The 230,686-nt window shown below is 45.7% G+C and carries 167 protein-coding genes, 1 pseudogene, 1 riboswitch and 1 other annotated feature (2 of these 170 cut by a window edge); of the genes and pseudogenes, 128 read left to right on the top strand and 40 right to left on the bottom strand.

What is annotated here, in order from left to right; genetic code table 11:
- The 3 genes from MKZ12_RS12930 to MKZ12_RS12940 all read left to right on the top strand — a co-directional run.
- Window positions 1-1,509 carry the 3' portion of an MMPL family transporter gene (locus MKZ12_RS12930; protein ID WP_339260749.1) on the top strand. Its footprint begins 717 nt before the window's first position, so 1,509 of the gene's 2,226 nt are visible here — the last part of the coding sequence; the start codon falls outside the window, past its left edge; its stop codon occupies window positions 1,507-1,509.
- A 190-nt stretch (window positions 1,510-1,699) separates the two neighbouring features.
- Complete coding sequence (locus MKZ12_RS12935; protein WP_339260751.1) at window positions 1,700-2,719, top strand: alpha/beta hydrolase family protein; 1,020 nt, start codon at window positions 1,700-1,702, stop codon at window positions 2,717-2,719.
- 51 nt (window positions 2,720-2,770) lie between these two features.
- The gene (locus MKZ12_RS12940; protein WP_339242065.1) at window positions 2,771-3,943 is read left to right on the top strand and encodes a GDSL-type esterase/lipase family protein; all 1,173 of its coding nucleotides are present in this window, start codon (window positions 2,771-2,773) and stop codon (window positions 3,941-3,943) included.
- Between the two features lie 134 nt (window positions 3,944-4,077).
- On the opposite strand, the gene mnhG is transcribed toward MKZ12_RS12940, so the two are convergent.
- Genes mnhG through MKZ12_RS12970 form a run of 6 tightly spaced genes read right to left on the bottom strand, consistent with a single transcriptional unit; the run spans window position 4,078 to window position 9,986 of the window.
- Window positions 4,078-4,470, bottom strand: a complete 393-nt coding sequence (gene mnhG / locus MKZ12_RS12945) for a monovalent cation/H(+) antiporter subunit G (RefSeq protein ID WP_076249568.1) — start codon at window positions 4,468-4,470, stop codon at window positions 4,078-4,080.
- Window positions 4,454-4,738 carry a Na(+)/H(+) antiporter subunit F1 gene (locus MKZ12_RS12950; RefSeq protein ID WP_017688855.1) on the bottom strand — a complete coding sequence of 95 codons (285 nt, stop codon included), beginning with the start codon at window positions 4,736-4,738 and terminating at the stop codon, window positions 4,454-4,456. The genes mnhG and MKZ12_RS12950 overlap by 17 nt, the downstream gene beginning before the upstream one ends.
- Window positions 4,738-5,214, bottom strand: a complete 477-nt coding sequence (locus tag MKZ12_RS12955) for a Na+/H+ antiporter subunit E (protein ID WP_339242068.1) — start codon at window positions 5,212-5,214, stop codon at window positions 4,738-4,740. The genes MKZ12_RS12950 and MKZ12_RS12955 overlap by 1 nt, the downstream gene beginning before the upstream one ends.
- 6 nt (window positions 5,215-5,220) lie before the next feature.
- On the bottom strand, window positions 5,221-6,699 hold the full coding sequence (locus MKZ12_RS12960) for a Na+/H+ antiporter subunit D (RefSeq protein WP_339242070.1): 1,479 nt from the start codon (window positions 6,697-6,699) through the stop codon (window positions 5,221-5,223).
- Window positions 6,692-7,030 carry a Na(+)/H(+) antiporter subunit C gene (locus MKZ12_RS12965; RefSeq protein WP_036670645.1) on the bottom strand — a complete coding sequence of 113 codons (339 nt, stop codon included), beginning with the start codon at window positions 7,028-7,030 and terminating at the stop codon, window positions 6,692-6,694. Before MKZ12_RS12965 ends, MKZ12_RS12960 begins: the two co-directional genes overlap by 8 nt.
- Window position 7,031: 1 nt before the next feature.
- Window positions 7,032-9,986 carry a Na+/H+ antiporter subunit A gene (locus tag MKZ12_RS12970; RefSeq protein ID WP_339261396.1) on the bottom strand — a complete coding sequence of 985 codons (2,955 nt, stop codon included), beginning with the start codon at window positions 9,984-9,986 and terminating at the stop codon, window positions 7,032-7,034.
- 297 nt (window positions 9,987-10,283) lie between these two features.
- On the opposite strand from MKZ12_RS12970, the gene MKZ12_RS12975 reads away from it, so the two are divergent.
- Both MKZ12_RS12975 and MKZ12_RS12980 read left to right on the top strand, forming a co-directional pair.
- Window positions 10,284-11,927 (top strand): diguanylate cyclase, encoded by a 1,644-nt coding sequence (locus MKZ12_RS12975; RefSeq protein ID WP_339260752.1) that lies wholly within the window; start codon window positions 10,284-10,286, stop codon window positions 11,925-11,927.
- 71 nt (window positions 11,928-11,998) lie between these two features.
- Window positions 11,999-12,520 (top strand): hypothetical protein, encoded by a 522-nt coding sequence (locus tag MKZ12_RS12980; protein WP_339260753.1) that lies wholly within the window; start codon window positions 11,999-12,001, stop codon window positions 12,518-12,520.
- Between the two features lie 116 nt (window positions 12,521-12,636).
- On the opposite strand, the gene MKZ12_RS12985 is transcribed toward MKZ12_RS12980, so the two are convergent.
- A complete protein-coding gene (locus tag MKZ12_RS12985; RefSeq protein WP_339242076.1) occupies window positions 12,637-13,767 on the bottom strand; it encodes a GGDEF domain-containing protein in 1,131 nt (376 codons plus the stop codon).
- Between the two features lie 235 nt (window positions 13,768-14,002).
- Between MKZ12_RS12985 and MKZ12_RS12990 the strand changes: the two genes are divergently transcribed.
- The 4 genes from MKZ12_RS12990 to MKZ12_RS13005 all read left to right on the top strand — a co-directional run bounded on the left by MKZ12_RS12990 (window position 14,003) and on the right by MKZ12_RS13005 (window position 23,035).
- The gene (locus tag MKZ12_RS12990; RefSeq protein WP_339260754.1) at window positions 14,003-20,716 is read left to right on the top strand and encodes a hypothetical protein; all 6,714 of its coding nucleotides are present in this window, start codon (window positions 14,003-14,005) and stop codon (window positions 20,714-20,716) included.
- Complete coding sequence (locus MKZ12_RS12995; RefSeq protein WP_339242080.1) at window positions 20,713-22,404, top strand: DUF11 domain-containing protein; 1,692 nt, start codon at window positions 20,713-20,715, stop codon at window positions 22,402-22,404. Before MKZ12_RS12990 ends, MKZ12_RS12995 begins: the two co-directional genes overlap by 4 nt.
- A gap of 153 nt (window positions 22,405-22,557) precedes the next feature.
- A complete protein-coding gene (locus MKZ12_RS13000; protein WP_339242081.1) occupies window positions 22,558-22,815 on the top strand; it encodes a YolD-like family protein in 258 nt (85 codons plus the stop codon).
- A 100-nt stretch (window positions 22,816-22,915) separates the two neighbouring features.
- Window positions 22,916-23,035 (top strand): hypothetical protein, encoded by a 120-nt coding sequence (locus tag MKZ12_RS13005; RefSeq protein ID WP_017688846.1) that lies wholly within the window; start codon window positions 22,916-22,918, stop codon window positions 23,033-23,035.
- Between the two features lie 56 nt (window positions 23,036-23,091).
- On the opposite strand, the gene MKZ12_RS13010 is transcribed toward MKZ12_RS13005, so the two are convergent.
- Window positions 23,092-24,351 carry an amino acid permease gene (locus tag MKZ12_RS13010; protein WP_339260755.1) on the bottom strand — a complete coding sequence of 420 codons (1,260 nt, stop codon included), beginning with the start codon at window positions 24,349-24,351 and terminating at the stop codon, window positions 23,092-23,094.
- 172 nt (window positions 24,352-24,523) lie between these two features.
- Between MKZ12_RS13010 and MKZ12_RS13015 the strand changes: the two genes are divergently transcribed.
- From MKZ12_RS13015 to MKZ12_RS13025, 3 genes are all read left to right on the top strand, one after another.
- Window positions 24,524-25,027, top strand: a complete 504-nt coding sequence (locus tag MKZ12_RS13015) for a ferritin (protein WP_339242083.1) — start codon at window positions 24,524-24,526, stop codon at window positions 25,025-25,027.
- A 471-nt stretch (window positions 25,028-25,498) separates the two neighbouring features.
- On the top strand, window positions 25,499-26,242 hold the full coding sequence (locus MKZ12_RS13020; RefSeq protein WP_339242085.1) for a polysaccharide deacetylase family protein: 744 nt from the start codon (window positions 25,499-25,501) through the stop codon (window positions 26,240-26,242).
- Window positions 26,243-26,320: 78 nt separating this feature from the next.
- Window positions 26,321-27,229: a hypothetical protein gene (locus MKZ12_RS13025; RefSeq protein ID WP_339260757.1), complete on the top strand. Its 909-nt coding sequence runs from the start codon at window positions 26,321-26,323 to the stop codon at window positions 27,227-27,229.
- Between the two features lie 198 nt (window positions 27,230-27,427).
- Here MKZ12_RS13025 and MKZ12_RS13030 read toward each other — a convergent pair whose 3' ends face one another.
- The 3 genes from MKZ12_RS13030 to MKZ12_RS13040 all read right to left on the bottom strand — a co-directional run bounded on the left by MKZ12_RS13030 (window position 27,428) and on the right by MKZ12_RS13040 (window position 30,318).
- Window positions 27,428-28,027 (bottom strand): response regulator transcription factor, encoded by a 600-nt coding sequence (locus MKZ12_RS13030; protein WP_307537205.1) that lies wholly within the window; start codon window positions 28,025-28,027, stop codon window positions 27,428-27,430.
- Window positions 28,024-29,172, bottom strand: a complete 1,149-nt coding sequence (locus MKZ12_RS13035) for a sensor histidine kinase (RefSeq protein ID WP_339243042.1) — start codon at window positions 29,170-29,172, stop codon at window positions 28,024-28,026. The genes MKZ12_RS13030 and MKZ12_RS13035 overlap by 4 nt, the downstream gene beginning before the upstream one ends.
- An 87-nt stretch (window positions 29,173-29,259) precedes the next feature.
- Complete coding sequence (locus tag MKZ12_RS13040) at window positions 29,260-30,318, bottom strand: fatty acid desaturase (RefSeq protein WP_339242089.1); 1,059 nt, start codon at window positions 30,316-30,318, stop codon at window positions 29,260-29,262.
- A 375-nt stretch (window positions 30,319-30,693) separates the two neighbouring features.
- Between MKZ12_RS13040 and MKZ12_RS13045 the strand changes: the two genes are divergently transcribed.
- The 11 genes from MKZ12_RS13045 (at window position 30,694) to MKZ12_RS13095 (ending at window position 45,238) form a co-directional block, all read left to right on the top strand.
- Window positions 30,694-31,533 carry a YitT family protein gene (locus tag MKZ12_RS13045; protein ID WP_339242091.1) on the top strand — a complete coding sequence of 280 codons (840 nt, stop codon included), beginning with the start codon at window positions 30,694-30,696 and terminating at the stop codon, window positions 31,531-31,533.
- A 545-nt stretch (window positions 31,534-32,078) separates the two neighbouring features.
- Window positions 32,079-33,311, top strand: a complete 1,233-nt coding sequence (locus MKZ12_RS13050; protein WP_339260759.1) for an ROK family protein — start codon at window positions 32,079-32,081, stop codon at window positions 33,309-33,311.
- Between the two features lie 36 nt (window positions 33,312-33,347).
- Window positions 33,348-34,406: an ROK family protein gene (locus MKZ12_RS13055; protein ID WP_339260761.1), complete on the top strand. Its 1,059-nt coding sequence runs from the start codon at window positions 33,348-33,350 to the stop codon at window positions 34,404-34,406.
- Between the two features lie 42 nt (window positions 34,407-34,448).
- Complete coding sequence (locus MKZ12_RS13060) at window positions 34,449-35,672, top strand: MFS transporter (RefSeq protein WP_339242094.1); 1,224 nt, start codon at window positions 34,449-34,451, stop codon at window positions 35,670-35,672.
- A 21-nt stretch (window positions 35,673-35,693) separates the two neighbouring features.
- Window positions 35,694-37,937 carry a helix-turn-helix domain-containing protein gene (locus MKZ12_RS13065; RefSeq protein WP_339242096.1) on the top strand — a complete coding sequence of 748 codons (2,244 nt, stop codon included), beginning with the start codon at window positions 35,694-35,696 and terminating at the stop codon, window positions 37,935-37,937.
- A 236-nt stretch (window positions 37,938-38,173) separates the two neighbouring features.
- A complete protein-coding gene (locus MKZ12_RS13070) occupies window positions 38,174-38,545 on the top strand; it encodes a hypothetical protein (RefSeq protein ID WP_339242097.1) in 372 nt (123 codons plus the stop codon).
- A gap of 395 nt (window positions 38,546-38,940) precedes the next feature.
- Window positions 38,941-40,542: an extracellular solute-binding protein gene (locus MKZ12_RS13075; protein WP_339242098.1), complete on the top strand. Its 1,602-nt coding sequence runs from the start codon at window positions 38,941-38,943 to the stop codon at window positions 40,540-40,542.
- Window positions 40,543-40,653: 111 nt separating this feature from the next.
- Window positions 40,654-41,556 (top strand): ABC transporter permease subunit, encoded by a 903-nt coding sequence (locus MKZ12_RS13080; RefSeq protein WP_339242099.1) that lies wholly within the window; start codon window positions 40,654-40,656, stop codon window positions 41,554-41,556.
- Between the two features lie 39 nt (window positions 41,557-41,595).
- Entirely contained in the window at window positions 41,596-42,468 is an 873-nt protein-coding gene (locus MKZ12_RS13085) for a carbohydrate ABC transporter permease (RefSeq protein WP_278295486.1), read from the top strand.
- 21 nt (window positions 42,469-42,489) lie between these two features.
- On the top strand, window positions 42,490-44,208 hold the full coding sequence (locus tag MKZ12_RS13090; protein ID WP_339260762.1) for a hypothetical protein: 1,719 nt from the start codon (window positions 42,490-42,492) through the stop codon (window positions 44,206-44,208).
- 64 nt (window positions 44,209-44,272) lie between these two features.
- Complete coding sequence (locus MKZ12_RS13095) at window positions 44,273-45,238, top strand: TIM barrel protein (protein ID WP_339260763.1); 966 nt, start codon at window positions 44,273-44,275, stop codon at window positions 45,236-45,238.
- A gap of 430 nt (window positions 45,239-45,668) precedes the next feature.
- On the opposite strand, the gene MKZ12_RS13100 is transcribed toward MKZ12_RS13095, so the two are convergent.
- The gene (locus MKZ12_RS13100; RefSeq protein WP_339260765.1) at window positions 45,669-46,253 is read right to left on the bottom strand and encodes an AAA family ATPase; all 585 of its coding nucleotides are present in this window, start codon (window positions 46,251-46,253) and stop codon (window positions 45,669-45,671) included.
- Window positions 46,254-46,498: 245 nt separating this feature from the next.
- Here MKZ12_RS13100 and MKZ12_RS13105 point away from each other — a divergent pair, with 245 nt between their 5' ends.
- On the top strand, window positions 46,499-46,834 hold the full coding sequence (locus tag MKZ12_RS13105) for a helix-turn-helix transcriptional regulator (RefSeq protein ID WP_167483549.1): 336 nt from the start codon (window positions 46,499-46,501) through the stop codon (window positions 46,832-46,834).
- Window positions 46,831-48,171 (top strand): FtsW/RodA/SpoVE family cell cycle protein, encoded by a 1,341-nt coding sequence (locus MKZ12_RS13110; RefSeq protein WP_339260766.1) that lies wholly within the window; start codon window positions 46,831-46,833, stop codon window positions 48,169-48,171. The genes MKZ12_RS13105 and MKZ12_RS13110 overlap by 4 nt, the downstream gene beginning before the upstream one ends.
- Window positions 48,172-48,238: 67 nt before the next feature.
- Here the strand turns inward: MKZ12_RS13110 and MKZ12_RS13115 are convergent, their stop codons facing one another.
- Entirely contained in the window at window positions 48,239-50,023 is a 1,785-nt protein-coding gene (locus tag MKZ12_RS13115) for an ABC transporter substrate-binding protein (RefSeq protein WP_339260767.1), read from the bottom strand.
- A gap of 135 nt (window positions 50,024-50,158) precedes the next feature.
- Between MKZ12_RS13115 and MKZ12_RS13120 the strand changes: the two genes are divergently transcribed.
- The 3 genes from MKZ12_RS13120 to yidC all read left to right on the top strand — a co-directional run bounded on the left by MKZ12_RS13120 (window position 50,159) and on the right by yidC (window position 53,045).
- Window positions 50,159-51,778: a DUF4173 domain-containing protein gene (locus MKZ12_RS13120; protein ID WP_339260768.1), complete on the top strand. Its 1,620-nt coding sequence runs from the start codon at window positions 50,159-50,161 to the stop codon at window positions 51,776-51,778.
- A gap of 92 nt (window positions 51,779-51,870) precedes the next feature.
- The gene (locus MKZ12_RS13125; RefSeq protein WP_339260770.1) at window positions 51,871-52,221 is read left to right on the top strand and encodes a hypothetical protein; all 351 of its coding nucleotides are present in this window, start codon (window positions 51,871-51,873) and stop codon (window positions 52,219-52,221) included.
- Window positions 52,158-53,045 (top strand): membrane protein insertase YidC, encoded by an 888-nt coding sequence (gene yidC, locus MKZ12_RS13130; RefSeq protein WP_339260772.1) that lies wholly within the window; start codon window positions 52,158-52,160, stop codon window positions 53,043-53,045. Before MKZ12_RS13125 ends, yidC begins: the two co-directional genes overlap by 64 nt.
- Before the next feature lie 182 nt (window positions 53,046-53,227).
- Here the strand turns inward: yidC and MKZ12_RS13135 are convergent, their stop codons facing one another.
- A complete protein-coding gene (locus tag MKZ12_RS13135; protein ID WP_339260773.1) occupies window positions 53,228-54,337 on the bottom strand; it encodes a LuxR C-terminal-related transcriptional regulator in 1,110 nt (369 codons plus the stop codon).
- Window positions 54,338-54,466: 129 nt separating this feature from the next.
- Here MKZ12_RS13135 and MKZ12_RS13140 point away from each other — a divergent pair, with 129 nt between their 5' ends.
- The 13 genes from MKZ12_RS13140 to MKZ12_RS13200 all read left to right on the top strand — a co-directional run bounded on the left by MKZ12_RS13140 (window position 54,467) and on the right by MKZ12_RS13200 (window position 70,125).
- Complete coding sequence (locus MKZ12_RS13140) at window positions 54,467-55,174, top strand: class I SAM-dependent methyltransferase (protein ID WP_339260774.1); 708 nt, start codon at window positions 54,467-54,469, stop codon at window positions 55,172-55,174.
- Window positions 55,158-56,261, top strand: a complete 1,104-nt coding sequence (locus MKZ12_RS13145) for a saccharopine dehydrogenase NADP-binding domain-containing protein (RefSeq protein WP_339260776.1) — start codon at window positions 55,158-55,160, stop codon at window positions 56,259-56,261. The genes MKZ12_RS13140 and MKZ12_RS13145 overlap by 17 nt, the downstream gene beginning before the upstream one ends.
- Before the next feature lie 74 nt (window positions 56,262-56,335).
- Window positions 56,336-56,629, top strand: a complete 294-nt coding sequence (locus tag MKZ12_RS13150; RefSeq protein ID WP_339260778.1) for a hypothetical protein — start codon at window positions 56,336-56,338, stop codon at window positions 56,627-56,629.
- A 78-nt stretch (window positions 56,630-56,707) separates the two neighbouring features.
- Window positions 56,708-58,000: an amidohydrolase gene (locus MKZ12_RS13155; protein ID WP_339260779.1), complete on the top strand. Its 1,293-nt coding sequence runs from the start codon at window positions 56,708-56,710 to the stop codon at window positions 57,998-58,000.
- A 192-nt stretch (window positions 58,001-58,192) separates the two neighbouring features.
- The gene (locus MKZ12_RS13160; RefSeq protein ID WP_339260780.1) at window positions 58,193-59,593 is read left to right on the top strand and encodes a dockerin type I domain-containing protein; all 1,401 of its coding nucleotides are present in this window, start codon (window positions 58,193-58,195) and stop codon (window positions 59,591-59,593) included.
- 77 nt (window positions 59,594-59,670) lie between these two features.
- Window positions 59,671-61,605, top strand: coding sequence for an S-layer homology domain-containing protein (locus MKZ12_RS13165; RefSeq protein ID WP_339260781.1), 1,935 nt, complete (start codon window positions 59,671-59,673; stop codon window positions 61,603-61,605).
- A 288-nt stretch (window positions 61,606-61,893) separates the two neighbouring features.
- Window positions 61,894-63,858 carry an ATP-binding cassette domain-containing protein gene (locus MKZ12_RS13170; protein ID WP_339260782.1) on the top strand — a complete coding sequence of 655 codons (1,965 nt, stop codon included), beginning with the start codon at window positions 61,894-61,896 and terminating at the stop codon, window positions 63,856-63,858.
- A gap of 28 nt (window positions 63,859-63,886) precedes the next feature.
- Window positions 63,887-64,555: a response regulator transcription factor gene (locus MKZ12_RS13175; RefSeq protein WP_339260783.1), complete on the top strand. Its 669-nt coding sequence runs from the start codon at window positions 63,887-63,889 to the stop codon at window positions 64,553-64,555.
- 2 nt (window positions 64,556-64,557) lie between these two features.
- Window positions 64,558-65,889: a HAMP domain-containing sensor histidine kinase gene (locus MKZ12_RS13180; protein ID WP_339260784.1), complete on the top strand. Its 1,332-nt coding sequence runs from the start codon at window positions 64,558-64,560 to the stop codon at window positions 65,887-65,889.
- Window positions 65,890-66,101: 212 nt separating this feature from the next.
- On the top strand, window positions 66,102-67,937 hold the full coding sequence (locus tag MKZ12_RS13185; RefSeq protein WP_339260785.1) for a UbiD family decarboxylase: 1,836 nt from the start codon (window positions 66,102-66,104) through the stop codon (window positions 67,935-67,937).
- A 283-nt stretch (window positions 67,938-68,220) separates the two neighbouring features.
- A complete protein-coding gene (locus MKZ12_RS13190) occupies window positions 68,221-69,312 on the top strand; it encodes an HD domain-containing phosphohydrolase (RefSeq protein WP_339260786.1) in 1,092 nt (363 codons plus the stop codon).
- A 163-nt stretch (window positions 69,313-69,475) separates the two neighbouring features.
- Window positions 69,476-69,949, top strand: coding sequence for an SRPBCC family protein (locus MKZ12_RS13195; protein WP_339260788.1), 474 nt, complete (start codon window positions 69,476-69,478; stop codon window positions 69,947-69,949).
- Window positions 69,950-69,963: 14 nt separating this feature from the next.
- Window positions 69,964-70,125: a hypothetical protein gene (locus tag MKZ12_RS13200; protein ID WP_339243262.1), complete on the top strand. Its 162-nt coding sequence runs from the start codon at window positions 69,964-69,966 to the stop codon at window positions 70,123-70,125.
- A 1-nt stretch (window position 70,126) separates the two neighbouring features.
- Here the strand turns inward: MKZ12_RS13200 and MKZ12_RS13205 are convergent, their stop codons facing one another.
- Window positions 70,127-71,347, bottom strand: a complete 1,221-nt coding sequence (locus MKZ12_RS13205; protein WP_339242140.1) for an MFS transporter — start codon at window positions 71,345-71,347, stop codon at window positions 70,127-70,129.
- A 229-nt stretch (window positions 71,348-71,576) separates the two neighbouring features.
- Between MKZ12_RS13205 and MKZ12_RS13210 the strand changes: the two genes are divergently transcribed.
- Both MKZ12_RS13210 and MKZ12_RS13215 read left to right on the top strand, forming a co-directional pair.
- Window positions 71,577-72,158 (top strand): TetR/AcrR family transcriptional regulator, encoded by a 582-nt coding sequence (locus tag MKZ12_RS13210; RefSeq protein ID WP_339260790.1) that lies wholly within the window; start codon window positions 71,577-71,579, stop codon window positions 72,156-72,158.
- A gap of 80 nt (window positions 72,159-72,238) precedes the next feature.
- On the top strand, window positions 72,239-73,207 hold the full coding sequence (locus tag MKZ12_RS13215) for a D-2-hydroxyacid dehydrogenase family protein (protein ID WP_339260792.1): 969 nt from the start codon (window positions 72,239-72,241) through the stop codon (window positions 73,205-73,207).
- A gap of 123 nt (window positions 73,208-73,330) precedes the next feature.
- Here MKZ12_RS13215 and MKZ12_RS13220 read toward each other — a convergent pair whose 3' ends face one another.
- Entirely contained in the window at window positions 73,331-74,368 is a 1,038-nt protein-coding gene (locus MKZ12_RS13220; protein WP_339242145.1) for a LacI family DNA-binding transcriptional regulator, read from the bottom strand.
- Window positions 74,369-74,758: 390 nt separating this feature from the next.
- On the opposite strand from MKZ12_RS13220, the gene MKZ12_RS13225 reads away from it, so the two are divergent.
- The 13 genes from MKZ12_RS13225 to MKZ12_RS13285 all read left to right on the top strand — a co-directional run bounded on the left by MKZ12_RS13225 (window position 74,759) and on the right by MKZ12_RS13285 (window position 90,720).
- On the top strand, window positions 74,759-75,808 hold the full coding sequence (locus tag MKZ12_RS13225; RefSeq protein ID WP_339242147.1) for a 2,3-butanediol dehydrogenase: 1,050 nt from the start codon (window positions 74,759-74,761) through the stop codon (window positions 75,806-75,808).
- 183 nt (window positions 75,809-75,991) lie between these two features.
- The gene (locus MKZ12_RS13230; RefSeq protein ID WP_339260794.1) at window positions 75,992-77,305 is read left to right on the top strand and encodes a hypothetical protein; all 1,314 of its coding nucleotides are present in this window, start codon (window positions 75,992-75,994) and stop codon (window positions 77,303-77,305) included.
- Window positions 77,306-77,640: 335 nt separating this feature from the next.
- Window positions 77,641-78,744, top strand: a complete 1,104-nt coding sequence (locus tag MKZ12_RS13235; RefSeq protein ID WP_339260795.1) for an NADH:flavin oxidoreductase — start codon at window positions 77,641-77,643, stop codon at window positions 78,742-78,744.
- Between the two features lie 422 nt (window positions 78,745-79,166).
- Complete coding sequence (nagZ, locus tag MKZ12_RS13240) at window positions 79,167-80,495, top strand: beta-N-acetylhexosaminidase (protein ID WP_339260796.1); 1,329 nt, start codon at window positions 79,167-79,169, stop codon at window positions 80,493-80,495.
- Between the two features lie 41 nt (window positions 80,496-80,536).
- Window positions 80,537-81,241: a response regulator transcription factor gene (locus tag MKZ12_RS13245; RefSeq protein ID WP_339242153.1), complete on the top strand. Its 705-nt coding sequence runs from the start codon at window positions 80,537-80,539 to the stop codon at window positions 81,239-81,241.
- Window positions 81,238-82,221 (top strand): sensor histidine kinase, encoded by a 984-nt coding sequence (locus MKZ12_RS13250; RefSeq protein WP_339260797.1) that lies wholly within the window; start codon window positions 81,238-81,240, stop codon window positions 82,219-82,221. The genes MKZ12_RS13245 and MKZ12_RS13250 overlap by 4 nt, the downstream gene beginning before the upstream one ends.
- A 310-nt stretch (window positions 82,222-82,531) precedes the next feature.
- Window positions 82,532-83,302 carry an ABC transporter ATP-binding protein gene (locus MKZ12_RS13255; protein ID WP_339260799.1) on the top strand — a complete coding sequence of 257 codons (771 nt, stop codon included), beginning with the start codon at window positions 82,532-82,534 and terminating at the stop codon, window positions 83,300-83,302.
- Window positions 83,277-85,235, top strand: coding sequence for an ABC transporter permease (locus tag MKZ12_RS13260; protein WP_339260801.1), 1,959 nt, complete (start codon window positions 83,277-83,279; stop codon window positions 85,233-85,235). The genes MKZ12_RS13255 and MKZ12_RS13260 overlap by 26 nt, the downstream gene beginning before the upstream one ends.
- A 127-nt stretch (window positions 85,236-85,362) precedes the next feature.
- Window positions 85,363-86,808, top strand: a complete 1,446-nt coding sequence (locus MKZ12_RS13265) for a 4-hydroxyphenylacetate 3-hydroxylase N-terminal domain-containing protein (RefSeq protein ID WP_339260803.1) — start codon at window positions 85,363-85,365, stop codon at window positions 86,806-86,808.
- Window positions 86,809-87,034: 226 nt separating this feature from the next.
- A complete protein-coding gene (locus tag MKZ12_RS13270) occupies window positions 87,035-87,742 on the top strand; it encodes a response regulator transcription factor (RefSeq protein WP_339260804.1) in 708 nt (235 codons plus the stop codon).
- Window positions 87,720-89,177, top strand: coding sequence for a HAMP domain-containing sensor histidine kinase (locus tag MKZ12_RS13275; protein ID WP_339260806.1), 1,458 nt, complete (start codon window positions 87,720-87,722; stop codon window positions 89,175-89,177). The genes MKZ12_RS13270 and MKZ12_RS13275 overlap by 23 nt, the downstream gene beginning before the upstream one ends.
- A 35-nt stretch (window positions 89,178-89,212) precedes the next feature.
- Complete coding sequence (locus MKZ12_RS13280; protein WP_339242165.1) at window positions 89,213-90,292, top strand: AI-2E family transporter; 1,080 nt, start codon at window positions 89,213-89,215, stop codon at window positions 90,290-90,292.
- A 29-nt stretch (window positions 90,293-90,321) separates the two neighbouring features.
- Window positions 90,322-90,720, top strand: a complete 399-nt coding sequence (locus tag MKZ12_RS13285; protein ID WP_339242167.1) for an Asp23/Gls24 family envelope stress response protein — start codon at window positions 90,322-90,324, stop codon at window positions 90,718-90,720.
- Between the two features lie 80 nt (window positions 90,721-90,800).
- On the opposite strand, the gene MKZ12_RS13290 is transcribed toward MKZ12_RS13285, so the two are convergent.
- Window positions 90,801-91,646 (bottom strand): AraC family transcriptional regulator, encoded by an 846-nt coding sequence (locus MKZ12_RS13290; protein WP_339242168.1) that lies wholly within the window; start codon window positions 91,644-91,646, stop codon window positions 90,801-90,803.
- A 201-nt stretch (window positions 91,647-91,847) separates the two neighbouring features.
- On the opposite strand from MKZ12_RS13290, the gene MKZ12_RS13295 reads away from it, so the two are divergent.
- From MKZ12_RS13295 to MKZ12_RS13305, 3 genes are all read left to right on the top strand, one after another.
- A complete protein-coding gene (locus MKZ12_RS13295; RefSeq protein ID WP_339260807.1) occupies window positions 91,848-92,852 on the top strand; it encodes an aldo/keto reductase in 1,005 nt (334 codons plus the stop codon).
- A 302-nt stretch (window positions 92,853-93,154) separates the two neighbouring features.
- Window positions 93,155-94,696 (top strand): acyl--CoA ligase, encoded by a 1,542-nt coding sequence (locus MKZ12_RS13300; RefSeq protein WP_339261397.1) that lies wholly within the window; start codon window positions 93,155-93,157, stop codon window positions 94,694-94,696.
- 115 nt (window positions 94,697-94,811) lie between these two features.
- Entirely contained in the window at window positions 94,812-96,056 is a 1,245-nt protein-coding gene (locus MKZ12_RS13305; RefSeq protein WP_150367448.1) for an aminopeptidase, read from the top strand.
- Between the two features lie 278 nt (window positions 96,057-96,334).
- Here the strand turns inward: MKZ12_RS13305 and MKZ12_RS13310 are convergent, their stop codons facing one another.
- On the bottom strand, window positions 96,335-96,793 hold the full coding sequence (locus tag MKZ12_RS13310; RefSeq protein ID WP_339260809.1) for a GyrI-like domain-containing protein: 459 nt from the start codon (window positions 96,791-96,793) through the stop codon (window positions 96,335-96,337).
- Between the two features lie 157 nt (window positions 96,794-96,950).
- Between MKZ12_RS13310 and MKZ12_RS13315 the strand changes: the two genes are divergently transcribed.
- A complete protein-coding gene (locus MKZ12_RS13315) occupies window positions 96,951-98,111 on the top strand; it encodes a leucine-rich repeat domain-containing protein (RefSeq protein ID WP_339260811.1) in 1,161 nt (386 codons plus the stop codon).
- Between the two features lie 48 nt (window positions 98,112-98,159).
- Here MKZ12_RS13315 and MKZ12_RS13320 read toward each other — a convergent pair whose 3' ends face one another.
- From MKZ12_RS13320 to MKZ12_RS13330, 3 genes are all read right to left on the bottom strand, one after another.
- Window positions 98,160-98,792 carry a nitroreductase family protein gene (locus tag MKZ12_RS13320; RefSeq protein ID WP_339242177.1) on the bottom strand — a complete coding sequence of 211 codons (633 nt, stop codon included), beginning with the start codon at window positions 98,790-98,792 and terminating at the stop codon, window positions 98,160-98,162.
- A 507-nt stretch (window positions 98,793-99,299) separates the two neighbouring features.
- Window positions 99,300-100,073, bottom strand: coding sequence for a M15 family metallopeptidase (locus tag MKZ12_RS13325; RefSeq protein ID WP_339260813.1), 774 nt, complete (start codon window positions 100,071-100,073; stop codon window positions 99,300-99,302).
- 411 nt (window positions 100,074-100,484) lie between these two features.
- Entirely contained in the window at window positions 100,485-100,847 is a 363-nt protein-coding gene (locus tag MKZ12_RS13330; protein WP_339260815.1) for an iron-sulfur cluster biosynthesis family protein, read from the bottom strand.
- 167 nt (window positions 100,848-101,014) lie between these two features.
- Here MKZ12_RS13330 and MKZ12_RS13335 point away from each other — a divergent pair, with 167 nt between their 5' ends.
- The 7 genes from MKZ12_RS13335 to MKZ12_RS13365 all read left to right on the top strand — a co-directional run bounded on the left by MKZ12_RS13335 (window position 101,015) and on the right by MKZ12_RS13365 (window position 107,771).
- A complete protein-coding gene (locus MKZ12_RS13335; RefSeq protein WP_339260816.1) occupies window positions 101,015-101,599 on the top strand; it encodes a TetR/AcrR family transcriptional regulator in 585 nt (194 codons plus the stop codon).
- Between the two features lie 137 nt (window positions 101,600-101,736).
- Complete coding sequence (locus MKZ12_RS13340; protein WP_339260817.1) at window positions 101,737-102,177, top strand: nuclear transport factor 2 family protein; 441 nt, start codon at window positions 101,737-101,739, stop codon at window positions 102,175-102,177.
- Window positions 102,170-103,030, top strand: coding sequence for an ergot alkaloid biosynthesis protein (locus MKZ12_RS13345; protein WP_339242189.1), 861 nt, complete (start codon window positions 102,170-102,172; stop codon window positions 103,028-103,030). Before MKZ12_RS13340 ends, MKZ12_RS13345 begins: the two co-directional genes overlap by 8 nt.
- A 209-nt stretch (window positions 103,031-103,239) precedes the next feature.
- Window positions 103,240-104,214: an ABC transporter ATP-binding protein gene (locus tag MKZ12_RS13350; RefSeq protein WP_339260819.1), complete on the top strand. Its 975-nt coding sequence runs from the start codon at window positions 103,240-103,242 to the stop codon at window positions 104,212-104,214.
- Window positions 104,207-105,721, top strand: coding sequence for an osmoprotectant update ABC transporter permease/substrate-binding subunit OpuFB (opuFB, locus tag MKZ12_RS13355; protein ID WP_339260821.1), 1,515 nt, complete (start codon window positions 104,207-104,209; stop codon window positions 105,719-105,721). Before MKZ12_RS13350 ends, opuFB begins: the two co-directional genes overlap by 8 nt.
- Before the next feature lie 50 nt (window positions 105,722-105,771).
- Window positions 105,772-107,118 (top strand): NAD(P)/FAD-dependent oxidoreductase, encoded by a 1,347-nt coding sequence (locus MKZ12_RS13360; RefSeq protein WP_339261399.1) that lies wholly within the window; start codon window positions 105,772-105,774, stop codon window positions 107,116-107,118.
- A gap of 44 nt (window positions 107,119-107,162) precedes the next feature.
- Entirely contained in the window at window positions 107,163-107,771 is a 609-nt protein-coding gene (locus MKZ12_RS13365) for a DUF1349 domain-containing protein (RefSeq protein WP_339242195.1), read from the top strand.
- 219 nt (window positions 107,772-107,990) lie between these two features.
- Here the strand turns inward: MKZ12_RS13365 and MKZ12_RS13370 are convergent, their stop codons facing one another.
- Window positions 107,991-108,464, bottom strand: a complete 474-nt coding sequence (locus MKZ12_RS13370; protein WP_339242197.1) for an SET domain-containing protein — start codon at window positions 108,462-108,464, stop codon at window positions 107,991-107,993.
- A gap of 197 nt (window positions 108,465-108,661) precedes the next feature.
- Here MKZ12_RS13370 and MKZ12_RS13375 point away from each other — a divergent pair, with 197 nt between their 5' ends.
- Both MKZ12_RS13375 and MKZ12_RS13380 read left to right on the top strand, forming a co-directional pair.
- Complete coding sequence (locus MKZ12_RS13375; RefSeq protein ID WP_253434780.1) at window positions 108,662-110,218, top strand: ABC-F family ATP-binding cassette domain-containing protein; 1,557 nt, start codon at window positions 108,662-108,664, stop codon at window positions 110,216-110,218.
- Window positions 110,219-110,667: 449 nt separating this feature from the next.
- Window positions 110,668-115,893: a fibronectin type III domain-containing protein gene (locus MKZ12_RS13380; protein ID WP_339260822.1), complete on the top strand. Its 5,226-nt coding sequence runs from the start codon at window positions 110,668-110,670 to the stop codon at window positions 115,891-115,893.
- 170 nt (window positions 115,894-116,063) lie between these two features.
- On the opposite strand, the gene MKZ12_RS13385 is transcribed toward MKZ12_RS13380, so the two are convergent.
- Entirely contained in the window at window positions 116,064-116,624 is a 561-nt protein-coding gene (locus MKZ12_RS13385; RefSeq protein WP_339260823.1) for an NAD(P)H oxidoreductase, read from the bottom strand.
- Window positions 116,625-116,799: 175 nt separating this feature from the next.
- Between MKZ12_RS13385 and MKZ12_RS13390 the strand changes: the two genes are divergently transcribed.
- From MKZ12_RS13390 to MKZ12_RS13405, 4 genes are all read left to right on the top strand, one after another.
- Window positions 116,800-117,189, top strand: a complete 390-nt coding sequence (locus tag MKZ12_RS13390; protein WP_339242202.1) for a winged helix-turn-helix transcriptional regulator — start codon at window positions 116,800-116,802, stop codon at window positions 117,187-117,189.
- Window positions 117,190-117,407: 218 nt separating this feature from the next.
- Window positions 117,408-119,243, top strand: a complete 1,836-nt coding sequence (locus tag MKZ12_RS13395) for an assimilatory sulfite reductase (NADPH) flavoprotein subunit (protein WP_339260824.1) — start codon at window positions 117,408-117,410, stop codon at window positions 119,241-119,243.
- 56 nt (window positions 119,244-119,299) lie between these two features.
- Window positions 119,300-121,021, top strand: coding sequence for an assimilatory sulfite reductase (NADPH) hemoprotein subunit (gene cysI / locus MKZ12_RS13400; protein WP_339260826.1), 1,722 nt, complete (start codon window positions 119,300-119,302; stop codon window positions 121,019-121,021).
- A 279-nt stretch (window positions 121,022-121,300) separates the two neighbouring features.
- The gene (locus tag MKZ12_RS13405) at window positions 121,301-122,020 is read left to right on the top strand and encodes a YebC/PmpR family DNA-binding transcriptional regulator (RefSeq protein WP_249911804.1); all 720 of its coding nucleotides are present in this window, start codon (window positions 121,301-121,303) and stop codon (window positions 122,018-122,020) included.
- 85 nt (window positions 122,021-122,105) lie between these two features.
- Here MKZ12_RS13405 and MKZ12_RS13410 read toward each other — a convergent pair whose 3' ends face one another.
- The 4 genes from MKZ12_RS13410 to MKZ12_RS13425 all read right to left on the bottom strand — a co-directional run bounded on the left by MKZ12_RS13410 (window position 122,106) and on the right by MKZ12_RS13425 (window position 125,145).
- Window positions 122,106-122,636: a DMT family transporter gene (locus MKZ12_RS13410; protein ID WP_339260828.1), complete on the bottom strand. Its 531-nt coding sequence runs from the start codon at window positions 122,634-122,636 to the stop codon at window positions 122,106-122,108.
- A complete protein-coding gene (locus MKZ12_RS13415) occupies window positions 122,629-123,327 on the bottom strand; it encodes a helix-turn-helix domain-containing protein (RefSeq protein ID WP_339242209.1) in 699 nt (232 codons plus the stop codon). The genes MKZ12_RS13410 and MKZ12_RS13415 overlap by 8 nt, the downstream gene beginning before the upstream one ends.
- Before the next feature lie 34 nt (window positions 123,328-123,361).
- The gene (locus MKZ12_RS13420) at window positions 123,362-123,787 is read right to left on the bottom strand and encodes a DMT family transporter (RefSeq protein WP_339260829.1); all 426 of its coding nucleotides are present in this window, start codon (window positions 123,785-123,787) and stop codon (window positions 123,362-123,364) included.
- 560 nt (window positions 123,788-124,347) lie between these two features.
- Window positions 124,348-125,145: a Nif3-like dinuclear metal center hexameric protein gene (locus MKZ12_RS13425; protein ID WP_339260830.1), complete on the bottom strand. Its 798-nt coding sequence runs from the start codon at window positions 125,143-125,145 to the stop codon at window positions 124,348-124,350.
- A 285-nt stretch (window positions 125,146-125,430) separates the two neighbouring features.
- Here MKZ12_RS13425 and MKZ12_RS13430 point away from each other — a divergent pair, with 285 nt between their 5' ends.
- The 19 genes from MKZ12_RS13430 (at window position 125,431) to MKZ12_RS13520 (ending at window position 163,570) form a co-directional block, all read left to right on the top strand.
- Entirely contained in the window at window positions 125,431-126,021 is a 591-nt protein-coding gene (locus MKZ12_RS13430; RefSeq protein WP_339260832.1) for a biliverdin-producing heme oxygenase, read from the top strand.
- Between the two features lie 287 nt (window positions 126,022-126,308).
- On the top strand, window positions 126,309-128,849 hold the full coding sequence (locus MKZ12_RS13435) for a diguanylate cyclase (protein WP_339260834.1): 2,541 nt from the start codon (window positions 126,309-126,311) through the stop codon (window positions 128,847-128,849).
- Window positions 128,850-129,056: 207 nt separating this feature from the next.
- Complete coding sequence (locus MKZ12_RS13440; protein ID WP_339260835.1) at window positions 129,057-130,637, top strand: TerB N-terminal domain-containing protein; 1,581 nt, start codon at window positions 129,057-129,059, stop codon at window positions 130,635-130,637.
- A 7-nt stretch (window positions 130,638-130,644) separates the two neighbouring features.
- Window positions 130,645-131,988 (top strand): ATP-binding protein, encoded by a 1,344-nt coding sequence (locus MKZ12_RS13445; RefSeq protein ID WP_339260836.1) that lies wholly within the window; start codon window positions 130,645-130,647, stop codon window positions 131,986-131,988.
- Window positions 131,985-134,204 (top strand): DEAD/DEAH box helicase, encoded by a 2,220-nt coding sequence (locus MKZ12_RS13450; RefSeq protein WP_339260837.1) that lies wholly within the window; start codon window positions 131,985-131,987, stop codon window positions 134,202-134,204. Before MKZ12_RS13445 ends, MKZ12_RS13450 begins: the two co-directional genes overlap by 4 nt.
- Before the next feature lie 77 nt (window positions 134,205-134,281).
- A riboswitch (purine riboswitch) is annotated at window positions 134,282-134,392 on the top strand.
- A gap of 106 nt (window positions 134,393-134,498) precedes the next feature.
- A complete protein-coding gene (locus tag MKZ12_RS13455; protein ID WP_339260838.1) occupies window positions 134,499-135,458 on the top strand; it encodes a DMT family transporter in 960 nt (319 codons plus the stop codon).
- Window positions 135,459-135,889: 431 nt separating this feature from the next.
- Window positions 135,890-136,315, top strand: coding sequence for a cupredoxin domain-containing protein (locus MKZ12_RS13460; protein WP_339260839.1), 426 nt, complete (start codon window positions 135,890-135,892; stop codon window positions 136,313-136,315).
- A 96-nt stretch (window positions 136,316-136,411) separates the two neighbouring features.
- Window positions 136,412-137,434 (top strand): SDR family oxidoreductase, encoded by a 1,023-nt coding sequence (locus tag MKZ12_RS13465; RefSeq protein ID WP_339260840.1) that lies wholly within the window; start codon window positions 136,412-136,414, stop codon window positions 137,432-137,434.
- A 156-nt stretch (window positions 137,435-137,590) separates the two neighbouring features.
- Window positions 137,591-145,093, top strand: coding sequence for a fibronectin type III domain-containing protein (locus tag MKZ12_RS13470; protein ID WP_339260841.1), 7,503 nt, complete (start codon window positions 137,591-137,593; stop codon window positions 145,091-145,093).
- Between the two features lie 127 nt (window positions 145,094-145,220).
- Window positions 145,221-145,931, top strand: coding sequence for a trehalose operon repressor (treR, locus tag MKZ12_RS13475; protein WP_339260842.1), 711 nt, complete (start codon window positions 145,221-145,223; stop codon window positions 145,929-145,931).
- A 173-nt stretch (window positions 145,932-146,104) separates the two neighbouring features.
- Complete coding sequence (locus MKZ12_RS13480; RefSeq protein WP_339260843.1) at window positions 146,105-149,443, top strand: DUF5107 domain-containing protein; 3,339 nt, start codon at window positions 146,105-146,107, stop codon at window positions 149,441-149,443.
- A 52-nt stretch (window positions 149,444-149,495) separates the two neighbouring features.
- The gene (locus tag MKZ12_RS13485) at window positions 149,496-151,862 is read left to right on the top strand and encodes a beta-galactosidase (RefSeq protein ID WP_339260845.1); all 2,367 of its coding nucleotides are present in this window, start codon (window positions 149,496-149,498) and stop codon (window positions 151,860-151,862) included.
- 308 nt (window positions 151,863-152,170) lie between these two features.
- Complete coding sequence (locus tag MKZ12_RS13490; protein ID WP_339260847.1) at window positions 152,171-153,151, top strand: glycoside hydrolase family 5 protein; 981 nt, start codon at window positions 152,171-152,173, stop codon at window positions 153,149-153,151.
- Window positions 153,152-153,329: 178 nt separating this feature from the next.
- Window positions 153,330-155,399 carry a bifunctional aldolase/short-chain dehydrogenase gene (locus tag MKZ12_RS13495; protein ID WP_339260848.1) on the top strand — a complete coding sequence of 690 codons (2,070 nt, stop codon included), beginning with the start codon at window positions 153,330-153,332 and terminating at the stop codon, window positions 155,397-155,399.
- A 19-nt stretch (window positions 155,400-155,418) separates the two neighbouring features.
- A complete protein-coding gene (rhaA, locus tag MKZ12_RS13500) occupies window positions 155,419-156,690 on the top strand; it encodes an L-rhamnose isomerase (RefSeq protein ID WP_339260850.1) in 1,272 nt (423 codons plus the stop codon).
- Window positions 156,691-156,840: 150 nt separating this feature from the next.
- Entirely contained in the window at window positions 156,841-158,514 is a 1,674-nt protein-coding gene (locus MKZ12_RS13505) for a ribonuclease J (RefSeq protein ID WP_339260851.1), read from the top strand.
- Window positions 158,515-158,756: 242 nt separating this feature from the next.
- Window positions 158,757-159,740: a LacI family DNA-binding transcriptional regulator gene (locus tag MKZ12_RS13510; protein ID WP_339260853.1), complete on the top strand. Its 984-nt coding sequence runs from the start codon at window positions 158,757-158,759 to the stop codon at window positions 159,738-159,740.
- 345 nt (window positions 159,741-160,085) lie between these two features.
- Window positions 160,086-161,561 (top strand): sucrose-6-phosphate hydrolase, encoded by a 1,476-nt coding sequence (locus MKZ12_RS13515; RefSeq protein ID WP_339260854.1) that lies wholly within the window; start codon window positions 160,086-160,088, stop codon window positions 161,559-161,561.
- 26 nt (window positions 161,562-161,587) lie between these two features.
- Entirely contained in the window at window positions 161,588-163,570 is a 1,983-nt protein-coding gene (locus tag MKZ12_RS13520; protein ID WP_339260855.1) for a sucrose-specific PTS transporter subunit IIBC, read from the top strand.
- A gap of 140 nt (window positions 163,571-163,710) precedes the next feature.
- On the opposite strand, the gene MKZ12_RS13525 is transcribed toward MKZ12_RS13520, so the two are convergent.
- A complete protein-coding gene (locus tag MKZ12_RS13525) occupies window positions 163,711-165,438 on the bottom strand; it encodes a cellulase family glycosylhydrolase (RefSeq protein ID WP_339261401.1) in 1,728 nt (575 codons plus the stop codon).
- 317 nt (window positions 165,439-165,755) lie between these two features.
- Here MKZ12_RS13525 and MKZ12_RS13530 point away from each other — a divergent pair, with 317 nt between their 5' ends.
- The 5 genes from MKZ12_RS13530 to abc-f all read left to right on the top strand — a co-directional run bounded on the left by MKZ12_RS13530 (window position 165,756) and on the right by abc-f (window position 173,721).
- Window positions 165,756-166,586 (top strand): amidohydrolase family protein, encoded by an 831-nt coding sequence (locus tag MKZ12_RS13530; RefSeq protein ID WP_339260857.1) that lies wholly within the window; start codon window positions 165,756-165,758, stop codon window positions 166,584-166,586.
- Window positions 166,587-166,871: 285 nt separating this feature from the next.
- A complete protein-coding gene (locus MKZ12_RS13535; RefSeq protein WP_339261403.1) occupies window positions 166,872-168,314 on the top strand; it encodes a 6-phospho-beta-glucosidase in 1,443 nt (480 codons plus the stop codon).
- 522 nt (window positions 168,315-168,836) lie between these two features.
- Complete coding sequence (locus tag MKZ12_RS13540; protein ID WP_339260858.1) at window positions 168,837-169,667, top strand: PRD domain-containing protein; 831 nt, start codon at window positions 168,837-168,839, stop codon at window positions 169,665-169,667.
- 217 nt (window positions 169,668-169,884) lie between these two features.
- Complete coding sequence (locus MKZ12_RS13545; RefSeq protein ID WP_339260860.1) at window positions 169,885-171,771, top strand: beta-glucoside-specific PTS transporter subunit IIABC; 1,887 nt, start codon at window positions 169,885-169,887, stop codon at window positions 171,769-171,771.
- Between the two features lie 480 nt (window positions 171,772-172,251).
- Window positions 172,252-173,721, top strand: a complete 1,470-nt coding sequence (gene abc-f / locus MKZ12_RS13550; protein ID WP_339260862.1) for an ABC-F type ribosomal protection protein — start codon at window positions 172,252-172,254, stop codon at window positions 173,719-173,721.
- Window positions 173,722-173,850: 129 nt separating this feature from the next.
- On the opposite strand, the gene MKZ12_RS13555 is transcribed toward abc-f, so the two are convergent.
- The gene (locus tag MKZ12_RS13555; protein WP_339242262.1) at window positions 173,851-174,441 is read right to left on the bottom strand and encodes a biotin transporter BioY; all 591 of its coding nucleotides are present in this window, start codon (window positions 174,439-174,441) and stop codon (window positions 173,851-173,853) included.
- A gap of 112 nt (window positions 174,442-174,553) precedes the next feature.
- On the opposite strand from MKZ12_RS13555, the gene MKZ12_RS13560 reads away from it, so the two are divergent.
- The 6 genes from MKZ12_RS13560 to MKZ12_RS13585 all read left to right on the top strand — a co-directional run bounded on the left by MKZ12_RS13560 (window position 174,554) and on the right by MKZ12_RS13585 (window position 180,388).
- Complete coding sequence (locus MKZ12_RS13560; RefSeq protein ID WP_339260864.1) at window positions 174,554-175,411, top strand: ATP-binding cassette domain-containing protein; 858 nt, start codon at window positions 174,554-174,556, stop codon at window positions 175,409-175,411.
- Window positions 175,396-177,135 (top strand): ATP-binding cassette domain-containing protein, encoded by a 1,740-nt coding sequence (locus MKZ12_RS13565; protein ID WP_339260865.1) that lies wholly within the window; start codon window positions 175,396-175,398, stop codon window positions 177,133-177,135. The genes MKZ12_RS13560 and MKZ12_RS13565 overlap by 16 nt, the downstream gene beginning before the upstream one ends.
- 112 nt (window positions 177,136-177,247) lie before the next feature.
- Window positions 177,248-177,547, top strand: a complete 300-nt coding sequence (locus MKZ12_RS13570; RefSeq protein ID WP_307537017.1) for a hypothetical protein — start codon at window positions 177,248-177,250, stop codon at window positions 177,545-177,547.
- A 174-nt stretch (window positions 177,548-177,721) separates the two neighbouring features.
- Entirely contained in the window at window positions 177,722-178,165 is a 444-nt protein-coding gene (locus MKZ12_RS13575) for a GNAT family protein (RefSeq protein ID WP_339261404.1), read from the top strand.
- A 142-nt stretch (window positions 178,166-178,307) separates the two neighbouring features.
- Window positions 178,308-179,771, top strand: coding sequence for a S8 family serine peptidase (locus tag MKZ12_RS13580; RefSeq protein ID WP_339260867.1), 1,464 nt, complete (start codon window positions 178,308-178,310; stop codon window positions 179,769-179,771).
- 35 nt (window positions 179,772-179,806) lie between these two features.
- Window positions 179,807-180,388: a GNAT family N-acetyltransferase gene (locus MKZ12_RS13585; protein ID WP_339260869.1), complete on the top strand. Its 582-nt coding sequence runs from the start codon at window positions 179,807-179,809 to the stop codon at window positions 180,386-180,388.
- Window positions 180,389-180,503: 115 nt separating this feature from the next.
- Here the strand turns inward: MKZ12_RS13585 and MKZ12_RS13590 are convergent, their stop codons facing one another.
- Window positions 180,504-180,863, bottom strand: a complete 360-nt coding sequence (locus MKZ12_RS13590) for a MerR family transcriptional regulator (protein WP_339242273.1) — start codon at window positions 180,861-180,863, stop codon at window positions 180,504-180,506.
- A 102-nt stretch (window positions 180,864-180,965) separates the two neighbouring features.
- Here MKZ12_RS13590 and MKZ12_RS13595 point away from each other — a divergent pair, with 102 nt between their 5' ends.
- Window positions 180,966-181,676 carry an SDR family NAD(P)-dependent oxidoreductase gene (locus MKZ12_RS13595; protein WP_339260870.1) on the top strand — a complete coding sequence of 237 codons (711 nt, stop codon included), beginning with the start codon at window positions 180,966-180,968 and terminating at the stop codon, window positions 181,674-181,676.
- A gap of 398 nt (window positions 181,677-182,074) precedes the next feature.
- On the opposite strand, the gene MKZ12_RS13600 is transcribed toward MKZ12_RS13595, so the two are convergent.
- Together MKZ12_RS13600 and MKZ12_RS13605 are read right to left on the bottom strand one after the other, a co-directional pair.
- Window positions 182,075-183,592, bottom strand: a complete 1,518-nt coding sequence (locus MKZ12_RS13600) for an ATP-binding protein (RefSeq protein WP_339260872.1) — start codon at window positions 183,590-183,592, stop codon at window positions 182,075-182,077.
- Entirely contained in the window at window positions 183,592-184,275 is a 684-nt protein-coding gene (locus MKZ12_RS13605; RefSeq protein ID WP_339261406.1) for a response regulator transcription factor, read from the bottom strand. The genes MKZ12_RS13600 and MKZ12_RS13605 overlap by 1 nt, the downstream gene beginning before the upstream one ends.
- 225 nt (window positions 184,276-184,500) lie before the next feature.
- On the opposite strand from MKZ12_RS13605, the gene MKZ12_RS13610 reads away from it, so the two are divergent.
- The 6 genes from MKZ12_RS13610 (at window position 184,501) to asd (ending at window position 191,573) form a co-directional block, all read left to right on the top strand.
- Window positions 184,501-186,666, top strand: coding sequence for a glycosyltransferase family 39 protein (locus MKZ12_RS13610; RefSeq protein ID WP_339261408.1), 2,166 nt, complete (start codon window positions 184,501-184,503; stop codon window positions 186,664-186,666).
- Between the two features lie 51 nt (window positions 186,667-186,717).
- Entirely contained in the window at window positions 186,718-187,704 is a 987-nt protein-coding gene (locus tag MKZ12_RS13615) for a glycosyltransferase family 2 protein (RefSeq protein ID WP_339260874.1), read from the top strand.
- Window positions 187,697-188,089 (top strand): GtrA family protein, encoded by a 393-nt coding sequence (locus MKZ12_RS13620; RefSeq protein ID WP_339260876.1) that lies wholly within the window; start codon window positions 187,697-187,699, stop codon window positions 188,087-188,089. Before MKZ12_RS13615 ends, MKZ12_RS13620 begins: the two co-directional genes overlap by 8 nt.
- A 57-nt stretch (window positions 188,090-188,146) precedes the next feature.
- On the top strand, window positions 188,147-189,019 hold the full coding sequence (galU, locus tag MKZ12_RS13625) for a UTP--glucose-1-phosphate uridylyltransferase GalU (protein WP_339242284.1): 873 nt from the start codon (window positions 188,147-188,149) through the stop codon (window positions 189,017-189,019).
- A gap of 151 nt (window positions 189,020-189,170) precedes the next feature.
- Window positions 189,171-190,016 (top strand): class I SAM-dependent methyltransferase, encoded by an 846-nt coding sequence (locus MKZ12_RS13630; RefSeq protein WP_339260878.1) that lies wholly within the window; start codon window positions 189,171-189,173, stop codon window positions 190,014-190,016.
- 78 nt (window positions 190,017-190,094) lie between these two features.
- Window positions 190,095-190,370 (top strand) — a binding site (T-box leader).
- Window positions 190,371-190,487: 117 nt separating this feature from the next.
- A complete protein-coding gene (gene asd / locus MKZ12_RS13635) occupies window positions 190,488-191,573 on the top strand; it encodes an aspartate-semialdehyde dehydrogenase (protein WP_339260880.1) in 1,086 nt (361 codons plus the stop codon).
- A 314-nt stretch (window positions 191,574-191,887) separates the two neighbouring features.
- Here the strand turns inward: asd and MKZ12_RS13640 are convergent.
- A pseudogene (locus MKZ12_RS13640) lies at window positions 191,888-192,235 on the bottom strand (MerR family transcriptional regulator); the annotation flags it as partial.
- Between the two features lie 173 nt (window positions 192,236-192,408).
- Between MKZ12_RS13640 and MKZ12_RS13645 the strand changes: the two are divergent.
- Complete coding sequence (locus tag MKZ12_RS13645; protein WP_339260882.1) at window positions 192,409-193,260, top strand: aldo/keto reductase; 852 nt, start codon at window positions 192,409-192,411, stop codon at window positions 193,258-193,260.
- 121 nt (window positions 193,261-193,381) lie between these two features.
- Here the strand turns inward: MKZ12_RS13645 and MKZ12_RS13650 are convergent, their stop codons facing one another.
- A complete protein-coding gene (locus MKZ12_RS13650; protein WP_047842786.1) occupies window positions 193,382-194,350 on the bottom strand; it encodes a bile acid:sodium symporter family protein in 969 nt (322 codons plus the stop codon).
- Window positions 194,351-194,491: 141 nt separating this feature from the next.
- Here MKZ12_RS13650 and MKZ12_RS13655 point away from each other — a divergent pair, with 141 nt between their 5' ends.
- The 5 genes from MKZ12_RS13655 (at window position 194,492) to MKZ12_RS13675 (ending at window position 202,687) form a co-directional block, all read left to right on the top strand.
- Complete coding sequence (locus tag MKZ12_RS13655) at window positions 194,492-194,962, top strand: DUF6376 family protein (protein WP_339260884.1); 471 nt, start codon at window positions 194,492-194,494, stop codon at window positions 194,960-194,962.
- 218 nt (window positions 194,963-195,180) lie between these two features.
- The gene (locus MKZ12_RS13660; RefSeq protein WP_339242297.1) at window positions 195,181-195,936 is read left to right on the top strand and encodes an SDR family NAD(P)-dependent oxidoreductase; all 756 of its coding nucleotides are present in this window, start codon (window positions 195,181-195,183) and stop codon (window positions 195,934-195,936) included.
- A 487-nt stretch (window positions 195,937-196,423) separates the two neighbouring features.
- Window positions 196,424-197,221: a sulfite exporter TauE/SafE family protein gene (locus tag MKZ12_RS13665; RefSeq protein WP_339260886.1), complete on the top strand. Its 798-nt coding sequence runs from the start codon at window positions 196,424-196,426 to the stop codon at window positions 197,219-197,221.
- Between the two features lie 186 nt (window positions 197,222-197,407).
- Window positions 197,408-199,789 carry a polyprenyl synthetase family protein gene (locus MKZ12_RS13670; RefSeq protein WP_339260888.1) on the top strand — a complete coding sequence of 794 codons (2,382 nt, stop codon included), beginning with the start codon at window positions 197,408-197,410 and terminating at the stop codon, window positions 199,787-199,789.
- A 270-nt stretch (window positions 199,790-200,059) separates the two neighbouring features.
- Window positions 200,060-202,687, top strand: coding sequence for a PAS domain S-box protein (locus MKZ12_RS13675; protein WP_339260890.1), 2,628 nt, complete (start codon window positions 200,060-200,062; stop codon window positions 202,685-202,687).
- Between the two features lie 139 nt (window positions 202,688-202,826).
- Here the strand turns inward: MKZ12_RS13675 and MKZ12_RS13680 are convergent, their stop codons facing one another.
- A complete protein-coding gene (locus MKZ12_RS13680) occupies window positions 202,827-204,593 on the bottom strand; it encodes an ABC transporter substrate-binding protein (RefSeq protein ID WP_339260892.1) in 1,767 nt (588 codons plus the stop codon).
- A 329-nt stretch (window positions 204,594-204,922) separates the two neighbouring features.
- On the opposite strand from MKZ12_RS13680, the gene MKZ12_RS13685 reads away from it, so the two are divergent.
- The 4 genes from MKZ12_RS13685 (at window position 204,923) to MKZ12_RS13700 (ending at window position 210,982) form a co-directional block, all read left to right on the top strand.
- Window positions 204,923-206,158 (top strand): MFS transporter, encoded by a 1,236-nt coding sequence (locus MKZ12_RS13685; protein ID WP_339260894.1) that lies wholly within the window; start codon window positions 204,923-204,925, stop codon window positions 206,156-206,158.
- Between the two features lie 443 nt (window positions 206,159-206,601).
- Window positions 206,602-207,333, top strand: coding sequence for a Stf0 family sulfotransferase (locus tag MKZ12_RS13690; RefSeq protein ID WP_339260896.1), 732 nt, complete (start codon window positions 206,602-206,604; stop codon window positions 207,331-207,333).
- A 137-nt stretch (window positions 207,334-207,470) separates the two neighbouring features.
- Window positions 207,471-209,216, top strand: a complete 1,746-nt coding sequence (locus MKZ12_RS13695) for an ABC transporter ATP-binding protein (RefSeq protein ID WP_339260898.1) — start codon at window positions 207,471-207,473, stop codon at window positions 209,214-209,216.
- Window positions 209,213-210,982: an ABC transporter ATP-binding protein gene (locus MKZ12_RS13700; RefSeq protein WP_339260900.1), complete on the top strand. Its 1,770-nt coding sequence runs from the start codon at window positions 209,213-209,215 to the stop codon at window positions 210,980-210,982. The genes MKZ12_RS13695 and MKZ12_RS13700 overlap by 4 nt, the downstream gene beginning before the upstream one ends.
- A 108-nt stretch (window positions 210,983-211,090) precedes the next feature.
- Here MKZ12_RS13700 and cyoE read toward each other — a convergent pair whose 3' ends face one another.
- Window positions 211,091-212,020, bottom strand: coding sequence for a heme o synthase (cyoE, locus tag MKZ12_RS13705; RefSeq protein ID WP_253434982.1), 930 nt, complete (start codon window positions 212,018-212,020; stop codon window positions 211,091-211,093).
- Window positions 212,021-212,473: 453 nt separating this feature from the next.
- Here cyoE and MKZ12_RS13710 point away from each other — a divergent pair, with 453 nt between their 5' ends.
- Window positions 212,474-213,403 (top strand): NAD(P)/FAD-dependent oxidoreductase, encoded by a 930-nt coding sequence (locus MKZ12_RS13710; protein ID WP_339260902.1) that lies wholly within the window; start codon window positions 212,474-212,476, stop codon window positions 213,401-213,403.
- Between the two features lie 307 nt (window positions 213,404-213,710).
- Window positions 213,711-216,950, top strand: a complete 3,240-nt coding sequence (locus MKZ12_RS13715; RefSeq protein WP_339260904.1) for a cytochrome P450 — start codon at window positions 213,711-213,713, stop codon at window positions 216,948-216,950.
- A gap of 476 nt (window positions 216,951-217,426) precedes the next feature.
- Here the strand turns inward: MKZ12_RS13715 and MKZ12_RS13720 are convergent, their stop codons facing one another.
- Window positions 217,427-219,229 carry a collagen-like triple helix repeat-containing protein gene (locus MKZ12_RS13720; RefSeq protein WP_339260906.1) on the bottom strand — a complete coding sequence of 601 codons (1,803 nt, stop codon included), beginning with the start codon at window positions 219,227-219,229 and terminating at the stop codon, window positions 217,427-217,429.
- Between the two features lie 264 nt (window positions 219,230-219,493).
- On the opposite strand from MKZ12_RS13720, the gene MKZ12_RS13725 reads away from it, so the two are divergent.
- The 3 genes from MKZ12_RS13725 to MKZ12_RS13735 all read left to right on the top strand — a co-directional run bounded on the left by MKZ12_RS13725 (window position 219,494) and on the right by MKZ12_RS13735 (window position 222,583).
- On the top strand, window positions 219,494-220,081 hold the full coding sequence (locus MKZ12_RS13725) for a TetR/AcrR family transcriptional regulator (RefSeq protein ID WP_339242321.1): 588 nt from the start codon (window positions 219,494-219,496) through the stop codon (window positions 220,079-220,081).
- Window positions 220,082-220,149: 68 nt separating this feature from the next.
- Complete coding sequence (locus MKZ12_RS13730; protein WP_339243053.1) at window positions 220,150-221,631, top strand: DHA2 family efflux MFS transporter permease subunit; 1,482 nt, start codon at window positions 220,150-220,152, stop codon at window positions 221,629-221,631.
- 304 nt (window positions 221,632-221,935) lie between these two features.
- Window positions 221,936-222,583, top strand: a complete 648-nt coding sequence (locus tag MKZ12_RS13735; protein ID WP_339260908.1) for a hypothetical protein — start codon at window positions 221,936-221,938, stop codon at window positions 222,581-222,583.
- An 85-nt stretch (window positions 222,584-222,668) separates the two neighbouring features.
- Here MKZ12_RS13735 and MKZ12_RS13740 read toward each other — a convergent pair whose 3' ends face one another.
- On the bottom strand, window positions 222,669-223,646 hold the full coding sequence (locus tag MKZ12_RS13740; RefSeq protein WP_339260910.1) for an alpha/beta hydrolase: 978 nt from the start codon (window positions 223,644-223,646) through the stop codon (window positions 222,669-222,671).
- 202 nt (window positions 223,647-223,848) lie between these two features.
- Here MKZ12_RS13740 and MKZ12_RS13745 point away from each other — a divergent pair, with 202 nt between their 5' ends.
- Window positions 223,849-224,826 carry an MBL fold metallo-hydrolase gene (locus MKZ12_RS13745; protein WP_339260912.1) on the top strand — a complete coding sequence of 326 codons (978 nt, stop codon included), beginning with the start codon at window positions 223,849-223,851 and terminating at the stop codon, window positions 224,824-224,826.
- Between the two features lie 51 nt (window positions 224,827-224,877).
- On the opposite strand, the gene MKZ12_RS13750 is transcribed toward MKZ12_RS13745, so the two are convergent.
- A complete protein-coding gene (locus tag MKZ12_RS13750; RefSeq protein ID WP_339242329.1) occupies window positions 224,878-225,459 on the bottom strand; it encodes a LysE family transporter in 582 nt (193 codons plus the stop codon).
- Window positions 225,460-225,589: 130 nt separating this feature from the next.
- Here MKZ12_RS13750 and MKZ12_RS13755 point away from each other — a divergent pair, with 130 nt between their 5' ends.
- On the top strand, window positions 225,590-226,144 hold the full coding sequence (locus tag MKZ12_RS13755) for an XRE family transcriptional regulator (protein ID WP_339260914.1): 555 nt from the start codon (window positions 225,590-225,592) through the stop codon (window positions 226,142-226,144).
- Between the two features lie 137 nt (window positions 226,145-226,281).
- On the opposite strand, the gene MKZ12_RS13760 is transcribed toward MKZ12_RS13755, so the two are convergent.
- Window positions 226,282-228,699 carry a family 43 glycosylhydrolase gene (locus tag MKZ12_RS13760; protein ID WP_339260916.1) on the bottom strand — a complete coding sequence of 806 codons (2,418 nt, stop codon included), beginning with the start codon at window positions 228,697-228,699 and terminating at the stop codon, window positions 226,282-226,284.
- A 395-nt stretch (window positions 228,700-229,094) separates the two neighbouring features.
- Between MKZ12_RS13760 and MKZ12_RS13765 the strand changes: the two genes are divergently transcribed.
- Window positions 229,095-230,686 carry the 5' end (the start) of an alpha-L-arabinofuranosidase C-terminal domain-containing protein gene (locus MKZ12_RS13765; protein ID WP_339260918.1) on the top strand. It continues 2,146 nt past the right edge of the window, so only the first 1,592 of its 3,738 coding nucleotides appear in the window; its start codon is at window positions 229,095-229,097; its stop codon lies beyond the right edge, outside the window.

Genomic DNA, 230,686 nt, shown 5'->3' on the forward strand with positions numbered 1-230,686 from the left:
CTCAGTATAGATTTTGCCCTGATCATCCTGAGCAGGTACAGGGAAGAAGTTCAGCGGGCCTATAAAGATGAAGGTGCAGCTAATATTCCGGGAAGAAGCCTGGTTATGCAGAGCGAGATTCTTCAAAGAACATTACGTACAGCAGGCAGAGCAGTGTTGTTCTCGGCAGCTTGCGTACTCCTCGGGCTGCTGGGTCTGCTCTGGATCAGGCTGCCAATGTTTCTGAGTGTCTCCTTGGGGGCCGTCACTGTTCTGCTTCTATCACTATTGTTAAATCTTACACTGCTGCCAGCTCTACTGTCACTGTTCGCGGATCGCGTCTTCAGGCAAAATTCAATTCATTCGTTACCTAGAGGTTCAGTGTGGCACAGATGGTCAGCAATGGTCATGAAACGTCCAGTCAGCATGGCAATTGGAGGTACGATCGTGCTGCTCCTGTGTGTCTATCCAGTGACCCGGCTGGAACTGTCTGTCCCGGATGTCTCTTCACTGCCAGCCAGAATGGAGTCCCGCCAGGCAGCAGAGCTGTTGCAGCATGATTATGGGCAAAAGAATACCTCCACCATCGAGATCGTGATTGGTGCACAGCAGGAACGGTTAACTACCTCACACTGGCAGACGGCCCACAACAAAGCACGTCAATTACTTCAGGACTCGGACGTATTGAGCATTGTTTCACCATGGGGCCTATTACAGCCTAATCAGAATGGCTCACCAAACCTGTTTACAATTCCATCGTCGTCGCCTTCCATAGAAGGCAAGGAGTCAACAAGGACGGCATGGCTGCGTTCAACGGTCTCTGATTATTCCATACGATTGGTAGCCACCGTGCATGGGGAGCCTGGATCGGAGCAGGTCGCAGATTGGCTGAAACGGATGAGGAATAGCGATCATGCACTAGGTTCCAACAATGTAAAACTGCGTTATGGTGGGGAAGCTGCCAAGCAGGATGAAATCATGCAGGAAGTTACACATCAACTGCCTAAAGTGCTGGTATTTGTAGTCGTCACCAATTATCTTGTGTTACTGGCGGCATTCCGATCTCTACTCATTCCAATCAAAGCGATTGTGATGAATCTGCTCAGCTTAGCCGCTTCATTTGGCATTTTGGTATGGGTGTTTAATGAAGGACATCTGGGCATGGAGCAATCAGACATTGCCATTATGATCCCTGTATTCATTGCAGGATTGGTGTTTGGCATATCCATGGATTATGGGGTATTTATGTTAAGTCGTATTCAGGAGGTGTACAGACGAACAGGAGACAGTGATGGAGCTGTCCAACAAGGACTGGCTTCTACCGGTCGTCTGGTCACTTCCGCAGCGGCAATTCTACTTGCGGTGACTGTGCCGTTTGCTTTTGCTGAAGTTGCAGGTGTGAGGCAATTAGGGATTGGAATCACGGCAGCGGTATTGATTGACGTTACATTGATCCGCCTAATATTGGTACCTGCGTTGATGAGATTAATGGGCAGGTGGAACTGGTGGCTGCCAGGTCAGATCAAATGAAGGGTATTTCCGTAACCTGTCTTCAGGTTGGAGATATCCTTTTTGGCTAGAAATCGTATGATTCTATTCAAAACAGGCAAACATGTTCAATTCATGGGAGACATCAATGTTCTATAATGGATGGGATTCATTCCATATGACAGTCTTCTATCTACGTTATCTTTACGAAAAACAGGAGGGACACAGGCCCATGTCGGATATTGAAGCCTATTTACAACAACAAACGAATCTCCGTGGACGTTCCGCATATCAGGCAGATCAACCCCTGGAGTTATGGCGCAGTCAGTTATGTACCCGCGTGAAAGAGCGGCTGGGCGGTTTTCCAACCAGGGACGCAGCATTGAATCCTGTCTTACTGGAGCGCATCCCATGTGACGGGTATATCCGGGAGCGGGTTGAGATCACGACCTATGCCGGGCTCCGTATGCCTGTGTATGTATTGATTCCAGGGGATGGAAGCACTACCGAGGTGAGAAGACCTGCTATCGTTGCTTGTCATGGGCATGGCTATGGTAGCCGAGAGATCTCTGGTATGGAACCGGATGGTTCACCACGGACTGGAGAGCCCGGATTACACAAGGATTTTGCAGTAGCGCTTGTGAAGCGTGGATATGTGGTTGCGGCTCCAGAGCTGCTCGGGTTCGGTGATCGAAGACTGGCAGAGGACCGCGATACGCCACCAGGGGTAAGCTCCTGTACGAAGATTGCGGCGCATCTGCTCATGGTGGGGAAGACTCTCGCCGGGCACAGGGTATATGAAACAACTAGAGTACTGGATTATCTATTGACCCGACCAGAAGTGGATACGGAGCGAATTGGAAGCATGGGTATCTCGGGTGGTGGTCTGGTTACGGCATTTTCAGCCGCATTGGATGAACGCTTCCATGCAGCTGTAGTAAGTGGCTATGCAAGTACATTCCAGGGCAGCATACTGGATCGCAACCATTGTCTGGACAATTATGTGCCAGGTATCCTGCGTGAAGCGGAGTTGCCCGATCTCATCGGCTTGATTGTACCTAGACCACTCTTTATTGAAGCTGGAAGTGATGATCAGGTATTTCCGCTCGATGCAGCAAGAGAGGCCTATAAGCGATTGACATACATCTATGAACAAGCGGGGGCATCAGAAGCACTGGATGCGGATTTCTTTACAGGTGGACATGAGATTAGCGGAGCGAAGGCCTATGACTGGCTTGATCGAGTTCTGTAAAGTTGTGGATCATGCACCAACCTAATATGGATTCGAGAGGAGAATTCAGTGATGAAATGGTCAACATTGGTAAAGTTTCTGCTCTGTTTTATTCTGTTTGCAAGTACGTTGAGCATCGGTCTGGGAAGCAGTGGAGGGCAAGTTGCCAAGGCAGCAACGGACAATTACAGATTTGATTTCGGTTCGGGTCCGGTTGAGAGCGGTTACACAGGCGTGTCCGCAGGAGATGCCTACACGGCTACTAAAGGGTATGGGTTCAATACACCAGCCAATATGCGAAATGTGTCTGCTTCTGGAAGCGGAGTAATGAGTGACGCCGTACAGTTTCTGACGTTTGGCACGAAGAGCAACAACACCTTCAATGTGAACTTGTCCAATGGCCTATATGAGGTCAAAGTGGTACTGGGCAATACAGCCAGAGCAAGTGTGGCGGCAGAAGGGGTGTACCAGATCATCAACATGACGGGCAACGGGGCGACGGATCAATTTCAAATTCCGATAACTGATGGGCAACTCAATCTGCTCATTACGGAAGGAAAAGCAGGTACTGCATTTACACTCAGCGCACTCGAGATTCGGAAGATATCCAATCAGACCGTAACCAACCGCACGATCTATATCGGTGGTGACTCAACAGTTTGTAATTACTATCCGCTTGGCAGCAGTGTTCAAGGAGGGTGGGGGCAGCTGTTACCGTCTTATGTGAACAACGCTACGTTCCAGGTTCGTAATATGGCATCAAGTGGTCAGTTTGCGAGAGGATTCCGCGACGATGGTCAGATGGAGGCGATTCTGAAGTATATCAAGCCGGGAGATTATTTTATTTTGCAATTCGGGATTAACGATACCAATGCCAAGAACAATACAACGGAGGCGCAGTTTAAAGAGATTATGCGGGATATGGTGCGTCAGGCGAAGAACAAAGGAGCAACGGTTATCCTCTCCACGCCACAAGGCCGGGCAACAGACTTTAATACAGCCAATGTACATCAAGCGGAGAACCGCTGGTATAATCAATCGACTCGTGCACTGGCTCAGGAAGAGGGGGTCACACTGGTTGAACTGAATAAGTTGAGTTCTGCTTATTTCACGTCCATTGGTCCGGCGGCAACACTCGCTCTGTATATGACGGGGGATAGTCTGCATCCGAATCGTCAAGGTGCTGCACAGCTTGCACGCATTGTGGCTGCGGATCTGAAAAGACAGGGATTGAGTGGATTCTAATGATGAATATTATCTGCCTGCATGATCCGGATATGATATGAATTGCGTATGATAAATTAAAAAATACCCCCGTGAACAGCCCGCGAAAAGGGCGGCTGATCCTTGGGGGTATTCGCTATTTCTGAGATGGAGGATCACTCCATCATGTCTTTGGCTTCATGGTTCACCTTTTTACCTTTTAACAAGGGTTCCAGTTCATCTTGTACACTCTGCTCCCACAGTGGTACATCTGTGCGATAGGCGGCCCGTCCGTTCAGATGTCCGGCGACCGGAGCCGTGATGAATACAAACAGGATACCTAACAACAAACGGGCACTGATATAGTTATCGAAGTACCAGAAGTAGAAAAACGTAGCGCTTAGTACACAGAACACGCCAAGCGTCATACTTTTGGTTGCGGCATGGGCTCGTAGATATACATCGGGCAGACGAATAAGTCCGAACGCACTGAGGGCGCTAAGCAATGCACCAAGCAGTACGAGTAAACCTATGGCTGTTTCAGCGGTTACCTTAACGATCTCCATCATTTTTGAATACCGCCCCCCGTTCAATATAACGTGCAAATGCCACTGTACTTAGAAAAGCCAGAATACCAATCAGCAAGATGATATCCAGATATGCCTGAGTTTGCAGCATCATCGAAAGAACGGCGACGATGGCAATTACATTGATACCGATGGTGTCCAATGCTGTGATCCGATCAGCCATGGATGGTCCCCGAAGCACCCTATACAAGCACCCTAGTATGGCTAAGGAGAGAATGAGCAATGAGATGAACAACAGTGAGGATAACATTAACGCGTCACCTCCATAATTGCTTTTTCGAATGTGTTTTGAATATTATCTCTCATTTTCTGTTCATCCTTGATATCTAGCGCGTGGATAAACAGTTTGCGTTGGTTACCCGAGATCTCAAGTGGCAGAGAACCCGGTGTTAATGAAATAAGTAGGCAGAGCAGGGTGACCTCCCAATCCGAGGACAATTGAGTTTTATACGTAAAAATACCGGGCCTTATGTCGAGCTTGGGCTTGATAATCTGGCGTATAACCTCAATGCTGGCTCGCACCAGTTCCTTGAACAGTAATGTAATCAGTTTGCAGATGGCCCAGACTCGAACAATATAGAAGCGCTGGGGGAAGAATCTCCGCATCCCCCCGATGAGAAGTAGTCCGAGCAGGTAACCTATGAGAAAACCAACACCATTCCAGGCGTTGTTCAAAAACATCCATACAAAGGCAATGATAAGATTAAGTACAATCTGAAAGGCCATAGACATCTACTCCTTCAATACGGCATCAATATAAATATTGGGATGCAGTAGAATATCGCCTGCGCGGGAGGTCAATTGGAACATGCCTTCAGCCCCCACACCCATTACGATGATGAATACAAACAGAATTCCGGCAGGAATCAGCAGGCCGTTCACCGCGTATGGCCGTCTTGCAACACCGGCAGGCGGTTCGCCCCAGAACGCTTGTATGAAGATGCGCAGTACCGAATATAACATTAACAAGCTGGAGAGCACCGCAATACCGGTCAGACCATACAAGCCTGCCTGCAAGCCACCTTCGAAGAGAAGCAACTTCCCCGGAAAACCACTGAATGGAGGCAAGCCTGCCAAGGCAAGTGCGCTAATGAAGAACATCCAGCCGAGCAGCGGATAGCGATGGATCAGCCCGCCCATGTTGTCCAGTTTGGATGTTCCGGCAACTGCGATCAACGCACCGCCGAGCAGGAAGAGCAATGTTTTGATTAACATGTCATGAAGCATGTAGAAGAGCAGACCTTCCAGCGCTGGACGACTGGCTGAAGCCATACCAAAAGCGACAAAACCTACACCTGCAACCACGTTGTAGATGAGAATTTTGTTCACATCGCGGTACGAGATTGCACCGATAACACCAAGAACCATCGTAGCACCAGCCATCCATCCGATCAGGGCATGGAAGAAATCAGGATCATGATAGAAGATCAGTGTGAATGTTCGCACAATGGCGTACAAGCCAACCTTGGTAAGCAATCCTGCGAACAATGCAGTGACGACAGCAGGTGGTGCCGCATAAGAGCCCGACAGCCAGAAGAACAGGAACAGTCCGGCCTTGATGCTGAATACAATCAGGAAGAGAACAGCAATTAAGGTGATGACACCGCTCTGTCCCACTTCAGCAATTTTTACGGACAAGTCTGCCATGTTCAGTGTGCCAGTAATGGAGTAAAGGAAGCCAATGGAAGCGACAAACAGGGCTGACGAAACGATGTTAATCAAGACATATTTGATCGTTTCACGAAGCTGCCTTTCCGTACTACCCAATACAATCAGTGCATAGGAAGAGATCAGCATCAGCTCAAAGCAAACAAACAAATTGAACAAATCTCCGGTTAGGAATGAACCGTTAACTCCCGCGATCAGAAAATGAAAGAACGGATAGAAGTGATGTTCTTCTCTCTCCTTGTTTACACTGCGGAATGCATACAGCAGACAAGCCAGCGCAATGATGGAAGCAGCAACCACAAGCAACGCAGACACCATATCAGCAACTAGCACAATACCATAGGGAGGTGCCCATCCGCCCATATTAAGCGTGAGCACTCCAGTTTGAGTTACACGAGTAATAAGTATCGTTGAGACCGCTGCTGTAAACAAAAGCCCGATGACACTAATGATCCGCTGGATATTTGTTTTTCGGAAAAAGAGCAAAGCCAGAACACCTGTGATTAAAGGCAACAGAATCGGCAGAACGACGAGATTATTCATATGGGCGCCCCCTTACTTCTTCCATATCGTCTGTTTTTAATTTCAGATAAGAACGATAAGAAAGAACAAAGAAGAACGCAGTGAGTCCAAAATTAATTACAATAGAAGTTAGTATTAACGCCTGAGGAAGAGGGTCGACATAGCGCTCGGCCATCTCCCCAAGCAGGGGTGGTGCCCCGGTTTTGAGACGTGACATGGTGATCAAGAGCAGATGTACACCATGGGTTAGTATGGACATGCCAAGTACGATACGGAGTAGGCTCCGCGACAAGATTAAAAAGACAGCAACCGCAAACAGAATGCCAACGGCTACACACATCAATATTTCCATATCAGCGATCCTCCCCGATCTGTAGAATGATGGTCATGGTGACACCCAGGACAGCGAGATACACGCCAAGATCAAACAGCATGGCCGTGGCGAGTTCTGTCTCTCCTAGCAAAGGGAGTTCGAAATAACCGAAGGTTTGGCTTAGGAACGGAACTCCGAATATAAATGAACCTGCACCTGTCAGTAACGCGATACCCAATCCGATTCCTGTTAGAACACGGAAGTCAACGGGTAACGCTTTGCGTATCGTATCCGTACTGAATGCCAGGGCAATCAATACGAGCGCTGCCGCTGTAACCAAGCCACCGATAAAACCTCCACCCGGATTGTGATGTCCTGCGAAGAACAGGTGCATGGCAAACGTCAGAATGATGAACACAACGACCTTGGTGGTCGTTTGCAGCAATACATCATTACTCTGCAAAGGTACAGTATCCCACGAGGATGAGCTCCGTTCACGGTTACCATACTTTTTCGTATTATCCGCTTCATCATCCAGAGCAGGTTCAGACTCCTGACTTTCGTCCTTCTTACGGAACTTCAAGCGGGCTCCGAGATCTTTGGCTTCGAGGTTCAGATTAATCATGGAGTAGATGGATAATGAAGCAACGCCGAGCACCATAATCTCCAGTAACGTATCGAATCCACGGAAATCAACCAATAACACGTTCACGACATTTTTACCACCAGCAGAGTCATACGCTTCTTGCAGGAAGAAGGTAGAAATGCTGTCCAGTGATGCTGTTCCGCTTGCAGCTAGAGCAACAAAGGTCATCACAACGCCGACTGCAATCGCTACGATCATATTTACCGTGAGATAACTACGGCTTGATTTGCCACGTTTCAATTCAGGCAGATGGTAGAAGCAGAGCAGGAACAATGCAACGGATACCGTCTCGACAATCATCTGTGTCAAGGCCAGATCGGGCGCCCGAAAGAGCACAAACAGCAGGGTTACGATGTAACCAACCGCACCGGTCATAATGACTGCCGACAGTCTGTTTTTGGCAAAAGGAATCGAAACCGCCGCACCGATGAGTGTGACCAGCAGAACGACCTCATAAAATGAGAAAGGTGCATTGCCCTGCAGATTCCAGGTAATATTTTCACCTGAACGGAAGAAGGCATAAACCAACAAGGCAACCGTGAATGAGAAAATGTAAACCAAATAATTACGAACCGAGCCATTCATATAGGCTTCCGTCCATTTGCGTGCATAATGCTGAAGATTATCCAGTACAACATGGTACATATTGTTAATGGTTAATCCTTGCGGATAATGCTCATAAATATTCCTCCATCGTGGCAACAGCTTGTAGAGAGTGATTCCGAGAATCACAACTCCGATCGTCATAATCAGTTCCGGAGTCCATCCATGCCACAGGGAGAAATGTACATCGAAGCGTTCAGTTCCATCTAAGAGGGATGGAAGTACGGCTGCCATGGCCGGTTCAATCAGTGATCCGGCCAGCAGATTCGGGAAGAGTCCGAATACAACGACAAGAACACCTAGAACAACGGGCGGAATGAGCATACCAACGGGCGCTTCGTGCAGCTTCTCGGCAGGGATCTCGCTTTGGCTACGACCGAGGAATGTTTTGAACACGATAATCAGCGCATAGATCAGGGTAAACACACTTGCAAGCCAAGCCAATACCGGCAAAAGAACACTCCAGGAACCAAGTCCAAAGATTCGCAGATGCGTGACTTCGACCATCGCCTGGAAGAATAACTCCTTGCTAAGGAATCCGTTGAATGGCGGTATCCCCGCCATAGCAAGTGATCCGATCAATGCTACGGTGAATGTAATTGGCATGAATGAAGCAAGTCCACCGAGCTTTCGGATGTCACGTGTACCCGTTTCATGATCAACAATGCCTACGACCATGAACAGAGCGGCCTTGAAGGTCGCGTGATTAAAAAGGTGAAGCAGCGCAGCGGTTATTGCCACGGTGTACATCGCAGAGGATTCGCCATATCCGAAGAAGAGAGCAGCAGATCCCACCCCTAAGAGGGACATGATCAGACCAAGTTGAGAGATGGTTGAATAGGCGAGAATCGCTTTGAGATCGTTTTTTTTCACCGCCAGGAATGATCCATAACACAAAGTCAGGAGACCAACGCCGGTAACTAGCCAGAACCAGAGCCCCTGTCCACCGAAGATCGGTGTAAACCGGGCCACAACATACAGTCCTGCCTTGACCATCGTGGCGGAATGCAGATAGGCGCTGACAGGTGTCGGAGCTTCCATGGCATCCGGCAACCAGATATGAAACGGGAATTGGGCTGACTTGGTGAAAGCTCCAATTAAGATCAAGACAAGTGCGGGCAGGAATAGTGCGCTTTCCTGAAACTGTCCCAAACCTGCAATAGTCGCACGAATGCTGAATGTTCCGGTAATGAGATACATCATCATGAATCCGGTGAGCATGGCGAAACCGCCAAATACCGTAATCAGGAAAGATTTTTGTGCTCCTGAAGTGGAAGCTTTGCGCTTGTAATGAAATGCAATCAACAGGAAAGACGTAATACTGGTCAATTCCCAGAACCCGTAGAGCACGATCATATTATCAGACAGCACCACGCCCAACATAGCTCCCATGAACATCAACAGATAAAGGTAGAAGCGGTTTAGCGCCTCTTTCATATCCATATAGAAGATGGAGTAGAGAACAACGAGGACACCGATTCCGGTGATTAGCAGTGTCAGCATGAGGCTCAGACCGTCCAGATAGAGGTTAAATCCAATGTCCAGTGAAGGAATCCATGGAATATTTCCGGATACAGTATCGCGCTGTGACACAGCGGGTATGAGACTCGTAAAGTATACAAATAATAGTGCCGGGACGATGAGGACCGGCCATCCCAAATGAATTTTACGGAAGAAACGATGCAGCATGGCAAGGAGAATGCCAGCGGCAAAAGGCAGAATAACAGCAACATGAAGCAGGCTCAACATTACACCCCCAATGTTTAGTATTTCGACTACTCTCTCTGTGACATACAGGCGCATAATCCTCAAAGGGATATGCTTGCTCTCTATATTCATAACCCAAGTATGTATATACAGAATCGTGTCTATTCTTTGAATGGAAGAAACACGGTGAAGATTTCCGTAATTATTGTATGGGCTTGTATAATAAAAAAACACACAAGTTCCGATAAATATGAAAACGATTAGGTGACATCCCGTGTACCCTTTGCAGCATACTAATGTTGAAAAGCAAGATGGTTTCACCGTGTAATGGAGGAAATGATGTCATTCAAGATTAGAACTGTGCTTACTGTCATCTTCGCTGTGTTATCCCTGCTGGTTACCTTGACGATTGGATCTGTTTTTAGCAAAAAATCATTCGTTGCTGTGGAGACCGAGATTGGTCATTCACTTACAGGTACGGCCTCACAAGCTTCGGACAAACTGGATCGGTTTATGTCCGCGCGCGCCGGTGAACTGGATCTGCTGGGCCGAATGGCTTCGCTCGAAGATGGATTCCAGCCTGATGAGATTCAGATGTTGCTGGATCAGCTACAAGATAGCTTTCCCTCATTCTCATGGGTTGGATTCATGAACCCGAAGGGAAAAGTGCTAGCCGCGACAGATGGTATATTGCTTGGAGAAAATTTATCAGAGCGACCTGTGTATCAGGAAGGGATCAAGGGTAAATTCATTGGAGATGTGCATAACGCAGTACTTCTGGCCAAGCTGTTACCGAATCCAACGGGAGAGCCGTTGCAATTTGTCGATATCAGTTTTCCACTGAAGGATAGCAAGGGACATATTCAGGGTGTGCTAGCTGCACATTTAAGCTGGGCATGGGCGAAGGAAGTCGAAGAGTCCGTGCTTGCCCCATTGAAAAGAGAAGAAAAAGACATTGAGTTCTTTATCGTAAGCAAAAAGGAACGTACCGTACTGCTGGGGCCAAAGGAATGGATCGGTAAACCGTTGGCATTGCCTGGCATCGAAGAGGCCGAGCGCAACAAAAGCAGCTGGTCCATTGAAGAGTGGCCTGATGGTAAGGAATATGTAACAGGGTTTGCCTACAGCCAGGGTCATCTGGATTATCCCGGATTAGGCTGGACTGTGGTTATTCGTCAAGTCAAGTCGACAGCGTTTGCATCTGTTTTTGACCTGATGCGGTTTAATGTGTGGGCTGGTCTTGCGGTTACTGCGCTGTTTGCACTGATTGGCTGGTTTGTCTCACGTCTGATCTCTGCCCCGCTTGTACGTCTCACTAGAGTGGCCAATCGACTCCGGGCAGGTGAAGAGATTGAGATTCCTGAGAATAAGGGAATTAAGGAGATTGAAGTGTTGTCCCGCTCGCTTCGCGATATGCTGACCTCTCTGATGAATAAAGACTCAGAGCTGGTTGTAATGCAGAATCTGGCACATTTTGATCAGTTAACGAGTCTGCCGAATCGTACTGCCCTTGAAGTGTATCTGGAGGAGTCTCTGGAGACCGAAAGTGAAAATCACACGCTGACTTTTCTCTATCTGGATCTGGATGGATTCAAACGAGTCAACGATACACTTGGACATCAGGTTGGAGATGTTCTTTTACAAAAAGTGGCCCAGCGTCTGTCCTCTCTTGGTCAGGAGAAGGGCATAACGGTTCGATTGGGAGGAGATGAATTCCTCATTGTACTTCAGTCGGTCGGAAGTCATCCGAGGGAAGAAGCCGGCGCTTATGCAGAAGCCATCATTCAAAGTCTGAACAAGCCGTTTATTATTGAATACGAGCGAATTCGAATTGGATGTAGCATCGGAGGGGCTGAATATCCAACCAACAGCAACAACCCATCTGAGATTATCCGAATGGCGGATGAAGCATTGTATGAGTCCAAACGTGCAGGCAAGAACAGAATGACATTTTACTCCGAGTTGAAGCAGAATCAATAGCGTATAATAACAGGAGCTGGGTTATCCCAATCACCTTACTGCGGATCATCGTATAGACAAGGAGGGGTGAAATGTCTGGTAAATATACATCGGTACCTTACGGTTATGAGCCACCTGCGGCCAGCCATAAAGGGACACTGACTTTTTATGACTCGTTTGAACATGTGACTGATGAGCAACTCGAACGTGCCGTTGCAACGATGGATACTCGTTCATTCTTACAGCTCGTGCTGTATCCTTTACACGAGAGTACATTTAAGCGAATGAGCAAGGATACAATCCAGGCATATTACAAAAGAGAAGACCGTCTGCATGATTGGCGGCGGGAGCATCCCAATTCACGTATACGTGTGGAGGGGCTTGAGGGCAAGAGAAAGAAATATACGCCTGTGGATAGTGCACTGCGACATATCACTGCGGAATATCCCGCTCCTCATTTTTTGTATATGACAACTGAGATGGCAAATATGTTTGCTTCGTTTGACTCTTTCAAGGATTGGATCAAAGAGCTGCGTCTCATCATTGATGGATCATCCGGTGATCTTCATCCCAGGCTGGAGCAAAATCGTCACCGCTGGGAATGGGCGGAATGAGCACATTAAACGTATGAAGAGAATCAGCCTGCTGATGTTATGCAAACCCAAAAAAAGTTGTGTTGTACAAACCGGGATTCCGGAGTACAGCACAACTTTTTTTATTTATATTTTCTCTACGAATGCGAAGTCAGTTCAAGTGATGTTACGGTTTTATTTTTACCTGTTCGTTTGGCGGCATACAAACAGGCATCCACTTCTTCAAACAATTTGTCTTTGCTTAGATTAGGACTGTAGCTTTTGAGACCGATACTCACCGTGATGGGAGCTCCTTCAAGTTCCAGATGGCCCATCAGGGCAATCTTCTGACGAATCTGTTCCACCAAGGCATAGGCCTGCTTGAAAGATTGCTCAAACATCAATAAGGCGAACTCTTCGCCCCCGTACCGTGCGGCAATATCACTGGAGGTAATGGTTTCCTGAATGATCAGGGACACCTTCTCCAGAATGATGTCTCCAACCCGATGACCATAAGTATCATTAATGGATTTAAAGTCATCAATATCAATCAAAGCCAGATGCAGACTCATGCCGCTGTTGGCATACTCGAATGCCTTTTCGTAATAATCCTTGAATGAGCTTTGATTATAGAGGTTGGTTAAACCATCTGTTTTGGACTGTTTGGTCATAATGGCATTTCGCACAATAAGGTCCTGCTTGGCAAGCATACTGGCCTGAAGATCGTCCAAAACCTCAACGCCGCTAGTCACGATAACCTGTGCTACATATGTACCTAAGATTAGAAAAGCAGGAATGGATACCATATCAAATGAAGACAGGTACAACCGGTAGGCCGGATCGAACAACACCAGAAGGTAACCTGTCATCTGCATCAGAAAGACAATCCAGACTCTTTTTTTATTGAAGAACAGCACCGAAGCGAAGATGGGCAACAGGCAGATGGCTAATATAATCCGAATATCATAATTGACATGAATAATCGTCCAGGCAATAACGGTGCTGGCGATAGACATGGTATAGAAGGAATAGGAACTGAAGCGTCGATCAACCCAGCTTGCGAACAAAATGCAAGAACTGCTGATGGCCGTAGGCCAGAACAGGACATTCATCAAGAAATCTCGAGGTGTGCGATCATACTCCAGAAACAGGAAACAGCCAACCTGAATGGCAAAATGTGCAATGATGACAACCCAGTAGGCATGAAGCATTTTCTGAATCCATTTGGAATGCTTGAACTCGTATTCGGTTGGAATGTGGCTGCTATTGTATGTATGGAACCTTTTCATATATCACCGCTGACTGCATCATAATGGTACGACAGAATGACTCTCGTATATGATGATTATAAATCACAATGGACAAAACGCAAATCATTATATTCTAAGCATGAGAACTAAGCTTACATTATATCAAATAGAAAGGCAGAAACTTTCCGAAAAAGGGACATACAAATTTCGGTGAGAGCATCATAGACTGTTAAAAGGCTCCGAATCACAGGATTGTTATTTTGCTGAAGGGGAGGTGAAATCCATTCCTCTTGTCGTTCGTTCTACCGTCAACGCTACGGGAGCGATTACGTTTACAGGTAATACGCTTGGACTGAGTCGTTCGGAAACAGCAGGGGTACCCGGAACACAGGACAGTATTGGAGCTTTTACCACAACCAACACCAGCGTCCAGTACGGCACATATCCACTGGGAACCACAAGCTCGTACCAGAGTAACAGTTCCGCTGCCATCCTTGTTCTTCCTGCGGGTAGTACCGTCCTGTATGCAGAATTAATCTGGGGCGGAAGTTATATCAACGGAACGGTCAATCTGAGCTCAGCGATCAACAATCCGGTAACGTTCATCACCCCCGCAGGTTCATTCAGTGTTACACCTGACCCGGTGACTTACAACCAGTTTGACCTGGGTAACAATGCTGCGGGTTATGTACGTTCAGCCAACGTGACGACACTTGTGCAAAATGGGGGAGCAGGTACATATATCACCGGAGCAGTCGTGGGAACGATTGTGATTACGAATGATGCTACAGCCAATCATGCCGGATGGACGCTTGGCGTTATTTATCAGAATCCCAATCTCCCTTTTCGCAACATGTCTTTGCGTGCAGGCGGCGTACTTGTGCAATCCACTTCACCACCAGTAGTAACAACACTGACAGGATTCGCAACCCCTCTCTCCGGTGTGCTCGGGGGAAGGGCGCTGTTTAGTGCCCAGGAAGGTGATGCGAATCGAACAGGTGATCAGGCCTTATTCGGGCCGACCTCTGCGACTTCAGTGGCCTTATCCGGGCCGAACAATCTGGCTGCGAATTTTTTTGCATCTCAAATCAACGGTGACACGGGGGCACTTAACACAACGGGCACTTTCGGCACTCGAAATCAGACGAATGGTGCTCCGGGTTCCAACATTGTCGGTGGTCGTCAAGGCTGGGATATCACCAATGTGGATGTGTCTGCCAGACTGGTTAACAATCAATCCTCGGCAGTGCTTACGCTAACGACTTCAGGCGATGCGTACATTGTGAACGCCAATGCAATACAAGTTGATATCAACGCACCCAAAATTACGGTGGCCAAGGCATCGACTGCCTCCGGAGCAGTAGCGGGAGATAGTGTTCTTTATACCGTTACCGTCAGCAATGCAGGCACAGCCAGTGCGGCCAGTGTTGTGTTATCCGATTCACTGCCTACAGGGCTTACCTTCATTCCAGGTAGCGTCACGGTTGCCGGGATACCCCGTCCAACACTTGATGTCACAGCTGGTATTCCTCTGGGTTCGTTAAATCTGTCCAGTAGTGTCGTTATAACCTATCGTGCACTAATCGCTCAGGACGCAAGCATCTTGCAATTGGTAAATTCGGCAAATGCAGCTTTTACTTTTCAAAGCGTTGCAGGCGGTGCAGTTATCACAGGAGTCATTCCGTCAAATAATTCTACTTTACCTGTGTATTCACCGAACCTGTCCATTGTGAAATCAGCAAGCACAACGAACGCTACGGTTGGAGATCAGGTGACGTACACGCTACAGGTAACGAATGGGGGAAACGTAGGCGCCAACGTGACGATTACCGATAATATTCCAAGTGGCAGTACCTATGTTCCGGGCAGTTTCCGCGTGAACGGAACTGTCATCGCAGGTGCCAATCCGGTTACTGGTGTTAATTTGGGCAGTCTTGCAGCGGGAAGCTTAACCACGATAACCTTTCAAGTGTCGGTCACGAATCTTCCTACACCGCCTACGTTGGTGGATCAGGCTACGGCTTCCTATTCGTTCCTTTCCCCTGACGGGCGAACCATAACGGGTTCGCTAGCATCAAACACACTGACGATTCCGGTAACCTTACCGAACGTATCCGTTGTGAAGAATGCAACGGTTACAGACGTTGCTGTTGGAGAGACGTTTACCTATTCTGTGGTTACGACAAATGGCGGGATCCAAACGATAAATAACGCCGTCCTAACCGATAGTCTTCCGACAGGTCTGACTTTTGTCCCCGGAAGTGTTGTAGTCAGGGGGGTTAATGTAACGGCAGCCAATCCGGCCAGTGGTATAGCGCTGGGTACCTTAACAGCAGGAAGCTCGGCAACTGTCACATTTCAGGTCAATGTGCAGTCTTTGCCTACTGCGGGTTCGTTCGTCAATCGGGCGGCCGTATCATATAGTTCAGGCGCGTTCACTGGAATCTCTAACTCCAATTCCATCACAACACCTGTATACCAGCCTGTGATTACGATCAATAAATCGGCGAATGAGACCAATGCGACGTTGGGTGATCAGCTTGTGTTTACACTGCTCGTGTCCAATAGCGGGAACATTGCAGCACAAGTAAGCGTGACTGATACGATTCCATCAGGGCTCACGTTCATTCCTGATTCGGTAACCGTGAATGGTTCCGCGCGTCCAGGGGTCAGTCCTTTAACCGGGATCACGCTGGGGAGTCTTCTGCCTGGAGGGAGCGCCACAGTGGTGTTTCGTACGTCACTTACGACACTCCCGACACCGCCAACATTGGAGAATCAGGGAACGGGAAATTACACCTATCAGCTCCCGAGTGGGCGTAATCTGGCAGGAAGCGCACTTTCCAATATCGTTCGTATTCCCGCTTCCGCACCCAACATATCCATTGCCAAAACAGTCAATACAACAGATGCCACTGTAGGAGATGTACTTACCTATACAGTTGTAACCACGAATTCCGGCAGTGGGGCAGTTCAGAACCTGATTCTATCAGATATGCCTTCTACCGGTTCTGAATTTGTATCTGGTAGTGTCACGATTAATGGGGCGGCTGCAAGAAATGCAAACCCGGTTTCGGGCATTGCTTTGGGAACGTTGAACAGCTCCAGTAACGTAACTGTGACCTATCAGACAAGAGTGACCTCTGTTCCTGCCTCGGGTTCGGTCAGCAACCGGGCAAGTACAGCTTTTACGTCCGGCAGTTTTAATGGTGTTTCCTCATCTGTGACCGTAAATACTCCAGTATTTCAACCTGTTGTTCAAGTCTTGAAATCGGCTAGCACAACGAGCCTGACTGTAGGAGACACCTTTAATTACACCCTCCAGGTTACGAATTCTGGCAATATTGCCGCAACGGTTACTTTAACAGATCCGGTTCCTGCCGGAGCAATATTCAATACGAACAGTGTCATCATTAATGGTTCTCCAGCACCCGGCATCAGTCCGAACTCCGGCATCAGTCTTGGAGTACTGGCATCGGGGGCAAGCGCGACAGTCACTTTCCTTGCAACAGTCACAAGTCTGCCAGATGCAAGGCAGCTAATCAATCAAGCCCTCGCATCCTATAGCTATGCTCTTCCTAGCGGGAGGAATATTTCAGGTTTTGCATCATCAAACACAATCACCATTCCTGTATCCCTGCCGAATGTAAGCATTGTAAACAGTGACAATGTGGATTACGCCGTATCTGGAGATGTCATCAGGTATACTTCAGTCATTCGTAACAACGGAACGGTGGCAGTGAACAACGTGGTATACACAAACCCTCTACCTTCGAACACCCCATTTATACCCGGAAGTGTCATTGTGAACGGGACTTCATTCCCGCTCTCCAATCCGACCGCCGGCATTCCAATCGGTACATTGGCCCCAGGGGCTGAAGTAACCGTAACTTTTGAGGTGAGGATAACTATGCCGATCCCTTCACAGATTAACAATCAGTCGACGGTCAGTTTCACATCCGGTTCATTTTCGGGTTCATCATCGTCCAATACCACACAGACTCCGGTCATACAGCCACAGATTTCCCTTGTCAAAACAGCGAATACAGTCAATGCAACTGTAGGTGATACGGTAGTATATACTGTGACGGTGAGCAATACAGGTAATTTGCAAGCCAATGTAACGCTGACGGATACCATTCCGGCAGCGACAACTATTGTTCCCAACAGTGTGGTGGTTTCTGGAGTGCCACAGCCGGGAGCAACACCTGGAGCAGGTATCCCGGTTGGTATTGTTGCAGCGGGAGCAACAGCTGTGGTTACGTTTGCCGTAGTCGTGAATTCACTTCCATCGCCTCAGCAGCTCAGCAATTTTGCAACGTCATCCTTTACATTTACACCCCCTGACGGGAGAACGTTGACGGGTACAGCCACTTCCAATACATTGACTTTCCCAGTATCATCGCCTAATGTCGCTGTGGTCAAAAGTACTACATCGACTGCTGCTGCCGTGGGCGATACTGTTAGCTATTCCATCCTGGTTACGAATAGCGGGATAGCTCCGGTAAGCAATATCCAGTTTTCAGATCCAATTCCGGCTGGGGCGACATTCAACACAGGCAGTGTTACCGTGAATGGGGGAGTCCTACCTAATGCTGATCCGGCAGGTGGGATATCACTTGCTACACTGGGACCTGGGACATCCGCGACAGTGACGTTCAGTGTCAGGGTCAACGAGATTCCGCCAGGAGGACAGTTGAGTAATCGTTCGACGGTCAGTTTTACTTCTGGAGCTTTCTCAAGTACGACATTTTCGAATACAGTGGTTACTCCGGTTTTCCAGCCAATTCTTTCGGCACAGAAGACAGCAAGTACTCAGAATGCTACCGTCGGTGATACCGTCAGCTATACGATTACCGTGAGTAATCAGGGGAACTACGGTGCCCAGATCAATCTGTCGGATAACCTTCCGGCCGGTACCATTCTTGTTCCGAATAGTGTCATTGTGAACGGTCAACCTCTACCTGCTGCAAATCCGGCAGCGGGTATTCCCGTAGGAACTGTAGCTGCCGGAGCTACAACTACAATTACGTTTTCCGTAGTTATTGATACACTGCCAACTCCACAGCAACTCGTGAATCAGGCTTCGGTTGCGTTATCCTTTACACTGCCGGACGGACGGAACATTACAGGCAACGTGTTATCCAATGTGCTTACCATCTCCGTTTCCGCGCCGGATGTGGAAGTGGTCAAATCCACCACATCCACAGCTGTTTCCGTCGGTGATACCGTCACTTACAGCATCGCTGTAACCAATAACGGAATTGCAAGTGTAAGCAATGTGATTTTTACAGATGCCGTGCCAGCAAGCACCCTTCTTACTGCAGGAAGTGTATCTGTTGACGGTGTTCTACGCCCGGGTGCGAACCCTTCAACCGGAATAACGCTGGGCTCCATTGCACCGGGCGTGACGGTGACGGTTGTATTCAGCGTGCAGGTGACATCACTTCCGGCAAGTGCCGTTTTGAACAACCAGTCAACGGTGAGTTTTACATCCGGTGCATTCTCTGCCACCACATTCTCCAATACCATTACAACGCCGGTGTACCAACCTATTTTGGCTGCTGTCAAAACAGGAGATCAAGCTGTAGCAACTGTCGGGGATACGGTGGTTTATAGCATTACCATTACCAATACCGGAAACTACGGAGCATCCGTCACGTTAACGGATACCATTCCGGCTGGAACCGAACTTGTACCGAATAGTGTCATTATTAATGGAGCTTCAGCACCAGGTGCTGATCCGGCTTCAGGTATTCCCCTGGGGGTTGTTGCCACAACAACCACGATTATATTCTCTGTTGTGATTGTGACATTACCTTTAAGTCAATCCATTACCAATCAGGCATCTGCGACATTTGCGTATACATTACCTGATGGAAGGACACTTGGAGGCACAATTACGTCCAACGCACTCAACATTCAAGTATCTGCTCCAAATGTCAGTGTTGTGAAAACCACTGCGGTCATTGACGCTGTGGTAGGCGATACGATTGTATACGAGATGGTTGTAAGCAATAACGGGATTGACCCGGTTAACAACATTGTGATCACAGATCCGATTAGCCCGGCTACCACATTTGTGACAGGCAGTGTTCTGGTGGATGGTGTCCCACGCGCCTTGGCCAACCCTGCACTTGGAATTGCTCTGGGGACACTAGCACCGGGCGCAACTATAGCCGTTTCATACGCGGTTCGGGTCAATTCACTTCCAACACCACCACAAGTGAGTAGCCAATCTTCTGTAAGTTTCACATCCGGTGTTTTCTCTGGAGCTACGTATTCGAATACAGTTGTAACACCTATTTATCAGCCGATAGTGTCTTTAAGCAAAACAGCGAGTACCTCAAATGCAACGATTGGTGACACCATCATCTATTCTTTCACCATCAACAATAGTGGGAATCTTGCAGCCAACTTGACCTTGACGGACAACATACCTGCTGGAGCTGTACTGCTCCCTAACAGTGTTCTGATTGATGGTGTTCCACAGCCAGGAGCTGACCCGGAATCAGGAATTGTGGTTGGTACGATACCCCCAGGTGGATCAGTGAACGTAACGGTTACACTTGAAATTACGGTAGATTCATTGCCTCAGAATCAGCAGTTGATCAATCAAGCCACTGCCAGCTATACCTTTAGTCCTCCGGATGGCCGTGTGTTGACGGGAACTGTATCTTCCAACGTGCTGGTGATCCCTGTATCTGCACCAAATGTTGTTGTTGCCAAAAGCACAAGTGCCATTGATGCAGTTGTTGGCGATGTAATCACATATACGGTTGTTGTAACCAATAGCGGCATTGAAGTGGTGAATAATGTTGTCATGGTTGACCCTGTACCGGCAGGAACGGTATTTGTGACGGGGAGTGTGACCGTGGATGGTGTAGCGAGACCTACCGGAAATCCGAATACAGGAATTACACTTGGTTCCATTGCTGCCGGTGCTTCCGTTACTGTTACATTCCGAGTAGAGGTCGTTGTGATATGAGTCCTAACTCAGGTCCGTTGTCCCACTGGCTTCAGAATCAGTCGCTGGTTCGATTCAGCTCGGGTACGACTGAACTGGAACAGGTGGCTTATTCCAATACAGTTACTACTCCATGGGTCGGGCCTAGGTTGGAAGTGAAAAAGCAATGCAATGTAGCTATCGCTACACTGGGCCAGTCCCTGACTTATATGATCGAGATTGTTAACACAGGCAATTGTACGGCTACAGTTCATGTTGTGGATTCATTGTCTGCTGAAACATCCCTTCTTCCTAATAGTGTATTACGAGATGCAATTCCACTACCGGGGGCATCACCAGAGAACGGGCTGCCTGCAGCAGAGATCGCACCGGGAGCAACGCTGAGATATCATTTTCAAGTCGTGATTTTGCGGATACCGGCTGGCTTAAAGCTGCTCAATCAAGCTGAGGTTAACTATGCATTTGTGGCATCTGAAGGCAGAACAGTCAGAGGTGTGGAGAGATCCAACACGGTGGAGGTGAATATGGTCTCGTCCAGGCTTGAAGTCAGCCTGCAAGCCGAGCGGGACCAAACCTTCTCAGGGGATATTATCATGTACACCGTCATCGTAAGCAATCCGGGTTTTGTTGCAGCGACGGGTGCGCAGGTAACGATCGCTTTGCCGCAAGGTATTGTTTTTATACCTGCCAGTGTCATAGTAGATGAGATGTTTGCGCCACAAGTAACGCCTGATACGGGCGTAGAACTTGGAGAGATTTTGCCCGGAAGCTCCGTTAGGATACAATATCGGGTTCAGGTTGTGGGGGGAAGCGATGCGAACGGAATATCAAGTGTGGCTGTACTGACTTATATCTCCGCAGGGCAGCGCGAGACGGTTTACTCCAATCAGGTTACTTTGGAAGTGATACAGCCCCGAATTTCTGTGGTGAAAACGGTGCTCCCGGTAACGGCCACATGGGGTGATACCGTGCAATATAATATTACCGTCTCCAACGCAAGCAGCTACGCGGTAGACGGAACCCTCATGGATATATTGCCAACAGGTATGACATTTGTCGAAGGAAGTCTGGGCTGGAATGGAGTTAAACGTCCCGGAACTAATCTGGCTAAAGGTCTCAATCTGGGGACATTGACTGCCCGGTCTAATCTGAATATTCAGTTCGAAGCGAAACTTGCAGAACGAGGTGAATCGATACCTGATGACTATAAGTATGTGAATCATGCCAGCCTGATATATACCTTTCGCTTGCCGGATTCACGATCAGTACAGCGGATGATTACATCCAATGAAGCTGTGATTGAATTAAAAGCACCGTTCATTCAGGCTTATGTTCAAGTAAAACCCACGTTGGTCGAGCAGGGAGATACAGTGACTTTTGAGGTACGTGTGATGAATACGGGTAATGTGACGGCACGCGTGCAGTTGGGAGGCATTTTGCCTGAGGGCTCCAAATGGCTTGGGCAAGCTGCGGGTCAGATCCAGTGGAACATTCCGGAATACTCCACGCCTAGAGTTCTCCATGTGGGTGAGATTAAGCCTGGAGAGGAGAAGAACAACTCTTATGTAGTGCAGCTGGCATCCGACAAGACGGGTACGCTGCAAGGAGCCTTGATCGCTAGGTATACGTATGAATGGAATGGACAAAAAAAGGCAGGCGAATCCCGATCGAATGAGTACAGTATCATTGTGGAGTATGGAGAAGAATAAGGAGAATGTGGTTAAAGTTAAAATGCCTGAGGATTTTGCTGATTCTTGGATGCCATGACATTACACGAACGTAAATGAATGGTATACTAATTGAATATGAACTCGGCAATCAACCCGTGGAATCGGGACGTCGGAGTAGAGGAGGCAGCCACATTGGCAAAAGCAAAAGTAGCAAAAAGACCTACACGGGATGAGTTTGAACTTGAAGAGTTGGGAAATCAACTGGTTGAAGCCTTTCGTGAACGTTCGGAAGTACTATTGACCGTATGGGGCAAAGAAGACCAGGTGCAAGGCGTCATTGTCAAAATGGACTCGCGTACAAGACTCGTGCATGTAGAGTATACCGAAGAAGAGTTCACGGCGAAGGTGCCTTTCATGGATATCATGCGGGTGCAGTCTCCCAGATACTGAACGAAAAAAACAGCAATCTGAATAATTAGGGCATCCGCCCTGTCAAAGTCGTACTTCCTGCATAAGATAACCCATACCTGTTGCAGAGGAGGTACGGTCAATGAGCGAAGTATTAGGTGGAGAAACAAGAGGCTACGGATACGGAGGTTTCACTTCTGTAGGTGCCATTCTGGTTCTGTTCATCCTGTTGGTTATCATCTCCAAAGCGTTCTTGGTATAATTGCATATTTCTAAAGAATGAAAGAAGCTCTGCCATCACGGCAGAGCTTTTTTTGTTCAGATCTTGGATGGTTGTTTGCGGCTGAACAAGCCATAGAGAATTATAATAAGAACCGGGTACAGTACCGCCCATCCGGTAAAAGGGAATACGATCGCTGTGGCTACAAAGGAAATCCAGCTGATGGTCACGCCGGTGCGACTTCCTTTCAATAATCGGATTCCTGCTGCACAGCCCCCAAGATATGTGAGGATAAAGGTTGCATTGGGAAGCTGAATCAGTGTTGTAAGTGATACGATGCCGCTGGCATAGACACTTAGCACCAGAATGAAGCAGATCCCGAGGAATCCAATTGCTGCTACGGGTGTGTGGAATCGATTGGACAGATGAGCCATCCAACGCGGTGCAGCACCTTGTCTCGCGAGTGCATAACCAACTCTTGAAGCTGCCCCGGCATAAGCAATGACGGTTGCTGTACAGATGAATATGCCAGTCAGTCCAGCGATCCAGGCACCCCAGATACCAAGGGGTTGACTAATGATCCATACGAGGGACACATCGGCCCCGCCATGCAGATAACTTTGCGTGCCTACGGTAGCCAGGGCTGTCAGGAAGTAGAGTACACCTACGATAATCGCAGCGATAGTCACACCTGTAATGGCTGCTTTTCGAGGATCGGTGAATTCTTCGGAAAGATGGGATACCGCCTCCCAGCCAATAAAACACCAGAACAGAATCGCCCCGGCTTGACCGATGCTGACCCAGCCATGCGGCATGAATGGGGTGTAATGGATGGAGTCCATGTTGGGAAGAGCCAGTAGAAAGGCCATCACCAGCACAGCAACAATAGCGATGACGACACCAATCTGTACTTTACCAGCAACTTGCATACCAACGATATTAATGATCAATCCAATCGCCAGCATTATGGCGGCAATAAGGATTCTGATATGTTCACCTAACCCCAATGCTGCCGTCATATATCCTGCACCCGTCAGAGCTGCTACAGGAGCTCCTATGGGTACCGACATCAAAAAGAACCAGCCAATGATTGTTCCGGCACGTTGTCCGAAAGCAAGGGTAACAAAATGGGATACACCACCTGCATCAGGATATCGGGCAGATAGTAGTCCCATGGATAAAGCGAGTGGCAGAATTAGCAGGACCATGCCGCCCCAAGCCAATAGCGAAGCTGGACCGGCCAGTTCAGCAGCCAGTCCGGGTACAATCAGGACACCTGAACCGAGTACTGCACTTACATAGAGCGCAACGGCTTGCGGCATGCCGATTGTTTTTTTGAGCTGTGAAGAGGTGTTCATGTTCTTGTATTAGCCTACCTTCCAGATTGGAATTATTCTGATAATGACTATGTAATTATATAGGAGGACAACCATTCAGTCATTGGCGAATTTTGTAGAAAATCGGTGTAAGTCCTGCTGGCGTTATGTTAGAATATAACCATCCCTAGAGAAAGAAAGAGGTGTTTGGATAATGAGCCAAGAGTTAACAGCATCTTTAAATGAACAGATGAATTTCGAGTTTTATTCCGCTCATGTATATCTGGCTATGGCAGCCTATTGTTCCAGCAAGAGTCTGGATGGATTTGCGAACTTCTTCATCGTGCAAGCCGAAGAGGAGCGATTCCATGGTATGAAAATATACAAATTCCTGAATGATCGTGGACACCGTGCTACATTAGCCGCTTTGCCAGAACCGAAGAATGAATATGCTTCGATGCTGGATGTCTTTGAGCATGGTTATGCTCATGAACAGCAGAACACGAAAAAATTCTACAATCTGGCTGACATCGCCTTGAACGAACGTGAACATGCGACAATGTATTTCCTGAAATGGTTCATTGATGAGCAAGTGGAAGAGGAAGCCTTGTTCGACAACATTATTCAGAAGCTGCGCCGCATTGAAAAAGACAGCAATGCCTTCTATATGCTGGATGCCGAATTTGGCAAACGTTCATTCACTGCTCCCGCTGAATAAATGCACGTAGGGAGTCGAGAAGATTCCAAGAACAAAAGACTTTTACATACGGCGTAAGGAAATCACCCTCAAAGCATTAGGAGTTAGGTCTCCATGCAAAGGATGACCGGTTGATGCCATATGCTGAAGAAGACGAAAGAAGCTTGCACTTGTGCAGGCTTTTTTTGCATGTATAGTTATTTTATTTTTGTATTGATTTGCTTGAATTGGAGCAAAAGTCTATCAAAATCTTGAATGTGGGTAATAAAGGATATGTCACAATTGATCTATCCTGACGGGATCTTTATTTTGCTCAAATCTATCAAATTCGTATTAAATTTTAGGTTTATCTGACAAAAGTGTAACTCTACCGTAGCCTTTGAAGCGAGAACAGGAGTCTATTCCTTTGATAGTATTAAGATTATCGCCAAGGGATGAAGGTAGAACAACATGGACACCCGGGGAAATATAACACACAAGGGAGATTTTTTAATGATGTTACATATTCGCAAATCTATCATGGTCACACTTGCTATTTTACTAATCATTCCACTTTTATTGCCGCAGTCGGTATCTGCCCAATCCGCTTCATCGAAGGATCGTGCAAGCAAAGCAAATGCCAAAATCATATATCTGACTTTTGATGATGGGCCAACCGCTCATACGGGTCAGTTACTGGATATTCTGGATCAGTATAATGCGAAGGCTACGTTTTTCATGCTGGGTCCTCAGATGGAGAAATTTCAGAAGGCTACCAAACGAATTGTAGCTGACGGGCATGGATTGGGTCTGCATGGTGTGAGTCATGTTCCAAGCAAATTCTATAAATCCGCATATAGCGGTTTGAAAGAGATGCAACAGGCCAATGTAAGTCTGAACAAGGTTGCTGGAGTTAAAACAAGTCTCGTTCGGACGCCATATGGTAGTAAACCATATCTCAAACCGGCATTCCGTAACGTGCTGCTGGGTCAGGGTGGATTCCATCTATGGGATTGGAATGTGGATTCGGAAGACTGGAAGTACAAGCAAGATCACCAGAAAGTCTATAACAGTGTAATGAAGCAGATCCACACCGTACAAAAGAGTGGAACAACGCCGGTTGTGCTGATGCACGACCAGGAAGCAACGCTGAAAGTATTACCGCAAGTATTAAAAACATTGAAGGCAGAAGGGTATCGTTTTGAAGTATTAAGTAAGAAGGTGCAGCCGGTTAACTTCTGGAACGACAAACGTTAATATTTTCAATTTTCCGATTCGATCGGACGATAGATAGAGCCTGATAACAGATTGGTTAAAACGAAGGAGGTACACATCATGAAGAAACAATCATTATGGATGACCATTCCGGTAACGACAGCCGTTTTACTTGCACTGGCAGGATGTGGCGGACCGGACTCGAATGCAACATCAGAGAGTAGTACTTCACCAACGACAACAGTGGGTGAGCAAACCGAGACCGGCAGCGGTGGTGCTGATTTCTCTAATGAAAATGAAACAGGAACCAAAGAGAACACGGGTACAGTGAATAGTGTAGAACCATCAGGAGCGCAGTCGGGCGGAAACCATACTGCCACAGGTCAATCCGGTGTGAATGATGTGATCAAGCAAGTTCGCAACCAGTTGAAGATGGAGGATGCAGCGTTACCCACTTCGTTCCCCTTGGATAGTGGCGCATATTTGGGTGCGGCAATACCGTCCAATACGGCTGATGCATTCAAAGTGAACTTCTACGCGTCCACGCAATCCGTTGCCGTTAATGATCCATCTTTAACGGCTTCCGACAGTAAGGTACCTTTACTGGCTTCCTATGAAGTGAAAACGTATAAGGACCCTGAGCAGGAAAGTATTTTCCCAGAGACAGACCTGAAAGATATTCCAGCAGATATGGCTGTGGATCTGGGACATGGCATCAAAGGCATGGCTGAAGGTGCCGCAGGCAGTCAATATCTGACTTGGCAAGAAGGCAGATGGACGCTGCAAATTCGTTCCGTCTCCGAAGATGAAATGAATAACCCCGGCATAGCGAAGAAAATGGTGGAGTACCTGGAATCACATACATTGCCTGTACCCAAAGATAAAGGGTATATCAAGGTTGAATATCCAAGTGGTGGAAAGTCTGTTCATGTAACGGTCTCATGGCAGGACGGTCATAAAATTCATCAGCTTAAGACTGATCAAGTACCACTGGAAGCTCTTGGCATGACTGTATCTGTGAAATCTTGAGGATTTAATGGATATTCTGAGTTGTAGAAGAGACGCGTATTGGATGGTTGTAATAAACTAAAAAGAGCTTGGTCCAGATTGGTTTCTGGGCCAAGCTCTTTTAGTTGTAGCATGTTATGGCAACGTGTGAAAAATTATTGCGGCTTATGCAGTCGGGGTACATACTTATTTTTGTTTCAATGGGTTAAAGCGGTACTTTCATTTGAACCACCCTTTTTCCTTAGAGCGAGTGATGGCCTCAATGCGGTTACTGGCATTTAACTTGTTGAGAATAATGGAAATATAGTTACGCACCGTCCCCGTTGTGATGAATAGATGCCCGGCGATTTCCTTGGTGTTTTTGCCATCGGCCATGAGGCCTAGTACGGCATTTTCGCGCTCTGTCAGAGGATTTTCTTCTACATAAGCTTCGTCTACCAAGTCGGGAGCGAAGATACGTCTGCCATTCATAACTTGGCGGATCGCCTCAGCAAGTTCTTCAATTGGACTGTCCTTAAGCAGGTAACCACGGACACCACCCTTTAAGGCGCGTTCGAAATATCCGGTCCGGGCAAAAGTGGTTAGGATAATGACCTTACAGCTCATTCCTTTGAGTTCTTCTGCGGCTTCGAGGCCGCTTTTCACGGGCATTTCTATATCCATCAGACAGATGTCTGGTGCAAGCTCCTGTACAAGGGTAAGGGCTTCCTGGCCGTTGCTGGCACGTCCGACGACTTCCATATCTTCCTCCAGATTGAGAAGGGAAGACAAGGCACCGAGCATCATGCGCTGATCTTCCGCGATTACAATTCTAATCATGATTCTGCCTCCTTTATCGGTTTGCGGACGAGTTTGGGAACATGAATAATTATCTCTGTACCCTGAATGTCTGCATCAGATCGAATATCCAAACAGCCATTTACAAATTCAAGTCGTTCTTTCATGCCCAAAATTCCTGTTCCGCGCCGCTCTTGTCTGTGTGATCGTTCTATTCCGACGCCGTTGTCTTGTACTGTGAGTACATTATTGGCGGGTGTTTCCTCAATGACGATGGTACATGCTGTTGCCTGACTATGTTTGACCACGTTGGTGACCGCTTCTTTCAAGCACATGCCAAGCACATTTTCATTCAATTGAGACGTGTCTTGTAGCTTCGGATTGCCATCCAGTATAAATTCAATTGAAGCGGCCTTCAGAATCTGCTCCGCCCGGAACAGTTCATCGACCAATTGTGTACCACGCATGGTGGTGACCATTTCCCGGACTTCCTTCAAAGCTGTACTTGCAGTTTGCCTGAGGTCGTTCAATTCAATCTCGGCCTGATCGGGATTATTACGGAGCAGCCGCTTCGCCAGATCGGTTTTTAGACCGATCAGAGAGAGCTTCTGTCCAAGGGTATCGTGCAGGTCACGAGCGATACGCTGACGTTCTTCCATTTTCACGAGATCGTCAAGTCGCTTGTTCGCATTCTCCAATTGGCCTTCCAATTGTTCAGTCTTATTTTTATTATACGTACTGATTGGAAGCAGGATGGAGGCCATTAAACTGATGAATACAAACGGGAACTGACTCACGAGCAATGAACTCTGATTGATAAAACCATAATTAATGGTTAGGAAACTGGCTCCCAGATTCACCGAATAGAGGGTGAAGAAACCAGCTTTATTTTTAATATTCCCAATAAAAAAAGCAAGAAACAATGAAAAGTAGGCATAATCATAGGCGATTGTCATCGTAATGGATATGGCAATGAGCAATCCAATCCACATGTATACCTGCCAGCCCTTAGTGATGAAGGCGAGCAGATAACATACGAAGAAAACGAGAATGATTACAATGCCGGTTACCATCGTCCATAATTTGGAATATTGTGAAATGTAATAGAAGGGCAGGATGAAAAAGACAAGCCATACATAAGGATTTAACCCTGTATTTTTATAAAAAATCTGCATCCACTTCTGAATATGATTCTCCTCCTTGCACTTGTACTCAACCGTAGCATGACTGTAGCATGACTATGGCTTGAACACAAGAAAACGAATCCGACAGAGTTAAGGCTTCTCTGTCAGACCCGCTGGATTCGTTACACGGATAGTTGGTTGAACATAAGGTTTGCGGGATAGATGTTTGAGCTGTCTAAAGCTAATGAACTGTTTAGAATCTTCATCCCACAGACGGAAGCGCAGGGCAACCAAACTTGAACGCAGTGTAATGGTAGTTGCCTTTTGCAAGGGTGGTGTTGCATTATGTGCTTCTTCCAAGAAATAGTTAGGTACACGTGGGCTCAAGTGATGCACATGGTGAAACCCTATATTGCCACTGATCCATTGCAATAATTTTGGCAATTTGTAATAAGAACTACCTTCGACAGCCGCTTTTACATAACTCCATTCATCTTCGTGTTCAAAATACGTCTCCTCGAACTGATGCTGTACGTAGAACAGCCAGATCCCAAAGAAACCGGAGAAGAAGAATATAGGTGCCTGCACCATTACAAAAGCCTGCCATCCGACTAACCAGCACATGAATGCATAGAGGGCTACGATCAATACTGTAGTCAGATGTGTATTGATGCGTTCTTTACGTCTTGCACCTTTGCGGTTGAAACGGTAAGCCAACAGAAACACGTAGATAGGTCCGATACAGAACAATACGAACGGATTACGATAAATCCGATAGAAGAGGCGTCCCCAAGGAGAAGCTTCTTTGTATTCGTCAACGGTCATAACCCAGATATCACCAACGCCACGTTTGTCAAGATTACTGCTTGTCGCGTGATGGATAGAGTGCTCATTTTTCCACTGCTGATAGGGTGTCACTGTTAATACACCAGTAATGGTACCGAGAATATCATTGGCACGTTTGCTCTTGAAGAATGAACCATGACAGCAGTCATGGAAGATAATGAATGTCCGTAGTACAAATCCGGATGCCACCAAGGCAATCGGGAAGGTCAGCCAGTAGGATACTGATAAGCTAAAGTAAGCCGCAGCCCATAGCAGGAAGAGCGGAAGCAATGTATTGATTAACTGTCGGATACTTAATCTGAGATCATTTTTTTCGTAAGGGGTGACTTCTTTTTTTAGCGCCATTTCTTTATTTCTACTCATTGACGTGTGTCCTCCTTCAATCGTTATAACTGTATCAGCTACAACTTGACGTTTCCCGGTAAGACTTTCCTCTAGGAAGCGTTTTTATCATTGTAAAACAATCGGATCATGACAGTAAGTCATAAACGTCAGCCCTCTGTAATGATGAATATCAATGATGGACCATGACATTTGTCATGGGTGTATGATGCTGAAAGGCTTGGCGGAAGTCTAAAAGAGTACGTTTTACAAATTCCTTTGCACAAATCACGCAACAATTTGTATTATGTATACAATTTTTGTTGTGAGCATGGTAAAATCTATCTTTGAGTGATTATGACAACTTATGAGACGGGTCGATTAGGTTGATTTCTGATGGATTGGATGGAATGCTTAATGAAGAAACGAATTACGGATATTCTATTTATTATGGCAGGTGCATTTCTGTTTGCGCTGGCGGTGAACCTGTTCGTCATCCCGAACGATTTGGCTGAAGGCGGGGTAACGGGTATAACGATTATTTTGTATTACCTGTTTGAATGGTCACCAGGACTGATGAACCTGATCCTGAACGGTATTTTGTTAATTGTGGGATACCGGTTTCTAGATAAAACGACTACGGTGTATACGATTATTGCGGTTGTGTTCAATTCATTGTTCCTGCATCTGACAGAGAGCTGGACCATTGACTCGCATGAGCTGTGGATTAATACGATATTTGGTGGATTGTTTGCCGGTCTTGGGATCGGCTTGATTGTTAGAGTAGGGGGAACAACAGCCGGAACCGTTATCTTGGCACGGCTTGCCAATAAATATTTGGATTGGAACATCAGTTATGGATTATTATTTTTTGATCTGATTGTGGCATTCTCATCTTTCTTCATTATAGGGCCGCAAGGTCTGATGTGTACGATTGTCTTGCTGTTCGTGGGGACCAAAACGATGGAGTTCATTATTGAAGGACTCAATCCGAAAAAGGCGGTTATGATTATCTCTTCCAAACAGGATGAGATTGCGAAGCAAGTGATTGAGAAGATGGACCGTGGTGTAACCGTGTTATCCGGACATGGGTATTACACGAAAAATAAGAAAGAGATCCTCTACATTGTCATTAGCAAGCAGGAAGTTTCCATGCTGAAGAAGATTGTACGAGCGGAAGATGAGATTGCTTTTATCACCATTCATGACGTGCGTGATGTATTCGGGGAAGGATTTATCGAACTTTCCAAAACTTAAGTAATAGGTATATATGCATTAGGTATATATGAAAGAAGGGAGTTGCGGTGAAATATCACCGCAACTTTTTTGATAGGATTGAACCGGGTATTAATCTAGTTCAAAAAGAAAGAACCCTTCTCATAGAGAAGGGCAAAAGAATATTAATAATGTCTTCTTTTTTTGACTCCACAGTATTCAACAGTGACATGACAGTGTTTTTTACATTTTGTAGGGACATATTTAATTTTAGTAACACAAGTTTTCGTGATTTTTTTGTAAAAACACTTTGGTTTTGGGTGACATCCTTTATGCTTTCTGTACATATTGAACCCTCCCTGATTGTGATAAGGTATTGTATGAACAGGGCAATGTATCGGTAATGTATAAACGTCTATTATTGTATAATAATTCCTTTATTAGGCTTTTGTGTTACTAGTGAAGGCGTGGTTCTTTCTATTAAAAGAATACAATGACAAAAAGCTGTACACCTATCAATCACGATGATATATTAAATTTAATTAATTTGTTAATAAACTTAACTAACTATTAAAGGAGGCGATTGCATGGCTGGCACACCGCAATATATCCGTAATCTGAATGAAAACCTCATTATGGATGCCCTGATAACTCAGGGAACCATGTCTAGAGCGGATATCAGCCGTCAGACCGGACTTAGTAAACCAACGGTGTCGTTGGCTGTAGAACATCTGATTGACCGTAATCTGGTGAAGGAAATGGGGAGAGCTGACAATGCTCAGGGTCGCAAAGCAACCCTCATCCGTTTCAATGAAACGGCTTATTATGTCTGTGGTATAGATATCGGCGCAACACGTATTCGGATCGCATTATCCGATCTGACTGGAGAGATCATCGCCTATCGAACACATCCCATGGTTGTCCAAGAAGGTCAGGAGCGAGCGGAAGCGACGATGCTGGAGCTTCTTCGAGGCCATCTGAATGAATTGCTTGATGAGAATCATCTGAACTGGGATCAGATTCAGTGCATCGGGTTCGGTATACCGGGCGTAGTCTTGCCTGATTCGGGACGTATCCATCGTATTGTGGACCCGTTAGTTGGTCTGGAACAAGCATTCTCTCTAGAGTCGTTGTCAGGCGCTTTTCCCTGTGAAGTGATTCTGGAAAATGATGTGAATCTTGCGGCGCTTGGGGAGTATCGAAGTGGTGCAGCAGCAGGTTGTAACTTGTTTGTTTTTTTCTCCATCGGTACAGGGACGGGCGCTGGCATTATGGTACATGGCCAACTGCTACGAGGTCTTGGTGGGTTAACCGGAGAGATCGCAGAGATGTTGATGGAGGATGGCCGTCGTCTGGAGGAAGTGCTGTCAGCCGATGGTCTGATGCAGTTGGCGAAACGTCATCTTAATCCGCATGATGAACTATTGGAAGCTGCTGATTTGGGTGCGGATGTAAATGTAGATGTGGTTGGATTTGCAGATGATCTTCACAGACACTTGACTCCCGAGAAGTTATTTGAAGCCGCACGCAATGGAGAAATAGATGCCTTGGATATTTTACAACAATACAGCCAGATGATTGCTTCAGCTCTGCGTCATATTAGCGTTGTGCTTGCTCCAGATCTTATTGTGCTTGGCGGGGGCGTAGGAGGAAATGGCGATGTATTATTGCCTTTACTGAGACAGGTCATATCTGAGCAATTCCCGGTGCAACCACAGCTAATCTGCTCCAAGCTTGGTGAGCAGGCTGTTGTCACTGGCGCAGTGCAGGTGGCCATAAAACAAACGATGCTGAACCTTCAGCAGGAAGCGTTGGAATAAAAGATTGGATACACAATATCTGAGGAGGGAAACGGGATGACAGAATTCTTGAAAAACGTAAGTAATGATTATTCGTCTAATCAGGATGGTACGGTTGGAGGTGATCTATCCGGTTGGATTGCAGGTATTGATATTGGAGGCACCAAAACATTGATGCTTTTGTCATCACGACAGGCTGGAAGCAAAGTTCATGAACGTATCTTGCCTACGCGTGTCAGTGATCAGCCGGATGAGTTCTTCCGATGGTTATTCGCTGAACTGGACACCTTCTGCCGCGAGGTTGGATGCCGTCTGGATCAACTTTCTGGTGCAGGCTTGGGATTCCCTGGTGTCATTCTGCAAGATGAGGGAGTACTGCGAAGTGCTCCGGCTTTTCAGTGGCCTGAGCAAGATATTCGCCCTGTGATTGCGAAGTATTACAGCGGAAACATCATGTTGGATAATGATGTGAATATGGCTGCAATGGGAGAATATGATCAAGGGGCAGCACAGGGACATCAACATTGTGTAATGGTCACGGTTGGAACAGGTATTGGAGCTGCTCTTATCCTGAATGGGCAACTCTACAGCGGACAAAATGGAGCAGCAGGTGAGATTGGGCATTTCATTGCAGGAGATGAAGGACTTCATACGGGTTATGTTGCGGATGCGGATTCCTTTGGTGTATTTGAGCAAGCGACTTCAGGTACGGGAATTACTGAACAAGCAAGACGTTATTTTAAAGAGGGTAAGGGAAGTGCCTTATCTCTGGTCATGAGTCTGGCAGGAGGTGAAGTGCAGCAGATTGAAGCCAGACATGTATTCAAGGCAGCCGAATCAGATGATGTTGCTGCACTTGAGATTCTTGAACTGCCTATGCGTTATATGGCTAGAGGTCTGGCGAATATTACGGCTTTACTTAATCCTTCCATGATTGTAATCGGTGGAGGTGTGGCAGCATCCAACCCATCCTATTATCTAAATGAAGTGCGTACACGTCTCGAGCGTTATACCGTTCTGCCTGCACGTTTAGCTGTAGCTGAACTTGGTAATAGAGCAGGAGCAATCGGGGCATTGGCTGTAATCAGGTCGAGTCTGGCACGGACATACCATTAGAGATAGGTGAAGCTACTATAGAATTAAAGGATGGAGATCCGGATGAGAAATAGACATATGAAGGCTTACACAGAGAAAATAAAAGCCGATTCTACTGATGCAAGACGTGTTTTGCTCAAATTACAGGGCCTGTATCTGTTTATGGGACTTGCCGGGGGGATGTTTAACCCGTACATCAATCCCATTTTGGTTGCACAAGGTTTTTCCAGTAAAGAAACCGGATTTATCATGGCGTTTGGCACACTTGTATCTATTATTCTTCAACCTATATGGGGAATTCTGGTAGATAAATTCAAAAAGACACGGTTCGTACTGATAATTAGCCTGCTCGTTCCTGCATCGTTAGCGTACTTCTACAATATTCAAGTGTACATTATATTAATATTGATTTATACTTTATGCACTATATTCCAAGTGACACAAATACCTGTGGCTGACTCCTATGCGGTTACCGCCGCGAGAGCAGCCAACACCTCATATGGCATGATCCGACTCTTCGGGAGCATAGGAACCGGAGTTGGAGGATTTGCAGCAGGGATGTATCTCTCTCAGTTTTCCATTCACATGTTATGGCTGCCGTTTCTGATGTTTAACGTTCTAAGCGCCATACTGGCAAGCACACTCCCCCGGCAGACGAGCATATCCTCGTCCTCGGTAACCTTCTCCGTAGGTTTGGCAAGATTGCTCCGAAACCGGACATTCCTTCTATTTCTAACAGGTTGTTTCCTGGTTAACCAAACGCTCACTGCGTTTAACTCCTTTTTTGTTATTTCATTTCAGATGGCTGGCGGTTCTGTGAAGATGACAGGTACAGCGCTATTGCTTGCATCAATCACCAATGTTCCATCCATGTTGGCAGCGGCATTCGTACTCCGAAAATGGGGGCATGAACGCACGATGTTGCTTGCAGCCGGTGCGTATATGTTACGTTGGGGAATACAATGGCTATGGCCAACGCCTGAGGTAATGATTGGCGTTCAGGTACTGCATGGGTTGTCCTTCGGATTCTTCTATATCGCAGCAGTGGAATATGTGGCTTCGGTTACGGGACGGGAAATGCAGGCCACGGGACAAAGTTTATTTAACATGGTGTTTGCCGGCCTGGGCGGAATTGTTGGTAATATGCTTAATGGATATTTGCTCGATTCCGGCGGTCCATCACTGATGTATCTGGCTTGTACGATTAGTGCAGCATTAGGATCGGTGATTCTGTATATCGTCAGCAGGCAGGCCAAAGATGAAAGAAGATCATACTCATTAGAATAGCGATGGAAGGAGTTGGAGCCTATGAGAGTAAATCTGAAGCGGAATTGGCACACCAAGTTGCTGTATTCCTATTTTCCTATTTTTCTGCTTACGATTTCCATTCTGATCTTTCTCTCCTTCCTGATTGTCAACGAACTCTCACGTAACGAAACGCAAAAAGCAGACATGATCTCCACCCGTTATATCGTGGATACACTGGAACGCTCGCTAAGCGATATCGAACTCCGGTTGCTTGAAGACATTGGTGCGAACAAGACATACAGTCGTTTTTTGGAGGCCGGACAGGGACAATTGTCGAGTCAGTTCATCTATGATGCGGCAAGTGGACTGGGACGTATGTTGGATCAGCAGGATATGATTCAATCCATTTATCTCTATCGCATGTCAGATTCCCAGATCCTTACGCCGAGAGGCATGATGCGCTTGGAAGATTTCGAAGATCGTGCCTATATTGAACAAGCTTTGAAAGATCGGGAGAACCTCGGTTGGAACCTGCCACGTGAATACAAGGAACGTTCTTTTGACGTACCTTCACAGGTGATTAGCATGAATAAGTGGCTTCCTTTACCGTGGGGCGGAGAAGGTCTGCTCGTCATAACAATCCGCATGTATGCAGTCGAACGGCAGATTGATAACATGACGAATGAAAAGTTATCCGTTCTTCAGGTACGGGACAAGAGCGACAATCTGATCTATACAGCGCATCAAATGGACCCTTCAGCAGGTGAAATCCTTAATCATGTGTCTTCCGACAAGCTTGGTCTCGTCTTCGAGAGCGGCATTCAATCCGGACAACTGTATTCATGGGTATCGCTTGTCTCTTATGTGTGGATTGGCATTGGATTATTAACGATTGTTGGCGCGGTGGCGGGACTGATCTACATTACGCGTAGAAATACGCGGCCCATCCAGCTCATCATGAATCGAATTCAGGCGTTACAGCCACGTGCCGAGGAGGATGAAGCAGCTCCATCCGTCAAGGATGAATTGGCTCTCATCGACCGTGCGCTGGAACATCTGATTGCTCAGACGGTTGATTATGAGAAACAGCATCATGAAAACTTGCTGATTCATCGCAGACAATTACTTGTTGATCTGATGGAAGGGGAACGCATGGATTCGTTCCGTCAGCGACTTCGCCATCTGCAACCGCTAGAGGAACGTTTCATGGAACCGAAGAGTGTGGCTGTCCTGATTGCGGAGATGAATGGTGACGACCTCTCGACCAATCAGAATATTCTGAAGATTGCGCTTATGAATGTGGTGGAAGAACTTGTGCAGAACGAGACCCAATTCGGCGGTTGGGCTGAATGGTTTGGGAACCGAAGGCTTATTGTGGTGATTGCATCGGATGAGCAGGAAGGACTGGACCGTGAATTGCTTATGGATCTGGCTAAGCAGATGCATATGTGGATTGCGGAAAACTTCCGCCTCCGGTTTACCTTCGGGATTGGACGAACCGTATCGGGCTGGGAGGAGATTACTCGATCCTATGCGAGTGCCGATGCGGGGTTGCAGCATAGACTTACCCTTGGTAAAGATGCGATCGTTCTCAGTGAGCAACTGCCGGATCGTATTGAGCTGCAATCGTATAAGTACTTGCAGATGCTCGCGGACTTTGTCCGTGAATTCAGGCTTACTGGTGATGGCTGGCGGACACAACTGGATCAGATGTTTGTTGCGTTCAGCGAAGATCAGATTACGGATAACGATATTCGCATGTTACTGCAGGCGTTAATTCAGATGTTGTCCCGTGAATTCGGAGAGCTGTCTGAGCGGTTACAGAGCCAATTTGCCGAGGAAATTCTGACACGTCTTCGCAGTGATATCCAACAGGTAGAGACACTGGAGGGAATTCAGGACATTTTGCAGGAATGGTTGAAAGAGGTCTATCGCAATTATGTGTCTGTGAATGAAACGAAAAGTCATCGCGCAATGATTAACGAGCTGCGGATTTATATTGAAGAACATTTTGATGATCCGGATCTGTCCCTAAAACATCTAAGCGATCGGTTCCAGATTTCGGGCAAATATGCGAGTTATTTGTTCAAGGAAGAGTTTGAGATGAAGTTTGTTGATTTTCTGGTGAAACTGAGGGTCGAAAAGGCCTGCCGTTTGTTGTCTGCATCCGATATGGCAGTTCAGGATATTGCGCTGCAAGTAGGTTATGCTAACGCCATCTCTTTCGGCCGAGTATTTAAACGGATTATGGGTGTGACACCGGGGGACTACCGCAAGCAGAGTGGAAAACAAGGGGATCAATAATGATATTGGTCGTGTTAGAACACACGTTAGCGGGTGAAATCGATTAATCTTAGAAATATCTATGAAATCTCCTGTATGAGGGAATAGGGTTCGTACCTTATCGCCCTCTGCAGGAGATTTTTTGGATGCTCAACCACGATCTTGGGCCAGTGTAGCTGGTGCGTTAAGGAATTTTACGAGTGTCCTATACTAAGCAATATGACAATTCATTAATTTATAGGGCAGGAGTTGCATAGATGTACAAATACGGACAGCAAGTGTGGGGATCGGTAGATATCAGTAAACGGGTTACCATCACAGCAAGCAATAACACATTTACATTTAATGTAGATAACTCGTCATACACGATAACGCTGCCTGTTGGTACCTACACAACAAGTCAACAAAGGCATGAATCCGAACTTATTCAGGCCATTTCGAAGGCAGGGGCGGCTCAGAACATTCCAGTACGATTTATTTTGGGCGGAATGCATTATGATGAGAAGTATAATGTATTGATATTGGAACATACGGACACGAGCAACGAACATGTTATTGATCAATTTGTGGGAAATGCCATCGATACGTTGTTTGGTCAAGTGAAGTTTAATCTTCCGCCGAGGAATTAGTGAGTTCAATCGTTCTACAAGTGTTGTTAAACAAGGAGATCACATAAGATGTGGTCTCTTTTTCTTTCTTTTGAAGAAAGATTCATTGGAAAAAGGATTATTGCAAGCTGGGCGATGCCAGATAGCGTATGAGAATCCAATGAAATGCAACATATTGCGTTATCATAGTTTACATATAAGGCGTGAAAATTGTATATTGTCAGGAAATATGTTTATATATCGCGGTTTTTAACTAAAAAAACGTCATTTTTGCATTTTGAAAATAGTTTATTGTCTAATGCCGAATTCGTATGTAATGATTAGTGACATTCACAGGTGCAACGAAATGCACGAACCAAGTGGAGTGGCAATCATGTGAATCCATATCAGAGTGTGTGCGAAAGGGGAAAGGTCAAATGAGATTATTTCAAAGACGTAAGGCAGGCAAGGCAAGTTCAATCCTCGCAGTGGTAACAGCATTCACTCTATTATTATCCGCATGTTCATCAGGAAGCGAATCTGCATCTTCATCCGGAGAATCAGGTTCGGGGGAAAAAACGACTTTGAAAGTAGAAATCTTCGACCGGGGAAATACGCCGGCGGGCTACACCATTTCAGACAGTTATCTGACTCGCTTCATTCAAGAGAAGTTTGGTGATCCAAACAACATCGATGTTCAGTTTGTTCCGGTACCTCGCTCGGAGGAAGTACAGAAGCTTAACGTTCTGATGGCGAGTGGCTCTGAAGTACCTGATATCGTATTTACCTACGACTCAGGAACATTCAACCGATATGCAGAGCAAGGAGGTCTGACTGAACTTACCGATCTGCTCAATCAAAGCGGCCCTAACCTGAAGAAGTTCCTGGGTGATGAAACGCTGGCCTACGGTCAATACGATGGGCAACAGTTCGCGGTTCCGGGTAAACGTCTTGTACTTGGCAAATACGCATCCTATGTTCGTCAGGATTGGCTGGACGCACTCGGATTGCCTTCACCTGAGACAGCTGAGGAGCTGCATACCACATTGAAGGCCTTTAAGGAAAAAGATCCGGGTAAGGTGGGCACAGGACTTATCCCAATGGGGATGTCCATTGCTTCGGCTCAATATGAACCTCTGATCTGGTCATTCATTGAACCGCTGACGGAAGAACAAAAATATACATTAACACAACAACTGGGTTCCAATGACTATCCAACGTTGTTGCCGGGTTTCAAGGACGCCTTGAAATATATGAACACACTTTATAATGAAGGTTTGATGAGCAAGGACTTTGGACTCGACAAAGATAAGAAAAAGCTGTGGGAAGATGTATCCAACGGCAAAGTTGGATTTTACACCGAGGATGCAGGGGAGATTTACATCTCCGGTACGTACAAAAACCTGCAAACCAATCAACCAGGTGCAGTGATCACACCGATTGATGCATTCAAAAACTCCGAAGGCAAATTCGCCAAACCAGCATATGCTCCCAATGCGATGTATGTCATGATTCCAAAATCAAGCAAAAATGCGGAAGCAGCGATGAAGTACCTGGATTGGATGGCTTCAGACAACAACTTGTTCGACCTGCAATTTGGTGTTGAAAATGAGAACTATGAGCTTGTGGACGGTGTGCCACTGATCAAAGATGATGCTTCTCCTGAAATCGCAGGTCGTATCTATAATTCCGGTGACATTGCCATTATCGTCAATGGTAAATACGTTGGGGATGACAAGAAAAATGAAGAGGCTTATGTCGTACAGGTAGAATCGAAGTATCGGGATGATATGCGCAAGTCGGTAGCCATTTCCAACACGGACACGATTCAACCGGTACGCTTCTCCAAACCGATTGATGCAGAAGCGCGCTACGGTAACGGCCTGAAAGACAAGTTTATGGAGTTCTTCGTAAAAACAACCATCTCCAAACCGGCTGACTTTGAAGCGACGTATGACAGCATGATGAAGGATTACATGGCGAGCGGTGGTCAAGCAATCCTGGATGAACGTACAGAAGCTTACAAAGCGATGAAATAAGCATAGTAGAGAACACATCTAATGTGAACGACAACAAAGAACAGGGATTTCATTAGGGCGATGGCTACATCGCCTTGATGAAGAATTCTGAATGACATGGGGGGAAGGTTTATGAAAACAAGCATCTATTTCCGCAGAAACTGGCAACTATATGCGTTGCTCCTACTGCCCATGATCTACTTCATTATTTTCAAGTATGGGCCAATGTATGGTGTGCAGATTGCGTTCAAGGATTTTAACTTCTTCCAAGGGATCTCTGGTAGTGAGTGGATTGGCTTGGATGCATTCAGAGAAGTGTTTCAAAATCAGGGGTTTTACACGGCATTACGCAACACGTTGGTACTAAACATGCTGGATTTATTGGTGTCCTTCCCGGCGCCGCTTATACTGGCCATCTTATTATTCGAGCTGAAAAAGGCTTGGTTCAAAAAGATGGCACAGACGTTGCTCTACATTCCACACTTTATCTCATGGGTTATTATTGGAGGGATCGTGCTTCAGGTTTTCGGAACGCAGTCCGGTTTCATCAACAATATCTTGATGAGCATGGGGTTTGATCCATTGCCATTCCTTTCAGACAAAAACTATTGGCTCTTCACGTATCTTGCGGTAGGCGTGTGGCAGAGTGCAGGGTGGGGAACGATTCTGTATCTGGCATCCCTGACAGGCATTAACCGGGAACTGTATGAAGCGGCAGAAGTGGATGGAGCAAGTCGGCTGCGCAGAATCTGGCACATATCCTTGCCCGGCATCAAAACGACGATTGTTACCTTATTGATCATCAATGTCGGCAACATGATCTCCATCGGCTTCGACCGACCGTTTATTATCGGAAATGTGGCTGTACGTGAATACTCGGATGTGCTCAGCACGTTTGTCTATCGTGTCGGTTTACAATCTGGTCAGGTCACGCTCGCAACAGCTGTAGGTTTGTTCCAGGCCTTAGTTGGACTTGTCTTCATACTCGGAGCAAACTATACGTCCAAGAAATTAACCGATGAGAGCATTATGTAGTGGATTTGATTCACATATGATCTGTAAGGAGTGAGTGGGATGTCTGAAAACACGGCGAATCGAATATTCAACACGGTAAACGTCATTCTTATTATCATTACGATGGTGCTGTGTCTTGCACCATTCATTCATATTATTGCGATCTCGCTCAGCTCGAACCGGGCGATCGGTTCAGGAGAAGTTTCCTTTTTCCCCAAAGAGTTGTCCTTTGAGGCGTATAGCAAAGTATTTGCAGATGGATCGATGATTCGCTCTCTTATCTATACCGTTTGGCTGACCGTCCTGAGTACGGTGCTAAGCATGGCGATGACCATTGCAGCGGCATACCCGCTGGCGAAGAGTAACCTGAAGGGGCGCAAGTGGTTCATGCTTGTCATTGTGGTGACGATGTTCTTCAGTGGGGGCATTATTCCCGAGTACATTCTGATCAAAAATCTGCATCTACTCGACAGCACATGGGGACTTATTCTGCCTGGATTAATTAGTCCGTTCTATATGATCATTCTCATTACCTTCTTCCGAGGTATTCCCGAAAGTCTGGAAGAAGCGGCGGGCATTGATGGAAGCAGCCACTTCGGAACACTGATGCGCATTATCTTGCCACTATCCCTTCCGGTTATGGCAACACTGAGCCTATTCTACGCGGTAGGACGCTGGAATGGTTTCCAGGATGCACTCATGTATATTACCAAGCCTGAGTTATACCCGTTACAATTGAAATTGTATCAGATGATTCAGCAAAACCAGATTACAGAACTGATGCAGAACGAAGGCATTGGTGCCGTTCAGGTCTTGCCTGAGAGTCTGAAAGCAGCCAGCGTTATATTCTCAACATTACCGATCCTGCTGGTGTATCCATGGTTGCAGCGGTACTTTATCAGTGGCGTAATGGTAGGTGCTGTAAAAGGTTAATAGTCTCGGGAGGTCCATGACATGACACAACGAATGGTAGAGAAGATGTCAAAAGAGCAGCAGTATCTAGTGAATCAGTCCATGTTGATGATGGATAGCTTCTATGACAAGGAAATGGATCTGCTTCGCAGTTTCGAAGAAGAGGATTCATCGCAACACAGCACACGAGCCAGTGCACATTATGCGCTAGGGTTGTTGATTCGAAATGAACCTGGTGATGTGGAACGCGCGATACGAGTGTTCCACAAGGTGCTCGATGTTCAATATGACGCTCCGGATGAGATCTATCACGGAACCTTCGCGACCCGACCTAATGATGTGCATCCACCAGCGGGTCACTATGCTTGGAAATCTTTTGCGCCAGGCACGGCCTATTTCCTGGAACGCACCTTTGAGAAGGTGTCTGCGCAGTTTATCCATAAACTACGGGAAGATGGCTCTCTACTCACAGAGATGGCAGATCCCAAACAACTGAAACGTCTGTTTCATTCGGCAGTAAATCAGGTACTGCCACCGGTCTGGATCAGTTATGATCCCAACTGGCGCGAGTTTATCGCTTGTGTCTGTGTGGTCGTAACTGCCGAATTCTCTGAACTTATGCCAGATACACTCATGAAACGGATGGACCATGCCATGGCATTGGCTGTTCAAGGGTCAATAGAACGAAGGTTATCCGACGTAATCCCCATGAACACCAATATTGAGTTAATGCATATTTTCATCACCCACTACTACGGCCATCGCTTGAACCGAACAGAATGGATTCAGCATTCGGATGAACAGGCAGAGGGATTCATGAAGGAGTTTGAGCAGTTCGACGGTACATTCGCTGAATTCAATACGACAACGTATTACGGGGTGGATCTCTCCGTGCTTGGCATGTATCGAAAGTATGGACTCACTCAACGTTTAGTTGAAATTGGACACCGGATTGAACACGGGCTGTGGAATAACATTGCGCTATATTACAATGCGAACCTGGAGAATCTCTCCGGCCCATTCTCTCGGGCGTACGACATGGAGATGCGAGAGCATAGTTCGATCGGTGTATTTATCTATCTTTTGCTCGGTGAAGGCTATGAATATCTGGCAGGAATCAACTGTGAGTCAGGTCATGATCCACTGATTGCACTCCTTGGGGTGGATGTGCCCGCGGAAGCCGTGCCTTATTTCAAGGCTCATCAAGCGGATCGGCTTGTGCAGAAACAGTTCATGGAACTGTGTGAGCGCAATGATCCAACGTCCAATCGGAATCTATGTACGGCCAAAGCATGGATTGGTGAGGACCGGATGATCGGAGCCATGTCGGGAAGTGTGAATACCAATGGCCAGATGCATCCCGCCACAATTCACTGGCAGACGGAGACGGGGGAGCGTTATTATCTCCGCTTGATCCGCCGTGAGGTAGGCGAGGGGTGGAACAGTCATCTGCGCGGAGTGACGTTTGATGCGGATCTCACGCCAGATTCGTTAACCATTGATGTCGTTTTGGATACAGAGGAAGAAATCGACGTTTATTTTGAAATCAGAGGGCCTTCCCTTCGTCAGGAGGATATTACGCCAGCGTTATGGCAGTTCCCTGGACTTACGTGTACCGTGAAGACTGAGGCGCCTGAACCATCCGTATTAATGTACTCGAATCACGTGGAGATCATCTATCGATATGTGCCTGGAAGGACTGCGAACAAGATGAGATTTGAATTGACCCTTCGTGAAGACAATGGACAGAGGAATGAATAGATAGAGACAGATAGAGATAAATGGAATATGAATAGGGATGAAATGAGAGGCAGGAGGAACAATCATGTACACGGACAAGCAGGAATATTCGTTTTCAACATGTTGGAACATCAAACGTCATACGACCGGACAAGGCATGATTGAAGAAATCAAATCTCTTGGATTCAGACAGGTTGAACTGAACTACAACGTCACGGAAGAGATGCTGAAGACAATAGAACCGATGATTGAACGAGGAGAAATCGGTGTATCCAGTGTGCATAATACATTTCCGCATGTGACTGATCCAGATTATGGGACGGATTCCGTCCTGCTCGGATTTGATGATGAGCCGCGCCGCAAACGAGCGATTGAACTGTTACTTCGCTCTGCCGAGTATGCACATCGTTATGGCGCCAAGGCTGTTGTTGTACATCCGGGTGAGGTTCCGTTTGAATACAATATAGATGAAGCGTTGAAAAAGATATACCACGATCAAGGGCCGGACTCCCCGGCGTATCAATCTTTATGGCAAGAGATGCTGGAGAAGCGGGAAGATGGCAGCGCACATTACCTGAGCCGGATTCAGGAGAGTCTGGAAGAGGTATGTGACTTGTCGGAGCAGCGGGGATATGGAGTGAATTTTGGTATTGAGACTCGTTCACGCTGTTATCAGATGCCGACTTTGCATGAAGCGGGAACGATTATTGGACGCATGAAGGGCGCGCCGCTTGGTCTATGGTACGATATTGGTCACGGCATGATGATGGATCGAATGGGACTGTACGATAATGTACGTGAGGCTAACGCGTTGATTGATCACGTGGTTGGCGTGCATATTCATGAAACCGTAGGGTTGGCAGATCATTGGTGTCCGTACATTCATAGTAAAGACATGACTTTCTTTGATTCATTTTTGGATATTATCGACCGTTCACCAGTGAAAGTATATGAGCTGAAGGCCGCTTGTACACCGGAAGAGATTGATGAAAGTCATGGAATGATTACGTCTCGCATTGCTGAACGTCATGCGGCGCGTCAGCGCGGATAAAGGGAACAAGTATATTTTATGCTCAGCACATATGTTGGGAAATGTTCATCTTACGGATGGACTGGGTTATGAGAGGCTATTAAATGAAAAAGGGATCAGTTTCATCGGCCTGTGAGGCTTGGTGAGACAGATCCTTTTTTTATATTTGGAGAGCTAACGAACCTGACACACCCTATTTCAAGTATATGAGCCATATTAAAATCGTAACGAATCTGAGACAGCTTATCTCTTTATTTTTAGCGCATTGCTGCCAATTTGTACTCGTATTCGGCCGCTTAGTGTTGCTGAGGTTCGTTAGAATTTCTATGTCAGTTCAAAACAGGTAATAAGGTGCCTCAGATTCGTTAGAGTTCAAGAAGTAAGTCACAACTTGGAGAGAGTTGCGTTTATTCTACCTATTATCAAAGCAAGATGAGTGAGTTATTTCTTTTTACTTGTACATTCGTCGTTCAAGTTCGACATAGGCAGTCGCAGGATCATCACTGGAATTATCAATATAAGCGACGGATGAAGCAGGGAGCGGCCAGGCTACTTCTTTTCGGACGAGAGAAGCTGTGAAGGCATCCCAGTTTGCAAGTTTCCATTCATCCAATGGAGATTGTCTCGCTGTAATCCGCTCGTGATACAACGATTCATTCTCCAGATAAATATAAGCCACCCGCACATCCGTGTCTTCCAGAGAACGCTCAATTCTTGCAAGTTCCTGAGCAATCCAATCCGGGGTTCCGATTTCTTTGGTAAATGGCCCGACAACGATCGTGTCGATACCCAACTGAACGTTATCCAGAGCTGCGTCCATCGTAATGCGGTACCCAAGATCACGGCACAGCCGCTTGTATTCAGGCGAATCCCGGTCGGATGGATCGAGTCCCTGAAGGGTCATAATTGCCTCAGCCGCGGGACGAAGCAGGATATCCATATCGAAGAAAGCCGCTTTATGTTTACGGGAAAGGGCTTTGGCAAGGGTGGTCTTGCCACTTCCGGCCCCGCCGAGAAAGAAGATTAGTTTGCTCATGATTGTAATGCCTCCTTAACTAGATTCAAAAAATAAGATATGTAATGGAATTATACGAATAGATAGATTCATCATTAGAGTACGTGAAAGAAAGGACTTGTTTATTTTAACATAAATAAAGAAGGTTGATAGCTAGACAGAAAAGGAAGGATAAGGTAATATCATACCTAGTTGTTCTATGCATAGGTTTTCGATGTATATGATCAGAAGAGATTTAAAAGTATGAAAAGGAAGGAGTGAGCGCGTTGCAGGTTAACAAACAAATGATTAAGGGTAGTACCGAGACACTAATCCTAACTTTATTGAAGGAACGACCTTTGTACGGTTACGAATTAATTAAGGAATTACATCGTCAATCTGAGGGTGTGTTTAATCTGAAAGAGGGCACGTTATATCCTATTTTGCATGCCATGGAGATTGAAGGATGGGTAGAGTCGTACTGGATGGAGGTTGAAGGCCGTAAACGTAAATATTATTCGATTCGTGACAAGGGCATGGAGGCCTTAGAAAGTAAAAAAGCGGAGTGGAATTTGTTCCGTAGAGCTGTGGATCGGGTGCTTGGGGAAGGAGGCCTGACATGACGAATCGAGATGAACGAATTCAGCATTATCTTGATCACATGTGTGTTCAGGTGAAAGCTCGCGAAGTACATAACGACTTGCGTGATGAGTTGGGTAACCACATGGAAGAGATGATTCTGGACAAAGAACAAGAAGGTTACAAAGAGGAAGAAGCAATTGCATATGCCATTGAACAGATGGGTGATCCAGTTATTGTAGGCAAGAGTATGCACCGGTTACATCGTCATCGAATGCATTGGGGGCTGTTAACGGGACTTGCCAGTTTGCTAATCATTAGCCTGCTGCTGACATGGATTTATACGACAAATATCTCAGTTGAAAGGTTTCAGTTTTTGTATAAAAGTCATTTGATCTACACTATTTTTGGTTTAATACTGATGGTGTTTTTGATGTATTTTGATTATCAGAAATGGAAAAAATATGCCTGGTGGATCTATATTTTGTTAAGTGGTATGTTGTGGATTAATCCGCTGGTATCACCGTCTGATTATGGTGTACAGCGGTTCTGGAGCGTATTTGGGTTAACCATTGATCTCACGACGATATCCATGTGGGTATTGCCCCTCGCCATAGGTGCGATTATGCTGGATAAGCTGCGTACGAAGTGTGACGTACAATCCGTCTCAACTTATATTCTTCTTGTGGCTTTGCCGTCTTTTAGCCTGTTACAAGCTTCAGATTGGGTACGATTGTTTCCATTCGGAACAGCAACTATTATCTTGTTTGCCTGGATTACACGAAAATGGCTTTATACGTTTGTAGGGGCTGCAATTGCGGGACTTATCACTATGATGCAATTGTTTTTGAGTGGTGAGTACAGGCGGTTTGAGAGACTCACTGCCGTGTTTAATCTCCAAAATGACCCGCTAGGACATGGTAGCTATAACCAATCAATTATGAGTATTCTTCATTCCGCCGGATGGTGGGGAAACGGTTCTGCGACTTCTTTTGACCATCACTTTAAAGGGTATTATATGGACTACCCTGGTGTAATGTTTATTGATGTATTTGGTTGGTTAGCAGGCATCTTGTTGTTGTTTGGTATCGTATGGTTTCTTGCTAGTATGCTGAAAATGCTACCTCATGTACTCGATGAATTTGGTCGCATGATCGTGTTTAGTATTACAATGATGTTCGCATTGCAAATGTTTTACTCGCTGGCGATGACTACGGGAAAGGTTCCAGTTGTTAGCGTTACTTTCCCTTTTATTGGTTTCGGTTCTCATCTGATCTTAGAATACGCCATGATGGGTTTACTTCTTGGAGTATATCGACGCAAAGACACTATTTCGTTGAGAAAGAAGCCTCGACAGCCGATCACGACAATGTCAAAATAATTTTAAAAGACGCTCGATCGGATGGTACCACTATATAAAATAATATAATACGATGTTTAATGAGCATTCACGGAAACCAGATATGACGCAGGTTCACCCAGCCTTGGCTGTTAAAAGATAGGCCACGCACGGAAGGCAGATAAGCCGTCTCTACCGGTTTTTCAGATAAATGGAACAGTAAATTCTGACCGACCAAGAATTGTTCAATTCGGTCTAATTCAGAAGTTCGCTCTGCTGCAATCGGAGAAGCAATAATGGTTTGCAACATCTCATGAATCTGTATACGAGCAGAATCTTCCAGATGCTCAGACAACGTGGAATAAAGATCATATCTGCGCAGTTCTTCGTCTCTGTCCCGAATCAGAGAAAAGAGAATCAGATCAGATTTCAGCCGCAGATCTCCTTTGAACTGCTCCATCGTGCCTGTGCGGACGGTACAGGAGTAACCGCACTGCTCCAATGTAGATGCCAGTTGTTGGGCATCCCTGCGATACTGTGGAATGGTTGCAATGTGCAGGGAGACGGGACCAGTCGAAGTGAGTCGTTTGGTATTCTCTCCAAGTCCCTCATGCTCAACCATTTCCGTATTCACCTTACTAAAATCAGGTACCAAAACCTCAGAGTCATCTGCATGTCCGTCATCTCTATACATTCCAGCAAGACATGACTGGACGTGTGCTCTTACTACCGGATCGTTTAACGGTCCGGTTTTTTGCGTATTACACGTGAGTAATTTATGAACCATCACACCTGCGCTAATCTGAGTCCAGTCTGCACCCTCGGACGAAGACGGATTATGGACAAGATGGAAGAACGGAGTTTCGATCTCTTGACTATCGTCCATTTTGGCCGAGGCACTCCACGGAATTTGCAGGATATCTACCCGGTCCATATGTGCTCTACCCTGAAAATACGATGAAAAGGCTTCAAGTCTGCACAAGTGATCATCCCAGGCCGTGACCTTGAACGGTCCCGTCCCGACAGGTTTTTGCATTGCATGCAGATCACCCGCATGATTCATCTTCTGTTCGTGTGTTCCCGGTGAGGGTACAATCGCCGCACGACTTGTTGTAAGAAAGGACAAAAATAATTCGTGAGGTTTTTTAAGCCGGAAACACACGGTTAAAGGACCTACCGCTTTAATAGATAGAATCTGTTTACTCACATCACGGTACAGTGTTCGGAGGTCTGTAGATTGCAACCGTTCAAACGTATGCACAATATCATGGGACGTCAGCATCTGACCATTGTGAAATGTAATGCCTTTTCGTAAATAAAACGTCCAGGTCTGTCGGTCTGCACTGACATCCCAAGTATGAGCGAGACAGGGGAGAATCTCCCCTTTTTCACCACGTTGAACCAACCCGTCAAAGACATGGCTGGTCACAAAGGATTCAGCCAACAGATTAATGTACAGCGGATCAAGCGCATGAAGCTGTTGGCGCAGGGGTAGCCGTAGTGTATCAATCTGCTCATTATTGGTGCCGGCTTCTGTATGATGTCCCGAATACCCGAGCAACCACTGGTTTAGATGATCCTGCATGGTTGTTGAACTGGAGAATGCACTCACCTGCTCGGCAGCTTCCTGCAATTCCCGGCGATTCATGGCTTGCATCATGTATTCAGCCGCGATTTGATCGGCCGGAACAAGCAAAGTCAGTGATGAACGACGACCGCGGCCACGTTGGGAAACCCAACTAATCCAGTCATGAGCAACCATCTTTTTGACAATCGTTAATGTATTACGATGCGTGCAATCGAGCAATTCAGCGAGGTCGGCAAGCGTAAGTTCATGTTCTGTGTGGTGACCGTATTGGCGATGTAACAGCAGATATTGCTGATGTATTTTCAAAGTGATGATTCCCTCCTGGAGGTGAACTCTGACGTATTCCTCTAAAATAAGAAGTTTTATCGTTTTTAATTTCTATTTATATTCCTATTTTATCATCTAGAATATAGCATAGAAAGGTTAATGGAGGTTTTTCCCATGATTGATAAAATATTGGCTTCACCGCATCGTGCTCTAATCACGCTACTGTCTGCATGGATACTTGCTATCATTCACCAGTATTTATTCTATGGTAATGATTTGGGCGTATCGTATCCGATCTTTGTCATTCTCTTATACGTGTTTATGTATCTATTTGTACGGGATCGTATGAGGTCTTTCCAGTGGATTGATGCATTTGTGGCGGGTGTTGTGCTGTTGTTATCGCTAACGTTCCTCTTATACGACAACGAACTGCTGCGTGTACTTAATTTTCTAGTTGTACCGGGCCTGATCATCTTACATATGACGTATCTAATGGGTAGAAAACAGAAGCAGTGGTGGGAGATCGGGTTGATTGGTACGGCGATTGACCATTTACTGCCTCAAGCCATACGTCATTGGGGGACTGTTGGGGCCATTGCTGTGAGAGCAAGCGGTCGTGGCATAGGCAAATCACAGAAAACGGTTGTTTTTAAAGTGCTCATCGGTCTTGTGGCGTCTTTGCCTATCCTCATTGTAGTTGTCGCATTACTGTCTTCAGCTGACGGGGTCTTCGATCAATATTTATCTGGTTTCCCGGAGTGGTTAAATCAATTAGCTTTTACACCAGGACTGCCAAGAATCATCTGGATGTTCATCGGAGGTATATTGTTATTCGGTTATGTATGGGGATTTGTCCAGCCGATGCAATATGAGACAGAGAAGAGAGAGAATGCACATTGGAAAAGTGGAGCAGCAACCACGCTTGATAAGCGTGATCACACTTATATATACTCTCCTGTGGATCCACTCCCTAAGGGTCAGGTTACGAATAAAATTACTCCCGAGCCTGAACGCACTCCGGTTCTTCGAGGACCATTCAGATTGGACCCCATCATTGTGGGCACCATGCTGATCGTCATCAACTGTGTGTACGTTATGTTCGTACTTGTACAGTTTTCGTATCTGTTTGGCGCGGGAGAGGGGCATCTTCCGGTAGATCTGTCTTACGCTGAGTATGCGAGAAGTGGGTTTGCGGAGCTGATTCTCGTTACGGGTATTAATTTCTTTATTCTTATTGTTGCAGTGCAATTCACGCGTCCGAGTGGAAAAGTAGGCATGATCGTGCATCAGGCACTTCTCCTGATTCTGGTCAGCTGTTCAGCAATCATGTTGTATTCCGCGTTTATGCGGCTAAATCTGTATGAACAGGCATATGGATATACGTACATCCGGTTCCTGGTACACGCATTTATGATCTTTCTCGCACTTCTGTTGCTGATTGCCGGCCTTCGTATACGTTATACGTCGATTCCGTTGATCCGTTGGTATATTGTGCTCGCACTGACTGCATATGTTGCCGTCAATTATGTGGGCATGGATCGCAGGATTGCCGAATTGAACATAGAACGTTACCGTCAAACTGGCAATATTGATGCATCCTACCTGGCAAGTCTATCGGCAGATGCGACTCCGTTACTTCGAGAGTTTGCTCTGAAGGAGTACCCGGATCTCAAGAGAGAAATGCTGGAACGTCAAGCCTATCTGGAGAGGGATACATCCAATCGTTCCTGGCCTTCTTATAACGTTGCAAAACACAGAGCTGAGCTAGAAATGTCCAAATTGAGAACGGAATAGTTGAATACTGGCTATTTTCACGAACGGATTTATGCAAAAACAATATGTAAGTGTTATAATATAAAAACTAACCTATAAAGGGGGTGAATCCCTTGTTTGAACTGCACGAGTTATTACCATATTTATTCTCGATTGGACTCATCTTCACCGTCAGTTATGCCTATATTGCCCATCTTCATTGTGGCATGACGGAGTACTGGATGGAAGGTGGCGTCGGTGGTGGACTTGAACCTGTACTTCCCGCCCTGTGTTTGGACAGACAGCACAGACAGGAAGACTGGAGCCGCATGATTAGACGAAGAGAAGCGCCCGATGAAGATGAACCAGATTGTCATTCCTCGTTGAACGATTGGTCAACAAATCAACGAGGAGGATATATATGGAACATAAGACGAACAAGGGATTCACTTTTACATCGGGCAAGGGACGGATCTATGGCCTGATTGCTATTTTGTTTGCAGTCATGCTGCTTGCCGGATGCAGCAACAACGTGTCGGAGATTACCTCATCGACACCGGGATTTTTTAACCATTACATTGTATTTCCACTGTCGTATCTGATTCAGCATATTGCCACCATATTTAATGGAAGCTATGGGGTGGCGATTATTGTGATCACACTGGTCATTCGTCTAGCACTGTTGCCATTGATGATGCGTCAAGCGAAGTCCCAGCAGGGAACACGAGTCATCATGAACGCCATGAAACCCGAGATGGATGCCCTCAAGAAAAAATATGAAGGCAAAAATGACCCTGCTGATAAGCAAAAGCTGTCTCAGGAAACGATGGAGCTATACAAGAAACATAAGTTTAATCCGCTGAATATTGGTTGCTTGCCGATGCTCATTCAGTTGCCTATACTTTCAGGTATTTATACGGCTATCCGACTTACACCGGAGTTGTCCTCCCATTCGTTCCTGTGGTTCAAACTGGGTGCACCAGATTACGTGCTCGCTGTGGTGGTCGCGGTCATTTATCTGATTCAAGCGAAGGTATCCCAAGCTAATATGGCGCCTGAACAGCGAAAACAGTTTGCCATTATGGGATATCTCTCCCCATTAATGATGGCATTCTTTTCTCTAACAGCCCCTGCAGCCATGCCGCTCTATTGGACGGTTGGGGGTTCGTTCCTGGTACTACAGACGTTATTATTCCGCAAGATGTACCCTGTAGAACACCCGCAGGAGCCTGTAATAGTGGAAGTGAGTCAGAAAAAGAATAAAAAATCTGGTTCATCCAAATCTACTCGGAAACCTGCAAAGTCGTAGGAAAAGATATGGACGTAATCATTGCATCGTCAAGATATTTAGTACGAACGTGTTATATCGCAAAAGCCTAAAAAAGAAGCCGATCCTTTAGGATTGGCTTCTTTTTTTGCTGTATGCAAGAAACAATGTAGATTAAAGGTACTCGCTATTCTATTGAGCAGTTATTCTTCTGTTCTGTCACGTCATATTGCCGGTTCATTCGACAGTTGGAAACGGGAAACGAAATACCAGATGAGCTCTCGACGTGAGGATACCTTGGTTTTGGCGAAAATCGATTTCAAATGATCCTGAACGGTGTAGACAGAAATATGCATCGCTGCAGCAATCTCTTTGGACGAATAGCTGCGAAGCACATAACCGAGCAGTTCCCGTTCTCGACTGGATAATCCATGGCTCTCGGCAAGCAAGGGCAGCAAATCCTGCGGCATCGCCTGCTCCAAACGAATAGCGATCTGATCTGGTCCTGTAATCTGTTGCATAAGACTGGCATGAAGTATGAGGTAACGGCCATCCGGAAGCTGGATACAGACTTTGGAGGGCGATTCGGGAGTGAGTTGAGTATCGTCAGCCCGTTCTACCCGATTCTTGCGCTGCAAGTGCGAACTCACTGCACGTACCGGGCGGGGCAGAACATCCGGCCCTATATGTTCCAGCATACGCAATTGGGACAGCCAATACTCTGCCGGGGCGTTCAGGGATAAGAGCTGGAACGTATCCGAGGTGATCATAATCCCGGGTTCCTCAGGACTTCCACTCGTGATTTCCTCCACAAGGGTCAGACTTGTGGACCGCAGCATCGATGCAATCGAAGCAGTCCAGGTCTGAATCAGCAACCGTTCTTCTTCTGTAAAAAAAGAATTCTCAGTCTTGCGATACAGCGTCAGATATCCCCAACAAGCGTCTCCACTGACGAATACGGCGCGCAGTTCATCACCGAACCCCGCTGGCTGAAGAATGTTGATATAACGTGGGCTTTGTTCATGCTGTGCGTTCATGGCCGTGTGAAGTATAGCTGTATGTTCACCGCTGCGAATTAACTCAGCGTATTTATGTATATCTTCTTCCATGTATTCATTGATGAATAACCGATCATGAATAGCTTCAATGCCTTCTTCTGTCACAGCTCCAGTGGAGAGAAGAGTCAAAGGATCAACGGTGGTGAAACAGTATGCGTCGTACGGTACAACCGATTGGATCTGTTTGAGAACAGCTTCCCGGTAGGTACGTGAGGTCCAGGTTCCTTTTTCAAGAGAAGTGATAAGTCTGTGGCTCCGGTCAATAGGTGATGTCAACAAGGTTTCTCCTCTCTCTATGTGAATATCCCAATGTTCTGGGATTGTAGGCTCAGCGTATCCTTCTATAATGAAATTAGACGAACAACGAGTCAAGTCTAACTTCAATTCAAGAGGAGCGCGGTGCCCATGAATCACAATCCATCACCGATGAGCTGGGAAACAGCAGATGTTCATCGTTACGAACAATCGATAGCCTTGAAAATTCCGGGTTATTCTCATATGCATGATCTAATGGAACGGCTGCTTGCAGCATGTTTTGCGGATAACAACGAAATTCATATACTCGTTGCTGGAGCTGGAGGGGGAAAAGAATTAGCTCTGATGGGTTCACGCCATTCCAACTGGATGTTCACGGGAGTAGATCCTTCGCTGCCGATGCTGCAACTTGCTGAGAAACGAGTCGCGGAAGCGGGTATTGGCTCCAGAGTGACGCTGCAACCTGTCACGGTTGAAGGATTGCCGGAGGATATTTTATATGATGGGGCGACAAGCATGCTCATGTTGCATTTTCTTCAAGGGATGGAGGCCAAAAGAACGTTTCTGAACAGCCTTGCAGCGAGACTTAAACCGGGTGCACCCCTAATCATTGCGGCTGTAAATGCCGATCTTCGTTCTCCGGCACATTCAATCATGATGCAAGCTTGGCAGGATCACATGCTCAGTGTGGGTGTGCTTCCTGAAGAGTGGGAGCGCTTTGCTGCTTCCCTGGGCCGTGAATCCGATCCAATATGCTCTGAAGAGATGACTCAGCTACTGACCGAATGCGGTTTCTCACATATTACACGTTACTTCGGGGCGTTCTGGGTGGAGGGGTATTATGCAATTCGAAACTAACGTGAAGCCTATGAAAGATCAGATCTGGGTCGTTGGCGGTTATGGTCAAGTAGGGCAGATGATATGTACTCAACTGGGACGTTTGTTCCCGGGGAAAGTATGGGCTGCGGGTACACGCATGAACCGTGCGGAAGAATTCAGCAGGTCTACAGGTGGTGCGGTACTGCCGCTACAACTGGATGTGACCAAACCTGTGGAGCCGTCCATGTTACGGTCTGTGAAGCTGGTCATCATGTGTGTCGATCAGAGTGATACCCGGTTTGTTGAATCCTGTGCACAAGCCGGAACCGATTATATTGATATTTCTGCAAAGTATGATTTTCTCGCTCAGGTTGAACAGCTGCACACCACAATGCAACATTCCAAATCGACCGCAATACTCAGCGTTGGACTATCACCGGGAGTAACAAACTTGCTTGTACGCGAAGCGACCATGCATATGGATCAGGTGGAGGAAGCAGACATTACCGTGATGCTGGGACTTGGAGAGAAACACGGAAAAGCAGCCGTGGAGTGGACGGTTGATCAGATGAATGCCACCTACCAGGTGATGCAAAAGGGCAAGCTTACGGAGGTGCAAAGTTTCGGAGATGGCAAAAGGATCGATTTTGGAGCGGAATTGGGTAACCGGAAGGCGTATCGATTTAACTTTTCGGACCAACACGTGGTTGCTCGGACCTTACGTATTCCAACCGTATCGACCAGACTATGCCTGGATTCCCGCTGGATCACAACATCCATGGCAATCTCCAAACGTATAGGGCTGTTTTCCCTGCTGCGTATCCCGTCTATTCGGAATGGAACAGTGAAGGCCTTTGGTCTTATTCCAGGAGGAGAGCCGATGTATGCGGTCAAGGTCGATGCCATTGGGCGGGAAAATGGGGAACGAATCCGCGTCGAACAATTGCTTGTTGGCGATAAGGAAGCAGATGCAACAGCAGCCGTAGCAGCAGCAGTGGCCGAACATGTATATAAAATAGAGTCAGCTTTGCCGCATGGTGTGTTTCATATCGAACAGGTTCTCTCGTTGCAGGACATTCAGGATGCACTTCATGCGCCACTAAAGGTGACGACCAGGATCACCTAGTTTCATATTCTTTTGCTGGCACCCTCCGATCTGCTATGATGTAACAATAATCATGGCATGAATGGAGGGAGATCATGAACTGCGTTGCTGTATTACCTTATTACAAAGTACAGAGAGAAGTGACGGGTCTCGCCCAAGAGATTGAAGTGAATGCCCGTTCGATGATTCTGTATTCAGATAAAATCGTGACCAAATACCGTGAGTTCAACATCACGGAAGTGTTTGATATGTCATTTCGCCGTATGGGTGATGAAGGTGGATTTTTCTATCTGCACACGAGCACTGGAGTATATCCATATATGGTCGAAATCGATCCCAAACCTTTTATACAAAGTTTCAGAAAGATGACGATTCAAAAATTAAAATGACTTGACCTTGCCGTTACGTGAAGGCTTAACCTCGGATATGGAAGGAACGATAACCAATTCAGAGGAGCTGTGAATGTAATGAGTATACTGATTCAGCAAGCTACGATTCTAACGATGAAAGATGCCGATGCCCCCTTTACGGGGGATATTCGTGTTGAAGGAGATCGCATTACGCAGATTGCTGACCACATTTTGCCTCAACCGCAAGATGAGATTATTGATGGCCGCCATAAGATTGCCATGCCGGGTCTCATTAATGCCCACCAACATACACCAATGAGCCTGCTCCGGGGATTCTCGGATGATCTGAAGCTGATGGACTGGCTCGAACGCAAAATGCTGCCTGCTGAAGCGCGGATGAACCCGGAAGATATCTATTGGGGAGCTAAGTTATCCATCGCCGAGATGATCCGTTCGGGTACCACTGCATTTGCCGATATGTACATTCATATGAACGAGATTGCCGAAGTGGTCAAGCGAACAGGTATCCGGGCATCGCTCACACGCGGAATGGTATTCATGGAGGACGATGGGGGACGCAGGTTGCAGGAAGCGATTGATCTTGTAGAGCGCTGGTCTGGAGCCGCCGATGGGCGAATTACAACCATGTATGGACCCCACTCTCCTTACACATGTCCCGTAGAGCCACTCCGTGAAGTCATTGCTATGGCTGTCAAGGAGGATATCCCGCTGCATATTCATCTGGCTGAGACGAAAGAGGAAGTCGTGAAGATTCGTGAACGTTATGGTATGACCCCGACGGAGTATTTGGAAGAGGCGGGGATGTTCGAACAGGCACATGTGTTGCTTGCGCATGGTGTGCACCTCAATCGAAGAGATATCAGCAGATTGAAGGGTATGCGTGGTGGTGTAGCACACAATCCGGTCAGCAATCTGAAGCTAGGGTGTGGAATCGCTCCGATTACCGAGATGTTGGCCCAGGGGATTAACGTGGGGATCGGAACCGATGGAGCGGGAAGTGCCACAACCGTGGATATGTTCGAGGAGATCAAAGCGGCGACCTGGCTGCAAAAGCTAGACTATGGCGATCCCACACGCTTGCCAGCCAAGGACGTTCTACGCATGGCTACACGCGGAAGTGCTATTCTGCTTGGTTTACAGGATGAAGTGGGTGTACTTGAGGTGGGGCGCAAGGCGGATCTGATCCTGATCGATCTGGCGAAACCACATCTTCAACCGGTACATGAAGTAGAATCGTTACTGGCTTATAGTGTAAACGGTGCGGATGTGGATACCACGATTGTGAACGGTCAGATCCTCATGCAAGGCAGGAAGTTGTTAACGATTGATGAGGATGAACTCTACCGTGAGGTGAAGGTTAGAGCCAAAAGGATTGTTGAGGGAATTTAATTTTTAGTGAATTTAATCCAAACTGGAAAAATATTTGTGCTCAAAACGCTATGGAGGCTTACTCCATGGCGTTTTTTGTCGAATTACAACTGGGAATAGTTCCATGGTCCTGTTCAGAATTGGTTCAGAATGACTCGTTATACTGAGCGTGTAGTTGTTCAAATTAGAAATGTACACGAGGAGGAACATGAATTGAAGGGGAAACAAAACAAAAAACGGCTTAAGCCAATATTGAAAAAAAGCATGTTGACTGCGCTCGGATTGGGCATTGCATTGCCTATAGGTGGAACGCTTCCACAGGCTAACGCAGGTGCAATTGGTCCGGAGATTAAGATTTCACAACCTGTACTGAGCGAGTACATTCGATGGCTGAGTCGTTCATCGGAAGATTCAAATCAGCATTCTCTCGTGTCGTATACGCCAATCGAGGCACTTGATGAGACAGTTGAAATTGATTTAAACAACCATTTTTCACTCACCACATACGATTCGGTCAAGGCCAGTTCAGACAATCCTAGTGTGGCGTACGTATATGTGAACAATGAAAATAATCTGGTAGTTATTCCCTATAGAGACGGTAAAATCAACATTGAGTTGAAAGCCAATTATACTTTATCTGGAGAAACTGTTACGGATAATTTCGAACTATATATTAGTAAACAAGGCGATGTGAATAATGATGGCCAAGTGAATTCTGCGGATGCAGTAGCACTATTGAAACATCTTCGTAATGAATTTAACCGTCGCTCCTATTCTGCTGTTGAGATGAATCGGATGGATGTTGACCGTGATGGTGAAGTTAATTGGTCAGATGCAAATGCTTTATTATATGGTTATGCCGAGAACAAGCTCGGCAAGAAGGACAACCGTTATGTGCTAACTTTTAAAGAAGTACAGGATGCACCATTTGCATTGAATGCTAAAATAACGGGTGAGATGAAAGTGGGAAGCACGATCACTGGTACATACGATCAGTTGGATGTCGATGAAGATATGTCGAATGAACCTCTGTACCAATGGTATAGAACTTCAGATTCATGGGGAAATGAAAAGCAAATTATCACGGGAGAAACGTCAAAAAATTATAATATTACAGCCGATGACCTAGGGAAATATCTTTTCCTTGAAGTCACACCTCGATCTATTTCGGATGAGCCATTCCTTGGTAGATCCTTAATGTTTTCTGGAAGAGAGGTCGTTACTTCAGCGGAAAATGCTCAAGGAGCAATCCAGAGTTTGTCTCCGTCTAATGGTTCTACAGATGTTAAGGTAAACGAACCGTTGGTTATTCATTTTAATCAACCGATTAAAATGAATACAGAAATGGGCTATAGCATTATCATTAGGAATCTTACGAGCAATAGTATCGAAGCTACCTACTTTACTATGTTCCAAATTGGATTTTTTGTAAACGAAAGTACAGTCACAATTAATAATCCAACCCTACAATATAACTCGAATTACTCTATTGAAATCTCGGAAGGTGCTTTTATGGCGACCTCTGATAATGCTTTGATGCCAGGGACAATAGTGGAACAAAATGGGGAACAATGGACATTCACTACCAAAGAAGGACCACCACCACCACCTTGATCGTTGTCTGTAATATAGAGTAACAAATTTTCTCTATCGTACCATCTATTAAAGAATATAGACACGGAGGTTATCACATGTTTCAACCGAAAAAGAAACGTCCAAAAATCAGAAAAACAATGTCAGGTCTTATCGCACTGACGTTACTCTCATCACTCGTATTACCGAGTATAGTGGAGGCTAGACCAACGGAACCATCGCAAGTGAAGTTTGCGGATGTGAGCGTACAGGCTGGTCAGAGCGTCCATGTTCCTGTGACGTTAAAACAACCCGATTACAGTGCAATTACCGCGTATAGCATGCAGATTGATTATGATTCGTCTGCACTGGAGATCGTACGTATCACCCCTAAATATGTCGGGAACAATTTTCCAACTATAGTGGAAAACAATGAAGTAAACTTCCATTATAAGATTGATAATGAAGCTGGCTGGGTGCGGATCATCTGGGCCGATTTCACTGCAGGTCATTATCCAATTCCTGTGGAACAGCAGCTGTTTGATATTGAGGTGAAAGCCAAAAGTAACACGTCTCCAGGAACGAAAAAACTAACGGTAAATCGTGAAGATCCAGAACGCTGGAATTTCACGAACTTAGATTATGAAAATTACACTGAATTGTCCGGTGGAACCATCACAATTACAGCAGCAAACTCGGGCGGTGGTAATTCTACACCTAATCCAGGTTCCTCCTCGGGAGGGAGCGTATCGCCAACTTCACCAGTGGTTACACCTGTTCCTTCTACTCCAGCGGTAACCAAAGGTGTAGACATCTATGTGAACGGACAGAAACAGGAACAATCTGCTTCGGCTACTACAGCAACCGTAAACAATCTGGTTACCACCACTGTTCACGTGGATAATGACAAAGTCATCAATCAGATTGGAAGTGGACTAAGAACACTTCTGCTGCCGATTACAGGTACTGGCAAGGATGTGGTCGTTGGTGAACTGAACGGCAAACTGGTTAAAACGATGGAAGGAAGTAATGCCGAAGTTGTCATTCAGACAGACACTGGTACTTACACCCTCCCGGCAAATCAGATTCAGATTGATCAGGTTCTGAACCAATTCGGAAGCACTGTTCCACTCGAAGATATCACCATTCAAATCGCTATTGCACCTAGTGCTGCATCCAAGCAATCAGCCATTCAGGCCGCAGCGGACAAGATGCAGAATACTACGGTGGTTGCAGCTCCAGTTGATTTTGAAGTAAAAGCCATCTGGAATGGACAACAAGTCAATGTGGATCGGTTCAACTCTTATGTAGAACGCTCCATCACATTGCCAGAGGGAGTAGATGGTTCAAAGATTACGACTGGTGTTGTGCTTCAGCCGGATGGCAGTCTTCTGCATGTGCCGACGAAGGTTATCAAAGGTAACGTGCAAGATTCTGCTATTATTAACAGCTTGACGAACAGTACTTACGCCCTGATCTATCACCCGACAACATTCAGCGATATATCAAGTCACTGGAGTCGGGATGACGTACAAGATCTGGCATCCCGTCTGATCGTACAAGGTACTGGTGAGAACGTGTTTGCGCCAGACCGGAGTATTACGCGGGCAGAGTTTACGGCTGTTCTGTTAAGAGGTTTGGGACTGCACTCCCCGATTAGCACAGAAGCGACATCATTCACGGATGTGAAGACAGGCAGCTGGTATGAGGATGAGGTTCAAACTGCCGTGTCCTACGGCTTGATCTCAGGTTATGCTGATGATAGCTTCCGTCCTAACAGCGAAATTTCTCGTGCTGAAGCGTTGACGATTGTGTCACGTGCGATGAAACTGGTCGGTCTGGCACAGGCCGACGCGTCAGAGACAACAAGTCTGCTGAGCACATATAGTGATAGTGCTGAAGTACAGGCTTGGGCTGCAGAGCCGGTTGCTTCGGCAATTAAACAAGAACTGGTACAAGGTGCTGATGGCAAGTTGATGTCAGAAGCAGATATTAGTCGTGCGCAATCGGCGGCGATTGTGAAAAGGCTACTGGCAAAAGCCGGATTAATCTAAACGATATAAGTTGAACTAAAGATTATTTACACAGACACTACGATGACAGAATAGTAACGAAATAAGACAACCCGAGTCCTTATATCTAAGGATTCGGGTTGTCTTGCACCTACACTTACTTGAAATGATTTATTTCAAGCAAAGCTGTAGGTGTTTTTTTACATATCGTTCTTTTGAACCACTCCTACAGGCCAATGGCCCAGTTCATTATCAGTTCATACAGAACTGGTACGATATGAACATCAAATAGATAGATATTGTGCTTGATCAGGAGAGGAAGAGATCCATATGAAAATACTAGAAGTCAAAAATGTGAAGAAGTCATACACCTTATATGGAAAAGAAAGAGTTCCGGTCCTCCACGGTTTGAACCTGAGTTTTCAGACGGGGGAATTTGTCTCTATCCTTGGTGAATCTGGCTGCGGTAAGTCGACACTGATGAATATCATTGGTGGGATGGATTCCGATTATGAAGGGGACGTCGTTGTTCGTGGCAAGAACTTAAGTGCCATGACAGAGAAGGAAATGGACGATTACCGAAAGAATAATATCGGCTTTGTCTTTCAAAATTTCAATCTGATCCCGCATCTGTCTGTCCTCGAAAATGTGACGATTGCGATGCAAATGACGGATACCAATGAAAAAGAGCGAAATCAACGTGCCGTTGATATATTAACAGAGGTTGGACTGAAGGATCATCTGAACAAACGTCCCAACCAGTTATCCGGAGGTCAGAAGCAACGGGTTTCCATTGCTCGGGCTTTATCCAACAATCCGGACATTATTCTCGCAGATGAACCGACAGGCGCGCTGGATCGAGAAAACGGAGATCAAATCCTGGCCCTGCTCGACAGCATAGCCCAAAAGGGAATGCTGGTGATCGCCGTAACTCATTCGCAGAAAGTCGCTGACTCCGGTACACGTATTGTGAAGGTAGAAGAGGGGCGCATCAGTGATGATATTCATCTCAAAGATCCTTCTACGACTGTCTACGAAAGTGGTCAAGGTTCTTCCCGGAGCCTGGGCTTGCTTGCTTCGTTCAAGATGGCACTCAAAAATATGAAACTCAACGCCAAGCGTAATGTCCTGGTCGCTTTAGGTGGATCTATAGGTATATTAAGTGTACTCCTGATGCTTTCCTTGGGGAATGGGATAACGACGTATATGAACGACGAAATCAATTCAAGTATGGACCCTTTGCTTGTGGATATAACCAAGCCGAGTGAAGAAGCCAAAGACATGCAAGGTCCCGAAGCCTTGATGGCAACAGGTGAACCGTTCACCGAAGCTGATATCGAGAGGATTCGCAATTTTCCTAATGTGGATCATGTAGAGACAATTACGACTATTACAGGCCAATCAACGATGGTGAATGAAAAACAAAGTGTGGGACTTACGCAGTTAACGACATTAACGGATGCTTTTGATCCCGCACTGATGACAACGGGAGTTCTCCCGGCAGAAAATGAGATCATGTTACCCCTTGATACGGCGAATAAATTAAGCGGAAATGACCAAGCTGATTCCATGATCGGCAAGTCCGTGCTTCTATATATCAATGAGATGGATAGCAATAATAAACCAGTGACTTTGGAGAAAGAAGTAACCATCTCAGGGATCTACGAACCGGCAGATCAACGATCTCCAATGCAACAATCCCCGGGATACATCTCATCAGGGACGTTAGAGCAGATGTTCTCGGACAAAGGAATATCAATTGGACCGATTCAGGTTAATGCCTATGCCACCGATATGAAATATGTAAATGATATCAATGAAGCTGCTGTTGACGCTGGCTTCGCAGGCTCCCAGATGGCCAAGGTCATGGAGAATATCACGACTTACGTAAGTATGGCTTCCATTGTACTCGCGGGTATTGCAGGCATTTCGTTGATCGTATCCGGTATTATGATACTGGTTGTACTCTATATTAGTGTCGTGGAACGCACGAAAGAGATCGGAATACTGCGGGCAATTGGAGCGAGAAAGAAGGATATCAAGCGAATATTCTTCTCGGAATCTGCCTTATTAGGCGTATTTAGTGGTATTATTGCGGTAATCTTTGCAGTGATCATAAGTTATGTGTTAAATATACTTCTGGACAATGCGTTTGGAGCAAAACTGATTCATCTCTCGGGATATTACATCTTGTTTGGTCTCGTGGTAAGTACAGCGATTAGTATCGTGGCTGGTTTGATGCCATCATCAAAAGCGGCGAAACTGGACCCGATGGAATCCTTGCGATACGAATAAAACGAATGGCGGAAAGGATAATGGCTACATGAACACGATTCTGGTGGTGGACGACGATTCCCATATCCGCAAATTAATCCGAATCTATCTTGAAAAGAATCAATTTTCCGTGCTGGAAGCAGCAGACGGTCAAGAGGCGTTAGATCTTCTCTCTCATACGAAAGTTGATCTGGCGATTGTGGATGTAATGATGCCTCGAATCGACGGCATTGAATTGACAGAAGATATCCGATCCTATCTGGATATTCCGATCCTGATGGTCACCGCCAAGGGAGAATCCAAGGACAAGGTCAGAGGATTTAATGCCGGGTCAGACGATTACCTGGTTAAACCTTTTGATCCTGTGGAGTTAATCCTGCGTGTAAAATCGTTATTGAAACGATATAACAAAAGTTCATCGAATATCATTCAGATCAGCGGTGTAACGATTGATTTGGGCAATCTGATGGTCGTTGCGGACGGACAAACGATTGAATTGAAAAAGAAGGAATGTGAATTGTTATTTTCTCTGGCGAGTTCGCCAGGGAAAATATTCACACGTACACAGCTTATCGATGATCTGTGGGGTATCGATTATGAAGGCGATGAGCGTACAGTCGACGTGCACATCAAGCGGTTAAGGGAACGGCTTGAACCTGTACCTGAACTGGTAATCTCAACGATAAGAGGACTTGGATATCGACTGGAGCGGGCATGAAGATGCTGAGGAAGAGCCTGCGACTTCGAATTGTAGCTACCTTTATCGGGATTGTTCTGGTGAGTTTGATTCTCTCCTTTATGATCAATAACGGGTCCCGCGAAAAAGCGCCGAATCGTTTTATGGTTACCTTTGCTGAAGACATCGCTACAATGATTAACCTGATCGATGATCCGGAAAAAGTGAAATCAAGCTTCGATATCTTTGCCCGCTATGGCTTAAATATCACGCCCGTGAATGAACAAAGTGACGTGTTGTCTTCCTTGCCAGAGGATAAAGTTCATTCGTTATTTGAGGCGGGGACAACCGATGCCATGTTTATATCCAGTAAAGATGGCATTGCGACCATAGGTGTTCCCGGAACAAACGAGGGGATCGGCACATTTCTGATACAAAGCGATTTCTCTTCTCTTTTTCACACACTGCGCAACACGCTCTTAACCTCACTATTAACAGTACTGGTCATTGGTAGCCTATTAATCCTGTTCATGTCCGGGTACATTGTGAAACCGATTAAGAGGTTAACGGTTGCGGCGAAGGAGATGTCATCAGGTGACCTGTCTGTTCGCTTGAAACATAACAATCAGGATGAGTTCGGGGAACTGATGGAGAGCTTTAATCATATGGCCAGTGAGTTGCAAAAAATCGATTCGGTTCGTGATGACTTTGTCAGTAACGTCTCTCATGAAATGCAGTCTCCGCTCACTTCGATCAGGGGATTTACCAGAGCACTGCAGGATGGTGTTATTCCTTTGGAAGAGCAGAAAGAGCATCTGGATATTATCTATGAGGAAACGCTGCGCTTATCGAGGCTCAGTGATAATCTGCTTCGGCTAGCCTCGCTGGATTCGGAGCATCATCCGGTTCATTTCACCACCTTCCAGGTCGATGAACAATTAAGAAGGGCGATCTTATTGGCGGAGCCGCAGTGGTCGCAGAAGGATATACAGATCGAATTGGACTTGTTGCCCTGCGAGATCACCGTGGACAAAGATTTGTTTGATCAAGTCTGGCAGAATTTAATAATCAATGCGATCAAATACACCGGTCCTGAGGGTACCATTCATGTCGAGATTGAGACGTCATCTTCATTCGTGAAGGTATTGATTAGAGATTCTGGACAAGGAATACCTGCGGAAGCCCTCCCGTATATCTTTGATCGATTCTATATGGTGGACAAAGCGCGAAGCAGCTCACTTCGAGGCAATGGGTTAGGGTTGTCCATTGTGATTAAAATTTTGAAATTGCATCAATGTACCATTGATGTAGAGAGCGAAGTTGGAAAAGGTACGCAGTTTATAGTCACGATTCCCAGATCGGTTATCACATCTTAGGCAACCCAGAATTGAAAGCAGCAATATGAATACAATCGGCTCCTGTACGTTCAGGATTCAGATTGCTTCATATTGCTTTTTTTGATATTAGGATACTCAACAAAATTTCATATATAGTTTTGTTTAGCAGTGAATCATTTGATAAAATAGAAGAGACGTTATGTGAATCTATGAACTTAATCAATTTATCATACACAGAATGGAGCCATTCAATGAACTATCGCAATATGGAAGATTGTATTAACGATCTGGAGCAGCACGGTCATTTGATTCGGGTCAAAGAAGAGGTTGATCCTCATCTGGAAATGGCAGCCATCCATATGAAAGTGCACGAGGCTAAAGGCCCGGCATTGTTATTCGAAAATGTAAAAGGCTCGAAGTTCCAGGCTGTATCGAATCTGTTCGGCACAGTGGAACGAAGCAAATTCATGTTCCGGGGGACGCTCGAAGGCGTACAACGGGTCATGGCTGTTCGTGACGATCCCATGAAGGCGCTTAAGACGCCATTTCAGCATGTCCGCACTGGTCTTGCCGCATGGCAGGCGCTGCCGAAACAGAAGTCTATCAGTCTACCCGTGTCGGCACAAGAGATTCAAATCTCGGATCTGCCGCTCATCAAGCATTGGCCCATGGACGGTGGGGCATTCGTGACACTGCCGCAAGTGTATTCCGAAGATCCAGATAAACCCGGCATCATGAATTCGAACTTGGGAATGTACCGGGTTCAACTGAATGGCAATGATTTTGAAATGAACAAAGAAATTGGATTACACTATCAGATTCATCGCGGAATTGGGATACATCAAGCCAAAGCGGTCAAAAAAGGAGAACCACTGAAAGTCAGCATTTTCATTGGGGGTCCACCAGCACATACACTTTCAGCGGTTATGCCTCTGCCAGAAGGACTTAGTGAGATGACATTTGCCGGTTTGCTCGCCGGACGTCGCTTCCGGTACAGTTACAAGGACGGGTATTGTATCAGCAATGATGCTGATTTTGTCATCACGGGTGATATCTACCCAGGCGAGACGAAGCCTGAAGGTCCATTCGGCGATCATTTGGGTTATTACAGTCTGACACATGAATTCCCGTTAATGCGTGTGCACAAAGTCTATGCCAAACCTAATGCCATCTGGCCATTTACGGTTGTTGGTCGTCCGCCTCAAGAGGATACGGCATTTGGTGATTTGATACATGAGATTACAGGGGATGCCATTAAACAGGAGATTCCGGGCGTCAAAGAAGTACATGCAGTCGATGCGGCAGGAGTCCATCCTTTACTGTTCGCCATCGGCAGTGAACGGTATACGCCCTATCAGGCGGTAAAACAGCCAACAGAGCTGCTTACGATTGCCAACCGTATTTTGGGTACAGGTCAGCTCAGTCTGGCGAAGTACCTGTTTATAACTGCTGAGGATCAGCAGCCTCTGGATACCCATAAGGAAGTTGAATTCCTGACCTATATTTTGGAGCGTATCGACCTGCAACGGGATATTCATTTCCACACGCATACAACGATTGATACGCTGGATTACTCCGGTACAGGACTGAACAGCGGAAGCAAGGTTGTGTTTGCCGCATATGGCGATAAGATTCGGGATCTGTGCACGGAAGTTCCAGAGTCTTTGAAAAACATACGCGGATATGAAAATCCACAGCTCATCATGCCGGGCATCGTCGCAATCCAGACAACAGCCTTCACAAGTTACACGGATACAGCGCAGGGGATGCAAGCATTCACGTCTCTATTGAAAGAGCAGGGAGGTCTGGACTCATGTCCGATGATTATCCTATGTGATGACAGTTCGTTCCTGAGTGCTAATCTCAGTAACTTCTTGTGGGCCACGTTTACCCGGAGTAACCCTTCACATGACATGTATGGAGTTAATAGCGGATATGACCACAAGCATTGGGGTTGTGATCAGGTGATTATTGATGCGCGGACCAAACCTCACCAGGCGCCGCCATTGATTCCCGATGCTTCGGTTGAGAAGAGCATTGAACGTTTATTTGTTAAAGGGGCAAGTCTGGGTTCAATCAAAATCTAATATGAGTTGTCTTAAAGAAGTTCAAACGGAGCGTTTGAACTTCTTTGGCTTGCTCTGATCCAGCGATAAGACACAAAAGTGTGAAAAAGTTAAAAACCGGGACTAATTTGGATATTGGAGTGAGGATAAAGTCTTACATGTTCGTATTTACCTTTGTGATTAAGGTCGTTTGAACTATGTATGAAATGAAGAATTATAACGATATAAAGAAGTATAGGTATTTTTGTGGCCCCGTTCCATTGGGTGCTGTTACTATAATGAATTGTTCAGGGGGAATACCGATTTGAGAATCCATATTATGAACCTGCAAGACGGAGACCGTCTGACTGCGGATACATTCAGCGATGCAGGATTACACGTTCTCGGGAAGGGGACCGTAATCAGAAGTGAGGATATTTCCTTGCTTATGCAGCACCGTGTAGATTATGTAGATATTGAATCACGCGAAGAGGAAATCACTGAGGCAGAATTTTTTGCTGCAGCCGCCAAGCATGCTTCCGGGTTAAGTACAAGTACGAAGGAAGAGCCGCCAGAAGAAGAGATGAAGTCCCAATTTATTCAGACCGTACATAATTATCAAAATGCTTTTCTTGAAGCTCTGACTGTTGGCAAGTTCAACGCCACCATGGTGGATGATGCACTGCAACCGATGGTTGAAGGACTGGATGAGCAGAAAGATGTCGTCCATCTCCTGATGATGCTGGAGCGGGATGATGTCAATAACTATACACATTCAATTCAAGTCGGATTGTTGTCCTTCTACCTCGCGAACTGGCTTGGATATTCTCAAAAAGAGAGTTATCAGATTAGTCGCGGTGGTTATCTGCATGACATTGGAAAGTGTAAAGTCTCCCACCGGATTCGGAACAAAACAGAACCGTTGACAGCGGACGAGCAGCTTGAAATGCAGCGTCACACGATATATGGACATGAAATCATCAAAAATTCCATGACGGATGAAGCGACAGCACTGGTTGCTCTGCAACATCACGAGCGGGAAGATGGGTCGGGTTATCCAATGCAACTTGAGAAAAGTGAAATTCACCCCTATACCCAGATCGTATCTGTAGCTGATATCTATATCGGCATGAGATCCGGGAGTCACGGGGGAAGCAATCCAAACCTCATCAACAACCTAAGAGATATTTATGGAATGGGATTTGGTAAATTGAATGAAAAGCCGGTTCAGGCATTGATGCAGCATTTACTTCCTAATTTTATCGGAAAACAAGTCCTGCTCAGCAATGGAGAAAAAGGTGTTATTGTCATGAACAATACGTCTGATATTTTCAAACCGCTCATCAAAGTGGAGTCGGAAGAATATCGCGATCTTTCCAAAGAGCGTACGCTTGCCATTGATGAATTGCTTATTTAATATCGGCAGCCTTTGCTATTCTGCCAATACATGAAAGACGGGCCTCCTGTACTAAGACAGGGGACCCTTTTTTTTGTTATATCCCTTTTGCTGTGTTGTTCGACCAACGAAGCAAGGTTATACTTTGCAAAGACCTTATTTTTCCTGCCAAGGAGCGATCGTCATGATTGAAGTGACAACAGAGATTACGATACTTGCCTCGATTGAACGGTGCTTTGACTATGCCCGGGATATTGACCTACATACACAGACTGTCTGGAAACATACGAGAGAACGAGCGGTCGCTGGAGTAACCACAGGAAAAATTGGAGCCGGGGATACCGTTACCTTTCAGGCTACCCACCTGGGTGTCAGACAGAAGTTAAAGTCCCGAATTGTGCAGTTTGAACGACCGTTTTTATTTGTGGACCAGATGGAGAAGGGGGCTTTCAAGAGCATGCGACATGAACATCATTTCAGCGCAATTGCAGAACAGATGACATGCATGAGAGACACGCTGCGGTTTGAAGCGCCACTTGGATTACTGGGATGGGCAACGGAACGACTTGTGCTGAAGAGATATATGCTGGCATTTCTGGAGAGTCGTAACCGTAAACTTAAAGTGATCCTTGAGCAGTATCCGGAATTGAACGAATAAAGGAGAGAAGACGTTTGATGGATAATGAGTATTATGTAGGTTGGGGCACCCTTGCCTTGATTAATGCCGGACTTGCACAGGGAAAAAACAGAAGTGGTCGAAACTGGTTTCTGATTTCCCTGTTGTTGGGTCCTTTGGCAACCCTCTTTATTGTGGTGTGGAATAAACTGGACTAATTCAACGATCGAGATTCCGATGCATATGACGATCAATCATCCAGAACAGAAGTGCTGCTGCACTAACACCCGCACCTAACCAGCAAACCGCTGTCCAACCCGCCCATGCATACACCTGGGTAGAAACGATGGAGCCGGTTGCACTGCCGATGGAGTAAAAGATCATATACGCTGCCGTCAGGCGGCTCTGTGCTTCGGGACGGACTTCGTAGATCAGGCTCTGGTTGGTAACATGTACGGCTTGCACGGCGAGATCGAGCAGGATAACGCCGAGGATCAGGAACCACAACGAGTGATGGACATAACCGATGGGCAGCCAGGACAAGAGCAGAATGACAAGAGAGATACCGGTTGTTTTTTGCCCAAGGCCCCGATCGGCGAGTTTACCTGCACGGGCAGCAGCCATTGCTCCGGCCGCTCCTGCGAGACCGAATGCACCTATAAGCGTATGAGACAGGGACAGTGGAGGGCTACTTAGTGGCAGAACCATGGAAGTCCACAAGATGCTGAAGGCTGTAAAAATCAGCATCGCCAGTACACCTCGTACTCGTAATACACGCAACTCACGATACAGTTGCAAGACAGAGCTAAGTAATTGGACATAGCTTTGTTTTACTTGTGGGGACTGTTGCCTTGGGAGAACAAGATATAAGGCGACAATTCCGAGTAAAGTAAAGCTGGCAGAGAAGAGATACACCGATCTCCACCCGAGCCAATCGTTAAGCGTACCTGCAACCGTTCGTGCAAGTAATATGCCAATGACGATTCCACTGGTGACCTGCCCGACAATACGACCACGTTCGGTAGGGGCTGCCAAGTGTGCAGCAAAGGCAACCAATGTCTGTGTAATGACCGCGAGTAGACCTACGACGGCCATACCCGTGAATAAAAGTGAGCTGGACTTTGCGGTTCCTACCAGAACCAGTGCAAGTACGGATAAGAGCATTTGGATAATTATCAACTTGCGGCGGTTTAAGAGATCCCCGAGCGGAACGAGAAGGAACAGCCCCAGGGCATAACATATTTGAGTAACTGTGATGACGATCCCTATGGATGATGGAGAGAGGTTGAACTCTTGAGCAATGGAGTCCAGCAAAGGCTGAGCATAATAAATATTGGCGACCGCAAGTCCGCTGCACACGGCAAAGAGAAGAGCAACTAACCTTGACATGGCAGGACGATCCTTATTGGATAATTGTGCATCTGGAGAAGAAGTTTGCATGAATGGTTGTCACCTTTCTATTTTGTACTGATTGGTATGATATGTTTCGGGATAACCTTACTTTATTAACGTGGATTCTGTCAATAGAGGATTAGCTAAGACTTTTTATTTGGTGAAAAACACTTTTAAGCTAGGTTTATCCAATGCTAAAATGTGTTATGTTTGACCTGTTCATTGTTTTGAGATTACAATATAAATATACTGAACGATACATAAAGAGGTGGAATGTATGGTTAGACAACGGGAATTTGATACGGACAAAGCACTCGATGCAGCAATGCATACGTTTTGGGACAAGGGGTTCGAAGCGTCATCTTTGAGTGATTTGACGACCGCAATGGGCATTCAACGTCCCAGTCTGTACGCAGCTTTTGGCGATAAAAAGGAATTATTCGAAACCGCACTTCGCAGGTATACCACGCAGCATGCGGCCCAAGTCAGAGCCAGACTTCAACAGGGCTCCACGGTGCGAGAAGCCTTCCGTGGGCTGTTTGAACATATTGGAGCTGAAGGGAGTGTAACCGAGCCTAGTCATGGCTGTTTTTGCATTAATACGATGGTTGAGCTGGCTCCACATGACCCCAAATTCGCTGTCCTCACACGGGAGCATCAGATGTATCTGGGTGTTCTTTTCAAGGAAACGATTGAAAAAGGCCAACAGAGCGGAGAATTGTCCGCTGACTTGAATGCGAGTGCGGTAGCACAGTCTTTGGTTGTATCCATGATCGGACTAACTGTACTGATGAAATCAGGACCGGACCGCTTGTTTGTAGAGCAGAGCATCAAGGTTACGCTGTCTTTGCTGCAGTAATAGGGATTTCTTCTGTTTAAAGTGATGCGGAGTTGCTACAATATGTTTAAGAAGTGAGCAGATATAGGAGGAGATCAGGGATGGATACGAAGTTGCGCTGTGCAATTTTGGATGATTATCAAAACGTTGCGTTGACGTCGGCAGACTGGAGTTCGTTGATGGATCGGGTGGAGATTCAGACATTCAACAACTATATGGGCTCGGAAGAAAAAGTCATTCAAGAATTGCAGGAATTCGATATTGTGGTCCTGATGCGGGAACGTACACCATTTCCGGAGAGGGTTATTTCGCAGCTCCCTAAGCTGAAACTTCTGATTACAAGTGGCATGCGTAATGCGTCCATAGACCTTGAGGCTGCGGAGCAAAAAGGGATCATTGTGTGTGGAACCGAGGGAAGCTCTAATCCACCAACGGAACTGACGTGGGCGCTAATACTGGGACTGTCCAGACAGCTGGTTACGGAGAATAATGCACTTCGCTCCAATCGAAACTGGCAGAGCACTGTAGGATTGGATCTGCATGGGAGAACACTTGGATTGCTCGGTTTGGGCAAGATAGGCACTCGCATGGCTGAGATCGCACAAGCATTTGGCATGAATGTGATGGCCTGGAGCGAGAATCTGACACGAGAGAAAGCCGAAAAACATGGTGTCATTTGGTCCGAGACCAAGGAGCAACTGCTTGCACAGAGCGACATCATATCCATTCATCTGGTATTAAGTGATCGTACGCGCAATCTGATTGGACAAGCCGAATTTCAACAAATGAAATCGAGTGCGCTATTCATTAATACGTCGCGAGCGGGTATTGTTGATCAGGAAGCTATGGTAGATGCATTACAGCGTGGTTTGATTGCTGGCGCAGGTCTGGATGTATATGAGCAGGAACCGCTGCCGGTTAACCATATTATGCGAACATTGCCCAATGTCCTGGCCACACCGCATCTGGGTTATGTGACTCGTGGCAATTATGAGATCTATTATAGTCACACCGTAGAAAACATAGCGATGTTCCTGAACGGAACACCGATCAGGCAAATGCTTCCTTAGAATAAACGGTGCTGAATAAAGACGTAGTTTTAGATATATGGGATTATAGACAAATAAGGTGCTGCCAGGAAAGAGTTAGACCTGAGCAACACCTTTTTAGAGTATCTGTGTAGCAAAACAAATCTAACTGTGTCGTCCTCGCTGGGAAGAATGAATCATGGCGACGCTTGATTCACGAACGATTAAGCGCGGTTCGAATTGAATGTGTTCGTAATCGGTCGTGTTCATCTCCCGAATCCGCTTTAACAACAGTTCGGTAGCAAGTCTGGCAACCTCCTCACCCATAATGGACACAGAACTAATCTGCGGAGACGAGACCGTGGTCCACTGATTGTTATCTACACCCACTACAGCCACATCTTCAGGTACACGAACCCCCAACTCCTTGAACCGATTAACCAATCCGATGGCAACCATATCATTAATGGCATAGACTGCATCTGGCATATGCGTGAGTCCATAGAAATAATCTGCAGCATTGGCACCTGTATTCAATGAAAAGTCCTCACCAAAGTAGACGAGAGAAATGTCCACATGGCCTACAGCTTGCTCATAAGCACGGAAGCGCTCTTCAATAATGTCTTTGGGTGCACCGGCATATGCGATTCGCGTCCGCCCAATTTTGAACAGATGCTCCATGACCAGTTTGCCTTCGGGTTGAGACAGAGAGACGATATCTGCCCTCATTCCCGGTTCCAGTTTCTTGCCGTAGTTAATCATAGAGATGGGGAGCGGGGCTTTATCAATCAGTCCGGGTAACGTTTTGGGATAGGCTAGAGGCATGAAGATCAATCCATCTACATGCAATTTTTTCACATTACGTATTGTCTCCAACTCGGTACGGGCATTGCCTGCCGTATTGATCTGCACGACATGGTAACCATGCTGCTTCGCCGTTTGCTCAACAGACCATGAAATCTCCGGAATAATGGCGTTACGTATGTCGGGTACAACGAGCGCGATCTGGTGCGTTTGCCGGATTTTCAGACTCTGTGCGGAGGTGTTGGGTACAAAACCCAGTTCTTCAATGGCCTTCATCACCTTATCTCGTGTTTTACTGCTTATGCCTTCTGAATTGTTGATGGCCCGGGATACAGTAGCGATGCCCACGCCGGCACGCTCAGCCACGTCCTTGATCGTCAGTTTCTGTTCTTTCCTCAATGTACGTTTACCTCACTTTATCGGAAACGATTCCGAATATTTAGGGATATGTATGCACTTCGCGATAAGTATATAACTTAATTATAACATTTGAGCTATGAAGTATCCCGTGATTGGACCACATTTATGCCGAAGTATGATTATATTTCATTCCGTCTGCAGTATTATTTGCCAGGATATATCTTAATAACTTGGATTAGAGCGGTTACACAATACCGCTAAAATAACTTTAATAAAAGTGTAAGCGTTCTTAATTAAAAACTCGATATGATCACGAAATAGACATATTAGTGTAGAAATATGTTTGACAGCGTATCTAAAATGTGACATATTTAATTTACGGAAACGTTTCCGATTATACTATAAATTATGATCTGGGAGATGAAATGAATGAAAGCATTACGTTGGCACGGAGTCAAAGATTTACGTCTCGAAAATATTAACGAACCTCATCCTGAAGAAGGTAAGGTCAAAATAAAAGTGGAATGGTGCGGCATCTGCGGCAGTGACTTGCACGAGTACACAGCGGGTCCGATTTTTATTCCGGCTCAAGCACCACATCCCCTAACAGGGGAACAAGCGCCTGTAGTCATGGGACATGAATTCTCAGGACAGGTGGTTGAGGTAGGGGAAGGCGTTACACGCTTCAAGGCGGGCGATCGTGTAGTTGTAGAACCGATCTACGCATGTGGACACTGCGAAGCTTGTAAACAAGGTAAATACAATCTGTGCGATAAAATGGGTTTCCTTGGACTCGCTGGAGGCGGAGGCGGATTCTCCGAATATGTAACTGCTGAAGAATACATGGTCCATGCCATACCGGATTCAATCTCGTATGAGCAAGGTGCACTGGTTGAACCTTCGGCTGTAGCACTTCACGCTGTGCGCCAAAGCAAGCTGAAAGTGGGCGATACGGCAGCCGTGTTTGGTGCTGGCCCGATTGGATTATTGGTCATTGAAGCACTTAAGGCCTCGGGAGCTTCTGATATTTATGTTGTGGAATTATCGGACGAACGAAAAGCTAAAGCGGAAGAACTGGGTGCGATTGTGATTGACCCAACACAGTTCAATGTCGTAGAAGAAATCCATCAGCGTACACAAGGTGGCGTTAACGTAGCTTATGAAGTAACCGGTGTACCACGTGTGCTGCAACAAGCCATCGATTCCACACGTATTGGTGGAGAGTTGATGATCGTAAGTATTTTTGAACAGGAAGCACCGATTCATCCGAACTCTATTGTTATGAAAGAGCGTACGGTCAACGGCATTATCGGTTATCGCGATGTGTTCCCGGCAGTCATCAGTCTGATGGATAAAGGTTTCTTCCCCGCAGACAAGCTGGTAACCAAACGAATCTCGTTGGATGAAGTGGTGGAACATGGTTTTGAAGCACTGCTAAAAGAGAAAAATCAGGTTAAGATTCTGGTTAAAGCAGAATAGAATCCACAGGATAGTAAGAACGAGTAGACAACACATCAACAGATGTGGTTGTCTACTTTTTTTTGTCCAGATCGGGCGAAATTTGTTGCATGTACAGATGGTTTTACATAGTATGGAAAGATACAAAATGTATCATCTTGGTATGAAGGGAATCATTCTAAAAATATGAAGGAGGAAGCGGACATGCAGAGACACACGAAATGGACAGCCGTAATTTTGACCATCGTTGCAGGAATGAGCTGGATGCTCATGGGCAATTCCAAACCGAAAAATAACACGTCAACTAGTCAACCACCTGCTACGGAACGTCAGCTTGCCAAGGTGTCGAATGCACCGATCATTTCAGCGGATGTAACATCCAAGATAGAACTGCTGGGAAGGCCTTTTACCAAAACACCATATGCCAATAACGTCTGGGATATGCAACTGTACAACGGCAAAATATATTTGGGTCACGGGAACAGCAGTAATCTGGGCGTAGCGCCGAATTCAGGCCCTATTCCGGTCATTTATTATGATACAGCGAACGCGAAATTCAAGACCCAGTCGGTGACCAACAGCAACCCTGGCATTTTGCCATCGACGAAGATGTATGTGGATGAGGAACAGATTGACATTTACAGAGTGCTTAACGACAAGTTATATATTCCTGGTAATGATTCGGATAGTGAGAAGTGGGAACTCGGCAATTTCTATCGTTTGGATGGAGAGGTTTGGACTAAATATCGTAATCTTCCACTCGGAGTACACGTATACGATTTGGCTTCCTATCAGGGCAAGATGTTTGCCGCGCTAGGTACAGAGTCCAAACCAACGATATTAATCTCTCATAATGAAGGTGAAACTTGGCAGAAATATGCAACAATCAATACGTTTGGCTTCCGGGCTTATACCATGTTCCATCTTAATGGCAAATTATATGCATCTGGCATGATGTATCCGGCCAATAAAATATGGAATGACAAAACCAATATCCTGGAGATCAATGAAAAGCTTGAAAAACGGGACGTTGTCATCTATGGAAACAAAATGCTGCCAGGACTCACTTATCAAACGGGCACCATTCCCTATAATAAAATAGGCAAAAATATTAACTTTAATAATAAGTTGCTCTATATAGCGGGAGGGGTGTTCAATGATGGACAACTGCTGCCCAAATCCTTGAATGTTATGACAGATATTAACCAGGCCAAACGAGTTAATCTGCCAGATGCCAAGGCGCTTCCTACGGATGTACTGTTGCGTGATGGTAAGGTATATGTGCTTACGTATACGCGTCAAAGTGCCAATCTATATATCAATCGGGTCTACCAATCCACGGATCTGACAACATGGAATGAGATTTTACGGTTTAGTCAGGACACGTATGCCAAGTCATTTGAAGAGAACGAGGGCGACTTCTACTTTGGTCTGGGTACCGATCCCGATGTGTTATCGACTTCATCGGGGAAATTGCTTCGAGTGAATCGCAATGATATCCCCGTAAATGCTAATTAAATTGGAAGGAAGATTATGGATTATATACTATGCGACATCCACATTATTGGTGACCGGGAAAATCCGTTAAGATGCATCAGAGTGCAAGTCAGACCGCTTCGGTAGAGTGATCAAACTGAGGCTGCCGTTAAGGTAGCTTTCTTTTTTTATCTAAAAGATTAGTTCGAATGACTCACTTCGAAAATTTGAAAATAAAATTAAGAAACTATAGAATGGATAGAGAAATAATCCTAAACCAGTCAACGGAGTTACTAATGTTATGACATACAAAAGCATGTCGCATTTCACATGAATGCGAAAGTTCCATACTTCCAATTGCAAAGGAGCAGTATACGATGAACGTACCTTCAGCATTATTTAAACCTTTTACCTCGGACAAGCTAACCTTGTCTAATCGAATCGTTATGGCCCCTATGACTCGCGGATTCTCACCAGAGGGCGTACCTGGACCGGAAGTTGCTGAATACTACCGTCGAAGAGCAGCAGGCGGAGTAGGACTTATCATTACGGAAGGTACAGGCATCAATCATCCTTCTTCGGTCAGCGGAGCGAGTATACCATTGTTCCATGGTGAAGATTCGTTGCAAGGATGGGCTAATGTAGTGAAAGCAGTGCATGAAGCGGGTGGCAAAATCATGCCACAATTGTGGCATGTGGGTACAGCACGTCGTTCCGGTGACTTGCCTAACGCAGAAGCTGAGCCTGTAGGTCCGTCAGGGGTTAGCATGGCAGGTGAGCCATCACGTGAACCATTAACAGAAGAGGAGATCCAAGGTCTTGTGAAGGCATATGCCCAAGCGGCAGCGGATGCACAGCGAATCGGGTTTGACGGCATTGAATTGCACGGAGCCCATGGATATCTGATTGACCAGTTCTTCTGGGCGCAGACGAATCGAAGAACCGACAAGTATGGTGGTGATTTGGTACGAAGAACCCAATTTGCGGTTGAAGTGATTGAAGCTTGTCGTGCTGCGGTTGGTCCTGATTTCCCAATTGTGCTCCGGTTCTCCCAATGGAAGATGGGGAATTATGAAGCACGTCTGGTGGAAACGCCGGAGCAATTGGAGCAATTCCTGGCACCACTCAGTGCTGCTGGCGTAGATATATTTCATTGTTCTACACGGCGGTTCTGGTTGCCTGAATTCGAAGGATCCGAGCTGAATCTCGCGGGTTGGACACAGAAAATCACAGGCAAACCAGCCATTTCGGTTGGATCGGTAGGGCTTGAAGCTGAATTTGTGGACAGAGCGACCGAGAACCAGGGAACAGGGGATGCCCATTTGGATTTACTAAATGAGAAGCTGGAGAATCATGAGTTTGACCTGATCGCCTTGGGTCGCGTTCTGCTTAGTGATCCAGAATGGCCTGCCAAAGTTCGGGAAGGTCGCATATCCGAAATCATTCCATTTACAACGGAAGTGTTGCAAACCCTTCATTAATTGAAGGCTAAACGTTTGCAAAAAAAAGTGAACCAACGCCGAATGGTGACGATTGACAACGAAAAATGAAACGAAAGCAAAACATAAACGAAACAAAAATGAACAAATAGGCCGCCTTTGGGCGGCTTTTTCACCTACCTATACTTATAATTTCAACATATGAAAAATTCATAATAGAAAAACATTTTCCGCACCGCTGCACCTGTTTATTACTCCCATACTTCACACACGCGCTTAGTCACAACACCATTGAAGTTCCACATCTCAGGTTCTATAGCAACCAATTTTTTCGCTGCATATTATGTCAGCACAACGATTCAATCCTCAGAAGCGCTCATTTTGAAAATCATTCACCTTGTGATAAGGTTACTCCTGAACCTTTGAATTACCAAGACGAGATTACATAAGGAGGATGAATATCCTTGTACAACTATAGTTACACCTCGAACAAAAAATGGAGAAAACCACTGCATATGATATGTCTTCTGCTGGGGATCATTCTGCTTTTATCGGCATGTGGCCAAGCACAGAAACCTTCCTCCACAACGGACTCGAATACCGGCTCCAATGCTGGCTCTAACTTAGGGCAATCTTCCTCATCGCCGGAGCAGAATACCGCTCCACCGCAGGAAGAAGTACCAGAAGAAGTCGATCCGGTGCAGGAGCAGCTCAGTTCATTAACGTTAGAAGAGAAAATTGGACAGATGATACTCGCTGGTGTTCAGGGTACAACGCTGGATGATCAGGCCAAACAGATGATTGCGGATCAGAAGGTAGGAGGCATTATTTTCTACGCCAACAATGTAACGACGCTTGAGGGAACAGCCAAGTTTGTACAATCCATCAAGGAAACGAATCAGTCCAATCCGGTACCCATCTTCATGAGTGTGGATCAGGAGGGCGGCAAAGTCAGCCGCATGCCGGAGAACGTGGAATCCATTCCATCCAACAAAAAAGTAGGCCAGACAAAAGATAGTGCGCTCGCTGAAACGATGGGAGAATTGCTGGCCAGACAAGTCCAGCTTGCAGGTTTTAATGTGGACTTCGCTCCTGTGCTGGATGTGAACAGTAATCCGAAGAACCCCGTGATCGGTGATCGTTCATTCGGCAGTTCGGCAGACCTGGTATCGCGTATGGGGATTGCGGAGATGAAAGGTCTGCGTAATGAAGGCATTATTCCGGTAGTGAAGCATTTTCCGGGTCATGGCGATACGTCCGTGGACTCCCATCTGGATCTGCCTGTTGTGAACAAAACGGAAAAACAACTGGCTGAGCTTGAATGGATTCCGTTCCAGGCCGCAGTGAAGGAGCAAGTGGAAGCAGTCATGGTGGCACATATTCTGTTTCCGAAGCTTGATCCCGATCATCCGGCTTCCTTATCTGATGTCATCATTGGTGAACATCTGCGCGGAAAATTCAAGTATAACGGTGTCGTCATCACAGATGACCTGAGTATGGGAGCAATCGCGAAGAACTTTAAGTTGAATGAAGCTGCACTAGCAACTGTTAAGGCAGGTAGTGACATTCTTTTGGTAGCTCATAGTTATGAGAGTGGCAAGACGATTTTTGATACACTGATGAATGCAGTGAAGTCAGGGGACATCTCCGAATCCCGAATCGATGAAAGTGTATATCGTATCCTGGCATTGAAGCAGCAGTATAAATTAACGGACAAACAGCAAGCCAATGGAGACTTGAAGCAGCTGAACGCAGATATTGTGGACTGGCGTAATCAAGTCGATGCTCGATAATACAACCTGTGTTATGATTTTGACAGAGGTGAGATCCAACCATGTATACCATTATGATTGTAGAGGACGATCCCAAGATTGCGGGATTATTGAAGTCACATATTGAGCGTTATGGAGATAAGGCCGTTTTGGCCGAGGATTTTGAGATGATTGTGCAGCAGTTTGAACAGGTACAACCGCATGTTGTGCTACTGGATATCAATTTGCCCAGCTATGATGGTTTCTACTGGTGCCGCCAGATTCGTACATTATCTACCTGCCCAATTCTGTTTATCTCCGCCCGGAGCGGAAAGATGGATCAGGTCATGGCACTGGAGAACGGAGCGGATGATTATATCACCAAGCCATTCGAACACGAGATTGTTATGGCTAAAATTCGGAGTCAGTTACGCCGGGTGTATGGGGACTATGCCGCACGTGATGAAGAACGCAAGGTGGAACTGGACGGCTTGGTCGTTTACCTGGAAAGATTGGAGATTCAACTGGGCGATCGCAAAGTGCAGCTGACGAAGAAAGAAACCATTCTGCTGGAAACGTTACTGCGTCGCAGTCCCAAGCTGGTAAGCAGGGAAACGATCCTGGAGAAGCTGTGGGATGACTCTTTTGTAGATGACAATACACTCAGCGTTAACGTTACGCGGGTTCGTAAGCGATTAGCCGAGCTTGGCATTACGGATGCACTGGAAACGGTCAGAGGTTCAGGTTACCGATTGAACAACAACTGGAAGGCTTCCTCTCCATCATGAGATTGTTTATTCGTGAACATCTCGCTTTAACTTGCTGGGTGGTTGCTATCTTGTTCACCGTGGTGGCGGTGTTCTGGTATGACGGTTATAGTGATTGGATTACCGCTGCTTATGCTGTAGCGTTGGGATTATTTTTGTATGTTGGCTATTTGGTCTATCGTTATTATTCACATCGCTCGTTTTATGAACGAATATCCAGATCGATGGATTCGTTGAAGGAATTTGTACCCTTGAACGAAACAAGTCCATTATCACAGGCATTGGAGAAGCTGCTGGATTCACAATACGGACAGTATCATGCTCACCTGCATCGACTGGAACAGCGACAGCAAGAATATCTGACGTTTATGAATCAGTGGGTACACCAGATGAAGACACCATTGTCGGTCATTGAGTTGACCTTGGAAGATCAGGAGGATGATGATCCTCGGCTCATAAGCATTCGGGAGGAAGCGGACCAAATGAGACGTGGATTGGAGACTGTGCTGTATGTGGCCCGTTTGGATACCTTCGAACAGGATTTCACTGTTGAACCCGTAGTACTGAAAACTGCGGGTGAGGAAGCAATTCACGAGCTGAAGCGATTTTTCATTCGCAATCATGTCTATCCAGAGATGCATATCGATTCCTCACTGGTTGTGCAATCCGATGCCAAGTGGATTCGTTTTGTCTTAGTACAGCTACTATCTAATGCGATCAAGTATTCTGCGGGCAGCGGGCAAAAAATTCATATGTGGGCATATGAATCAGAACGCTCCATCCTACTGGAAGTGCAGGATCAAGGCATCGGGATTCCAAAGTCCGATCTGAACCGGGTATTTCAGCCTTTCTTCACTGGGGAGAACGGACGGCATTTCAAAGAGTCCACTGGCATGGGGCTGTATATTGCGAAAGAAGTACTGACCCGAATGAATCATCGGATCGATCTTGAATCCGTGTACGGTGAAGGAACAACTGTCCGAATTACATTCAGTTCCTGAAGTGGCAGGTGGAAGACGAGAGTGGAACGTGTGAATTTGGGCTGAAGCATGATGAGTATTAACATAATGATGTGTCAAATGGATATGAAGACGTCTATTGCCTGGTTGAGGCGAAGGCGTCTTTTTGGATTTTTACCATGCAACCTTACAACATTGTCATGTTGATGAAAGGTTAAACCATAGGAGAATGACCGAAACTTCGATAGACTGTAGTCATGAAGATCACAGGAAAGGCCGCACTTATTATGCAGACACACAGCATCAGCGTATCTTAATTTTCGAATTCACTTTCATTAGAGGAGTTGTAACTATGGAGATTTGTTCTGTCAATCAGATCAGTAAAATCTATAAAGGCATCGTGTCCTATGAAGCATTATCCGGCATCGATCTCAGTATTCAGAAAGGTGAATTTGTCGGCATTATGGGACCATCCGGCAGTGGTAAAACAACGCTGCTGAACATGATCTCCACAATCGATCATCCGACATCAGGAGAACTGCGGATTGCAGGGAAGAATCCGTTTGAATTGAACCAAGACGAACTCGCGCTCTTTCGGCGCAAAGAGCTGGGATTTGTTTTTCAATCGTTTAATCTGTTAAATACCCTGACAGTCAAGGAAAACATCGTGCTGCCACTGACGCTTGACGGCGTTCCCATAGCAGAGATGAACACACGTGTAGAACAGCTGGCAAGCAAGCTGGGAATTGAAAGTATTCTGAACAAACGAACCTATGAGATATCGGGTGGACAGGCACAACGTACAGCCATTGCCAGAGCACTCATACATTCTCCGAAACTGATTTTGGCGGATGAGCCAACAGGTAATCTGGATTCGAAGGCGGCCAGAGATGTGATGGAGATCCTCGAAACCCGCAATCAGGAGGATCAGGCGACGATGCTGTTGGTGACTCATGATGCAGTAGCTGCAAGTTATTGCAGTAGAGTCGTCTTTATCAAAGATGGCAAGCTATACAATGAGATTCACTACGGCGATAATCGGGCAGCCTTTTACCAGAAGATTATTAATGTATTATCCCTAATGGGAGGGTCAGGACATGAATTTTCGCCAGTTCGCCATTAATAATGTTGTTCGCAATAAACGAATTTATCTGGCTCATTTTCTGAGCAGTACATTCTCTGTCATGATCTTTTTCACCTACGCATTGCTATTGTTCCATCCCGATCTAAAAGAAGGATTAAAGGGTTCCAATGGAACGGTTACTTTACTTGCCAACCAGGGGTTTATGATTGCGGAGATCATTATATTCATCTTTTCATTCCTGTTCCTGCTCTATTCCGTGGGTTCATTTCTCAAGACGCGTAAGAAGGAATTTAGCATTTTCCTGATCATCGGCATGACACGCAAACAGATGAACCGGCTCTTATTTATGGAGAATATGTGTATCGGATTAGCTTCGATTATTACCGGTATTGGACTGGGAATTGTTTTTGGCAAATTGATTCTGCTGATCTGTGGCGCTATGCTGGCTGTTGAGAACAGCCTTCGATTCTATTTTCCGCTGAAAGGCATTGCCTTGACGGCTGGCGCATTTTTGCTGCTGTTTGTAGTGATTGCCATGTCATCATCCTTACTCATACGGAAAGGAACACTTATTGACCTTGTGAAATCAGAGGAAAAGCCAAAACCGGAACCGAAGGCATCACGTCTGCTCGCCTTGTTATCCGTATTGTTCATTGGCGGAGGTTATGCTGGGGTATTCACCTTTGTCTGGGTAAGCTTCTCGTTTCCGCTATTAATGGCAAGTGTTATGGTCGTTATTGCAGGTACATACTTACTGTTCACACAGCTCAGTGTGTACGTTATCCGAGCCCTCAAAGGCAACTCACGGTTATTTTTCCGTAAAACCAATTTGCTCTTTCTTTCAGAACTTACGTATCGAATGAAAGATAACGCGATTATGTTTTTCATGGTAAGTATCATTTCGGCTTCTTCATTTACGGGAATTGGCACCATGCTTGCGATTGCTGACCCGGGTCTGTCATCCATGTCGAATCCGTACGCATTCAGTTATATGAATATGTGGGATACTCCCAACTCCGAGCGACATATTCGGCAGATTGAAGAGACGTTGATTGATCATCAAGTTCCCTACGTGAAGGGCAGTTATGCTCCTATATCTGAAAATAATAATGGAGAGATTATCAAATTAAGTGATTATAACCGTTTGGCGAAGGCACTTGGGTATGAAGAACGTGCGTTGAAACAGGTCGATGAGTCATTTATGACACCAAGCAATTTGGCGGTTCGCAAGAAGTACCGTGAACAGGCTGAACAAGGATTCTCCGGAGCGGGGGTCAATCTGGAGGTGGATAGTCAGCGCGTACCTGTTCAGCTATCGACACCTGGCACCGAGATTGTGATTCCTTATCAAGGTGAAATTAATATCTATATCGTAACTGACGAATTGTTTAATCAGATGAGGCCTGCGTACAACGAGGAAGTTGGCATGCCTGAAGGTTTCTATTCGAGGCGAACGATCCAATTTATCGTGAAAGATTGGATGGGTACACGGAGCTTTGCTCCTGAATTAATCGAATCTATTCAACAGAATCATTCCAATAGAGGTTACTTCCAGGTTAGTGCACTAGTGGTGGATTGGCTCAATTCGAAACAAACGAACGGAATTATCCTGATCCTGAGCGGACTGATTGGCATTGTTTTCTTCACCTTTGCAGCAAGCTTCACCTATTTCAGACTCTATGCAGATCTCGAACGGGATGAAGCACAGTATCGCATGATTGGCAAAATGGGACTCAGCCGCCCCGAACTTCGTAAGATTGTGACAAGGCAGCTATTGCTTATGTTCTTCCTGCCGATTCTGATTGCCGTTATCCACAGCTCGGTTGCCTTCGTAGCATTGCAGCAGTTGGTTGATTTCTCAGTCTTCGGATACAGTCTGCGCATCTTCATGGTGTTTGCTTCCATGCAGATCCTGTATTTTGCACTCGTACGCTGGCGGTATCTGCGTCATATGTATGCCAAGTTAGTCTAAAAATGAATGGCCCAACAGACACCGAACTCATGGCTCGGTGTCTGTTGACTTTTCTATCCAAGGCACAGTACTATTTCATTAGATACAAAGTGTATCATTACATCGTTTCACAATAGGGAGGACATATATGAGCATCACGTTGTCTCGTGGACAGGCTTACATTCAACGATTGAATGATGAGCGGAATGTATGGCTGGATGGTGAGCGTATCCGGGTAACCCGCCATCAGGCCTTTCAGGGAACACTTCAGACCATAGAAGGATTATTCAATCTGGTGGATGACCCGGAGACAAGGGAAACTGTGGCCTATTGGGACGAACAAACGGGAAGTTATGTACATCGCTCCTTCCATGTGCCCCGTTCACTTCTTGACGTGAACAGCAGAGCGGGGGCTTTTCGGCTTTGGTCTGAGCGGACGTATGGGGTAATGAGCAGACTGTCTGATTATGCTCGCTCCCGCCTGACTGGTTGGTATGCAACACGACATGAGATGACAGCATATGATCCCGCATTTGCAGTTAAAATATCGACTTATTATGAACAAGCCAAACGAAAAGATGCCTTCCTGACGATTGTCCAGCGGGACCCTCAGATTAATCGTTCCTTGCCTGTTGGGGAAGATGAGGATGCCATGCTCCGAATTGTGCAAAGCAATGCGGAGGGCGTGGTGATCCGCGGAGCCAAAATGGTTGCAACAGCTGCGCCTTATGCCGATGATATCATTGCGTATCCCGTTCAACGAATTCCAGGCCACCTGCCAGAGCTGGCCCATATGGTCATTGTAGCCGCGGACAGTCCGGGCTTGCACATGATGTGTCGAGAAACATTCGCGGCAAAAGATTCGGATAGATCACATCCACTAAGTGCCCAGTATGATGAGATGGATGCTGTGTTATTTTTTGACGATGTATTTGTGCCCTGGGAACGTGTATTGCTGCACAATAACCCTGAAGCTGTATGGCAGATTCGCTGTAATACAGCTTCGTCCAGTCTGGCTTATCATCAGAGCGTTATCCGATTACACTCGAAACTGGAGTTCATTACAGCCGTGACCTCCGCCATTGCCAAGGAGATCGGGGTGGACTCCTTCCTGAATGTGCAGGAACAACTCGGTGAGATGATCAGTCAGATGCAGACTATTGAGGGACTGATTATTGCCGCTGAGGCACAGTCCAAGCCGGACACATACGGCAACTGGCTGCCGGAATTCAAATATATTGAAACCGCACGTAATCTGGGCAATCGTTATTATCCGCGTGCAGTGGAGATTTTGAAGACGATTGCTGCGGGTGGTCTGATGCAGATCCCTTCAGGTATGTTTGAGGGCAATGAAAGGATAGGCTCCATGATGAACAAATATCTTGGTGGAGTAACGTTGCAAGCCCCGGAGAAGATTCGTCTTTTTCAATTGGCATGGGAACTGACCGGAAGTCCGCTCGGAGCAAGGCATGATCTGTATGAACGTTTCTACGCCGGTGATCCTGTGCGCAACCGGGCGGTTCAATATGTGCAATATGACAAGGAACGTTTATTGGCCAGAGTTGAACCGTGGCTTCGTTCGGGTAAGGTATGATCTGTTAATCTAATACGGACAGTCTGCAAGAAGAATGAACAGCTAGAATACAGAAATGAGAACAGTCTTATTTTAGTTAACCTGCTCCTAGAGCCTTGGCCAGTGTCAGGGCTTTATTTCTATTTATTTAGATTATCTTTAGAAATGATTTAGGTTGAATTAAGAGACGTAGTATATAGTAATAATGTAGAGATAGGCATAGAGTATAGGAAATGAGAGGAATAACATGAGATACACCGTATTAATTGCAGATGACGAACCAGAGATTGTTGAACTGCTTCAGCTCTATCTGGAGAAGGATTATACCATTAAGACTGCCGTGAATGGGGCCGAAGCGCTACAATGTATACGTTCAACACAGATTGATCTGGTCATACTGGACATCATGATGCCTGTAATGGACGGATTGCAGTTAATTAAGCAGATCAGGGCTACGCATCACATGCCTGTGCTATTCCTGTCCGCCAAAAGTCAGGATCACGATAAAATCCTTGGACTCGGACTTGGGGCAGATGATTATATAGCGAAGCCATTCAACCCGCTCGAGATTGTCGCCAGAGTAGAGGCGCTGCTCAGAAGAGTCAATCAATTTGATGCAGCAGAGATCCCCGCTGCCAAAGAAGAGAATCTGGTATTGGGTGATCTGACACTTGATCGATCCCAGTGTATTCTTTTTCGTTCAGGAACAGCTGTAACATTAACCTCTACAGAGTATAAAATTATGGAATTGTTGCTTGATCAACCTGGCCGAGTGTTCACCCGTAAAAAAATATACGAAGCGGTCTGGGGCGATTATTACGCGCACGAGGACAGCACCATCATGGTACATATCAGCAACATTCGGGAGAAGATCGAGCGTGATTCCAGACAACCGGAATATCTCAAAACGATAAGGGGACTGGGATACAAAATTGAAGCGCCCATGGAAAGCTAGAGAAAAGCGACTGTTGCAGACATCCCTGACACTGGATTTCTTGCTGTTCAACTTCTTTTTGCTGTTACTGGTATTGATTGTATACCTTATAGTGTCACTGGATGTCGTGGATTTCCGCATTTCGGATCAGGTCGTTGATCCAGATCTGAATGTTGAAGCCCACGTGTATGTGGCAGAGCTGGAGAACGAATATTACTCCGGTGGAGGTTCGGTGTCGAGAGGAAAAGATACAGAGATTCAACGTCTCAAGGACAGCGGGGGTTGGATTGAGATTCTGGATGTGAATCGTAACGTCATTCATCATGTGGGAGACAAGCAGGATTCGTTCACCCAATATAGTGAAGCCGAGCTGTATGCAGGACTGGAGAACCGAAGCGACCAACCGTACTATTACTCCATCACTCCATTTTCGGCAGAAGGACCGCCAACGTATGTGTTGCTCAAGATCCCGCGTGATCTGGTCAGCGTAAGGATTAATGATAATCAGTTGATTACCAATCTGAAGCACCCGTTATCCTTTTACATTATGATTGGTATTGGTTTAGTTTTGTTGTTGATCTTTGTATATAGCTATTGGGTCGCACGGAGAATCAAAAAGCCACTGGGTATTCTCTCCTCGGGTCTTACGCAGATGATTCAGGGAAATTATAGTACACGGATGTCGATCTCTGCCGAGAGGGAGTTTGTCCAGATTGGTGAGACCTTTAACTACATGGCGGACGTTATTGAGAACACCTCTGCGGAGAAACGTTATGCGGAAGAGAGCAAGCAGCGACTGATTGTAGACTTATCCCATGATCTAAAGACACCGATAACATCTATACAGGGATATGCTCAGGCTTTGGTGGAAGGACGTGGAGAGGACAAGGACAGGCAGCAAAGATATTTGGGATACATCTATAACAAATCTGTTCAAGTTGCACGCATGATACAGAATATGCTGGAGCTGCTCAAGGTGGATTCGCCTGATTTCCACATGCAGATTGAGAGAAGAGAAATTGGAGAGTTCGTGCGCGAGATTATGGCAGATACGTATGGTGAGATTGAGCAGAAACAGTTTGTCCTTCATGTGCTTGTTCCTGATGAGGAGATCTACGCAAGGTATGATCCGGAGCTGCTATCCAGAGTCATTCAGAATCTAATCACCAATGCCTTATCGTATAATCCGCTCGGGACAGAACTGCGTGTGGAACTCATTCCGCTGGATACCCATGTGGTGATTGAAGTGGCAGATACCGGGGTGGGCATACCCCAAGAACTGTGGTCAACGATCTTTGACCCGTTTGTACGAGGGGATGAGGCACGTACAGCGACAGGAGGCACCGGGCTGGGGTTGTCCATCGCACGGCGTAATACAGAGAAAATGGGTGGACGGCTGATCCTTTCCGGGCGTGGTCGAGAGACCACCGTGTTTACCATCCAGATTCCAAATTAAATTAGAGAAGAAATGTCCATGTGGAGGGGAAAATTTTGTTCAAAGGAAATACGTTTGTCCGGTTCAGTATCGCACTGGCGCTGATATTGGTTAATATCTATTTATTATCACGTGTGAGCTTCATCTTTCAGCCGCTTGTCACCATGATCACGGTCATTACCGTACCGATGATGTTGTCCGTGTTCTTTTATTATCTGCTAAGACCGCTTGTGAATTATATGGAGAAAAAGAAAATCAATCGTACACTAAGTATTTTGCTAATCTACTTGGTTATTGCTATTCTGGGTGTATTCTTCATCATTGGCTTATGGCCATCGTTACGTGAGCAATTGGTGAATCTGGTCGATAACGCACCGAATCTAATCAATTCATTAAGTGAACAGCTGAGAGAGCTGGAGCAGAATGGTGCCATTCAAGCCTTGTTCCCCGAGGGCTCAACACCTTTCTCTCAGATTACGGAGTATATCAACAAAGGATTTAACTTTGTGACCAACTATGTAAGTGGATTTTTCTCACTCGTTTCCAGTTTTGCGATCATCTTGTTTACATTACCGATCCTTTTGTTCTACATGCTGTTACAAGGTGAGAAATTTGGCCGTAAACTGGCCCATATCGCTCCAAAACGTTTCCAAAATGACAGCCGTGAAGTTGTGCTTGAGATTGATCAGGCCCTGAGTGGTTTTATTGTGGGAAGAGTCTTGGTAAATCTGGCGCTGGGTGTACTGATGTATATCGGTTTCCTGATTATTGGACTGCCGTACGCATTATTGCTCACAGTAATCGCGGTCATCATGAACTTTGTTCCGTTTATCGGAGCGATTGTGTCGTCTGTACCTATTGTGATCATGGGTCTCGTCGTATCGCCATCCGTTGCCATCTGGTCTCTGATTATTATTCTTGTCGCTCAGCAGATTCAGGACAACCTGGTTGCACCGTACGTATTTGGCAAAAAGCTGGATATTCACCCGCTTACGACGATTATTCTGGTCTTGGGTGCAGGGGACCTGGGTGGAATTATTGCCATCCTGATTATTATCCCGGTGTATATGATCGTTAAAATTCTTTTGGTTCGAATCTATACTATGTTCTTCAAGGACAAATGGCAGAATGCCTAGCATGTAAATTATTCGAAGGAGTGGAGCACATGTCTGAAATTATCGAAAAACCATATAACGAACCTGAATATATCGCACCTCAATCTGTTCAAATGGGTACCATTCACATCTCGAACGATGTGCTGTCCAAGATTGTGGGGATGGCCGCGCAGAGCACGAATGGCGTATCTTCCATGTCTGTGGGGCTGACTGAAGGGATTGCCAAGAGCATCAGCGGCAAGAGTCTGCAAAAAGGGATTGATGTGCACGTCAAAGACGATCAGGCGACCATCCAGCTGCGCATTAACATTCAATATGGCAACAAGATGCATGAGGTATGCCGTGAACTTCAACATAACGTTCAACAGGCCGTGGAGCAATTAGCGGGTGTTATGGTTAATGAAATTAAAGTGCAAGTCGTGGGCATATCCATGCAGGAGACGGTATAAACAAACGTAAGGATTAAACGAATGTTAGTATTGAACAAATGCAAGTGATATCGATTGGCAAAAAACAGCACCTTCCCAAGTTAGCAACTTAACTGGGAGGGTGCTGTTTTATGTTTGCGGTAGTAGGTGGGCGCTTCGCCCATCACTTTTTTGAACATTTTGGAGAAAAGCAATGCATCAGTGTAGCCCACCGAGCGGGCAATATCACCAATGGTCAGACCGGGATCAAGGGTCAATTCGGCTGCCCTGCGCATCCGGTAATGGACCAGATACGACTGGATACTGCTCCCCATCTGATCCTTGAAGAGAGAGCACAGGTAACTGCGCTGCAAGCCCACATGGGCCGCGATGGACTGAACGGTAATAGCATTGGCGTAGTTCATTTCAATAAAGTCCATGACCTGCGTTACGTATGTTTCCTTCGAATAATCCTGCATGGGTTGAAGATGCTCTGAGTTGGCCTGATCAATCAAAATGGAGAAAAATTGATAAAGCAAACCAGTCATACTGATCTCCCAGCCTTTGTGGGTGTGTCGCGAATTAATCATTCGATGCAGACAGGATCGCATCTCGTCATCCTCATTGCCCAGCTCAAAAATCGGGTGATGCTCAGACAGACAAGCCTGCTGTAAAAAGGTTTGGCTATTGCTACCTTGAAAAGCAACCCAGCTGTATTCCCAAGGGTCATCCTGATCTGCTTCGTAATGAACAACAGAATGCGGAACGATCAGAAAACCTTGACCTTTGTGCAGGGTGTATGTTCTGCCTCCTACTTCGAAGGTGCCTTTGCCATTCAAAATATAATGAATTTTGTAATAGTCTCTCATGGCAGGGCCAAAGTGATGACCTGGTGTACAGGCTTCCGTACCATAATGAAGGAGCTGAAGCTCCTGAAAATGATTGCTTTTAAACATATATGTAATCAAGGGTATTCACTCCTGTACGATTTCATCTCATCTTGCATTTTAACATATTAATTAGATTAAAAGATCAATGATTTAACATTCGTTGGTATAGATAACAGTCATTTTTCCATATGGTTATAGTGAAATGCCATATCGTTTTGCCCGAGAAATGACTAAGATTAGAAGCAGCAAGGCAAACCTTACAGGAAAGTGAGAATAACGATGCCCTATACTGCGAGTGAACAACGATATGAAGAGATGAAATATGTACGTTCCGGTAAATCCGGAATCAGACTGCCGCAAATTGCGCTGGGTCTATGGCAGAACTTCGGTGGTAACCGTACGTTGGATATTCAGGAAGAGATGATTTTGCGTGCCTTTGACCTCGGAATTAACCATTTCGATCTGGCGAATAACTATGGTCCACCTCCAGGATCAGCGGAAGAGAACTTTGGTGTGATATATAAAAAACATCTGCGTCCTTATCGGGATGAGCTGCTTATTTCGTCAAAGGCTGGCTATCACATGTGGAATGGACCTTATGGCGAATGGGGTTCCCGCAAAAACCTCATTGCGAGCCTGGATCAAAGCCTTGGCCGGATGGGACTGGATTATGTAGACATTTTCTATCATCACCGTCCAGATCCGGATACACCTTTGGAAGAGACCATGACAGCGCTGGATCATATCGTGCGGCAAGGTAAAGCACTGTATGTGGGGTTATCCAATTATAATGCAGAACAGACGCAAGAAGCGGTGACCATTCTCCGTCGTCTGGGTACGCCGTGTCTGGTTCATCAGCCGAATTACTCCATGTTGAACCGCTGGATCGAAGACGGTTTGCAGGACGTACTGGATGAGCAGGGCGTAGGTTCAATAGCATTCTGTCCACTCGGCCGCGGCCAGTTGACGAATAAATATGTCGACAAGATTAAGGAAGAAAGAGCCAATCCAACAGGCAATTTGAAAAAAGAAGCTTATACGGACGAACGGATTGCCAAGTTCGATGCGCTTCAGGCGGTTGCAGAAAGAAGAGGTCAGACGATCTCTCAACTGGCTCTGAACTGGATCTTGCGCGGTAACCGTGTAACCTCCGCACTGATTGGTGCAAGCCGTGTGTCCCAGATCGAAGAAAACGTAGCTGCGCTCAAGGCACCGGACCTGACAACGGAAGAGTTGAATGAGATCGAAATCATTCTTGACGGAATGGGTAATTATCCGTGGTAACCGAAAAATTATAGTTAGACAAAGATTATGGTAATAGAAAATTAATATGAAATGGTGCCGTCCTGATAACCAGGAAGGTGCCATTTTTTTTATATGTCATTTTCTTTATAGGATAAGATCTATTATAATAGTTCATTAATTGACCTATGTTTATTTTTTTCGGAATGAGCCTAGTTCATAGCACCTGGTCCTAGGATTTAGGGTATAATATATAGAAGCTTTACATTTGAACTACGAAGGAGAGGCTCCATTTGAACTTTGAACAGTGGATTTCGCCTGAAAGCTATAACCTGACATCCGAGATGGAGAATCATCCATCAGACCGGATTGCACTTAGATGGCTCAGCGATCAACGAGAATTGGAAGAGATCACGTATGGTGATTTGTTCAAGCAGGCGAATCGTCTTGCTGGAGGTTTGCGTGAACTAGGACTGGTGAAGGGTGATCGGGTGCTGGTCATGGTACCACGCCGTATCATTGCCTATGTCATTTACATTGCTTGTCTTAAATTGGGGATTGCCGTTATTCCGTCCTCTGAGATGTTACGGGCTAAAGATCTGGAATATCGTCTGCGTCACTCTGAGGCGCGGGCTGTTATTGTATGGTCCGAGACAACCTCGGAAGTGGAAAAGATGGACGCGGATCTGCCGTCACTGGCACATCGTATCGTAGCATCTCCTAATGGTGAAGTTGTCGTACCTGCTGAAGGTTGGGTCAATGTGCATGAGTTAATGCAAAATCAACCTGAAGAGATGGCTGCAGTGGACACTCACCGTGATGATACAGCTATTCTTGCCTATACTTCGGGCACAACAGGTAATCCCAAAGGAGTTGTACATAGCCACGGTTGGGGATATGCCCACCTGCGGATCGCTTCTTCACTATGGCTGGATATTCAGCCTTCAGATACCGTATGGGCAACAGCGGCACCTGGCTGGCAAAAATGGATCTGGAGTCCGTTCCTGTCGGTACTCGGAAGAGGCGCGACCGGACTGGTCTACAATGGATCATTCCAACCCAAGCGTTACCTGGAATTGATGCAGGAACATCAAATTAATGTTCTATGCTGTACACCAACCGAATATCGGTTAATGGCCAAAGCCGATGATCTTGGACATTATGATCTGTCCTATCTGCGCAGTGCTGTTTCAGCGGGTGAACCGCTCAATCAGGAAGTCATTGAAATCTTCCAGCGTCACTTTGACCTCACTATTCGAGACGGATATGGACAGACCGAGAGCACGTTGTTGATCGGCAGTCTCAAAGATGCGCCTGTACGTATTGGTTCGATGGGTCAGTCGATTACACCTGGGTTGATTGAAATCATCGATGAAGAGGGACAACCTGTACCTGCGGGTGAAGTTGGAGATATCGCGGTACACAAAGAGATGCCGGCTTTGTTCCGATCCTATTATCAGGATGAGGGACGGAAGGAAGCGAGTCAGCGTGGCGATTATTTTGTAACAGGGGACCGTGCACGTAAAGACGAAGAAGGTTACTTCTGGTTTGAAGGTCGCAGTGACGATATCATCATCAGTTCGGGTTACACCATCGGACCATTTGAAGTGGAAGAAGCACTTATGAAACACGCCAGTGTGAAGGAATGCGCGGTGGTTGCAAGTCCGGATGAGATCCGTGGCAATGTGGTGAAAGCTTTTGTTGTACTGCGAGATGATTCACTGGCTTCACCAGAACTGATGCGTGAATTGCAGCACCATGTCAAAGAAATTACAGCACCTTACAAGTATCCACGCAAGATCGAATTTGTTACGGATCTGCCGAAGACCAACTCTGGTAAAATCCGCCGGATTGAGTTACGTGAACAAGAAAAACGTCATAGTTAGATCATTTTGTATAGATGAAATTTTGGGGATTGTGCCTGCGTAGTGAAAGAGAAGGATTCGATTCTGCAGAAGCGAAAGCGGTCGTATAATATATGAAACAGGAGTGAACACAACCATGAGTCAATTTGAACAAACCTTTGAAAAGTCATTGGAACAATACGCAGAACTGGTTGTCAAAGTCGGTGTAAATATTCAAAAAGGACAGGACTTGCTCGTCACTGCCCCCATCGAAACGCTTGAATTCACACGTTTGATTGTTCAAAAAGCGTATGCAGCCGGAGCGAAGTACGTGCAAGTGGAATTCGATGATGATAACATTACCCGCAGTCGTTTCGAACATGGCTCGGATGACAGCTTTGACTACTATCCGGCCTGGAAAGGCGATATGATGGAGAAGTTCGCTGAAGCCGGCGGAGCAACATTGACGATCAAAGTACCTGACCCGGATCTGTACAATGGGATTAATTCGGACAACGTCTCCCGTGCAACTAAGGCTGCTGCTCAAGCACGTAAAGGATATTCCAAATATACACGTAATCATGAAATTAGCTGGTGTTTGATCAAAGCACCGACCAAGGCTTGGGCGAACAAAGTGTTTGCCGACATCCCGGAAGAAGACCGAATCAACGTGATGTGGGAAACCATCTTCAAAATGAACCGTGTGGATGGCGGAGACGCCGTACAAAATTGGAGAGAGCATCTGGATACTCTGAATACCATGAGTGATCTTCTGAACCAAAAGAACTATAAGAGCTTGCATTACCGTGCGCCAGGTACAGACCTGAAAATCGAATTGGTTAACAATCATATCTGGGGCGGTGGTGGCAGCGAAAATAAACAAGGCGTATACACGGTTGCCAATATGCCGACTGAAGAAGTATTCACCATGCCTAAGCGCAGTGGGGTGAACGGTTATGTTAGCAGCACCATGCCTCTGAACCTGAACGGGCAACTGGTTGACCAGATGAGAATCACCTTCAAGGACGGACAAGTTGTTGCCTTTACGGCAGCATCAGGCGAAGAGCATCTGAAGAACCTCTTTGCCACGGATGAAGGAGCACGTTATCTGGGTGAAGTGGCACTCGTGCCTCATGACTCCCCGATCTCCAACTTGAATCGTATTTTCTATAATACGGGCATTGATGAAAATGCATCTTGCCATTTGGCTGTGGGAAGTGCGTATCCATTCAACATGAAAGATGGCACAACGATGTCTAACGATGAATTGTTGAAGCATGAGTGCAATGTGAGTCTGACCCACGTCGATTTCATGATCGGTTCCGCAGAGCTGGATATCGATGGTGAGTTACAGGATGGCACAATCGAGCCGGTATTCCGTAAAGGCAACTGGGCATTTTAATTTCTAATCTGGCTATATAACTTGAACTAAAGATTATTTACACTGACACTACGATGACAGAATAACCTTCCAATCGCTGTTATCCCGGAATTTTTTTGATTCCCTTTTTCGAAGGGGAAATTCCGGTGATAACAGCGACCGCTTCGCTTTTTCAGTTTTTTTCTGTCCTCTCCGTTATCGTGTAAATGATTAGTTCAACTTATATAGTATTAATAGTATTTAATCGAGAAAGTGACTTCAACTTGAAGTCACTTTTTTCGTTTTTTTCATAACATGGATTACACAGGCCTCACAGGCACACATATTTCGCACCAATGCTGATGGAGCAGTTCCCATCGATACCGTTCAATAACTGGTTTGTTGTCCATCACATAACCACTTGCATGCAAATGGGGGATGATCACATTCCAAGCCTGCTGAATATCTTCTGCCGTATGTCTCACCTTACAGATGAGATAGTCTCCGCCTGATAACTCGCCAATCTCAACTATGTCATCTTCCAGACGTTTAGATTCCGTGATAACAATACAGGCATCATATCTACATTCTTCGGGTGGTGTGGTAGTCGGGTCATCTTGGGGGATGCCCAGTAATGTTGCTGATTCATGAAGCAATTGGTTTTTGACTGCCCATTGTTTGAGTGTATTCATCGCTTGGGCATTGGCCGGACCGTAAGGCCCCACTTGTCGAACATAGGCAAGACGACACGACGGGAGGTTTTCGATAACCATTTGCATGGAATTCTTCCTCTCAATATGGTTTTCTCTTACATATTGGATGCTAACATGGTATAAAAAATATTGCATAATGAATTGATTCCCCGTACCAAAACTCGTAGAATAGGAAGGATATGTTAAAGGATGTTTTAAGAGAACAGGAGGGGAAGAGTGAGATATGGATATCACCTATGCCTTCACGGATGAACGGTTCAGGCAAGTTGTGTTGGATCGTTTTTGTAATGAGAGGGGATTTATTCAGGAGAGTGATGTTCGTGAGGTTGAGACATTGCAGCTTTCAAATCACGATATTAGTAATCTGGACGGGATTGAGTATTTCAAAGGTCTTCAAGAGTTGGATTGTGCCTATAACCAATTGACGGGTCTGGATCTTGCTCAGAATCACATGCTCAGGACGTTACGTTGCAGAGAGAATCAGCTTCTTACTCTGGACCTCCACTCCAATTCAGAATTGCAGGTACTCGATTGCAGCTTTAATCGACTTCGCCAATTGGATCTTTCTCATAATTCCAAACTTGTCACGCTGGAGTGCCATTGGAATATGTTGTCGGAGCTGGCTTTGGAGCGCCTTGAGCAGTTGGAGGAACTGAGTTGCAGTTATAATGCTCTTTTCACGCTTGAGCTTGAACACAATACACACCTGCGGCGACTGGATTGCGCTAACAATTACATGTTGGATCTCGATGTATCCGGCTGTTCAAACTTGCTTGAACTTCGATGTAATCACAACCATATCAAACAGCTGGATCTTACTTCAAATCTGGTTCTGGAGAGTATCCGTTGTTTTAACAACCATATTAGCAAGCTGGAGCTTCGTCATAACGTGCAATTAAGAGAGCTTTATTGTTCCGAGAACAAATTAACCGAGTTGGATTATAGCGTTAATCCCAAGCTGGAGAGACTGCAATATGCAGACAATCTGATTTTTGAATCCAATCATGAAGTTCAGGGGATGGGTGTGTTTCAGTATGACGCATCAATGTCCAACTATCAGATGCGCTTACATATTCAGGATAAAGAACTGGTAGTCACTGCACAGGTTTCAACCAAGGCTGAGATGGAGGAATTGTCTCCATATATGGAAGCGACGTGGGATCGATGGGACATGCTTCAGGAGCAGGCCCTTAAAACCATTGCCGAGGCCCATCCGGACGAGGATATCAGTGAATTGGTTTTGGCTGACGCAGAATTTCAGGGAGATCGTTACCTTCGATTGGGATATGATGCGGGGGATACACCTGCTGGTCGATTGTACATATACGCGGAGTTTGACGATGAATTTCATATGTTGGACACATTAATCTATGAAACGTATTAAAGCCACGAAACCGTGGCTTTTTGCTTTGTTAGTTTGCAGGTTATCTGTTTATTCAGCGTGCATTTTATTGAAGCTAACATATTCATTGATTGGTTTACGGTAACCGCGCGGACGTTGTTTGGCTTCCGACTTTTTGCCGATGGTAATCAACATAACCGGTACGTAATGATTAGGGATATCCAAGCTTTGTTGTAATTCTTCTGCGTCAAAACCAATCATTGGACAGGTGTCCCAACCGCGATCTTGAGCGATCAGCATCAACTGCATGGCAGACAGGCTGGCATTGCGAATCGCATCCTCACGTTGGAAGAACCTGCCGCGAGATTCGTAAAATTCGGTTACACTTTGGGATTCTTGCTCATATTGGAACGGAGTGAGGGCGCCCAGATTCAGCAAACCTTCGTTAATGGTGCGGATATGATGGTGTGCGTTGACATCGCCCAGAACCACGATGACCGCAGAAGCTGTTTTTACTTTATATTGCTGGGAAGCTTCATAAACTTTCTCTTTCTGTTCCTCGTCTTTGATCACAAGATAGTGGGTGTGTTGCAGGTTAAAGGCAGATGGTGCAAATTTGTTCAGGGCAAACATCTCTTGCAGTTCAGACTCCGAAATCTCAATTCCTTCTTCAAAAATAACAGCCGACCTGCGGTTTTTAACCAGGTTCTCGAACTCACTCATGATGGTTTCCCTCGCTTATGTATGATTTATAAAATTACTATAACACACTTAGTTACTTTATGTAAGTATTATTTTTGCATAAGACAAGGATTGCCTGCCATACGCTAAAATAAAACACTAGAGGTGATTCATGAAAGCTCTCATCACAAGATTTAAGGGAGGGCATGACCCGCATGAATTTCGGGTATATGTGATCCAATCTTCGACGTTAAAACGTTTTGTCGTTATGGAGATTATTTTGGGTTCAATCGTGTACAATGTCGCACTGTATTTGTGTCATAATGCGCTACTTGCTGGCGCAGGCTCTTGGGCTGGAACTGAAAGTCTAAAGAGATTGCCACTTGTCTTTAGGAGAATCGTTGGGACGTGATGATGTGTTCAAAATGAAAAAGATTGAAACAGAAGAGGGCCACTATCGGCCCCATCTTCAATTTCAGCCTTGATATCTATATTCATCCTTCTTTTATCTAATCGAATAGCTGACTAGAGATAAGGTAGATATCTACCTTATTTGGCTCGTTCCAAATATTGCTCCAGTGTAAGTTTCTGATTGGTAATTTCACCAGCAATATAGACTCCGACATAACGTACATGCCATGGCTCATAGGAATAACCCGTTAATTTCTCTTGGTCTTTGCCATAACGAATGATGAATCCGTATTTGTGTGCATTGGCTTTTAGCCATTTGCCTTCTTTGGTGTTGCCGAAGCTTTGCTGAAGATCATAACCGGCGGAAGCGCTGGAAATATCCATTGCAAGACCTGTTTGATGTTCGCTTTGTCCTGGACGAGCACTTGTTTTATTGGCAACTGCTTCACCTTTGATGCTGGCATTCCGGTCAAAGATTGATTTCTGAGTCGCATAAGAGCGATAACCAGACACGGCTTTGATATCAATGCCGTCTTTTTTGGCAGCGGCAAATAATTTTTCAATAGCGGTTGCAGCCACTTTACGCATCTGTTTCTTCGGACTTGAGCCTGAGAAGCTAAAAGGAATATTAGGTACAACCAAATCTTGTGGTGCGTAAGTTGAAGGCAGATTTCTCTTTTTATTGACAAGCACAACTGTACTGGAAACATTGGTCACGGTTGCCACATTTTTGATGGTTTTGATCGTACGACCAGGTGCATTATCATGCAGAAATTGAGTGAAGCTGGAGTTAGCAGCAGACGCGACGGGATTCAGGTTTGAAGTGATGGGAAACGTAGTAAAAGCAGAACCTGCGACAACAGAGCCTATGAGAATTGTAGATATGATGGATTTACGAGTAAAAGGTTTCATGGTGTGTGTTCCTCCTCGGAATATATGAATCTATATACCGAGTATACTAGAGGATTATATCCATAGGTTCTCCAATTGTTTCCGAGTTGTAAACAAAGTTTGCTATCCAAGTTGAACTAAAGATATTTACACTGGACACTCCGATGACAGAACAACCTTCCGATCGCTGTTATCCCCTGATTTTTTGATCAATTTATAATGGTGAAAATCCGGGGATAAAGGCGAACGCTTCGCTTCTTCAGGTTTTTTCTGTCCTCTCCGTTTCGTGTAAATGTTTAGTTATTCCATCTTTTATAGAGTCTTTTTTGCAACTCTGATAGAGGCATACAAAGAAAAGAAGATTAAAAGCCGTTGCATATGCAACGGCTTTTGTTGAGAAGAGACTATTGTTAAGTTCTCTTAGAGACTGGGTTACAACATGCAGGCGTCAGATCCACCGGAGCTTCCCACAGCTACGGCACGTGTATCACGAACGCGAACATTACCGCTGAGTACTCCGGAGTCACTGCTTAATTTGAAGGAAGGATAATTTTCTTCTGTATCCAGCTTCATGTGTTGTTCCAGGTTCAGTTGCTGTTTCGGATCAACATAGAACGGAACCAGATTGGTTTCAATCTGGGCGTCAAGAGCTGCGAGTTCATCAACAATGATGATCGCAATAACTCCGTTACATCCGCAACCTTCCAGATCATAGATTACTTTGAAGTATCCAGGTTGGTCATTCAAGCTTTCTGTCAATCGTTTTGCAGCCAGATCTGTAATTTGAATATACATATGGGTACACTCCTTTATATGTGTTCATGGTTGTAAGTGGTAAAAGAATTCATTCAGCTTCTATTCTCATTATACCACTTTGTGAAAAATCAAAGCATTTATTTTCTTGACTGATCAGTCTGGAAAAGGTATTCTTTATTTAATGAACAGGGAGGTGAGGTCTGAAATTGGGAAGAGCCAAGGAATTTGACACGGAAACTGTTCTAAGAAAAGCAACGTCCGTATTTGGAGCGTATGGTTATGAAGGTACATCTTTGAGCTTACTGCTGAGTGAACTTGGCATTGCGCGGCAAAGCCTGTATGACACATATGGAACGAAACATGATTTATTTGTCTCTGCGCTTAAATTCTATATTCAGCAGAAGACAGAAGCGGGCATCAGACTATTAAACGAGTGCACAAGTGTGAGGCAAGGCATGGCAGAGTTGTTCAACGAAGTGATTAACGTGCTCACAGACGATGAACGTCGTAATGAATGTTTTATCATTAATAGCGCGGTGGAACAGGCACCACAAAATCACGAAATCGCAGCCTTTATTCAAACCACTAATCAACAAATGGAAGATGTTTTTCATACTGCGCTGTTACGAGGCCAGAGGAATGGTGAATTTAAGCACGCAGAGGAAGAATTGCCTGGGCTTGCCCGTTATCTGAATTATTCCCGACTCTCATTGACCTTTACGGCGAAGAGCGGTGCAAGTGTAGAAGCGCTGCGAGATTTTGTACAAATGACTCTAAGGGCTATGGATTAACGATTCACATGATTTGAGCATGAACCTTCATAAATTTTTTTTTTGAAAATGAACGCGTAAGGCGTTTATTTTTTAACTTTTATAGACTGATTGGTCTGGAAAAAGTTCGCCAAACAAAACTGAAGGAGGAAGTAAGGATGACACAATTTCAGCAGTTGGAAGCAGATAGTATACCGCATCAGATCATGCACGGATTTACTCAATTGTTACTGGAAGGAAAACTGGAACAGTGGTTGAACCTATATACATCTGAGGCTATCTTCGAATTCCCATATGCACCAGCAGGATATCCTCAGAAACTGGAAGGCAAAGCCGAACTTGCGAATCATGTTCATAATCTGTTGGGGATGATCGAAATCCAGCAGTTTTCTGAACCGGTAATCTTGGCCGATTCCACGAAACAACAGTTTGTGGCTGAATTTACTTGTACAGGGCGCTCATTAGTTACAGGCAAGCCATACAACCAAACCTACATTTCTGTGGTGAGCCACAAGAATGGAAAAATTACACATTATAAAGACTATTGGAATCCGATGATCGTAATTGAATCGGACTTAGGAGGAAGTAAACATGAATAATGATAAACCGGTGACACTGATTACAGGGGCTAATGGAAAAACAGGAAGCCGTGTTGCGGCTATACTTCAAAAGCAACAATATCCGGTGCGCTTGGCAGGAAGAACTAAAGCATCTCTTTCTGGTTCTGGTGATAACTATGTCTATTTCGATTGGTACGATTCCGATACGTATGCTCAGGCATTGAAAAATGTGAACCAGGTGTACCTTGTCGTGCCAGTCATGGACATGAATCCAGAAGACGTCATGATTCCGTTCATCAAGGAAGCATTGTGGAGCGGCGTTAAGCGATTTGTCTTGCTCGGCAGTGCTTCGATCGACGAGAATGGTCCCATATTTGGCAAAGTACATCAGTATTTAAAAGCGCATGCTCCCGAGTGGGCTGTTCTCCAACCATCTTATTTTATGGAGAATTTTACGGAGGGACCGCATCGGGAGACGATGAAGCAACTCGGTAAAATCTACAGTGCTACGGGTGACGGGAAAATCGGTTTTGTCAGCGCAGATGATATTGCAACTGTTGCCTTCCGAGCACTTACAGATGTTATTCCTCATAATACAGAGCATATGATTACAGGGCCGGAGACGTTGTCCTATGGGCAGGTTTCCAACATCATTAGTCGTTTACTGGGTCAGTCCATCCAGCATGAATCTTTGTCCGACGATGAACTGAGGAACAGCATGATTCAAGCCGGGATGCCTGAAGACTATGCAACAGCTCTGGCAGGGTTGGATATTGCCATCCGTGAAGAAGGCCGCGAAGATCAAGTAACGGATACCGTGCTGAGATTGACGGGGAATGGCCCAATCTCAATGGAGCAATTTGTTCAAAATCATATGGCAGTATGGAATTAATGGAAGAAACATATTGTAATTAAAGAGAAGACGGTGCCTAGTGCCCGTCTTTTTGCCTGTCTACCAGCATGTTGACATCGTTGATTGAAATATGGATCTATGCATAACCACAGGCACGACGGACAGCAGTGATTATACGAACACACTTTTGGGGAAATAGATGAGAATGAATGTTTGATAAAGGTTTGATAAAGGGGCGAAGAGAGCGGATGATTCAGTTCGAAAATGTATCAAAACAATATCCTGATGGAACTACGGCTTTGCGTCAGGTTAACCTCAACATTAACAAGGGAGAATTGTTTGTCATGATTGGTCCGAGTGGATGTGGCAAAACCACCATGCTCAAAATGATCAATCGCCTGATTGAGCGAACAGATGGAGCAGTGCTCATTAATGAACGCTCAATTGATGAATACAACATTCACGAATTGCGCTGGAATATCGGATATGTGCTGCAACAGATTGCACTATTCCCGCATATGACGATTGCCGAAAATATTGCGGTTGTTCCTGAGCTGCGAAAATGGAAGTCAGATCAGATCAAGCAGCGCGTACATACGCTACTGGACATGGTTGGATTGCATGGAGATACGTACAGTGAGCGCAAACCTGCCGAACTATCTGGTGGACAGCAGCAGCGAATTGGAGTGTTGCGTGCACTCGCTGCCGATCCCGAGATTGTATTGATGGATGAACCATTCAGTGCACTCGATCCGATGAGCCGTGAGAAATTGCAGGACGATATTCTGGATATCCAGCGCCAGATGAAAAAAACAATTGTGTTTGTCACCCATGATATTCAGGAAGCGATGAAGCTGGGTGATCGCATCTGCATTATGAAGGATGGACAGGTTCTGCAGGTAGGCACCCCGGAAGAACTGATCCGACAGCCAGCTAATGATTTCGTACGTGAATTTGTTGGAGGTCCTAACACCGATACGAGTTCACAATCTGTTTTTGATCTTGGATCCATCATGTCACCACTCTCACCGGGTCATGTGCCAAAGTCAGCTAAAACTGCCGTTCCCGTATCAACTACCTTACCGGAGTTGGTTGAGATTATGAGTTCTCACGACCATTTGTTAGTGGAACGCAACCGACAGATTATTGGTGAGATCAATCGGGCAGATCTGATGAAATACTGGTCTGAACAGTTACAGGAACGAGGTGAGGGACATGAGTAGATTCACGGAGGTGTTCAGCGAGCGTAAAGGCCAATTATTGTCTGCTCTTCTGGAACATATTCAGATCTCATTTATCGCATTGTTCTTCGCTGTCCTTATCGCTATTCCGCTTGGTATATACCTTACACGCAAACCAAGAGTCGCTGAACCCATTATTGGGGTTACGGCTGTGTTGCAGACTATACCATCCCTGGCGCTTCTCGGATTACTCATCCCATTGTTTGGTATAGGAACACTTCCTGCAATTATCGCATTGGTGGTGTATGCGCTGCTTCCTGTACTCCGCAATACGTACACAGGCATATCCGAAGTTGATCCTTCCATGGTCGAAGCGGCGAATGCAATGGGCATGAATAGTCGGCAACGTCTAATCAAAGTGGAACTGCCACTGGCGATGCCTGTCATTATGGCCGGAATTCGGACGGCTATGGTCCTGATTGTAGGAACGGCGACACTTGCAGCCTTGATCGGCGCAGGAGGCTTGGGTGCATTAATCTTGCTGGGTATTGATCGGAATGATACCGCACTGATCATCCTTGGAGCCATCCCGGCAGCCTTGTTGGCTATTTTGTTTGATGTACTATTGCGTCAGTTCCAGCGGTTATCCTTCAAGAAAACATTGGTTACCTTGGGTTCGCTAGCTCTGATCGCGATACTTGTGATTACCATTCCCTTCGTGGCACGTGGTGGACAGAAGGATCTCGTCATTTCCGGGAAATTGGGGGCGGAACCGGAGATTCTGATTAACATGTACAAATTGTTGATTGAAAAAGACACAGACCTGACCGTTGAACTAAAACCCGGATTAGGAAAAACGCCATTCCTTTTCAATGCACTCAAGTCGGGTGATATTGACATCTATCCCGAATTTACCGGGACAGCGATCTCCGAATTCATGAAGGAAACAGCAGTCAGCACCGATCGGACCGAGGTGTACGAACAGGCCAGAGATGGAATGCTGAGCCAGTTCAACATGGTACTTCTGAAACCTATGGATTACAACAATACGTATACGTTGGCTGTTCCAAAGAGCATCGCAGATCAATACAATCTCAAGACCATTTCGGATCTCAAACCGGTAGAACAGCAGATGAAGGCAGGTTTCACGCTGGAATTCTCGGATCGGGAAGACGGTTACCTTGGTATTCAGAAGAAATATGGAATTGAATTCCCGAACGTTGCAACCATGGAACCGAAGCTTCGCTATGGAGCTGTTCAACGAGGCGATATCAATCTCGTAGATGCTTACTCCACCGATAGTGAGTTGAGACAATATGAACTCGTCGTGCTGGAAGATGATCAGGAATTGTTCCCGCCGTATCAAGGTGCGCCGATGCTTCGTCAAGAAACGGCAGATCAATATCCACAACTGGTTGAGGTGCTGAATCAGCTTGCTGGCAAAATTACGGACGATGAGATGCGTCAGATGAACTATGACGTGAACGTAGAGGGAGCGAATCCTGAACAGGTTGCAGCAGAGTACCTTAAACAGGCTGGATTGCTGTAACTTCAGGCATCCCTGCAATAGATGTATCAAAAGCATGAGGAGGAACCATGATGACACAAGAAACTTATGACTTGATTGCAATTGGAACAGGAAGCGCGGCAAGTTCTGTTATTACCCGTTGCGCTGAAGCTGGCTGGAAAATCGCTGTAATTGATGAACGTGAGTTCGGCGGAACCTGTGCACTACGCGGCTGTGATCCCAAGAAAGTGCTGGCCGGAGCCGCGGAGCTGATTGACTGGAATGAGCGGATGCAAGGGAAAGGAATTCAGGGACGGGCGACTATCAACTGGTCTGAGCTTATGGCCTTTAAACGTACCTTTACCGAGAGCATACCTAGAGCAAGTGAGGATAAATTCAAACAAGAAGGAATGGATACGTTCCATGGTAAAGCTTCATTCGTCGATGAAGACCATATTCAAGTTGGAGAAGAAGTGCTTCATGGCAAACACATTCTGATTGCTACTGGTGCAAGACCTGCACCACTTGAAATCGAGGGATCAGAGCATCTGATATATAGTGATGACTTTCTGGATCTGGAACAGCTGCCTGATCGATTAGTGCTGATAGGCGGTGGATACATTGCATTTGAATTTGCGCATATTGCGGCCAGAGCCGGGACGGAAGTCCATATCCTGCATCGGAGTGAACAGCCGCTGAAATCATTTGATGCGGAACTGGTTGAATCTTTAATGCAAAAATCGAAAGAGATCGGCATTCATGTTCATTTGAACGCAGAGGTGAAGTCCGTACGGCAAGAGGGGAACGCCTATATCGTTCATGGCACACGCAATGGTGCAGATCACCAGTGGCAGTGCGGACTTGTCGTTCATGGAGCCGGGCGTATTCCCAATGTGGATGGGCTGGAATTGGAGAAAGGCAACGTTAGCTACAGCAAAAAGGGTATTACGGTGAACGAGTATTTGCAAAGCGAAAGTAATCCGAGAGTGTATGCTGCTGGCGATGTAACCGATACGAAAGGGTTGCCTTTGACCCCGTTAGCAGGCCAGGAATCCCGGGCAGTATCGTTCAATTTGTTGGAGGGAAATCAACACAAACCCAATTATAAAGTGATGCCTTCCATTGTGTTTACTGTCCCAGCACTTGGTTCTGTAGGGATGAGCACGGAACAAGCCAAAAAAGAGGGCTATGAGGTGCAGGTAAATGATATGTCGAAATGGTATACTTACAAAAGAACTCATGAAAAATTTGCCATGGCCAAAGTGGTGATCGACAAATCAACCGGTTGCATTCTGGGTGCGCATGTGCTCGGGGGCAAGACAGAAGAATTGATCAACCTTTTTGCAATGGCGATTCAGTTCGATCTGACTATCGATCAGTTAAACACCATGAATTTTGCATATCCTACTGCTGCATCGGACCTGGGTTCTCTAGTGTAGAAATGATGATAAAAGCCCCTTGGGACGGAAGGATGAAAATAACGATGTCATCGGATTTTGTAGGACTTCTTGAAGGCAAGTGGACGAAGGAACCCGTTGCCGCACGGATGGATGGGGATCGTTTCGTTGTGGAAGCTCGGGAAGGCAGTGACTTCTGGGAGGAAACATTCTATGGGTTCTGTCATCGGGATGGACACGCCATACTTGCTCCATGGGACGGAACGGAAGCGATTGAGGTATCTTTTGATCTAAGTTCATTCACCGAATTATATGATCAGGCGGGGTTGATGTTATGGCACGGAGAAGATCAATGGATCAAGGCCGGAGTTGAGGTTAATGACGGTGTTGCTCATGTTGGAGCTGTCGTGACGGATACATATTCGGATTGGTCCCTATCTCCTGTACCTGAGTGGGGTGGACGAATTGTGACGATCAGAGCCTCGTACAGTAATGAGGCTGTTGTCATTCGGGCTCGTACAGATGAGCATCCTTGGCGTACGATTCGCGTTGCACGGTTCGCCTATCCGACGAATAAACACGCAGGCCCATTTCTGTGTTCACCGAAGCGTGCAGGGTTCGAGGTAGCCTTTACCAAATGGAGATCCACGCCACCCGATACTGATCTGCACACAGATCCTCCGATTACGGATTAAAACAAGTTAAGATGCACGCTAAACAATGATATTTGAGCAAGTATATCTCGCTTACCAAGAAATACAACACAAATAAGCAAGTCTTCCGTTCACGGAGGGCTTGCTTATTTCCGTGCTTAAACTTTGCACCCTGAAGAGTATTCCAGGTGTTCATTTTACAATTCACCGGGGGCGCAAGTTTTTTCGCATTTACAACGACAGAACTTTTGAGTTTAACGTTTATTTACTCGTATCCGTATCCTGGGATTGGGGGTTGGTCTCTTTTTCACCCTCATCATCATTGGACTTATTGAACTCCAGCATACGCTCCTCGTAATCGTCCAGGAACCATAACGGGTCCATGCTGTCTTCCTCACCGTTGTAATTGATGACGATTTCTTCGCCAGCCTTGATGTCTGTATACGCGTAGAAGTCAAAGGTGTGGTTATCAAAATTGATATCATAGGTAGCGTTAGGTTCATAGGAGTGGTTGATCAGACTGCCGTAGCCGAGCAGAATGGCGGTATGATTCGCCCCATATTCGAATACGTAATCTTCCAAAATCGTTTTTTCGACATGCTCATGATCTTCATTCGGGTAAGGCACGACGGGTGCCTGATGGATCAGCGTTCCTTTCGCAATATCAACGGTAGCAAAGACCCCGCGGTTAAACTCACCACCATCACCCAACTTGGATTGTTTCACTTCGATCATATTTTTCACCTGATGCTCTTTGAAGAGCTCCGTTCTATATAGTAATAATTCGTTAAGGCAAAATTTTAACCCATACTTTCATATAAGGCAAATTTCAGACAAAAAGGTGCAATATTTTTGAATAGGGCGTTGAGTTGTGCAGGATATAACGCTTATAATATACAAAGAATTAAGTCTATATAGAAAAGGTGTCATGAATGAGCATATTAAATGTAGAAAAATTAAGTCACGGTTTTGGTGACCGTGCTATCTTTAACGACGTTTCATTCCGCCTGTTGAAGGGCGAACATATTGGTCTGATCGGGGCTAATGGTGAAGGTAAATCCACCTTCATGAACATTATTACAGGAAAACTTCAGCCGGATGAAGGCAAAGTGGAGTGGTCCAAACGGATGCGTGTTGGTTATTTGGACCAGCATGCTGTATTGAACAAAGGCCAATCCATCCGTGACGTGCTTCGCGGCGCGTTCCAGTATTTGTTCGACATGGAACAGGAAATGAATGATATGTATGGCAAAATGGGCGATGTAACTCCCGAGGAGCTTGAACAACTTCTTGAAGACGTGGGCACGATCCAGGATACACTGACTAACCAGGATTTCTACATGATCGATGCCAAGGTGGATGAAACCGCACGTGGTCTGGGTCTGACGGATATCGGTCTGGATAAAGACGTCAATGACCTTAGTGGTGGACAGCGTACCAAAGTACTGCTTGCCAAGCTGCTGCTGGAAAAACCGGATATTCTGCTCCTTGATGAGCCTACGAACTATCTGGATGAATTGCATATCGAATGGCTGAAACGCTATTTGCAGGAATATGAGAATGCTTTTATTCTGATCTCACACGATATTCCGTTCCTGAACAGTGTTATCAACTTGATCTACCACATGGAGAATCAGGATCTGACCCGTTATGTGGGCGATTATGATCACTTCCAGGAAGTGCATGAGATGAGAAAACAGCAGCTGGAGTCGGCTTACAAGCGCCAACAACAAGAAATTGCTGACCTCAAGGACTTTGTAGCCCGGAACAAAGCAAGTGTGGCAACCCGTAACATGGCAATGTCCAGACAGAAGAAACTCGACAAGATGGAAGTTATCGAGATTGCCAAGGAAAAACCGAAACCACAGTTCAACTTCCGTGATGCAAGAACGTCTGGCAAGCTCATTTTCGAAACCAAAGGTCTTGTGATTGGTTATAACGAACCGTTGTCCAGACCACTGGATCTGCGTATGGAACGGGGACAGAAGATCGCCCTCGTTGGTGCAAACGGAATCGGTAAAACAACCTTGATGCGCAGTATTCTGGGTGAAATTCAGGCGCTGGAAGGAACCGTTCAACGCGGTGAACATCTGGAGATTGGTTACTTCCAACAAGAGATGAAGGATGCCAACTACAATACGTGTATTGAAGAGATCTGGCAGGAGTTCCCTTCATATACCCAATTCGAAGTGCGTGCTGCACTTGCAAAATGTGGTTTGACAACAAAACACATTGAGAGCAAGGTAGCTGTACTCAGTGGTGGCGAGAAAGCCAAAGTGCGTCTCTGTAAGTTGATCAATAACGAAACCAACCTGCTTGTACTCGATGAGCCGACGAACCATCTGGACGTTGATGCCAAGGAAGAGTTGAAACGTGCGCTCAAGGCTTACAAAGGCAGTATTCTTCTGATTTCCCACGAACCGGAATTCTACCGTGATGTAGTTACAGAGACGTGGAACTGTGAGTCATGGACAACGAAAGTTTTCTAAATAAAGGTTGTTCAAAAGTCACGCACTAATAATACGAGAGAGCTTGCGAACAAGCTCGAGCGGTGAGAAAAGGCGCGAATTTTGCTTGCAAAACAGGCAGAACTCGCGCTTTTTTTGCTTGGTTTTAACGAAAAATGTTGGTGCCCAATTCACAGTTGACAGCTTGAATAAGGCAATAATATAATTCAAGAAAGCGATTACATTTATATGTTAGTAACCTGTTTCACTGCATAGGGGCGAAGAAGACACGGTATTCCGTATGGGTACCATTTTGCACTTAGAAGGGAAGACGGGTCTTTTTTTACTCTTTAATGAAACCGGTTTCATTAAAATAAGGAGGTGGACCCTGCTTTTGTACTGACCGCCGGTTCCAGAGGATAGGCTGAGCAACAACATCGCGTCTTTAAGAACCATGCTTTCATCTTTCACGCCAAAGGAGAGAATGAACATTGGATAAACTCAGGAAACCCATGATATTCATGTTATCTGCAACACTTGCGCTGTCTTCCGGACCGTTGATGCTACCAAGTAAAGCGTATGCCGATCTGGGGAGTATACCCGCCACGTTGCTGCAGGACGATTTTTCGGATGGGGATTACACGGAATCACCTGCTTGGAACGTAAGTTCAGGCAACTGGGAAGTGATCACGGACCCGACAGATACGTCGAACTTCACACTTTTCCAGAGCGATACCAATGAAGGCATCATCTCTACTGGAGAATCCATGTCGGACATGACCGTGTCCATGCGCTTTTACACGGGGAACGGTCAAGGATATCCGGGAATATTGCCGCGGTTTCAGGATAAGAGCAACTTTTACTATTTTCAAATGCAGGTTCCCAATAATAAGCTCGTTTTCTCAAAAAGGGTGAACGGATCAGATACCACTTTGAAAACGGTGGACTATGCATTTGCCAAGAATACATGGTATACCCTCAAAGTGGTGTTATCAGGTACAACCATTCGAGGGTATATCGCCGAAAACGGCTCCGATCGGTTGATATTCGATCTGGTCGATCCTACATACGGTTCAGGTACCGTGGGCATTCGGAATAAGTGGCAATCGGTACATGCAGATGACGTGATCATTGCCGATCGACCGCCGGAGAACAATACTCAGCTCTCTATTGCCGAGCAGACGGCGTCATCGGTTTCCCTGCAATGGTCTGAACTCGTGGGTGCATCAGGCTATCGCCTGTACCGTTCCAACACGCCTGAAGGGGGCTATTCCCTGGTAACCAACACCGGAACTTTGGGACACACAGATGAAGGATTAAGCGGGGATACGGTCTACTATTACAAACTCGCCTATGAATACGGAGGTCTGACCGAGTCCTTGTGGTCCTCGCCGTTGGAAGTACGAACTTCAGCGACCGCCCCTCAGGCTCCGAGCGAATTGAAGGCCGAAGCACTCAACGCAACGAACGTGAAGTTATCATGGTCGGCCGTGGACAAGTCAACGGGTTACCGCGTGGTTCGGGCCGAAGCTGGCAGTGAGCAATACGAGCAGATCTATGAAGGGAAGGGGCTCACTTATACAGATCAGGAACTCGAGCCTGGCACCAGCTACAACTATCGTGTAACAGCCTTCAATGCAGCTGGGGAGTCAGCATTCACTGTTGCAGAAGCCACGACGTACTCCATTGACTCTCCTACAGATTTTGCTGCAACAGCTGTTAGGGATACATCTATCTCTCTGGGGTGGAATGCTCTTACTGGATCTGATGTAACGTATACGCTCTCTAGGTCTACCAGTGCTGCGGGTACGTATCAGCAGGTCTATAGTGGGAATGAAAGTACGTTTAACGATAGTGGTCTGACGATGGGCACAGGATATTTTTACATTATCCAGGCGACCGTGGACGGCGTAACTTCTCCAGCATCCGCACCGTTGGGTGTTGCCACAGTTCGCACAAGCATTACACCAGGGCAATTGTGGCCAGGTCTGGACGGTCAACCGATTGATGCGCATGGGGCTGGGTTTTTCTACGATGAACAGACGGAGACCTATTATTGGTATGGTGAATATCATAAGGGCGGCTGGCCAGCTGTTGGGGTGCGTGTGTATTCCTCCAAGGATCTGATGAACTGGACAGATGAGGGCATGGCTCTGTCGACACTTCAATCCATGGATGATTTTGACCATGACCCGTTAATCTCCAAATTGTATGCGGGGCGTGAGGACCGCGTGGATATCTGGGCAGATATTCGCAAAGGACGGATCATTGAACGACCGAAGGTCATCTACAACGACAAAACAAAGAAATACGTGATGTGGGCTCACATGGACGGTGACAAGGACCCGTATAACGATAATGCGAACTACGGTAAGGCACGGGCCGGTTATGCGATCAGTGACTCTCCAACAGGGCCTTTTGTGTATCAGAAGAGTTACCGGATGGACAGAGCTCCGGAAGGGGAGAAAGATTACTTCCCAAGCGATAAGGGCATGGCACGTGACATGACGTTGTTCAAGGATGATGATGGTACCGGTTATCTGATCTACTCGAGTGAAGAAAACCTGACACTCTATATCTCCAAACTGAATGAAGACTACAGTGACGTAACTGGGTGGCATAAGGAAGGACGAACGGATGACAAAGGTAATCCGGTTCGTGACTCGACCTATCAGGCTGAATATGGCGTAGATTACGTGCGTGTGTTCCCTGGAGGGCAACGCGAAGCACCAGCGATGTTTAAGTATCAGGGGAAATATTATATTTTGACTTCCGGAGCTTCCGGATGGGCCCCTAACGAAAACAAAGTGACGGTGGCGGATAACATTTTTGGCCCGTGGTCAACGCAGACCAATCCGTTCGTGCGCACGTTGCCGAGTGATCCCGATCCAGGCAAGGCTTTCGGCACACAGACCACATCCGTCATTCCGGTAGATCCGGAAAAAGGCAAATTCATTTACGTTGGGGATACGTGGAATGGTGGCAATTTCTCGAATGATGCTGCAAAATACGTGTTCTTGCCCATTGAGTTTGGAATAGGCTCCGACATTGCGATCAAGTGGTATAACAGTTGGACACCGGATCTGCTGAATTCGATGGGCAAGGTGGATATCGCTGATCCGTTGCCGGAAGCCGTGGCGCTTGGCAAAGTACCATCTCTTCCAACGACATTGAACGTTCGCGACGGTGGTGAACTGGTGTCAACGCCAGCAGTGTGGACGATCGATAACCGGGCCATGACGGCAGAAGATTTTGCTAAGCCAGGACCCCTCACGTTACAGGTAACGACACCGGAATATAACAACAAAAAGCAGGCGGTTCGTGTAAACGTCATTCCAGAGAATGCCCTATATTTTGTGAACAGCGGAGGGTACGAAACGACTGATTACAATCTTATGGGTGCGTATATGAAAGGAACACTGGCCAACCCGGGAACGGCAGACCAGATGTACGCTCCGGCAGAGGGTCGCAATTGGGGATACACCAGCGCAGACGCACTGTCATCCGGCTCTAATGGCGGAGATATTTTCTCGACCGTACGTTATCTAAACGGGGGCAATGTCAGCAATTCTCCAAAAGGCACAGACTTAACCTACAGATTTGATGTACCGAATGGAACATATGATGTGTACGCGGGATTCAACGATCCGTGGACGAATGCATCGCGCAGAGCCAATTTCATCATCAATGGCACGAATACCGGGGCTGTTACGTTTACGCCTGCCAGTGTTAGAGCACACAAAGGCATCATTGTGTCGGACAACAAACTGGAGTTAACCGTGCGCAATACGGCATCACAGGACCCGATGATTAGTTGGATAATGATCGTTCAGCCAGATGCTATGCCACCTGTTAATGACAGTGCTGGTCTCAATGCGGATGCGGTGAATTCAACGAGTGCAACGCTTCATTGGGATGCTCATCTTGGAGCAGCAAGCTACAAGCTCTACCGCTCAGATCGTGAGCAAGGTGAGTACAAGGTGGTCTATAGCGGCAATGGACGGGAGTACACGGACAGTGAACTGAACCCTGGCACGGAATATTATTACAAAGTGGAAGCTTTGGATGCGACAGGGCAATCGGTGAGAGGTGTATCTTCCGCATACCAGGTGCATACGGCTCAGCAGACTGCTGCCGATGTAGCTACAGGCATTACAGCACTGGAACAACCTTCAGTAGGTGCGAAAAAAATGAAGTTGCCATCCGTGCCGCAAGGTTTCACGGTGAAGATCGCTTCCAGTTCGTTACCGTCCGTCATTCAGACGGATGGAACGATTGTCCCACCTTCTAAGGAAACAACAGTAATACTGGAGTTGGAAATCACTCGAATTTCTGACGACACAAGAGCCCTGACTGTACCTTTGACGGTGAAGGTGCCTGCATCTGTTTCTTCCCCAGGAGGATCGGACCCTGGTTCGGGTAGCAACCCGGGCGGCAACTCCGGTGGAAATTCAGGGAGTAGTTCAGGTTCAAGCAACAATGGCGGACAATCAGAAGGTGTTAGCCCAGGTGCAGGGAATGCTGCACCACAACCTAAACCGGAGAAAGACCGTTCTGTTCTGGAGTTGCAGGCACAGCCTGACCAGAAAGGTGTAGTGCAGTCCAACGTGGATGCTACAACGATCAAAGATGCTTTCGAAGTTGCCCCTGTAACAGATGTGGGTAAGCGCTTGGTCGAACTTCGGTTGAAGCCGGTTTCGGGAGCAACAGCATATGAAGTATCTCTGCCTGCCTCTGCGTTGATAGATCAGGGTGAGTCCCACGTGTTCAACATGGTTACAGAGCTGGGCATGTTGGAACTTCCCGCGTCACTGTTAACGAAGGACATCGTTGGTGATGGAATGGCATCCATCCGATTGGTCAGAACAGAGTTACCAAAAACAGTGGCAGATCAGCTTGGCACGCAATATGGAGTCCAGCTTGAGCTTCAACTGGATGGTCAACCATGGCCATTGCAAAGCGGATTCAAACTTCATCTGCCTTTCCCATCTTCTCAAAATGTTCAGCAGGATCGGATTGTTGCATTTGTCATTGGCGCGAACGGTGTGGCAAGTCCATTGCCGCAAAGTTACTACGATCCAAACAGCGGGCAGCTTGTATTTTCCGTAACGTCACTCACAGGAAATTATGCTGTTGTGTCTGTGGAGCAGGCATTCGCAGATCTTGCAGAAGTGCAGTGGTCCAAGAAAGCGATGGAGGCATTGGCAGTCCGAGGTGTGATTGATGCCGAAGCAAGTGGGGATTCCACCCGGTTGCATCCAAAACAGGAGATGACTCGCGGTCAATACATGCAATGGTTGATGACTGCGCTCGGCTTGAATGCTTCTTCCGGGAATGCGTTTACGGATGTAAACGAAAAGGCTCCATATTACGAAGCGGTTACAGCTGCGCGTTCACTAGGTATCACCAGTGGTACTGGTGACGGGCGCTTCCTGCCAGAGTTCACGATCACTCGTCAGGAGATGATGACGTTGACAGTTAGAGCACTTGCAGCCGCTGGTCTGGTTGACGCCGAGACAGCTGCAACGGATAAACTGACTCGTTTCCGCGATGCTTCCGAGATTCGCTCTTATGCCCGGGATAGTGTGGCCTTACTTGTGGATCTGGGCATCGCTCATGGGTACAACGGTGAGGTGAAACCACTTGGTGAAGCGACACGAGCTGAATCGGCTACGCTGCTATATGCGATGATGAGCAAATTGGTATGGAATAAGTAAGGTTACACCAGAATCGTAGTGTATGAAAAAGAAGGCTTACTTTGACCTGGGACCCAGGTTGGAGTAAGCCTTCTTGATTATGCGCCTGCCATGGGGAGAGTTGTTTACTCAACGAACGAGTTACTTCCTATCTTTTTGCAGTTGTTAGTTGTACTATCAGTGAAGAGCTATTAATTGTAGTGTTTACCAATTTGATAGGCTTGTTCCAGCAAATCTGCGATATGTTCTTTGGATTCTGAAATCGTTTCATAGAGAAATTCGACTCGGGATTCCTGCATTCTTGCATAACCCGCGATCCCGTTATTCAGATAATTGGAAATCATGTTGTAATAGTCGTATTTATGGAATGAAGCCTCCGTTCCCCCGGCTAGTGCAATCCACAGTGCTTTTTTGGAGTTTGCCTTGTTGAGCAGCCCCATATTCCATACCTTGTCCAGATAAGCTTTGAGCATGGAGGGAACGTTATACCACCAGATCGGGAAAACAAATACAATGGCATCAGCCGCAAGCACACGATCCAGCTCTTTGCGAATTACAGGGGCATGCTGTTTATCGGGATTTTGCCAGTCTCGCTCATCTTCTACACCATATAATGGATCGAATCCGTCATGATAGAGATCGAGGATATCAATTTCATGGGAATTCTCCTGCATACCTTCTATAAAACGATTCATTACGGCAAATGTTAGGGAATCCTGTCTTGGGTGAGTAACGACCAGTTTAACTTTCATGTAGGAGTAACCATCCTTTTTTCTTTTTTTTGGTTAAACATTCTGACCAATGTTATTATAAGTTTCATGACATCTTATTGAGAAGTACGCACCTTCGAGTGCTGTAGAAACCTTGAGGTTCTTCGGTTACTTTTAATAATGGATATACATATATGTGAATTATGGGGGAGTACAAGTGGAACAAGAAATGAAAAAATATGAGAGTGGTGTGCAGGCGATGCTGGAACTGGTCGGTGGAAAATGGAGGATTCTTATCCTGCATCAACTGATATCAGGTAAAAAACGAACCAGTGAACTTCGCAGGGCCATTCCTGGCATTACCCAGAAGGTCCTTACCCAGCAGCTTCGTGATTTGGAAAAGAATGAAATCATCCATCGAATTATTCATCCTGAGATTCCGCCCAAGGTAGAGTATGAGCTGACCGAATATGGCCTGACACTACAGGACATCATTGATCGCATATGTATGTGGGGAGAAAATCATTTGGACAGAGTATACGGAGATAAAAGCAGCGTGCTGGGAGATCATTTTAGGGACTATATTCCACTTTCAACTTCAACTTGAGCTGACCGTCCAATGAAAAATAAATCAAAACCTTCCTTGATCTCAAAAGGAGGGTATTTGTTGTTTTTTGTCCTTTATCAGTGAAACTGATAAATGCTATAAAATCATTGAAATTGACCCTCAACACCCGGTGTGTTAGGTTTTAAAGAGAAGAAATTAAATTAATATGATAATTTTAGTCGGAATTAAAATCGAAGCAATGCGCGAGGTGGCAAACAGTGGAACTTCAAGTGACAAACAGCCCTTTTAATCAAGAACAAGTTGAACTGCTTAATCGTCTTATTCCTACATTGACCGATGGACAACGGACTTGGTTGAGCGGATATATTGCAGCAATTCAGGCAAGCGCAACAATAGCGGTTCCAGCGAACCTGGTACAGGCTGCACCAACTACAGGTGTCGCACCTGAAAGTGCTACGCCAGTATCCCGCGAAGTTACCGTGCTCTTCGGTTCACAAACCGGGAATTCCAGCGGCCTATCGAAGAAGCTGGCCAAGAAACTTGAAGAGCAAGGTCTTCAGGTAACGTTGTCATCGATGGGAGATTTCAAACCGAACGGACTCAAGAAAATTGAAAATCTCCTCATCATCGTCAGTACGCATGGCGAGGGAGAACCGCCGGATAATGCGATTCCCCTGCATGAATTCCTGAACAGCAAACGGGCTCCGAAGCTCGAAGGGCTTCGCTACTCGGTGTTGGCTCTTGGAGATACCTCTTATGAGTTCTTTTGTCAGACAGGTAAGGACTTCGATACACGATTGCAGGAGTTGGGTGGTACAGCACTTGTACCGCGTGTAGACTGTGATGTTGATTTTGATGAACCGGCTGCGGAGTGGATGAATGAAGTGCTGGCTTCCTTAAGTAGCACATCTGCTGCTGCGAGCACGGTAACTACTGAGGCTGTTACAGCTGCGTTGAGCGGCGGGCAATCCGAATATGATCGCACGAATCCGTTCAAGGCTGAAGTATTGGAGAATCTCAATCTGAATGGCAGAGGATCAGACCGTGAAACACGCCATATTGAATTGTCCTTGGAAGGCTCCAGCCTAGATTACGAGCCTGGTGACAGCCTTGGGGTATTCCCTGAGAATCACCCGCGTCTTGTCGATGAATTGATTGCAGCCATGGGATGGAATGCAGATGAGCGCGTGACCGTGAATAAAAACGGGGATCAGGCATCTGTGTACGAAGCGTTGCTGCGTTATTTTGAGATTACAGCGGTAACGAAACCGGTCGTGGAACAACTTGCGAAACTGAATCCGGGGAGTGGCTTGACTGCGTTACTCGCAGATGATTCCGAATTCCGCACAGTCATGAATAGCTGTGATCTGCTGGATCTGGTTCATGATTATGATCTGAAAGGTATTCCTGCTGCAGAATTTGTAGCTGTACTTCGCAAAATTCCGGCACGTCTGTATTCGATAGCGAGTAGTTCGAAATCTTTCCCGGATGAAGTTCATCTTACCGTTCGTACGGTACGTTATGAAGCGCGTGGCAGAGAACGTTACGGTGTATGCTCGGTACATCTGGCTGAACGAATCGAAGCTGGCGACACCCTGCCTGTATATATACAGCATAACCCGAATTTCAAGCTTCCTGAGAACCCGGATACGCCGATCATTATGGTTGGCCCAGGTACAGGCGTAGCACCGTTCAGATCCTTCCTTGGTGAGCGTGAAGAAACAGGCGCAGAAGGCAAGACATGGCTGTTCTACGGAGATCAACATTTCTCCACCGACTTCTTGTACCAGACGGAATGGCAGCGTTGGCTCAAAGATGGTGTGCTCACGAAGATGGATGTAGCCTTCTCACGTGATACGGAACAGAAGGTGTATGTACAACATCGTATGTTGGAACACAGCAAAGAATTGTACCAGTGGCTTCAGGAAGGTGCGAGTGTATATATCTGTGGTGATGAGAAAAAAATGGCACATGATGTGCATGCTGCGCTCACCACGATTCTTGAACAAGAAGGTGGATTATCACCTGAGCAGGCATCGGAATATCTGACACGGTTGCAGCAGGAGAAACGTTATCAGCGGGACGTCTATTAATTATTACCGGCTTAGCCGGATTGCACCATCCCGCAGAGACGAGAGGAGAAAGCAGCATGGTTTATAATAACTTACTTAACCCACAGCGCACGAATAGCGATGTGGAAGATATAAAGATCAAAAGTGATTACTTGCGTGGAAGCCTGACCGAAACGTTGGCTGATCGCATCACGGGTGCAATTCCAGAGGACGACAATCGTCTGATGAAACACCACGGCAGTTATATGCAGGATGATCGTGACCTGCGTAACGAGCGTCACAAATCCAAGCTGGAGCCAGCATATCAATTTATGCTGCGTGTACGTGCTTCCGGTGGAATTGTAACCCCGGAGCAGTGGTTGATGATGGACAGAGTGGCACATAAATATGCGAATCAGACCATTCGTCTGACCACACGTCAGTCTTTCCAACTGCATGGTGTACTGAAGTGGGATCTTAAGAACACCATTCGTGAAGTGAACGATTCGTTGCTAAGCACACTGGCTGCGTGCGGTGACGTAAACCGTAACGTGATGTGTAACCCGAATCCGAATCAATCCGATGTGCATGCTGAAGTGTATGAGTGGGCATGTCAAGTAAGTAATCATTTGGACCCTCGCACGCGGGCTTATCATGAGCTGTGGCTGGACGGCGAGAAAGTGATTGATTCGCAGGACTCTGACGAAGAAGTTGAACCAATCTATGGCAAAGTGTATTTGCCTCGTAAGTTCAAGATCGGTATTGCTGTACCACCATCCAATGATGTGGATGTTTATTCACAGGATCTTGGCTTTATTGCTATTGTGGAGAACGGGAAGCTGCAAGGATTCAACGTTTCCGTTGGCGGCGGGATGGGCATGTCTCATGGTGATGCCAAAACCTATCCTCAGGTGTCCAAAGTCATTGGTTTCTGTACTCCGGAGCAAATGATTGATGTTGCAGAGAAAACAGTTATGATTCAGCGTGATTATGGAGATCGTGCAGTTCGTAAACATGCTCGTTTCAAATATACGCTGGATGATCGCGGTGTGGAATGGTTTGTCGAAGAGCTGACCAGCCGTCTGGGATGGAAACTGGATGCGGCACGTCCATATCATTTTGAGTCAAACGGAGATCGATATGGTTGGGTAAAAGGCAATAATGGTAGATGGCACTACACGCTGTTCATTCAGAATGGTCGTGTCAAGGATGTGGATGGATATCCTCTCATGACGGGTTTACGTGAGATTGCCAAAGTGCATACGGGTGATTTCCGTCTGACTGCCAATCAAAATCTGATCATCGGTAACATTAGCAGCCAGAAGAAGAAAAAGATTGAAGCGCTGATTCAGCAATACAATCTGACGGATGGGGCACATTACTCTGCGCTGCGCAGAAGTTCGATGGCTTGTGTTGCGCTTCCAACCTGCGGCCTTGCGATGGCTGAGTCAGAACGTTATTTGCCGTCTCTGATCGACAAACTGGAGCCAGTACTGGACGAAGCCGGGCTGAGAGACGAAGAGATTGTCATTCGCATGACGGGCTGCCCGAACGGATGTGCAAGACCGATGCTGGCGGAGATTTCATTTATCGGTAAAGCACCTGGGAAATACAACATGTATCTCGGTGGCAGCTTCACTGGACATCGCCTGAATAAACTTTACAAAGAAAACATTGGCGAAACCGAGATTCTGGACACGTTGGCACCAATGGTGAACCAATATGCCAGAGAGCGCAATGAAGGTGAACATTTCGGTGACTTTGTCATTCGTGCAGGCTATGTTCCTGAAGTCTTGGATGGTCGACAATTTCACGCTTAATGGACCGGGTAAGATGAACTGAAATTAGGACTGACTTAGGGCGGAAGCATTCCTTTATGGGGTGCTTCTTGTCTGTTATATATGGAGATAATAGAGGTAACCTTAGTTACTGCTGAGAGATTTATGAGAGAAAAAACTGTGGCCAAACTTCAAGCGGAGATGGATAATCACCGCAGTTATTCCCATTATTTCGTGTGTATTAACTTGTTGAAGTACGCTCAACAAGATATAATGGCATAGTAGAAAGCAGATTACATGTTGAAAGTGAGCGGAAACGATATGGGTCGTAAGTGGAATAATATCAAGGAAAAAAAAGCTTCAAAAGATGCAAATACGAGCCGGGTCTACGCTAAATTCGGCGTTGAGATCTATGTAGCTGCCAAGAAGGGCGAACCGGACCCGGAAGCGAACCGTGCACTGAAAGTCGTGCTGGAACGTGCCAAAACGTATAATGTACCCAAAGCCATTATTGATCGTGCGATGGAAAAAGCAAAAGGCAGCGGGGATGAGAACTATGAAGAGTTGCGTTATGAAGGCTTCGGACCGAATGGTGCGATGGTCATCGTGGATGCACTTACCAACAACGTAAATCGTACAGCGCCGGAAGTACGCTCTGCGTTTAACAAAAACGCCGGAAACATGGGTGTCAGCGGTTCTGTTGCTTACATGTTTGATCCTACAGCGGTTATCGGTATAGAAGGCAAAAACTCCGAGGAAGTACTTGAACTTCTGCTTGAAGCAGACGTAGATGTACGTGATATCGTGGACGAAGATGATGCTGTCATTGTATATGCAGAACCGGATCAATTCCACGCTGTACAGGAAGCATTCAAAGCAGCCGGTATCACGGAGTTCACGGTAGCCGAGCTGACGATGCTTGCACAGAACCATATTGAACTTCCAGAGGATGCACAAGCTCAGTTCGAGAAACTGATCGATGCGCTCGAAGACCTTGAAGATGTTCAACAGGTGTACCACAACGTAGAGTTCGCAGAGTAAGCAAGCTGCACGATACGTGGTTTGATTGCATAAAAAGAGTGTCTGACCAATCTCCGGGATTGGACGGACACTCTTTTTAGTTATTTTAAGAGTTGGATTGCAGGGAGCCGGGCGACTTGTCAGATGTATCTGACGGATCTGATTTTTCCGAGTTCCCCCCACCGAACTTGAATAACACAATTCCGCCGACAATGACAAGCACACCGAGCAGTTGATTCCACGAGAAAGGAATTTGCTCCAGACCGAGCCACCCCATGGAGTCAAACAAAAGGGCGAAGCTAAGTTGGGATGTCAGCACGATCGAGATGGCATACGTGGGGCCAAGCAGCTTCATACCTTGTACGAGACAGAAGACGACACCAACGCCGATGGCACCACTGAGCCAATACCACGGTTGCATATGCTGAAAGCTGAATGTATTCTTGCCCTCCACAAGCAGAGAGATGAGGAACGAGGCAATGAATCCGGTGAAAAGCACCAACGTTGTTGTGGACCATGAACCGGTGCGTTCATTGACTTTGCTATTAAATATGGTTTGCAGACTGACAAGTGCTCCTGCCAAGAGCGCAAGCGAAATCCCTGTAATTAACATGTTTTTGTCGAACTCCTTATTCATAAATATTGTGACCTGCTATTTCGCGCAGACCCGCACGGTTTTTAATCATAATCAATCCCTGATGTCGTTCAATCAATCCGTCTGCACAGAGCTTTTGGATGACCCTGTTCAGGTGTCGGTAACTGGTGCCGATCAGATTCGCAATGTCGGTCAGATTGAACGCGTCCAGATCTTCATGAACGACGCTACCAGCTTCTTCCGTCGAGATGGAGAGAAGGTAGCTGGCTAGCCGAACCTCAACGGGATACATCAGGTTGAAGTTGGAGAAGTTCGAATCAATATAGAACTTGTGTGAGATGATTTTGAGCAAAAATTTAAGTAAAGGTGCATAATCGCCGGCAAGCTCAGCGAGCCATTGATAATGAATCCGAAGCATCACCACAGGTGACACGGCCTGAACTGTGTTGACAATATCACTTTCACGGACATATTCAATGTCACCGACGACTTCAAGCGGTGTCTTGAAGCAAAGCACGAGTGTTTTGTCCTGAGCGGAGGTGGTGAAGATCTTGATTTTACCCTCGACCAACACGTATAAATATTCGGAGGCTTCCCCTTCACGACAGATCAATTCACACTTCTCGAAGTGACATAATGTCATATGGGGACGCAGGGGCTCGTGAAATACCTTTTCGAGTTGATATTGCTTCAGATAATGTATTAATTGTTGCTCATCATGAATCTCTTCCACGCTCTTGTTCACCCCTGACTATATTCTAGAAAAGCTACAGTTTCATAATGATGACACCTGTGATCATCAAGGCAATGCCCAGAAATTGCGGCAGTTTCATCTTTTGTTTCACTACACCAAACCATCCGTTACTATCCACGAGAAAAGTCAGGAACAGCTGAGCAATGAGCAGGGCAGAGATCGTGAACGTCACCCCAATTTGCTGAATGGCCGTTACTTCGCTGAAAATGATGATGGCGCCAAAAGCACCTCCAGCCAGGTACATGGGTTTAACTTGTTTGAGTCCTTGAAGGTTAATGTCTCTAACGAACATTAGGATCAACGCCGCTAAGATGAATCCTGTCAATTGTGTAATCGTAGCGGCCTGCCATGTGCCCATGTCGGTACTAATCCGAGCATTGGCAACACCTTGGAGCGTGATACACGCGCCACCCAGTAATGCAAAAATAATTCCTTTCATATGTACGCTCCTTATTCAATTACTTCGACTTCTATTTAATGACAAACTCACCACAAACGCCAAGGACAAATGTCCTGAGCTTTGAAGTCACAGCATCTAGAGTACAATAAAGAACCAGGGAAATCCAGTTGGGGCATGAAGAGATGCGCGGTATATGTGCGGGAATACTCATTTTTAATGAGCATGATCTCTAACGAACCAGCGACACCTTATTGTATTGATTCGATTGAATTGAGAAATCTAAGGAACCTCAGCCATCTTAATCGGGCTAAGGCAGGTAGGAAAGTATGGATAATGAGTCGAAACGGAGGAATAACGTGTCTACAATTCGTTAGTTTTGAAAATCGGCAAATATTCACTAAATAGAGTGTGTCAGGTTCGTTACTAACTATCTAAGAATTTGTCCTAAGAGCCAGCCAAGATGAAAGAGAGTTTGCTGACTCGACCCTAGAACACACAACAGATGTAGAGTTCCAGGGTAGGGGCAATGAGATTTGAACAATTCAGCTAAACACCTCTCCAAAACAATCCATACCAAACTAATCCACTCGATCGCATGATCAGATCACAGTGTACACAGGTCGTTCACCTACATAATGAACGGACAGTTCTGTGAATTGTTCTGCCAATCTGTCTGCCAATAGATTCATTCCCGGAGCCTCGCTCTCGGCATGCCCCAACATGATGAGTGCTTTGGACTTGCCTTGTTGCACAGCATCACGGATATATTCCGGTGTCTCCCATTCGAATCCTTCTCCAGCGATGATCAGATCCAATTGTTTGTTCTGAATCAAGGGAATCGTCACAGAGCCGTTGCCACGAAAACCAACCAATACCGCTGCGTGTCTACAGACTATGTCGGGATTGCCTGCAACGCGGACATAATCGATCCCAAGGCAACGTTTCACATGGTGAGCAATAGCTTGGGCAGTGCTTGCTTCCGGAAAAGTAAGGATGTCTGCTTCCGGTACTCGTTGCTCCACATAAGAGGACCATCCCAAGGCCTGAATCAGTCCTTCGGTAATGCCATCCGGTTGGAAGCGGTGGATGATATCATGACATCGATAGATGGAGATGCCTGCTTCGTCAATTAACTTTCTTTTGTCCGTATACACCGAATCAGTTGCAAGCCAATCCGTCTGACTGTGATGGTTATAGAACGGAGATTCATGCGCAATGATTAAGTTAGCGCCTTGCTGTATGGCTTGTTCAATCACATATTGTGTGGGCATAAAAGCGATGACAATACCTGTGACCTTACAGTCAAGTGAACCGGTGATAAGCTGATCCACCGTGTTTTCCGGCAGTTCAATGTTATCTAAAAGATGAAGTACAACGTCTTGAACAGTGAGATCCATAGATTGCATTCCTCCAATGACAGGATATAAAAATAGTGTAACATGTTTACATTTGAAATCTACTGCCTTCCAGATTGTGGGGGTCAATTTTATTATTTTCGGTTAATACTAAAACATGCAGATTACAGTGGGTTAAGATAACAACGAAGAAAAGTGTTCACTTTGTACGGATGTTGGATTCGTGTAGTTTTCTCAAACAAGAATAAGTATACTTACATAGAGTCTTTATTGCATTAAATGAGCTGTTTGCAACAGCAGAGCAGATTGTGAAAGGGGATAACTACGATGACAGCAACAACTATTATGGAACGTCTGAAGAGCGAGACAGCTCATTACCACAGACAAGTAGAACAGAACCCTTATGCAAAAGCCATTATGAATCAAACTGTGACTATAGAAGAATATAGAACATATCTAGAAAAGTTTTATGGATTCCTCAAACCGCTGGAAGATCAAGCTGTACAGCAGCCTTTCTGGGGAAGTACGGGATTGGATATCGAGATTAGAGGCAAGGCTGGACTACTGGAGAAAGATCTGCACAATCTTGGTGCAAGTGAAGAGGAAATTAGCCAACTTCCGCTCTGCAAAGAACTTCCGGATATTTCGACACCAGCCCGTTTGTTTGGATACATGTATGTCATTGAGGGGTCCACGAACGGTGGACAGATCATGACCAAACGTTTGTCGCAGTTCCTGCCCATTGAAGCTGATCGTGGATTGGAATATTTCAACGCTTATGGCTCAGAGACAAGAACAAGATGGAGCGAGTTTATGATTTTGCTGCAGCAGTCCATCACCAGTCCAGAAGATCATGACAACATGGTGCACAGTGCATCAGAGACATTTCGACTGCTGGATCAGTGGATTAATACGTAGGGCGGACTTTTTTTCATATTTTAAAAGAAATCTATATAAGTTGAATTAATCATTTACACCTAACGAAGAGGACAGAAAAAACCTGGAAAAGCGAAGCATTCGCTAAAAGCTTTCTGAAAGAAAGCTACATCGTAAGCATACGCTTATAACCGGATTTTTCCCTTAGAAAAGGGAATCGATAAAATCTGGGGATAACAGCGATTGGAAGGTTATTCTGTCATCGTAGTGCAATGTAAATAATCATTATTTCAGCTTATATAACATCATGAGAGGGGATTTTCCTGGCCATGGCCGAACCGAAGTCCAAGAAAGAACAAAATTTGTTGAACCGCACATTGCTTCATCAGGGAACATACACAACTGATCCGATAGATCTGAATAACTGTGATAAAGAACCAATTCATATCCCCGGCTTTATTCAACCTCATGGTGTTCTTTTGGCCATCAATACCAGTCTTACGCCAACTATTGTTCAGTGTAGCCAAAATACGGAGGACCATCTGGGTATTGCCTATGAGGATGTTCTGGGCATGCCTTTGGAGAACCTGATTGGCGAGCAAGAAGTAAGCAAACTGTTGGGAAGCAGCTTCAATGCGAATGTTACCTCTGACCTGCATTACATGGATCTTACCATTAAGGTATCTGGTGAGGAACGGGTCTTCTCTTCTGTGCTTCATGAAAGTGAAGGTTTGCTCATTCTGGAGATCGAGCCTTATGACGAAAAAGAGGACGTGGAGACTACTGACTTCGAGTGGATATCCCGATTCTTCGGTCGGATGAAAAGCACAGATAGCCGCGTGGAGGCAAGTCAGATTGCAGCTGAACAGGTCAAGGAAATGCTCGGTTACGATCGGGTGATGATCTATGAATTTGACGAGCAATGGAATGGTAAAGTTATTGCTGAAGCGCGTGAACAAGAACTCGAACCATTCCTGGGACATCACTATCCAGCATCGGATATACCAAAACAAGCTCGGGAGTTGTATCTTCGCAATTGGCTGCGGACTATCGTGAATGTAAATTATAAACCGGTCGAAATTGTACCTATGCTACAACCACTGACTGGCAAACCGCTGAATTTGAGTCTTTCGGTCCTGCGTAGCGTATCGCCACTTCACATCGAATATCTGCATAATATGGGTGTAGGTGCGACCGTAACGATCTCGCTCATTCATAACAATGAGCTATGGGGACTCATCACATGCCATCATTATTCGGCCAGATATGTCCCCCATCGTGTGCGGAATCTGTGCAATTTCCTGGGGGCGTTCTTCTCCAATGAATTGTTCCAGCGTCAGCAGTTAGATGATTACCAATCCGAGATTCAATCTCGTGAAGCTGCTTCACGAATTGCCAACATTTTTATTGGAAACACAAGTCCTGCCCGAGTACTTGAGGAATTACAGGGAGAAGAAGAGACAGTATTGAAACTGATGGATGCTGCCGGAGCAGCGATCTGTTACCAGGACAAGTTATTGTTATATGGTAAAACGCCTAACAGCGGCCAGATTCGTGAACTGGCAGGTTGGCTTGCAGGAAATTCTGAGGATTACAGTTACTACACTTCGAAACTGAGTTCAGAGTATGAAACAGCCAAAGCTTATCCGGATAAGGCTTCCGGGGTTATTTATGTTGCCATTTCGCCTGGACAGCATAACTACATGATCTGGTTCCGACCTGAGGTTGAGCAGGTTGTTGAGTGGGCGGGTGACCCAGCCAAAGCGGTGCTCAAAACGGATGACGGCATGCGATTATCACCTCGTAAATCATTCGAGAAATGGCGTGAGGTTGTAAAGTCAACTTCGTATCCGTGGACTACGAAAGAACTAAGTGTGTTACCTTTACTCAAATCCATTGTACGTCGGCAGACGGAGAATCAGTTGGTTCAGGCTGAGGAACAGGCACTTCAGAACGCTCGTATTTTGCGACAAAATGAACAGCGTTATTTGCAGTTAATGGATTATTCGCCCGTGGCATTCTTTACTCTGACGGACGGTAAGATTATCTATTGTAATACAAAGGCAGCTGAACTGCTCGGGTTCGAGAGTTCCCAAAACCTGATGGGTAAGGATTTTAGAGAATTTGTACCTGACAATACGAGAGTTACCTTGCAACAGAATTTTGAGGAATTAAAGCACAACAACACAAGTTTGATTACAAGTCAGTCCTATTTCACTACAGCGGTTGGTACCTCACTGTTGCTTGAAGTTACACTCGCTGCTGTTACGCATGCAGGAAAACCTTCTGTGATGGTGCTTCTGCACAGCGGGGCGTCTCACCATGAACATGACCATTACACCGAAACGACAAGCCAGCTGCAAAATTATCTGAACACAGATCCGTTAACAGATATGCCAATTCAAACGGTGTTCAAGTCTCAGCTTCAGGATGACTGGGATGATTGTTTGGAGGAGAAATGTAGTCTGGGGTTGCTCATTATAGATATCGATGATTTCCGTTCATATAACGCGGCATACGGACTTCAGGGAGGCGATCTGTGTCTGCAATGGATCGGTGAGGTACTCACCGTGGTCAGTGAGCAGCACAACGCACTAATATCCCGTCTTCGCGGAGGTACCTTCATGTTGAAAATGAAGAGCACAACTTCTGAACATTCAGCACAGCTTGCGGAAGAGATTAGACAACATGTTCTGGCTCTGCAGATCCAGCGAGAATTATCGGGTCCGAGCGGGATCGTCACGGTTAGTGTCGGGGGTGCAGTGCTGGTACCTGATGAGCAGTCAAGTGCATCCGATCTGATTGAAAAAGCTACTCAAGCGCTGGCCCAAGCGAAGAGTGAAGGGAAGAATCGAGCAATTGTAGTCTGATTTAGGGCATGTAACCTTACTTTTTAACGAATACACCTGGATCAATATCATATCCATATGAACTAAATGAGAGAGCAGAAATGCTCTCTTTTTTTGGTTTTAATAATGTGTTAATTTCATCACCGCAGACACAGCACTAGTGTTATAATGATCCCTATGGATACACTTGTTCGTATTCTGTCTCGGAGGAGGGTGAGATAACGTTCTATGAAAGACAACTCTAGACAATTGGAATTTATGGAGATAGATCTGAGCGAAGAACCCGTAACAGCAGCGGTTCCGGTTCCTGATCGTTCAACCATTGTGCAGCAACCTGCACATCATGCGATGCAGCATCGTGGAGGCATATTGTCTTCGGAGAAACGTTTTGTAGAGGAAGCAAAGCAGTGGTCAGAGATGGAGGGAGATGTGTCCCCCTGGGTTCCCTTTATGAGCTACTGGCCCACATATGGCGTAATGAACGAAGCCCAGCGCAAGTGGTATTTGTATTGGAGGAAGGAAGTACGGCAGGGGAGATACCCGGATACCGATCTGTCCTATCTATTTGTTCATATCTATGAGTTGATTAACGGCATTGGCTGGCAGAATTCTCAGGAGGGGTATGATCAATTAAAACAGCTATGGGTGAACTACCGTGAACGGCTCCCTCAATTAAATATATATATGCAAGAGTGGATGGTCGATTATGTGTTGGTCCATGAGATGGAGAGGTCATTATCCGAGATTATGGACCTTTCGGGCGGATATTTGCCAGCAGAGATGCTGGATATGGAGCTGCAACGTATTTTACAGAATAAAGTCTCGGAAATTTCACTGAATATGCTGCAAAGATACTATGATTACGATATTACACTCAGTAAGTTCTATAGAGATGGCGGCAAAGAAGTGATGGAGCAGTATATCCCACGGGTCATGGCCTTGGTTCAATCGTACCTGGAACGTACGCGGCAAGTTGGACTGTTGCCAGAGTTTCAACCCAACGAAGAACGTACGGTGGAGCGCATACTGTTTCGCAAAGCGGTCTATGACGACTCGATCTATGGAAGATTGGTATCATTCAGATATATGCCCATTGGTGAACAGGCTGAATTTGTACAGATGGTTACGCGGATCTATCGATGTACTGAAAATAAACTTCGTGAACTGCTCGGATTCAGAGGCAGATTGCGTGGACAAACATTAGAGCCTGAACTTGCGAATCTGATTGAACGTTACCTGGACAAAGCATATGCGATTGATCAGGCCGAGACGGTGGAACAACCGGTGATTCGTATTGATACGGAAAAATTGGCATCGTTACAGCAAGAAAGTGAATACGTACGAATGGCACTTACAATTGAGGATGATCACCCTTCTGAAGTGAAGGATGATGAGGTTCATAACGCAAATGTTACAAGTAATCCAGTCGACGCACTGGAAGCAAGGCATGAGATCACACCAACAGAAGATTCCATGCAGCCGGACCCATCGGTAAGAGAGACTGCAATAGAAGGGTCAACAGCATCAATTGGGTTGCAATGGGACGTGAGTGCAGAGGTTGATTTGGATGAACAATGGCTGCTATTTGCCAAGGGACTATCCCCTCAGCAGGTGCAAGTGATTCATGCTCTTCTTGGCGCTAACCCTGATAAGGAGCTGATACGTCTGGCTGAGCAATATGGAACGATGCCTACGCTTCTGCTCGATGAAATTAATGATGTGGCTATGGATACGATCGGTGATCTTCTGATTGATGGTGATCGGATTGTTCCGGATTATATAGATGTGTTCGAACATGTGAAGAGGTGATACGTAAGTGACAGAACTTAAAATACCAAAGCGGCTGACCACCGCACTTGTCAATTCGTTAACGGCGGGTGTTGTCCCGCGCATAGGACTGGAGCAGATTGCTGTTGGCCGAAAACCGGAAGTGGAAGCCATCTTGAGAGATATGGACAATATCGCCGAGGGTGGCGCCGCGTTCAAACTCATTACCGGGCGTTATGGTAGTGGGAAAAGCTTTCTTTTGCAGATGATTCGTAATTATGCCATGGATCGCGACTTTGTTGTAGCAGATGCCGATCTGTCACCAGAGCGACGATTGGTGGGCACCAAAGGGCAGGGACTTGCGACATATCGCGAACTAATGACTCGTCTGTCTACACGTACACGTCCGGATGGGGGAGCGTTGGAGCCGATTTTGCAAAAATGGATCGCAGGCCTGCAACAATCCACGATGCAAAGTCAGAACCTGCGCCCGGATGATCCCGCTCTGCCGCTGGAAGTAGAGAAGCAGATCTATGCGGTGACAGGGGAGATGCAGAATCTGGTTCACGGCTTTGATTTTGCCAAGGTACTGGCTTCCTACTGGAATGGGTACAAGCTCGCTGATGATGATCGCAAACAGGCGGCACTGCGCTGGCTTCGAGGAGAATTTGCAACCAAAACGGAAGCAAAAAAAGAACTGTCTGTCGGTGTTATCATTGACGATGACAACTGGTATGACTACTTCAAATTGTGGTCTGAATTCACAGCGCGCATTGGTTACAAAGGATTGCTGTTGTTCATTGATGAAGCGGTGAATCTGTACAAAATTACAAACAGCGTCTCTCGTCAAAGCAATTATGAGAAATTGCTGACCATGTTCAATGATACAATGCAGGGCAAGGCGGAGCACCTGGGCATATTTGTAGGCGGTACGCCGCAATTTGTGGAGGATGAACGGCGCGGACTATATAGCTATGAAGCGCTTCGCTCCAGGCTTATTGATGGTCGTTATGCAGCCAAAGCGTATGCAAATTATACAGGCCCGATTCTGAAGCTTGCAATGTTATCACATGAAGAGATTCTGATTTTGCTCCAGAAGCTGCGGCAGATTCATGCGTTGCATTTTGGATACAGTGCAAGTCTGACGGATGAACAATTGGTTGATTTTATGCAAACGGCGGTGAATCGACTGGGGGCGGATGAATTGCTGACCACGCGTGAAGTGGTACGGGACTTTATGGATGTACTGCATACGCTCCATCAGAATCCCGAAGTGACTTATACGCAATTACTTGGTGAACGGGCTGCCAAACCCCAGGAACCGGGTAAAGGAGCGGATGCTTCCGCAAATTCGGATGATCTGGACGACTTTCTGGCGGAGTTTGAATTATGAGTGATAATCCATTCTATCGGCTGGCGCCATTCGTGCAGGAATTTATATATAAAAAAAGATGGGAATCGCTTCGGCCTGCTCAGATCGAGGCCTGCAATATCTGTTTTCATACCCCGCATCATATGCTGATTGCGGCAGGCACGGCCTCCGGCAAAACGGAGGCGGCTTTTTTTCCTGCATTGACCGAGCTGCATGAACGGCCTTCCAAATCAGTTGGCATTCTGTACATTGGACCTTTGAAAGCCCTGATTAATGACCAATTCGAACGTCTTAAGGATCTGTTAACCGAAGGAAATATTCCGGTTTGGCATTGGCATGGGGATGTGCCTCAGGCGGAGAAAACAAAACTGATGAAAAATCCGTCCGGTGTGCTTCAGATTACGCCAGAATCGCTGGAAGGTCTGCTTATGAATCGACCGAATGCGATCCCGGCGCTGTTTCATGATCTGCGCTATGTCATCATTGATGAGGTACATGCCTTCATGGGAGCAGATCGGGGGATTCAAGTGCTCAGCGAGCTTGCCAGAATCGAGCGTATGGCTGGCTGTGCACCGCGAAGAGTTGGATTGTCGGCTACACTTAGTGACTATGATGCGGCTACATCTTGGCTTGCAGCCGGAACACAGCAGGGAGTGGATGTGGTCTCTTCTCCAGGTGGTCGCAAGCTGCGGCTGCGGGTGGAACATTTCTCTTTTCCAGATGCACAGGACGAGGAGCAGGCGGAGCAGCTTCATAACGCACGCAAAGCGTACTACGACTTCATCTATGAGAGCACACATCGTAAAAAAGCATTGATCTTCACCAACAGTCGTACGGACGCTGAGGTGACTATTCTTGAGATGCGGCGGGTCGCGGCTCGCAGGCAAGAGCGTGATGTGTTCCATGTGCATCATGGAAGTATCTCCGCCATGCTCAGGGAGGAAACGGAAGCTGCCCTGCGCACCGGATCGGGGCCTGCGGTTGCTGCAGCAACGGTCACGCTCGAACTGGGTATCGATCTGGGCGAACTGGAACGTGTGGTTCAGCTTGGTGCACCGTATAGTGCGTCCAGCTTTGTACAGCGTCTGGGACGTTCGGGGAGACGAGAGGACATGGCATCAGAGATGCTTTTTGTATGTCCGGAGGAAGAGGATGAGGAAGCGCAATTACCAGCACGTATGCCGTGGACGTTAATGCGTGCAATTGCTGTTATCGAACTATATGTAAAAACAAAGTGGGTCGAGCCGCTTGAAGCCCGCAAAATGCCCATAGGGGTGCTCTACCATCAGACGATGAGCATGCTGAAAAGTATGGGGGAGGCGGAGCCGAGAGATCTTGCAGAAGCCATCCTTTCGCTGGCCCCCTTTGCGTTGATTAGACCAGATCAATATCAGGCTTTCCTGAATTACCTCATTGAGACGGATCATCTGCAATGGACAGAGGACCGGACATTGATTATCGGACTGACAGGTGAGAAAATCGTAAACAATTATCGCTTCTATGCGGTGTTTAAGGACGATGAGGAACATAAAGTACTGAACGGCTCGGAAGAGATTGGTTCCATTACAACCGTGCCCCCGCCAGGCTATTGCTTCTCGCTCGCAGGCAAACTGTGGAAAGTGGAAGAAGTTGATCACAAGCACAAGGCTGTGTATGTGAAGTCTGCCAAAGGTAAAGTGGATACGTTATGGCTTGGAGCGGGCGGAGACATCCACACAACGGTGGTACAGAAAATGCGTGAAGTGTTGTCCGACTCAGTGATCTATCCCTACCTATCACCCCAAGCCGTCAATCGACTTGAACGGGCACGCCGTCTAGCTCGTGAAAGCGGACTGTTGAAGCAGGTTGTTATTCCGGCTGGGGGAGATTCGATGTATGTACTTCCTTGGGTAGGGAGTAAATCGTTCCGTACATTGGAGCGCCTGATGAAGCATAATCTGTCGGGCAAACTGGCTTTGCGTTCGGTAGTGCCCATGGAACCATATTATTTTGTAGTATCCGGCAAGGTCGATGAACGGACATTGTTAGCCGAGATTATGAGCGAATGTCGGATGGCTGAAGATGCATCTGCGCTACTGGCTGAAGATGAAGCACCCTATCTGGGCAAGTATGATGAATTTGTCGCGCCACCTTTGATCCGTGAGGCTTTTGCCGTGGATGGGCTGGATCTGGATGGGTTGAAGGCAGGTTTACAGCAAACATTGGAGTGGGATTCCTCAGCCTCTAATCGAACCTGACGTTTTTTTATACGGAATAGGGTTGACAGCACCTCACCTCCCATGTAATATATGAAAAGTCGTCACACACGAATTACATCAAATTGCATATATCATTTCGTATAACCTCGCAGGCCGAAAGTGTACACAGGGCGAGGGTCTCTACGGGAAGCCTATACTTCCTAACTACGATGCCAAGGAATCAATATATTCCTTGCTCGTAGTTAGGATTTTTTGCATTTGTATGTGTCTGTGACCTTGGCATGAACCAATCATGCAGGCGTATTTTCTTATCATCAGGAGGTTTATTCACAAATGAAATATTATCTGTCCGTTCTCGCGGGAGCGATGAGCTATGGCATATTATCCACGATTGTGGTTCTGGCGTATGGCGAAGGATATAAACTTGGTGAAGTTGTGGGAACACAGCTGATTACGGGTTTTCTTCTTTCATGGATGCTGGCGCTATACACAAAATTTAGAACAAAACGCAAATCACAGGCAGATGGCCAATCATCAGGAGCTGTGGCACAGGTATTCAAGCGGTTGACGTGGAAACAACGTCTGTTATTGATGGCTGCCGGAACACCAACGGTAATTACGGGTCTTGTGTATTATCAGTCTTTGCGTTACATCCCGGCTTCACTTGCCATTATCCTGCTGTTCCAGTTCACCTGGATTAGTGTATTGATTCAGGCGATAAGCAAACGTCAACGTCCAGACAAAGTCACATTCCTGACGTTGATCGTGCTGTTTGGCGGAACTTTGCTGGCAGCGGGTTTCCTGGAACAGGGACTGGGTGAGTTCAACGGTCTGGGTATTGCTCTTGGACTAATGGCAGCGGTAAGTTACTCCCTGTTCGTATTGTTCAGCGGCAAAGCGGTTCCTTCAGCGCATCCGGCCTTTCGTAGTGCGTGGATGGTAACAGGCGGATTGATCCTGCTGTGCATTTTGTTCCCGCCGACATTCCTCTTCAATGGATTGATCTGGAGCCAGTTGCTTGTGTTTGGACTGCTGCTCGGATTCTTCGGAGCATTCATTCCACCGGTATTGTTCGCTATCGGCGTTCCGCATATTGGAGGCGACATGGCCGGAATTTTGGGTGCGGTGGAGCTTCCAATTGCAGTACTGTTATCCTCTATCGTGCTCCATGAGCATGTCAGCGGATTGCAATGGTTCGGGGTTATCATTGTACTCATTGGAGTTGCCCTGCCAGAGTTGTATAAATTACGCATGAGAAGAAGTCGTAGTCGAAGTAAACCAATCTATTCCTGATCCAGACGAAAAGGGATATTGCAGAGCATGAACGGGAATAACCGTAGATAAGCCTGAGAAATCAGGCTTTTTTATTTAAATATTCTATATAAATTGAACTAAACATTTACACGAAACGGAGAGGACAGAAAGGACCTGAAGAAGCGGAGCGTTCGCCTAAAAGCTTTCTGAAAGAAAGCTGCATCGGAAGCATAAGCTATCCCCGGACTTCCCCTATATAAAAGGAATCAAAAAATCTGGGGATAACAGCGATCGGAAGGTTGTGCTGTCATCGGAGTGTGCAGTGTAAATATTCTTTAGTTCAATTTATATGGCTCAAACACAATAGCCCAGAGGGGTCATTTTCAATGTCATGCGAATCAGGTATGCTTATAAAATACATCCGTCTGTGGATTAATTATTGATGGAACCATCGAATGAGGAGTGTTTATATGAAAAGCTGGTTTGGAAAAACCTGGCCTTGGATCACGCTGGGTCTGACTGTTGTTGTACTGCTTGGATCATTTTTGGTTTATTTTATGGGCAAAGACGTATCCCCGGGATCAGGAAGTGCTGTCACTGCACAAGCCGAGACACCGGAGGATTTGAAGGGATATGAAGTCATTGATGTGGACGTGAGCAACGATGGTTTTGGACCAGACGTTATTGAGGTGAAAGCTGGTGTACCGACCAAAATAAACTTTATTCTGACTCGGTCGGTGACACATGTGAAATCAGTCGGATCACAGCAGCTTGGCATGGATCTGTATATGCAAAAGGGACCCAATTATTATACGGTCGACAAAGATCTGCCAAAGGGCGAATACGAGATTCACTGTGGTATGTACATGATATACGCAACGATTAAGGTCGTCTAAGCAGAAGGAGCATGGTTTCGGGTCACCGAGCTTTGCTCCTTTTTTTGGTGCGTGATATCATGGGAAAGTGGGTAAAATTGATCAGGAGGTGCGAAAATGAAAGCGCTATTTATTGGAGGGACAGGCACCATCAGCACGGCCATTACGGAGATGCTTGCACAGCAAGGCTGTGAACTGTATTTGATTAATCGAGGCAATCATAACCATGACTTACCTAAAGAAATCAACGTACTTCAAGCGGACATTAATGACGAGACACGTGTAGCAGAACTGATCGCTGATCTGGAATTTGATGTTGTGGCAGACTTTATTGCCTTTGTACCATCCCAATTGGAGAGAGATTACCGTTTATTTAAGGATAAAACAAAGCAGTTTATTTTTATAAGCTCAGCATCTGCGTATCAGACGCCTTTGGCTGATTACCGGATCACGGAAGGGACACCTTTATCGAATCCGTACTGGGAGTATTCTCGCAACAAGATTGCCTGTGAAGACTATCTGATGAAACAATACCGCGAGCATGGATTCCCTGTGACTATTGTGCGTCCAAGCCATACGTATGGCGACAAATCTGTACCTCTTGGTGTTCATGGTGCTCAAGGCAGCTGGCAGGTTCTCAAGCGCATACGTGAAGGCAAACCTGTTATCATCCATGGAGATGGTACCTCACTATGGACCATTACGCACAACACCGATTTTGCCAAAGGTTTTATTGGGCTTATGGGAAATATCCATGCAATTGGTGAATCGGTACATATCACCTCGGACGAATCCGTCACCTGGAATCAGATTCATGAGATTATTGCCGGCGTCTTGGGAGTTAAGCTCCACGCGGTACATGTACCATCCGAATTCTTGGCAGCATGCAGTGACCAGGATCTTCGCGGCGGTTTGCTGGGAGACAAAGCCAATACCGTTGTGTTTGACAACAGTAAGCTGAAACGGCTTGTTCCGGAATTTGTAGCAACGACAAGAGCGGACCAAGGCATACGAAGTACGATTGAATACATTCTGGCCCATCTTGAATTACAGACCGAAGATCCGGAATTTGATGGCTGGTGTGACAAGGTCGTTGCTGCGTTGGATGAAGCGTTATTGAAAATCAGAGATGAGAAATGAGAAATAAGGTGTTCATGATCAACTGTTTACATTCATGAGCTGAATCGTTATAATCAAGAAAAAATGACACTTGTTAGGGGAGGCACCCCAACTTAGGACATCGTTCCTTTGTTGGGGTGCCTCCCTTTTTTTGTGTGCCAAAAAGGAGAGTAGACGTTGAAGAAATCAGGAAAACGTGTGAAGAAACAAGCGGAACAGCTAACCAAGGTGGTGCTGGCATTTGCTTTATTATCACCTCAAGCCCTGTTGCTTGAATGGGGAGCAGCCACGGTAATGGCTGAAACGGTTGAAACGATCGGGATTGTATCCGATACGTCCAGCATGAAGGCGGTTCAGTCCTCCAAGGTGAAAGTGGAGATGAACAGTGACGGAAAATACAGAATTGTATTACTGCCAAACACAAATGTATTTTACGGTGGTGATACCGGGAATGTGTCCACCATTATCGACCACAACGGATCTCCCGTGAACTTCAAATCATTGCCACTGAATTATTACCGCATTAACAATAATGTGATTGAAATGTCGCGGCAAAAGGACAATGTGGAATACATTTTGCGTGTATCTATCGTTAATGCCACCTCACAAGGTGGATACATGAAGGTTGAACTTGAAGCTATTAATCGAAGTGGAACGGCACTGAATTTGGGTGGAACATTTTATTGGGATACGATGGTGAATGGCAATGATGCTTCTCCATTTGAAGTTATTGAGAATGGATGGCGTAATTACAGCGGGGGTGTTCAGGTCACGGCTTTTTATGCCAATACGTACAATGTTGTAAATGCAGATCGCATATATATGGGCCAGTACAGCAGCCCAGATAGCGCACAGCTCACGGGAGGGTCTTCACCTTCAGCGTTCACTCCAGGCCAGACCGTAACGGCGAGTGATACAGCCGCACAATTTTGGTGGGACTCTAAGGCTACAGCGAATCAGGCTTCACGCAAATTTTCAACCATTGTGGGGATCGGCCCCAAAAATGCCCCACCTTCGTTTACCTTAACAGCACCTTCTTCAGGTCAAACCTATTACAAAGGCGAGCAACTTCAGATCTCCGGTACAACGAGAGATACGGATATAGGTGACCTGTTGACTGTGAAATGGTCCATTGATGGCGGGGCCGAGAATATGCTGACCCAGATGACCGCAACGGGTTCTAATCAGTCTTTTAACACCAATTACACATTGCCTGATACCCTGCCAGATGGCACACACACATTACAAGTATGGGTTATGGATGACAAGGGTGGGGTGTCCTCAGCAGGGACCGTTAACTTTACGGTAAGAAGTTTTGTAGTGCCAGGAACGCCGACATATACATTGGTTAATTCCAATAACTTGACGGTGAACTGGGATAAGAAGGCGAATGATGCATCCGTTACGTATGAACTGAAAAATATGACGACGAATCAGATTGTGGATACAGGTACAACAAACAGTCGGCAGGTGACAGGGCTCACTCCGAATACCAGTTATTCTTTTGCCGTCCGAGCCAAAAATTCAAGCGGTTCCTATACGGGTTACTCCAGTCCAGCTTCCAAGTATACACTGGCCAATCCACCCGTTGCTGCGGCTGTGACACAATCAGGTAACTCTGTTACAGCGAGCTGGAGTAATAATAGCAACCCTGACGGCACTCAGTACAAAACTGAAATACGCAGTCCAGGTGGGCAAGTTCTCGCAACGGGAACAACAACTTCCACTCGTACAGCGTTTGCCCTGACTGGACTCGCGGATGGAAAATACGAAGTATTTGTTGCGGCAATGAATGGAGAAGGGATACAGACCCCATTTATATCCGCTGGAGAGATGATGAAAGATACGATGGGCCCAACTGCTCCTTCTGTTACACTCACGCCATCCTTATGGACCAAGGAAGATGTTCTCGTCACAGTTGAAGAGGGAAAAGATGCCTTGAGCGGAACCCAAAAGACTGAAGTTAAAGTCGGTCTGGCAGGAGAATGGCGTGAATACAGTGCTCCCTTTGCCATAAGCAGTGAAGGCAGCACAACAGTTATGGCGCGCAGTATGGATGCATTTGGTAATACAGGACAGGAAACGACTGTGACTGCCAAGGTAGATCGGACGGCACCAACGCCACCTGTCATCTCGTTGAATCCACCCGAATGGACAAAAGCGTCCGTAATTGTGACATTAACGGAGGGTACGGACGCAGCAAGCGGTATTGGTCTGACACAGTATAAGCTGGGAAGCGAGGGGGAATGGATCGACTACAGGACCCCTTTTACACTCAGTGAAGAAGGGATAACCGAGATTTATGCACGAAGTGTCGATCGGGCTGCCAATGTCAGTGCTTCCACTTCGGCAACAGCCAGAATCGACAAGACTGGGCCTGAGCAACCGACGATAACGTTAAGTGAAGAGGATTGGACGAATCAGGATGTAACTTTTGCAATAACCAGTGGTGAAGATTCAGGCAGTGGGCTTGCCAAAAGCCAATATCGACTGAGCGAAGAAGGTCCCTGGATCGATTACACGGGCGAAGTGACGGTTACCGATGAGGAAGAAACGATCGTATATGCACGCTCACTTGATCATGTAGGCAATATAAGCACGTATGCTCAGGCAACGGTTCGAATCGACACGACAGCTCCAACCGAGCCGGTAATTCGTTTAAGTTCTGCTGGATGGAGTAAAGAACATGTGCAATTCTCGATCGATAGTAGTGTGGATGAACGAGCGATATCCTATGAGTACAGCATGAATGATGGTCCGTATATGGCAGGAAATACGGGTACAGTAAGTATGAACGGGATTACCACCATTCGCGCCAGAGCAAGGGATGCCGTTGGCAATGTGAGCAAGGAAGTCAGTCGAATCGCCTATGTGGATCAGATGGCTCCAACGATTACATTTGCACCGAACGGACATGTCTGGACGGACTTGGACATATCCACTACCATTCAGTATGCAGATGCCCACTCAGGTATTCAGGAACTGGAACGATTCTATCAAATTACAAACAGTGCAGAATTACCGGATCATTGGCTTGAAGCTCGCTCTGACGAGCATAAAATATCCATCGAATCGGAAGGCATATGGTACATCCATGCCAAAACCATGGACTCAGCAGGCAATACATATGAGACAACATCATCACCTTACCATGTTCAACGCAAGCCCGAGCAGCCGAAACATGTGAGAATGACACAGATCGCGGAGACATCAGCAGAACTTACAGTGGATTTGCCAACGGGGGAAAGTTACACCGATGGATATCAGTATGAGATAACAAATAAAACAACAGGACAGTCGTGGACACTGGATTATCCCAACCACAGTATAATCGATCAGTCCCTAAGCGGTGGTCAGGTCTATGAATACGAAGTTAGAGTAAGAAACCATACCGGAGTAAGTGATGCAGTAAGCGCTCAAGTATTAACGATCCCGGCAGCTCCCGGAACGTTGCACGTTCGAAAAGTAGATTCCCAGCCCAATTTGGCCGAAATTCAATTTGATTCAGTAAAGGGAGCAGATGCTTACCGCATCATTGCTGCTACTTCGGACGGGTCCACCGTGTATGATCAGACGGTATCTGATCCTTCCAACCTACCCTATATCAGTAACCTCGTCCCAGGGACCATGCATAACATTTCGGTCACGGCAATGAATGAGAGTGGAGCAGGCGGTAGCAGTAGGACCGGATTTCTCACACTGCCGACAGTGCCCGGTGAATTCATGGCTGTTCAAATTCGGGAGCATGATATTTCATTAACATGGGAGACGGTGACCTCTGCAACGTATTATGGTCTTTCACGTGATGGAGCAGCCATATACGAAGGGGAGCAGACAGCGTATTTGGATTCAGGTCTGGATAGCGGAACCAATTACAGCTATGCGTTAATTGCTGGCAACGAGACAGGGCCCGGGCCTTTGGCGGAATTACCTTTGCTCAAGACGTTACCAGGGCAGGTGTCCGGTTTACAGGTATCAGATGCTTCCACAGCGAGCCTTCGTCTGAATTGGGAGGCAATACGAGGAGCCGATCACTATGAGTTATGGTTGAATGGAGAGAAGTCGGGAACGGTTGCTGCCGGAAACGAGGAATGGGTATTTGCGGGATTGAGTTCGGGAACATCTTATCAACTGGATGTACAAGCAGTGAATGAAAGTGGACAAGGTATGCGAAGTTCGGTGTCAGGAACAACGTTACCCGAGAGCCCGTCGGGACTTCATGTTGTTCAAGTAACTGAACAGGGAGCGATCTTGAGCTGGGAGCCTGTAGTTGGGGCAACGAAATATCGGGTGGTCATCAATGGACAGAGCCATGAGATATCAGATACACAACTGTCAGTTCACCATCTGTCAAGCAGTCGTGAGTATATCTATGAAGTACAGGCGGGCAATGTTGCCGGGTACGGTGCATCCACCCGTAGTACGATTCTTACGCTACCTAGCAGGCCGGAAGGACTGAATGTCACATGGACTGGTGAAACAAATATGGGAATTGCATGGCAAGCTGTAGATACGGCGAATCTCTATATTGTGAAAATCAATGGCATAGAAGTGGGCAGAACAACAGAACTGACCTACACGGCTGATGAATTGTTGCCAGGTACAGAATACACGTTGGAAGTTCAGGCTGTGAATACTTCGGGTTCGGGTGAGACAACGCAGCTCATCCGATTGTCCAAACCTGTGTCGCCTGACGAGATAATTGCAGACCCAGCAGTACATCGGGCAAAAGTTTCCTGGTCGGTCGTGGAAGGCGCCGCTGAATATGTGATCGAGCAGGATGGCAAAGAGATCTATAGGGGAATTGAGAATGAAGCCACGATTACAGGGCTCCAGGATGGAACGTGGCATCACTATCAACTATGGGCGGTCAACAGACAGGGGACTCGTTCTGAAGCGACAGATGTATCGCTGCTGACTTTGCCTGAGAAACCCGCTAAGGTTGCCGTATATGATGTGGCCAAAAATAGCCTTGGTCTGGATTTCAGCAACACAGGTGTCCAAGGGGCAGATCAATACATCATTGAACGGGATGGGAGAAAGATTGCTCAAATGGATTCAACTGAAACCCAATTCGTGGACAAGGATCTGTCGCCAGGAACGAAATACACTTACGTGATTCGGGCAGTCAATGCGAGTGGAACCAGTGCGCCACTTACTTTCAGTATAATGACTCAAACTTTGCCATTGGTTGCAGAAGGGATCACAGTGAACGCTGGAACACATTCGGTGGATCTGGCTTGGGAAGTCGTTAAGGGAGCGGCTGCATATGAGATTCGCAATCGGGTAACGGGAGATATGCAGAGCGTGTCTGAACCGTCTGTACATCTCAATAGTATGCTGGATGGTACAGCGTATGAATTCGAACTCGTTGCAATTAATGAAGATGGTCATCGGTCAGAGTCTATTCAGATTCAGGTTTTAACGAAACCTATATCCCCTCAGACGGCAGGCATAACACACATCACAGATCAGACTGCGGTGCTGGATCTGACTGGAAGCTCTACACGAGGAGCAGAGCAATTCATCATTATGCGGGATGGCGTTGAAGTTGCTAAGGTTCCGGCAGATCAAAATTCATTTGAAGATCATGGTCTGACACCAGGAGAGCGTTACCTGTACACCATCAAAACATCGAATGCAACGGGTGAGAGTGATTCTGGTTTCGAAGTTCACGTGCGAACGTTGCCTGCGACCATTACTGAACCTTTACATGCAAGTATGATTGGGGAAAAAGAGGGATTAATTTCTTGGCCAAAGGTACAAGGTGCAGAGGGATATACCATACGGATCGGAGATCAGATGTTCACCACGATTGACGATGGTAATATCACCGAGGTGAAATTAACTCATCTGGAGAGTGCAACCCGATATGATCAGGTACAGATTATTCCTTATAATACGGCTGGTTCAGGAAGCCCAGTGACTGTGACTCCTTTTTACACCTTGCCTCATGTTGATTCACTCGAAATGCAGATATACCCGGAGACAGACCATGCCAAATTGGAATGGGACTTCCCTTATCGGAACGAAACATTCGTTGTATTGCTGGATGGTGCAGAAGTATACCGTGGCGAGCAAAAAGAGTTTATCGTTGATCAACTGGATGCAGGTAAGCAGTACCTGATCGAAATCTACACAGAGAATGAGCAGGGAGATACATCTGGGATGAAGGCGTATTCGGTACTGACCAAGCCAGCAGCGCCTGCCAAAGTGGAGTATCATTCGGCGAAGGACCACATTCGTCTTCTATTGGAACAGAGCCGGGTTGAAGGTGCCGAGCAGTTCATCATTGAGCGTGACGGTGTAGAGGTTGCTCGTGTTCCTGCTGACGAAATGTTCTATGACGACAAGGAACTTGAACCGGGCGTGAACTACAGCTATACAGTCAAGACAATGAATGCTTCGGGCAGTAGTGATGGTGGTTATTACCTTCATGCCATGACTTTGCCTGGTAGTGCTGCTTCACCTCCTATAGTAGAGGGGCGTGCAATGCATGGTGCAGACATTGTGTGGGAACTGATTCCTGGTGCTGCGGGTTATCGAGTCTATCGAAATGAAGAGCTTGTAGGGACGACCGCGGAGACATCGATACATGTGTCTGAATTAAACAGTGCAGAGCGTTATACTGACTTTGCCATCATTCCATATAATGAAGCAGGGGAGGGAGAGGCGCTCCAAGTTCCGGAATTCGAGACGTTGCCTTCCGAAGATCTGACAGTAGCAGCCGTAGCGCAAGGCACAAGTACGATTAAGCTAACTTGGGAACTGGATTCAATGAATGAAGTAATTGTGATCATCCATAAAGATCGTGAGATATATCGTGGAACACAGCGCAGTTATGTATGGACAGGACTAAATGCTGAGCAGCATTATGAGGTGGTCGCATGGACAGAGAATTCAGCAGGTGAACAAAGTGAGAGCAGACGGGCAGCAGCTATAACTTTTCCGTATCCACCATCCGCCTGGAGTGGTGGCGGTGCAACCCCAAGTTCAAATGGTACATCGGAACAAGCCGATGAGTTGAGTTCACATTCTGAACCCGCTAAACAACCTGATTTGCCTGCGAAAAAGAATATCAAATTTATTGATATTAACCAAACCTTTAATAAGGACCAGATTACCTGGCTGGCGGAACAAAATATTATTCAAGGTGTCAGTGAAACTCGCTTCGAACCGCGCCGTCCGATTACGCGTGCAGAGTTTACCGCATTAATCGTGCGACTGATGGGTGTGGACACAACGGTAAATGAACAGCATGGATTTCAAGATGTGAATGATGAGGATTGGTTCGCTCCTGAGATTGGTGCAGCCGTTCACCATGAGATGGTTCAAGGTATGGGGAACGGCAAGTTCGCTCCGTATGCGCTGGTAACACGTGAACAGGCATCCAAGATCATAGCCAATGTGGTTCGTAAGATCAGACCGGAACCGCTGACTTCCCCAAGAGCATTTACCGATCAGATTGATGTATCCGATTGGGCCAAAGAAGAAGTGCAGGAGCTTGCAGGTTTGTACATGATTAACGGATATGAAGACGGCAGCTTCCGTCCCATGCAGCACTTAAGCAGATCCGAAGCTGCAGCACTGATCTTCCGCTTAAACAAGCTGATTCAAGTCATGAATGAGAAGCATACAGATCAAGTGGAGAAAGCGTCAGCGTTGGATCGTCATATCTAGGTGGAATTGAATTTTGGATGTGATACTGCAATCATCGCCAGTAATGACATTACCGCTTGATTGGTTTTTAATGCTATAATAGGTTGCCAATATGATAAAAAAGGGTAATGAACAATGGTGATGAATAATGAATAATAAATTTATCCGAATATATGAGGATATTGCAGATCGTATTCGGACCGGAGAGATTGAGGCAGGCACACTGCTTCAATCGGAACTGGATCTATCGGAAAGTTATCGAACATCTCGAGAGACCATTCGCAAAGCGCTGAAAATGTTGTACGAAGAAGGTTATATTCAGAAGATTCAAGGCAAGGGCTCGATTGTACTGGACATACGCAAGATCGATTTTCCCATCTCTGGTCTGGTTAGCTTCAAGGAACTGGCCAAAAAAATGGGGCATCGCGCTCAAACGTATGTGAAGGTTTTTGAAGAGCAACAGGTCGATCAGGCGTTGCACAAGAAAATTAACTTTGGTCTGAATGAACAGGTCTGGGAGATCAGACGTGTGCGCAAAGTGGATGGAGAGCATGTCATACTGGACAAAGATTACATCAGCCAGCGGCTTGTTCCTGGGCTCAGCAAAGAGATCTGTAATGATTCCATCTATGAGTACATTGAGCAAGAGCTGGGGCTTTCCATTTCGTTTGCCAAAAAAGAGATTTTGGTGGAAGAACCCACCGCAGAAGACAGGGAACTGCTTGACCTTGAAGGGTTCCATAATGTGGTTGTGGTGAGGAGCCAGGTGTACCTCGAGGATGCCAGTCAATTTCAGTATACGGAGTCGAGGCATCGACCGGACAAGTTCAGATTTGTGGATTTTGCACGCCGCAGATAAGTGAATCAAGATCAATCAGAGAGTACCTTTCACTGCTTAATTGGGTGGATAGGTACTCTCTTTGATTATGAGGGAATCCGAAGATCGTCCATCAAGAACCGCTTAATGTTAATGTTCTTCCTGCATGTCGGAGCGTATGATCATAATATATACGAGTCCGAGGAGTGAGGGAATTGAATCACGTGACAGCAACATCAACTGTTCGCATATGGGAAGAAACCAGGGATATTCCAACCTATGGTACAGGTAAACCGGACAAAAATCCGATGTTTCTTGAGAAGAGAATCTACCAGGGAAGTTCGGGTAAGGTGTACCCGCATCCTGTGATCGACAGCATTGAAGATGAGGCCAAAATGAAGTCGTATCGCTTAATTATTCTCGAAAATGAATATGTACGTATCGAGATGATGCCCGAACTGGGTGGACGAATCTATCGTGCGCTGGATCGGACCAATGACTACGATTTTGTATATTATAACCGGGTCATTAAACCTGCACTTGTGGGTCTGGCAGGGCCATGGATTTCCGGGGGAATCGAATTCAACTGGCCACAGCATCATCGGCCCAACACATTTGGGCCAGTCGATTATACATTTGGGAGTAATGAAGATGGAAGCGCTACCGTATGGGTGGGTGAGATTGACCGCATGTATGGTACCAAAATGACCGCTGGCTTCACATTACATCCCGGCAAAGCCTATCTTGAAATCCATGCCGAGGTATACAATCGCACCTGCGCTCCTCAAACTTTTCTATGGTGGGCCAACCCGGCTGTAGCCGTCAACGATGATACGCAATCCGTGTTTCCACCGGATGTAACGGCTGTGCTGGACCATGGAAAACGGGACGTATCCCGCTTTCCCATCGCAACGGGCACCTATTACAAGATGGACTATTCCGAAGGTGTGGATATCTCGCGATACAAAAACATACCGGTTCCAACATCCTATATGGCGTATAAGTCGGATTATAATTTTGTAGGGGGTTATGACCACGGGGTACAGGCAGGCTTGCTGCATGTAGCCAATCATCATATTTCTCCGGGCAAGAAGCAATGGACATGGGGGAATGGGGAGTTCGGGCAAGCCTGGGATCGCCAGTTAACGGACGAAGATGGACCTTATATTGAATTAATGACCGGGATCTATACTGATAATCAGCCTGATTTTACGTGGTTGCAGCCCTGTGAAGCCAAATCATTTTCGCAGTATTTTATGCCTTATAAAGGAATCGGCATGGTCAAAAATGCAACCATTGATGCCGCAGTTAATCTGGAAATGGACGAAACGAACGGAGCGGTAACCGTGATGGTATATGCGACGTCGGTTTTTGAACAAGTGACCATTGAAGTGATTGGACCAACTACGGTATATCTCCATGAGAGATGCAATATCTCACCTACGCAACTATATCAGTCTTCATTCCCGTGGAGCGGGCAAGATGAATGGCATCAACTGAAGTTAAGTGTTCGAACTGCGGAAGGAAAAGTACTTGTGGCCTATCAGCCTGAACGTTCTGAGATTCAGGAAGTCCCAGACCCGGCCACACCACTCCCGCTACCATCCGAGATTCGTACGAATGAACAACTATATCTGGCTGGTCTTCATTTGGAGCAATATCGGCATGCCACGTATGAACCAGAACCTTATTATTTGGAAGGCTTGAAGCGTGATGCAACGGATATTCGTCTAAACATTGCGTATGGCACATTGCTGCTGCGGAGAGGTCTGTTACAAGATGCAGAGAAGCATTTCAGACAGGCTGTACAATCGTTGACGTGGAAAAATACGAATCCATATGATAGTGAAGCTTTTTACCAACTCGGTCTGAGTTTGAAACTACAGGGGAAACAGGAAGAAGCCTACACAGCACTGTATAAAGCCGTATGGTCCGCACAGTTCCAGGATACGGGTTATTACATGCTTGCTCAGATCGATATGGCGCAACATCGGGATGTCGAAGCACTGGATCACATCGAACGTTCACTGATCCGTAACACTAGAAACTACAAGGCTCGGCATCTGAAGTTGGCTCTGCTGCGCAGATTGGGTCAGGATAAACGGGCCGTCCAATATGCGTATGAAACGTTGGAGCTGGACCCGGTTGAGTTTGGAGCCGCACATGAATTAGCCCTGATCTACAGCGGAGCGACTGCACCTTCAGAGAGAGAGCAAGCGGAGCAAGCACGTGAACATTTTCATCGTTTGATGCGGGGAGACGTTCATAATTATCTAAACCTAGCCGCAGATTACGTGGATTGTGGGTTGTGGGAAGAAGCACGGACGGTACTATCGTATGTTGAATCCGAAAATTTACAGCCGTATCCTATGGTTGGTTATGCTCAAGCCTACGTGCATCGTCAACTGGGGGATCTGGAACAGGCCCGGGAATGTCAAAAACAGGGGAAAGCTGCTCCAACGGATTATTGCTTTCCTAACACGTTATTTGAATTTATGGTGCTTCAGGATGTGGTGGCCATTGATCCGAATGATTCGCATGCTCACTATTACCTGGGAAATTGGTTATATGATCATAAACGCTATGAGGAAGCAATTACCCATTGGGAAGCTTCACGCGAGGAGAATGCTGCATTTTCGACTGTACATCGGAATCTGGGACTGGCTTATTATAACAAGCTGAATCGCCCCGATCTTGCACTGGCTTCATTAGAGGAAGCATTCCGATTGGATTCACGGGATACCCGAATCTTCTACGAGTTGGATCAATTGCACAAGAAGATAGGGTATTCTTGCGGGCGTCGAATCAAATTGCTTGAACAGCATATGGAGTTGGTTCGCCACCGTGATGATCTGTATATTGAGTGGGTAACTTTATTGAACATGCAGGGTAGCCATCAGGAAGCATGGGATGCTCTTCAGGCACGGCGGTTTCATCCCTGGGAGGGTGGAGAAGGCAAGGTTACTGGACAGTATGTTACGGCACTGACGGAACTGGCGAAGCAAAATCTGGAGAAACAACAACCGGAACTGGCATTGGAGCTGCTGCAAAAGGCTTTGGTTTACCCAGAGAACTTAGGTGAAGGTAAGCTAGCGGGAGCCGCAGATAATTCCGTTTACTTTTATCTTGGCTGTGCCTACCAGCTACTGAAGAATAATCAGGCTGCAGAAGAGAGTTTCAATAGAGCATCCATCGGTCTTAATGAACCTTCAAGCGCGATGTTTTATAATGATCAACCGCCGGAATCCATCTATTATCAGGGTCTGGCCTGGCAGAAGCTTGGCAATGTGAAGGAAGCCAACAGGCGGTTTAACAAATTAATTGACTATGCCGAAAGACATATGCATGATCACATCCGAATGGATTATTTTGCGGTATCTCTGCCCGATTTCCTGGTATTTGACGACGATCTCAATCAGCGTAATGAAGAACATTGCCAATACATGCGGGCATTAGGGCTTCTTGGCCTTGGTCGGACAAGTGAAGCCGAACTTGAATTGGATCGGGTTCTGGAGAAGAACCCCAATCATCAAGGAGCAGTCATCCATCGATAGTTGCTAATCGATTCAACCTTATCTCATCTATACCAAAGGAGTTATATAACCCATGAACGATAGTATAGCAGGAAGCCAGATTCGTTTCGTACTGGATGCAAAAGATAAAGAGATTCGTGCGGGTCGCATGACGGGTAGTGGAGGCAAGAATCCACGAGGGGAGACTTATGATTTTACCAACTATTATATGATCCGTAATGGTAAAGCTCATATTCCCGTGGTAGGTGAATTTCATTTCTCCCGATTCGCTTACTTGCAGTGGGAAGAAGAATTGCTGAAGATGAAGGCAGGCGGGGTGAACATCGTTGCTTCTTATGTGTTCTGGAATTTTCACGAGGAGCAGGAAGGCGAGTTTAATTGGTCAGGAAACCTGAACTTGCGGCACTTCGTGGATTTGTGTGGCAAACATCAGCTGCCACTGATCGTGCGGATTGGTCCATTCTGTCATGGGGAAGTTCGTAATGGAGGCATGCCAGATTGGTTATTCAGTTATCCATTTGAAGTGAGATCGAATGATGAAGGGTATCTGTATTATGCCAAGCGATTATATCGTGAGATTGCCCGTCAACTCAACGGATGTTTTTATCAGGAGGGTGGCCCTGTAATAGCCGTACAGTTGGAAAATGAGTATATGCACGCTGGGGCACCCATGGATGCCTGGGGTTACACACGTGACAAATACATTTCCTCTGGCCGGGACGGTCGTGAACATCTGAAGGTGCTTCGCGGTATTGCCGAAGAAGTCGGTATGCATCCCATGTTCTATACTGCCACGGCCTGGGGTAATGCTGCGGTGCCTGAAGAAGGAACGTTACCCATGCTCGCGGGATATGCGTACACACCATGGATTCCCAATCAACCTCCAAGCCGAGAGTATTTATTCCGGGATCTGCATATGAATCCTGTTGAAGAAGTGGACTATGACAGTCCGGAGTATCCTGCGGCGTATTGTGAACTTGCTGGTGGCATGCAGGTCAGTTATCACGCTCGGCCGGTTGTAGATGCGGACAGTGTTGAGGCAATGACCATTGTGAAGCTGGCAAATGGCAGTAATCTGGTTGGATATTATATGTATCACGGTGGAACCAATCCGGTAGGGCAAAAATCATATATGAACGAACAGGCATTGCCGAAAATGACTTATGATTACCAAGCCCCGCTCGGGGAATTCGGACGTATCGGTGAGTCGTATGACCGCATTCGAACCTTGTCCATGTTCCTGGAAGCTTACGGTGAGCTGCTTGCACCTATGGGTAGTGTTATACCGGAAGATCAACATGCGATAACACCGGAGAACACGATAAATCTGCGCTGGTCTGTTCGTCAACAAGAAGGTTCAGGATTTCTGTTCATGAACAATTATCAGGATCATATGGTTTTGCCTGATCGAGATATACAATTGCAGTTGCATACTGGCAAAGGGGCTGCGTTTTATCCAAGAGAAGGCACGATGGAGCTGAAATCGGGCATGGCAGCCATTCTGCCTTTCCATATGAATCTGGATGGAATGAAGATCATTAGTGCTACCGTTCAGCCACTGACCCGATTTACGGTCAATAATGAACGTACGGCTGTTTTTTATGCTCATGAAGGCATGAAGCCGGAGTATGTGATGGATATATCGTCTGTTACGAACGTGGATATGCCTGAAGGTACCATATCTGAGCAGGGGAATGAAGTTGTTATTCACCCGAAGGCTGGTAAGGATCATCATCTGCAAATCACAACATCGGACGGTATGGTCATACGTATCATTACATTGACCCGTGAAGAGGCATTGCATACCTACCGTTTCCATGTGGGCGGAGAAGAGAGACTTGTAATTAGCAGCAGTCATCTGTATGTGCAGAATGAGATGCTCATATGCAACTCCCTGGAGCATCCAGAGTTTGAGGTATCCTTCTATCCTGCTCCAGAGCATGTTTTACCTTCTAAATATGCTGTGTCATCCCAGTCAAAGCGGGGAATATTCAGTACGTACACATTCCAGGTTTCGCCTTACGAGCCTGCTGTAGAGGTTGATTACCCGAAGGAGTATGCTGCAACATTGAGATTGGATACAGCGTGGCCGGAACAAGTAGATGACGTATGGGTTGAGATTGATTATGAAGGAGACGTTGCAGCAGCACATATTCATCATCAGATGTTAACAGATCATATTCACTATGGGCATAGCTGGATGCTTGGTTTGAAGCAATCCCGTCATTTGCTGGCCGATCATGCGCTTCGTCTGTCCATAACTCCAATTCGAAGAGGAACGACTGAGAGTTATGTGAATCAGGCTTATGTAGAGCGGTTTGAGGGTGTGGAGATCGGGAAGTTTAATGAGATTCGGGTAAGACCACATTACCGGGTTGGGTTGATTATAGCAGGTAGGGAAGACACTTTTTCAAAATCAAAGAGTACAATAGTTAACTGACATTTATAATACAGAGGGTTCTTTCTCCGAACGGGTGTGAGGGGAAAGAGCCTTTTTGATGTGGTGTTTAAAAGAAAAGATTGCTATTCAATGGTAAAAAACACTTGCTTAGTAAGCGTTTTCATTTTATTATGAATTCATAACCTTATCGATAAGGTTTATTTTAGGAAAATAACTTAACCTTAATAAGGTTAGTCTTTATTTGTTTGTTACCCGTTAAAACGTCTATTACTAGCGATTTTAGTTAACTTATTGCCTAGAGCAGGGTTAATTGAAATAAAAAATCCAATTCAGGAGGTTGCAAACAAATGGTTAATCTGAAAAAGTGTACAATCTTCACGGTTATTGCTGCGCTCATGTTCATGGCATTGGGGAGTGCAGCCCCCAAAGCATCTGCTGCCACAGGATTTTATGTAAGTGGTAACAAGTTGTATGATTCCACAGGTAAACCTTTTGTCATGAGAGGTGTTAATCACGGACATTCCTGGTTCAAGAATGATTTGAATACCGCTATCCCTGCAATCGCCAAAACAGGTGCCAATACAGTACGTATTGTTCTATCGAATGGCAGCCTGTACACCAAAGATGATCTGAACGCTGTTAAAAATATTATTAATGTGGTTAACCAAAATAAAATGATTGCTGTACTCGAAGTGCATGACGCCACAGGAAAGGATGATTATAATTCTTTGGATGCGGCGGTGAACTACTGGATTAGCATTAAGGAAGCTTTGATTGGCAAAGAAGATCGGGTAATCGTTAATATCGCTAATGAATGGTATGGAACGTGGAATGGAAGTGCGTGGGCGGATGGTTACAAACAAGCCATTCCCAAACTAAGAAATGCCGGAATCAAAAATACGCTAATTGTGGATGCAGCCGGTTGGGGACAGTACCCTCAATCCATCGTGGATTATGGACAAAGTGTATTTGCAGCCGACTCTCAGAAAAATACGGTCTTCTCCATTCATATGTATGAGTATGCTGGCAAAGATGCTGCAACGGTCAAAGCCAATATGGAGAATGTGCTGAACAAAGGATTGGCACTGATCATTGGTGAATTCGGAGGCTATCACACTAACGGCGATGTGGATGAATATGCCATCATGAGATATGGTCAGGAAAAAGGGGTAGGCTGGCTTGCTTGGTCTTGGTACGGAAACAGTTCAGGTCTGAACTATCTCGACATGGCCACAGGTCCGAATGGAAGCTTAACGAGCTTTGGCAACACTGTAGTTAATGATACCTACGGTATCAAAAACACCTCCCAAAAAGCGGGGATTTTCTAATCCCCCGATGAAACAGAACACTCTGACGTTCACGTCAGGGTGTTTTTTTAATAAAATGGCTCAATCATTGATGGTTTTTGAATATTTCCGTTTTGTTTAAAATTATTTTGTTTTCAAAATAAAACAAAGATGTTAAACTCGTATCAGGAATAAAACAAACATTATCGGAGGGAAACAAATGGTACAGAGTTTATGGAATGCGTCGCAGGCATCTGAGAAAACAACAGGACTTGAACAGCTGGTTTATAGATCCAATCTCATTGGTTCTGATCGCAGTGTATGTAACATATACGGTGGTAATACGTCTACCAAAACGACAGTGAAGGATTTTCGTGGTCGTGATGTAGAAGTAATGTATGTGAAAGGCAGCGGCTCAGATCTGGGTTCGATGGAAGCGAAGCATTTTACCGGACTTGGGCTTGAAGATATCAGACCATTAATTGAACGTGAATCCATGTCGGATGAAGAGATGGTTGAATATCTGGGACATTGCATGATTGATGCCAAGCACCCACGCGCCTCCATTGAGACTCTTCTGCATGCGTTCCTTCCATATAAACATGTGGATCATACTCATCCGGATGCAATTATCAGCCTGTGTTGTGCGGATAACGGCAAGGAGTTGGCGAAAGAGATCTACGGTGATCGTTTTGTGTGGGTGCCTTACGTACGTCCAGGGTTTACGTTATCTAAAATGATTGCTGAAAGCGTATTCTCGAATCCCCATGCCGAACTCGTACTGATGGAAAAACACGGACTTGTGACTTGGGGAGAAACATCCGAGGAATGTTACGCTCAAACGATCAAGATTATCAATGAAGCAGAAGCTTTCATCGAAGCACGGGTGAACGAAGAAAGTCTGTTTGGTGGTGTAAAGCACCCGGCACTTGCCGCTGATGTTCGTCGTCAGATCGTATCACGTGTGATGCCAACGATTCGTGGAGCGGTATCGGATAGCAAAAAAATGATTTTGTCCTTTGATGATCAAGAGGACGTACTTGCTTTTGTAGGCGGAGCAGATTCCCCGGAATTGTCTCAAGTGGGTGCAGCTTGTCCGGATCATCTGGTACATACCAAAGTGGTACCTCTGTTCATCGATTGGACACCGGATGCGGAAGATATCGAAGGTTTAAAAGCCAAGCTGGTAGAAGGTGTAGCTGCCTACAAAGAGCAATATCAGCAGTATTTTGAGAGCAACAAAAACGAAGGTGATGTCATGTTCGAGGCGGCACCACGCGTTATCCTCATTCCTGGTGTGGGCATGATCAACACAGGCAAGAGTTGGGCGCTTTCCCAAGTAAGCGGAGCATTGTATCACAGAGCGATTGCCGTTATGCGTGGAGCGACTAGCTTGGGTCAATTCGTATCGCTCAGTGCAAACGAGTCTTACAATGTGGAGTACTGGCCGCTGGAACTGTACAAATTGTCTCTCGCTCCGGCAGAAACCGAATTCTCCCGCAAAGTGGCGTTTATTACAGGCGGCGCAGGTGGTATCGGAAGTGAAACAGCGCGCAGATTGGTATCCGAAGGCGCTCATGTGGTGCTCGCTGATCTTAATCTGGAAGGTGCACAGAAGGTAGCACAGGAAATTAATGATCAGTACGGAGCGAATCGTGCTTATGCGCTGAAAATGGACGTGACGGATGAGGAAGCCGTTCAATCGGCTTATGCGGATGTTGCGGTGCAATATGGCGGAGTGGATATCATCGTGAACAATGCAGGATTGGCCACATCCAGCCCGTTTGACGAAACATCCTTGAAAGAATGGAACCTGAACATGAATGTACTGGGCACAGGGTATTTCCTCGTCGCTCGTGAAGCGTTCAAGCTGATGAAACAACAGGGTATTGGCGGAAGCATGGTATTTATCGGGTCCAAGAATTCGGTGTATGCAGGTAAAAGTGCCTCTGCTTACAGTTCAGCGAAAGCACTGGAAGCGCATCTGGCACGCTGCATTGCAGCAGAAGGTGGAGAGTATGGCATTCGTGTCAACACGATTCTCCCGGATGCCATTCTACAGGGTTCAGCCATCTGGAACGGTTCCTGGAGAAACGAACGGGCAGCGGCATACGGAATCGAACCGGATCAATTGGAGGAGTATTACCGCAAACGGACGACATTGCTCGTGAATATCTATCCTAGAGATATTGCAGAAGGAATTGCATTCTTTGCCTCTTCAAAATCCGAAAAAACAACCGGTTGCATGATGACCATTGATGGCGGTGTACCAGCAGCATTTACACGTTAAAATAGGAGGGTTCTTGCGGATGGATAACCAAGTCAAGCAAGCGTATGAAGCAGCCAAGGCATTGTATGCTCAGCACGGAATTGATACAGAAGAGGTGCTGAACAGACTCGCGGAGATCAAAGTATCCGTACACTGTTGGCAAGGCGATGATGTTAAAGGTTTTCTGAATAAAGATGGCGAGTTAACAGGGGGTATTTCCGTTACAGGTCAATACCCGGGGGCTGCGAGCACACCAGCAGAACTTCGTAACGATCTGGAGCAAGCTTTTGCTCTGATTCCTGGTAAACATAAGGTCAATCTGCATGCGATATACACGGACACAGACGAGCAGGTTGAACTGGATCAGATTGAGCCAAAGCATTATGAGAACTGGGTGAAATGGGCCAAAGAACAAGGACTCGGCCTGGACTTCAACCCAACATGTTTTTCTCATGAAAAATCAAGTGACGGGTTTACACTCAGTCATCCAGACCCTGAGATTCGCAAGTTCTGGATTGATCACTGCAAGGCATCCCGCCGGATTGGTGCTTACTTCGGGGAACAGCTCGGTCAGACATGTGTAACCAATGTGTGGGTACCGGACGGGTTCAAGGATAATCCGGTTGACCGGTTGACTCCACGCAAACGTCTCAAAGAATCACTGGATGAAGTATTCGGCGAGCGCCTTAACCCAGAGCACAACCTGGATGCGGTAGAGAGTAAGCTGTTTGGTCTGGGTTCGGAAGCCTATGTGGTGGGTTCTCATGAATTTTATATGGGTTACGGTTTGCAAAATGATACGTTGATCTGTCTTGATGCGGGTCATTTCCATCCAACAGAGGTTATTTCCAATAAACTGTCGTCCTTGTCATTGTTTACAAGTGGCATTCTGCTGCACGTAAGCCGCCCGATGCGCTGGGACAGTGATCACGTGGTAATCATGGACGATGAGTTGCTGGAAATTGCCCGTGAACTGGTTCGACATGATCTGCTTGCGACCACACATATTGGACTGGATTTCTTCGATGCAAGCATTAACCGTGTAGCTGCATGGGTTGTGGGTACTCGCAACACAATCAAAGCCCTTCTTCGTGCGATGCTGGAACCGGTGGATACCTTGAAACAAGCTGAGCTGGATGGAGATTACACCCTGCGTCTCGCGTTAACGGAAGAGTTCAAATCCTATCCGTTTGGCGCAATCTGGGACTACTATTGTGCTAGGCAGGGAGTGCCTGTTCGTGAAAAGTGGATCACCGATATCAAAACCTATGAACAAGACGTATTGCTACAGCGTGATAAATCGTTGGTGTAAGTCTAACCACTGCGGAATGAAAGTTCCGTGGTGGTTTTTTTCTTTTTTGACATTAATCACAAGGAAATGCATAAGTGAGGAGATTGCTTCCATACTAGGAATATAGATCCGTATCGCATACGTTTGCCACGCAGAGGAGGAGTAATAGCGTTGAATCTAGCCCACAACAAACTGTATATCGCTGCACTTGGCGGCGTGAATGAAATAGGAAAGAATATGTATTTGATCCAGTACAATCAGGACATCATCGTGATTGACTGTGGTTCGAAGTTTCCCGATGAGACATTGCCTGGGATTGATCTGATCATTCCGGATGTTGCGTATTTGCTGGAGAATCTGGATAAAGTAAGGGGTCTTGTGGTTACCCACGGCCATGAAGATCACATCGGTGGCATTCCCTATTTGTTAAAACAAATGAACATCCCCGTGTATGCATCCAGGCTCACTCGAGGGTTGATCGAGCTTAAACTGAAAGAGCATGGACTTCTGCGCAAGGCGGACCTGCATACGATCGATGCTCACTCCAGCATTACGCTGGGAGGAATCGAGGTTTCCTTTTTCGCAACCAGTCATAGTATACCGGATTGTCTTGGTATCTTCTTTAAGACCCCGGCGGGCAATGTCGTGCATACCGGAGATTTCAAATTTGATATGTCGCCTGTACATGGACCTTTCCCAGATCTGCACCGTATGGCCGAGATTGGCAAACAGGGTGTCCATATTTTGCTCTCCGAGAGTACCAATGCAGAAAGACCGGGATTTACACCTTCCGAGCGTGTAGTGGGAGACCACATTCTGGATGCCTTTATCCGTGCAAAACAAAAAGTATTTATCTCTACTTTTGCGTCAAATGTCAGCAGAGTACAGCAGATTGTAAATGCAACATTCGAGACGGGACGCAAACTGGCACTGTTGGGCAGAAGTATGGTGAATGTGGTATCGGTGGCGAGTGAATTGGGGTATCTGCAAGTTCCTGACGGATTGTTGATTGAAGCCATCGACTCGGATCAGTTTCCACCTGAACAGGTTGTTGTCTTATGTACAGGTAGCCAGGGAGAAGCGATGGCAGCATTATCACGTCTGGCATCCGGTAAGCATCCACATGTAAGAATTAACGCCGGGGACACGGTCATTATTGCGGCCGGAGCCATACCGGGCAATGAACGGAATCTTGCACATGTCATTGATAACCTGTATGTTCTCGGAGCACGTGTGATATATGGTTCAAGTGGTGCAGCAGGAATGCATGTATCAGGACACGGCAGTCAGGAAGAGCTCAAATTGATGTTGACCCTGATGAAACCGGATTATCTGATTCCGATCCACGGTGAGTTCCGTATGTTGTATCAACACAGGCTGCTTGCCGAGTCTGTAGGTATAGAGCGTGATCATGTGTTTATCGTGAATAATGGGGATATGGTCCAGTACAAAGACGGCACTGCTTCTCTGGGTCCCAAAATTGCATCAGGAAACAGTCTCGTAGATGGTCTGATCATGGGGGATGTCGGCAATATTGTCCTGCGTGATCGCAGGCAACTGTCATCCGATGGTATGTTGGTGATTGTAACTACCTTAAGCAAAACGGAAAAGCAGATGGTCACGTCACCCGAAATTATCTCCAGAGGGTTCATATTCGTCAAGGACTCGGAAGAATTCATGCATGAAATTCATGAGCTGGTTCTAAACCGGATGGGTGAGCTGACCGCGTCTGGCGTGAATCAGTGGAATGTGATCAAAAGAAAGCTGAAAGACGAGATCGGTCACTATATTTACGCTCAAACCAAGAGAAGACCTATGATCTTGCCTATTATTATTGAAGTTTGAGTTATAGGGAGTAGCGAGTATTCTTGTGTTAATGATCTGAGCAAACGTGCAGATGAAAGTTTAACAGCCTGATGAATGTGGGATCATACTTTCTGTATGAACGTCACAGTGATATCGGGCTTTTGCTATTACATAGGAAAGTATATTGGACACGATAAACGGAGGTGAATCTAATTCGCCATGGCTTTGCGATTCGAAGTATAATAAAAGGTAAACTAGTTAAAGAAACAAGAGGGGTCTTTATGAATAAAACGATTTCTGATATCGCTCAGATGGCAGGTGTGGCAAAAAGCACGATCTCTCGCTACCTGAATGGCGGATCGGTTAGTGAGGATACACGCCAGAAGATTGAGCGTATTATCAAACAATACAATTATGTTCCTAACACATTTGCACAGAGTCTGAAGGCGAAGAAGACCAGTATCATTGGTACGGTTGTGCCACGTCTCGATTCTTTTGCGACCTCCCAGACACTGATCGGAATTGATGAAGAGCTGCGAAGTAATCAATATCAGATGTTGATCGCAAATACGAGTCAGGACATGCAGCGTGAGATTGATGCCATTTATGATTTTGCACGACAGAAGGTGTCGGGTATTATTCTCTTGGCTGCTGAAGTGACCGAAGCACATCTGAAGGCTGTTGAGGATATACGGATTCCGGTGTTATTGGTGGGGCAGCAACATGAGCAACTGCACAGTCTGGTTCATAATGATGACCAGGCAGGTTATGAGATGGGCAGATATGTCGTCGAACAGGGTCACCGCAAGATCGTCTATATGGGGGTTGGCGAGAAGGATCGGGCGGTAGGGTTCTATCGTAAACAAGGGTTCCAGCGAGCAATCGCCGAGTGTGGTGGATGTGAAGTGAAGTATTATGAGACGAGCTTCAAGATGTCTGAAGCCATCGTGACCGCTGAAGCCATCCTGAAAGAAATCACACCAACAATCATTGTAGGGGCCACGGATAATATCGCACTGGGTGTGATGAAGATCGCGTTCTCCAATAAAATTCGCATACCGCAAGATTTGTCTGTTACCGGATTTGGCGGATATGAGATTACGGAGATGATCCATCCCATGCTGACGACTGTGAAATATGATTATTTGCGGGCAGGGAAAGTAGCGGCGAATCATATTATTCGTCTGGTCAAAGGCGAGTCGGTGGAGGCACGAACAACACTGGACGTAGAACTGATTCCTCGAGAAAGCGTTGACAAATTATAAAAACATCCTTTATGATAATTCCATCGAACCGGTTCCATAGTGGATATCCAATACGGATATGCGAACACGGGCAGGCATTAATGCCAAATGGAATTATTTTTTTGTATCCGTTGGAACCGGTTCCTATAATTTGATTTTCGTATAAGTTAAATAAGAAATAAACATGACGGAGAGGGCAGAAAAAATCTGAAGAAACGGAGTGCTCGCCTTTATCACCGGATTTCACCCTTTAGATAAGGGATCAGGAAATCTGGGGATAACAGCGATCGGAGGATTGTTCTGCCATCGTAGTCCCAGTGTGAAGTTTCTTGGTCTAACTTATATAAGCGAGAATGGAGAACAGCTATGAAAATGACTAGAGAGCAGCGCTATAGACGGATTGAACAAGCTGAGCCTGAAGAGATTGCGAAGCTTGAAGCACAGATATCCGAGTGTCCATGGAGACAGAGTTACCACATTCAGCCCATAACGGGTCTGCTTAATGACCCTAACGGCTTTGCATATTATCAAGGCTATTATCATCTCTTCTATCAGTGGTTTCCACTTGGAACAGAACACGGCATGAAATACTGGTATCATACCCGCTCGAAGAATTTGGTGAACTGGGAAAATGTCGGGATTGGAATCGAACCGGATAGCTGGTATGACTCACACGGAGCTTATTCCGGAAGTGCGATTGAAAAAGATCGCAAGCTGCACTTGCTGTACACGGGCAATATGAGGAATGAGGCTTGGGTCAGACATCCATATCAATGCTTGGCTGTCATGGATGAAAGCGGTTCAGTAACCAAACGGAATGATCCCATAATCTCGTCTGTTCCAGCCGGATACACGGAACACTTCAGAGATCCCAAGGTGTGGCAACAAGGAGGTACATATTATTGTGTCATTGGTGCGCAGAGAACAAACGAGACGGGATGTACGGTGCTGTATCGCTCAATTGATCTGAACAACTGGGAGTTTCTTGGTGAAATTCGCACGCAATTCACTTCCTTTGGTTACATGTGGGAGTGCCCGGATTATATGGAGATAGACGGGAAAGGCGTGCTTGTCTTTTCACCACAAGGCTTAGATGCTGCAGGAGATCATTATCAGAATATTTTTCAGTCCGGTTATCTGATCGGTGAGCCGCTCAATCTTCAGACGAGAGAGTTCAATCATGGTGAGTTTCAGGAGTTGGATCGTGGATTCGACTTCTATGCTCCACAAACCATGCAGGGCCCGGATGGAAGACGTATTCTGGTTGGTTGGATGGGGCTTCCTGATCTGGCATATCCGACAGATGATAACGGTTGGGCTCATTGCCTGACCATTCCTCGGCAGTTGACACTGCGAGGAGGGAAGTTAATTCAACAACCGGTTGTTGAGATGAACCAATTGCGTCAACAGGAGGAAGGCATGCATATTCGTGTAACGATTGACCATGAGAGTCGATCTTTCACTGGTTTGAATGGAATTTCCTATGAGCTGATATGTGAGATAAGCCAAGCAGATGCAGAGATGGTCGGCATCGAATTCCGTGCAAGTGGAACGGAGAAAACGGTTCTTCTGTATGATCGGATTCAGCAGAAAGTTATTCTGGATCGGACGATGTCTGGTGCCGAGCTGGCAGAGCAAAATGGCGCTGTACGGCGGTGCGCGCTTACTGCGGACGTAATTAAATTCCATCTGTTCGTAGACGCATCTTCAGTTGAGATCTTTGTGAACGACGGGGAAGAGGTCTTTACCAGCCGCATTTTCCCAAGTCGGGACAGCGTAGATATTCGTTTCTTTGCACACGGAGGCAAAGCTGATTTCGAAGCAACACAATGGATTTATTAAGTATTACGTGAGAGGAATGAGATAACATGTCGGAGAATCAACGGATTGCCCAGGAAGTCATTCATGCCATCGGGGGCAAAGAGAATATCGCATCATTTGCACACTGTGCAACACGTCTTCGCATCATGGTGAAGGATAAAGAGAAAATTGATCAGAAAACGGTCGAGAACATCGAAAAGGTGAAAGGGGCTTTTTTCAACTCGGGTCAATATCAGATTATCTTTGGTACGGGAACGGTGAATCGAATCTTTGAAGAAGTTGAGAAGCTGGGAATCGAAGGATCGTCCAAGGATGATGTGAAGAGTCAGGGAAAAAAGGAAGGAAACGCTTTTCAACGGGCAATCCGCACTTTTGGTGACGTATTTGTACCCATCATCCCCGTACTGGTAGCTACAGGGTTGTTTATGGGCTTGCGCGGATTACTTACCCAGAATGAAATTTTGGCTTTGTTTGGTGCAACACCAGATGATATCTCTTCCAATTTCCTGTTGTTTACTCAGATTCTGACGGATACGGCATTTGCATTTCTGCCTGCACTTGTAGCGTGGTCTGCATTCCGCGTATTCGGCGGAAGTCCGGTACTTGGTATCGTACTGGGGCTAATGCTGGTTAATCCGGCATTACCCAATGCTTACGCGGTGGCGGATGGATCAGCCCAGCCTCTGCATATGTTCGGTTTTATCCCTGTCGTGGGTTATCAGGGGTCGGTCCTGCCTGCGTTCTTCGTAGGTTTGATTGGAGCCAAGTTCGAGAAGGTACTAAGAAGACGGGTGCCTGAGGCACTGGACTTGATTCTGACTCCTTTTATAACGTTAACGGTTATGATTACACTTGGACTGTTCGCGATTGGTCCCGTGTTCCATTCCCTGGAAGAGTGGGTACTGCATGGAACAACGGCCGTATTGGATCTTCCGTTTGGCATCGCAGGTATTATCATTGGATTCTTCCATCAGATTATTGTTGTTACCGGTGTGCATCACATCTTTAACTTCCTGGAGATTCAGCTATTGGAGAAAACAGGATTCAATCCGTTCAACGCGATTATCACCTGTGCCATGGCTGCACAAGGAGCCGCTTGTCTTGCGGTTGGTCTGAAAACCAAAAATATGAAACTCAAAGCACTCGCATTACCTTCGTCATTGTCTGCTTTTCTGGGCATTACCGAGCCAGCTATCTTCGGTGTTAACCTGCGTTATATGAAACCATTTATTATGGGGCTGGTTGGTGGTGGTGTGGGTGGTTTCATCGCTTCCTTGTTCCATCTGCAAGGTACAGGCATGGCAGTAACGGTTATCCCTGGAACATTGCTCTATCTCAACAGCCAACTGCCGTTGTACATCTTGTCCAATGTGGTTGCCATGGCCATTGCTTTTGCACTTACCTGGTTCTTCGGATATAAGGATCAACCGATTGCAGAGGAACCGGTGAGCCATGACCACAGTGGAGTAGCATCCGCTGAAGTTCATGCAGTGGATTCTAATTCGCGGACAAATTCAGTTACCGATGCTGTTATAATTAATCGAGCTAAAGTAGAACTGCTCGAAATCGCTTCGCCGATGAATGGTACTGTCGTTGATTTGGAGCAGGTTCCTGATCCGGCTTTCTCGGAAAAACATATGGGTGAGGGCATTGCCATTGAGCCATCAGAAGGTAAAGTGTATGCACCGTTTGATGGTGTCATTGCACATGTCATGAACAAAAGTAAACATGCGGTGATTCTGGAGCATGAGACAGGTGTACAGATGCTGGTTCATATCGGAATTAATACGGTTGGACTCAAAGGAAGTGGTTTTACCGCCCATGTGAATAGCGGAGATCGTGTAACTGCAGGGCAATTATTGATCGAATTCGACATGGATGTCATTCAGGCTGCGGGTCTGCCGTTGATAACACCTGTGCTGATTCCAAGCGGGAATGAAACGATAGCAACGGTTACAGGAACCTCAACCGGTCCTGTACATGCCAATGGGGATGCAATGCTTGTGGTGAGATTCAATGAACCTCAATAAGTGAACATATGAAATTATTTTCGCTAAATTTCTATGCAATTTTTATAACAAAACAGAAACGTTCTGTCCGAGCCCATTGCTCTGGACAGAACGTTTTGTAATTCCGATGGGAACTAAGAATTTAGAAACCCTTAAAACCGTTATGAAGCTACGCCAACAACACTGGTTCCATTTTTTGTGATTTTATACGTCAGCACATCGCCGTTCCAGAAGTGGAACTTGAGGGTGACTTCGCCATCATTGGTTTCATTAAAGAAGTTAGGTTTTAGCTCGATCACCTGACGATCGTAATCTGGGCTGAACGTGTAAGAGAACTCTTTGAACGAAGTCCAGTTCTGTGGACCGGCGTTCTCCCCGTTGGCATATGTCGCCTCCATCGTTGCCAGTTGGTTGCCGTTAAACGTAGTTGGAATGGCAAATGCACTGGTTGTGCCAGTCGTATCGTTTAACGTAGGTGTGTTATATTTTATGATATTAAAATTCCAGTCCGCACCTTGGTTGAATCCTGCTGTGAGTGTGGCATTTACGCCCAAATCACCAGAGGCTGTCAATTTGGTTAACAGATTGGATTTTAACGTAAGCACATCTTTTTTGATCGTATAGTCTTTACCTCTGACAAGAGGAGTAGTTCCATTCTTCAACGAATTGAATTTGTTGCCATTCAGATTGAGTTTTACTTTTTTATCTTGAATGCTTTCATTTTGTTTAAGGTACACGAGGTCCGTTTCAGCTGTGGATGAGCGACCTGTCCAGCTTGCTTTCATCGTATCAAACAGTTCCTGATCAGACCAAGTAAAGCTTGTGCGTCCGAAGTGTTGTCCGTTATCCCACAACATCGTTGTCATCTGTTTTTGACGCAGATAGTGCCCAACAAATTCGAAGAATTTCAGCTTTTCGCCTTGTTCAATGACACCTGTATGCTGGTCAAAACCAAGCAAGCCATACTCACCGACGATAACCGGAATGCCTTTGGCTGTAAAAGCATTGTATACCCGATCGAAGGTATCGGTAATGTCTTTCTGGACTTCCTCGTTATACTTGGTGTAACCTGCAATATTCACACTGAATGGCCAGAATCCGTAATAGTGAACGGTTGCAATAATGTTGGGGTCACTCAATTTTTGAATGGTCTTATTCAGTTCATCCAGATCAGGTTGAGCGGAAGAGGTATGCATCGTTGGAAGCACAAGTGGACGTGTATTGTTGTTTCCACCCGAAGTTCTTACAATCTTATGAAAAGAAGTATTCAACTCGTCCAGCATGCGATAGCCAATAGCCGCATCTGTTGTACCTCCTTCGGAGAAGCGGGGTTCGTTAACACTTTCGAACATGAGCTTGTCGGATGCATCTTTGAACTTGTCAGCGATCTGAGTCCAAGCAGCATTGTAACGGGCAAGTACGTTGTCATGGTCTTTCTCCATGTAACTGATCCAGCGCCAGGAGTCATGGTGAAGATTGATCATGACGTAGAGATCGGCATCGAGGGCCCAGTTCACTACTTCTTGAACCCGATTCATGTAAGCGGAATCAATTGTATAGTCGGGTGCGTCACCGATGTGAGCTTCCCAGGTCACAGGAATACGGATACTGTTGTAGCCCTCAGCTGCGATCGATTGAATCAGTTCCTTCGTAATGCGCGGATTGCCCCAGGCTGTCTCATCCTCACCAACGGCATCCAGAGAGTTACCCAGATTCCAGCCAGGCTCCATGGCGTTCACGTATGCCTGCATTTTGCTTGGCGCGGTTGAGGTACTGGCCTGTTCACTGTTGTCTGTTGCAGCGGAAGCGACAGCCGAAGAGAAGAGAGACAGAATCATGGCAGTTACAAGTGTAAGAGAGAGGACCGATTTACGATTTTTTTTCATCAACATAATCTCCTTCAGTTAGAATGGTTGAACTTGAATAGAAGTTAAGCAACTGTGAAAATGGAGCTCAACTCAAACCAAATCATGACTTGTTCAAAAATGGGATCACCACCGAATTATGTATTGAAAGCGTTTTCGGAATTTAATATATCATGATTATATATAGGAGGATACCCGCACAATTGCAATAAAACTCATGTGATAATTAGTGATCTGGTTTAGCTAGTAGATTGTGTGAAGATAATGATTTTATTTGAAATTGAGATGATATAATTGATTTTAACAATAATTAGATTCATATACTCTTGGAGGAATGTAAAATGAAGCTGGATGCACATCAACATTTCTGGGAATACAATATTGCCGAGTATGGATGGATTGGGGAAGAGATGAAAGCCATTCGTCAGTCTTTTCTCCCACATGATCTGGAACCTATATTAACACAATCGGGGATGGACGGATGCATTGCAGTGCAAGCGAGACAATCACTGACAGAAACTGAGTGGCTTATGCAACTGGCAGACCAATACGAGTTTATCAAAGGTGTGGTCGGATGGGCGGATCTTTGTTCGGATGATGTTCGAAATCAGCTTGAACTGCTCGCGTCCAATCCGGTTCTGAAGGGTGTGCGTCATGTCATACAGGATGAGCCTGATCTTCAGTATGTTTTGAGAGAAGATTTTCAGCGCGGGATTTCATTGCTTAAAGAGTATGATTTGGCCTATGATCTGTTGGTATCCAAGGAGCAACTGCCTTATGCCGTTGACCTGGTTAAGGCGTTTCCTGAACAGCGATTTGTACTTGATCATCTAGCCAAACCCGACATAAAATCAGGTATACTCTCACCATGGCGAGAAGCACTGGAGTCGTTGGCTGCCCAACCAAACACATATTGTAAACTTTCAGGAATAGTGACTGAAGCAGATTGGGCAAGTTGGACTCCGAGTGACTTTACATCCTATCTGAATATCGCCATAGAAGCCTTTGGTGCGGAACGGTTAATGTTTGGGTCCGATTGGCCAGTGAGTAACCTTGCGGCTTCGTATTCTGAAGTATACGGTCTCATTAAGACCCACATTCAATCCCTATCAGAGTCTGAGCAACAGATGATTCTTGGTGGGACATGTGCTGCCTTTTATCAAATATCATAATGGGCATTTCTTCGTTAAACCGGTTTCGGGAAGTTGACAACGGTTCTGATTCTTGCTAAAGTTTTATCCAATCCGCATAATTGATCTGGGAATGTTACCGATATGGGCATAACCTGAGCTGGCTTGTTTACACGTAATCGTGTACCCAGGCTGGTTCGGGTTTTTTCTATTTAAGCTGAACAAAAAAATGTGTAATTTTGCAGTTCAACTTAAATATGCTGTCTTTTTAATATTCTAACGATTTGAGCGGATAGCTGAATTACATATTTGGAAGGAGAAGTGATGATGACGAATTTTGAGTTTCCTAAAGATTTTCTATGGGGTGGAGCCATTGCTGCGAATCAGGCGGAGGGTGCGTATCTGGAAGATGGCAAAGGCCTGAGCATCGTTGACTTGCTGCCAACAGGAGAGAGCCGCAGAAGCATTATGAAAGGTCATGTTCCAGCTTTTACGCCGCTCGATACCGAGTTCTATCCTTCACATGAAGCAATCGATTTTTATCACCGTTACCCTGAAGATATTGCTCTGTTTGCCGAAATGGGATTCAAGGCACTGCGTGTCTCCATTGCCTGGGCACGGATTTTCCCAACAGGAGAAGATGCACAGCCAAATGAAGCAGGATTGCAATTTTACGATAACCTGTTTGATGAATTATTGAAGAACGGTATTGAACCTGTCGTTACATTAGCTCACTTCGATGTGCCTGTGCACCTGATCGAGAAGTATGGTAGCTGGAGAAGTCGTGAACTGGTAACCTTATTCGAGAAGTACGCTACAACGGTATTCACACGGTACCAAGACAAGGTGAAATACTGGATGACATTTAATGAGATCAACATGCTGCTTCATCTTCCATTCCTTGGCGCGGGGCTGGCGTTCAATGAAGGCGATAATATCAAGGAAATTCAATATCAGGCTGCTCACCATCAACTGGTTGCAAGTGCACTGGCAGTCAAAGCATGTCATGAGATTATCCCTGGTGCCATGATTGGTTGTATGCTTGCGGCAGGAAGCTTCTATCCGTATACCTGTAATCCGGAAGATGTGTTCAAAGGTATGGAGAAAGATAGAGAATCCTATTTCTTCATTGATGTGCAATCACGTGGGGAATATCCGGGTTACGCCAAACGTTTCTTCAAGGATCACGGGTTGAACATTGTTATGCAGCCGGGTGATGCGGAAATCTTGAAGAATCATACCGTAGATTATATCGGATTCAGCTACTATTCAAGTCGTACTACGAGTACCGATCCTGAAGTGATTAAAAATATGACCAGTGGCAATGTATTTGGCTCGGTAGCCAATCCATATCTGGCGAAGTCCGAATGGGGATGGACGATTGATCCAAAAGGATTCCGTATTACTGCCAATCAGCTTCATGACCGTTATCAGAAACCGTTGTTTGTCGTTGAAAATGGATTTGGTGCCAATGACGTGGTTACACCGGAAGGTGAAGTAGATGATGCATACCGGATTGATTACTTGAAACGCCATGTAGCTGAAATGGGTGAGGCCATTCAGGATGGGGTCAACATCATCGGTTACACGAGCTGGGGACCTATTGATATTGTAAGTGCATCCTCAGGAGAGATGAGAAAACGTTATGGCTACATTTACGTGGACCGTGATAATGAAGGTCAAGGAGAGCTAACACGACTGAAGAAGAAGAGTTTTGAGTGGTACAAAAATGTGATTGCATCTAACGGAACAAACCTAGGTGACGAGTAGTTTATACTTTTCTGAATTAAAATGGTCTTGAACGGCAATAAAACATCGGAAGTTTCATCTATATCAATTGAACTAAACATTTACACAAAACGGAGAGGACAGAAAAAAGCTGGAGAAGCGAAGCTAAAAGCTTTCAATGGAAAGCTACTTCGTGAGTATCAACTCGCTTTATCCCCGGATTTTCCCTTTAGCAAGTGAATCAAAAAATCCGGGGGTAACAGCGATCGGAAGGTTGTTCTGTCATCGGAGTAGCTAGTGTAAATATTCTCTAGTTCAATTGATATAACCACGGAACTTCCGTTTGTTCCCGCATTGAAAGCGTTGACATATAGTCAGGTTCGCGCTATACTTGACGCAATTATATCGTTTCTGGGATTGTTACTACTCGAAGTAGGCAAAACCTAAGCACCAAAAAAGCAGACCACCATGTCTTGTTTATTTTGTGATGCTTCAGGTTTTTTTTGTATGCCCAAAAGACGATGTATAACTGCCAAGAGAGTGGAACGTGACGGGGGGATTGAAGTGAAAATAGCAAAGGTTATCAACAATAACGTCATTAGCATCTATCAGGCGGATGGAACAGAGCTTGTGGTGATGGGACGTGGGATTGCCTTTAAGAAAAAGCCGGGGGATAAAGTAGACGAGACCCGCATCCAAAAAGTATTTGCATTGAAAAACAAACAGACATCCGATAATTTCAAAATGCTGCTGCGTGAAGTTCCGATGGAACTGATTGAAATTGTGGAAGAGATCATCACGTATGCGCGTGAGAATCTCGGCCGAAAGCTCAATGAGAACATCTATGTGTCCCTTACGGACCATATTAACTTCGCCATCGAACGTTATCGGGAAGGCGTGGAGATCAAGAACGCATTAATGTGGGAGATCAAGCAGTTGTACAAGCCTGAATTCGAGCTGGGTCTGAAGACACTGGAACAGATCAACACTCGCATGAATATTGAACTTCCACCAGATGAAGCCGCGTTTATTGCCCTTCATATTGTCAACGCAGAGATGAACGAAGAAGTCATTACAACGATGAACATTACGAAGTTTATTCAGCAAATTATTAATATAGCGAAATATCATTTCAAAATGGAATTTGATGAGGATTCTCTCAGTTATTTTCGCTTTATTACACATTTGAAGTTTTTCTCTCAGCGAGTGCTCAGTGGTACGCATTACGACAACAACTATGATCATTTCTATGACATGATTAAGGAGAAGCATCCTGATGCCGCAGCGTGTGCGGAGAAGATTGAGTTGTTTGTCAAAAAAGAGTACAACCATGAGCTGACCAATGAAGAAAAGTTGTATCTGACAGTTCATATCGAACGAGTGGTTAATCGATAATATTTAAATGTTGACAAAAATGGTTTAATTATAATAATATGTGATTAACAGGAATTGAATACGATTTAACTGGGATTGTTACTGGTTATGCAGGCAAAACCTAAGTCATGAGAAGGTCAGGACCATTGTGTCAGTGTCCCCTTACTCAAGGCTTAGGTTTTTTGCGTGCAAAAAAATCGGTAAAGGGCCTGTTTGAGAAAAAGTGGGGGTGCAGATTATGAGTCAAGAGAAACTGGCCAAAGAGATCGTAGAACTCGTCGGCGGTGAGAAAAATGTGGAGTCGCTTGTTCATTGTGCAACACGGTTACGGTTTGTATTGAAGGACGACGCCAAGGCAGACAAGGCCAAGCTGGAGAAAACAGAAGGTATCATCGCAGTCAAAGAAAATGGAGGACAGTTTCAGGTTGTTGTTGGTAACAAGGTGCCTGAAGTCTATAATGCCATTGGACAGATCAGCAACATTCTGGATGATTCGTCGAACAAAGAAAAACCGGGCAAAAAAGCCAAGGGGATTGGCGGTATCATTGATATCATTTCCAGCATCTTTGCTCCACTTCTGGGAGTTATGGCGGGAGCCGGTATTCTAAAAGGGTTATTGTTGATTGCAAGTAATATCGGATGGCTGGAAACGACAGAAACAACTTATACGATCCTGTATGCAGCAGCAGATAGTCTCTTCTACTTCCTGCCTCTGTTGTTAGCGGTTACAACAGCGCGTAAATTCCAGGGTAATATGTTTGTAGCGATGACGATTGCGGGAGCACTGATCTATCCATCCATCGTCACGTTGAAAGCAGAGGGAACACCAACGGATTTCTTCGGTATCCCTGTCATTCTGATGAACTATTCATCTACGGTTATTCCTATCATTTTAGCTGTCATTGTCATGAGCAAGTTGGAGAAGTTCTTTAATAAGACACTTCACGATAGTGTGAAAAACTTTGTTACACCGTTATTTTTGCTAGTGATTATGGTACCTCTGACACTGTTGGTATTCGGACCATTTGGTGTATACGTTGGTAATGCAATTGCAGCCGGACTCGTTGCTGCATTTGGATTCAGTCCATTGCTTGCGGGAGCCGTTATGGGTGCAAGCTGGCAGTTGCTCGTTATCTTCGGAATACACTGGGGTCTTATTCCGGTATTTATCAACAACGTTGCAGTGTATGGACAGGATGGCGTTAAACCGGCTGCGACAGCTTCGATCTTTGCTCAAACGGGCGCGGCTTTTGGGGTTATGCTGAAAACCAAGAACAAAAAACTGAAAACGCTGGCTGGATCATCCACATTGACCGCATTATTCGGTATCACTGAACCGGCTATCTATGGGGTAACATTACCACTGAAACGTCCGTTCATTGCTGGAGTAATCGGTGGTGCAGTTGGTGGAGCGATCATTGGTCAAGCGGGCACTTTGGCATTCGCGTCTGGTGCACCGGGATTGCTGACTTTGCCAATCTTCTACGGACCAGGTGGGCAAGGCTTCCCAGGATTGATTTTGGGTATCGTAGTATCCTTTGTGGTTTCGGCTGTACTGACGTACATCATGGGCTTCAAAGATCCGGTTGAAGAAGAAGAAACAAAGTCCGATTCTACGTCATCTGCTCAGCAACCTGCCCGTACAATGAATGCTTCAGACGAAGAAGTATTTAGTCCAATTCAGGGAACGATTGTGGAATTATCGGAAGTTCCAGATCCGGCATTTGCCTCGGGAGCAATGGGTAAAGGGATTGCGATTGAGCCAGCTGTGGGCAGAGTGGTAGCGCCATTCGACGGTACAGTTACCGTTGCATTCAAGAAAAAACATGCCTTGGCTGTAGTATCTGACACCGGTGCAGAAATATTGGTTCATGTAGGTGTAGATACGGTCAAGCTGGACGGACAGCATTTTGTCTCCCATATCAAAGAAGGGGATCGGGTTCAAGCGGGAGACCTGCTGCTAGAATTCGATATTGCGCAGATTAAGGCGGCTGGTTATCATACGGTGACACCTATTATCGTAACGAATTCCGCCAACTATGAGGAAGTTATTCCGCAGGCAACAGGTCAGGTTGATACCCAGGAGCTTCTATTGAAGTTGAACAGTGGAAAGGGAGAGGAATAAAGTAGATTAGATGCAAAATCAATGTTATAGGTTTTCATGGTTCCATTGACAGGGTGGAATTGGAAATTTATAATTATAATTGGACATCTATTCCCTGATAATGAAAGGTGGATTATTGAACATGACGAATGCGATGAGACTGCGTTTCTTTCCTTTGAATCGGTAATTGAATACGTTCAAAGGCTCTGACCGTTAGTTCAGAGTAAACGGGATCAGTCTGTCATTTTCAATTATCCTGACCTTATATACATGGTTTAACTTGTATTCTCGTTTACATTGGATCACAGGCCTTTGGCCTGTGATTTTTTGGTTTACTTATCACGAGTCTGAGCTGATATGATGCTCAATAGAGACTACAGGAGGTACGCCGCTATGATGACATTACTATTCTATTGATACGAGCTGGCACGATAAGCTCGTATCGATAGAAGTGTTCTTCGCTATCGATACGAAATAAATCTTATTTCGGAGGTAGCGAATATGGAAAAGATATGTTTTGAATTAGTGCAGGTTGAAATGTCCTATATGGATAAAGCAGTTCTGAATATTGAGCGACTGGCCGTGCATCAACTGGATCGCATCGGTGTAGTGGGTGGTAATGGTCAGGGTAAAAGTACATTATTGAAACTCATTGCGGGACAGATCCAGCCAACAGCCGGAAAGGTAAAACGTTACGCAGAGTTTGGTTACATGGAACAAGTAGAACCACCCCAGCCAAACGAAAATCTGGAGGTTGACGGGGCTTTACTCAGCAAATTGGCGATTCCTCAACATGATAAATCATGGAGTGGCGGAGAACAGACCCGTTTGAAACTGGCTCAATTGTTCACTCATTACCACGAAGTATTATTACTGGATGAACCCACAACCCATCTGGACCAAGAGGGCATTACATTTTTACTGGATGAATTGCGGTATTACTATGGGGCAATCGTGCTGATCAGTCATGACCGTGCGGTTCTGGATGAACTGGTGACCACGATCTGGGAAATTCATCAGGGAGAAGTCCACGTATATACCGGTAACTATAGTGATTATCAGGAACAGAAGAGGCTGGAGCGTGAACAGCAGAACCTGGCCCATGAACAATTCTCCAAAGAGAAAAGAAGATTGGAGCTGGCCGCCCAGGAAAAGATGAAGAAAGCCGAGAAAATAACGCAGGCTGGAAACATGTCCAAAAAAGAATCCAAGGCAAAAGCAAACCGCATGTTTGAGACCAAATCCAAAGGTACCAGTCAAAAAGCAGTGCATCGTGCTGCTAAAGCGATTCAACAACGCATGCAACAACTTCAAGAGGTGAGTGCGGTGCAGGAGGATCGACCGATTATCTTCCGTCAGCCGAAGACATTGGAGTTACACAACCGATTTCCAATTATGGCAGATCGCCTTACACTTGAAGTGGGTGGAAACATATTATTGGAGGATGCAAGTTTTCAAATTCCGTTAAAACAAAAAATAGCGATAACCGGAACCAATGGCAGCGGGAAAAGCACATTGCTTAACCATGTTTTCCGTGCTGGAGATGGAATCACGATGTCTCCAAAAGCAAAGATCGGTTATTTTCAGCAAATGAGCTATCGTTTCACGATGAAAGATACTGTATTACAATTTCTGAAAAATCGTTCGGAATATGAGGAATCAGAGCTTAGAAGTGCGTTGCACGCGATGCAGTTTACAGGGAATGACTTGCTCAAGAATGTGGGAACATTAAGTGGAGGAGAAGCGATTCGTCTTCAATTATGTTATTTGTTTCTTGGGCAATATAACATTCTATTGTTGGATGAGCCGACGAATTTTCTTGATATGCATGCCTTGGAAGCGTTGGAGCGTTTTATCAAGGCGTATGAAGGAACGATTCTCTATGTATCTCATGACCAGAGGTTCGTTGAAAATACAGCGGATCAACAATTTCAGATTGCGGAGCGTCAATTAATTCGGGTGAATATATAAGTTGAACTAAAAAAATATTTACACTGGACACTTCCATGACAGAACAACCAACAAAAACAGCCAAAGAGATTTTGGCTGTTTTTGTTTTAGAATATGGATGCTCGTGATCCAATAGGATATGTAGATTCATTAAGAATCGATTTTTACAACCGTTGAATGCATGTTACCTGTAAGACGTTGAGGTGGAAATACCATGCGCACGGGTGCGATAATGATCGTGGCAAATACCGCTTTGATCAGATCACCAATAATGTAAGGATAGAATCCTTGAATCATGGCCTCGGGCAAGGACATTTTGTATGCATAAGCCAGCCAGGGGACGCCTGAGACATAATTTAATAGTGAACCAAATAATTCAATGATGATAAACGCAAAAATAAAACCTTTAAACCCTTGGATTCTCACTTTGGAGAGGAACAAACCGATCAGGAGTGCGGAAAAGGGCCAGATTACAACATATCCCCCGGTCGGACCTAAGAGAACAGCAAGACCACCAGTTCCATGTAGAAGTGGGAAGCCTAGTGCTGTCAGCACAACAACGAGAGCAATACTTAAGAACCCATACAACGGACCAAGTAACCCTCCGGCCAGCATAACAGCCAAGGTTTGTAATGTTATGGGTACCGGGGAAAAGCCAATAGGAATGCTTATGTAACCAAAAAGTACTAATATTGCGGCCATAAGGGCGCTGAATACAATGCCTCGCAAAGATAATTTCATGTTTGAACAATCCTCTCCATTTTGGTAATATGATTGTTAACCAATTATATAAATGTGGTTGACGATTAGGATCGTACCACATAAAAATAGAAAGGGAAAGGACTAATTTACGATGCAAGGCAACCTGCCCATAATTACATTAGAAGATATCCGAGTGCATTATGCTTCCGAGGATGGTCAAGTAAGGAAAGCACTGGACGGTATCTCGCTTACGCTGCATCAAGGAGAATGGATTAGTATTGTAGGGGCGAATGGCAGTGGGAAAAGTACGCTCGCCGGACTACTCATTGGATTCATTCCATTATCGGGAGGGGTACGGATTATCCCGGAGGCACTAACCGTCCGAGGTGTATTGCAGCAACCGGATACCCAGGTATTGGGGGACACGATTGAAGAGGAATTCCATTATGCATTGTCTCCATTAATGATTACTGTAGAAGAACAATTGGAGCTCAGGCAGGACGTATTACATACCGTAGGACTTCAATATGCACCGGATATGGCCATCTCACAGTTATCGGGTGGACAGAAACAACTGCTCAACATTGCTGTAGCGCTCGTGTCCAGACCCGATGTATTGATTCTGGATGAACCAACAGCCATGCTTGATCCCGGAGCAAGAGACCGTATTGAGACCATAGCTCAGAAGATCACCCAGCGGGGGACAACGGTAATCTGGATTACGCATCATCTGGAAGAAGCGACCTTGTGTGATCGGATTATTGCTATGGACCGAGGGCGTTGTGTGTACGATGGAAAGCCCGAGTCCTTTTTCTATGAAAAAGAGATGACTGAGAAGGCTATTTTGAATAAAGAGCAGCTATCTCTCTGTGAAAGATTAGGGTTGGATCCTCCGTTCACTGTGAAGACTGCGTTATTGCTCAAGCACAAAAAAGGCATCAGGCCAGAAGCCATGCCACTGAGGCCTGAACAATTGGCTAAGGAGGTCGCACGTTGGAGATCGAATTAACCAATATACGTATAGAAGCATCGGAATCGAGCAAGCGTGCACTGCTTGAAGATATAAATATTCAGTTGAACAGTGGGGAAATCACGTTGCTGTTGGGCTGCACGGGTTCAGGAAAAACGACTTTACTACAGACGTTGGCTGGTCTGAGACCTCCCGATGCAGGCAGTATCACATTGGATGGCACACCTTTCTGGAAAGAAGGAAAAGTGCCGAAGTCCATTTTATTGCAAATGGGACTATTGTTTCAATTTCCGGAACAACAACTGTTTGCCAGAAGTATTCAGCGTGAATTCACATATTCTCTGCGTTCCTATCGATATTCAGAGAAACAACAACAAGAGCAGATCACAAAAGCTCTGAATCAGTGGGATCCACCGGTATCCCCGGAGTTGGAACGACGTTTTCATCTTGACAGGTCGCCATTTGCCCTAAGTGGGGGAGAGAAGCGCAGACTAGGTCTTGCTCTCGGAATGGTGACCAACCCACATTGGCTTCTGCTGGATGAGCCGAGCGCCGGTTTGGAAGCGCAAAGTGTCGTGCTTTTGCTCGATGCATTGGAGCAACATCGTCAGGCAGGTGGTGGGGGCGTGGTAGCAACACATGATTTGGATACATTCTTGCCTTGTGCGGATCGGGTATTGTTATTGCAGGAAGGACGCTTAATCGCCGATCTTACGCCGCGAGAACTTCACGATAGGCCTGAATTGCTGGAGCAGACAGGGATCGGACTGCCACCTTCGATGCGACTAGCACAGCAGATGAGGGCTGCGGGTCTTGATCTGCCTTCTATCGCGATGACGCCAGAAGAGATGGCTGAAAGTATTATTCAGTCTACGTTCGTTGAGGTGGGCGTTCAGAACGAAGCGAAAGTGGCATCCGGACCAGCGATTAACCTAGCAGAGAGAGATACAACGGAGAACATGGAAGTGCACGATCCGAAGCTTCTTCCGAACGCATGGACTCCTTCAGGCGGATTATATGGTGTTATGGACCCGCGTTTGAAATGGATTTTATATATTTTGCTGGTCACCGCCGCGATGCTTCAACATCGATGGCTGGGATTGACATTAACACTGGTGCCGGTAGTGACAGCACTTGTCGGGCTCCCGCGTCAGACTTTGGCTGGATGTATGAAGTTAATGAAGCCACTGTTATTCTTTTTCATCATATCGACAGCGCTATCCGGGACAACCCTTTCAACAGAGGGAGGAGGTCTGCACTTTGGCTTTTCCCTGATGCAGGCAGAGGGCACTTTACTGAATGTGTATCGTTTGTTTATCGTCACGTTGGCAAGTTTATGGTTTTCGCTGACGACACCATATGGGCGAATGGTAGAAGGACTGAATTGGGTACTCGGTATCGGTAAAAAGATCAGACTGCCCGTAGCTTCGTTTGCTCTTGCTGTATCGTTAATCTTTCGATTTATCCCGATGATCTGGAGTGAATGGCAGCGATTCTCACTGATTGTACGGGCACGTGGAAAGGTCGCTTTAAGACCAAATACCGTACGGATTCGTGATTTGGGTCCGATGGTGATTCCCTTGTTAATGGCACTGTTCCAACGTGCAGAGGATATGACTATTGCGATGGAAATGCGTAAAGTTAGAGAGCACTCTATGCTTGGAACGCGCTCTTCGTTATTGGTGTGGTCCAAGCGTGATACCTGGATTAGCATGGCAGGCCTCATTGGTTTTGTACTATTAGTATGGATTGGCCAATTGTGATGAATTAGAATTATTAACGCAGTGTTTTCCAAAGATCATGCATAAGTACGGTCGACCTTGCTCACAATAAGTGTGCATGAATCATCTGGAAGTGGATCAGGAGGGATAAACGATGAAAGATAAGTTTTTGCGTGAAGAACGACAAGAATATACCGATGTGTCTACGGTGGAGTCGCAGCGAAACGATATCACACTCGAAGAATTCCCGGAGGGTCCTTACGGTTCATCTCTGTTATCCGAGTCTCTTGGGAAAAGTTCTCCGTGGCGGGCGGATCAGAGGTCTGCACATCGTTTTGATTATGAGAATCATGAGCTTCACGAGGGAGAAGTACGGGATTATCCGGGTCAGGATGTTTTTGACGAAACGGTTCCGGATAATGTGTCCAAACCTCAATACACGGAAGAATCGTAATGTGATATGGATATAAAATAGAGCGCAGCCTCCGACAGGTTTTATCTTGTTCGGGGGCTATTTTCGTTTGTGCTCAATAAAAACAAATCTCCTCCAATTCCACATTATGGGTTATTATATTTGTAGCTCGGAGTAAAAATTTGGTTGAGTAGGCGGAGGATTCGGAATGGGCGGTTGCTGGAGTGTGCAGTAGAATCACCTCCAACTCATGGTGAGGCTAAGAATTTCACGGAAAACTTCTCTGATTTTTCTTTAGCCAAAGGACGGATCATGTTTACCATTGTAAATATGGATGGTGAGAATGTCGGAGGTGTGAACCTGAACAGCATTGATGAGAGAAACGGTACCATTAGCATTGGCATTCAAATTGACAGGGATCATCGAGGAAAAGGATACGGAACCAGAGCTGTTCGCATTTTGCTGAAGTATGCCTTCTTCGAGCGTAGGCTCAACAAATTCAATGACTCTGTACTCGAAGGAAATGAACCTTCTGCAGCCATGATGAGAAAACTTGAATGTATTCAGGAAGGTGTGCGTCGCCAGGTGATCTATACGGATGGAAAATACCAAGATCTAATTCTCTTTGGATTAACCAAAGACGAGTTTGTGGAAAAATAGGGGCTTGTTTGATTGTTTGATTCCAACATATATAAGATCACTAGGTGCTTAAAGTCTGCCAATGATCATTGGATAAATGGTAATGTACATTAAGCTAAAGGTGAGAGTATATTCTAATGATATCAAAATCTGAGGTGATCGTGTGGATAGAGCAATACCCGATCCGACATGGAAAAGGTTAGGTTTTGCTGAACAGCCTGATTTTCATACTTCTGGTCTGGGTGTGGGGATTGTAATTATCGATTCAATTAAACCACATCATCTCGTACATCACTTAAATACACGAATTAAATGTGTTACCGTACATGAAAATATGACTGTCACTATGCGAGACATTTCATCTATGAACAGGGAGGAGGATAATCGGAAAGGCGAGCATGGCCTTATGAGTGTATTAGCTGTGGCTCATGAACCTATTCTATTAGAGGGACAGATTCATGTCGGGATTGCACCAGCAGCAACATTTATCGTTTTAGATCATGGGGCATTTACAACTGGAGAAGGAGAACGTCTGAAAAAAGGAATGGAATGGATTCTTGAACATGGGCTCGAATGGAATATAAAAATTATTTTAAGCACTGGTTGGCAGGCATTAGATAATGAAGTTTATCTTAAAAATACGAGTGAAAACTCAACGGTTAAAGCATTGGCGACAGCTGTGCAACAGGGCATTTTGGTTATTTGTTCGAATGGGAATACACGTTTAAATAACATCATGCCTCCAATACAGTATTTAGCAGTAGGCGGCTACGTGGATCGTGGAAATGCTGATCGTTCATTACACGCTCCTTTCCCTGATGAACCTTATGGCAGAAATGGAGATGGTCACTACAGACCAGATGTATTAGCGCCCAGACTAGACCTTACGATCCCCTTTTGTGAAATTGAAGAATCTACTCGGCGTGTATCTTTTTATGGGGGCACATCTGGAGCGGCTGCCCTTGTTGCTGGTGTTGCGGCTCATCTATTCTCCCGATTTCCGAGTTTAAGTTCTGAGATGCTAAGACACTTATTAGTCGAGCATGGAGAACCACTGGAGGGTGATGATAACCTGGCTCCTCGAATTAACGTTGAGAATACAATTCGTTATATGGACAGGGCAGATAAGCCAAGCTACATAACAAAAACTTTACCCATGGTAAGTATAAAAAATCAAAATCCCTATAACACAATTCATTCAATGGATGATATCGAAAGAGCGCTCTCTTTAACAGTTTTAGTGGAGAGGGGAGGATTATCACGTGAAGAGTTGTGGAGCTTCACTAAGGATTCATCCGCTATTGTTCGTAAAATTGCAGTATCGACCCTCGGCCAACCGATGAACGAACGAGAGCGAAAGTTGTATTGGATGTATTTAATGAATGAAACAGAAGGGGGAGTGCGTGGATGGTATATGCATGGATTATTGCAAAATGCTCCAAAGGAGGAAATACATAAATGGATAAATTGGTCAACAGATATTAACTGGTCGGTTCGATGGTGTGTTAGCGAATATTTGGCTCAATATCCAGAGTGTTTTCCCCAACTGGAAAAAACCCAAGATCCTGACGCTATACATATCAAGGCATTGCCTTTAAGGCAATGGTTCACGACACTAATTCTATAATGAAGTAACGTAAATCAGTATGTGGAGGGAACCTTATGAAACAAACCATTTCAAGTGATGAATTAATCATTGATTGCAAGGATATTTATTTGCGCGAGTATCGACTTGAGGACTTAGAGAAACTGCAAGAAATTACGTGGCAACCTGAGGTGTATGAAATGTTACCCGGATGGAACGCTACGATTGAAGACAGGACCCTGTGGCTCACCGAATATGAAATCCCTGAGAATCAGCGTTTTAAACAAGCAGTATTGGCGGGAGGGGATATTGGAGATTTATACTTACGTATGGCTATCGTACTGAAAGAGAATGATGAGTTCATAGGATGGTGCTGCTCAGGGACCAAGGACGAACTGCCAGCACCCAATCGGGAGATTATGTACGGTATTTCGAAACACTTCAGGAATCGTGGCTATACAACGCAGGCAGTAAAAGGGATGACACAGTATTTGTTTAAACATACAAACGTTGAAATATTAAATGCCATCGCTTTGATTACCAATCAAGCATCCAATAAAGTGATACAGAAATGTAATTTTGAACGGTTAAATTTGATCGAGATCGAGAATGAACCTTATCACCATTATCAACTGTGTAAGCATGAAGGTCATTTTTGATAGAACATAGTCCCATGTAGAATCGTTATAACATTAACATTTTGGATCAGGCTAGACAGTTATTGCTGGCTGCCTGATCTTTTTCTTTCATTTAATTTATAGGACAAGGCTTATTTTAAAAATTTTCTCCGCGATAATAGCGTTCCAGTTTGTGATCCAAATGAACAAGCTGCGCTTTTTTTTCCTCGATATCATTCAGCAACTTTTGCTTTTGATCCTCAATTAGCCTGGTTCTTTCTTTCAACGTGGAGGTTCCTTCATTGACCTGATCATAATACTTTTTGATGTCTTCCACACTCATCCCCGTTTCACGAAGGCATTTGATAAAAACCAGCCAGTTCAGATCATCCTCCAAATAAAGGCGGTTATTCTGCTCATTTCGTGCAGCGGGTTTCAGCAGTCCCTTTCTTTCATAAAAGCGGATCGCTCCAATCGAGATATCAACTTTTTTGGCTACTTCTCCAATCGTTAACATGTGAATCCACCTTTTTATAAAAAAAATTTGACCTGCACTAAGTGTAGCATAGTAACTTATACATTGTTAAATAAAAATCTAATGACGGAAAGAAGGATTCACATGAAAAAGACTGTTTTTGTAACCGGAGCAAATAAAGGAATTGGATATGAAATTGTAAAACATTTGGGTGAAGCTGGTTGGAAAGTTATCCTTGGCGCAAGGAGTGTCGAACGGGGGGAAGCAGCTGTTTCGGAGTTAACTTCCAGGGGATTGGATGTAGAATTTGTGCAGATCGACATGATCGACATGAAGAGTATCGAACTGGCAGCTGATACGATCTATAAGAAGTATCCCTCAATAAACCTTCTGATCAATAATGCAGGTATGCCTGGTGCATTCTCTCATTCCTTCACGGATACGAAAGAGGAAGACCTGCGGAACGCCTTCGAAGTGAACTTTTTCGGCACGTTCCGTTTGAATCAGCGTTTGTTCCCGTTAATCAAAGATAATGAAGGCACAATCATTAATGTTTCGACCGACATGGCATCTCTGGACCATATGCAAAATGCGGAATTCACTTTAAATGCCTTCGACTATAACTCATCCAAAACGGCCAACAGTGCCATGACTCTTTCCATGGCCTATGAAGTCAAAAACAGCAGAGCTCAAGTCTTTGCAGTCACGCCCGGATTCACTTCAACAGATCTTAACGGCAATGCCGAAGGCGGTAAATCAAAAGAAGCCGGCGCTGCGATTATCGTGCGTTATGCGACAGATGGTAAACGCCATAATGGGGAGTTCCTTGATGAGAATGGCGTATACCCTTGGTAATCCATAAGATAATGGGTATGAGGGGCTAAAAAATTTTGAGTTCATTCTGACTGATTTTGGTCAATGGCCAGACATTTTTCTAACGAACACAGGACGTCTTATTCGGCCTGTAGGTAATCTTATAAAAATATAAAGAACATCAGACACGCTATTTCTCAAAATCCCCTGACAAAAACGCTGTAAACTGCTGTTTATTCTAATATAATGTGGCTCAGGTTCATTAGTTTCTGCGGGTGCTTCAAGCCTCGAATAAGACGCGTCAGATTCGTTAGCCGGTAAAAAATGGACTACTACTCTTCACTCTATCAAACAGATACAAAAAACAATCCCCCATTCGTTTCTTAATTGAAATGATGGGGGATTCTTCATGGCAATGAAAAGCCGGAGTCTACCTCAATTCAGACATCAGTCTTATATAGCGGCATCAAAATCATAAATTCAGTTCCCACGCCTACCTGACTTCGTACTGTAATTTTCCCACCATACGACTCCACAATTGAGCGGGTAATGGCTAGACCGAGACCTGCACCACCTTGTTTGCGCGAACGAGAACTGCTTGTGCGGTAAAATCGCTCAAAGATATGGGGTAGATGTGCAGGTTCAATACCTGTACCGTTATCCTTTACTGACAATTCAGCCTTATGGTGCGTGGCATACAACGTAATGGAGATGGCTCCATGCTCTGGATCGGTGTGCTGCACCGCATTATGGAACAGATTCAGCACAACCTGCTTCAGCTTATAAGGGTCAGCCAGTATATGGACCGCAGCCGTCAAGTCCAGATGAATGGACCTCAGCTGAGCCATCATCGCAAGTTGGGGTTGCATTTCGAGCAACAGACTGTCCAACTGAATGACCTCACGCTCCTGCTTCGGAGCCTGGTCCAACTTGGTCAGGAGCAGTAAATCTTCAACGAGCTTGTTAATTCGTACCGATTCGCCATGCATGCTGTCCAGTGCTTTATACAATTGATCCTGATTGGTCGCTGCTCCCCGCTGTAGAACTTCAATGAAGCCGTGAATGGAGGTAAGCGGGGTACGAAGCTCATGGGAAGCATCGGACAAGAAACGCTGCATCTGCTCTTTCGATTCCCGCTCCGCTTCAAACGAGTTCTCCAACCTTTCAAGCATCCCATTAAATGAAACGGCGAGCTGATCCACTTCCTCTTGTCCCTGAACGACGGGAAGGCGTTCTGCAAGGCTGCCTGCATCGATCTGCTGAACTTTATTAACCATGTTGGACAGGGGAATCAATGTCCGGCGTAATACCTTAGTGTATAGAATAAGACCAGCTACCATGGCCAACAGTGATAACATCAGAAAGATCAGAAGCTGTTTAATAATCAAGTCTTTCAGTGGTTTTGTAGCTGTGCCCATCTGGACCATGGGTAAGCCCCGATTGCGTGGACCTGGTGAGGCGAATACAATCAATTGCTCATTCCCTTGACTATCCGTTACGATCCGGTAGGGAATATGTTTTTGTTCTTTCAACTCCGCTGTAATGTCTTGATATTCAACGCTTGATAGATGAGGAGCTTTCAGACCGTCTTCCCCAAAAACATCCTCGAACGTACCTTGATTATCAAACAACGCCAGTGACCGGTCCGGAATAAATAGCACCCGATTGCCAGATCCGTTACCTGCCTGTCCTCCAAAAGGATTGTTGGAAGAGCCACTACGTGACTGGATTCCAAGCCACACCGGGGGCATGGACATGAGCTGTTCTTGCATGGTTTTTGCCTGATTTCGATACAGAAAGCTTTCCATGATCCAGAATTGCAGGATACCGATTAACAATAGCAACCCAGCAAGCACGAACAGAGAACGTGAGAGCAATTGAGAACGCAGTGAACGGGGCCAGATCCATTGGTGAAGACGTCTTAAACGAAGTTTATTTTTCTTAGGCAGTGAGTTCATCAGAGGTCCACCCTGTACCCGACACCCCGAAGCGTGCGTATGAGTTTATGCTCTTTGTCCCCGAGTTTGTCACGCAAGGAGCGAACATATACCTCCACAATATTTTCTTCTCCGCCAAAATCATACCCCCATACCCGGCTCAAAATGGTTGCTTTGCTAAGTACGATCCCATGATTAAGCACAATAAATTTTAACAGTTCGTATTCGGTTGGAGATAACTCCAGGACCTGATTCTGATAGGTGATTTCTTTGCGCTGATCATCAATTCGGAATGGGCCGTGGGTGACGGCTCCTATTAATAAAGGAAATTGATTGCGCAGTCTGGCCTGAATTCGAGCGAGCAGCTCGTCGAAGGCAAAGGGTTTGATCATATAATCATCAGCCCCCAGCCAAAGGCCCTTAACCCGATTCTCGACTTCGTCCTTCGCTGTCAGCATAATAACACCAATCTGAGCTCCGGTCTTACGAAGACGCTCGACCACTTCGAATCCATCCATCTCTGGCATCATGATATCCAGAATAGCCATATGTGGCCTGAATTCAAGTGCCAACTCAAGCGCAGCCGCTCCATCCGGTGCCGTACGCACATCGAAGCCTTCATTGCTTAATCCAAGCTCCAGAAATTGCAAAATATGTGGTTCATCATCAGCCAATAGTATTTTAATTCCGCTGCTAAGCTTCATAATGCGGGGTTCCTCCTTGCTTGCTTCCATCTTAATTCTCCCTCAAGTGAGAGGGACTATATGTTGTATTATCGCTTGCCAAACTGAAATTTAGCTGAAAGGATTATGAATTATCCTCAGACAACATTCAGCGGACACTCATCCCAGTTTTATTTTGGCATGTCAGAATAGTAGACATGAAGAACTTTGAAGGAGTGATTAACATTGAATAACACCAAAAGAAGGATGGATTTTGTCCTTCTGCCAATTGTATTACTGGCGGCGTTTCTGAATGGATACGGTATCTGGAACGATCAATATGCCAATTCCTACTATACGACTGCCGTTGGTAGTATGCTCAGCAACTTCCATAACTTTTTCTATGCTTCACTAGACTCGGCAGGCTCCGTCACTGTAGATAAACCACCTGTGGTCTTCTGGATTCAGACGGCTTTTGCCTATGTCTTCGGATTGCACGGATGGAGTGTTATTTTGCCACAGGTATTAGCAGGAATCGGTTCGGTGCTCCTGATCTATTTCATGGTGAAACCTACATACGGTCTTGCAGCAGCACGGATCTCGGCGCTTGCAATGGCGACTGTGCCTGTCGTGGCGGCAGTCAGCCGGACCAACAATATTGACAGCATGCTGGTGTTTACACTACTGCTGGGTTCATGGTTTTTGTTCAAAGGCAGCAAACAAAACAGTGCTTGGCGCATACTGGTTGCCTTTGGGTTAATCGGCTTAGCCTTTAATATGAAAATGCTTCAAGCCTACATGATTCTCCCGGCTTTTTATTTGTTCTATTTGCTCGCATTTCAGGCGAAATGGAGAAGGAAGATCATCCTGATGATCGGCAGTACAGCGGTTCTGGCGGTCGTTTCCTTATCCTGGGCCGTCACTGTGGATTCCATACCCGAAGACGAGCGGCCTTATATCGGCAGCAGTGAAACGAACTCGGTCATGGAACTGGCATTTGGATACAACGGCCTGGCTCGTCTAACGGGTCAGCAGAATACTTCAGGTAACGCTGGTATGCCAAATGGGATCGGACAGGGAAATAATCGTGGCAGTCGTGGGGATTCGACCTCTGCGCCTAATCAGACGGATAGTGGTGTTCCTGGCGCTGGACGAGATGCCAATGCACCGGATACCGATAATTCAAATGCTTCAAACGGCAGGAACGCCATGGGCGGAATAAATGGGGCGAATGGCAATTTCCCTAACGGACAGATGTCAAATGATATGGAAATGCCAAACGGAAGAAATTTTGGCGGTAATGGTGGCGGAGGCATGGGAGGCATGTTTGGTACGGGGGAGAAAGGTCCTCTGCGTCTGTTCCAGACTGAACTGTCAGGTCAAGCTAGCTGGCTTATGCCAGTTGTGCTGCTTGGGTGCATTGCCATATTTGCAGGGTTAAGACGGAGAAATATAACCAACAAGCACAAGGAGGCCTTGTTCTGGTTGGCCTGGCTGCTTCCGGTTGCTGCCTTTTTCAGTGTGGCAGGGTTCTTCCATCAATATTATTTGATTATGCTTGCACCTCCAATTGCAGCGCTGACTGGCGCAGGATTTGTAGCGATGTGGAAGTTATATCGTGATCGCACCGGATGGCAGGCATGGTTGCTTCCGGTGTCCGTACTGCTTACGACGCTGTTCGGTTGGTATATCATGCAGGTGTATAACGATACGATTGGTGCAGGATGGTCGATTAGTGAATTAATCGCAGGCATTCTGGTTACGGTCATTCTGGTCGTTATGCTTCATCGCACACATCGATGGAAACAGGGCTTCATTATCGCAGGATTCATGGTGATGCTGATTGGTCCAATCTATTGGGCATTCACCCCAATTACTTATGGTGGCAACAGTATGATTCCGGCAGCAGGACCTACGGGTTCCAGTAGCATGTTTGGTGGAGCCGGAATGGGCATGCCGATGGGTAACGGTGCAGGAGATACAGAAATGCCTGCAACGGGTGGCCGAGGTGGAATGGGTAACCGTAACGAAGAAGTGGATACAGCCACATTGAATTATCTGAAAGAGCACAATACGGGCGAAACGTATCTCTTCGCCACTACGGACTATAATCAGGCAGCGCCTTATATCATCGATGAGAAAGCAGCAGTGATTACGCTTGGCGGTTTCTCCGGATCAGACCCGGTGTACACCACAGAGGAACTTGAGGAACTCGTCAAGAGCGGGCAAGTGAAATATTTCATGGTTGGTGGCATGGGTGGCCGTGGAGGAAACTCGGAAATTACCGATTGGATTAAAGAACATGGAACCGAGATTCCAACTTCAGAATGGAAGACAGGCACCGACAGCGGATCTATGGATAACGGAGACACCGGAAACAGAGCTGGCTTTGGATTCGGCGGACAGACGACCTTGTACGAAGTGAAATTATAAACTGTAATGAAAATCTCGAACGAAGTCCATTGGAAAAGGGAGGGGACGAACATGGCTCACGCGTACCGATACAGCATTATTATTCCTATGTATAACGAGGAAGCGGTGATCGAAGAGACTTATCGGCGTCTGAAGAAGGTCATGGGCAGCACAGGAGAGAGTTATGAACTGCTGTTTATCAATGATGGCAGCGTGGATGGAAGTGCACAGATGATTCGTGATTACGCCCGTTGGGACGAGAGTGTGAAGCTGATTGATTTTGCTCGTAACTTCGGACATCAGATTGCGATAACAGCAGGTATGGATTATGCAGCGGGGGATGCCGTGGTTATTATTGATGCGGATCTGCAGGACCCTCCCGAACTGATACTGGATATGATCGCCAAATGGGAAGAGGGTTATGAAGTCGTATATGCCCGTCGCACCAGACGAAGCGGGGAAACTCGTTTCAAGAAATGGTCGGCAAGTCTGTTCTATCGTCTACTTCGTGCCTCCACGGATACGGATATCCCGGTAGACACCGGAGACTTCCGCCTCATTGACCGCAAAGTATGTGATGAAATGAAACGTCTTCCGGAGAAAAACCGATTTGTGCGCGGGTTGGTCAGTTGGGTCGGATTTCGTCAGACGGCTATTGAATATGAACGGGATGAACGTCTGGCAGGTGAAACGAAATATCCGCTGAAACGCATGCTGAAGCTGAGCCTGGATGGCATTACGTCATTTTCTCATAAACCGCTCAAGCTGGCAGGATATGTAGGTGCGATCCTGTCGGTAGGTGGATTCATCTACATGTTAACGGTTATTGGTTCAGCCATCTTTACGGATTCTACGATTAAAGGATGGCCCTCCATTGTGAGTATCATGTTGATGTTTAACGGATTCATCCTGATTATGCTGGGCATTCTGGGCGAGTACGTTGGCCGAATCTATGATGAGACCAAGGCGCGTCCACTATACATTGTAAGAGACGTGGTTCAGGCCGAGAGTCAGCAAGTGCAATCCCGATTGACAGCCCGAGTTGCTCATCATGACTAAGCGTCTGGTAACAATCTTCAAGTTCGGTATTGTGGGTGTTGCGAATACCGCAGTGGATGCGGCGGTGTTTGCTATACTCGCACTGGTCGGTGTACCAGTTCTGATGGCTCAAGTAATCTCATATAGCTGCGGTATTGCGAACAGCTATTGGCTGAACGGCAGGTGGACTTTTCGAGATGCGACGCGAGGGGGTAACGATAGAGCGAAACTTATTCGTTTTCTAATCACCAATCTCATCGTTCTTGCATTATCCGCCCTCATTCTGATGACATTGCACGATGTGTTGGGTTGGAGTCTCGTGATGAGCAAGATCCTGGCGACATTAATAGGAATGGTCCTGAACTATATGGCTAGTAGATATTGGGTGTTTCGTATAGCAGCTTAGCTGCGCGCAGTATGAAATATTAGTTATATGAAGCAAATGAAAGGAGTGTATGATGAAATGCGCATTAAAAAAGCCGTTATTCCGGCAGCGGGTCTCGGAACCCGTTTCCTGCCAGCAACGAAGGCACAGCCTAAAGAGATGTTACCCATCGTGGATAAACCGGCCATCCAATACATTGTTGAAGAAGCAGTGCAGTCAGGCATTGAGAATATCCTCATTGTGACTGGACGCAACAAAAAATCCATAGAAGACCATTTTGATAAATCGGTTGAACTTGAACATTCTTTATATGCCAAGGGCAAACAGTCTTTACTGGAAGAGGTGCAAGCGATCAGCGAGATGGCCAATATTCATTTTATTCGTCAAAAAGAACCGCTGGGTCTGGGGCATGCCATTGGATGTGCACGGCAGTTTGTAGGAGATGATGCCTTCGCAGTACTGCTCGGCGACGACATTATGGTGTCTGATCCGCCTGCACTTGCCCAGATGGTTCATCTCTATGAAAAGACAGGCAGCCAGATCATCGGTGTCCGTCAGGTAGACGCGGCAAATGTGAGCAAATATGGCATTATTGATTCGGCTGGTGCAGAGGACCGGGTTCACCGAGTCACCAATCTGGTCGAAAAACCTTCCCTTGCAGAAGCACCATCCCGAACAGCTGTAATGGGAAGATACATTCTGAAACCTTCCATCTTTCCCATCCTGGATCAGATCGAGAGAGGGGCTGGAGGGGAATATCAGTTAACGGATGCCTTGAAAGAAATAAGTCAGGTGGAGGAGTTGTTAGCTCTTGAACTGAAAGGACGTCGCTACGATATTGGCGATCAATTCGGATATATTCAGGCGATCTTGGAGATCGGATTGATGCGCAAGGAATTACAGCCCATGCTGACACCCTATCTTCAAAAGCTTGCAACCCAGTGGGTATAGGCATTGATATGAAGCAGAGGCCCACATCTGCTGCAACAAGAGAGCCTTTCCTTCGCACATGGTCCTTTCATCGAATCCAGCATTGTACAATGTTTCCAGTAACGCTACAATGAGCAAGAAGTTCAAGTTGCTCTTGGAGGAGTGAGGAATCATGAATGAGACTATCATCAGGGACCTTATTAAGTATATGGACGTCGAGGACAACGCCGCCATTCAGTACATTCAGACCGAGCATCGGATGAAACTGGGACACTTTTGGGGAATACAGAAAGGTAACCGTGTACTGGAAATCGGGTGTGGTCAGGGAGATACAACAGCCGTGCTTGCACACCTGGTGGGGGAGCATGGGTACGTTCATGGTGTAGATATTGCACCAGAGGATTATGGTACACCGTTGACCGTAGGTGAAGCGGCAGCCAAGCTGCGGAGATCTCCGCTGGGTGACCGAATTCGAATGGATTATGAGTTCGACATTCTAAGTGATCAGGTTCAATTTGCCGAGAATGAGTTTGATGTGATTGTACTATCCCATTGTTCCTGGTACTTGAAATCGTTTGACGAACTCGCCCGGATTCTTAGCAAGGTTAGGACGTGGGGACATCAGTTATGTTTTGCCGAATGGGATGCACGAGTAACAGATGTGAGCCAGCTCTCGCATTGGTTATCCGTTCTCATTCAGTCCCAGGTTGAATGTTACAAGGAGAACAGCTTCTCCAATGTGCGTACGCTTTTTACACCGGAGGATATTCAGGAGCTTGTCACTGCGTCAGGCTGGATGATGAAGGAAGAGATTTCGATCCATTCTTCCGAGCTGCAGGACGGTCGCTGGGAAACTGAAATGACACTGGCAGAAGCGCCTGAGGAAATAAAACGGCTTCCGATCCCGGACAAAGTAAAAACACTTCTTCTTTCCGAACTGAAATTACTCAGAACACATCATGCGTTGGGCCCTGGGAGTCCACTGGGGACGTATGCCATTATTGCCAACAAACAGTAAGGAAATCACGAATAAATTTTAATAGCCAAAAAAATATGTTTACTTCATCACGGTAATTTTGATATTATAATCGCAATATCAAATGCGACGAAGAGACGAGTAGATAAAAACCATTCTTTCAAAGAGAGCTCCGGCAGCTGAAAAGGAGTAAAGAACTTTTTATTGAATAAAGACTCAGAGCAGCACATCGGAACTTAGCATTAAGGGATGGTGTGACAGGCGCTCCTGTTACAGAGCTAGAGTAGGAAGGTATACAACAGCAACATGGTTGTGTAACCTTTACTTGAAGAGGCGGATATGGTGACATATCAGCGAATCTGGGTGGTACCACGAGAGTTCAATCTCGTCCCTGAGACTATTGTCTTGGGGATGGGATTTTTTGGTTTTTTCGGGGCTGTGACTACACGCTTTGGAATTGCCTGAATAGTGTTTAATAAGAGGAAACTCACACCGAAAGGAAATGATGATTGAATGTCAGCAAAATTGAAAGTTGGTATCGTCGGTGGAACGGGAATGGTAGGTCAGCGTTTTGTAGACCTGCTCGATCAACATCCATGGTTTGAAGTAACAGCTATTTCTGCAAGCGCCAATTCGGCAGGTAAAACATATGAAGAATCCGTACAGGGCAGATGGAAACTCGCAGTTCCTATTCCGGAAGCGGTGAAGAAAATCGTGGTTCAAGATGCTTCGCAGGTCGAAGCTTTTGCCAGCCAGGTTGATTTTATTTTCTGCGCGGTTGATATGAAAAAGAATGAGATTCAAGCACTCGAAGAGGCTTATGCCCAAACAGGAACACCTGTCGTATCCAACAACTCCGCTCACCGCTGGACAGCAGATGTACCTATGGTAATTCCTGAGATTAACCCGGGACATCTGGACGTGATTGAAGCTCAACGCAAACGTCTGGGTACCAAAACCGGATTCATTGCCGTAAAACCAAACTGCTCCATTCAGAGTTATGTGCCAGCATTGCACGCTTTGCGTGAGTTCAATCCGACTCAGGTCGTTGCTTCCACATATCAAGCCATCTCGGGAGCAGGTAAAAACTTTACGGATTGGCCGGATATGCTCGATAATGTCATTCCATACATCGGTGGTGAAGAAGAGAAGAGTGAACAGGAACCACTCCGGATCTGGGGTAGCATCGAGAACAATCAGATCGTCAAAGCTTCTGCTCCATTGATTACAACACAATGTATTCGTGTACCGGTAACGGATGGTCATCTGGCTACCGTGTTTGTAAACTTTGAGAAAAAACCAAGCAAAGACGAAATTCTGGAGCGTTGGTTGCAGTTCAAAGGTCGTCCGCAGGAACTGGCTCTGCCAAGTGCACCAAAACAGTTCATTACGTATTTTGAAGAAGAGAACAGACCACAGACAAAACTGGATCGTGACATCGAACGCGGAATGGGTGTATCGACAGGCCGACTGCGCGAAGATTCACTCTATGATTACAAATTCGTTGGATTGTCCCACAACACGCTCCGCGGAGCGGCAGGTGGTGCGGTTCTGATCGCTGAATTGCTCAAAGCCGAAGGATACATTCAACCGAAATAAGCATCAAAGAATCATGAACAGCAACAGATTTCTGCAAAGAATGATTAGATGAAAACCATCACTTGTTGATGGTTTTTTTTGTGGGCTATATCCGGAAAACGGAGTGGAGTCATGGAGTGGTATAAAATATGTAAAGTGAAAAACGCCGACAGGATTGTCAGCGTTATTTACTGCGCAGCTGCCGGGCACGGACTCGAAGCTTCGGATTCAGGAAGAATACGACTCTTTAGCCGAGAAGCCGGACAGCTACCTTCTTCGTCGCGTTTGGTTTCCCAATGAATAGGATTGGTCATATCCGGGATGCGTTGCTCCTAAATGGCTTGATATTGACGTGCTTTCTCTTCCAAATGAGCAACCCGGCTCTTGGCTTCTTCAAGCTGAATCAGCGCTGCTTCCTTGTATTCCATCATAAGTGCGAATCGCTGTGCAACGGTTGAATCCCCTTCAAGACAGAGATCGACGTATGTTTTAATGTTCTAAATCGGTAAGCCAGTCTGTTTGAGGCATTTGACACCATGCAGCCAGTTGATGGATTCCTCATCAAACACCCGAATGTTATTTTTATTGCGTTGAATGCTTGGAACCAAACCTTTATCCGTGTAAAAGCGTACCGCGTGCTCTGTGAGTCCTGTAAGATGGGCAGCATCCTGAACCGTATACATATGTAATCCTCCTCGTAAAAAATATAATGGAGACCGCTTGACTTCGTCTAACACGAAGGAGCTAGGGTTATTGTAACGCAAGTCGGACGGAAGTGGAACAACTGCTTTTTTTGCTGAATTTCAGCAATACGTGAAGACTTGCGATTCACAATAGAACCTTAGGAGGCGTTAATATGCAAACTGTAACTTTAAATAATGGAGTGAAAATGCCGATCATCGGCTTTGGTGTCTACCAGGTTCCTGATGCCGATGAATGCGAGAACACGGTATATGAAGCATTGAAGGCAGGTTACCGCTTAATTGATACGGCCGCCGGATACCTGAACGAAGAAGCAGTTGGACGCGCGATCAAGCGCAGTGGCATACCTCGGGAAGAACTGTTTATCACGACCAAGCTATGGATTCAGGATGCCGGATATGAAAGTACCAAGCTGGCGTTTGCCAAATCGCTCAGTAAGCTGCAGCTCGATTATCTGGATATGTACCTCATTCATATGCCTTTTGGTGACTACTACGGGTCTTGGCGTGCGATGGAAGAACTGTACCGCGAGGGCAAGATCAAGGCAATAGGCGTCAGTAACTTCCTGCCAGACCGTCTGATGGATCTTATTGTTCATAACGAAATTGTGCCTGCCATCAATCAGATCGAAACACATCCGTTTCAACAGCAGGTCGATAGTGCTGCTTTTATGAAAGAACAGGGCATACAACACCAGTCATGGTCACCGTTTGCGGAAGGTCGCAACAATTTATTTAGCAACGAAGTGCTGGCTTCCATTGCCGGGAGACATAACAAATCCATCGCCCAGGTTGTACTCCGCTGGCTTGTGCAACAAGACATCGTGATTATTCCAAAATCGGTACGCAAAGAGCGGCTTATCGAGAACTTTGATATTTTCAATTTTGTACTGAGTCCGGAAGAGATCGCAACCATTTCCACGCTGGATACCAAGGAAAGTCTATTCATGAAGATTGACGACCCTGAAGTTGCCCAGATGCTAGGTAATATGAAAGTGGATTTGTAAAGACAGAAACGAATGACTAGATTTACGAAGCGGAGCTGTATCGTAGCGATATTAGTAATAAAAGCAATCCAATGTAAAACGCCGACAATCATGTCGGCGTTTTTTACATTCCAGTATGTTGTTAGGCGGCAGATGTCTTATCCGACTTATGCAGAAGCTGAGAGCGACGACCGAGCAGATAACCTGTCAGGGAAGCAAGCATCTGTTGGAATACCATGCCGAGCACAACCGGGACAGCAACAGGTGGCGGAAAATACGAAACAGCGAGTACTGCACCTGCGCTGATATTACGCATGCCTCCATTAAACACGAGAGCTACCTGGTCGGCCTCATTCCATCCCAACAATCGAGCAATAAAATAACTTAGTGCATACCCGAAAGATGCCAGGAAAATAATGATGACCGCAAGACCAGCCAATTTCCAGTTGAAATCGGCCAAGTATGGGGCAACAACAGATCCATTTATTGCAACGACGGATGCCATAAACAATTTGGATAATGGATTCAATCTCGGTCCCCAGACTGGGACAATGGCGCCTTTGGTCCACTCATTCAAAAGCATACCGAGCAGGGATGGCACTACAATCATCCAGAACAGACTGCTCATCATGGCAGCTGTATCCAGGGTGACACTGGTGCCAATCAACAGAGATAATACGCCGGGAACGACGAAAGGAGCAAGCATCGTATCAATCAGGATGATGGAAAGCGTAAGTGCGATATTGCCCCGATAGATGCTGACCCAGATGAAGCTGCTTATTCCAGTTGGTATAACGGCTGCCAGAACCAGACCCGTTATAGTGTACGCATCTGTAGGGAACACCAGATGACCCATACCGAGAGCAATTAGAGGCATCGCCAAATGCAAAATAAACAGACATACAAACAAGGGGAACGGCTTCTTCAGTACATTGACAAAATCCCGTATCCCAAGACTGATACTTCCAGCGAACGTCATGAACGCAAAGAGCCAAGGAGATAAAAAGGTATAAGAAGAAAGGAAACTCCCGCATAACACGCCAATAATAATGCTGATTGGGGTAATCAGTGGCATGATGCGGTTCAAGCGTTGGTTCAAGGCTTGAAGCATTATCATGACATCCCTTTACCGTGTGATTTTACTATTATACATGTTAATAACGCTGGCTGCAGATCCATTTGCAATAAAACAGTCTAAACAGGTATCATGGACTTGGAACAAGGATTTAGAATAGGAGAAAGGGAGATGATCATGTTTAAAAGAAAACGAAGGCACACATTAATGATGACAGGCCTTATCGCATCAAGTATTCTTTTGATTTCGGCCTGTTCTGTCGTGGAGCAAGCCAATGAAAGTTTAAATTATGTTAGTGGGGCTACTGATTATATAGAACAGGTATCGAACGCCGGCGCAGATCTGCAAGAGCTCGCATCAGGTGCAGTGAACAATCCGGAGATAACCACTCAGATTCAGGAGAAAATCGATCTGATTCAAGCAGAAGCAAGCGAATTTTCTCAGCTGACTGCTCCTGCGATCGGTGAGAGCATTCATGAGAATCTGGTCAGATACAATACGCAATTAACGGAAGTTGTGGACCATTTCGAGAATACGATTACAGAGCAAGGGTTTACGGTGGGAAATTGGGAGAAGACGGGCATTCCTGAACTGATCACCAACATCAATAACCTGAAAGATCCGCTTAGTGGACTTCAGGGGGAATAAGTTGAATTCATTTTCAATATGTAGAGACCACTCAGTTTGAATTTTCATTTTTTGTAAGGGCGAGATATCGAAGGGATAGAATTTCTGATATCTTCGCTTTTTTTATTTTCCGTTGACTCATGCATATTTAATGTCACAGGAGCTAGACTATAGCAAGTAATCACGAGATGAATATGAGCCAGGGTTTGATATATTTTGCCACAAAGGAGAACTGAGTCATGACCGAACACAATGGAAAAGTAATCATTATTACTGGTGGAGCTAGTGGTATTGGTAAAGAAACAGCCCTTCAACTTTCGGATCAAGGTGCGACTATTGTTATCGCTGACTATAATGAAGACGGAGCGAAGAAGCTTGCGGCAGAGATTGAAGCAGCAGGCGGAACAGCGGGCGCATATAAAGTGGATGTATCCAAAGGGGACGAGATTAAAGCCCTGATCGACTGGACAGTTGAGCAATACGGTACGTTAAGCGGTATTTTCAATAACGCAGGCATTGGACTTGTGAAGCCATTTCTGGAGATGGACCCGGAATCCTATCACAGAGTCATTGATGTAGATCAACACAGTGTATATTATGGGATGTATTATGGCGCGAAAAAAATGGTTGAATTAAATGTACAAGGTACCATTGTTAATACGGCTTCGATCTATGGAAGTGTTGCTGCAGTAGGCAGCTTCAACTACAATGCAGCCAAGGCGGCTGTTGTAATGATGTCCAAGTCTGGTGCATTGGAACTTGCGGAGCATGGAATTCGTGTCGTTGGTGTAGCGCCTGGTTTTATCGAAACACCGATTCTTGGCGATGACCAAGCCATGAAAGATGCACTTGCTACTCAACATATGCGTGGAGAACTTATTCAGCCAGAGAAAGTAGCCAGTGTGGTTACATTCCTCTTCAGTGATGCAGCAAGTGCAATGAATGGTACAACCGTAGCAGTAGATGATGGTTTCCTCAGCTTCAAAACCAAATAAGTAACCCTTCTAGAAGGAAGGGAAGTCTCCTCAAATAAACAGAAAAAACGGTGCAAAACGATTTATTCGTTTTGCACCGTTTTTGTATTTCATTATAAAGGAATCGTGGCATAGGAGGTGGAAATAAGTTTGTCGAATTATCCCGAAAATTCAGAGATCATGATACAATTAACAAGGCTATAGCTTTTTATCATTTTGTGGTGTCATATACAATTCGAACTCCAAGAGAGCCATAGCTCTCTTCTTTGTAATGACATTGAGAACAGCTTTTGGTTGAACACAAAGCATCATTATGAACTTGTAATTTTTCGTTACACTGTGGACATTTATTTTCAAAAAGAGTCTTCAACACGTTAAACATGCTTAATCACTCATTTCGGATTAATTTACTTGGTTTTTATTATAACGGATAATATTCGCCTTGTATAGCACTTTAGATGGGGATCGAAATGAAATTTATATTGGCACGAAAGGAAGCGCATAACCGATGGATCTTCAGCTTTTTATCATCATGTTTATTCTCGGTCTGGTCGGTTCATTTTTCTCCGGTTTGTTGGGTATTGGTGGGGCCATTATCAATTATCCGCTACTGTTATATGTTCCATCCTGGATGGGACTGGAGCCATTCTCAGCCCATGAGGTATCGTCGATTAGTATGTTTCAAGTATTTTTCGCTTCACTGGCCGGTGTTGTTGCATTCCGGAGAAAAGTAAAAGCGGGGAGAAGTGGTGGGGCATTTGTTCACCGCGGATTGGTGCTCTACATGGGCTCCAGCATTCTTGCTGGCAGTCTGATTGGCGGGTTCGTCTCAGGTCATTTGGATGGAAGGGTTATTAATCTGATCTATGGTATTTTGGCAATTCTGGCGATTGTGCTCATGCTGATTCCTGGAAAAGGAAAGCTTGATACCTCGGCTCCTTTGGTGTTCGACCGATGGATAGCAGCAGGCACTGCGTTTGCAGTAGGCATTGTATCAGGAATTGTGGGTGCGGGTGGTGCTTTTATCCTTATTCCCATAATGCTGACGATCCTTAACATCCCCGTGCGAACGACGATTGCATCTTCACTGGCAATTGTATTTATCTCGGCCATTGGTGGTGTGATAGGGAAATTGACGGGTGGAGACATTCCGCTGGAACCCATTATCTATACAGTGATTGGTAGTATGCTGGGGGCTTCCATTGGTTCTAAGGTTAGTTCGATGATCAATGTGAGGATACTTCGGTATGCATTAATTGTACTTATCGCCATTACAGCGGTCAAAGTCTGGTCTTCCATTCTGTAAAATCACGTACGTAGAATGAACAGTGACGATTTCGTAACCAAACGGTTGGATCACCGTATAAAGGTTATGAACATGAGCTGACACGTTGGATACACCATCAAATGAGTTCAGTTTTCGTCCATGGAGCACCTCATCTCCTTTCATGGATACATGTTTAACATTAATAGAAGTTGAGGTATCCACCCTATGAATAACGTACTTACAGAACAGGCTGATGCAGGATATCGGCTAGCTGAACAGAAAGCATCTCAGTATTTTACTGCTCTTAGGCAGCAACTTATGGATAATACGTATACAACTATACTTACCCAAGATATTCATGTGTGGCAAAAAAAACATATTCATCGTTTTGCCTGGCTTTCTCTTTTGTCACCGAGTAAACGAAAACCCGATCCCCGGGATGTGCATAGATATATCCATTGGCTGAATACAACTGGAAAGTTGGATGATTACCTGGATCGGAGTATTTCATATATCTATATGCGAGATCTGGGGCAAGCCCTTGATTCTCCAGATACCCAGACCCGAATTCAGCACGTTGTCCAGAATACCAAAAAATATTTTATGGGCTCTGCCGCTGGGCGCAACGGGCAGCCCGATTACATCAGTCTGGCTGCGCTGTACCGGTGGGGGCAGAAGGAGCACATTGAAACGGCTGTCATCTGGGTGATGAACAAATTAAAGAACGTAGCATCCAACATCCCGAAGGAGCTGGATGCAGAGCAGGCGCAGCGGAAGCTTATCAAAATTATTCTCGGCGTGGTTCTTCATGTGGACGATGAGATGAACGAGCAGACCCCACCTGAGGAACGGGCCCGAAGATTCGATGCGGCGATCAGACTCGGTTATTCCTACGGTTTGACGTATCCATTTGTGGATGACCTGCTGGATTCTCAAGCCTTGACTGCTCAGGAAAAGGAACAATATTCCCTGATGATACGCGATGCACTTCTTACCGGGGTTGTACCTGATCTCGGAGAATGGAAAGGTGCTAACCTTGAAGTGATTGAATATGTGCATTCCGAGCTTCGGGAAGCATTTGAGTACATCAAGAATTACCAGCACCCAGAGAAACAACGCGCGTTCCTAGAGCAATCCTATGTTTTCTTTCAGTCTCAAGAGATGGATCGCAACAAGAAATTAGCCAATGCGAATTATACCAATGAAGAATTGTACATTCCAATTATTATTAAATCTTCGTCTTCCCGATTAATTGTCCGGTCTGTACTCAGTGCACCAGTGGATGAAGGATTTGATCTGCGGACGTTCTATTACGGGATATATAATCAGCTGGCAGATGATTTTGCCGATATGTTTGACGATATGGAAGAAGGGGCTGTAACTCCTTATACGTACTATTTGAAGTATCGTGATTTGCGCCCTGATCTGATTAATCCATATGAATTGTATTGGGCAGTCATCTCTCACCTGATCCACGATATATACAACTCGGACGCCAAGACCCGGGAGGTCATCCTGGATCGGGCTATAAATGGTCTGAAGCGTTGTAAAGAACGGTTGGGGCAGCAGAAATATGATGAAGTAATGACGATCTTTGCCTCGGGGCAGCCTGAATTCAATCAACTGGTTCAACAGATGGTGAGAAAAGCAGATGACGTTGATTTTCTCGATAAATTGTTACGGGATCAGGTTGTGCTTCAGTTGAAACATGACAAGCAGGAGAAAGAGGAGTTCAAGCAGACCATTCGAACAGTTCGCGAACAGATTAATGTGGAGTTGCAGATTGCGAAGCCCGGTGGACTTCATGAGATGAAAGAAACGCTGATCGATGCAGCCAATTATAGCTTGCAGGGAGACGGAAAGAGGTTACGCCCCATATTAACTTGGGTTATGGGTGTGCGCGAGTATGGCCTACCCGAATCATCTATTGTTCCGCTGCTACGATCGCTGGAGTACATGCATACTGCTTCCCTGATCTTTGATGATCTGCCTACGCAGGATAATGCTTCGACGCGGCGTGGACGTTCCACTCTGCATCAGGTACACAATAGCGCCACAGCAGAGCTTACGGGTCTGTTTCTCATTCAGAAGGCGATAGGAGAACAATCCTCATTGAATCGCTTTGATGCAGCAACCGTACTCACTCTTATTCAATATTCGGCTGAAAAAGCTGAGGATATGTGTATGGGGCAAGCGATGGATCTGAACTCCAAAGGCAAAGTGTTAACGCTTGAGCAGTTGAATATGATCTGTTTTTACAAAACAGGCATTGCCTTCGAAGCTGCTCTGGTCATGCCAGCCATACTTGCTCAAGTGAAGGAACCGGAGATGGCAACGCTGAAAAAGTTCGCTTATCATGCGGGGATCGCCTTCCAAATCAAGGATGACTTGCTGGATTACGAGGGAAATCATCTCATTCTTGGGAAACCTGCAGGTCAGGATGAGCGGAACAACAATTCAACCTTTGTGTCCATCCTGGGTGATGAAGGCGCGAAGAAAGAGATGTGGGAACATTACTGTCTTGCTACAGATGCATTAAACGAGTTGCCGAAATCTATTCCATTTTTGAGACATCTTTTGGATTATCTTGTGGCTCGTGAGCGATAAACCATTTTTCTCGTGATGCCTTATTGCATATGACTTATAATGATAGATAACGACAAAGGTCGGGATTCCATAGGATGGATTCCGGGCCTTGTTTGCCTTCATAGACACAAATTTCTTGGAAAGTTTTGTTTCAAGGATTGAAATTCTGGGTATTAAGCAGGTACTGTTGTTTTAAAACCGACTAATTATTATAGAAGATCTTTTATCAGGAAAAATCTTAGATTTCGACAATCTTTAGATGGAGTTTATATGCCAAAAGGAGAGCTTACAATGCAGGTTCAAAAGGTCGATCATCATGAATTGTTCGAGCAGATTTACAACCAAGCGCCTATTGGGATTGCACTCGTTGCTCCGACGGGGCAATGGATGAAAGTGAACCCTGCTTTTTGCTGTATGCTAGGTTACACAAGTGATGAACTAATGAATCTTACGTATCAGGATATTACACATCCGGATGATTCACCACACGATATGATCTGTAGTTACGACCTATTTGAGGGTAAAATAAAAGAAAATCAATACGAAAAGCGTTACATCCATAAAAATGGTGACATCTTATGGACGTCATTGCATGTTACATTAGTTCGTAGAGAAATTACGGATGAACCGATTTACTTTATTTGCCATATTGTTGATATTACTGACCGCAAAATGTCTGAACAAAAGCTTCTGCATAGTGAAGAGATGTTCAAACTTATAACAGATCATGCTCAGGAGATCATCTATATTGCCGATCAGCAGGGTGTTTGTAGATTCTGCTCACCCTCCGTTCAAGGTTTACTGGGTTATTCGCCAGAACAAGTAATTGGTCAAAATAATGATGCATATTTTCATCCACAAGATCTGGAACGGATTTCAAAGATGGACTTGACCAAGGGTAATCTGTTGAATACTAGGGTCCGTCATAAAGATGGGCATTATCTGTGGTTTGAAACCACATACAAGGTCTTTGGAGATGCTGAGCATGGAGTGCAGATTTTTTCAATTGGACGAGATGTATCCGAACGGAAAAAACATAAAGACATCAGTGCAGAGGCTGAACGCATCGCCTTAATTGGCAGTTGGGAATGGGATATGGTCAATGACCAGATCGCTCTTTCAGATCAGATTTTTGAGATTCTTGAATTCGAACGTACACGAAAATCATATCGTGCAAGCGATATAGCTAATGTGATTAATCCTGCGGATAAAGCCTCCTTATACGAACAAATGGAATGGGTAAAACAAGGGAAAGCGCTAGATTTCGAGTACAAGCACATTAGTACGAATGGAAGTGAGAAGTATCTTCACTTGCGTGGATTGATTACGTTCGATGAGAATCATCAGCCAGTCCAGCTAAACGGGACACTACAGGATATAACTGAACGCAAACGCATCGAATTTAAATTACAGGAATCTGTGGAGCGCTACACTTCGCTTAAAAAATACAATCATGACGCCATTATCTCGTTTAACATGGATGGTAATATTATGAATGCCAATCCCGTAGCGGTGAACATGACGGGCTGTCCCGTGGCTGAGATGATCGGCACAAGCATAAGCAGATTTATCGGAGCCGACAATTTGGGTCTGATCTTGGGCAGTAATTATGAGATGGCTGAAAAGGAAATCAACGCTGTAAGGCACACCGATGGCTCTGAGACCGAAGTCTTGGCTACGCTTGCTCCAATCATTGTAAATAAATCCAATGTCGGGTTTTACCTGATTGCGAAGGATATCATGGAGCAGAAGAAACTGCTTGTTGCCAAAGAGACAGCGGAGAGAATGAATAAGGCCAAAAGTGAATTTTTGGCGATGATGAGCCACGAGATCCGCACACCTATGAACGGTGTAATTGGGATGACGGATTTGCTATTGGATACTCCTGGACTTAGCGCGGAACAAAAGGAATATATTGAAATCATTCAGAAGAGTGGAGATTCCTTGCTGGCGATCATTAATGATATTCTTGATTTTTCCAAAATCGAGTCAGGCAAAACCGATCTGGTAGAAGATCCTTTTGATCTCGTAGAAATCGTGACCGAGACGGTACAAATCGTAAAACCACTGGCTATTGAAAAAAAACTGGATGTTCGTATGTGCGCAGAAGATGTCATACCAACTCCGGTATATGGTGATGCGTATCGACTGAAACAAGTGCTTACCAATATCATTGGCAACGCGGTCAAATTCACTTCAGAAGGCGGCGTGGATATTAAAGTTGGGGTTAAGGAGCAGTCTAGCAATAGCGTGAAGCTTTATTTTCAGGTAAAGGATTCGGGCATTGGGATTCCGGCTGAGAGGAGACAACAATTATTTGAACCCTTCTACCAACTGGAGAATTTTATGACCCGCAAACCTCAAGGTACCGGTCTTGGCCTAGCCATTAGCAAGAAACTGGTGGAGCTTATGCAGGGCGAGATTTGGATTGAGGATTCGGATCAACCAGGTACAATATTTATATTTACTGCCCAATTCAAATTAAATAATGGTGAAGAAAGCAACAGCTTGGATCAACAGCAGAAGAAGAGCAGAACCTCAGCCTTGCGAATATTAGTCGCAGAAGACAATGAGGTGAATCAGCTTGTCCTTAGCAGAATTGTGGAGAAAAAAGGACATTTTGTGGATCGTGTGGCGGACGGTATTGAGGTAGTCGAAGCGGTAAAACACAATTCATATGATATTATCTTCATGGATGTGCATATGCCAAGGCTTAATGGATTCGAAGCGACAAAAGTGATTAAAAATTCTTTGCACTCCGAGAGTTGTCCGTATATTATTGCGGTAACTGCCAATGCGTTAAGAGGAGACAAGGATAAATGCTTGAAGGCAGGCATGGATGCGTACGTCAGCAAACCGATTAAAATCGAGTCCATCATGCAAGTCTTGGAAACCTATTACGTCAAACATAATCTTTGAAACTAATTTCTAATTGTACTAAAAAATAGATTGGCAATAGAGCCGTTAGCTTATCACAAATAAACTAGCGGCTTTTTTTGCTGTTCCATGATTTTGGTCCACCCCTGTATCCCACAGATGCAACTGCTCACGAATATCCCTAAGGATTTTTGATCCACAATTTGGAGATGTTCATATATCCGAATTCTGCTATCTGCATGCCGAAGATGCTTTGATCCAGTTCAGCCTGCTTGTTCATGTGGCACCCATGCAAGATCCAGCATTGATCACGAAGCAAGGCTTCAGCTTCGTCCAGGAGCACTGTACGGTCTTCCCGATGAAGCTTCGCGAAATGATCCAGTTTGTCATCCAGTTGAGACTGGAATGCAGGAGACATACACATATGAAAATGGTTGGACAGGTTTTTGAAAAAATGAATCATGCCGTACTGCCAATCTTCCTCCAGTATCTCTTCAGCCAAGATCAATTGTGCGTTCGTGGTTTCCTCTGAGTTGAAATAATCCACAACGGGCTGCATGCTGATGTTTATTCCGATGGACTGCGCACGACATTGGAACCACTCCGCAACATCTGCATCCTTATTTTGCTTATACGATAAAGTTATCGTCTCACCCTGGTATCCACAGCCATGCAGCAATTCACGAGCATGGTCAAGAGAAACCGCTGTCCAGTCTTGGGCTGCACTTCTCCAGGGAAGGAAACTGCTGGCTGGTGTGATCCGATTGCCACCGAGATCTCTGACAAGAGCGACCGAATCATAGACGATACGAAGCGCTTGTCGAAATAGAGGCTGATGATGGATGCCTTCTTTGTGAAAATTAAACAGCATATACTGACAACCCAGTGCCGGATAATTGATGCTGTTGGTCCGTTCAAAGCCTGTTGCGAGACTCAATCGATCTGTACCTGGTAGCTCATAATAACGATCATTCGGACTCAGGTCAGGTACGAACCAGAAATGGACTTGATCCAGATGTGGCCGAATGCCGTAGTAGGCATCAAATGCAGTAAGTTCCAATACATCTTCATTCAGCTCAGAGATCTGGAAAGGACCGGTACCAATTAAGGTATTGGCTACATTGTAATCGTAGGGCAGGATCGTCATTCGAATACAACTGAAGAGATGCAAAAAGAACCGATTAGGACGACGAAGAACAAACTTGATGCAGTAATCACCCGATACTTCCGCGTGTTCGATATCCCGATATAACCAGATGGACGGACTATGCACGTCTTTTAATCGTTGCAACGTTGCTTGCACATCCCGGGAGGTCATGACACGACCGTTGTGAAAACGTACACCCTTCCTGAGATAGAAGGTCCATAATCGGTGGTCCTCGCTGCACTCCCACATATGAGCCAATGCTGGGCGGAATGATTCTTTTTTGGCATCATAAGTGATTAATGTATTACAGACCTGGCTCAACAGATAGGTTTCAAAAGCAGTATACACAAAGGCTGGATCCAAATCGCCTAACTGGCGAGACCTCATAATGCGCAGGATATCCTGACCTGAGGAAGTTTCGTCGTGGCTGTGAAATCCCATCTGTTGATGGAGGGAAAGCATGAGCTGTTCTCGCAATGAATCATGCATCTGAATGGTTCCGATGAGTTCAATGGCATCTTTCATTTTGCCTTTAGCGAGAAGTTGGGTAAAACTCGCTTCCAGCGCTTCATTCATGCTACGCAGCAACGTTAATTCCGAATGGTGCCCACGACCACGCCCGGGTTGCCAGTGGATGAAGCCTTGCTCCTCCAATTTTCTAATAATGAACTTCACATTACGAGGGGTGCAGCACAAGGCAGCAGACAGGCTATCAATGGTTACCGCTACAGGTTCATGGAGCTTGAATGAAAGTTGTTCGGAACCGGCGAGCCTTAGAAAGTGTGTATGTAGAGTATCCATGTGCATAACTCCTCTATTAAAGGTGAAAAGTGTGATCAAATGTTTACACTTTTACTTCCCCCTTTTATCCTTACAATTATACATGAGTAGAGGTAGTTCAAAAAGTCCGCTTTTGATTACGAAAGACGCCTAAAGGCATCATCAGCATCGAATATGGAATACAGCCGAAATGTCCGTTGCTCACGTAGTTTTCCCTACGCTCCGCTACTTCATTTCTAGCTTTATCCCATCTTCTCGGTACTGAAAACCGAACTTTTTGAACACGAATTAGTAGAAGTTGTTCAAAAAGTTCGCTTTTGAAGCATCTAGAATGAATAGGAGAAGTTCGCATGAAGCAATATTTAAGGCAAATTCACCCCTTGGCATGGACCATCATTATCGGAACCATGTTTGGACGTCTTGTCACGTCAATGAGTATCCCGTTTCTATCCATTTATCTGACACGTGTACTAGAGGCTACACCGACTCAGACCGGTATTACTGTGGCAGTTAGCTCGCTGGCAGGTGTAATGGTCAGCTTTTATGGCGGTTATATTTCGGACCGGATTGGTCGCAAAATCGTGATGTTAATCTCGGTATTTAGCTGGGCAGGTGTGTTTTTCATTTTTTCAGCAGCAGAGCATCTATGGGTGTTCTTTGTTGCCAATACGTTAAACGGATTATGCCGTGCAGTATTCGAGCCTACCTCCAGAGCCCTGTTATCGGATATTACTTCTCCGCAGAACAAATTGCTGGTGTTCAACCTCAGATATGCTGCGATTAATCTCGGCGTGGTCTTTGGGCCAATTATCGGATTTCAACTGGGATCGTCTGAATCGACATTTCCATTTGTGATTTCCGGCTTGGTATACATAGCCTATGGACTTGTACTGTTTCTGCAATTCAAGCTACAGCATGCCAATTTGCCAGAGCGTCATCAGGCAACCGCACCACGTTTGCGTGAAGCACTCATGACCACTGGTCGCGACCGGGTGTTTCTGCCAGTATTGATCGGTACCACATTTTGTGTTCTGGGTTACGGACACTTCAGTTCTACATGGGCACAGTACTTGGCGAGGAGCCCGATCTTTGAAAATGGAAGCCAGATGTTCTCGTACATGCTTTCCCTGAATGCCGTGACGGTATTGATTATTCAGTATCCGCTTGTGCGAACATTCCGAAACTTTCCACCGCTTGTTCCTCTGATTGTGGGTAATCTGCTGGTTGCAACCAGTCTGATGATGGTTGGAATCGCTGAAGGTGTACTCATGATGATGATGAGTGTCATACTATTTACCATTGGGGAAGTATTATTGTTCACGATGATGGATATGCTCATCGACCGGATTGCGAAGCCGGAATGGAAGGGAACGTATTTCGGGACCATCGGCTTCAATAATATTGGTAGTGTCATTGCTCCTGTAATGGGAGGGGTGTTATTAAGTCAATTTGGAGCGGAGAATGGACTCGCTGTCTTTGTACCGATTGCGCTGACGACTGCACTGGGAGTTCCTTTTCTTCTGATCGCACATAGACGCCTTGTTGTTAGAGAGAAGCAAACGGAGTCCACATCATTGGGAATGTAGCAGGAATTGAAAGATTAATGACATGAATTAAATAACAATTCAGTTAAAATTATCTTGACGGATGTTAAACCAGGGAATACAATAAACAACAAATATGTGAAACGGGTGGGATGATGATTATGTTTATGCCTATACAGATTTCGAATCAATAACTGAATACGCATAAGCATAGTGACATTAATCCGATTTTTTTGCAATGATCGCGTTGGGACAGTCATGTTTGTGCACCCCTGTCGTGGACGCTCATCATTATTGCGATGCAGAGGAGATTCGGGAAATGCTTGCATTTCATCCGGACTCTTTCGGTTATAAGCTGTAGATGAACTTTAGTTCATCTATGGCTTTTTTGCATGCATTCCACCAATCCGTTCACATGGAAAGGAGCATTTGTTTTTCTTTTTGGCAATGAACATACCCTTAAGGGAAGAAAGAGAGGTAACCTTATGAAGCAACCTGCGCAAAGTTATACCATTTGGTTCTCCCAACGCACGGGCAGTACTCTGTTGGGTGATGCTTTAAGTTCTACAGGTGTAGCCGGTTATCCGAACGAATGGCTGCATTATCAGTTTAAAAGTCCAGATAATTTGAAACATGAAGATCTGGAGCAGATTTGGAGCCAAGGGACAACGTCAAACGGCGTATTTGGCATAAAGATTAATTTTGAACAACGATGGATTGACGCATTACGTAATCTCTATCATCTGCCACCAGTGTTATCACGAGCTGAGGTATGGAGTACGGGGTTTCCGAACTGTAACAAGCATATATACATGACACGTCGCAACAAAGTCAGATTGGCGGTGTCGTGGTGGAGAGCCATTGTTTCGGGGGAGTGGCATCGCAAGCATGGAGATCGCCCTCACATACAAGATATTGCAGATCAATACAACTTTGATGCGATTAAACATTTGCTTGTTGAGAGTAACATGTGCGAAGCTGCAATCGAAGATTTTCTGTCCGAATCGGGCATTGAACCGCTGACAATTGTATATGAGGATTTTATACAAGATTATGAGGGGACCGTCATGGATGTGTTAGCGTTTTTGGGAGTTCAATCGGACGGTATTACGGTATCAGCCCCTTCCTTTGACCCGATTGCAGATGAGATCTCTGAACAATGGGTCCAACGATTTCGGGAAGAGTGCCAGAGAGGATGGGAGAATGTAAGATGGTAAACACACATGGAAAAATACATCCACGGGTCGGAAATGTTGCATTTAGTGTTATTATGTATGATTCATCTTAGTGAGGAACAAAGATGGTTTGAATCATTAGAACAGAAAAGAATTGTTATACGAAGGAGTGAGGGGTTATGCCCAAAACAGAGAAACGCTCCATGTCTTGGCTGCTGCGCTATTTAAAACCAGTCAAAGGACGGCTGGCCTTACTTTTAATCATGTTGCTGACATCAACGGGGCTTCAGCTTTTGAATCCACAGATTATCAAACGATTTATCGATACAGCGGCAAATGGCGGAGTGCTCACCAATCTCATTCAGCTTGCAGGAATATTTCTGGTTGTGGCCGTGTTTAATCAACTCATCACGGTAGCGGTCAGTTATCTGGGAAATGATGTAGCCTGGCGGGCTACGAATCAACTTCGTGGAGATCTGCTGAAGCACTGTCTGCGTCTTGATATGCGTTTTCATAATGTGAAAACACCTGGTGAGATGATTGAACGTGTGGATGGTGACGTAACGAGTATCTCCAATTTTTTCGCAATGTTTATCGTGCAAGTGATCGGGAGTTTTGTACTGCTGGCCGGAATTCTCGGGTTCATGTTCAGCGTCAATGTGCCTATTGCTATGGTCATGACCGTGTTCACATTGTTATCGATCCTGTTCATGGTCTTCATCCGAAATCTGGGCGTGGACTCTTCCAAAAATGAACGGGCGGCAAGTGCCGCTCTGTTTGGATTAATTGAAGAACGTATTGCCGGGATTGAAGATGTGCAAGCGAATGGCCATGTGCCCTATGTGATGAACCGCTTTTACCGCACGATGCGCACAGTATTCCGTAAGGGGAGAAAAGCCTGGCTACTTCGGGTTATTCCATGGAATACCACAGTAGTTCTGTTCGCTCTGGCGGTCACTGCGGTGTTATTGTTGGGTGTGCATTACTATATGGAAGGTCTCATTAGTATTGGAACATTATTTCTAATCTACCAATATACGCAGATGCTGAATGATCCGATTGAGATGCTTGGAGATCAGGTGCAGGAGTTCCAAAAAGCAAAATCAGGTATGCTGCGCTCCAGAGAGCTGCTATCCATGCAGAGTGTGATTGAAGAGGGGACAGAGGAGCAATTGCCTGAAGGACCGCTTGGATTGGAATTCAATCAGGTACATTTCAGCTATAACCAGGATAAACCGGTATTGCAGGATATTAATTTTGCCATTAAACCTGGAGAACGTCTGGGAATCATCGGTCGCACAGGTAGCGGCAAATCGAGTCTTAGTCGTGTTCTTCTCCGATTGTACAATCTGGATCGGGGAACGATCCGTGTAGGTGGAACGGATATCACGAAGCTTTCATTACAAGCGCTCTATCGCCGGGTGGGTATGGTGACACAGGATGTGCAGTTGTTTGATGGCACGTTGCGTGACAATCTGACCTTGTTCAATGGGGATGTATCGGATCATATGATCAGGGAAACGACGGATCGCCTTGGGCTTAGCCAATGGATTAATTCACAACCAGAAGGACTCGATACCTATCTGGCAGCAGGTGGAGCTTCGTTATCGGCAGGGGAAGCACAGTTATTTGCCCTAACACGCGTATTCCTGACCGAACCAAGTCTGGTCATTCTGGATGAGCCTTCCTCACGTCTGGATGCTGCGACAGAAGGCATGCTGCAATCTGCAATTGACCAGTTAATGAAACAATCCACAGGAGTCATCATTGCTCACCGACTGGCTACACTGGAGAAAGTTGACCGGATTATGGTGCTGGGGGATGGCAAGGTACTGGAATTTGGAGCGAGAGAAGAACTTGCCAGTAACCCGGCATCTCATTATGCCAGACTGCTCATTACAGGCCGAGAGGAGGAATTGGCATGACTGTAGCAGGATTTATAGGCCGTTTGTTTCGATTCAGGCCTTTGTTATTTGTAATCAACGGATTGTTATGGTGTATATTTCATTCCTTGCCGTTAGCCATTGGTATTGGGATGCAGTGGTTTTTTGATCGCACAACAGTGGGGTCAAATGACTATATGTGGCTTGCTGTGCCGCTTATCTTTATTGCTTTGGTCCGAATGGCTCGGGTGGGCACATTCTTTGTAGCCTTCTATGCATGGGTTACGTATCTGTATCATGTTCAGGCGATTTTGCGTACCAACATGCTCGCAGCGATCATGCGCTGGCCGGGCCGTAATCTTCCGGCTTCACCAGGGGAAGCGATGAGTCGTTTTCGGGATGATGTGGATGAAGTCGTCGAGTATGTAGAATCATGGGTGGACTTCTGGGGACGACTTGTATTTGCTGTTGTGTCCATCGTCATTATGGCGAACATTAATTGGCAGATCACATTGGTTGCCGTGCTGCCATTGGTGGTCGTGACCTTACTTAATAACCTGTCGGGGAATCGGGCCCGGAAATATGCACAGGTTAACCGCGAAGCGACTGGGCGAATTACCAGTTTTATTGCGGAAACGTTTGGAGCTGTGCAAGCCCTGAAACTGGGTCAGGCGGAAGAGAACGTCTCTTCACGTTTTAACCAGTTGAATGAGGATCGTCGTCAGGCTGCACTCCGGGACAATCTGTTCAAACAGTGGATGAGATCAATGAATCAGCATGTGCTCAGTATCTGCACCGGGCTGATTCTACTGATGTGTGCAGCTGAGATGAAAGCAGGGAACTTTACCGTAGGTGATTTTGCTTTATTCACCAGTTATCTGGCTAATATCGGATTTAGCATTTCACTGTTTGGTTATATGGTGTTTCAGCACAAAAGGCTTAAGGTATCCTATGATCGTATGCGCAAGCTATTTCGCCCAGGGGAAGAAGACCAGATCATGGATTCGAGAGAAATCTACCTGTATGAAGATCCGCCAGCGCTTGTAAGTGAACAGAGAGATCCCAAGGAGAAATTGCAATCGCTTGAGGTGAAGAATCTGACGTATCAATATCCGAATTCTGCAAATGGCATAGAAGAGATCAGTTTCCGTCTGAAACGCGGACAATTTCTGGTCATTACGGGACGGATCGGATCAGGTAAATCAACGCTCGTACGCACACTTCTTGGACTGTTACCCAAGCAAAAAGGGGACATTCACTGGAATGGAGCAGCTGTTGATCCAGCCACGTTCCTGATGCCGCCTAGAGCAGCGTATACCCCACAAGTGCCAAGACTGTTCAGTGATACGTTGAAAGAAAATATCGTTCAGGGTAAACAAGGTAATATGGAGCAAGCGCTTGAGAAAGCCATTCGTTTGGCTGTGATGGAGAAAGATATAAACCATCTGGATCAGGGGCTTGAGACCCCGGTTGGTCCAAGAGGAGTGATGCTGTCAGGCGGGCAGATTCAACGGGCGGCTACAGGGCGCATGTTAATGACGGAGGCGGACTTGTTTATCTTTGACGATCTGTCCAGTGCACTGGATGTGGAGACCGAACAACAAGTATGGGAAGGGTTGTTCCAAGAGCCGGATGTCACCTGCATCGCGGTTTCTCACCGCAGGGCAGCGCTCTCCAAAGCAGATCATATTATCGTGATGAAAGATGGACGCATTGAAGCGGAGGGAAGCTTGGCTGAATTGCTTGCCACCAATGAAGAGATGCAACTGCTGTGGCAAGGCGAACAAACTCCTGCTAAAGTAGGATAGCTTTGAATAAATTAGAAAAGCCAATAAAAACCAAAAAAGCCTTACAGACGTTTACTCCTTGAAAGAGTATAGTCTGTAAGGCTTTTCGTTATAACGAGTGTAACGGTTTTATCTCATCATTTGAGCAATCAAGGAATACGCAATGATGACCAAGAAGATAATAGTGATATGGTTAATGGAGAAGATAAACATCCGTTTGGACCATTTCTCCGTTTCTTTCCGATCAAAGGTAGCCACACTGAGAATGAGCCAGGCCAAGGTAACCAGAAATGCCACAATAGCGACAAAAGGACTCATCGGCCAGAATAAAAAGCTGGATATCAACAAGAGTACCAGATACACATTCGTCTGAATGTATGTCCGTCTAATACCTTTAACGACAGGCAACATGGGAACACCAGCAGCTTTGTATTCGTCAAAACGACGAATTGCAATGCCGTAGAAGTGAGGCATTTGCCATAGGAGCATCGTTACGACCAATGCCCAGATCTCAAAATGACCCAGTTCCGGTGAAATGGCTGCCCAACCGATAAGCGGAGGCACAGCCCCTGAAAGACTTCCCACTTCCGTGTTGTAGATCGTTGTACGTTTGGTCCACATCGTGTATGGGAACACGTAAAGCAACAGTCCCAAAATACCGAATACGGCAGCAGATGGGGAAGCGATGTACAACATGATGCCCCCGATGATGGTGATTGCAATACCGAGAATTAACCCCGACTTGGTATCTACGCGTCCCGTAACGGTAGGACGTGTCTTCGTGCGCTCCATAATCGCGTCAATATCGCGATCATACAAGTTGTTAAACACCCCTGCTGCCCCAATAATAAGGGAAGACCCGATAAAAGAAAGAATAATTGGTACAATATTAGCTAAGATTGAAGCATCAAATACATATAAAGCCAAACTTAAACCCGCAAACATGGCGATCAGGTTGGACTTGATGATTCCGATTTTGATCGTATCGAAGAATACTTTCGGAATCGAGCTATACTCCAGGCTGATATTGGTCTGTGAACCATTGTTCAATGTTTTCAAGAACTCACTTCCTATATCTATACTTATATATTATGTCGCTATTATACCATTCAATACACTATGTGATTTAATTAACGTTTTAGTATTTAAAATAATGTCATTTGATTGTGAACAATTTAAAAACAAGGTTTTTTTTAATTGTTAAATAATTATTTCTGTGTTACAGGAGAGAAGCAGAAAATCCGTGGATAACAGTGATGTGAAGTTTGTTCTATCATTAGTAGTGTAATTGTAAATGTTCTTTTGTTCAACTCACATTGGCTGAATTGTAGAAGGCAGTTAAAGATATATGTTGCAAATTACTCAGGTTTTGTTTATTGTAGATATAAGATATCTTTAATGGTTTTATTTAAATTGTTCTTATGTAGTCTCCGAATTACTTTTCTTATGGGAAGCGGAGATTATTTTTAAAAATAAATTAGAGATATTAAATGTCTTGAAAGGGTGAATAATATGAGTAATACGAATCAACTCTTGGATGTACTTATTATTGGTGGAGGACCAGCGGGGCTTAATGCAGCCCTTGTACTCGGCAGAGCCCGCAAGAACGTCGTAGTCATCGACGATGAGACACCGCGAAACTGGGTTACAAAAGAGACGCATGGGTTTGTGACGAGAGATGGGGCCAGTCCTCGTGAATTTCGCAAAGCGGCAAAAGAGCAGATTGCAGCATACCCTTCAGTTCAATTTGCATCGGATACGGCAGTAGCGGTTACAGGTAGTAATGGTGATTTTGTAATCCAGACTACACAGGGGACAAGCTATCGCACGAAAAAGATTTTGTTTGCAGTAGGTAAGAAAGATCTGCCTCTGGATATTAACGGATTAACAGAGGTTTATGGTAAAAGTGCGTTTGTGTGTCCATATTGTGATGGATGGGAGCTAAGAGACCAGTCGCTGGTCATCATCGTTAGTGGAGATAAGGCATTACATATGGCAAAAGTCATATCCGGCTGGACAGATCGTTATACAATCTGTACGAATGGATCAGATTCCTTAACCGATGAGGAGCGTGAAGAGCTGAAACAGCATCATGTTACTGTATTCGATGCACCAGTTAAATCCATTGACTCTGAAAAAGGAATGGTAAAGCAAGTTGTGCTGAATGACGGTACAGCGATTCCATGCACGGGAGTCTTCTTCCAACCCAAACTGTTCACCGGATCAGAACTGCCGAAGGCCATCGGTTGTGATATTTCAGAATCAGGAACAGTTATCGTTGATGCTTCGGGCAAAACATCCATAGCGGGTGTGTACAGTGCAGGTGATGCAGCCTCTGAGTTGTATCAGGCCATTACGGCTGCGTCCCTGGGAGCATTGTCTGCAGTAAGTATTAATACTGAATTGAATTTTGAGAAGTGGGATGAGCCAAGTCAGCATTAGATTATATGAATAAGCGTTATAGAACCAATAGAACCATAGCGATAGCGTCACAAGTTCACACAGTAGGGGATTGCATATGCAATCCTCTACTTGTTGTTTTTAGCCTTAACGTTGAACGATTCCAAAGAGAGGGAGCAACCGGAAGAAAATTTGATATCAAGTTTAAATTGATTTATTATATTATTAAATGATAGATATCACTATCAATTATAAGCAAAGGAGAGGTCATACATGAATGAAAACAGAGCAGCCATCCCTTGGTTGGCGAATACCTTGCTCCATGACGTACAGATAAGAGGTGATCATCATGAATAATACAACTCACATACCACAGCCTAAAATGTATGGACCGCTTGGAAATCTGCCTTTGATTGATAAAAATAAACCAACGTTGTCGCTAGGTGCACTGGCTGAACAGTATGGACCGATATATCGACTTACCGTGCCCGGTTATTCCGGTTTAATCGTATCTGGGCCAGATCTTGTTGCTGAGTTATGTGATGTGTCCCGTTTTGACAAGTTTGTATACAATGAACTCGAAAACGTCCGTGCTTTTGGAGGCGATGGTTTATTCACTAGTAGAACATCAGAGCCCAACTGGAAAAAGGCCCATAACATTCTGCTTCCGACTTTCAGCAAGCAGGCCATGAAAGGTTATCATCCCATGATGGTGGATATTGCCGAACAGTTAATCAACAAGTGGGCACGCCTCAATTCCAACGATACGATTGATGTTGCAGACGATATGACACGTCTTACGTTGGATACCATTGGACTATGTGGATTCAATTATCGGTTTAACAGCTTTTACAGACAGGATCACAGTCCTTTTATTGAGAGCATGGTCAGAGCGCTAAATGAAGCGATGCAGAAGAGCTCACGTTTGAAAATTCAGAATCTGCTGATGGTCAAAACCAAACGACAGTTCCAGGACGATATTCAGACGATGTTCTCTCTGGTAGATCAAATTATAGAGGAACGTAAAGCGAGTTCAGCATCTGAAGAGGTTGACTTGCTCGCTCGTATGTTGAATGGCAAAGATCCAGGGACTGGAGAAATGCTGGATGATGAGAATATCCGTTATCAGATTATTACGTTTCTGATTGCCGGACATGAAACAACCAGTGGTTTGTTATCTTTTGCCCTGTATTTCTTATTGAACAATCCTGAATCCCTTCAAAAGGCGTACGACGAGGTAGATCAGATTTTGGTCAGTGACTCACCACAGTACGAGGAAATTCTTCAGCTTGCCTATATTCGCATGATTCTAAGTGAATCGCTACGTCTATGGCCAACAGCCCCGGGTTTTGATGTATATGCCAAAGAAGACACCGTCATAGGTGGCAAATATCCCTTGAAGAAAGGGGAGAGTTGTAGCATTCTTCTGCCCCAGCTTCACCGTGACAGAGAGGCTTGGGGAGAGGATGCGGAGCTGTTCCGTCCAGAGCGATTCGAAGATACGACGAAAGTGCCTCATCATGCGTATAAACCTTTTGGTAATGGGGAGAGAGCATGTATCGGCATGCAGTTTGCTTTATATGAAGCAACTCTTGTGCTTGGCATGGTCCTCAAACATTTTGAGCTGATCGATTATAGCAATTATGAATTGGATGTTAAACAGACGCTGACGTTGAAGCCGGGAGACTTCCGAATCCAGGTGAAAGCGCGCGCGGCTACGCAGCCGATGAATAAGGCAACTGTATATGCAAAAGAGGAACCTGATGTTGTTCATAAAAATGTAGCAAGCGACCGTCAGATGGGAGAAAATGTGTTCGTTGAAGCAGATGGTGATCCATCACTCCTGGTGTTGTATGGTTCCAATCTGGGAACGGCAGAAGGCATTGCCAGGGAACTTGTGGAGAAAGGTCGTTCGTATGGCATCCCAAGTGAAGCTGCAACTCTGAATGAATGGATGGGCCGTTTACCCCGTCAGGGGGTGGTTCTCATCGTCACTGCTTCGTATAATGGTAAACCACCACAAAATGCTACAGCATTTGTAGACTGGTTGAAGGAAGCGGAGTCAGAGGATGCACGGGATGTGAACTATGCAATTTTGGGCTGTGGAGATCGAAGCTGGTCGGGAACATACCAGAGTATTCCGCGATTAATGGATGAGAAACTTGAAAATTTAGGTGGCAATCGATTGTTATCCCGCGGTGAAGCCGATGCCGGAGGTGATATCGAGAAACAAGTCGAGGCATGGCAGCATATGTTGTGGCCGCAGGTGTTGAACGCTCTGGGAATCAACGCGGAAGTAGTGAAGCCAACCTGGCCAAGCACAAGGGGAATTCAAATGGAGTTTGTCCATGAGGAAGCAGAGATGCCGATTGCACAAACATATGATGCCAGCTATGCCACGGTATTAGTTAATAAAGAACTTCAGGAGATGGGAAGTGGGAGAAGCACACGTCACATTGAGGTGTTGCTTCCTAAAGGTATGACCTATAGAGAAGGCGATCATCTAGGCGTGTTGCCTAACAATCAGTCGCAGAATGTGGACCGGGTTCTGAGTCGGTTCGGGTTAAGTGGAGATGTCCATGTACAATTAACTTCGGACACGAAACACCTTACACATCTTCCCCTTAACCGTCCCGTCAAGGTACAAGAGTTGCTCACTCAATGTGTGGAACTGCAAACACCTGCTACCAGAACACAGTTACAGGAGTTGGCTAATCATACGGTATGCCCCCCTCATAAGCGTGAACTGGAAGGCATGTTGGACGAGAACAGCTATAGGGATTATATTCTTGCCCATCGAATCACCATGTTGGACCTGTTAGAAAAATATGAGGCGTGTGAGTTGCCTTTTGAAAAGTGTATTGAACTATTACCGCCGCTTAAACCCAGATATTATTCAATATCCAGCTCACCACGACTGAATTCGAAGCAAGCAAGCATAACCGTATCGGTAGTAAGAGAGCCTGCGTGGAGTGGCAGGGGCGAATACCTTGGCGTTGCCTCATCATACCTCGCCAGTTGCCAATCCGGAGAACGTATACTGATGTTTGTACGGACGCCGGAATCCGAATTTGTTCTATCGGAAGAAGCCGATGTTCCCATGATCATGGTGGGACCGGGAACGGGGGTTGCACCGTTCAGAGGGTTCCTCCAGGCAAGAGCTGTCATGAAACAGAGAGGTTTGCCGCTGAGTGTGGCGCATTTGTTCTTTGGATGCAGGGATGATTCAGATTTCATCTATCGTCAGGAGTTAGAACGATTCGAACGAGAAGGCATTGTTAAGTTACACACTGCTTTTTCTCGTGCGGAGGGCAAGCCCAAAACGTACTTACAGGATCTGATGAAAGAGGATTCCGAGCAGTTGCTTCATATGCTCATGAACAATGGAAGAATCTACGTATGTGGAGATGGAAGCCAGATGGCTCCTGCGGTGGAAGAGGCTTTGCAGCAGGCGTATCAGAAGGTGCAGGGAGCAACGAGGCAGCAAGCGAAAGAATGGCTCATTCAGCTTCAGGCTGAAGGACGTTATTTGCAGGACGTGTGGGCAGGTAATAAACGAACAGTTGAAACCTCTGAATGTATCTATTAAAACTTAAAATGAAAGAGTAGTTCACATAAAATAAATAAAATATTTTCAATATATGAAAAATATTACATTTTGATAGAATAATATCATATTTGATGAAAATGTACTTAAATACGAAAGGGAGATGAAGATGAAAAAGAAACTTATGATTGGTCTATTAACCGTCGTTGCATGTTTCAGTCTTGGCTCCACATCTCTTGCAGCCAGTATACCTTCAACTTCAATCAATTCCAACGCTTGGTGATATTCCAATGACAGCAAGTTATAATGTTGATCCATACTGGGGACAACCTCACACTAAAATCAGTTGATGGTCAGACAGGTTACACATGGACCGTGATATACGCAGGTTATGTTAACTATTAAGTAGTAATGGAACATTGCTGTTAATCTAAAAACAGCCGTTCGATCTGGACTTTCACATCCAAATCGGCGGCTGTTTTTTAGATTAGGCACTTTGTAAGAGCGAGAAATGATTCTTATCTGGAATCCTGAATTGTTGCAGAGCTATTATTGGCACTCAGATCGGTAAGCGGATCGAAAGGAGGCCCTGTTATTGTACCTGCGAGCAGTGCAATATCCACCGCATTGACTGGACTGCCCCATGAATTTCCAGAGAAAACCATAACGGCCTGATCATTCACAAATCCTCTGGTATTATAAACTACATTACTGATGATTTCTCCAGTCGTGTTAGGGTTGAAGTATGCTGGTTGACGCAAGGAATAAAAAATATTATTGCGTACAATTAATCCGGTCATATTTCCAATCTGGGTGACGAGGCCACGATTAACAACCCAACCTGAAGAGGGACCTGCTTGCGGAGGACCGAATATGGTATTGTTTTTTACGGTGTGGTTGGTTCCGCCTAATTGAATAAACTCAACAGCATAAGGATTGTCACTGGTGATCGTTAATCCGTCTACAGTTACTCCGCTTCCAATGATGGTGAAAGGGATAACAGCAGCTTGTAACAGGATAATTGTACTAGGATAGCCCATTAAAGTTACTCCTGCTTTATTAATAGTAATATTTGCAGTAATAGGGTATGTGCCACCAAGAATATGAACGGTTCCCGTTGGAGATACCGCGGTTACACCTTGTTGAATCGTTCCAAAGGGACTAGCTTGTGTTCCATTTCCACCCACCGCGCCTTGTAAAACATATACGTTAAAGGGATCGGGCAGTACAGTACCCGTAGCTCCAGTGGCACCAGTTGCACCAGTTGCACCAGTGGCTCCGATGGCTCCAGTAGCTCCGGTGGCCCCGGTGACTCCGGTGGCTCCAGTGGCTCCAGTAGCTCCGGTGGCTCCAGTAGCTCCAGTAATCCCCGTAGAACCAGTAACTCCGATGGCACCTGTTGCACCTGTATTACCCGTTGCACCCGTAGGGCCTTCTGGACCGCCTGATGGACCAGTATCACCCGTTGCACCCGTGACACCCGTCGGACCTGTATCCCCAGTAGCGCCTGTTGATCCTGTAACACCTGTCGGACCTGTATCCCCAGTGGCACCCGTCACCCCTGTAACACCTGTTGAACCGGAAATACCTGTAGCTCCCGTAGGACCTGATGCCCCAGTAATGCCGGTGGCCCCCGTAATACCGACCGCACCCGTGAGACCTGTCGGACCTGTATCCCCAGTGGCGCCCGTCACCCCTGTAACACCTGTTGAACCAGAAATACCTGTAACTCCAGAAATACCAGTAGCGCCTGTGATGCCCGTTGCCCCAGTAGATCCTGTGGCTCCAGAGTCACCAGTAGGTCCTGTAGATCCTGATGCACCCGTAGCTCCAGTCGTGCCTATGGCACCAGTGAGCCCCGTTGCGCCAGTAGCACCTGTATTTCCTGTAGGTCCAGTAGGTCCTGTAAGTCCCGTAGTTCCTGTAGCGCCTGTTGTACCGGTAGCCCCGGTAGCTCCATTAAAATTCTCACTGCCAAATAATTCGGAATAAACAAGTCGATGAGCAGCAACTAAAGAGCCGGCACTGTTTTTCCCCCAAACAGAAACTAAAATGTCCTCAGGGGTTGCGCCTGTATCTGTAATAACGAATTCAAAGCTGTTGATATCGGCAAAATAACTACGTGTAGCTACTGCGCCAGGTAAAATGGTGAATTGCTCACTCACATATAAAGCTCTGGTTGTAATTAATGAATATCCCTGTATGAGTATAGTCGCGGCGTTTACAGCACTCTGATTTTCAATTTTAATTGAAACCGTCTGGGTGGGTCGTACGCCATTTACTGGACTATTATCAATAGGGCCAGTTAGCAGGATTGCCAAGTTTCTCACTCCTTTTCTCAAAAATCGTGATTATGTGTAATTCACTCACACTGATGTATGTTTATTCTGGATTAGAGAAATGTGCCCTACTTTCTGAGAAACAAATGTAAGAAAGGTAACAATAAAAAAATAAAGATGGCGTGATGAATCCATATGAAAATGCTTACATCTAAAATTTGAAATAAAAAGGATTGACAGTGCCTATTTAAGCGGGTTTAATTATATAGACCGATTGTTATAATTATTTGAAGGAAGTGGCTTTCGTTGAGTGAAAAGTCTAATGCTAGGGAGTCCATTGTCAGCACAGCAGCGAGACTGTTTTTTTCACAAGGATATCATGCGACCGGTCTGAATCAGATCATCAAAGAGAGTAATACGCCAAAAGGGTCGTTGTATCATTATTTCCCTCATGGCAAGGAAGAGCTTGCGCACGAGTGTATTCAAAAAGCCAATGAACAGATCCTGCAGACATTTGAGAAAACATTTGCAGCCCATGATAATACAGGGGACGCCATTCAGAGATTTATTCATGATTTGGCTCATGAAACAGAAGCAGCCGGGTTTACCGGATTTCTGCCATTCAGCTTCTGGGCAGCTGTGGAGACATCGTGTATTAGTCAGCAGTTGCGTATTGCATGTCAGGGTGTATTTGCAGATTGGCAGGATATCATTAAGAAACATCTGATTCTGGATGGCGTTGGTGAAGAGAAGGCGCGGGAGACCGCACTTCTGATCATTTCTTTGATGGAGGGAGCACTGATTATCAGCCTGACCAATCAGGATAAACAGCCTCTGCTGACGGCTGCTGAGTATTTGTCGGTTGTGACGAAGAACGCCAAACAGGTTCAATGAGTTATAGCAAGAGCCAGAGAAAAAGAAAGTTCGATACGTTTGAGGAGGATGGGATCGTGGAGGTTTCCATGAAGGCTGATTCTGCACAGAATCAACAAGAAACGAAGCAATACAAGGTATTTCCGATTTTGTTCGCAATGCTGCTGAGCGGCTTTATTGGTCTGTTTGGGGAAACGGCATTAAACGTGGCTTTGACGCCACTTATGGGTCTGCTTGAAGTTGGACCTACAACGATTCAATGGTTAACCACAGGTTACTTGCTTGTGTTGGGAATCCTGGTGCCGGTATCCGGTATGCTGTTGCAATGGTTTACAACCAGACAGCTATTCACAACGTCCCTGATTTTCTCCATTGCAGGCACATTTGTTGCTGCGCTTGCACCTAGCTTCGAAATTTTGTTGGTGGCACGGGTACTACAGGCTGTAGGTACAGCACTGTTGCTGCCGCTGATGTTTAACACGATATTGGTTATTTTCCCGATTGAAAAACGTGGTGCTGCTATGGGATTAATCGGCTTGGTTATCATGTTTGCGCCAGCAAGCGGGCCAAGTATCTCCGGTCTGATCCTGGCTAATCTGAGCTGGCACTGGATCTTCTGGATTTCGTTGCCGTTCTTCATTATCTCACTGGTATGCGGCTTGCTGTTCTTGCCGAATATTTCGAAATTGACCAAGCCCAAAATCGATGTACTATCCATCATCCTTTCTACTCTAGGTTTTGGTGGTATCGTATACGGCTTCAGTAGCGCAGGTGGACATGGGGATACCGGTGGGGGCTGGACAAGTCCGATCGTTGTATCCACATTGGTTGTTGGTGTGCTGTCCTTGTTACTGTTCAGCATCCGTCAGTTGAGAATGAAACAGCCTATGATGGACTTGCGTGCCTTCAAGTACCCAATGTTTACGATTGGTTTGATTCTTGTCTTCATCTGTATGATGATGATTCTGTCTTCCATGTTAATCCTGCCTATGTATCTTCAGCAGGGAATGGCTGTGACAGCGTTGACTGCTGGATTGGTACTATTACCAGGCAGCTTGTTGAATGGATTTTTATCACCAGTCATGGGACGTTTGTTTGATAAGTTTGGACCGAAATGGCTTGTGATTATTGGAATGACTGTCGTGGCAATTGTTCTGTTCTTATACACAGGTATTGAAGCGACGACTTCCCTTGGTACGATTATTACGTTGCATGTGTTCATGATGGTCGGCATTTCGATGATTATGATGCCTGCACAGACCAATGGTTTGAACCAGTTGCCTCGTGAGTATTATCCGCACGGTACTGCAATCATGAATACATTACAGCAGGTATCCGGAGCAATCGGTACTGCGGTGGCGGTAAGTATATTGAGTGCAGGGCAATCCAGCTTTCTAAGTAGTGTGGCGAATCCGGAAACCCCGGAGAATCAACTGGCAGGTTTCACATCAGGAGTACAAAACGCTTTCGTCTTTGCTTTGGTTCTGGCGATAATCGGTTTGATCACTTCACTCTTCGTAAAACGAGTCAAGGTTGGATCTACACCAGAGCAACAAGGTCCAATGCATTAATATTATACCTATGCAATATAAAGAGCGATGCGTTCCTTAACCATAAGGATGCATCGCTCTTTTATTAGGTGAAATTTATTAGTTAATAATTTGTGTTGACGTGAAACGGGTTTCAGCCATTAGAGTAAGTGTATAGCCAGTCTTCGGCAGCACAAAACATTGAATTTCTGAGCAAATACTTCATGTTCCTGCAAGATTGTATATGTTCATACTAATATAACAGGGTAATATAGAATATATTCGTGCAATTTTAATTAATCGAAAACGATTTATATCTTTTATCTTTATGCAAGGAGACCTCATTATGATAATCATTCATCCCATCGATAACACGATCGAAAAGATGCTGTTACACTACGAAAAAAATGGCCATCTCACACTACAGGCTTCGCTTATTAGTAATAGCTCGGTTGTATATAGATTGCAAGACTATTGTCTCAAGGTATACGCTTCACGAGCAAGATTGGATGGGGAGATGGAAAGTGAAGCAATTAGGTCATTGCAAAATAACCCTTATGCACCTAAATTGTATGCGTATTCACCAGGGGAGTACATCCTGACAGAGTGGATTGACGCATGTAATCTGAAACAATACCGTGCGGCGTATGGACATATTCCTCCAAGCTTGATATATGATATGTTCTCGACAGAGCTTCAGCAGATTCAAGCCGGATATTGGGATTGGGATGTTATCCGATACGAAAATTTACTTTGGACGGAAACCGGAAATGTGAAAAGAATAGACTTTTGGTTGTGTGAGCCTGTAAGAGCCAGACGCGAGAGCCTGTATGAGCAGGTCATTCAAAAGATTGAACAGATCTACAATGGGGATCGAATCGAAATGGAGGCAATGGCGCAGTATTTCATTCGTCACCAGCTTACTTCTTCAGAGATCCAGCAAGCCTTCAACGATTTCCGGTCTCAACGGCCAAGACTGGCGATAGCACAATAAATCATACTTAAAACCCCAGAGATATGGATAATCTTTGGGGTTTCTTTTTTTACTATAGCCTTGCATTACTTTGGCAGATTGTAAGTTACTTCTTCACCATAGCCAATATTTCATCGGCAACGAGGTCAGGATGATATTGATGGATGTAATGGTCGGTATCTTTAATGGTTACCTGTTTCGATTCATCTGACCAAGATTTGAATTCTGCTTGTGTTTTATCCCATTCGGGCTCACTTGCACCAAAGTAGTCAGCCGTCAGTATGGTGAGTGGAAACGGAAATGGTTGCTTGTGATCTACGACCACTTTTCCATTTTCAGCTATTTCACGCAATTCATCCAACGTGTTTTCATTACCATAGTTGTGTAGTAGGGCAGTTGTATCCAATTTTTTTAAATCTTCAGGTACAAGTTTCAGTTCATTACGGTTGGCATTGGATGTTTCGACAACCAAGTCAGATTGCATGGAGAGGCGGAATAGTCCGGTTTGGATACGTAATTTATTAGCAAAACCACCAATTGTGTCTGCCAAAGAGTCATCGTCCTTCGAATAATATTCAGGGCTTCCACCATCAATCATGACGATACCCTTAACGAGATCCGGGTATTTTTGTGCGAAACGGATGGTCTCCAGCGAGCCGAGCGAATGTCCAACTAATACATAAGGTGGCTTCTGTCCAGATACCTGCAACAACTCGTGTAATTCTTCAGCTATGGTATCAACATCACGTTTCTTATCGGTCTGATCACTGTATCCATAGCCAAATCGATCATATACAGCGAATTTTGTGTTGGGAGCGAGCTTTTCATATAATGGATAATAATCTACATAGGGATTAGCGGTACCCCAGCCGGAGGCGAGCACTACGGTTACATCGCCTTTTCCACCCGTATATAGATGCATATTTTCACCATGTACTTTGTACAACTCTCCAGGGGGCACAAGTATTTTTGCATCTTGTCTTGCACCTATTTGTTGGTAGATTACCCCTGTACCGAGAAGCAACAGAAGCACCGCCAGGTCGAATATCAAAAACTTGACTAATCTTTTACGCCATTTCTTCATGGTTTCTCACACACTCTCTCGATGTATTTTCTCAATTATATATGCCCAATCTTATACGAGAGAAAACCGTGTCTTAATTCTATCTTAATTAACCGAAAATTGAATATCACCAGCCAATGAATTAATATATAGCTACGATATGAATATATGTTATCTAAATGTTTAATCATAGATTGATTATATAGAACAGAAGGTATGAACAATGACAAAATACGAAAATCAGCTTCCGACATCAGCTGGCATGAACTTCAAGTCCTTGGTCAGTATATTGAGAGATTCCATGCGTGGAGATGTTGAGCGGAGGCCATCAGGTACGATGCCGATAGTGATGTGTGAACCTGCAGAGTCATTCAGTGCATCCGATCATCCGCAGGTTACATGGTTTGGCCACTCGGCGTTTTTGCTTGAAATCGAGGGTCACAGGTTACTCTTTGATCCGATGCTGGGTAATCGTCCATCCCCCGTATCATGGGTGGGTACCAAACGTTACAGCACGAATCTACCGATTCAACCGGAGGATTTCCCAACTCTGGATGCAATCATTATATCGCATGACCATTATGATCATCTGGACTATGATTCCATTCGCAGATTGAAGGATAAAACAAAACGATTTATCGTGCCGCTTGGCGTACGTCGTCGACTGATTCAACTGGGAGTGCCTTTGGAGCAGATTACCGAGCATAACTGGTGGGATGAGTTATCGTTCAAAGGTCTGACATTTGCTTGTACGCCAGCACGACATTTTTCAGGCAGAGGATTATTCGACCGCAATTCGACGTTATGGTGTTCGTGGGTCATCGCTGGACAACATACAAAAGTGTTCTTTAGTGGTGACAGCGGATACGGTCCTCACTTCAAGGAAATTGGCAGTAAATACGGTCCATTTGATCTGACTTTGATGGAATGCGGGCAATATGACGAACGGTGGTCCAACATTCACATGATGCCGGAAGAGACGGTGCAAGCGCATTTGGATGTAGGTGGCCAGTTGCTTATCCCGATTCATTGGGCCGCATTTACGCTGGCTTATCATGCCTGGAATGAACCGGTCGAACGGATCACCAAGGCAGCACATTCTATGAATGTTAAGATTGCAACACCTAAAATTGGCGAGAAGGTTGTACTTCATACGGATCACTACCCTACACATCCATGGTGGAGACCGGAACTCTGTTGAAATTAAAAGCGTTCAGCTCATTCAATGAGTGGACGCTTTTTCTGTTGCATTTTACATCAGGATCGATAGGGCACTGTAGATTAACATTATACCCATCACGATATTAACTGGACGTTCATATCGCAATAGAAAGCTCTGGAATAATAGTCCACCAAAAGCCCAGGTCATATTGGCGCTAATCCCGATGAAGGTGAGCAGCAAGGAAAATGCGATAAGTTGAACATGGGATTGCCCAAGAGGCAGAACAAAAACAGATATGGCCGTAAGTCCATACAGAATGACTTTGGGATTAATGAATTGCAGGGTGAACCCAAATAGAAATGAATAATGATTCACTGTGTTTTCTTCCGTATCTGCAGGTTTGCTTCGCATAATTTTGATTGCCAGGTAAAGCATGTACACACATCCCAACAGGTTCAAAACGGGTGTGATCTTGGGGATATATTGATGCAGAATAAGGTTGAAATAGCTGGACAAAAACATAATAAGCAAGCAACCGGCTGCAACTCCACTAATAAACGGTAGGGTCTTGCGGAAACCCTTATTTCTTGCATGCGTCATGGAAATGATATTGTTGGGGCCCGGTGTAAATGATGCGATGATTGCGTATGTCACCAAAGGTATGATGTTCATGTGTCCTCCATGTCTTCTCAAGTTGTGTGATATAATAAACTAAAACGTGCGCTATAACGTATGTTCTTTATCATTGTACAATACGTACGTTATAAAGCACAACTAGTTTATATATGAAGGAGGATGGATTTTGAAGAACATTAATAATATTCTTGCCCAAAACTTGAAACAGCTTAGGGAACAAAGAAAGCTTAGTCTGGACAAGGTTGCCGAAATGTCCGGTATCAGTAAGACCATGCTGGGTCAGATTGAACGTGGCGAATCCAATCCATCGATTGCAACCGTATGGAAGATTGCCAACGGCCTGAAAATTTCTTTTACTGCTTTGATCCACGAACCGAAGTCAGATACTACCGTTGTAACGGGCGATGATATTCAAGTATTGGTGGAGGATGAGGGAAGGGTACGAATATATCCGCATTTTCCTTTTGAAGAGGGGCGGCGTTTTGAAATATATATGATGGAGATGGACCCTCAGTCTGCGTTAAATGCAGAATCGCATATTGAAGGTACGGAAGAATTTATTACGGTCTTTGAAGGGGAAATTACGATTCGAGTTGGGACGGAAGAATATACGGTGAACCAAGGGGAATCCATTCGTTTTGGAGCGGACAAGCCTCATGCCTATGTTAACGCTAGTGCTAAGACCAATAAAATAAACATGGTTATTCATTATTCGAAGTAATATACAAAGCAGCCTGATGCAATGAACTGCGGCCCTATTGTTAAACAAAACATGTCTAACAAAGGATCACATTTCAATACATAGGCTGCTTTATTGGTGTGTTCGTTATGCAGAACAGCGACTATGATATGGCTGGGTTAAGGCTTTTCTTTGGCCTGACGCTGAATTTCCTTGGCTGTTAATGCTTTATCGTACACTTTAACATTATCCAGACTACCTTTGTAGAACGGATCAGCCTCATAACGACTTTTGCCCAGATAAGCTTCTGTCACTTGCAGATCCTTCGGATTAAAGGAGATCTCAGAGCTGCTTGCAACAGATGTACCATTCACATATAGAGTAGCCACATCCCCTTGAAGAGTTACAGCCACATGAACCCACTCCTTGGAAGGCAAGGGATTTGCAGCAATCAGACTCTGATCCCGTCCCTCATTATGAATAGTGAATTGTAATGCTCCATTATGCTGGGATGGAGTAAGGAACATGTGTCTCGTCAAGCCATTTCCAAAGTCGAAAATACGCTGCCAGGACCCGCCACCATCCCAATTGACCCAAGCGCTAAACGTAAAATCCGTGGTATCAGTCAGCAGTCCAGGCAACTGGATGTAACTGTTGGTCCCGTTAAATGTGGCAGCCTGATTTTTGCCACCTGCAGCAGAACTCACCACATTATAGGCTTGTCCATGATATTTGTTCTTACTGTCATCCTGTGCGATTTTTGCAATTTTCTTGTGTTCAAACGTATACTCCCCGAGCAATGGACTTACCGCTTGCTGCGGAATAATCACGTTGAACGTTTTGGAGCTTACCGCAGTACCTTTACGAATAGTAGCAGTTAATTTCACTTTGGCATCCCCCTTGCCAGCGCGTGGTCGCTGCACTACACCAGTAGCTGATAGAGCCGAAGGGTTTGAGCTTTTCCACGTAATGTCTGCATCACTTGAGCCCTTTGAAGGCAGTGAGAGATTGAAGAACACATGATCCGTATTACCAATGCTCAGATCATTTTTTATTGCATCTACAATGTCCTGATCACTCCGTTCAACACCTTGACTTCCCCAGACGGCAATCCCGGAGGAGGAGAGGGCGCTAAAGGTCAGAACCGTACTCTGGGATTCCGAATTCCATTCATGTGTGAAAACGCCGTTATACACAACTTGATTCGATGTAATCTGAACTTTGTTGTCTGTGCCGAGACTCCATGTTCCTGTCACGGCACCATGAATCTTCCCATCTACTGTGAACTGAACGGCCTGCGATGGCTTGATGTCCGCGGTAATGTCCTTACCGTGATTCACCCACTGGTACTGACCGGAGATATCCTGAGCTGTCAATTGCGTTGTATCCTCTCCCAAGGCAGCATAGCGATACGGAGAAACGACGGGCCAACCGTCTGCATTCATATGCATCTCATGTACGCGGACTTCATGTTCTTCACCACGCCCCGGAAAACGGGAATGGAAGATCAGATATTGTTTGCCTGTCTCCGCATCAATATAAGCTGAGTTGTGTCCCGGTGATACATAACCGGTTCCCAGTCCTGTGCCCGGATCGCCAATCTGTCTCTCGAACAGGAAGTTCCCCATTAATTTGACTCCAAAAGGCTCAATGGAACGATCATCAAATAGCGGTTTATCCTTGTCCGCTTTAACGTTGATCATATCGTTTCCTTCGGCATCCAGGAAAGGACCATCCGGCGTTTGGGAACGAGCAACTCGAATGTTATATCCTCCGTCAGCACCCAGTCCGCCGTAAGACAGGTACAGATAATAATAATCGGTTTCGGGACTGTAGAGCATATAAGGGGCTTCAATACGACTATGGTTGCCTCCGGTCAGCTTTTTGCCATAACCTTGATTCGGCAGCGGTTTGCCTGTCGTCTCATCCATCTCCAGAATGAAAATTCCCCCGGAGTAGGAGCCATACACCATCCATAACTTGCCGTTTTTATCATAAAAGACATCAGGATCAACCACATTGGGATGAATCGTTGCATCGTAAATGGTACCATCCTCACTGATCTGATCCCACATGCCAGATTTCAACAGTATGCCTTGGTCCTTATAAGGTCCTTCAATGTTGTCTGCGACAGCAATGCCAAGCGCTGATCGCGGAGAGTCGCCTTTACAAGCATTGTAGTACATATAAAATTTGCCGTCTGCGAGCTGAATGACATCTGCCGCCCATAACGTATCTGTCTGTGCCCATTCTAGGGCTTCAGCGAATTCCTTGGTTACATTGGGGACAACAGGATTGTTATCCGTAACGCCGGAGGCGACGAGGTCCCAGTTCAGAAAATCTTTGGACTTGGCTACTTGCAGGTGTGATCCAAAAATATAAAAGGTATCCTCCACCTTAATGACAGAAGGGTCATGAACAGAAACATTTTTGAATGTTGGAGCTGGATTTACGATTGGTGTAATGGAAGTCTGTGCGTTCCCCACAGTTGCCCCTGAACCATTGGCGAACACCGAGACCGGCGTCAAAGTTGTTGCTGTAAGTAATACGGTGCTTAGTACAGAAATGTTAAGTACATTTACCCAATAACGTTTCATATTTTTCCCCTTTCCTAATTCCCGGAATGAAAAATAACGCGATACTTGGCAACACACGATATAAGGTTCAGCAGACCTCCTTTGAGTATCCAATCATAATCAAGCGCTTTCATTTGATATATTATCAATTGGTTTATATGTTTGTAAACCATAAATATGATGGATTTATAGCAAAATGAATAAAAATAAGAGCAGAGAGATGGACCGACCAAGCTTCTTACATAGAAATAAGCATAAATAAAACAAGAGTCATTTTTAAATTTAGGATTGAAATGGGGCTCTGTAATGCGATAGTATTACGTTTAGATTATGTATTTAAACATTTATCAATCATTTTATAATTATGCGAATCAAAAGAGGGGAAGACAATTCTACACTACATAGGAGGTTAGCACATGACTTCGTATCAAAACCAATTAATCGCACGGTACACATTCGAAGATGCTGTTCAGATCGGTAAAGACAACTCCGGGAATGGGCATGATAGTTTGGCAAAAGGCGAGATTCTGCCAGTGGGATACAAAGTGAAAGGCAGATCGGCTGTAACTTTTAGCGGGGGAGTGAATGGAACTTCTTATCTGCAGTTACCTTCGGATCTACTTCGGAATGTAAGCGATAACACAGGAATTACAATTGCCACTTGGGTGTTCCTGGGCAAGGGGTCTAATGTGTGGGAACGCATTTTTGACTTTGGCAAAGGAGAGAAGGGACCGTATATGTTTCTGACGCGTCAGCTCCTGGGTACGTTATATGCTGGAGATAATCTGGTTGTTCACCCAAGTGGGGGAGTTGTAAGCGGTGAATGGATGCATATTGCACTCTCCGTAGCAGGCAGCCAAGGAGGGACGCTCAGCAGTGCAGGTCCGATTGTGTATGTGAACGGGGAGAAAGCCGCAGACGGTTCGATCAGTCAGACATCCAGTGGCAATTATGCCAAACTGCGCAATTGGTTTGATACGTTCAAGGACCCTGAGAATTATAACCAGAACTATATTGGACGCTCCCAATACGCAGCTGATGTGGATTTTGCAGGTTCGTTGTCCGACTTTCGGATCTATGGGGCAGCGCTCACCATGGATCAGGTGATTGAAGTGATGTGTGAATCACTGACAGATGAAGCGATTGTGAAGCTAGCGGCAGACAAGTATTTGTCCTTCCCTAACCGAATTATCACCAAAGATGTGTCACTACCCACACATTTACTGGGTGATAAAGTGACGGTACAGTGGAGTTCCAGTAATCCGGAAGTCCTGTCTGAGAATGGAGAGGTTCAGGCAATTACATCCGCACAAGAGGTTACGCTCCGTGCGCTTCTGAACAAAGGTGATAGCAAGCTGAGCCAAAGCTTTGACGTGTCTGTTGTGCCGGCGCACGTCCCGCCGTATACGATCACCATCCATGGAGATCAGAAGGTGGCTGACATCAGTGAAGTGATGTATGGTTTGTTCTATGAGGATATTAATAACGCCGCTGATGGCGGGATCTATGCGGAGCTTGTTCAGAATCGATCATTTGAATCTTTTGCATTTGATACATATTCACATGATTCGGGGGAATGTGGTTGTTCGACAGGTCGAAATCGTGAACCTTTGTTTGCCTGGTCAGGGGATACCGAGAAGATGCTCGTGCAGCATACGGAGGGATTAAATACACATTTTAACGTGCAAGATCCCGAAGTAAATGCTTATTATGTCACCGTTCAGGATGGGGCAACGATTCGAAATCGTGGATTCTCAGACTCCAACCAGCATTGTGCCATGTCCATCAAGCAGGGTGAGGCGTATGATTTTACCGTATGGGCAAAAGCAGAATCGGTAGGAGCAATCACTGTTCAATTGCAGGATAGAGAAGACACTTCCATCAGTGATTCGGTAACGTTACATGTTGAAGGCGGGAACACATGGAAGAAATACGGCTTGTCACTTACCGGAAAACATACTGTACTTGGTCAACTGGCACTTACGTTTGCAGGTGACATATCTGTTGA

Source organism: Paenibacillus sp. FSL R5-0713 (genome assembly GCF_037973325.1).
Lineage (GTDB): Bacteria > Bacillota > Bacilli > Paenibacillales > Paenibacillaceae > Paenibacillus.

Excerpts from the sequence above, each read along its gene's own strand:
- MKZ12_RS12935 (WP_339260751.1), top strand. The coding sequence starts at position 1,700 with ATGTCGGATATTGAAGCCTATTTACAACAACAAACGAATCTCCGTGGA.
- MKZ12_RS12940 (WP_339242065.1), top strand. The coding sequence starts at position 2,771 with ATGAAATGGTCAACATTGGTAAAGTTTCTGCTCTGTTTTATTCTGTTT.
- mnhG (WP_076249568.1), bottom strand. The coding sequence starts at position 4,470 with ATGATGGAGATCGTTAAGGTAACCGCTGAAACAGCCATAGGTTTACTC.
- MKZ12_RS12950 (WP_017688855.1), bottom strand. The coding sequence starts at position 4,738 with ATGTTATCCTCACTGTTGTTCATCTCATTGCTCATTCTCTCCTTAGCC.
- MKZ12_RS12955 (WP_339242068.1), bottom strand. The coding sequence starts at position 5,214 with ATGGCCTTTCAGATTGTACTTAATCTTATCATTGCCTTTGTATGGATG.
- MKZ12_RS12960 (WP_339242070.1), bottom strand. The coding sequence starts at position 6,699 with ATGAATAATCTCGTCGTTCTGCCGATTCTGTTGCCTTTAATCACAGGT.
- MKZ12_RS12965 (WP_036670645.1), bottom strand. The coding sequence starts at position 7,030 with ATGGAAATATTGATGTGTGTAGCCGTTGGCATTCTGTTTGCGGTTGCT.
- MKZ12_RS12975 (WP_339260752.1), top strand. The coding sequence starts at position 10,284 with ATGATGTCATTCAAGATTAGAACTGTGCTTACTGTCATCTTCGCTGTG.
- MKZ12_RS12980 (WP_339260753.1), top strand. The coding sequence starts at position 11,999 with ATGTCTGGTAAATATACATCGGTACCTTACGGTTATGAGCCACCTGCG.
- MKZ12_RS12985 (WP_339242076.1), bottom strand. The coding sequence starts at position 13,767 with ATGAAAAGGTTCCATACATACAATAGCAGCCACATTCCAACCGAATAC.
- MKZ12_RS12995 (WP_339242080.1), top strand. The coding sequence starts at position 20,713 with ATGAGTCCTAACTCAGGTCCGTTGTCCCACTGGCTTCAGAATCAGTCG.
- MKZ12_RS13005 (WP_017688846.1), top strand. The coding sequence starts at position 22,916 with ATGAGCGAAGTATTAGGTGGAGAAACAAGAGGCTACGGATACGGAGGT.
- MKZ12_RS13010 (WP_339260755.1), bottom strand. The coding sequence starts at position 24,351 with ATGAACACCTCTTCACAGCTCAAAAAAACAATCGGCATGCCGCAAGCC.
- MKZ12_RS13015 (WP_339242083.1), top strand. The coding sequence starts at position 24,524 with ATGAGCCAAGAGTTAACAGCATCTTTAAATGAACAGATGAATTTCGAG.
- MKZ12_RS13020 (WP_339242085.1), top strand. The coding sequence starts at position 25,499 with ATGATGTTACATATTCGCAAATCTATCATGGTCACACTTGCTATTTTA.
- MKZ12_RS13025 (WP_339260757.1), top strand. The coding sequence starts at position 26,321 with ATGAAGAAACAATCATTATGGATGACCATTCCGGTAACGACAGCCGTT.
- MKZ12_RS13030 (WP_307537205.1), bottom strand. The coding sequence starts at position 28,027 with ATGATTAGAATTGTAATCGCGGAAGATCAGCGCATGATGCTCGGTGCC.
- MKZ12_RS13040 (WP_339242089.1), bottom strand. The coding sequence starts at position 30,318 with ATGAGTAGAAATAAAGAAATGGCGCTAAAAAAAGAAGTCACCCCTTAC.
- MKZ12_RS13045 (WP_339242091.1), top strand. The coding sequence starts at position 30,694 with ATGAAGAAACGAATTACGGATATTCTATTTATTATGGCAGGTGCATTT.
- MKZ12_RS13050 (WP_339260759.1), top strand. The coding sequence starts at position 32,079 with ATGGCTGGCACACCGCAATATATCCGTAATCTGAATGAAAACCTCATT.
- MKZ12_RS13055 (WP_339260761.1), top strand. The coding sequence starts at position 33,348 with ATGACAGAATTCTTGAAAAACGTAAGTAATGATTATTCGTCTAATCAG.
- MKZ12_RS13060 (WP_339242094.1), top strand. The coding sequence starts at position 34,449 with ATGAGAAATAGACATATGAAGGCTTACACAGAGAAAATAAAAGCCGAT.
- MKZ12_RS13065 (WP_339242096.1), top strand. The coding sequence starts at position 35,694 with ATGAGAGTAAATCTGAAGCGGAATTGGCACACCAAGTTGCTGTATTCC.
- MKZ12_RS13070 (WP_339242097.1), top strand. The coding sequence starts at position 38,174 with ATGTACAAATACGGACAGCAAGTGTGGGGATCGGTAGATATCAGTAAA.
- MKZ12_RS13075 (WP_339242098.1), top strand. The coding sequence starts at position 38,941 with ATGAGATTATTTCAAAGACGTAAGGCAGGCAAGGCAAGTTCAATCCTC.
- MKZ12_RS13080 (WP_339242099.1), top strand. The coding sequence starts at position 40,654 with ATGAAAACAAGCATCTATTTCCGCAGAAACTGGCAACTATATGCGTTG.
- MKZ12_RS13085 (WP_278295486.1), top strand. The coding sequence starts at position 41,596 with ATGTCTGAAAACACGGCGAATCGAATATTCAACACGGTAAACGTCATT.
- MKZ12_RS13090 (WP_339260762.1), top strand. The coding sequence starts at position 42,490 with ATGACACAACGAATGGTAGAGAAGATGTCAAAAGAGCAGCAGTATCTA.
- MKZ12_RS13095 (WP_339260763.1), top strand. The coding sequence starts at position 44,273 with ATGTACACGGACAAGCAGGAATATTCGTTTTCAACATGTTGGAACATC.
- MKZ12_RS13100 (WP_339260765.1), bottom strand. The coding sequence starts at position 46,253 with ATGAGCAAACTAATCTTCTTTCTCGGCGGGGCCGGAAGTGGCAAGACC.
- MKZ12_RS13110 (WP_339260766.1), top strand. The coding sequence starts at position 46,831 with ATGACGAATCGAGATGAACGAATTCAGCATTATCTTGATCACATGTGT.
- MKZ12_RS13120 (WP_339260768.1), top strand. The coding sequence starts at position 50,159 with ATGATTGATAAAATATTGGCTTCACCGCATCGTGCTCTAATCACGCTA.
- yidC (WP_339260772.1), top strand. The coding sequence starts at position 52,158 with ATGGAACATAAGACGAACAAGGGATTCACTTTTACATCGGGCAAGGGA.
- MKZ12_RS13140 (WP_339260774.1), top strand. The coding sequence starts at position 54,467 with ATGAATCACAATCCATCACCGATGAGCTGGGAAACAGCAGATGTTCAT.
- MKZ12_RS13145 (WP_339260776.1), top strand. The coding sequence starts at position 55,158 with ATGCAATTCGAAACTAACGTGAAGCCTATGAAAGATCAGATCTGGGTC.
- MKZ12_RS13150 (WP_339260778.1), top strand. The coding sequence starts at position 56,336 with ATGAACTGCGTTGCTGTATTACCTTATTACAAAGTACAGAGAGAAGTG.
- MKZ12_RS13155 (WP_339260779.1), top strand. The coding sequence starts at position 56,708 with ATGAGTATACTGATTCAGCAAGCTACGATTCTAACGATGAAAGATGCC.
- MKZ12_RS13165 (WP_339260781.1), top strand. The coding sequence starts at position 59,671 with ATGTTTCAACCGAAAAAGAAACGTCCAAAAATCAGAAAAACAATGTCA.
- MKZ12_RS13170 (WP_339260782.1), top strand. The coding sequence starts at position 61,894 with ATGAAAATACTAGAAGTCAAAAATGTGAAGAAGTCATACACCTTATAT.
- MKZ12_RS13175 (WP_339260783.1), top strand. The coding sequence starts at position 63,887 with ATGAACACGATTCTGGTGGTGGACGACGATTCCCATATCCGCAAATTA.
- MKZ12_RS13180 (WP_339260784.1), top strand. The coding sequence starts at position 64,558 with ATGCTGAGGAAGAGCCTGCGACTTCGAATTGTAGCTACCTTTATCGGG.
- MKZ12_RS13185 (WP_339260785.1), top strand. The coding sequence starts at position 66,102 with ATGAACTATCGCAATATGGAAGATTGTATTAACGATCTGGAGCAGCAC.
- MKZ12_RS13195 (WP_339260788.1), top strand. The coding sequence starts at position 69,476 with ATGATTGAAGTGACAACAGAGATTACGATACTTGCCTCGATTGAACGG.
- MKZ12_RS13205 (WP_339242140.1), bottom strand. The coding sequence starts at position 71,347 with ATGCAAACTTCTTCTCCAGATGCACAATTATCCAATAAGGATCGTCCT.
- MKZ12_RS13210 (WP_339260790.1), top strand. The coding sequence starts at position 71,577 with ATGGTTAGACAACGGGAATTTGATACGGACAAAGCACTCGATGCAGCA.
- MKZ12_RS13215 (WP_339260792.1), top strand. The coding sequence starts at position 72,239 with ATGGATACGAAGTTGCGCTGTGCAATTTTGGATGATTATCAAAACGTT.
- MKZ12_RS13225 (WP_339242147.1), top strand. The coding sequence starts at position 74,759 with ATGAAAGCATTACGTTGGCACGGAGTCAAAGATTTACGTCTCGAAAAT.
- MKZ12_RS13230 (WP_339260794.1), top strand. The coding sequence starts at position 75,992 with ATGCAGAGACACACGAAATGGACAGCCGTAATTTTGACCATCGTTGCA.
- MKZ12_RS13235 (WP_339260795.1), top strand. The coding sequence starts at position 77,641 with ATGAACGTACCTTCAGCATTATTTAAACCTTTTACCTCGGACAAGCTA.
- MKZ12_RS13245 (WP_339242153.1), top strand. The coding sequence starts at position 80,537 with ATGTATACCATTATGATTGTAGAGGACGATCCCAAGATTGCGGGATTA.
- MKZ12_RS13250 (WP_339260797.1), top strand. The coding sequence starts at position 81,238 with ATGAGATTGTTTATTCGTGAACATCTCGCTTTAACTTGCTGGGTGGTT.
- MKZ12_RS13255 (WP_339260799.1), top strand. The coding sequence starts at position 82,532 with ATGGAGATTTGTTCTGTCAATCAGATCAGTAAAATCTATAAAGGCATC.
- MKZ12_RS13260 (WP_339260801.1), top strand. The coding sequence starts at position 83,277 with ATGAATTTTCGCCAGTTCGCCATTAATAATGTTGTTCGCAATAAACGA.
- MKZ12_RS13265 (WP_339260803.1), top strand. The coding sequence starts at position 85,363 with ATGAGCATCACGTTGTCTCGTGGACAGGCTTACATTCAACGATTGAAT.
- MKZ12_RS13270 (WP_339260804.1), top strand. The coding sequence starts at position 87,035 with ATGAGATACACCGTATTAATTGCAGATGACGAACCAGAGATTGTTGAA.
- MKZ12_RS13285 (WP_339242167.1), top strand. The coding sequence starts at position 90,322 with ATGTCTGAAATTATCGAAAAACCATATAACGAACCTGAATATATCGCA.
- MKZ12_RS13295 (WP_339260807.1), top strand. The coding sequence starts at position 91,848 with ATGCCCTATACTGCGAGTGAACAACGATATGAAGAGATGAAATATGTA.
- MKZ12_RS13300 (WP_339261397.1), top strand. The coding sequence starts at position 93,155 with ATGGAGAATCATCCATCAGACCGGATTGCACTTAGATGGCTCAGCGAT.
- MKZ12_RS13305 (WP_150367448.1), top strand. The coding sequence starts at position 94,812 with ATGAGTCAATTTGAACAAACCTTTGAAAAGTCATTGGAACAATACGCA.
- MKZ12_RS13310 (WP_339260809.1), bottom strand. The coding sequence starts at position 96,793 with ATGCAAATGGTTATCGAAAACCTCCCGTCGTGTCGTCTTGCCTATGTT.
- MKZ12_RS13315 (WP_339260811.1), top strand. The coding sequence starts at position 96,951 with ATGGATATCACCTATGCCTTCACGGATGAACGGTTCAGGCAAGTTGTG.
- MKZ12_RS13320 (WP_339242177.1), bottom strand. The coding sequence starts at position 98,792 with ATGAGTGAGTTCGAGAACCTGGTTAAAAACCGCAGGTCGGCTGTTATT.
- MKZ12_RS13325 (WP_339260813.1), bottom strand. The coding sequence starts at position 100,073 with ATGAAACCTTTTACTCGTAAATCCATCATATCTACAATTCTCATAGGC.
- MKZ12_RS13330 (WP_339260815.1), bottom strand. The coding sequence starts at position 100,847 with ATGTATATTCAAATTACAGATCTGGCTGCAAAACGATTGACAGAAAGC.
- MKZ12_RS13340 (WP_339260817.1), top strand. The coding sequence starts at position 101,737 with ATGACACAATTTCAGCAGTTGGAAGCAGATAGTATACCGCATCAGATC.
- MKZ12_RS13345 (WP_339242189.1), top strand. The coding sequence starts at position 102,170 with ATGAATAATGATAAACCGGTGACACTGATTACAGGGGCTAATGGAAAA.
- MKZ12_RS13350 (WP_339260819.1), top strand. The coding sequence starts at position 103,240 with ATGATTCAGTTCGAAAATGTATCAAAACAATATCCTGATGGAACTACG.
- opuFB (WP_339260821.1), top strand. The coding sequence starts at position 104,207 with ATGAGTAGATTCACGGAGGTGTTCAGCGAGCGTAAAGGCCAATTATTG.
- MKZ12_RS13360 (WP_339261399.1), top strand. The coding sequence starts at position 105,772 with ATGACACAAGAAACTTATGACTTGATTGCAATTGGAACAGGAAGCGCG.
- MKZ12_RS13365 (WP_339242195.1), top strand. The coding sequence starts at position 107,163 with ATGTCATCGGATTTTGTAGGACTTCTTGAAGGCAAGTGGACGAAGGAA.
- MKZ12_RS13370 (WP_339242197.1), bottom strand. The coding sequence starts at position 108,464 with ATGATCGAAGTGAAACAATCCAAGTTGGGTGATGGTGGTGAGTTTAAC.
- MKZ12_RS13375 (WP_253434780.1), top strand. The coding sequence starts at position 108,662 with ATGAGCATATTAAATGTAGAAAAATTAAGTCACGGTTTTGGTGACCGT.
- MKZ12_RS13385 (WP_339260823.1), bottom strand. The coding sequence starts at position 116,624 with ATGAAAGTTAAACTGGTCGTTACTCACCCAAGACAGGATTCCCTAACA.
- cysI (WP_339260826.1), top strand. The coding sequence starts at position 119,300 with ATGGTTTATAATAACTTACTTAACCCACAGCGCACGAATAGCGATGTG.
- MKZ12_RS13405 (WP_249911804.1), top strand. The coding sequence starts at position 121,301 with ATGGGTCGTAAGTGGAATAATATCAAGGAAAAAAAAGCTTCAAAAGAT.
- MKZ12_RS13410 (WP_339260828.1), bottom strand. The coding sequence starts at position 122,636 with ATGAATAAGGAGTTCGACAAAAACATGTTAATTACAGGGATTTCGCTT.
- MKZ12_RS13420 (WP_339260829.1), bottom strand. The coding sequence starts at position 123,787 with ATGAAAGGAATTATTTTTGCATTACTGGGTGGCGCGTGTATCACGCTC.
- MKZ12_RS13425 (WP_339260830.1), bottom strand. The coding sequence starts at position 125,145 with ATGGATCTCACTGTTCAAGACGTTGTACTTCATCTTTTAGATAACATT.
- MKZ12_RS13430 (WP_339260832.1), top strand. The coding sequence starts at position 125,431 with ATGACAGCAACAACTATTATGGAACGTCTGAAGAGCGAGACAGCTCAT.
- MKZ12_RS13435 (WP_339260834.1), top strand. The coding sequence starts at position 126,309 with ATGGCCGAACCGAAGTCCAAGAAAGAACAAAATTTGTTGAACCGCACA.
- MKZ12_RS13440 (WP_339260835.1), top strand. The coding sequence starts at position 129,057 with ATGAAAGACAACTCTAGACAATTGGAATTTATGGAGATAGATCTGAGC.
- MKZ12_RS13450 (WP_339260837.1), top strand. The coding sequence starts at position 131,985 with ATGAGTGATAATCCATTCTATCGGCTGGCGCCATTCGTGCAGGAATTT.
- MKZ12_RS13455 (WP_339260838.1), top strand. The coding sequence starts at position 134,499 with ATGAAATATTATCTGTCCGTTCTCGCGGGAGCGATGAGCTATGGCATA.
- MKZ12_RS13460 (WP_339260839.1), top strand. The coding sequence starts at position 135,890 with ATGAAAAGCTGGTTTGGAAAAACCTGGCCTTGGATCACGCTGGGTCTG.
- MKZ12_RS13465 (WP_339260840.1), top strand. The coding sequence starts at position 136,412 with ATGAAAGCGCTATTTATTGGAGGGACAGGCACCATCAGCACGGCCATT.
- treR (WP_339260842.1), top strand. The coding sequence starts at position 145,221 with ATGAATAATAAATTTATCCGAATATATGAGGATATTGCAGATCGTATT.
- MKZ12_RS13485 (WP_339260845.1), top strand. The coding sequence starts at position 149,496 with ATGAACGATAGTATAGCAGGAAGCCAGATTCGTTTCGTACTGGATGCA.
- MKZ12_RS13490 (WP_339260847.1), top strand. The coding sequence starts at position 152,171 with ATGGTTAATCTGAAAAAGTGTACAATCTTCACGGTTATTGCTGCGCTC.
- MKZ12_RS13495 (WP_339260848.1), top strand. The coding sequence starts at position 153,330 with ATGGTACAGAGTTTATGGAATGCGTCGCAGGCATCTGAGAAAACAACA.
- rhaA (WP_339260850.1), top strand. The coding sequence starts at position 155,419 with ATGGATAACCAAGTCAAGCAAGCGTATGAAGCAGCCAAGGCATTGTAT.
- MKZ12_RS13510 (WP_339260853.1), top strand. The coding sequence starts at position 158,757 with ATGAATAAAACGATTTCTGATATCGCTCAGATGGCAGGTGTGGCAAAA.
- MKZ12_RS13515 (WP_339260854.1), top strand. The coding sequence starts at position 160,086 with ATGAAAATGACTAGAGAGCAGCGCTATAGACGGATTGAACAAGCTGAG.
- MKZ12_RS13520 (WP_339260855.1), top strand. The coding sequence starts at position 161,588 with ATGTCGGAGAATCAACGGATTGCCCAGGAAGTCATTCATGCCATCGGG.
- MKZ12_RS13530 (WP_339260857.1), top strand. The coding sequence starts at position 165,756 with ATGAAGCTGGATGCACATCAACATTTCTGGGAATACAATATTGCCGAG.
- MKZ12_RS13535 (WP_339261403.1), top strand. The coding sequence starts at position 166,872 with ATGACGAATTTTGAGTTTCCTAAAGATTTTCTATGGGGTGGAGCCATT.
- MKZ12_RS13545 (WP_339260860.1), top strand. The coding sequence starts at position 169,885 with ATGAGTCAAGAGAAACTGGCCAAAGAGATCGTAGAACTCGTCGGCGGT.
- abc-f (WP_339260862.1), top strand. The coding sequence starts at position 172,252 with ATGGAAAAGATATGTTTTGAATTAGTGCAGGTTGAAATGTCCTATATG.
- MKZ12_RS13555 (WP_339242262.1), bottom strand. The coding sequence starts at position 174,441 with ATGAAATTATCTTTGCGAGGCATTGTATTCAGCGCCCTTATGGCCGCA.
- MKZ12_RS13560 (WP_339260864.1), top strand. The coding sequence starts at position 174,554 with ATGCAAGGCAACCTGCCCATAATTACATTAGAAGATATCCGAGTGCAT.
- MKZ12_RS13570 (WP_307537017.1), top strand. The coding sequence starts at position 177,248 with ATGAAAGATAAGTTTTTGCGTGAAGAACGACAAGAATATACCGATGTG.
- MKZ12_RS13585 (WP_339260869.1), top strand. The coding sequence starts at position 179,807 with ATGAAACAAACCATTTCAAGTGATGAATTAATCATTGATTGCAAGGAT.
- MKZ12_RS13590 (WP_339242273.1), bottom strand. The coding sequence starts at position 180,863 with ATGTTAACGATTGGAGAAGTAGCCAAAAAAGTTGATATCTCGATTGGA.
- MKZ12_RS13595 (WP_339260870.1), top strand. The coding sequence starts at position 180,966 with ATGAAAAAGACTGTTTTTGTAACCGGAGCAAATAAAGGAATTGGATAT.
- MKZ12_RS13600 (WP_339260872.1), bottom strand. The coding sequence starts at position 183,592 with ATGAACTCACTGCCTAAGAAAAATAAACTTCGTTTAAGACGTCTTCAC.
- MKZ12_RS13605 (WP_339261406.1), bottom strand. The coding sequence starts at position 184,275 with ATGAAGCTTAGCAGCGGAATTAAAATACTATTGGCTGATGATGAACCA.
- MKZ12_RS13610 (WP_339261408.1), top strand. The coding sequence starts at position 184,501 with ATGGATTTTGTCCTTCTGCCAATTGTATTACTGGCGGCGTTTCTGAAT.
- MKZ12_RS13615 (WP_339260874.1), top strand. The coding sequence starts at position 186,718 with ATGGCTCACGCGTACCGATACAGCATTATTATTCCTATGTATAACGAG.
- MKZ12_RS13620 (WP_339260876.1), top strand. The coding sequence starts at position 187,697 with ATGACTAAGCGTCTGGTAACAATCTTCAAGTTCGGTATTGTGGGTGTT.
- galU (WP_339242284.1), top strand. The coding sequence starts at position 188,147 with ATGCGCATTAAAAAAGCCGTTATTCCGGCAGCGGGTCTCGGAACCCGT.
- MKZ12_RS13630 (WP_339260878.1), top strand. The coding sequence starts at position 189,171 with ATGAATGAGACTATCATCAGGGACCTTATTAAGTATATGGACGTCGAG.
- asd (WP_339260880.1), top strand. The coding sequence starts at position 190,488 with ATGTCAGCAAAATTGAAAGTTGGTATCGTCGGTGGAACGGGAATGGTA.
- MKZ12_RS13645 (WP_339260882.1), top strand. The coding sequence starts at position 192,409 with ATGCAAACTGTAACTTTAAATAATGGAGTGAAAATGCCGATCATCGGC.
- MKZ12_RS13650 (WP_047842786.1), bottom strand. The coding sequence starts at position 194,350 with ATGCTTCAAGCCTTGAACCAACGCTTGAACCGCATCATGCCACTGATT.
- MKZ12_RS13655 (WP_339260884.1), top strand. The coding sequence starts at position 194,492 with ATGTTTAAAAGAAAACGAAGGCACACATTAATGATGACAGGCCTTATC.
- MKZ12_RS13660 (WP_339242297.1), top strand. The coding sequence starts at position 195,181 with ATGACCGAACACAATGGAAAAGTAATCATTATTACTGGTGGAGCTAGT.
- MKZ12_RS13665 (WP_339260886.1), top strand. The coding sequence starts at position 196,424 with ATGGATCTTCAGCTTTTTATCATCATGTTTATTCTCGGTCTGGTCGGT.
- MKZ12_RS13670 (WP_339260888.1), top strand. The coding sequence starts at position 197,408 with ATGAATAACGTACTTACAGAACAGGCTGATGCAGGATATCGGCTAGCT.
- MKZ12_RS13675 (WP_339260890.1), top strand. The coding sequence starts at position 200,060 with ATGCAGGTTCAAAAGGTCGATCATCATGAATTGTTCGAGCAGATTTAC.
- MKZ12_RS13680 (WP_339260892.1), bottom strand. The coding sequence starts at position 204,593 with ATGGATACTCTACATACACACTTTCTAAGGCTCGCCGGTTCCGAACAA.
- MKZ12_RS13685 (WP_339260894.1), top strand. The coding sequence starts at position 204,923 with ATGAAGCAATATTTAAGGCAAATTCACCCCTTGGCATGGACCATCATT.
- MKZ12_RS13690 (WP_339260896.1), top strand. The coding sequence starts at position 206,602 with ATGAAGCAACCTGCGCAAAGTTATACCATTTGGTTCTCCCAACGCACG.
- MKZ12_RS13695 (WP_339260898.1), top strand. The coding sequence starts at position 207,471 with ATGCCCAAAACAGAGAAACGCTCCATGTCTTGGCTGCTGCGCTATTTA.
- MKZ12_RS13700 (WP_339260900.1), top strand. The coding sequence starts at position 209,213 with ATGACTGTAGCAGGATTTATAGGCCGTTTGTTTCGATTCAGGCCTTTG.
- MKZ12_RS13710 (WP_339260902.1), top strand. The coding sequence starts at position 212,474 with ATGAGTAATACGAATCAACTCTTGGATGTACTTATTATTGGTGGAGGA.
- MKZ12_RS13715 (WP_339260904.1), top strand. The coding sequence starts at position 213,711 with ATGAATAATACAACTCACATACCACAGCCTAAAATGTATGGACCGCTT.
- MKZ12_RS13730 (WP_339243053.1), top strand. The coding sequence starts at position 220,150 with ATGAAGGCTGATTCTGCACAGAATCAACAAGAAACGAAGCAATACAAG.
- MKZ12_RS13735 (WP_339260908.1), top strand. The coding sequence starts at position 221,936 with ATGATAATCATTCATCCCATCGATAACACGATCGAAAAGATGCTGTTA.
- MKZ12_RS13740 (WP_339260910.1), bottom strand. The coding sequence starts at position 223,646 with ATGAAGAAATGGCGTAAAAGATTAGTCAAGTTTTTGATATTCGACCTG.
- MKZ12_RS13745 (WP_339260912.1), top strand. The coding sequence starts at position 223,849 with ATGACAAAATACGAAAATCAGCTTCCGACATCAGCTGGCATGAACTTC.
- MKZ12_RS13750 (WP_339242329.1), bottom strand. The coding sequence starts at position 225,459 with ATGAACATCATACCTTTGGTGACATACGCAATCATCGCATCATTTACA.
- MKZ12_RS13760 (WP_339260916.1), bottom strand. The coding sequence starts at position 228,699 with ATGAAACGTTATTGGGTAAATGTACTTAACATTTCTGTACTAAGCACC.